Here is a 229,019-nt window from a genome sequence, read left to right as displayed (position 1 = left end):
ACCCCCCTCGGGTGCGTACGTCCTCGCCCAGCACCCGGCGCAACCGCCAGATGTATCCCTGCAGCGTCTTACGGGCGAACTTGGGTTCGGAGCCCTGCCAGAGTTCCTCGATGATCCGGTCCGCCGAGACCGGGCGGCCCGCGTTGATCGCCAGGATGGCGAGGACGGCGCGATGCTTGGGCGCGGTGATGGGGACCACTCCGTCGCCGCGTACGACCTGGAGCGGGCCGAGCAGACTGAGCCGGGCTCCGTGGAACGTCAAGGGCACGACCACCTCCTGAACCGGACAGGCCGGATCCGTACTACCGGACGGGATGAATCGCGATCTAGACTGCCACGCCGGGCTTGCGCGGGACTTGCGCGGTGAAGCGGGACCTGCGCGGTGAAGCGGGACCTGTGCACAAAGCGCGCGGTGAAGGGGGCGGCGTGGATTTCCGGATCCTCGGGACCCTGGAGCTCTGGAACGGCGGATCGCCAGTGCCGCTGACCGCGCCCAAGCAGCGGGCGCTGCTCGCGATCCTGCTGATCAAGGCGGGACGGCCCGTCCCCGTCGAGCGCCTGGTCGACGAGCTGTGGGGCGCGACACCACCGCGGAGCGTGGAGAGCACGCTGCACTCCCTGATCTCCCGTCTGCGCGGAAGAGGCGTCGCCACGCTCGTCAGGGAGCCGGGCGGCTACCGGCTGGGGCTGGAGGGCGCGACCCTGGACGCCCGGGTCTTCGAGTGGCTTGCCGTACAGGCAAGGGAGTTGGCGGAGGCGGGGCGGCTGGAGCACGCCGCGCGGCGTTTCCGGGAGGCGCTGGATCTGTGGCGGGCGCCGGCGCTGGCGGACGCGCCCGAGTCGCCGATGATCGAGGCGGAGCGGGCCCGGCTCGACGGGCTGCGGCTGGCGGTCTTCGAGGAGTACGCCGACACGCTGGCCGGGCTCGGCCGGCACGCCCAGGTCGCCGGTGAGCTGCGTGCGCTGCTGGCGGAACACCCGCTGCGCGAATCCCTGTGGGCCAGAATGATCGCCGCCCTCGACCGCTCAGGGCAGCCCAGAGAGGCGCTCGCCGCGTACGGCGAAGCGCGCCGGGTGCTCGCCGAGGAGCTCGGCCTGGACCCCGGATCGGAGCTGCGCCGGCTGCAGGCCGGAATCCTGCGACGGGAGAACAAGCGGGAGAACAAGCGGGAGGACGGGCGGGCGGCTCGCGGGCCGATCTCCCCGCAGCTCCCGCCCGACCTGGCCCAGTTCACCGGGCGTGGCACCGCTCTTCGTGAGCTGACCGCGCTGATGCGGACCGCGCCGGGGACGGTGGCCGTCGTCAGCGGCATGCCCGGCGTCGGGAAGTCGGCCTTCGCGGTCCACTGGGCCCACCGGATGGCCAAGCGCTTTCCCGACGGGCAGATCTTCATCGATCTGCGCGGGCACCGGCCGCAGGAGGCGATCACCCCGCGAAAGGCGCTGGACCGGTTCGTCCGCGCCCTTGGCATGCCTCCGGAGCAGGTCCCGGCGGGGGAGGACGAGCTCGCCACCGCCTACCGAACGCTGCTGGCCGGACGGCGGGTGCTGGTGGTGCTCGACAACGCGGCCGACCCCGAACAGGTCGAACCGCTGCTGCCCGGCACCGACGGCTGCCTGGCGCTGGTCACCAGCAGGAACCGGCTTTCCGGCCTGGCCTTGCGCCACGTGACGCGTACCATCGACCTCGACATCCTGGCCGAGCCCGAGGCCGTCGCCCTGCTGGCCGCCGTCATCGGCCCACGCGCCGACGCCGAGCCGGCCGCGGTCGCCGAACTCGCGGATCAGTGCGGGCAGCTGCCTCTGGCCCTGCGGATCGCCGCCGCCCACCTGGCCGGGCACCCCAACCGCCGGGTCGCCACCTACCTGGCGGACCTCACCGAGCGCGGACGGCTCAACGCACTGCGCCTCGGCGACGTCCCGGCCACCGCCGTACGCGCCACCTTCGACCTGTCCTACCAGGCGCTGGCCGAGGCCGACCAGATCGCCTTCCGCCGCCTGGGCCTGGTACCCGGTTCCGGCTTCACCGCCCAGGCGCTGGCCGCGATGCTCGACGTCTCCGCCGCCCAGGCCCGTACGCACCTGGACGCGCTACGGGCGGCCAGCCTGATCCACCCCCACCGCAGCCGACCGCGCCAAGAGCGCTACCAGCTGCACGATCTCCTTCTCGACTACGCCCGTGACCGAGCCCAAGCCGAGGACGCCCCGCCGATCCGCGAGGAGTCCGTGCGCCGGTTGCTGGAGTGGTACCTCACCATCGACGACCCGCTCGTGCTGCAGGACGAGCACGAGAACATGATGGCGGGCACCCGTCACGCCGCGGAGCATCGCATGGACGCCGCCTGGCGGCTGCCCGCGGCGCTCGCCCAGCCGCTGCGACTGCGCCACTGCCTGACCGACACCGCCGAGCTGCACACCCTGGCCGCCACCGCCGCCGAGCGGACCGGCAGGCAGCCGGAGGCCGCCGTCGCCCACCACAACCTCGGCGCCGTCCTGGAGCACCTGGGCCGCTACCCCGAAGCCCTGGCCGAGCACCGCAGGACACTGGAGATCTATCGGCAACTGAAAGACCAGCGCGGGATGGGCACCGCCCTGCGCAGTATCGGCACCGTCTCCTGGCTGCTGGGCCGGTACGGCGAAGCCCTCACCGATCTCCAGGAGGCACGGCGACTCCTGGAGGGCGCGGGCGCCGATGCCGCCGTGGGCCAGACGCTCAACATGCTCGGCATCGTGCTACGGAACCTGGGCCGCCTGGAGGAGGCCGTCACCCACTATGAGCGCGCGCTGGCCATCCACCAGCGCACGCACGACCTCGAAGGCGAGGCGAACACCCTCAACAATCTCGGCGTGGCACGCGAGGCCCAAGACCGCCACGCCGAGGCGCTGGAGCTGTACCGGAAGGCGCTCGCGCTGCGCCGGGCGGCGGGCAGCCGCAAGGGAGAGGCACGCGCGCTGAACAACATCGGCCTGGCGGAGGCCAAGCTCGGCCGGCTCGAACCCGCGCGCGAACATCTCCTGGCCGCGCTGGCCAGCCACCGCGAGAGCGGCGACCTCAAGGGCGAGGGGCAGGTGACCAACGACCTGGCCGGCCTCTACCACCGTCTCGGGCGGGAGGAGGAGGCGCGCACGCATTTCGCCGCGGCGCTGCGCATCCGCTCCGGCATCGGCGACCGCAGGGGCCTCGCCGAAACCCACAGGGATCTCGGTGAGGCCCTTGCCGACCAGGGCGACGCCACCGCCCACCACCATCTGGCCGCCGCAGACCAGCTCTTCCAGGAGCTGGGCGTGATCACACCGGGACGATGAGACCGACCGAGAGCAGATCGGCCACACCGAGCCCCAGCTGGTCGTCCGTGCCGGGTCCGGCTGCTTGGCGATACCGGTCGCGCAGCGACGACAGGTCCCGGCCGTCGCACAGGGCGTAGATCAGCCATGCGTGTTCGTTCAGCCATTGGAAGCTCGGCGCGCCGGGTGTGACGGCCACCAGCTCACGCTGCTCGGGGATCGGGCACACCTGAACCGGCTGCGCCTGGCGGTAGCCCCGTACCTCCAGCTCCACCTCCGTGCGTGGGCGGGGCTCGACGGGTAGCCGGTCGGGCTGGATTCCCGGCGCGAGGGGGGCCACGGCGCCGATCAGCCAGTCGACGAACCGCCTGCCGCTCGCCGTCAGCATCCCGCCGTACGTTTGCGACGCCTGCTGGGCGAGATAGGTCACCCGTTCAACTGTGGTGGTGTACTCACCGCTCCCGGCCGCCTGGCTACCGGGCGTGGCCTGATCGACGAAGTCGGTCGTAGGCGGCTCTCCGTACTTGGCGCGCAGGTCCGGGCCGGCGCCGGCCGCGGCCGCGCGGAACAGCAGCAGGTGAGCGTAGACGTGCATGGCGAACAGCACCCGCGTCAGCGTCCACGACTTCACCCGCCAAGGGATCGGGATCAGCTGGTCCGGATCGGCGGCCATGGACCCGGTGCGCAGTATGTCGAACAACTTCAGGTGCAGGCCCTCGTGGAACAGCGTCTCCGCTGCCATCCAAGGATCGGCCAGCCGCTCGGGGGCCAGGAGCACCGCCGAAGGAAGCGGATCGCCGCCGGAGATCGAGTTGAGGACCCCGTCGGGCAGCTCGTCACGGGCCAACCCGGTCAGGGAGATGTGCGGCAGCACGCCGGCGCCCGCATTGGGCAGCAGCTCGGCGAGCAGTTCGGCGCCCCGGCTGAGTCTGGCCAGCATGTCGGCGTCGGGACGCACCCGAACGCCGGAGCCGTTCTTCGAGAGCGTCCCGGCCAGCAGTTCTTCCAGGCGAGCGGCCAGCACCCTTTCCGGCTCGGAGCGCGGTTCGAGATCGGTCCACACCCATGAGACGGCATTGCCGGGCCATGGACGAAGTTGCGGGTGAGACAGGCGCTCGCACGGCCCGAGGCCGTCGAGCATGTCCGCCGTGCCGCCTTCCAGGTAACCGACCAGAGTGCCGTTCTCACCGGCCTGGCGTTCCAGGGCGGCCAGGTCGTTCTCGAACGCGTTGCGCAGCACCGGGTCGTACATCACCGGGCGCAGCTTGGCGTCCTCAGCCTGGCACAGTCGCTCCAGCCGGTCGGCGGCGTGTGGGTGGTGCCGGGCCAGCACGCCGAGACCGAGGCGGTAGCGAGCCAGGTTCCTGACCTCGATCGCCTCGGCGCTGCCGAACCGGGGATCCGAGCCGAGTGTCAGGTCGATGCCGGCCGTGAGATCGGTGTCCAAGGCGTCGCCTCCATTCACTGGTGGGGGACCGGCGGCCGGATGTCCCGCCGCCGGTCGGCTAGCTCTCCGTTACTGGGCGCGGGGCGACGAGAACGGCGGGTACCACGCGCGCTCGTGCACGGCATCGGTCGCCACGCTGGGGACGGTGTTCTCTGCCAGCGGGAGCTGCGGCAATTCCACGGTCTGAGTCGGCATGCTGTTTCCCTTCGTGCGTTGGATCACTTGGCGCTCTTGAACCTACGAAGCGCGGGTGTGGGCCCGGTGTGGCGGGCGGCGGCGGCCATGCGGGCTGTTCGGATTGATTGACGTCAATGTCAAGGTTGCATACTTGCCGCATGATCTTCACGCAGGCAGAACTCGACTATCTGGCCGGACAGCACCTCGGCCGCCTGGCCACCGTCTCTCCCGCCGGTCACGTTCAGAACAATCCCGTGGGGTTCTTCCTGGACGCCGCCTCGGGCACGATCACCATCGGCGGGCACGCGCTGGGGGCGTCGAAGAAGTTCAGGAACGTCCAGCAGGGCAGCACCGTGTCCTTCGTCGTGGATGACCTGGCCTCGGTTGACCCGTGGGTAGTGCGCGGCATTGAGATCCGGGGCTCGGCGGTGGCCCTGACCGATCACGAGCCGCCGGTGCCGTACTTCTCACGGGAGATCATCACGATCACCCCCCATCAGATCATCTCTTGGGGGCTTGACGGGGCCAGGTCGAGCCGCAAGGTGTGAAGACCGTCAGGTACGAAGGCTGTACGACCCTCACCGGCAGCGTCAGCTTCCCCGTCCAAGTGTTCGATCTGGATGCCGAGACGCGCCTCGACCCCGCCGACTCCCTGGTGGAGCAGCTCATCCAGGGCATGGACGTCCATCTCGACTACTTCGTGGCGAATCGCCACGCCGTCCTCGCCGCGAACCGGGTCCTCGCGGGCGACCCGGTGATCCAGACGATCATGACGAACGAGCTGGACGCGCTCCGTGCGCGGCTGCTGGCCGTACTCCCGCTCGCGGACGAGAGCGCCCGCGAGGCTGTGTCCGGTGTCCTGAAGAGCTGGCTGGTTTTCGTCCAGGTCCTCTGCGTCGACTGGCTCACCCATGAGACCTGTACGCGCACCCAGCTGCGCGATGTCTGTGTCGGCGCGGTTCTCGGCGCCCTCCGGCCGCTGCTCGCCGAGGACCCCGCCCCCGACTGGCCGCGACAAGGGCCCGCCGCGAGTGCCTAGGGCTGGGTGCGTCAATTCGGGTGGGTCGACTTTGTGCCAATTTACGAGTGCAAGTCCCATCAAAGTCCCGCGCGGGCCATGATCGAGGCTGGCCGCACGCTCGTTAAACGGGGGGCGTGCAGGCCGTCCACGATTGGAGCAACGTGCGAAGAAAGACGACTCTGCTCGCTACGGCGCTTTTAGCACTGGCGGCGCTTCTGCCTGTTCCTGCGGCCAGCGCGGCGACCGAGCCGGAAGCCGTAGGACAGAGCAGCATCACCTGGGCACCCTGTGAGGAGGAACCCAGTGCCGAGTGCGGCAAGCTGACCGTCCCCATCGACTGGTCCAAGCCGAACGGCGAGACCATCGACCTGGCCATCGCCCGGCGCAAGGCCACCGACCCGACGGCTCGGGTCGGCTCGCTGGTGATCAATCCCGGCGGGCCGGGCGGGTCGGGCGTGGAGGCCGTGTACGGCGCTCCCGACTCCTACACCGAGGAGCTGCAGAAGCGCTTCGACATCGTCGGCTTCGACCCCCGGGGCGTCGGCCGCAGTCACCCGGTGATCTGCTCGGCCTCGGTGTACAACCAGATGCCGCACACCGTCATGTCGAGCCAGGCCGACTTCAATGCCTGGGACGCCTTCACCAAGAAGCTGCACCAGGACTGCCGGGCACGCACCGGCCCCCTGTACGACCACGTCGACTCGCGCAACGTCGCGCGCGACATGGACGCCCTCCGCGCCGCCCTCGGCGAGGAGAAACTGACCTACTACGGCATCTCGTACGGGACGCTGATCGGCCAGATGTACGCCGAGATGTTCCCGAACCGGATCCGGGCCCTCGCGCTCGACAGCAACATGGACCACAGTCTCGGCGTCGCGGGCTTCCTCAGCACCGAGGCGATCGCCATCGAGGACGCCTTCGACCAGTTCGTGGGCTGGTGCGAGGCCGACACCAGCTGCGTTCTGCACGGGCGTGACGTCCGTCAGATGTGGCGGGACCTGCGGGCCAAGGCCCGGCGCGGCGAGCTGTACTACCCGACCGCCCCGGACCGCCCGATGACCGAGCTGCAGGTCATCTACAACGCGGCGCTCGGCACCGAGGGGCCTGACTGGCGCCTGCTGAGCGAGGTCATCAACTGGCTGAGCGGCGGCCCCGAGCCGTCGTGGGTGCCGCCGCTGCCGGGCCGGGGGCCCGTGGAGGGCGACACCGCCGAGCTGCCCACCCGGATCCTCTGCCAGGACTACAACCTCCGGGTGCGGAACTACGCCGAGTACGCCTTCTACATGGGCGTTTCCAAGCGGTTGGCGCCCGACGTGCGGTATCACCCGTACCCGATCGACGACCTGCCCATCTGCCTCAACTCCACGCCGACCAACCCGCCGCACCGGCTGAAGTACACGGGCGACGCGCCGATCCTGCTGGGGAACTCGCTGCATGATCCCGCGACGCCGTACATGTGGTCCGCCAACGCGGCGCGGCAACTCGGTCCGAAGGCCGTGCTGCTCACCTATGAAGGCTGGGGTCATCGCATCTATGGCAAGGACAAGTGTCAGACGGACATCATCGACCAGTACCTGATCGCTCTGACCGTGCCTCCGCCCGGCACCCGCTGCGCCGTGGGCACGCCTGAGGAGAGCATGCGCAAGCAGCAGCAGTTGCCGCAGAAGACGTGGCCGACGGACAAACAGCACTGGTAGGTAAACGCAGAGCCGCCGGACCATGGCACACGCCGCGGTCCGGCGGTTTTCTCATGCGGGGGGTGGGACCTCGTCACCTTCCCTGGCGGGCGGCCTTGCCGCCGGCGCCGAAGAACAAGACGGTCGCGGCCAGACCCAGCACGACGACGAGCACGTCGGCGACCAGCGTGAGGGTGGGCAGGGTGATGAACAGGCCCACCACCTTGAACAGGACGGAGACGATGACGATGATGGTGGCGAAGATCCGGACGGCGCCGCCGCCGCGCAGCGCCAGCCAGGCGAGCAGTATGAGCACGAGCGACCAGAAGATCGTGCTGTAGGCGAGCCCCGAGTAGATCATCTGGAGCGACTCGAACCGGTCGCTGTGGATGTCGACCTCGTCGAGGCTCACGGGGGCAGAGCCTCCGTCCGAATTCGCGGCGATCTGTTCTTTGATCGCCTCTGCGCCGGAGACGAGGAGTCCGATGGCGCTGATCACGTTGAGCGCCGCGGCGCCGATGGCCGCGTACACCGCTCGGGTTAAGTTCGCCGGCCTCTCGGGGGCCTTGGCGGCGCGCCGGTCTTCGAAGTTGGCGGGTGCCTGGCGTTCGTACATGGCCATGCGGACCTCTTTCAGGAACGTTGTGCGTCTCGACGATGCGGTGATTGCCGACCTGTGTCAGGCACTCCGCGATCGTCAATGCCGCGCGCATTTCGAACGGCCCTGAGAGGTATAGCAGATTCGCCCGGTCTCCGAAGGCGGCGGCGAATTATGGAACCGCTCGCGATAGCAATCCGCTCCGTTCGGTCGGCGGCGGAAAGCGGCTTTTCAGGTGGTCATCCCATCGCTCACCTGCGAAGGAAGGCAGGCGGAAGAAAAACGGAAGAGCGGCACTTTAATGTCCTGCGACGTCGGCCGGGCTCACATCGCCGACCGCGATAATCACGTACTGCAAACAGAGCGTGAAGATCAAGGCGATTGATGCGTGGTCATCGGGGCGGCGAAGAATGAGTCAGGTTGCGGGTTCGCGATGGCTGCCTGAGGCCAGGCGGCGAACCTCTGTGGCGGATCCATGTGGCTTATCGGGCGAAAGCGATGGCCATTCAGTTCAATGCGCGGCCGAACCCGGGGTGCTTCCCAGGGGTGGCGGCTTGTCCTGGGTTGATCAGCGTCGGCTTCGCTGTACTCACGCCCTCGGGTGAGCCTGCCAGTACGGCCACCACCGGCTCGGTCAGGACACCAAGCGCGAGGTCGGCCTGCCCGTCCTTATTGAAGTCGGACAATCGCAGTGCGGCGCCGAACGACTGAACGTCCTGCGTAATGCCCACGTCACCCGGCTTGAGCAGCTGGGCTCCGGCGTCCGGCAGACGGTCCTTTCCCCCGTACAGCAGGAAGACCGCGCGTGATGCGCTGACCGCCACATCCGCGTACCCGTCGCCGTTGATGTCGCCGACCGCGAGATTCCCGCCGAACCCAGCGCTGTCCTCGGGATCCTTGGGTACGCCAGGAGAGCTCTGGGAAACCAGCACGCCCTTGGCCTCCGGTCCTGTGGCCGAGCCGCGGTAGATGAAGATCTGGCCGCCGGGATCGGCCGCGTCGGCATAGCTGTTGCCCGCGATCACATCGCCGAAGCCATCTCCATTGACATCGCCGACGGACATGGATCCCACTCCCCATGCGTCGAATGTGGGACCGGCCACGCCCGTCAGCCCGCCGGAGGAACCTCGGTAGACAGCCCCCGTACCCTCATCAGCCGGATCGTCGTCAGAGAAGGCGACCACGAGATCGTCGACCCCGTCGCCGGTGACGTCGCCCGATGCCAGCGCATTGATGGCACTGGACTTCTTGAGCAGCCGAGGCCGCGGTGGACGCTGCCGTATTCGGCTGCCTCCATAGACCACCCAAACCGCCGCATCCGTGGCCACTCCCAAATCCTGGTAGCCGTCCCCATCGAAGTCGCCCGCCGCCAGCAGCTGCCCGAACGCCGGGTCTTCGTGCGTGAGCCGAACCGTCGACCGGCCGGACAGTCCTCCCTCACCGCCGAAGACGATCGTCACAGAGGCCGGCGAGTCGGCGCGTTCGTTGTTCGTGCCAACGGCGAGATCGGCGTATCCGTCACGATCGAAATCGCCGCCGGCAAGCACCGCGCCGAAACTGTCGCCCTTGGCCGCGACGCCCGGCAGACCCTCTCGCCCAGGCTGGAAGGAGTTCCGGCCATGCGTGCCGAGTCCGTCGGGTCCGCCGTACGAGACGACGACATATCCGGAAACCGTGGGGTCTTCTTCGTCCGACCACAACCCAGGAGCACCGATGGCGAGGTCGGCATAGCCGTCACCGTTGTAATCGCGGGCCTTCACCGTGTCGCAGCCCACTCGACATTTTCCGTGTGTCGCGGGCGTCTTCAGCGGAGCTCCCGCCGGAGCGGGCGAATGGGTCGCGGAGGGAGTCTTCGCAGGTTCAGCCGCTGGAGGCTCGGCGGAACACGCGGCCAGACTCACCGCGACACCCACGGCGACCAACCCGCGCACGATCGTCAGCATGACCGGCAGGATAAGCCGATCCGGAACGAGACGCCGAGCGGAGCGGGCCGGCCCCTCCCTTCTGACGGCTGGTCACAGGCGGGCGGTCCACTCGTCACTCGTGAGGACGTCAGCACCCCTGGCCGGGAAGACGCGGTTGATCAGGAAGTCGTGCACGTCCGGTTCCCCGTCGGCGCAGGCGTCGCTGAGCACGGTCAGGCGGTAGTCGCGGTCGGCGGCGTCGTAGAGCGTAGCGGCGACCATCGCCCCGGTCGCGACGCCGGTCAGCACGATCGAGTCGATGCTCTGGGCGCGCAGGAGCAGGTCGAGGTCGGTCGCCGCGAACGCGCTGGCGCGGCGCTTGAGGACGACGGCCTCGCCCGGCAACGGCTCGATGCGCGGGTGCACGAGCGTCTCGGGGGACTCTTCGTGGAACAGCGTCCCCGCCCCGTGCAGGGCGCTGATCAGCGGGTTTCCCGCTGCCACATCAAGTCCTGAGGCCCGGAGCCCGAAACGTATGAAGATCACGGGGATTCCGGCGGCTCTGGCCGCGGGGAGAACCCTTTCCATGACGGGAAGCACGTCGGCGGCGAAGGGGTAATTGTCCACGATGCCCGCCTGCAGGTCGCCGACGATGAGCGCGGTGGTGGTCATTCGGTTTCCTTGTCTGTACGGCCGTATCCATGGCGTTGTTGCCGAATCCAGGGGACGTCGACCTCGACTCCGACGTGCTCCGTGACGGTCCGGAGGTGAAGGAGAAGAGAAACGGAAGCCTTGGCTGCGAGGCTCGATCAAATCCCCAATGATTGGAGCACTGTGCGAAGGCACATCGCACTCCTGATTTCCTTACTTGCGCTCACCGTCTCAGTCGCGCCCATGGCGTCGGCCGAGGCCAGCACGAGCACGAGCACGAGCACGACCCCGATCTCGTGGCAGCCGTGTACGGAGGATCCAGCGGTCGATTGCGGAACGCTGAGCGTACCCCTTGACTGGGCCAACCCCGGTGGCGAGCAGATCCAGCTGGCGCTGGCGCGGCGCAAGGCCACCAACCCCTCGGCCAGGATCGGCTCGCTGGTCGTCAATCCGGGCGGACCCGGCGGCTCGGGCAAGCAAATAGTGCTGCGTGACCGGCTCCCCTTCTCCTCCGAGATCACCAGCCGGTTCGACATCGTGGGCTTCGACCCGCGCGGGGTGGCCGGCAGCCATCCCATCCTGTGTTCGCAGGAACTGGCGTCGCAGGCGCCTGATCCGTTCCTGAAGAGCCAGGCCGACTTCGAGCGGCTGCTGGCCTTCAACGAACGGTACAAGCAGGACTGCCGAGCCCGCACCGGCCCGCTGTTCGACCATGTGGACACCGTCAGCGTCGCGCGTGACCTGGACACCATGCGGGAGGCTCTCGGCGACGACAAACTCTCCTTCTACGCCATCTCGTACGGCACGCTGATCGGCCAGATCTATGCCGAGCGTTTCCCCGGCCGGGTCCGCGCCCTGGCGCTCGACAGCAACATGGACCACAGTCTGGGTACCAGGGGTTTCCTGGACACCCAGGCATGGACGACCCAGGATTCCTTCAACGAGTTCGTGAAATGGTGCGACAAGACCGCGTCGTGCGCCCTGCACGGCAAGAACATCCGCACCTTCTGGGCCAACCTGCTGACGCGCGCCGATCGCGGCGAACTGCACTACCCGGGCCAGCCGGACACGCCCCTCACCAAGCTGCTGCTCATCTATGAGGCGACGGGCGGGTTCTTCGGTCCCGACTGGGCCGGCCTGGCCGAATTCCTGGTGGCGGCCGACAGCGGCGAGGGCCAGGTGAAATCGCTGCTCACACCTCTGCCCGACCAGGAGGTGGTCAACGACGCGACGCAGGTCTTCTGCCAGGATTACCTGCTGCCGGTTCGCGACTATCCCGAGTACGCGGCGCACCTGGCGAGTTCCCGCCGCATCGCTCCCGACATGCAGGCCGGTCCTGAGGCGCTGGCCACGATGGCCGCGTGCCTGGGACAGCGGGCCCCGATCCCCAATCCTCAACACCGCCTGCGCGTCTCCAGCCCCACGATCCTGGTGGCCAACGCCCTGCATGACCCCGCCACCGGCTACAACTGGGCGGTCAGCACGGCTCAGCAGCTTGGCCGCGCGGGAAGGCTGTTCACCTACGAAGGCTGGGGCCACCGCATCTACGACCATGGAGAGTGCGCCGTCAACGGCATCGACCGCTACCTGGTCTCCCTCGAACTGCCGGCCGCGGGCGCCAGATGCCCCGCCATCCCGCCCACCTCATCCAAGGTTTCCGGGTACAAGCCACTCCCCGGCCCCGTTCCCGGCCTTCCCGGCTGGGTGAAGTCGTGACCTCATAGCTCAAGCAGCGGCAACTGCCGCAGAAGACGTGGCCAACGGACAAACAGCACTGGTAGGTAACCAGAGCCGCCGGACCACGGCACCCGCCACGGTCCAGTAGGTAAGCAGAGTTGCCGGGCCACGGCACACGCCGTGGTCCGGCTCCGTTTCGGTCAGCGGCTTCCCGCTCGGGCCAGTGCGTCCTCAGCCTGCGCGGCGATGGCTCCGACAAGGTCGGCTGCGGAGGGCAGGTCGTTGATGAGATCGATGGCCTCCCCGGCCCACATCGGCAGTGCGGGGATCTCGCCTCGTGCCACGCCATCCTGGTACGCCTGCTTGGCCTGGACATTTGTGGAGAGTTCGGCTTCTCGGCCCCGCCACTGATCCAGGAAGGGGTGGCCGAGGGTGCGCGCGGTGTATTTCGACGGCCACTGGGAGCCTCGGGCGATGTCAAGTACGCTGCTGCGCTCGGTGTCCTCCCCGCGTCCCTCGACGATCGCCTTGGCGGTCGAGGGGGCCACCAGAGCCTCGGTCGTGGCCTGGAAGCGGGTGCCGATGAGCGCCCCGGCGGCCCCCAGGGCCAGCACGGCGGCCAGGCCGCGGCCATCGGCGATTCCGCCGGCCGCCAGCACCGGCACCGGTGCCGCCAGGTCCACCACAACCGGCACGAACGGCAACGTGGAGCGCCCGTGCCGAGCGCCATGCCCACCGCTTTCGACCCCCTGCGCCACGATGACATCGGCGCCCAAGTCCACCGCCCGCCTGGCCTCCTCCAGATCGGTGACCTGAATGATCAGTGCCGTGCCTGCCCGGCGAATGCGTTCGGCGAACGGGCTCGGGTCTCCGAAGGACAGCATCACCGCCCGGGGGGCGTACTCCAGGGCACGCTCGACCGCCCCAACATCGATCTGCCAGGTCAGGAAACCGATGCCCCACGGCCTTCCGCCGGAGCCCTCGGCAACGATCGGCACCTCGCGGGCCAGCCAGTCCGGATCGCCGTTGCCGCTGCCCAGCAGTCCGAGCCCGCCACCGCGAGAGACGGCCGCCGTCAGCGCACCACCGGCCGACCCGCCCATCGGCGCCAGGGCAAGGGGGTGCTGCACGCCGAACAACTTCGTGAATGCTGTCGAAAGCGCCATAACTACAATGATCACCCCTTACTGGCTGTACGCGGCGACCGTCCTGCGCATCCCGCGCAGGACGAGGAGACGATCGCCGCGGTGCCAGCGCCGGCGAAGAATTGATTCACCTGACCAAGTACATGCTCAGCCAGGAGAAAGGGCTTATGTGGGCTGCATCGCTCATGGTGACGTCGGCTCCGGGAGCCGACCGAGGATCCAGGTGCAGAGTTCTTCGGTGATCTGGGTGTGCGCCTCGTTGTCGGACGCGCACAGGAACTCGTCCAGCTCGCTTTGCGACGGGCGCAGGCTGCCGATGTCGGCGTACACATCGTCCTGGTTCTCGAGGTCGCGGATCGCCACAGCGCTGACCGCGGGGACAAAACAGATGGAGCGGTAGTACACCTCGGCCTGACCGTGCTTGTTCAGGGCGTCGGCCAGAATGCCGAAGGACTCCAGCGTCCCGCCCGGTGCGCCGTCCAACTCGGGCAGCCCGCTGGTACGGATGTCCTTGTGGGCGCCGAGGATGCTTCTGAGCACGGCCACCTGCTGGTCATCCCCGGCGGACTGGGTGTAGAGCACGGTGCCGTTGAACACCAGGCCGGTGCACTTGAGCGCTTCGACGCCGGCCGGAACCCCATTGCCGGTGCCGTTTCCCACACCGTTGGCGACCCCTATCTTTCTCGGGACGCTGGGCCACGAGCCGACCGCGCGGAGCTGGTCGAGGAAATCGGTACGCAGCGTGTCCTGCTGGGGATCGCTGCCGACCTCGGAGATGTGACGGAACAGCAACTGGCGCGCGGCCGGGCTGTTGATCTGGCGGGAGAAGACGGGGTTGGCCGGCCTGAGGAAGTGCGCGAACGCCTGCAGGGAGATCGGGATCCACGCGCCCCGATGCGGACTGTCGTAGGAGACGTAGAGAGCCGTCTGATGGTCGAGGCCGTCATGCTCCATCTTGGCCAGGGCGTAGCGGGTGACCAGGCCGCCCATGCTGAATCCGCCGACGGTGAGCGGCGTGTTCCCGTACCGTTCGGCGAGCGTCTGGGTGATGGCGGCGATGGCGGTCTGCGCGTTGTCCAGGATCGACGCGCTGCGCTCGGCGAAGCCGAGGATGACGAGGTCGCGGCCACGGCGGCGCAGCTCGCTGATGAGGGGGTAGTCACCCCGCTCCAGGAAATGCCAGGACTCGTGCAGGTTGGACGGACCTGTGTTGAAGCCGTCGGCGAGGATGACCGGATTGACCAGGGTCTGGTGGCCTTCTCCGTAGTACACCCAAGCGGTGCCGCCGGGAAGCTCCCACATCCTGTCCGGTGTGGGTGCCGGTGCGGAGACCTCCAGTGGCGCGATCAGCCTGATCGGCCCGATGGCCTGCTCTGCCTTTACTGCCTGCTCTTCGCTCATCCGTTTCCCTCTCCGGTGCGCACAGGTGATCCGGCCGCCTTGCCGGACTACTGCGATGATTACGGACCGCAATAGGGCGAACGCTGATCGACATGACGGAGAAGGGTAAGGATTGACCATCCGGCATAGATCAATTACATGGTTCGCGTTCCTGGAGGTCGGCCCACATACGGGTGCGACTGCGGTCAAGAGCCCGACCGGGCGGTGAACGTCACAATTTCGACTTCGGCATCGGAGGGCAGGCCGGGATAGTGGCCCTGGAGGCCCGTCTTGAGCTGGTCGATGCTCGTGCCACCATCGAGCCGAGCCTGTGCGGCGGTGAGGCGATCGAGCCGGTGACGTTCGACGCCGGTGACGGTGCCGTTCAACGTGCGGTGGGCTTCGTCGTCCTCGAAGAGGAAGATTGCGGGACCCAGCGCGATCGGATCGTCGTAGCGGACGGTGGAGGTCTTCCGTGCGGTGGCGATGGCCTCTTAGTAGCGCTTGTTGAACCGAACAATTCGACGCGCATCCGCATCGGGGAAGAAGTAAGTGTCCGGCAGAAGCTTCCGAATCGGGCGCAGTGTCGGCCCGTCGGCGGTCGGTACAGCGACGAAGACGTCGGGATGGAGGTCGAGAAGCGCTTGGCGGCAGCGGCCGCACGGCGGGATGAGGCCGCGACCCTGATCTCCCGCGGCGGCGATTGTGGCGAGCGGACCGGCTCCCGCTGCTGCGGCGGCACCGAGTACGACGAGCTCGGCGCACGGTCCGCCGGTGAAGTGGTAGACGTTGACCGCCTCATGGATCCTGCCAGCCGTGTCCATCGCCGCTGCGGCTACGGTGTGGTTCGGGTCGCGCCCGAGGGCAGCAGCGAGCTGTTCCGCAGCCTCGATGACGCGGCGCTCGGAGTCGAAGAGCTTCATGGAGACCATGGCGCCGACTCTAGATCGGCCCAGCCGGACTCCTCGACACAATTGTTCTCATGGGCCTCACCCTCAGCGTGGTTGGTGGCTTGACATCGAGACCCGCATATTAGAGGCGTGCCCACGGGCAAGGTGCGCTACGACAACCTCAAGCCCGCGGTGGCCCGGGGGCGGACAGCTTCTCCCGCCGCCGGGTGGAGTCGGAGCGGTGGGTGGCCTTCCGCAGCTGGGCCGGTATCGACGCCTGCTACTGCCGGCCGGGACTGGTCGGCGCGCACGAGAAGGGCGGAGTGGAGGGCCAGATCGGTTGGTTCCGCCGAAACCATCTCGTGCGAGGACGAACGATCTTGACGCGGGACGAGCCGCGGCGATCATCGCAGCTTCGAGGAAGAGCACAAGACAACCAGTCACCCCGGAACGCCGTCGCTGACCTCGTCGTGCGCCGCGGGCGCCGCGCCCTTCCGCTGGCCGGCGGGCCTGGCGTTGCGCAGGCCGAAGGCGGAGACCGCCGCCCCCAGCAGCACCATGACCACCGGGACGACGAGCGCGGTGCGGTAGGCGTCCAGCACCGCGCCCGGTGAGCCATCGGCGCCGACCGCGGCGATTCCGTACACCGCGGTCACCGCGGAGATCCCGACCGCCGAGCCGAACTGGGTGAAGGTGTACAGCAGGCCGCCGGCCAGGCCCTGCTCCTCCTCCGCCACGCTGTTGGTTGCCGCGATGGTGAGCGGACCGTAGGCGAGGGCGAAGGCGGTGCCCGCGATGATCAGGGTCGGGAACATCGCCGCGTATGACCAGTCCATCTCGACCGTCAGGAAGAGCCCGTAGGCCACGATCGCCAGCAGGAAGCCACCGAAGATCACCCGGGTGTGGCCGTAGCGGTTCACCAGGCGGGGGGTGAGGATGGGAGCCAGCACGGCGTCGCAGCCCATGACGATCAGCGCAATCGCGGTCTGCAGGGAGGACCAGCCGCGCAGCTCCTGCAGGTAGAGCGTGACGATGAACTGGAAGCCGAAGAACGCGCCCAGAAAGAGCAGCGCGGCGAGGTTGGCCCGGACCATGGCGGCCTTGCGGAAGATCCCCAGCCGAACGAGCGGCGCTTTGGCGCGCCGTTCGATCACGATGAACGCCCCCACCAGCGCCAGCCCTGCGGCGAACGCGCCGAGGGTCAGCCCGAGCCCTTCGCCGCGGTGCTCGAGTCGGACGATGCCGAAGGCGAGCAGCAGCATCGCGGCGGCGGCGCTGGCCGCGCCGGCCAGGTCGTAGCCGCGATGCGTGGGCTGAGGGCGGGCCTCGGCGGGCAGCAGCCTGAGCGCCGCGAGCAGGATGGCGCCGGCCAAGGCCACCGGGGCGAAGAACACCCAGCGCCAGCCGAGTTCGGTCAGCAGCCCGCCGATGACGAGGCCCAGTGAGAAGCCGCCGGCGCCGACGCCGGCGAAGACCAGCAGGGCCTTGTTGCGCTGCGGCCCCTCCGGATACGAGGTCGTGATGATCGACATGGCGGCGGGGGTCATGAAGGCCGCCGCCACGCCGGTGACGAACCGGGCCACGACCAGCATCCACCCGTCGGTCGCGAAGCCGCCCAGCATGGAGAAGACCAGGAAGACGCCCAGCCAGGTGAGGAACATCCGTCGCCTGCCCAGCAGATCGGCGGCGCGGCCGCCGAGCAGGGTGAAACCGGCGTAGCCGAGCACGTAGCCGCTCATCACCCACGCCGCGGTGCCGGTGGTCAGGCCGAGGTCGGCGCGGATGCTGGGGATGGCAACGGCCAGCATGGCGACGTCGCTGCCCTCGAGGAAGATGGTGCCGCACAGGACGAGCAGCAGGACCCAGGCTCGTCCGCTCATGCGGGCCGCGGGAACGGTGGACATGGATGCGCTCTCACCCGTTGAGTCGGTTGGTCACATCCGGTTCATCAGCAACGGACGCTGTCCGTCGCGCAAGCTGCACGAGCCCGGCCACATCGCCCATGCCCGCACGTCGAACCATCCATCGCAAAGCCTCCACGATCGCCATGGCCGCGACCGTACCAAGCAGCCAGCGACCCAGACCACACCTTTTATCTGTACCCGTTATCTGTACCCGCAGGTTCGCGCGGATGGCCGGCACAGAGAGATGAAGAACAAGCTTGACGCGCTGGCCCCCTTCCGGCGCCAGCCATCCCCACGCCCCTATCGGTAATCACAGAAACACGTTAGGTGAGTAGCCGGGTCTCTGAGTGCTGCTAATTCTCGCCGACATTCCAGACCCGATCAGCCCCGAGCGCTGTCCAAACTCACCGACAAAACGCTGCTGCTACTCATCAGCAAAATCAGGGCGGGGAAAGTCATCGGGCCGACCTCGCGAGGATGGCAACTCCAGGAAGGGGGACGGCATCTAAACGACGTAGTCGATCAGTGATGACGGGGTGGTGAGATGGTGTCGGCGTCGGCCCTGCTTCCTGGTGACCCTCTTCGGCTGGGGGATTTCTGGCTGGCCGGGCGGCTCGGGGCCGGCGGGCAGGGGGTGGTGTACGAGGCGTACGACTCCCAGGGCGCCCGGGTGGCGATCAAGGTGCTGCACGGGAACGCCGCCGGTGACCGGGGTCTGCGGGCCCGGTTCGGCAAGGAGGCCGCCGCCGCTCAGCGGGTGGCCTCGTTCTGTACCGCTCGGGTGCTGGCGGTTGATCTGGACGCGCCCAAGCCGTACCTGGTCAGCGAGTACGTCGAGGGGCCCAGCCTGCGCCAGGCGGTCGACGGCGGGCGGCGTTTCAGCGGCGACGAGCTGCACCGCCTGGCGACCGCGGTGGCCACGGCGCTGACCGCCATCCACGACGCCGGGGTCATTCACCGCGATCTCAAACCCGACAACGTGCTGCTGGGGCCCGACGGGCCGCGTGTCATCGACTTCGGTGTGGCGCGGACCCCGGAGATGTCGCTCACCGCGACCGGCCAGGTCACCGGCACCCCGACGTACATGGCTCCGGAGGTGTTCACCGGGCAGCGCGCCGACACTCCCGCCGACGTGTTCGCCTGGGGCGCCATCATGGTCTACGCGGCGACCGGTGACGATCCTTTCCGGGCGGAGAGTCTGGGCGCGGTCATGCACCGCGTCCTGTCGGCCGAGCCGGATCTGACGGTGCTGCCGCGGTCGGTGCGGCCCCTGGTCTCGGCGGCCCTCGCCAAAGACCCCCTCGCCAGGCCGGCCGCGAGCGAGCTGCTGCTCGGCCTGGTCAGTGGCGGCCAGAGCAGTGGCGGTCAGGGCAGTCGGGCCGACCTGCTCACCGTCGGCAGCGTCGAGGCCGGGTTGCTCGACCGTGGAGCCCCGGCCGACCCCACTCTCGGCACCCTGGCCGACGACGCCTACGAATTCCTCGAACCCGCCGAACGTGATCTCGTCCCCGATCTGTTCCTGCGCCTGGTGAACGTCACCGACACCGGCGAGGTGACCGTACGGGCGGCGTCGCGGGAGGAGTTATCGGAGGCCAGGACGCCGCGGGAGCAGGCCGCGCTGGCGCGGATCCTGGAGGTCTTCGCGTACCTGGTGACCACGCGGGGCGATGACATCACCCTGGCCCGGCCGGCGCTGGTGCGGGCCTGGCCGCGGCTGCGCACCTGGGTCGGCGACGAGCGCGACGGACTGCCCACACACGACATGATCCACACCGGCGCGCGCCACTGGAACGCCCATGGACGTCGTGACGGCGACGTCTTCCAGGGCAGCCGCCTGGAGACGGCACTGCGCTGGGCCGCCACCGGCCGCCGCCACCTCACCCTGAGCAAGCTCGAACGCGACTTCCTCGACGCCTGCAACGCCGCCACCCGCCACCGGGTCCGGCGCCGCCGCCTCCTCACGGTCGCCCTGGCCGTCCTGCTCGTCCTCGCTCTGGCGGGCGGCGGCCTCGCCCTGCGGCAGAGCCGCCTGGTCTCGGAGCAGAGCAGGATCGTCGCGGCACAACGGGACGAGGCGGTCGCGGGCAAGGTGGCGGCGCAGGCTGACACCATGCGGGCCACCGACCCGGTCCGGGCGATGCAGCTCAGCGTCGCCGCCTGGCGGCTGGCTCCCATCTCCGCGACGCGGGCGACGTTGCAGAACGCGTGGGCACAGCGGGAGCGCGCGGTGTTCACCGACCCCGACACCGGCGCCGAGACCGTCCGGCAGATGACCGCGGACGGGCGTACGTTCGTCAGCGTGTCCCCGCAGGGCGTGCGGCTCTACGACGTGCGTACGGGCAAGAGGATCGGCGGCTGGAACGACCTGAAGATGGGCGCGGACAGGTTCCTCGGAGCCGACCTCAGCCCCAGCGGCCGGCTGCTGGCCGTGGCCGCGGGTCATGCCGTCACCATCTGGGACACGAGCACCGGCAGGCGGACGGGAGCCAGGCGCAAGATCGATGTGCCGGGATTCTTCGGCGGCCTCCAGTTCCTGACCGGAGACCGGTACGTGAACGTCGTGGGGTCCCAAGGCGGCGACCTGTGGGACATACGGACCGGCGCGACCGTCTCCACCAGGGCCGGCATGCTGCGGCCGGCCGTCACTCCGGCCAACGACCTGGTCGTGAACGCCGACCTCGAAGGGCGTTTCCAGCTGCTCAGCCTGCCGGGCGGGAAGCCGGTGGCGAGGTGGCATGACGGCGAGACCTGCGTCAAAGACGGGCAGGTGGCGGCCATCAGCCCCGACGGTCATACGGTCGCGTGCGGCACCGGCTCGGACATCTCGTTCGTGGACCTGCGCACCCGGCGTACGCTTCCCCAACGGATGTCCACGGGCGGCGGCCGGATCTGGTTCAGCCCCGATGGCCGCTACCTCGTGGCCGACGGCAACGACCGCTTCGAGCTCATCCGCGTCTCCGACGGGAACACCCTGCTCGACTACCGGGTCGCCCCGCAGAACGTGGCCTTCGACGGTACGACCCTGCGCTACCTGGCCGACGAGAGCGTGGTGAGCCTCGACATCTCCGATCTGCTCCACCCCATGCGACTGCCCGGCCACGCCCCGGAGACCGCGGTGTTCAGTCCCGACGGCCGGTTCCTGGCCACGCAGCAGAAGGCCGAGTCGCGGGAGTTGGTGCTCTGGGACGTGGCGCGCCGCCGCCCGCTGGGCGCCCCGCTGAAGGTCACCATCGGAGACAGCCAGATGGCCCTCGCCTTCAGCGCCGACGGGCGGCTGCTGGCGTCCATCGGCGGCCTGGGACAGCGGCTGGAGACGCGGGACACCTCACAGCCGACGCACGTGTCCGCGGCCCGGTTGCCGGACCCCTGGACGGCGTCCACCGTGGCGGTGAACGAGAACGGAACGCTCGTCGCGGTCGGCGCCAGCGACACCAACGACGACCTCGAAGGTACGGGGCACAGCCGGGTGTTCGTCTGGGACGTACCGCACCACACGTGGATGCGGTCCGTCGAAACCGGGAACCTGTCGGGGGTCGTGTTCCGGCCGGGCAGCCCGATGATGGTCCCGGTGACCAACTCGGCGAACCGCCTGATCGATCTGTCCACCGGGCAGCCGGTGGGTCCCGGATTCGGCCCGGGAGGTCTCAACGGCGCGCTGCGGACAATGGCCTTCAGCCCTGACGGAGCGGTTCTCGCCACTGGCGACGAGTCGGGCAGGCTCGTGTTCTGGGACGTGGCCACGGGCGGCAAGCGCGGCCCGACATTCCGGGCGAACCCCAACGACGGCGTCGGGATCACCCAGATCGTCTTCTCCCCGAAGGGGGATGTGGCGGCGTCCATCGGCGCGGGGGAGGTCCAGTTGTGGGACGTCGCCACTCCGCGCAAGCTCGGGCCATCGATGGCGGCGGAGGGGGACTCCGTGTCAGCCGCCTTCGGATCCGATGGGGCGGTACTGCACACCCTCGACGACAAAGGCGTGCTGCGCGACATGTCCGTCGGGCCCGAGGCGACGGCCGCCACGATCTGCGCCCGCGCCGGGCGGGGGCTGACGCGGGCCGACTGGCAGCGATATCTGCCCGGCGTGCCGTACCGGGAGGTCTGCCCGTGATCGTTGGGCCGGCCCGTTCCCGGTCGAGCGGGGACGGGCCGGTCGTACGTCTGGCCGAGGTCAGCTCAGGAAGCTGCCGTACGGACCGGACAAGATCTGGTTCTTCTGGCTCTGGTTGAAATGCGTGTTCGGGTAGTCGTAGAACGACGCGGACATCGGTGTCCCGTCGGTGGACGACGAGTCGGGCAGGCCGAAGGCGTGGCCGAGTTCGTGGACCATACCGCCGTACCAGCGGTTCATCGGGCCGTTGACGCCCGCGGCGCCATCGGCGTCGTGCTGGTTCAGGATCACCCAGCCACCTCCGCCGCCGCCGCCCGCGCCGTTGCCTTCCGCGCTGATCTCACCCACGTTGATCCAGCGCGGGTCGGGTGCCCTCAGGTTCAGCTTCCTGAGGAGTTCTTGCTGCATGTTGAAGACGGTCCACCAGTACGGGTCGCTCCCGTTGGGGGTGGTCTCGTACCAGTTCTTCACGTGGTCGCCGTTGACGACCTCCACCACGGGGTTGTTGAGGGTGAAGGTCTTGCCCAGCTCCTGCTTGTAGTAGCGCTGCGCCTCCCGCAGGACATTGGCGATGCCGTCCGGCCACCGCTGGTCGTAGGCCACATCGGATGGCTTCAGCCAGTACACCCGGATGGTCTTCTCCGGGGGTGTGGTGGGGTTGCCGCCACCGCTGGTGTAGTTCGGCAGCCGCCATGTCCGTGAGGACACCGCGTCGCAGGACAGCTGTACGAGCCCGGTGTTGGCGGCCGACGAGCCGCCCGCGGGGACGACGCACTTGCTGGAGTGCACGGCCTGGAGCCTGAAGGTCTTGTCGGTGCCGCTGACCGTCACCGGGACCAGGCGGAACTTCTGGTTGTTGGCGTTGGAGCAGTTCCACTGGATGACCGTGGCGTTGTCGGCGGTGGACGCGCCGTAGACGTCCACGCATCTGCCGCTGGTCGAGGTGCCGACGGTGTACTGGTCGGTGGTGCCGCTCACCGGGGTGAAGGTGAAGTTCTGGCTGCCGCCACCGTTACAGGACGCCTGCGTGAGCTGGACGCCGTTGGTGGTGGAGCTGTTGGGGAGGGTCAGGCAGTTGGCGCCGTTCTGGTTGACGGCTGTCGAGGTGAATGTCGTGGCGGCGTTGGCCGGCGAGGCGCCGACCATCGTGATCACAAAGACCAGGGCGGTGGTCAGCGAGGTAAGGGCGGCGGCTAATCGTTTCATCGATGCGCGTCCTCCGAGTCCTGGGAGCGAGGGCAGACCTGTGGATACGATGACGCGCGAAAAGGTTTTCGGCAAGATCTTGTGAACGTTACATGGAGTGCGGCGAGGACAGCAGGTCATAGGGGTGGCGGTACTACGTACGATCAGTGCGACTTGCGAAATGCTTTTCGGGAAATACTGCGAGATCGGCCTGGCCGGGGCGGGCGCTGCTGCTGGTTCAGCGGTCATTGGCGCTCTGTGCGGTCGCGAGGCTCGCGAACATGCCGCCGTCGACGACGATCTCCGCTCCCGTGATGTAGCCGGCGCCCGATGAGGCGAGGAAGGCGACCGTACGGGCGATGTCGTCGTCGGATCCGATGCGGCCCAGAGGTACACGGGACGCCATATCCGCCCGGAAGTCGGCGAGCGCGGTGGCGGGGAGGCCCTGCTTGTTCAGGGCGGGCGTGTCGATGGGGCCGGGGCTCACGGTGTTGACCCGGATGCCGCGGGGTGCGAGCTCGATGGCCAGCGCCCGTGCCATCGAGAGCAGCGCCCCCTTGGTGGCGGCGTACACCGACCAGTTGGAAAATGCGCGTGTGGCGAGCCGCGAGCTGCTGAAGATCACTGAGCTGCCCTCGGCGAGCATGGGCAGGACGCGCTGGAGCGTGAACAGCTGTCCCTTGACGTTGATCCTGAAATGCTCGTCGTAGAACGCCTCGTCGACGGCCTCCAGCGGGGCGAACCGCGCCACCGCCGCGTTGAGGAACACCAGGTCCAGCCGCCCGAATCGCTCGCGTACCTCGGTGGCGAGGGCATCGGCGTCGGTCAGGACGCCCGCGTCGGCGCGAAAGACCGTGATGTCGTCGGGCAACGTACGCCTGGCTGCGGCGAGGGTGTCGGGGTTCTGTCCGGTGACGAGTACGGCGAACCCTTCGGCGTGCAGGATCCGGGCTGTGGCCAGACCGATTCCGGTAGTGCCTCCGGTGATGAGTGCGACCTGGGTCATGTCATTTCTCCTTTCAGGCGCTTACGGCCAGGCCGCCGTCCACGGCGAGGTTCACCCCTGTGATGAAGGCGGCCGCGGGGGAGGCCAGGAAGGCGACCGTGCGGGCCACCTCCTCGTCGGATCCCATCCGGCCCAGCGGGATCCGGGAGGAGAGGGCGGTCCGGAAGCCGTCGCGCACGTGCGACGGCAGGCCGAGTTTGGTCAAGGCCGGCGTGTCGACAGGTCCCGGACTCACGGAGTTGACGCGGATCCCGCGTGGGGCGAGCTCGACGGCCAGCGTACGAACCAGGGACATCACCGCGCCCTTGGTGGCGCTGTAGACCGACCAGTCGGCCTGGCCCAGCTCCGCCCCCAGGGCGCTGTTGAAGATCACTGAGCTGCCTTCGGCCAGCATGGGCAGGACGCGCTGGAGCGTGAACAGCTGTCCCTTGACGTTGATGTCGAAGTGCTCGTCGTAGAAAGCCTCGTCCACGGCCTCCAACGGCGCGAACCGGCCGACTCCGGCATTGAGGAACACCACGTCCAGGCCCCCGAACCGCTCCTTGACCTCGGTGGCGACAGCCTGGGCATCGGCGGGGACACGGGCGTCGGCGCGGAGGACCGTGACGTCGTCGGGCAACGTGCGTCTGGCCGCGGCGAGGGTGTCGGGGTTCTGTCCGGTGACGAGTACGGCGAACCCTTCGGCATGCAGTACCCGGGCCGTGGCCAGGCCTATTCCGGTAGTGCCGCCGGTGATCAGCGCGGCGGGACGAGAAGCGGATGTGGACACGTCAGTGCTCCTTGGCTTCTGTGGGGAACTGGACGGATTGGTCCAATGTAGCTTCAGTGGACTGATCCGTCCAGTACGGACTAAGCTCCAGATCATGGCTCACCAACCGACCACCGACCGCGGGCGGCGCAGCCGAGCCCGAATCGTCGAAGCGGCCTCCGCTCTGATGAGCGACCACGGCGTCAGCGGCACGGGCGTCGACCGGATCCTCGCCCGGGCCGGGGCGAGCAAGAGCCAGCTCTACCACTTCTTCGACGACAAGGATGACCTGGTCCGCGCCGTGATAGCCGCCCGCTTCGAAGCCGTGCTGGACGAGCAGATGTCCCTGCTGACCGAGCTGGACAGTTGGGCTGGGATTCGCCGCTGGCTCGACACGTTCGTCGACACGAATGAAGCGTTCGGCCTGCCCGGCTGCCCCATCGGCACCATGGCCAACGAGCTCGCCGGCCGCGACGAAGCCGCACGAGCCGACCTGGCGACCTGCTTCACCAGATGGGAGCAATACCTGAGCGAAGGCCTGGAACGCATGCGAGCCACCGGTCGGCTCGCTCCGGACGCGAAACCGAAGGAGCTCGCCATCGTGGTGTTCGCCGGCATTCAGGGCGGACTGCTGCTCGCCAAGACCCAGAAGGACGTGGCACCACTGCGGATCGCGTTGGACGCCGCCTACGCCTACCTACGCTCGTTCAAGATCTCGCCCGAGGCGCGTGGTGGCAGCTGCGCGGAGGCTCAGTAGGTGTGGTCGGACCAGTGTGGGTCGTCCCAGCGGGCCATGGCCATCGACCAGAGCGGAGGCGAGCGAGGGCAGGATGCGGCGCAGCACCGCCGCGTGGTCGTCCCAGTCGGTCGCCTCATAGCTACGCCGTAGCAGATCGGGGTCCAGCGCCACGTCCGGCGTCTTCAGACGGGCGAGATCTTGGGCGCTGCCCCAGTGGCACGTGCAGTTGATCTCGTCGGGGTCGGCGGTCATCCCGCGAAAGGTGGTGGCCAGGCCGTCCAGGGCGGCATTCAGGCGAAGCCGTACGGGGGTGGTGGCGTCGGGATTGGTCATGGGCGTCCGCCTCGGGGGACTCCGGTAGCTTGAGCCAGCCGAAGATCGCTACGTTACCGGTCCCGGGCTGGATCTGGAAGTTGTGCTCCGTTTCATGACGGTTGGAAGCAGCTCCGCTCGGTTTGCCCAATGGCTGGAAGAGGTGCGTGCGGCCCAACAGGGTCGCACGCACTTGGCCGGTCTCGATCCGCCTAGAGCATGAGCCCGTACTCGATGGCCGTGGCGGCGGAGGCCGCGGCCTGTACGGCTGCGACGGTGACCAGCGCTACTGCGAGCATGATCACGAATTTGATGGCAGTACGCATGCGAGTTCCCTTCAGGCGGTTTCCCTCTCTTCGACCTCTTCGACGCGGGGCGGAGCCTGGATGGCCCGGTCAGGCCGTTCGCAATCGGGAAATTGGACCCGTCGTACCAAGAGCAAAGATCGTTAGGAGACGATCCCGAGGACCTCAAGGATGCGGTAGACGTCGGTAGAGGGATCGCGTAGGAGGATGTCGCAGTTGGGAGCGTGGCCAGGTGCACCGGGCGCCCCGCGTTTGGCCATCAGGTCGGCACCTCCGTTGTCGGCTCCGCGAGTGGGCCGGCGAGCGTCTCTGCGATCTCGCCGACGGTCAGCCTCGGTACGCCGCCGTACGTACCGGCCAGGTAGTTGCGGTCGAGGGCTTCGGACTTGCGGGGGCGGGCGTCGGTCAGCGGATAGATCTCGGAGGCGCCATCCCGGTTCTTGACGGTGATGCGCACCTGGTCCCGCTCCAGCGGCTGGAAGAGGTGCGTGCGGCCCAGCAGGGTCGCGTCGTGGACCGTGCACACCAATTGCGCGTTGTTGGGGTTGGCCGCGGGATCTTGGAAGAGCCGGAGGACTTCGGCGGCGAAGAGAGGATGCAGGCTGGTGTCGAGTTCGTCGACAAGGAGGGCCGCCCCGTGGTCCAGGGTGGTGAGGAGGGGGCCCAGGAAGGCGAACCAGGATCGGGTGCCCATCGATTCCTGGCGTTCGTAGCTCAGGGCGACAGGGCTGTGGGGCCCTTGGTGCACGAGTCGGAGCTCGCCGGTCAGGCTGTCGATCTCGGTTCCCACGACCCCCAGGTCCGCGACCTTGAGAAGCGCGATGATGCGATCCCGCTGCAGTGGGTCGTCGAGCATCTTGCGCGTGAAGCTCTGCCGATCTTCGAAGTCGCGGCCTGGGCTGATCCACCAGAGGTTGTGCCGGAACCAGTCGTGGACCGGCTTGAGATAGGGCTGGTTGAAGGCTGCGGCGACGGTCAGGAACAGCGCGTCGGGCCGAGTCTGGGAGACAAGGCTTTCCTTCGGCCCCTTCAGCCCTTCGCCGGGAAAGGTGAAGGGCTCGTCGGTGTCGGCGTCGCGTTCGAACCAGACCTGCCGACGGGCCTGTCCGCCGGGGTATGTGTGCAGCCATTCGGTCTCGACTCGTTGGTCGGAGACCTCGAAGCCATAGATGTACCGGTCGCCGCCGAGGACGATGTCGACCTCGAAGAGGGAAGCGTCCGTACGGGCGGCCGGGTCGAGTTCGTACGGCTCGCGCGGGATGCCGTCAAGGGTGGACCAGCCGTGGACGGAGTTGAGGACCGCCTGCCGCATCCAGCGGATGGCATGCAGGACGTTCGACTTGCCGGACGCGTTCGAGCCGTAGATCGCGGTCGCCGGTAGATAGGCCAAGTCGGGGTCTTCGGCGAGACCGGCCGGGCGGCTTGCCCCCTGGTTGAACTTGCTCGCCGCCAGCCAGACCTCGAACTCGTCACGGAACGATCTATGGTTGGCGCCTCTGAATCTAAGCAGCACTGAACACCCTCTAATCCATGCTCAGGATCGATTCTAGGCCAATGCATGCAGATTATCTACGCAGCACGCCTGCCGATCAGCCCAGTGATGCGCTCGCCGCCCGCAGCTCGTCCAGGGCCGCCAGCGTGTACCCGGCGAGCTCGTCCTTGGCGTCGCGGTCGCCCTCGGACCATTGGGCGTACCCCCGTTTGAAGGCGAGGACGCCGAGCTCGCCCGCGAGAGCCGCGGCCGGATCGGGTACGCCGCGGGCGACCAGAGCGGTGGTCATCGCGGTCGCGAGGCTGACGCTTTTGAGGGCGTCACGCTCTTGAAGTTCGGCGCTGGCGGCGACGGCCGCCTTCAGGCGAGGGGCGAGCTCGCGATTCATGGGGCCCATCGCGCTCGACGCGCGCTCGAGACCGGCGGCGACCGCCTCGAGCGGGCTGGCGTCACCGGGCGCCTCGGCGATCCCCTCGGCCAGCAGCCGGCTCAGCGTCTCCTGTCCGGCCACCAGCAGCTCGCGTTTATCGGGGAAGTGCCGAAAGAAGGTGCTTTTGGTGACCCCGGCGCGCTCGGCGATCTGCGCGACCGTCGTGGCGTCGTACCCCTGCTCGGCGAACAGGTCGACGGCAGCCACGACGAGGCGTTCGCGCGCCCCTGGTTCCCAGCGACCCATGGGTCCATCCTAGCGTGATGGGACTCTTGTCCCGTCACCCTGCTAATGTGATGGGACAAGAGTCCCATCACTTGCGGGAGAGTTCCATGCGCGTCTTTGTCACCGGTGGCACTGGTCTGATCGGTTCCGCCGTCGTCACCGAACTGCTCGGCAACGGCCACACCGTCCTCGCCCTCGCCCGCTCCGACGCGTCCGCGCTGGTCGCCGAGGCGGCCGGCGCCGAGCCGCTCCGGGGAGGTCTCGCCGATCTGGACATCCTTCGCGCCGGCGTCGCTCAGACCGATGGGGTGATCCACCTGGCATTCGGCAACGACTTCAGCAGCCCCGACGCCCTCGCGAAGTCGGTCGTCGAGGAAAGTGCCGCCCTCGCGACCCTCGGTGAGGAACTCGTCGGCAGCGACCGCCCCTTCGTCACCGTCTCGGGCACGCCCTATGTGCCGGGCCGCCTCTCCACCGAGGCCGACCCGCTGCCGACCGATGGGCCGGTCGGCGGTCGCGGTCGCGCGGTCACGGCGGTCCTGGGCCTGGCCTCGCGCGGGGTCCGGAGCACGGCCGTACGCCTGCCGCGCACGGTTCACAACCAGGGCGCGGGCGGGTTCGCCGGTTTTCTGACCGACATCGCCCGCCGGACCGGATTGTCCGGCTACCCGGGCGACGGCGCACAGCGTTGGCCGGCCGTGCACGCGCTCGACGCGGCAGTCCTCTTCCGGCTCGCCCTGGAGTCGGCGTCGGCCGGTAGCTCATGGCACGCCGTGGACGATGAGGGAGACAAGGTGCGTGACATCGCCGCGGTCATCGGCCGACGGCTGGGCCTGCCGGTCGAGTCGGTGCCGTCGGAGACCTACGGCCCGCTCGGCCCGATCTTCGCGAGCGACCAGCCCTCCTCCAGCACCTACACGCGGCGGGCGCTCGGCTGGGAGCCGAAGCATCCGCGCCTTCTGGAGGACCTGGAGAACATCCAGCCCTGACCTGAAACGCTTTTACGAAGCCAGGTGGTACGTGCATAGAGGGGTGAAGCAGCACAACTCGCGGGTGACCATTTGCGTCTAATCCGCCGTGGAATCGCTCAGCGGGGGAGATCCGCAGCACATCGGGGGCTACTGGCTGGCCGGGCGGCTCGGCTCCGGGGGTCAGGGAGTCGTCTACGAGGCGTACGACGCGGATGGGCGGCGGGTGGCGCTCAAGATGTTGCACGCGGCCGGCCACGACGGCAGCCGGGATCGGTTCGCCAAGGAGGCCACCGCCGCGGGTCGGGTGGCCTCGTTCTGTACGGCCAGGGTGCTGACCGCGGAGCTGGAGGGGCCCAGGCCGTACATCGTCTCCGAGTACGTGGCGGGGCCGAGTCTGCGGCAGGCCGTGCGCGAGGGGCGCAGGTTCACCGGTGACGACCTGCACCGGCTGGCCACGGCGGTCGCGACGGCGTTGACGGCGATCCACGAGGCGGGGGTCATCCATCGCGATCTGAAACCCGACAATGTGCTGCTCGGTCCCGATGGGCCGCGGGTGATCGACTTTGGCATCGCGCGGACGCTGGACATGTCGCTCACCAAGACCGGAGAGGTGTCGGGCACGCCCAGCTACATGGCGCCCGAGGTGTTCACCGGGCAGCGGGCGAGGACCCGGGCGGACGTGTTCGCCTGGGGGGCGATCATGGTGTACGCCGCCACCGGGCAGGAACCGTTCGACGCCGACAACCTCGGTGGCGTGATGCACCGGGTGCTGTCGTACCAGCCCGATCTGAGCGCGTTGCCGCCTCGGGTGGCCGCGTTGGTCTCGGCCGCGATGAGCAAGGACCCCGCTGCCAGGCCGACCTCCCACGAGCTGTTGCTCGCGCTGGTCAGCGGCAACGGTGCCGACACCTCAGAGCTGCTGGCGGAGGGGAGCCGGGCCGCCCAGGGGGTGCGGGGGGAGGGTGGGGCCGATCCGGCGTTGGGCGCCATCGCGGAGGACGCCTATAGCGCGCTCGGGCCGGAGGAGCGTGAGCTGGCCGCCGAGGTGTTCCTGCGGTTGGTCGCCGTGGACGAGGACGGTCGGGAGAGCGGCCGGACGATCTCCCAGGACGAGCTGTTCGGCGGGCGTCCCGAGCACGAGGCCGCCGCCATCCGGCGCATTCTGCGGACCTTCTCGTACGTCGTCGCCGCCGATGACGAGTCGGTCGCGCTGTCGCGTCCCGGATTGTTGCGGGCCTGGCCCAGGCTGCGCATGTGGGTGGACGCGGACCGTGAGGGTCTCGCCGTACTGAGCCAGATCACCAGCGCGGCGCGGCACTGGACCGGCAACGGCAGGCGCGACGCCGACCTGCTCCAGGGCAGCCGCCTGGAGCAGGCGCTGAGCTGGGCGGCCACCGGGCGCCGCCACGTGACGCTCACTCCCCGCGAGCGCGACTTCCTCCAGGCGGGCACCGCGCTGACAAAGAAGCGCGCCAGGCGCAGGACCCTGACCACCACCGGGTTGGCCGGGCTGCTGGTGGTCTCGCTCGTGGCGAGCGGCCTGGCGCTGTGGCAGCGCCAGCAGGCGTCCGACCAGCGTGACGTGGTCACGGCCAAGCAGGTGGCGGCCGAGGCGGACCGGCTGCGTACCACCGACCCGGTCCTGGCGATGCTGCTCAGCGTGGCGGCCTGGCGCGTCTCCCCGCAGGTCGAGGCCCACTCCGCGCTGATGGCCTCGGCCCAGCAGCAGGAGACTGCCGTCTTCCACGATCCGCAGGTCAAGGGGCTGGCCACGCGGACGCTCAGCGGCCATGGCCGCACGTTGGTCAGCGTCAGCGAGGGCGGCGGTGTGAATGTGTACGACGTCCGCACGCACAAGCGGACGGGTGGTTGGAAAGGGCTGGGGCTGAAAGGTCAGGAGCTCTCCGATCCGGTGCTGAGCAGGACCGGACGGCTGCTGGCGGTGTACACCCACGATGAGCTCGGTGTCTGGAGCCTCGCCGACGGCAAGCGGCTGTTCAAGGAGAGCTTCCCGTCGGGCGACATGACGATCCAGATCGACATCGGCGAGGACGAGGCCACCCTCGCCGTCAGTTTCGACAACGATCTCGACCACCTGGTGGACCTGCGTACCGGCAGGAAGTTCGGTAAGAAGGCCGCCTTGCACAGGTTCGGTAAGAAGGCCGCCTTGCACTGGTGGGGTCCGGTGATCGACCCGACAGGCAGGCACCTGCTGCTCACCGGCGACAGCTTCGCCGAGCGCGCCCTGCCCGGCTGGGCCCCCGAGCACCGCTACCCCGGCTGCCGCGGGGCGCACTCGGTCGCCGCGTTCTCGTCCGACGGTGCCACTCTGGCCTGTGCGGGCAGCGACGTGGTGCTTCTGGACGCCGCCACCGGGCGCCGCCGGGACAAGCGCGACTGGACCTGTGACATTTGCGGCGGCTTCTTCCCGCGGCTGCGCTTCAGTCCCGACGGCCGCTACCTCGCCGCGTTCAAGGGCCGGAAGCTCCGGGTATGGGAGGTCGCCGACCACGACATCGAGCTGCTCACGTACCAGGCCGAGGGCGACCTGTCCGGCGTCGGTTTCGACGGATCCACGCTGCGCTACCTGATGGACGACTCGGTGATCAGCGTGGACCTGTCCCCGCGCGCCACCTCGATCAAGGCGGGGGGCAACGCTGTCCTCAGCCCCGGCAGCCAGTGGGCCGCGGTCCGCGCCGATGACAGCGAGTACGTCCGGCTCTGGAACGTGCACGAACGCAAGGACGTCGCCCGCTTCCCCGTCGAAGAGGGCTTGTCGGCTTTGTCAGCGTTCGACCAGCCGGCCAGACGACTCTTCATCGCGTCGAATTCCGGCCGGGTCGAGCTGGTCGATGTCGCTACCCGCAAACGGATCTGGTCGATCCGGTCCCAGCATCCCGGCGACGGCTTCCCAGTGTTACAGGCCGCCTTCAGCCCAGACGGCAGGACGATCGCGCTCGTCCTCGGCCCGTACGGGCAGACGCTGGAGTACTGGCTGACCGTGCTCGACGCCGCCACCGGCCGGGTCCTGCACGACAGCTTCACCACCAGCGTCGGCGGCCCGTACCTGCCCGACGGCAAGAGACTGGCCACCGGCTCCGGCAGGTTCATGGACGTCGCGACCGGCAAACCGGTCGGGGAGGCCTACGACACGTCCTACGACGGCGGGGCGGGCGTGGCCTTGAGCAGCCGTGGCCTCATGGCCATCTCCTACGACGAGACAGGACGTGTCGCGCTCTGGGACCCATCCGGGCCGACGGCGCTGCGGCCCATGCTGCCGAAGGCAGCGGGCCCCGTGGACGCCCTGGCGTTCTCTCCGAGAGGAGACGTGCTCGCGACGGCCAGTGGTGGCCTCGTTCAGCTCTGGGACCCCGCCAACAGGCGGCGGCTCGGGGGCGCCTTTGACGCCCGGACGATCCAGGGTGTCGACTCGCTGACCTTCAGCGCAGACGGCGGCACGCTGTACTTCTCGGCCGCCGGTGGCATCCTGGAGATTCCCGTGGGGACCGAGCGGGTCGCCGCGCTGGTGTGCGGGCGCGCGGGCCGCCGGCTCACCGAGGCGGAGTGGAGCCGGTACCTGGGTGACGTCGCGTACCGGGAGACCTGCCCGTAGATCCCCGAGGACTCTGCGGTCAGAGTGAGATGAACGTCAGAGTGAGATGAACGTCAGAGTGGAATGAACGTCAGAGTGGAATGAACAGGGCCTCGAACGGCGGCTCGCCGACGCCGGTGGTGATGTGTCCCAGCCCCGTCGTGTCGGCGGCGAGCACCAGGTCGCCCGCGCCGAAGCGGCGTCGGGTGCCGTCCGTGACCGTCACCTCGATCGTGCCGCGCAGCATCATCACCCACTGCTCGCGCGGCGCCGGATGGGCGGCGCTGTCGAACGCGGCGCTGCGGACGAACTGCACGCCGCCCTTCGATGGCAGCCCGCCGACCGCCATGGCCGGCACCCCTTCGGCGATCTGCCGGTGGGCGAGCGCGATCTCGCCGTCCTCGAACGCCGATCCGCCGTCCTCCGTGCGGGCGATCCGGGTGAAGCGCATCAGCTCGCTCCGATGAACTGGTGGTCGGTACGCAGCCGGCCATCGCCGTCCAGAGCCAGGATGTCCAGGCCGCCGCCGACGGCCTCGCCTGTCCGGGTCGACACCATCGACCACCGGATGGCGAGCACGTTGGGCATGAGGGAGTACGGCTCCTCGGCAGCCTCGAAGACGTGCTCGCCCGGCTCGACGAACATCTCGTAGGCACGGCTCACCCTGGCGTCCAAGGCGTCGTGACCCCGGACCTCCAGGGGCGGCACGGGAAAGGCGAGCGCCGTGGCGGCGTCGCGGATCTCCTGGGGCGGGTCGACCAGTACCTGGATCCCGTCGGGCGCCCATAGTTCGCGGATGAGGGCGCTCCGCGTCGCTGGATCGGGCTCGTTCCACTGGGCGATATAACGGTCAGCCCACTGCTTCACATCGAGTTCGTTGCTCATGGGTAGCAGTGTCCAGCGCGGCCTGCGACTTTACGATTCCCTACAGGGAATCGTGCCGCTGCCACGTAGTCGCAAGCCCTGATGGGCCTACCGGAGCCGGGCTATACTCCGACGGGTCTAAAAGCCCCAAGAGTTGGTACAGCGCTTTCCATCCATGCATAAGAGGCAGGCTGTTCGCCGTGGCCATCCCCACTTGTGACCCTAAGGTCGGGCTCCAGGAACCACCGGCCAGGGCGGGGGAGTTGACTAGGACAGAAAGCTTGTCGGGCGACAACTCGGGCCCACCGAAGACGACCAGATTTGCCCTTGTATGGGCTGGTTCGACCATTTCCACGGTAGGTACGCGGACACTCGGTGTCGCCTACCCGCTCCTCGCTCTCGCGCAGACCAAATCGCCCGCCGCCGCCGGTTGGGCGGGGTTCGCTTTGACCATCCCCATCCTCGTCTTCTATATCCCCGGTGGGCTTCTGGTCGACAGGATGTCCAATCGCTCGATCATGCTCTGGGCGGAGTTCGGCCGCTGGGTGACCGTGGCGAGTGTGGCGTTCGCGATGCTCTTCGGTGGCCCCTCGCTTTTCCATCTCATCGCGGCGGCGTTGCTTGAGGGCACGTTCTGGGTCATGTGCAACCTGGCGGAGACGGCGTTGCTCCCGTCGCTGGTCCAGCCGGTCATGATGCGGCGCGCGCTGGCCAAGAGCGAGGGGGCCAGCCATCTCGCCTCACTCGCCGGTCGGCCGCTCGGTGGATATCTGTTTGGAGTGGGAGCGTTTATCCCTTTTGTTCTTAACGCCGTACTATTCGCCGTTTCATTGGTTTTGTTCTGGAAGGGGAGCCCTGGCTCTGGGCGGCGGCCCACCCATTCGTTGCAGCTGAGCGATCTGTCCGTGGGGTTCCACGTGCTCATGAAGCAGGACTTTCTGCGGGGCGCGATCATGCTGGTCACCATCACCAACCTGATGGTCAACACGCTCATCATGATTTTCGTCGCGGGGTCCGACGGGGTGCCGTCGCTGACGATCGGGCTCGTACTGGCGGCCGGCGGAGTGGGCGGAGCGCTGGGCGCCACCATGACCTTCTTCCAGCGGCCGCTGCGCTTCACCCTGCTGATCCACACGGGGATCTGGCTGCTGGCCATGCTCCTCGCGGTGCTGGGGTCGGTGCTCCGGTCGCAGCCGCTCTTCTTCGCCATGGCCTTCTTCACCACCGGAATCGGCGGGTCGATGACCAATGTGGCGATCAGGGCCGTCGAGGTCGCCAGAATCGACCCGGGAACACTGGCCCGCGTGGTCGGCGTCTCCCGGCTGTCGGCCTACGGCGCGCTCTCTCTCGCCGCGCCGCTCGGCGCCTTCCTGGTCACCTGGCACGGGGTGACGGGCGGCTCGATGCTGCTGCTCGGCGCGATGGTGCTCCTGGCACTGTCGGTTGTGATCGTGCCCCGGTTGCGCAAATGGCTGACTCCGCCGCTACCTGACTTCGTCGGCGAGCCCCACATGGCCTGACGTCACCGCGCGCCGACCAACCGGTAAGACGCCCCGCCCGTCACCGGGCGCCGACCAGCCGGTGAGCGTCCTGCTTCATGTGCTCGGGCAGCGCGGGCCGCTGCGCGGAGATCGCCGCCTTGGCCAGGTCCACCGCTGAGGTGGTCTTGCCCGCCAGTTCCTCCACCCGAGCCGCGTAAAGCAGCAGCGGCCCATCGTCCACGGCCTCCGCCAGCGCCTCCATCATCTCCTGCTGGGCCTCCTCCAGGCTGTCGGTCTGGGCGAGTGCCAGCGCGTGCGCGATCTTGGCGAACGGCCACCGCAGCGGCCGGGCCCGGTCCAGGTCACGCAGCGCGGCGCGGGCCCGGCCCATGCCGGCCAGCATCTGGCCCCGGCCGAGCAGGGCGTCGGCGTTGTTGCCCTCACGGTCGAGTACGTCGTTGAGCACGCCCACCGCCGCGTCCGGATGCCCGCCGTGCCACAGCGCCCACGCCAGCTCGGTCTGGATCGTGAGATCGGCGGGCACGCGCACCATCGCGGCCCGCAGGTGGCGTACGGCCTCGTTGGGGGATCCCTGCGTGAGCCGCAGCCGTCCGATGGCCGTGAGCATGGGGCCGACGGCGGCCACCTCGCCGGCCGTCTCGAAGCTCTTGGCGGCCGCGCTGTAGCGGGAGACGGCGTCACTCAGCTCGCCCCGCTTGAGCGCGATGTTGCCCAGCAGCGACTCGATCTGCGCTCGCACCCGATGGTCGTCCTGCTCGGAACGGGCCAGGCCCTCCTTGCCGTGCTGCTCCGCCAGCACGAGATCGCCTTCGCGCAGGGCGCTCTCGGCCGCGCGGAGATGGTCCTCGGTCGGCAGCCGGTCCGGGTAGGCGCGGGGCCGGTAGTCCTCCTGCGCGGGCGCCTGTAGGAGGCGGTCGTACGCCAGCTCGTACGAGCTCTCGCCCATGTGCTGGTCGGCCCGGAGGAGATGCCGGGTCACCAGCAGGGCGACGGTGGCCCTGCTGATCCCGGCCAGCCGGATCGCGCTCTGACGGACGGGCTGCCGGCTCCCCGATCGGTCGGCGAACGCCAGCCGTAACCACGTCCGCAGCCGGTGCTCGTCACCGTTGAGCCGCTCGGCCGCGATCTCCCCGATCACCCGGTGGTAGTGCTCGGAGAGCGTCTTGTCGGCGTACAGGCTGGCCTCGGTGGCGGTGATCTTCGTGGCCTCGGCGGGCAGCGCGTTCCACAGCGCCTCGCACACCACCTGGAGATGGACCGGGTCCACGCCCTCTGCCTGCTGCGCGGGGTTCGAGCGCCCCCTGATCTGGATGAGGTCTCGGACGATCTGCTCGGCCACCCCAGGGGCGAACACGTGCCCGGTGCCCTCGATCGGCCTGGTCACCGCCTCCAGCGCGCCCGCCTGGTCCAGTGCCTCCAGCGGGAAGCGTTCCCGGTCGGAGCCGGCCAGCTCCCGCTCGTACGGCAGCAGGTCCCGCAACCGGTCCGCGCGGATCGACAGCAGCAGCCGGAGGCCGGGATCCGCGTGGAGCGCCTCCCCGAGCTGCCCGAAGAACCAGTCCCGGTAGGGGTGGCGTCGGCGGCCGGTGGCGAAAAGCTCTTCGACCTGGTCGATGGCCACCATGGTGAGGGTCGGATCGCCGTAGGTGTCGCGTTTGACCGGCCGGGCCCGCAGGAACGCGGGGATCGTCATGCTCGCCAGCCGGGTGGGCGTGGCCATGGGGGACCACGACATCAGCAGGGCGAGGACGTACGGATCGTGGGCGGGAAGCGCGGCCTGCGGAAAGCACGACCCGTAGGACACCCGGCCGAGAGGGAGGACGTCGGTCCGGTTCGGGCTGAGGAGCGGGATCACACCTGCCTGGATGAGGGAGGTCTTCCCGCTCCCCGAAGCGCCGTACAGGACAGTCAGCCGTTGGCTCTGCCAAAGCTGGCAAATAACGCGAGACTCCGCGTCGCGTCCGAAGAATCCATGCCGATCTTCAGCGCGAAAGGCGCGTAACCCCCTGTATGGTCCCGGCGCCGCCTGCCGTGCGTCCATACCGGAAGTGCCCATGTCGTTCCTATCCGCAGCCGCGTTTCACCGCACATTTCCTCCGTGACGGTCAAGGTGGGCGAATTCTTCGCATGCGCGCGCGGGCGCGCGCCCATCCGGCTGGATGAGGCACTCTTCGGGCGCACCTTGCACGCCCGATTTCCGCCTTGCTGCTGAGAAATGCGGAGTATGTCTTAAATTGAGTTGGAGAAGCCCGCTCCCGGCTCCTTCTTGTCGCTCTGGCAGGATGCCACCGCTGCTCGCAGGGCGGCGCTCTCCATTTCCGGCACGTGCCGCAGGGAAGCGGTGGTGTCGTCGATCAGGAGGCGGGATCTGTACTGCCCATCACGCATGTGCACTCCCCGTCCATTTCGGGCCATCCGAATGTCAAATGATGTACAGGCGCTTATGAGCGTGAGTGTGTCAGCCCGGCCGAGGCCGGTCCGACTTCTTCCGTATTTCTTCATTCTGTTATAAAGGGATGGACTAATCAAGCTCTAGGATGAGACATATGATTACCGGCGTCTGGGGCGGAGGTTGACGTGACGGAAAATTCACACTCCATGGTGCCGCAGGGGCCGAAGATCTGGGAAAGGGTCCCCAAGCGTAATCCGAACTTCACCGGCCGCGCGGACCTGCTCAGCGTGCTCAGGAAGAGCATCAACACGGTCACCGCCGTCGTGGCGCAGCCCCAGGCCCTCCAGGGGCTCGGCGGCGTCGGCAAGACGCAGCTGGCCATCGAGTACGCCTGGCAGTACCGCGCCCATTACGACCTGGTCTGGTGGATCTCCGCGGACCAGCCGGTGCTGGTCCCATCGTCGCTGGCCGCGATGGGCCAGGTGCTCGGACTCCCGCCCGCGACCGGTGCGGAGCAGGCCACCCAGGCGGTGCTGCGTACGCTGCAGAGCGGCGTCCCGTACCGGAGCTGGCTGGTGATCTTCGACAACGCCGAAGAGCCCGACTACATCAAGGACTTCATCCCCAGGGGACCCGGCCACGTCCTCATCACCTCGCGCAACTCGCGCTGGAGCGACCATGAGCCCACCATTCAGGTGGACGTCTTCAGGCGCGAGGAGAGCGTGGAGTTCCTCCGCAAGCGCCTCGGCGGGGCGGTGAGCGAGGCCGGGGCCGCCCTGCTGGCCGAGAAGCTCGGCGACCTCCCGCTGGCGCTGGAGCAGGCCGCCGCCCTGCTGGCCCGCACCCTGATGCCGGTGGACGAGTACGTCTCGCTGCTGGAGGAGCAGACTGGCCGGCTGCTCAGCCTGGAGAAGGCGCCGACCTACCCGCAGTCCATGACCGCCGCGTGGCAGCTGTCGGTCTCGCAGCTCGAAGACCGGGTTCCCGAGGCGGTCGAGCTCCTGCGCTGCTGCGCCTTCTTCGGCCCCGAGCCCATCCCGCGCGACGTGTTCCGCCGCGGAAACCGGCTGGTCGGGCCGCGGCTGGCGCCCATCCTGTCCGACGCCATCCTGCTGACCAACGCGCTGAGTAATTTGGAACGTTACGCGCTGGTCAAGGTCGAGCCCGCCGCCCGCACCCTCCAGGTCCACCGGCTCAACCAGGCCCTGCTCCGCGACGAGACGCCGGAGAAGGACCGCGGCGAGCTCCGCCACGAGGTGCACCTGCTCTTGGCCGGCAGCGCGCCGAGCGACCCGGACGACGAGACCAAATGGCCCAGTTTCGAGGAGCTGGCCGCCCACCTGGAGCCGTCGGGGCTGATCAACTGCGTCGAGCCGAACGTCCGTAAGTTCGCGATCGACCTCGTGCGTTATCTCTACGTACGCGGTAGCTACAAACAGGCGCAGGCACTGCTCGGCGAATACATCGAGAAGTGGACAGAGCAAAGCGGCGCGCGGCACCAGGACGTGCTGGTGGCCCAGATCCACCTGGGCAACATCAAGCTGGCGCTGACCCTCTATCCCGAGGCGTACGAGATCGACACGAGGGCCTTGGAGCTGATGCGGGAAGCCCTGGGCCACGAGCAACCGGAAACGCTGTGGGCGATGAACGGCTACGCCACCTCGCTCCGTGGCCGCGGCGACTTCCTGCGGGCGCGCGACGTCGACGCGGAGGTCCGCGAGGCGTACGAGCGACTGTACGGCGACAACGACATCCGGACGCTGCGCGCCCGTAACAACCTGGCTCTCGACTACGCCCTGACCAGCGAATACGGCGAGGCGCAGAAGATCCTCCAGTCCGCCTACCTCTACATGAGCGGCGCGGAGGGGAGCGGCAGGCGCCTCCTGCTGCAGACCTGGAGCAACCTGAGCCGGGCGGTGCGGCTGAACGGCCAGTTCCACGTGGGGACCGACATGGCCGAGGAGGCCTACCGGTACGGCGTGGCGCAGCTGGGCGAAGACCACCCCGCCACCCTGCTCGCGGCCAAGGACCTCGCCATCAGTCAGCGCCGGACCGGCCGGCTGGGCGAAGCCCTGGAGCTGATGCGGGACACCTACACGCGGCTGCGGCGACTGTACGGAGACGTGCACGCCGACACGATGGCCGCCGCCCTCGGCCTGTCCAACGCCCTGCGCGCCTTCGGTGAGCTCGATGAGGCCCAGGCGATGGTGGATCGCGCGCTGGAGTACTACCCCCAGGTGTTCGGGGAGGACCACCCGTTCACCCAGGCGAGCAGGATCAATCTGGCGCTGCTGGCGCGTCTCGGCGGCGACGCCGCCAAGGCGCGGGAGTTCGATCAGAACGCCCTGAACGGTCTCACCGAGCGGCTCGGCCGCGATCACGACTACACGGTGACCTGCGGCATCAACCTGCAGAACGACCTGGCCGCGCTCGGCGAGTTCGACCAGGCCCGGCGGCTCGGCGAGGAGAACTACCAGCGGATCCAGACGCACTTCACCCCCGACCACTACCTCAGCCTCGTCTGCGCCGCCAATCTGAGCCTGGACCTGCGGGCGACGGGCGCGGAGGACGAAGCCGCGCGGCTGCACGAGGAGACGATGAGGCGCTTCGACCTGATCGTGGGACGTGACCATCCCGATACGCTCGCGGCGCTCGCCGGTGAGCGGCTCAACTGCGACTTCGACCCGCCACCCATCTAATTCGGCCGGGTCAGCCCGCTCCGCGGAGCCGCGCCATGTCGCGGGCGCACCGCTCGGCGATGTACGTGATCAGCCGGTACAGGTCAGGGCAGTAGACGGAGGGAGTCGCGAAGCCGGTGTCCTGGCTGTAGCGGTGCGCGTAGAGCCCGCCCCCGCAGGTGGAGACGATCTCGCAGCTGCGGCAGGCAGGGGACAGCGCCAGCTCGCCGATCTGCCGCGCGACGATCGACGGGTGCAGCAGCGCCCGGTCGAGCGGGTCTCTGAGCACGTGCAGCGGGGTTTGAGGGGCGCCGGGGTAGGCGCTCTTCAGGATGTCCGACTGCTGGATGCGGCCGTCGGTCTCGATCACCACCATGCGCACCGGGGACAGCCCCACCGTCTCCGCCCGCGAAGGACTGCCGAGCAGCAGGCGCAGGATCTCCTGGAACATCCGGATTTCGGTCTGCAGCACCGGGCTCTCGTACCACCGGTCGAAGATCTGGATCAGCCAGTCGGCGTACGGCGTCGCCGCCGAGTCCGGGTCGCGGAAGGGCGGCGGGGCCGGCCAGTTGCCGTGGGGCAGCAGGAAGTCGATCGCCGGTGGGTCGAACTCCAGCAGCGCCTCATAGGTGCGCACCGGGTCGTTCCGCACGTCCACCGTGCACAGGAGACCGCTGAACAGGCGGTGGTACGGCCCCTCGGTCAGCCGGCGCAGCGACGCGCTGACCAGGGCATGGCTGCCCCGGCCGTCGGCGAACCGGCGGTGCCGGTCGTGGCTCTCCTCGTCGCCGTCGACGCTCACGCCGACGCGGATCTCCAGCGATTCGAACAGCCGCAGGAACGATTCGTCGAGCCGTACGCCGTTGGTCTGGATGTTGACGTTGACCCGGGTGCCGGTGTCGACGGCGCCACGGATGCCGCGTACCAGGCGGGAGATGAGCTCGGGGCCGGCCAGCAGCGGCTCGCCGCCGTGCAGGATGATGTCCACCTCGGGCAGGTTGTGGCGGCCGGCATGCTCGGCGATGCGCTCGATCGTGCGGTCGGCGACGGCGTCGGACATCCTGCGGGGCTGATCGCGCCAGCTCTGGTCCGCCATCTCGTACACGTAGCAATGGCGGCAGGAAAGATCACAGCGGCTGTGAATCTTCAGGATGAACTGCTGGAAGGCGAACGGCTTCCATCCGTCGGCCAGCAGCGCGTCGACGTCGAGAAATTCCGGGAACCCCTGGGTGAGCAGCGGTTCCGAATCAGGGCTTCCTAACAACGGCTACCTCTTAAGTGTCGTGTGCCCCAGCACACTCGCCGTTCGGGTTTCGCGAAACGCTCCAGCTGGTCCCTATTTCTCATGGCTTCGAGGGATAGTCAAGATTTACCCAGATTTGAGCGTATTTCCTCTTGGTGGTGGAGCAGTTTTTCGAAGAACAGATACAGCTCGTCGATTTCCGCGACGAGGGGGAGCCAGTCGTAGGTGCCGAGCCCGTCTTGTTCCAGGGGAGAAAGCAGGCGGGCGGTGGCGCGGAGCTCGTTGGAGGGGATCTCGATCGGCACGATCTCGGCCATACCGTCGCGGTAGGCGCGGGCCAGCGGATGTCGCGATCCGCGTACCCCGAGGGCCGCCAGGGCCGCTTCGGCGGGATGCTTGGAGACCGCGCCGTCGGCCAGCTCAAGTGAGCCTGGATTGGCGATCGCCACCAGCACCCGCAGCTCGGGCGGCAGGTCACGGAGCACGCGCGGTGGCCGGTCCGACTCGGCGCGCCGCTGCCCGCGGGCCAGGAGCAGCAGCACCTCGGGGATCCGTTCACGGAGCCCGCGCTGGACCTCCGCCACGCAGTCGGCGGGCGAGCGCTCGGAGACGGCCAGCCGCCGCCCTATGGTCTGTCGTACGAGCGCCAGCGGCTCCACCAGCATGGCCTCTGTCAGCACCTGGTATCCGCCGTCGGGGTCCTCGCTGAGCGCGTAGGCGTAGCGGCCGACGGGGTCGGCGGAGTGCGGATCGGCGGATCCACGCAGCTCACGGGCGAGCTGGTCGAGGTCGCGCCGGGAGCCGAGCGGCGCGTTCGCCCGGCGTACGTCGGAGGCGGCGAACCTCCGCCACAGGAACCAGGCGGCGGTCGCCGCGACGGCGGTGCCCGCGAACAGGGTCACCGTGAGCTGGATCGGCACGAGGGAGACGGTGGCGAGCGCCACGGCTGTCGTGACGACTGCCACGGCGACGGCGGCGGCCAGCATCCTGAGCCGCGAGGAGCGTTCGCGGACCACCTCCGCCCGGGCCTGGCGGAACTCCGCCCAGTCCGCGGCGGTCCGCGCGGCTCTGGCCTCGGCGATGCGTCCTGCCAGCTCCGCGCGCTTGGGCGGCCACTCTTTCGGCGCCTGGCGGTCGAGCCGCTCGCTCTCGGCGGTGAGGTTCTGGTGTTCGAGCCGGTCGCTCACGGCGGTGAGGTTGCGGTTGAGGATCATCATCTCGGCGCGGCGCTCGGAGTTCAGCTCTTCCAGGTGCTCCACGATCGCGCGCATGGCGTCGTCGAAGGCGGCCGGCTCCTCGTCCTTGAGCGGCATGGCGGCGATGCGCTCGACCAGTTCGTCCAGCTGGCCCGGGAAGCCGGGGGAGCCGTCGGCCACCAGCACCACGTGCACCGCGCCGCGCAGGCCGGCCAGCACCGGAGGGCTGACGTAGCCCGTGGCGAGCAGCGCGGTGAAGACCGGCTGGCCGCCGGCCCGCAGGTGTCTGGTCTGGGTGACCGTCTGGACGGCGTTGGCGACCTCGTCGTCGAAGAAGACGGCCTCGGACAGCTTGACCAGGGCGCGCGGCTCACGGCGATCAGGCAGGTGGAAGGAGACGCCGCCGTCACCCGTCTCCGTTCGCTCGATGGTGAGCCCGGCGGCGAGCAGGCGGGTCTCGACGAGCATGGCCAGCTCGGCGAGGCCGGGGGAGTGACTGTGGCGGGCGGACGCGCTCGTGACCAGCTCGGCGTCGATGACCGACAGCGGCCCCGCGACTTCAAAGCTCGCCCAGCTGAGCTGGAGCAGCAGGCGGAGGTTGCCGCCGCTGTGGCGCAGGAGTTCGAGCAGCGCGCTCTCGGTGAAGGGCCAGATGGCCGCGTCGTCGTACCCCGGGCGGGCGGCGCCGATGTACGCGCCGAGCACCAGCCGGGCCTCGTCGGGGGTGAGCGGCAGCATGTGGCAGGCGCCGGTGCCGATGCGCTGGTGCAGATCGGGCGGTACGCGCTCCCACGCCGCGTCGTTGGACACCAGGAGCAGCAGCCCGGCCGCCTGCGGGATCACCTCGACCAGGCTCTGCAGCAACCCGATGTTCGCGGTCAACGAACTCCGGCCCTCCGGTAGGAACTTCTCGCACTGGTCGAGCACCAGCACGAACGGCCGCCCGCCCCTGGTCACCAGCCTGGTCAGCAGTTGCAGGCCGTACCGGCAGGTCAGGGGGTCGTCGATCTGGCCGCTGACGCCGAGCGCGCGGGAGGCGTCGGGGCTGATCGGACGGCCGCACAGCCAGTCGTAGGCCACGCCGGAGAACTCGGGGCGCAGCAGGAACGACAGCGCCCGCTGGAACTCGGGCCCGCTGCCCGCCACGGCGGCGATCTCCTTGGCCTGCTCCTCCAGCACCTCGCCGGCCTCGACCTGATGCGTGCCGAACAGGTCGTACACCCGGCCGGGATCGTCCCCGACCACGGACAGGACCGCGCCCCTGCTGGCCGGGCCGTCGGCGTGTCCGGCCCGGTCACCCGCGAGCGCGCCCAGGTAGCGCAGGCTCAGGTCCGTGAGCAGGTCCTGCGGCAGCTGGGAGACCAGGCGGCGGTACTCGGCGACGAAGTCGTCCTCCTGGAAGCGCAGGTAGAGCTGGACCGCCCGAGGGTCGGCGTCGTTGACGAAGGCCATCATGTGACGGGCCGCGTGCGTCTTGCCCACCCCGTGGGCGCCGTACAGGCAGGCGAGACCGCCGTCGTGCGCCCGGTCGTCCCCGAACCCGCGCAGGTAGTCCGTGGCCCAGCGCTGGGCCTCGCGCACGCCGGGCAGGATCGCGGTGGGGGTGCGCCGGGCCCAGTCGCGCAGGAACTCGGCGAGGGAGGTCTCCTCGGCGCTGGAGATGCCGCGGGCCGGAAAGGGATTGCGCGCGGGGTATTCAGCCATGGAAGCCTCTCAGCCTGTTCCATCTGTCGCGCTGCCATATCTTGAGCCGCACCCAGCGCTCGTGTATGCGCAGGTCCTCGGCGGCCGGCCATGGCTCGTCGCTCTCGTACTCGCTGAGCCGCAGGTCGAGGAGCACTTCGAGGTGTTGGATGGCCTGCCCGATCGTGTACGGGCGCTTGCTGAAGACGTTCTTCACGCCCTGCTCGTCGAAGGGCGCGGGCGGGTGGCCCTTCCACCGGAATTCCGCCAGTGCCGCGATCTGCTCCGGAGTCAGCGTGTCGAGGTCGAAGACGTGCCCGCGCTCCGCGAACGCCTGCCGGTCCGCCTCGGTGATCTGGACGGTGTTCGCGTGCTGGTAACTGTCGATGACGAAGACCACGACGGTGCTGGTGTTCTCGAACACCTTCTGGGCCTGGGTGATGAGCTCCTTGGCGGGCACGCCCTCGTACCGGATGCCGAAGCCGGCGTTGCGGCCGGCGAACGTCGTCGCGGTGAATTCCGCGATCTCCTGCAGGTCGTACTCGTTCATGGGGTTGGCCGCGCCCCTTTCGCTCAACGTGCTGAAATGGGCGCGCAGCGCGGGCGGGATGTCGATGCCTTGGGCGTTCATCTTGTTGCGCAACGAGAGCAGGGTGGAGCACAGAACCGCGTACGCGTCGTGCGTCATGTCACCGCGCTCCGCGCGATGCGTCACGAAGGTGAAGCCGGGCGGCAGGAGCGATGCGGCGGCCTGCTGGTACAGGTACATCGCATGGTTGGCCAGCGACGTCCGCCCGCTGTTGCCCACTCCCGTGATCAGGAAGAAGGCCGGTCTCCCTTTGCTGATCGCCTCTTTGACCGCCGCCTCGATGACCTCGTGCCGGATGAAGCCGGCCAGTTCGAGGACGAGTTCGCGATCGGCCGGCAGCGCGAGGGGATCCAGCGGGCGGGCGGCGTAGGGATTTCCGGCGGGCAGACCGTACAAGTCGTAGCGCAGGTCGTCGGACATGTCTCACCCGCCGATCATCGTCAGGTAGACGGGCAGGTCGTCCGCCGCGGCCTCGAAGGCGGAGTCGGCGAAGACCGGCGCCAGGAAGTCGTGCTTGCCGCGAAAGGTCAGGGTCAGCTTCTGCAGCGCCTCCGCCCGCGTCTTGAACCGCGTCTGGAAACCCTGGAGTACGTCGGCCGCCAGCTTGTCCTGGTGGACGAGCTCCAGCGCCACCAGCAACGCCGGCTGCCGGAGCACGCTCGCGAACAGCTCCGGGCTCTGCACCCGCAGCACCACCAGGCGGACGACCAGGTCGGTGCTCAGGTCCGCGAGGCCGGGGGTGCCCTCGATGATGGCCTCCGTCACCCGTAGCAGGTTGAGCACGCGTTTGATCTTCCGGGGATTGGGCGTGAGGATCCTCTCCAGCGTGCCGACGTGTTTCCTGGCCAGCTCTCCCGGACGCGATTCGCGGATGAACCGGCCCACCTCCGCGGGGCCGAGCGGGTAGAGGTGCAGCGGGAGCTGGATCATCTTGTCCAGGTAGTCGTCGCTGATGGCCGCCTGGTCGGCGAAGCCGAACGGCTGGTACTTCACCAGGACCCCGCGGTCGACCACGTCCTTGGCCAGGGCGATCACCACGAAGACGTGCTTCAGGTCGAGGAAGAGCTTGATCGACTCCAGCAGGTCGATGATCTGGTCGGGCTCACACCTGTCGAGGTCGTCGACGAAGAAGACGATCTTCTTGCCCTGCGCGGCCAGGCGGTCGGCCTCCTGCTGCAGCAGCCCGCGCAGGCGGCCGGCCTGGCTGTCGACCTGGCCGCGCATCGCGGCGTACTGCTGGGCCAGCTTGTCGATCTTCTCCACGCTCACGGAGCTCAGGGTGAGCCTCTTCAGCATCTCGTCGGCGGCCAGCTTCGCCATGATCGTGCCCAACCGGCGGACCGTGCCGGCGAAGCGGTGCTCGGGGTCCTGGTCGAGCTCGGCGTGGAGCGCGTTCAGTAGGGGAAGCAGCATCTCCGGCTCGCGGCGGTGCACCCAGGGGTTGAAACGCACCCGGACGATCTCCTCGCCATGCCGATCGAGTAAGCGCCTGTCGACCATTTGGAGCAGGGTCGATTTCCCACTTCCCCACGCGCCGTAAATGCCGATCGTGAAAGGCGTCTCGGTGTCGGGATTGGTGATGATCGAAACGAGGGGGTCGACGTAGCGGCGAAACTGGAGTAGATCTCCGCGCCAATTGGCCGGGGCATCCGAGAGCATCGCGATATCGGGCATAGTCCCTCCAAAGAGAGGATGCATCCTTGGTGGTGCCTGATACTTCAGGTTATCGAAATGTGACGTGCGCCCTCTGTCCCTTGCGTCCCTTTGGTCGGTCCTTTGGGCAAACAGCCGCGGCGAGGTCAAATGACGGTTGTGAGGTCTTCTCGGAATGGAGGACAGATGGACACACCGGCCGCGGACATCCTGGCGAACGTCGACTTGTTCGCCGACGACCAGCGCGAACACCTGCTCGACGCGCTGGCCATCGCACGCAGGGAATGCCCGGTCGTGCACACGCGCACCGACGGCGGCTACTACATGGTCACCCGCTACGAGGACGTCCGCACGGTGTGCCTGCGACCGGCGATCTTCAGTTCGGCGCAGCCGGGCGTGCGTGGCGTGCCGGTCCGGCTCATTCCGCTGGACGTCGACCCGCCGGACCACCGTCGATACCGCAAGTTCCTCGAGGCGTACTTCTCCCGCTCGTTCCTGCTCCGGTACGCCGAGCAGATGCGGGAGATCGCCCGGGACGCCATCGCGGCGTTCATCGACAAGGGCCGCGTGGAGATGGTCCGTGACTACTCCGTGCCCTTCAGCGCCGGGTCGCTGGCCCGTGTCGTCTTCGCCACCGACAACATGGAGCTGATGCGCCGGGGGGTGGCGGCGGTCAAGCGGTGCGCCATAGAGAGCACGCCCGAGACGTTCGAAGCGGTCGCCCTGCTCGCGATGGAGGCGATAGCCGAGGCCGGCGACCGGCCGGCCTCGGAGCACGAGAACGTCCTCAGCGCCCTGGCCAGGGCGAGCGTCGACGGGCGGCCCCTGACGGCAGAGGAGCAGGTGGCGATCGTCACCACGCTGCTGCTCGGCGGCCTGGACACCACGCGCGGCGTGATCGTCAACATCGCCTACCATCTGGCCACGCGCACGGACATCGAGCCGATCCTGCGCAGCCCGGACTGGTGGCGCGGTCCGATGGACGAGTTCCTGCGCTTCGAGACGACCGTGGCGTTCATGGCCCGTACGGTGACTCAGGACACCGAGCTGGCCGGCACCCCGTTGAAGGCGGGGGACCGGGTCGTCCTGCAGTTCTACTCGGCCAACCGCGATGCCGAGCGCTTCGACCGGCCCGACGAGCTGGTCTTCGACCGGCGGATCAACCCGCACCTGGCGTTCGGCGCCGGGGTGCACCGCTGCATCGGCCAGAACTTCGCCCGGATCCAGCTCGCGATCGCCTTCGAGGAGTTGCTCAAGCAGGCGACGAACTTCCGCCTCGAAGCGGGCGCCGACATCCCGCGCCAGGCCGGCGAGCCCTTCGGCAGCCCTTCCGAGCTGTACCTGACCTTCGACCGCCGGGATGGTTAGCTCGGACCGATTGGGGCAGGGCCTGCATTGTGTCCGGTGAGGGGTGGTTCTCCCGGTGGCCGGTGATCCGGCAGCTCAGGGGAGAGGACGGTCGGAGCGACGCCGTGCGCTCCGCCCGTACGGACGCGCTTGCCCCGCGCACCGAGGAGGCCGATACGGTCGCGCGGTCGATCTGCCCCTACTGCGCGGTCGGCTGCGGCCAGCTCGTCTACGTCAAGGACGGCCGGGTCACGCAGATCGAGGGTGACCCGGACTCGCCCATCTCGCGTGGGCGGCTGTGTCCCAAGGGCTCGGCGAGCAAGCAGCTCGTCACCCATCCCGGCCGCCAGACCCAGGTGCTGTACCGGAGACCGCACGGCACCGAATGGGAGCGGCTCGACCTCGACGCCGCGATGGAGATGATCGCCGACCGGGTCGTACGGACCCGGCGGGAGACCTGGCAGCAGACCTATGAGGGCAAGGTCGTGCGCCGCACCATGGGCATCGCCGGACTGGGCGGGGCGACGCTCGACGACGAAGAGAACTACCTGATGAAGAAGCTGTACACCGCCCTCGGCGCGATCCAGGTGGAGAACCAGGCCCGTATTTGACACTCCTCCACCGTCCCCGGTCTGGGGACCAGCTTCGGACGCGGTGGCGCGACCACCTTCCAGCAGGATCTGGCGGGTGCGGACTGCATCGTCATCCAGGGCTCCAACATGGCCGAATGCCACCCGGTGGGCTTCCAGTGGGTGGTCGAGGCCAAGGCGCGGGGCGCGAAGGTGTTCCACGTGGATCCGCGCTTCACCCGGACCAGCGCGCTGGCCGACCGGCACCTGCCGATCCGCGCGGGCAGCGACATCGTGCTGCTCGGGGCGCTGATCAACCACGTGCTGGCCAATGAGCTGGACTTCCGTGAGTACGTGCTGGCCTACACCAACGCCGCCGTGATCGTGTCGGCGGACTTCCGGGACACCGAGGACCTTGACGGGCTGTTCTCCGGCTTCGACGCGGAGACGGGTACGTACGATCCGCGGAGCTGGGCGTACGAGGGGCCGGGCGAAGGGCCGGGCGAGGAGACGCCGGGCGCGCAGGCACCGGGCGCGGACCTGGAGGGTGGTAGGCAGCACGCCGAGGCCGCGGGGGCGGACACTTACGGCTCCGGGGGCGCCGAGGCGCATCCCACCCCGGCGACGGATCCGACGCTGCGCCACCCGCGCTGCGTCTACCAGATCCTTCGGCGGCACTTCGCCCGCTACACCCCGGAGCTGGTCGAGCAGCTGTGCGGCATCTCGCGGGCGCACTTCGCCGAGCTGGCCGACGCGATCACCGCCAACTCCGGCCGGGAGCGCACCACCGCCTGGGTGTACTCCGTCGGCTGGACCCAGCACACCGTCGGCGCGCAGTACATCCGCACCGCCTCGATCCTCCAGTTGCTGCTGGGCAACATGGGCCGGCCCGGGGGCGGCATCCTGGCGCTGCGTGGGCACGCGAGCATCCAGGGGTCCACCGACATCCCGACGCTGTTCAGCCTCCTGCCCGGTTACCTGACCATGCCACACGCCCACCGGCACGAGGGGCTGGAGGACTATCTCGCCCGGGAGGGCGGCGACGTCGGCTTCTGGGGCCACCGGCGCGCCTACCTGGTCAGCCTGCTCAAGGCGTGGTGGGGGAACGCGGCCACCGAACAGAACGACTTCTGCTTCGACCACCTGCCGCGCCTGACCGGCGACCACAGCCACTACACCACCGTGATGGGCCAGATCGACGGCACGGTGAAGGGCTACTTCGTGGCGGGGGAGAACCCCGCGGTCGGCTCCTCTGGCGGCCGGGCGCAGCGCCTCGGCCTGGCCAACCTCGACTGGCTGGTGGTACGCGACCTGACGCTGGTGGAGACGGCCACCTTCTGGAAGGACGGCCCGGAGCTGGAGACCGGGGAGATGCGTACCGAGGACATCGCCACCGAGGTGTTCTTCCTGCCCGCCGCGAGCCATGTGGAGAAGGAGGGTACGTTCACCAACACCCAGCGGCTCCTGCAGTGGCGGGAGAAGGCGCTCGACCCGCCGGGCGACTGCCGCAGCGACCTGTGGTTCTACTACCACCTGGGCAAGCTGGTCAGGCAACGGCTGACCGACGACGAGATCGACCGGCCGCTGCGCGAGCTGACCTGGGACTACCCCGAGCTGGGAGAGCACCGGGACCCGTCGGCGTCGGCCGTACTCCGCGAGATCAACGGGGTCGGCCCGGACGGGCGGGCGCTGTCGGCCTACACCCAGCTCAAGCCGGACGGGTCCACCAGTTGCGGCTGCTGGATCTACTGCGGCGTGTACGCGGACGAGGTCAACCAGGCGGCCCGGCGCCGGCCGGGGCAGGAACAGTCGCCCGTGGCGCCCGAATGGGGCTGGGCCTGGCCGGCGAACAGGCGCATCCTCTACAACCGGGCCTCCGCCGACCCCGAGGGCCGCCCATGGAGCGAGCGCAAGGCGTACGTCTGGTGGGACGCGGAGCAGGGGAAATGGACCGGGCAGGACGTGCCCGACTTCGAGCCGAACAAGCCGCCGGACTACCTGCCACCCGAAGGCGCCCACGCCGAGGACGCGCTCGCCGGGACCGACGCGTTCATCATGCAGTCCGACGGGAAGGGCTGGCTGTACGTGCCCGCCGGCCTGGCCGACGGCCCGCTGCCCGCACACTACGAGCCGCATGAGTCGCCGGTCGGCAACCCGTTGTACGCCCAGCAGGCCAACCCCGCGCGCAAGATCTACCCGCGACCGGAGAGCCCTTACAACCCGCCGGAGTCGCCGCGCTACCCGTACGTGCTGACCACGTACCGGCTCACCGAGCACCACACGGCGGGTGGCATGAGCCGGCCGCTGGCCTACCTCGCCGAGCTGCAGCCGGAGCTGTTCTGCGAGGTGTCGCCGCAGCTGGCCGCCGAGGTGGGGCTGGTCAACGGCGGTTGGGCCACGATCGTGACCAGTCGCACCGTGATCGAGGCTCGGGTGCTGGTCACCGGCCGGGTCCGGCCGCTGCGGATCCAGGGCAGGGTGATCCATCAGATCGGCCTGCCGTACCACTGGGGGTGGGGCGGCGGCGGCCTGGTGACCGGCGACGTCGCCAACGACCTGCTTCCGCTGGTGCTCGACCCGAATGTCTACATTCAGGAGAGCAAGGCCGTGACCTGTGACATCCGGCCTGGTAGACGGCCGAGGGGGCAGGCGATGCTCGACCTGCTGGAGGTGTACCGCGATGGCTGAGCGGATGGGCTTCTTCACCGACACGAGCGTCTGCATCGGCTGCAAGGCGTGCCAGGTGGCGTGCAAGGAGTGGAACCAGCTGCCCGACGACGGCTTCGTGTTCGAGGCGAACTCCTACGACAACACCGGGGCGCTCGGGGCGAACACCTGGCGGCACGTGGCCTTCATCGAACAGTCCCGCCCGGTGCCGCTGCCTTCGGACGACTCCGCTGACGAGGGTGTGGAGCGGTGGCTGATGTCGTCGGACGTGTGCAAGCACTGCACTCACGCCGCCTGCCTGGACGTCTGCCCGACCGGAGCGCTGTTCCGTACCGAGTTCGGCACGGTGGTGATCCAGGAGGACATCTGCAACGGCTGCGGCTACTGCGTGTCCGCCTGCCCGTACGGCGTGATCGAGCGGCGCGAGGACGACGGGCGGGCGTGGAAGTGCACGATGTGCTACGACCGGCAACGCGGCGGCCTCGAACCGGCGTGCGCCAAGGCGTGCCCGACCGACTCGATCCAGTTCGGCCCGCTGGATGAGCTCCGGGAGCGGGCCGAGGAGCGGGTGGCGCGGCTGCACGCCGACGGGCAGGCCGAGGCCCGCCTGTACGGCGAGAGCCCGGATGACGGGGTGGGCGGCGCGGGGGCCTTCTTCCTGCTGCTGGACGAGCCCGAGGTGTACGGGCTGCCGCCGGATCCCGTGGTGACCACTCGTGACCTGCCGTCCATGTGGCGCTGGGCGGGGGCGGCGGCGCTGTCCGTGGCCGGGGCTGTGGTGGCGGCATTCGCGGGCACGTTCGTGGGTTCGCGAAAGGCGGCGCGGCGGTGACGCGGGAGCGGTCGATGGTGCCGGAGGCGGAGTTCCAGTCGTACTACGGGCGACCGGTGCTCAAGCCTCCGGTCTGGAAAGAACCCCACGGACCCGCATATCTCTACTTGGGGGGTCTGTCGGGCGTTTCGTCGGTGATGGCGGTCATGGCCGAATTCACCGGACACGACCAGCTGGCGCGTACCGCCCGGATCGCGGCGGCGATCGGCGCCTCCGCCGGCGCAGCCCTCCTCGTCGCCGAGCTGGGCCGGCCCGAACGGTTCCTCAACATGCTCCGCGTGTTCAAGCCCACCTCGCCGATGAGCATGGGCTCCTGGATCCTGGCCGCCCAGAGCGGGCTGTCGGGGGTCGCGGCCTCGACCGAGCTGACCGGGATCCTGCCCGCCGTGGGTGACGCGGCGCTCCTCGCCACCGGCCTGACCGGCCCGCTGACCGCCACCTACACCGCCGTCCTGCTCGCCGACACCGCCGTACCGGCCTGGCACGAGGCCTACCGGGAGCTGCCGTTCCTGTTCGCCGGGAGCGCGCTGGCCAGCGCCGGGGCGGCGGGCATGCTGGCCACCCCGAGGGCGCAGGCGGGGCCGGCCCGCGTGATGGCGGTGATGGGTGCCGCCGTGGAGAGCGTCGCGGGCGTGGTGATGGAACGGCGACTCGGCCTGGTGGGCGAGCCGTATCGGCTGGGGAAGGCGGGGGGCCGGATGCGCGCGGCCCGCGTACTGACGGCCGGTGGCGGGCTGCTCGCGTCGATCGCCGGGCGCAGCCGTACCCTCACCGCTCTGTCCGGTCTCGCCCTTACGGCGGGCGCTCTGTGCACCCGGTTCGGCGTCCTGGAAGCGGGCAAGGTCTCAGCCGCCGACCCGAAGTACACGATCATCCCCCAGCGGCAGCGGCAGGCGTCAGCCTCTTGAGGCCTCCTGTAGCGCCGCGTCGAGAATCGTGTCCAGCACCTCCTGCGAAGTCTGGAGTTGAGCGATCATCTCGGCGATATGGGCGCGTTCGCGCCGCAAGTCCTCGATGAAGGTCGGGCAGCCGGAAGACACCATCAGCTCGCCCTCGTCGTGCACGCAGTGCAGGACCCGGGCGATGACCGTGGTGGAAAGCCCGGCGGCGAGCAGGGTGCGGATGTGGCGGACCGTCGGGATGTCCGCCTCGGTGTACTCGCGGTAGCCGTTGTCCAGCCGGACCGGCCTGAGGAGACCCTGCTCCTCGTAGTAGCGCAGCAGCCGCTTGTTCACCCCGGTCTCGTGAGCCAGGTCACCGATCCGCATATTGACCTTCACATAGATGAGAACCCTTAGCGTCCCAAGTATTGCCGATCAAGAAGAGCGAGGAGACGCCGATGTCTGGCGCAGTGATCATTGGTGCGGGTCCAGGGATCGGACAGGCGGTGGCCCGCCGGTTCGCCAGGGAGGGGCTGCCGATCACGCTGATCGCCCGGAGCGAGCAGACGCTGCGCGCCGTGGCCGAGGCGGTCGCTCCCAGCGGCGTCCCGGTCGTCACACGGGAAGCCGACAGCACCGACCAGGCCGGGCTGAACGCCGCGCTCGACCAGGCCGTCAGCCAACATGGCGTGCCGGACGTCGTCGTGTACAACGCCGCGATCATCCAGGCGGACGCGCCGGGCGAGTTGTCCGTACGCGGCCACATGGAGGCATGGGCGGTGAACGTGGTCGGCGCGCTCAACGCCGCGGCTCACGTCGCGCCCGCCATGGCGGCACGCGGCAGCGGAACGTTCCTCATCACGGGCGGCATGCCCGAGCCCAAGCCGCAGTACGTGAGCCTCTCTTTGGGCAAGGCAGGAGTCCGAGCCCTGGTCACGCTGCTCGACGAGGAGTACGGACCCTCCGGAGTGCACGTGGCGAGCGTCACCGTGGCCGGTCCGGTGGCCCCCGGTACCGACTTCGATCCGGACGACATCGCCGAGCGCTATTGGCAACTGCACACGCAGCCGCGACACCGGTGGCAGCAGGAAGTACTGCACGCCGGCCCAACACCGCCGGGAAATTCTCTTGGCATGCCAGGATAGTAATGATCGACTTCGGATTACGCGACGAGAACGACCGCGTCGCCAGCCCAGATTCACCGTTCACCTTGGCGCCTTCAAAGCCGCGGCATCGCGAACCGCTCGGCGAATGCGGCGCGGTTCGCCGAGTCCGGCATCCGATCCCATACGGCGAACACCACTCGCTCGAACACCGCCGCGAAGGCTCCATCCTCGACCAGATGGGCGTGAAAGGCCCCGGCGACCTCGCGCGGATCGTTGCGGAACACGCCGCAGCCCCACGCCCCGAGTACCAGCGTGCGAGCACCGTGATGCGCGGCCACGGCCAGGACACGCCCCGCCCGCTGGTGGAGCGCCTGCCGGATCCGCCCGCCCGCTCCCGGGTCGCGGCGCAGCATCTGCCCAGCGTTGGGCGCCGGTGAGGTGAGGAAGGAGACGAGGTACGGCTCGGCCAGCAGTTGGCCGTCCTCGCCGCGGTGCACCGGCACGCCGGGCGACCAGATGACGCGGTGGCTGTAGAGCAGGTCGGACGAGGCCCGGTGCGCGGCGTAGTAGTCGGGTGCCTGAAGGAGGCACGGATAAAGCAGGGCCTGGCGGCACAGGTCCTCCTCCTGCGCCTTGGCGCCGCCGAGATAGCCGCCTCCCGGGCTGCGGGCAGAGGCGAAGTTCAGCACGGCGATCCCGGTCGCCCCGTCAAGGTGCAGCCGCCGCGCTGCCCGCAGGCTGCGCTCGCCGGTGACCTCGAAGACCGTCCGGTACGTACCGGCTCTCGGCCATTCGATGGGGCCGTCTGGTGGGTGGCTCACGGTTGCGGCCACCGCGGCCCGCAGCGCAGGACCCACATCCACGACCGCGCCGTCGGCGGCCGAGTACCAACCCTCGGCGGCGATGCGCTCGTTGTCGATCGCGACCTGGCGCAATCTTCCGCTCACGCGCCCCATCGTAAATCGCGAACCTGCTTAGCGGCGTGGGGGCTTGTCCATGAAGTCCCTCCCGTCGACTCGCGTCCGGGGGTCCGTCAGTCTGCGGTCTGGTGATACGACAATTCGTGGAGATGTCCGCCCTTGATCAGCACCGACACTTCGACCGGCCGCTCACTGTCGCTGTAGACAACACGGAACTGCCGAAACACCGGCACGTCAGGTGGGAGATCCAGGCCTTGCACCTCCGTCTCGGTGGGTTGCCGAACGGAGATGCGATCCGTGAAGTGGCGCTGCGGAAACCCGAGGTCGGCCAACGCCTGTGGTGCGCCACCGCGGATTCTTCCCTTGGCGGCCAGAGGGCTTCCTGCCGCAATGCTCACCGGGTAGTAAGACCATGACAACTCAACGGGAGCGCCGTCATGCAACAGCAGCCGGTGGCGCAGGACGACCAGATCGTCACCGCTGATGGCGAATGCCGCGGCGACATCGCTGGGAGGTGCTACCTCCCCGACTTTCAGAAGCTCATAGCTGTATTCGCGAGGCCCTGGGGTCTTATACGTGCTGGCGTTGACGACGAGCGGCCGTCTGTCGCGGACGAACACGCCCTTTCCCGCGTGGCCGCGTACGAATCCTTCGTCTTTGAGTGCCTGCAGGGCCCGCTGGATCGTCGCGTTCGCCGCGTTGAAACGTGCCACCAGGTGTGCCGTGGAAGGGAGTTGCTCGCCCGCCTTCAGGTCACCAGACATGATCTCCGCACGCAATTCGGCTGCGATCTGCTGATGGCGCGGACGAGAATCCAGCCGCCTACCCACGATTGCCGATCCCCTCACTTGATGATCATCTGATAGCGCAACTCGCGACCGTGGGCCACCATCGTCATCACGCTGACCTCGATCGGCGTTCCGTCGTCGGTTCGAACGATGCGGGTCAGGAGCAGAACCCAGTCCTCTGGTCGAAGGTCGAGAGCCTGTCGCTCTGTATCGGTCGCGGGGCGGGCTTGGACGGCTTCTTCCGCGCTGTGTGGGTGATAGCCGAGCTGGGCGAGAAGGGTGGGAGCCCCGCCAGGGATCTTCCGCATCTCGGCAAGCCGAGTGCCACGGGCGATCGTCGCCGGGTAGTAGGAATCGGCGAGCTCCGTTGGCTGGCCGTCCGCGAGCACGAGACGGCGGCGGACGAAGGCGGTCTGACCCGCCGCCAGCCCGAAGGCTCGCACGACTTCCTTCGGCGGATGGACCTCTTCCACTGCTTGAAGGCGATGCGTCCCAACTTTGCCGTGCTGGGCGGCTTCCTCCGCCCATGCATCAGGCTCTCCGGGACGCCGCGGCCGCACGTAGGGCGCCGAAACGCTGACCCAGCCCGCGTCTTCCATGCGCTCCTCCTTCGGTCACGAAAGGCCGGTCAGGAGCCACCGTACCGGGTCGGCGGCATCCCAGACCGATCAAGGGAACCTGTGGATGGCGGATGCCGTAATCCTTGCTGCCTTTCGCGAATCACAGTAAGGTTATGGGAAGTCGATCGAGTCTGGGATCGGCGGCCCTCGAAGAGGCCGAAGGGATGGGGAATGCATGCTTCTCAAGCCGTCGGTAATCGCGTTCAGTCCTGCTCAGAGCGCACATGCCCTTCGGGATGCCCTGGCTGATCAGGGCATCGCCTCTGACATTCACGTCGGCTACGGGCTTGCTCTGGTGTCGGTGTGGATCAGCCTCGTTGTGTGGTGCGACGGCAACTGGTTCTGGTGGCGGGTGGGCTGGAACGACCAGCGCAAGCGAGTCTTGTACGCCCGGCATCCAGCGGACGAACCCGTTAGAGCCGCTCGGCGGGTGGCTTTCCGGTACGAAGAGGTCTATCGGCACCATCCGCGCTCGGAGCTGATCGCCGATGTCGTCTCCTCCACCTGACCGGCAGGGAGATGGCGTCCGGTGAGTATGCCTTGGTCAAGCTTCGGCTGCCGGGCGATGATCGTGGACTTGATGCACAGTCCCGCGTCTACTCGGGGGTTCGCCTCGCTGCTGATCGGGCGGCAGGGCATCGTGGTGAGCATCCTGCGCGACGGCACGCTGGCCTTGATCGCGCTCGAGGGTGAGCTCGGCGAGTTGCCCGGCGGGGTGCGGCGATGGTCCGTCCACTGGGACGACCTGCAGATCGACTGGGGGCAAAGTAAGCCTGAAAAGGGGCAACAGGCTGGCGAATGAGTCATCACTGCCTGAGGTGTTACGGCCTGTCCGAGGACAGGAACGGCAGCACGTGGGGGAGTACGTCGGCGGATCTGTCCCAGCCGCCCTTGTGGTCGGCGTCTGGCAGGGAGAAGAAGCCCGCGCCGGTGCGCTCGGCGAAAGTCCGCATCGGGTCGTGCCAGGGATCAGCCGTGCCCGCGTACATCAGGATCGGCACGCCGCAGGCCGCCAGTTCGGTGGCCAGGCCGGGCTCGCGTGAGAACGCGTCGTAGTTGGCGCGGAAGGCGCCCAGGTCCCCGGCGCTGATCAGGGCGGCCTGGTACGGGTCAGCCGAGGTCCCCTGCTTGACGATCTCATAGGCGTCGATGTCGGCAGGCAGGCCGAGTTCCCGAATCGCTTGGTCGACCGCGGAGCGGAAACCGTTGATGGGATCGTAGGCGCCGGTGATCAAGCGGGTCAGGCGTTCGGGCGCGTGCGCCGCGACCGCATACCCAGTCATGGCTCCCAGCGAGTAGCCCCAGAACGCGGCTCGGTCGGCGCCGACGTCGTCGAGGACGGCCGTGACGTAGTCGACCCGGCGCCGCAAGCCATAGGCCTCGATCTCACGCGGGTGGTCGCTGGCGCCCAGTCCCAGCGGATCGATGGCGATCACTGTGTGGGCAGGGGCCAGGGCCTGGGTGTATCCGCTGTGGGCCCAGTGCGCGCCGTCTTGGAACATGCCCGGGTGCAGCACGAGCGGCGGGCCGTCCCCCAACACCTCGTACGAGATCTTGAAACCGTTGCTGCGTGCGACGGGCACGTGTCACTCCTTGTCGGCTTGGCGAGTTTCGTTGGACAAGCGGCCGAAGATGGCGTTGGCCAGGAACGTTACGACTTGTAACGGGCTTTATCCTCCAGCATCATTGAACGGTCCGAAAGGAGGCACTTTCTTGTCACAACGGAACACCGTGGTAACGGACCAGCTCACAGCGCTCGCCGATGCGCCCCCGCCCGAGGATTGCCCGCTGCCTGAGGTCCTGGCTTTGATCGGTGACAAGTGGAGCGCCCAGGTGCTGGTCGAACTGGGTGACGGCCCGCACCGGTTCACCCAGCTGGAACGGGCGATCGAGGGCATCAGCCGGCGGATGCTGACAGTGAGCCTGCGCAACCTGGAACGCAACGGGCTCATCACCCGGACGGTGTACCCCGACGCCCCGCCTCGGGTGGAATACGCCACCACGGGTCTGGTTGAGGAAATACGCGCTCCCCTGGAGGCGCTGGCGGCATGGGCCCGCCACGCCGGACCCGTCATCGCCGCAGCTCGGCATGCCTACGACAACGGCCGCTGACCCGCACGCCCGCAAGCCTCGCGCCTACTCGGTGACATCCGCTGACGACCGAGCGGCTTGGTGAGGGAGGCGAAACCCGTCCCCAGGGTTATCCCTCGAGGAAAATACGGATCTTGGACAGCCTGATCGAGGCGGGCCGGTTCGTCACGCGCCAGCCCCAGCAACAGCCGCACGTTGACCAGCCGCTGCTGGGCGCCGTCATGCAGGTCCCGCTCGATCCGGCGCCTGGCCTCATCGCCCGCGTCGAGGAGCCCGGCCATCCGTCGCGCTGCCTCCCTGCGTCCGAGCACGACACGATAGGCCAGTGGCCAAACGATGAAGCCCAGCACGACCAGGCTGTCCAGCAACTCGCCGGTGAAGTAGACCGCGAGTCCGCCGGCCTGCGCCAGGTTTTCCGCCTCGAGTGCCAGCACCAGCAGCATGACCAACAGCCCGGAGAACGTGACGGCCGCATCGCGTTCCGGTCGCGGCAGCCGAGCCCAGCGCAGGAACACCGCCGCCGACAGCCCGACCACGTACGCACCGGCGATTGCCACCCCGAAAAGGGCCAGCGCCGTCCGTCCTGTTTCCCGGCCGAACGCCTGAGCCAGACAGAGGCACCCCCCGCCGGGCAGCTCTCCTTACACCATCGACATCGCGGCGGAGAGGAGTGGCACCGCGTAGCCGAGCGCCACGACCCCTCGACGGACCGGCGTGTCCGCGCGGCCGTGTGGGGAGCACGACCATCACGTGTCCGAGCAGTCCGTGCTGGAGGGCCGCCGCCACCGCGCCCAACGCGAGAGCCGCGGGCACGCCCGTGTAGCTGACCCCGGTGGCCAGCCACATCACCCCGCTCCAGGCCAGCAACGATCCCACCGGACTGTCCGGCCACCGTAGCCTCGCCCACAGGCCGCCCGTCACCGCGGCGGACCCCGCCGCATATCCCATGAGCAGCAGCGGGACCTTCGTCACCACGAACTCCGCACCGATGATGGCCACTGTTCCCAAGGCGGCGAGCACGACCGCGAGCAGGGTGATCAGCCTGTGCACCCGACCATTGTGAAGCCTGGCCCGTCCCCCTGCGCCCTTGGAGCCTCGCCGTCGCGCGAGCGACAGTATGTCCATGGTTGTTACCACGGGATACGGTCAGCGGAGCCGCAGGTGGGGGCCGTCCAAGGGGACCAGCTCGCCGATGATCGGCGCGCCGGGGATCTCGCCGGCCACCAGCAGGCCGCCGGAGGTCTGGGCGTCGGCGAGTAGCAGCAGGTCGTCCTCGCCGTAGCCGCCCGGATCCAGCCAGGGGCGGACCCAGTCGAGGTTGCGGCGGGTGCCGCCGCTGACGTAGCCGTCGCGTACTGCCTCGCGGGCCCCTTCCAGGTACGGTACGGCCGCCACGTCCACCACCGCCGTGACGCCGCTCGCTCGGGCCAGTTTGTAGAGGTGACCCAGCAGGCCGAACCCGGTCACGTCCGTCGCGCATCTCGCTCCGGCGGCCAGCGCGGTCCGGGAGGCGCCGCGGTTCAGGGTGGTCATCGCCGCGACCGCCTGCGGGAACACCTCGCCGGTCGCCTTGTGCCGGGTGTTGAGCACCCCGATGCCGAGCGGTTTGGTGAGGGAGATCGGCAGTCCGGGTCGGCCGCCGTCGATGCGCAGCAGCCGGGCGGGGTCGGCCAGGCCGGTGACGGCCATGCCGTACTTCGGCTCCGGGTCGTCGACGCTGTGGCCGCCCGCGACGTGGCAGGCCGCCGCCCGGGCCACGTCCAGGCCGCCGCGCAGGACCTCCTTGGCCAGCTCCATGGGCAGCTTCTCCCTTGGCCAGCCGAGCAGGTTGACCGCCACCAGCGGCTCCCCGCCGACCGCGTAGACGTCCGACAGGGCGTTGGCCGCCGCGATACGGCCCCAGTCGTAGGGGTCGTCCACCACGGGCGTGAAGAAGTCGGCGGTGGCCACGATCGCCCGGTCGCCGTCGATGCGGACCACAGCGGCGTCGTCCCCGTCGTCCAGCCCGATGATCAGCTCCCCGACAGCGCCATGTCCGTTCGCGGTGTCATGCTCGCCGACAGCGCCGTGCCTTCCTGCCGCGTCACGCTCGCCTGCGGCGCCGCCGTCACGCTCGCCTGCGGCGCCGCCGTCACGTGTGCGGAGGGCCGCCACCACCGCCTCCAGTTCGCCTGGCGGGATCTTGCAGGCGCAGCCGCCTCCGTGGGCGTACTGCGTCAGTCGGACCGTCTCGGTGGTGCGTGTCATGGCGCCCTCGGATGGCTCGCGACGGGTGTGGCGTTTGAGGTCATACCCGCTGTGACGGGTAGGTTCTGCGGTGGAGGCGTCTGGGCGCCTGGTGGCCCCCGCGGTCTTCAAAACCGACGAGGCCGAGGTCCTCGGCCTGGCGGGTTCGATTCCCGTCCGCCTCCGTTCTATTTTCGAAGGGTGGACCCACGCAGGCACGTACCCCGTACGGATGCCGTACTCGCCGATCCCCGGCTGGTTGCGGCGGGCGGGCGGCTGGGTCGGTCGGTCGTCAAGGAGGCGGTGGCGCGGGCGCAGCAGCGGGCGCGGAGCGGTGAGATCGGTCCCGAGGAGGTCGCCGACGCGGCGGTGGCGGCGCTTCCGCCGCGGGCCGCGAGCCTGCGTGCGGTGATCAACGCGACCGGCGTGCTGGTCCACACCAACCTGGGCCGTGCGCCCCTCTCGCCCGCCGCGATCGAGGCGATGGTCGCCGCGGCCGGTGCCGCCGACGTGGAGTTCGACCTGGAGACCGGCACTCGGGCCCGGCGCGGGCGGGGTGCGCTGGACGCGCTCGCCCGTGCCGTGCCGGCCGCCGAGGCCGTACACGTCGTCAACAACAACGCCGCCGCGCTCGTCCTGGTGGCGACCGTACTCGCCGCCGGCCGGGAGATCGTGATCAGCCGGGGCGAACTCGTGGAGATCGGCGACGGGTTCCGCATCCCCGACCTGCTCGTCTCCACCGGGGCGCGGCTGCGCGAGGTCGGTACGACCAACCGCACCTCCTACCGCGACTACGCGGCGGCCGTGGGGCCGGAGACCGGATGCGTGCTCAAGGTGCACCCGTCGAACTTCCGGATCGAGGGCTTCACCGGCTCCGTCGGGGTACGCGAGCTGACCGGGCTCGGTGTGCCCGTCGTCGCCGACATCGGCTCGGGGCTGCTGGCGCGCGAGCCACTGTTGCCCGAGGAGCCGGACGCGGCGACCGTACTGGCGGCCGGGGCGGACCTGGTGACGGCCAGCGGTGACAAGCTGCTCGGCGGACCACAGGCGGGTCTCCTTCTCGGCCGCCGTGACCCGGTCGAACGCTGCAGGCGGCACCCGCTCGCCCGCGCATTGCGGGTCGACAAGCTGACGCTGGCCGCGCTGGAGGCCACGCTCCGCGGTCCTGTCACGCCCGTCCGGCTGGCGCTGCACGCCGATCCGGCGGCGCTCGGCGACCGTGCCGCGGCCCTCGCCGGGCGGCTCGCCGAGGCGGGAGTCGACGCTCGGGCGGTGCCGAGCCAGGCCGCCGTCGGGGGTGGCGGGGCGCCCGGGGTGAGGCTGCCGAGTGCCGCCGTCAGCCTGCCCGAACGGCTCGCCGCACCGCTGCGCGCCGGTGATCCGCCGGTGGTCGGCCGGATCGAGGGCGGGCTGCTGCTGCTGGACCTGCGCACCGTTCCCGGCGACCGCGACGATGATGTGGCCCGCGCGATCCTCGGGGCGAGTGGCCTCGGGGTGAGTGGCTTCGAGGCGGGCGGCTGATGTACGTCGTGGCCACGGCGGGTCACGTCGATCACGGTAAGTCCACGCTGGTGCGGGCTCTCACCGGGATGGAGCCCGATCGGCTGGAGGAGGAGCGGCGGCGGGGGCTGACGATCGAACTGGGGTACGCGTGGACCACGCTGCCTTCGGGGCTGCGCCTCGCCTTTGTGGACGTACCGGGGCATGAGCGGTTTCTCAGCACGATGCTGGCGGGGGTCGGTCCGGTGCCGGCGGTGCTGTTCGTGGTGGCGGCGGACGAGGGCTGGATGCCGCAGTCCGAGGAGCATGTGGTGGCGCTGGAGGCGCTCGGCGTACGGCACTGCCTGCTCGCGGTGACCCGAGCCGACCTCGCCGACCCGGCTCCGGCCCTCGACCAGGCACGCACTCGCCTGACCTCGGCCGGGTTGGGTGGGGCGCGTCCGGATGCGGCCGGGTTGGGCGGAGAGCGTCCGGATGTGACCCGACTGGGCTGTGGTGGTGGCCGTGGTGCGGTTGAGGCGGTGGCGGTGAGTGGGCGGACCGGGCAGGGGCTCGATGAGCTGCGGGAGGCGCTGGATCGGCTGGTTGCCGCGCTGCCTGCGCCCGATCCGGAGGCGCCGGTTCGGTTGTGGATCGACCGGGCGTTCAGTGTGCCGGGCAGCGGGACGGTCGTGACCGGGACCCTGCCCGAGGGCGCCATCTCGGTGGGTGACGAGCTGGCGCTGGACGGCGAGCCTGTACGGGTGCGGGCGCTGGAGTCCATGAAGGAGCCGTCGTCCTCGGTGACCGGCGTCGCCAGGGTGGCGGTCAACCTGCGCGGCCACAGGCTGCCGGAGCGCGGTCATGGTCTGCCCGAGCGGGGCCGGGCGCTGGTCACACCCGGCAAGTGGACGTACACGGACCTGGTCGACGTCCGGATCACCCCAGTCGGGACCCTCCGGGACACCGGCTCCGGTCCCGAAGCGGCTGACGGTCCGGGAGGAAGCGGCGGTGACGTTCTGGTGAGTGGCCGGGGAAGGGGGGAGGAGTGGCGGCTACCCCGGTGCCTGACCGCGCACATCGGGTCGGTGGCGGTGACGTGCGAGGTGCGTACGCTTGGCGGGCGCGTCGTACGGCTGCGCCTGGCCCGCCCGCTCCCGCTCCACCTCGGAGACGTGCTGCTGCTGCGTGACCCCGGCCGCGACCGGGCCGAGGTGCGGGTGTTGGCGGGGGCGAGCGTGCTCGACGTGCGCCCGCCCGCGCTCGGCCGCCGGGGCGCGGCGCGGGCGCACGCCGCCCGGCTGGAATCGGCCGTCCCGGACGCCGCCTCGGCCCTGCGCATCCACCGGCTGCTGCGCGTGGCCGACCTGACCGCCATGATCGGCACGTCCAGTGACCTGGGCGAGGGACCGGTCTGCGGGGACTGGTACGCCGATCCCGAGTACTGGGCCGAGCTGGGCGAGCGGCTGGCCGACACGGCACGGCGGTACGCCATCGAGCACCCCCTGGAGCCTGGCATGCCGATCGAGGCGGCCCGCCATGCGCTCGGGTTGCCCGACCGGCAGTTGGTCGCCGCGCTGGTGCGGGCGCCGTTCACGCTTGCCGAGGGGCGGATCGTGACTCGGCCTGCCGGGCTGCCCGAGCCGGTGGCGCGGGCGGTTGAGCGGCTGAGGGGAGAGTTGGCGGCACACCCCTTCCAGGCGCCGGAGGCTGGGCGGTTGGCTGAGCTGGGGCTGGGGTCGCGGGAGGTGGCGGCGGCCGTACGGGCCGGGCGTCTGTTGCGCGTGGCCGAGGGGATCGTGCTGCTGCCCGGCGCGGACGTACGGGCGGCGGAGCTGCTGCGCCGCCTACCGCAGCCCTTCACGGTCAGCCAGGCCAGGCGGGCTCTCGACACCAGCCGTCGGGTCGCGGTGCCGCTGCTCGAACATCTCGACCGGAGTGGGCTGACACAACGAGTGGACGAGGTTCATCGCCGCTGTCTCTGATCACCCCCGACAGCCACCCCAGCATCACCCCAACAGCCACCCCGCCAACCACCCTGACCTGGGTCTCTGCTGGATGGCGGGTATATATTCGAATTTGGTGATAAACCATCGTCATCGGGGGGTTGCGATGGTTGGAGACCTGCCGCGACGTCTTGTCGCGGAAGCCATCGGAACGATGTTGCTGGTTCTCTTCGGTGCCGGGTCCGTGGTGGCCGCGCTGGTCATGCAGAACGGCCGACTCGACTACGCCGCGCTGGGCATCATCTCGTTCTCGTTCGCCGTGGTGGTCGCGCTCGTCATCTACGCCTTCGGCAGTACGTCCGGCGCGCACATCAACCCGGCGGTCACCATCGCCCTCGCCGCGGGACGCAGGTTCCCGTGGTCGGAAGTGCCGTTCTACATCGTTGCCCAGCTCGTCGGCGCCTTTGCCGGCGGGCTGTTGATCGTGGGCGGGTTCGGCCGGCGGGCGGTGGACAACGGCGTCGGGCTTACCGCGCTCGGCCAGGGCGTGAGCTATGGGCAGGGCATCCTGTTGGAGGGACTGGGGACGTTCCTGCTGCTGCTCACGATCATGGCGCTGGCGGTCGACCGGCGGGCGCCGAGCGGCTGGGCCGGTTGGATGATCGGACTGGCCGTGGCGTGCGAGATCTTCGTGCTCGGCCCGCTGACGGGTGGTTCCGTCAACCCGGCCCGTACGTTCGGGCCGTACCTGACGACCACGGTGTTCGGCGGTAGCGCGCCATGGTGGCAGTACGGCGTCTACATCGCCGGCCCGATCATCGGTGCGGTGCTGGCCGTCGTGGTGTACGACCTGGTGGCCCGCCCGATGCGCGAGCTGCCCGTGACGGCCGAGCAGGGCACCGCCGGAGAGATCATCGGCGCGCGGGGACAGGATCTGCCCGAGGCCGCTCAGGGCGCCGCGGGTGACATCCCGACGGCCCGGCGCCCGCACGACGACCGGATCCGTGACCGAGTGGGGCACATCGGCCGCCGCCGCTGGCGCCCCGGCCATGGGGGGTGATCCGTGACCACGTGAGCGAACGAACATCCGCCACCTATCGGGCAAGGGGGAGTCATGCCCGGCAATAGGGGAGTTTCGTACGAGGGGCCAGGCAACGTCCAGGTACGCGAGACCGACTATCCCGAATTCGAGCTCAAGGACGGCCCGGGGGTAAACCCGGCCAACGTAGGGCGCAAACTACCGCACGCCGCCATCCTCAAAACGGTGGCGACGAACATCTGCGGCAGCGACCAGCACATGGTCCGCGGCCGCACCACGGCCCCGCCGGGCCTCATCCTCGGCCACGAGATCACCGGTGAGGTGATCGAAACCGGTTCCGACGTGGAGTTCACCAAGGTCGGCGACCTCGTGTCCGTACCGTTCAACATCGCCTGCGGCCGCTGCCGCAACTGCAAGGAGGGCAAGACAGGCGTCTGCGAGAACGTCAACCCCGACCGGCCCGGCTCGGCGTACGGCTACGTCGACATGGGCGGCTGGGTAGGCGGGCAGGCCGACTACGTCCTGGTGCCGTACGCCGACTGGAACCTGCTCAAGTTCCCCGACAAGGAACGGGCCATGGAGAAGATCCTCGACCTGGCCATGCTCGCGGACATCTTCCCGACGGGGTTCCACGGCTGTGTGAGCGCGGGGGTGAAGCCGGGATCGACCGTCTACATCGCCGGCGCCGGCCCGGTCGGCCTGGCCGCGGCGACCTCGGCGTTCCTGCTCGGAGCCGCCGTGGTCATCGTCGCCGACCTGAACAAGGAGCGGCTGGACCAGGCCCACACCTTCGGCTGCGAGACGATCAACGTGGCCTTGGGCGAGCCGAAGGACCAGATCGAGCACATCCTGGGCGAGCCGGTCGTGGACTGCGCCGTCGACGCCGTCGGCTTCGAGGCCCGCGGCCACGGCGGAGAGTCGGACGTGGAGCGTCCCGCCACCGTGCTCAACACGCTGATGGACATCACCCGGGCGGGTGGCGCGCTCGGCATTCCCGGCCTGTACGTCACCGGTGACCCCGGTGCGCAGGACGAGGCGGCCAAGCACGGTTCGCTGTCCATCCGGTTCGGCCTCGGCTGGGCCAAGTCGCACTCCTTCGTCACCGGCCAGTGCCCGGTCATGAGGTACAACCGCCAGCTCATGATGGCGATCCTCAACGACCGGGTGCAGATCGCGAAGAACGTCAACGCGACGCCCATCTCGCTGGACGACGCGCCGCGGGGCTACCACGAGTTCGACGAGGGGGCCGCGCGCAAGTACGTGCTCGACCCGCACGGCATGCTCGCCAAGACCTGACGACGCGATCTCCACTGCGAGCGGCGCGCCGCGCGACGCGCCGCTCGCAGCACATTCAGGGACCGCCCCCTGCTCGTCCGATCGATCACGATGAGGCCGTGGCCCGGCCGAACAGCCGGCCGGCGAGGTCGACGCCCACGACCGTGCCGTTGTCGTCGCGGCTGAAGTAGCCGCGCTGCCCCTTCAGCCCGCCCTCGGTGATGATGTACTCGTCACCGTCGCCGGGCAGGAACCCGAAGGCGGCCGGCGCGTAGTCCGGCGGCATGTCGGCATCCGATGCCTGGCGGATCTCCGGCTTGATCCCGACCTCAAGGGTGAGCTGAAGCCCGTCCGTGGCGATGTCGAGGTTCATGGCGTCGATCTCATAGCGGCCGACGACCTGCCGCGCCCGAGCCTCGTCGTAGGGGATCGGCTCGGGGTCCCGGTCGACCACGCCGAGGTAGTTCTCCAGTGCCCAGCGGACGACAGCCTGGTTGAAGGGGTAGCCGTCAGGGCCGCCGTTGGCCAGGGAGACGACGGCGAAGTCGTGTTCGGGCACGATGATCAGCTCGGCGAACTGACCGTTGCCCGATCCGCCGTGCCCGAAGGTACGGACTCCGTCCACCTCACGCAGGAACCAGCAGATGCCGAAGGCGTCGCCGAGCGTGCTGGCCCGCAGCTCGACGGTCGGCTCCTGCATGCGGTGCAGCGCCTCGGCGGGCAGCACGCCGTCACCGGTGCCGAGGTGGAACCGGGCCCAGCGCAGCAGGTCGCTCACTGAGGACACGCTGCCGCCGCCGGGGTAGTTGGCCTGCGAGCCGGCCCGCCATGACGTCCACGGCCGCGCGGCGCGCATCGTGCCGTCCTCGCCGCGGTTGTAGCCCACGGCGAACCGCCGGATCATGACGTCGTCGTGATCGAAGAAGGTGTTCGACAGCCCCACCGGCTCCAGGACCAGCGCGGCCACGGCCTTCTCGAAAGGCAGGCCGGTGACCTTCTCGATGACCCGCCCGGCCAGGTTGTAGCCGGCCTGGCTGTAGGAGGCCCGGGCGCCGGGCGGCGCGATCAACGTCAGCTCGTCCAGCTTCGCCACGAACGCGGCCAGGGAACCGGCGCCCTCATCGGTGTCGATCAGGTTCCAGTCCAGCCCGGCGGTGTGGTTGAGCAGGTTCAGCACGGTGATCTGCGCGGCGGCGGCCTCGTCGGCGAGCCTGAGCTCGGGTACGTAGCGGCGCACCGGCGCGTCCAACTCCACCTTGCCTTCGGCGACCAGGCGCATCAGCGCGGTCGCGGTGAAGGACTTGGTCACCGAGGCCAAGGGGAACAGCGTCTTGTCATCGACCGGCAGCGGGTTCTCGAGGCTCGTCACCCCATGGGAGGCGACGAGCTCCTGGCCGCCGGCCAGCACCCCCACGGCAACACCGGGAATGCCGAACTCCTTGGCCGTCGCCTCGACGAACTCGGTCAGCTTCTCCTGCGACATCGTGTGTCCCTTCTTCTCCCGACCGTTCCCGGCGAGATCTCGTACGTTCTGGCGTGCAGGTAGGACGATGGCCGCCGTCGCTGATACGGGCCTGACAGCGCCGTGATACGCGCTCTCAGTCTTGAGATAGTTGACACGACATATATGTCGTGTAATGTAATCCCCATGAGACACGAGATGATCAACCCGATCAAGCAGGTATCCGTGGTCAGCACCGGGACTGTGTCGATCCACCCGGAGCACGTGGCCGCCACCCGCAAACCGATGTACTGGTGGCTGTTCACCTCGCGCCGGTGGACGCCTCCGCTGCCGATCAACGTCTATGTGATCGAGCACGAGCGTGGGCTGGTGCTGTTCGACGCGGGCCAGGATCGGGCGTCGGTGACCAACGTCGGCTACTTCCCCGGCGGCATCACGGGAGTGATGTACGACCGGCTGGCCCGTTTCGACATCGGCCCCGGCGACACCCTCACCGCCCAGCTGGCCGCCGCCGGCTACGACATCGCGGAGGTGCACACGGTGGTGATCTCCCACCTGCATCAGGACCACATCGGGGGACTGCGGGAGCTCACCGGCGCCGAGATCGTGGTCAGCGGCACGGAATGGCGAACGCTCGATGGAGCCCTGCCCGAGCTGCGAGGGCTGCTGCGGTCCCACATCGACATCCCCGGGCTGCGCTGGCGGCACATCGAGTTCGGCGACATCCAGGATCCCGGGCTCGCGCCCTTCGCGACCGGCCACGACCTGTTCGGCGACGGCAGTCTCGTGCTGCTGCCCACCCCCGGCCACACCCCCGGATCACTGTCACTGCTGGTCCGTGGCTCCGGGCACCCGCCGCTGCTCATGGTCGGCGACCTGACCTACGACGCCCATCTGCTGCACGAGGGCCATGTGCCCGGGGTAGGGGACAGGCGGCAACTGGACGACACCACCAAGGCGATCAACACGCTGCGGGAGAAGAACCCGGGCCTGGTGATCCTGCCGGCCCACGATCCGGGAGCGGCCGCCCGACTGGCGTCCGTGATGGCAGCACTTGCCAAGAGGCGACAGGCTTACTCACATGCGACCCGCTGAAGAACTCCGCTACCTGATCCTGGCCGCGCAGCGCGAAGGCAACCGGCTGCTCGGCCAGGCACTCAAGCCGCTCGGAGTCACGCCCTCCCAGGCCGAGGTGCTCCGCATCCTCGCCGATCGTCAGCCCCTCACGCTCAACGGGCTCGGCGAACTGCTGGTCTGCGAGAGCGGCAACAGCCCCAGCCGCCTGGTCGACCGGCTTACCACGATGGGCCTCATCGACCGGCAGGTGTCCGCGCACGATCGCCGCCACATCGAGCTGTCCCTCACCGAAGAGGGCAGGCGTCTCGCCCGGCAGATCGCCACGATCGAAGATGATCTCTACCGATCCATCGACGCCGCCGCCGAGGGGCGCGACCTCGAACAGATCACCGCTTTCCTCCGAGCGTTCGTCGCCGATCTGCCGGCAGGCCGGGCCCTGGCTCGCCGAATCACCAGCTCGCCGGTCAAATCGAGCGGCATCTAACCTTTTGCCCGCTTTGGTGGGCAATGCGATGATCGGAGGCGTCGACTGCCGAGCGGATGGGTGGAAGCATGTCGGGTGATCATCGTCGGAAGGCGCTGGTGGTACGGGGCGGCTGGGAAGGGCACGCCCCGGTCGCGGCCACCGAGCTCTTTATCCCCTACCTGGAGAAGCAGGGGTTCGAGGTGAGCCGGGCGGACTCCCCGGCGCCGTACGCGGACTCCGCGTTCATGGCCGGGATCGATCTCATCGTGCAGTGCTACACGATGGGTACGATCGAGCCGGCCGAGCTCAACGGCCTGCGGGCCGCCATCGAGTCGGGCACGGGGATGGCGGGCTGGCACGGTGGCATCGCCGACTCCTATCGCAACTCCTCCGACTATCTGCACCTGATCGGCGGGCAGTTCGCCTGCCATCCGGGCAAGGAGCCGGCCGAGCGGCAGGGCACGGCGGCGGACAACTTCGTCCCGTACACCGTGAACATGCTGCCCGAGGCGGCCGATCACCCCATCACGGAGGGCATCGCGGACTTCGGCCTCGTGACCGAGCAGTACTGGGTGCTGACGGACGACTACATCGACGTGCTCGCCACGACGACGCAGCAGGTCCGCCCGTGGGACCCCTGGCATCGGGAGGTCACCTCGCCGGCGATCTGGACCCGGCGGTGGGGGAGCGGGCGGATCTTCGTCGCGACCCCGGGGCACAGCCTCGATGTCCTGGAGGACGAGAACGTACGCACCATCATTGAGAGGGGCATGCTGTGGGCCAGCCGGTGAACGTGGGCGTCGTGGGATGCGGTGCCATCTCGGCGCAGTATTTCCAGACCATCGACCGGCTGCCGGAGCTGCGGCTCGTCGCGGTGGCCGATCTGGACCTTGACCGGGCGCGGGAGGCGGTGCGGCCCTATGCGGGCGTCGACGTGCTGAGCGTGGCGGAGCTGCTGGCCGACTCGCGCATCGACATCGTGCTCAACCTCACCATTCCGGCCGCCCACGCCGAGATCGCGCTCCAGGCCATAGCGGCGGGCAAGGACGTCTATTGCGAGAAGCCCCTTGCCGCGACCGCCGAGCAGGCCGCCGGGATGCTGCGGGCGGCGGGCGCCGCTCAGGTGCGGGTGGGGTGCGCGCCGGACACCGTGTTGGGCACGGGTACGCAGACGGCGCGCAAGGCGATCGACGACGGCCTGATCGGCAGGCCCATCGCGGCGACCGCGACGATGATGACGCCCGGTCACGAACGCTGGCACCCGAACCCCGACTTCTACTACGTCCCCGGCGGCGGCCCGCTCCTGGACATGGGCCCCTATTACGTGACCAGCCTGGTGACGCTGCTCGGCCCGGTGGCGTCGGTCGTCGGCGCGGCCAGCCGTACGCGGGCCAAGCGCACGATCGGCTCCGGACCCCGCCAGGGCGAGGAGATCCCGGTGACGGTGGACACGCACGTCACCGGAGTGCTCGCCCACACCTCGGGAGCGCTGTCCACGCTGGTGATGAGCTTCGACGGGGCGGCGACCAAGGCGCCCAACATCGAAGTACACGGCGAGACGGGCTCGCTCGTCGTGCCCGACCCGAACTACTTCGACGGATCCGTCCTGGTCTCAGGGGTCGGTGAGGGCGACTGGCGGACTCTCCCTGTGGCGGCCGGCTACGTCGAGGGCGGGCGCGGGGTGGGCCTGGCCGACTTCGCCGCGACCCCGGCGGGCGAGGAGCCTCGTACGAGCGGCTCGCTGGCCTTTCACGTGCTCGACGTCATGGAGTCGCTGCTGGCCTCGGCGCACTCCGGCGCGGCGGTGACCATCACGAGCACCTGCGAACGCCCTTCGCCGGTGAATCTGACTCAGCCCACCGACTAGAGGTAAATGTCCGTTTTGCTCGAACTTCTTGGGGGAAATTAAGCAAGATCTGCTTCTGCATTGCCCGGGATTTCGCTTCATCGTTAGACCGTCAGGTGAACCTTGCCATGACCATTTACCCCCCGGGCAAGAGAAGCAGGTCCTCATGGTCAGACGATCCCTCGCCACGTTAGCCGCCGTCGTCACCTCCCTGATCGCCGTCCTCGCGTTCGCCCTACCGGCCCACGCTGTGACTCTGGAGCAGAAACTCGCCGCGCTCTCCGGATTCAGCCAGCCCACCGCCGCCAGCGCCGCCTCCTGGCGCGCCGCCTGGCAGAACCAGGCGGCCTGGGCCGACTACGCCTTCGACTGGTCCACCGACCTGTGCTCCAGCAGCCCCGACCAGCCCCTCGGTTTCGATTTCCGGATGCCGTGCCGCCGACACGATTTCGGCTACCGAAACTACAAGGCCGTAAGCCAATTCCCGGCCAACAAGGACCGTATCGACAGCGCCTTCTATTTCGATATGAAGCAGGTGTGCGCCGGATACTCGGGAGTCTCCAAGGCCACCTGTGACGGCCTCGCCTGGACGTACTACCAGGCGGTCCGGCAGCTGGGTGACCTCGTCGTCACCGACGACCAGATCCAGCGGGTCAAGCGGGACGCCGAACGGAACGCCCAGAACGCCGACGCCTAAAACCGGTGGAGACGGAGGATGTCGTCGGCTCAGTCGCCGAACGTCACATCCTTCGTCTCCACCACCGCGGCGGTGCGGCCGGGCGCCGTGTGGTAGCGCCAATAGAGGTTGGTGTGCGCGATGACCTTGTCCGGCAGCGGGGCGCCCCACGCGCTCTGGTCCTCCGTCGTGTGCGCGTCACCGACGAGCGTCACGTCGTAGCCACGCACGAAGGCCCCATGGATCGTGGACCGGATGCATTCGTCGGTCTGCGCGCCGGTCACGACCAGGCGTCCGATTCCGGCCCCGGCCAGCACCTCCTCCAGGTCGGTGTCCTCGAAGGAGTCGGCGAAGATCTTGTGCACCAGCGGCTCCGCCTCCCGGCGGACCAGCTCCGGGACGTATTGCCAGGCGTCGCTCCCCTTCGCCAACTGCTCGCTCGAGTGCTGGACCCAGACGATCGGGACACCCTCTTCGCGAGCCCGGTCGACGAGCGTGCCGATGTTGGCGACGACCTCGTCACGCTGGTGCGTGTCCGCCACGATGCCCTTCTGGACGTCGATCACCAGCAAGGCGGTGTTGGGTCGATCTGACAGCGTGGTCACCACAATCTCCTCTGTCGGCCGGACATGCCACGCGGGCCAGACTAGGCCGCGCCCCCGACAATTCACCGGCCTCAACGTGGCGAGGCTTCCCGGATGGTCAGGAGCCAGCTCTCGAAATCCGAGACGGCGTCGTCCATCGTCCGCTGAACCACCTCTTTGACCGCGGTCCTGGCCAGTCGGTGACGGAGCGCGGCGTCGTCGAGCAGCCGGACGACGCCCTCGGCCAGCGCCTCCGGATCTCGCGGCGGGCAGAGCAGCGCCGTGCGGTCGTGCTCCGCGTAGCTCTCCATGCCGTGGTTCCGCGTCGTGACCAGCGCGGCCCCACAGGCCATGGCCTCGGCGCCGGGAAAGCCGAATCCCTCGTACTCCGACGGCACGGCGAACACGGCCGACCGGTTGTACAGGCCGCGCAGCCGGGCGTCGCTCGGCCCCGGATGGTGCTCGATCCAGAAGGGCAGCCGGTCGGCGTCGTACGCGCCAAAGCACCACGCCCGCACCACCCCGGGGCGCGCCTCCCGCGCCAGCTCCAACGCGGTGATCGCGTCGCCGGTCCGTTTCGACCATTCGCGGCGCGCCGGAAAGCCGACCAGGACCCGTTCCGCCGAGTCGATCGGGGTCCGCAGGAAGAAGGTCGAGCTGTCGACGGCGCATTCCACCAGAGCGCACGGCGCGCCGGAAACGTTCTCGACGATGGATCGCAGCCGCCGCGCGCCCACGGCGATGGGCCAGCCGGTACGCATGGCCGCTTCCATCGCCTCTCGCGCCGCTCCGTCGGGCCGCAAATAGCTTTCGTAGTCCTGCAAGAACAATGCCTTAAGGCCCAGATACGCGGGAAGCGCGGCCACAAGCGGTACGACCTGCCAGGTCGTCGCCAGTACGACGTCGAAGGGATCGTGCGGTCCGGAAAGCGTATGGAGAAAGTCGGCCGGGTCGGATACCAAAACGCTGCGGGTCCGCGGCCCGGCGGAGAACCACGGGTGCGGATGGGCGTCCGCCGGCATTATCGGCGCGGCAGCCCTGGTCGGCGGCCCGAGAGGGTGGCGTACGGGCCGCCGCGGGTGGACGAGCAGAATGTCATGACCCCTTTCCCCCAAGCGGGAGGCATAGGAGTAGACCGTCTTGAGCGCGCCGATAGGCGCGGATGATGCCCTGGCCATGATGAATGCCACGCGCACGGTCATCGCCTCCCAGTAAGCGATTCCATAGACGAGTTTCTTGCGCGGGCGGGTATTCGGGAACCCCCTGCCGCGAGAGCACCTTCTTCACTAGATACGAAGCTTGACGGGAAATCAATGACGCCTGTTGGCCTTTTCTGGTGAAATATCCCAATGGAACGGACGCGCCAGCTGGTCGGCGAGATGCTCATCTACTGTTTCGTGGTGGTCCTGCTCACCGGCGGCTTCCTGACCTTCTTCTTCGTGCCCGGCACCCAGACGGTGATCTACGACGGCAGCTATGCGCCGCTACGAGGCGTCATGATGAGCGAGGCTTACGAGTCCTCTCTGCGGATCACCCTGGAGGTGCGCGGGGGTGTGCTCATGCGGCAGCTGCACCACGAGTCCTCGGTCCTGCTCGTTTTGGGCACCGTCGTCTGGGTCCTGCTGGGCCGGCTCCGGTACACGCTCGCGCTGCTGGGTCTCGGCCTGGTCCTGCTCGGTGCCCTCGCCGGCTACGGATCCGTCGACGACCTACTGGCCGGGACCGTCCTGGGGAGCATCCCCGCCCCCTTGTGGTACGGCCTTCACCTGCTGACGGCTGTGGCCATGGTCATCACGTTGGTGATCTCCTCGTACGGGCGGGCCGCCCGGCAATCGTGAGACAACGGTAGGTAACCCTAGTGTTACTGCTTGCCGACTTGTGTTGTTTGGAGATCACCCGGCATATGTGATGGGATCACTGCGCACTTCACGATCTCCTCACCCAAGGGGTCAAATGGCAACGAACCTCCCCTCCTTCCCTGTCGTGGACGAGAACCCGCTCGACACCTGCATCCGGTTCCGGGAGATCGCTCCCGTGGTGGAGGTGGAATTCCCAGGAGGCGTGCCCGCCTACCTGGCCCTGACCCACAAGGCCGTACGGGAGATCCTCGCCGGGGACAACAAGACCTTCCTCAGAGACCCCAAGCACTGGCCCGCTCTCCACGACGGATCGATCCCCGAGGACTGGCCGCTGCGCGCCATCATCCAGGGCGGTCACCTGTCCACCATGGACGGCGGCGACCACCGGCGGCTGCGCGGGCTGATCATGAGCGCCTTCACGCCGGCCCGGGTGCAGGCCATGGAGGGGCGGATCCAGCAGATGGTCGATGAGTTACTCGATGAGGTGGCGGCCGCCGGTGACGGTGTGGACCTGGTCCCCGCCTTCACCGAGGCGCTGCCTATGTGGGTGATCTGCGAGCTGTTCGGCGTGGCGCCCGAGGACCGGCTGCGGCTGCGGAACTGGACCTCCACGCTGCTCGCGCACACCACTCCGCCGGAGGTGGCGTTCGCTACCCAGAACGACCTTTGGGCGTTCCTGCACGCCCTGGTGGAGCGCAAGCGGCGCGAGCCGGGTGACGACCTCACCTCCGGCCTGGTCCAGACCCACGACGAGGATGACAGGCTCACCACCGACGAACTGGTCGGCGTGCTGTGGATCATGCTCGTGGCCGGCCATGAGACCACCGTGCACCTGCTCGGGTACGCCATCGTGGCGCTGGCCCAGAACCCCGACCAACTCGCCTTGGCCAAGGCGGAGGACCGGTGGGCCGACGTGGTCGAGGAGACCGTGCGCTACCGCCACTCGGTGATGATGACCAGCTTCCGCTTCACGGCGGAGGACGTGACCATCGCCGGGGTGCCCATCCCCAAGGGCAACGCGGTGGGCGTGGTCTTCCAGGCCACCGGCATCGACCCGTCGGAGCACGGCCCGAGCGCGAACCAGTTCGACATCACCCGCGAGTCGAGCGGGAACCTCGGCTTCGGCCACGGCCCGCGCTACTGCATCGGGGCGGGGCTGGCCCGGCTGGAGAGCCGGGTGGCGCTCGAGACGCTGTACCGGAGGTTCCCGGATCTCAGCCTCGCGATCGACCCCGACGAGATCCCCTACTCTCCGTCGTTCTTCACGATCGGCCCGCTGTTCCTGCCGGCCAACCTCGGTGTGGCCCGGCCCTGACGTACCGGTGTCCGGCCCGGCAGCCCACGGTTGCCGGGCCGCTCATCACGGGCCTGGGCCGATAAACGTAGATCATGTAGGGTGAGCCCGGCGTATCCTCCGACGGCCTGGAGCCCGCTGTGCCGCACATGTCTCGTCGCCAGGTTCTCTCCCTGCTCCCCGCCGCCGGTCTGCTTGCCGCAGTCTCCCCTTCGTACGCCGCAGCGGGGGTCGATCACGCGCGGCTGCTCGCCAACACCGTGGCGATGTTCGCGGGGACCCCGGAGGTCAACGCCCGGCCCGAGGTGGCCGCCAAGCTCGCGTCGATCCTCAACACCGCCAAGCAACGGCTGACGGCCATGGACAAGGCGGCCGACGGCGAGTTGTTCGCCGGTCTGAGCCTCGGCACCGACGACGCCAACCTGCGGCTGGCCTTCCAATACCTGTACGAGATCGCGCTGGCGACCCGCACGCCCGGCGGCGGGCTCAACGAGGACGCCGCCGCCCAGCGGCGGGTCATCGACGGTCTGCGGTGGTTGCACGAGCGCTACTACGGCGACCAGTCGAAGGGCTACTACGGCAACTGGTTCAACTGGGAGATCGGGATCTCCACCCAGGTGAGCAGGACGCTGGCCCTGCTGGCCGACCGGGTGCGGGAGGAACGGCCCGACCTGACGGCCACCTACATCGCCTCGATGGACGCCTATCTGCGCAACGGCAAGAACGGCGACGTCGACCTCGACTCCCGCTTCCACACCGGGGCGAACCTGGCCGACATCACCGCCAACCGCATTCTGCAGGGCGCGCTCACCGGCGACGACGCCCGTGTCGGCAAGGCCATCACCGACCTGGCCACCGTCTTCGCCACGGTCGACCCCTACAACCTCCAGCACGGGGTCACCGATGGCTACTACCGCGACGGGTCCTTCATCCAGCACGACTCGGTCGCCTACACCGGCTCGTACGGGCGCAGCCTGCTGACCCGGGTCGTACAGACCCTCAAGACGCTTGAGGGCGCGGCGAGCGCCGGCGTCCCCGACCTGCCCGGCGTGGTGTACCGCTGGGTCAACGACGGCTTCGCCCCGCTGATCTTCGAGGGGTGGCTGATGGAGATCGTCAAGGGGCGGGCGGTCTCGCGCACCGGCACCGGCTACGCCGACGTCGGGGTCATCGTGGAGGCCATCGCCGACCTGGCCGACCACGTCACCGCCGCCGAGGCGCTCGCGCTGAAGAAGTACGTCAAGTTCCTGCCGGCCGCCGACACGGCCGCCTTCGCCTCCCCGGTCAGCATCGCCCGTTACGCGGCCATCCGCGCCGACGCCGCCATCCCGGCCGCCGACCTGAACGCGCCCGAGCGCTGCGTGGCGTTCAACGCCATGGACAGGACCGTCCACCGGCGCCCCGGCTACGCCTTCGCCCTGGCCCGCAGCTCCGACCGGATCAGCAAGTACGAGTACATGAGCGGCGAGAACCTCATGCCCTGGTTCCAGGGCGACGGCGCGCACTACCTCTACCTCGCGGGCGAGGACCAGCGCGAGGCCTTCGGCGTCGACTACTACACGGCCGTCTCGCCGTACCGGCTGGCCGGGGTCACCGCGCCGGTGGAGGACCGGCGGACGGTGCCCGAGTTGTACGGCCGACTCTGGTACGAGAACCCTGGCCACCCGCTGAACTTCACCTCCTCCTCGGAGTCCCAGAACACCTACGTGTACTTCCCGCGCGCCGAGAACGCCTTCTCCGGCGGCGCGACACTCGGCGCGTACGGCGTGTCCGGCATGGTCCAGTCCGACGACGCCGCGTACACCGCAAAACAGGCGGGCATCCTGCCCGACGACTTCGTCGCCTACCAGAACGCCCGCGCCACCAAGTCCTGGTTCCTGCTCGACGACGAGATCGTGGTGCTGGCCGCGGGCATCTCCGGCCAGGGCGGCCGCGCGGCGGTGACCACCGTGGACAGCCGCATCGCCGCTCCCGGCGACGCGGTCGCGCTCACCGGCGAGAGCTGGACCGGCCGGCCCTGGCAGACGGGCGACACCACGCCGCCGCGCTGGCTGCGCTACGCCAACGGCACCCGTCGTACGGCGATCGGCTACGCCTTCCTCACCCGGCAGCCCGTCGCGGCCGGGCTGGAGACGGTGACCCGCAGCCGCAGGGTCGTGCGCACGAGCAACCCCGACACCAACGTGACCAAGAACGTCTTCACCGCCTCGGTCACCCACCCCGCCACCGGCGGCGTCACCGCCCTCGCCTACGCCCTGGTCCCGAACGCGACGGAGGCCCGCCTGCGCGGCTACGCGAACGGCCCGCTGACCGTCCTGGCCAACGACCGGCACGTGCAGGCGATCAAGCACAAGACCCTGGGCCTCGTCGCCGCCAACGTCTTCACCGACGGGCCACGGCATGCCGAGCGCCTGCTCATCGACGGCCCCGCCTCGGTCATCGTCCGGTCCGGCAAGCGCACGGTCGTCGCCCTGTCCGACCCGACGATGAAACGCGACCGCGTCACGGTCGTCCTGGCCGGCGCGCCCCTCAGGCTGGACACGGCCGACGAAGGGGTGACGGTACGCCGGGTGCCGGGCGGCACCCTGATCCAGGCGTCGACCCGCCACGCCCACGGCCGCTCCTTCACCGCCACCCTGCGCTAGCCGTTCCCCGGACTCACTTGAGCAGCGGTTCCAGCCGGTCGGCGCAGGGTGTGTGGCCGATCGTGCGGCACAGCCGGAGAGCCTGCTCGGCCGCCCGCCGGGCCTCGGTGCGGTCGCCCCGGTCGTTGTAGAGAGTGGCGAGTTCGGTCAGGGCCGCGAGCTCGGGCAGGCGGTAGGAGTTGAGGTGCGCGGTGTCGCGAGCGAGCAGGGCGACCCGGATGGCGCCCGCCAAGTCGCCGCGGGCGGCGAGGAGACGAGCCCGCGCGACCGCGGCGTAGCTCTGGTGCCACCGTAGATTCGCGGCGCCGCTGAACTCGTCGGTCAGGTCGAGGTGGTCGCTCGCCTCGTCGAGCAGGCCGAGGGGGATCTCGGTATCGGCCAGCGCGATCAGGGCCGCCGCCTCGATGAGCCGGTCTCCCTGGTCGCGGGCAAGGCCGAGGGCGCGAAGCGCCGCCGTGCGGCCGGCCGACCACCGCCCGGTCTCAAAGTACAACCGGCTGAGCCAGGTCTGTGTGTAGGCCGCGCTGCCCGCGCCCAAGGCGCCGGACAGGGTCGCCGCCTCCGTCAGGGCGGATTCCGCTTCGTCGTGGCGGCCCTGGTCTACCAGGATGGAGCCGAGATCGCGCAGGTCATTCGCCTCCGCGTAGGCCAGTCCGTGCCTGCGGCTCAGGCTGAGCGCCTCTCGCCGGCAGCGCTCCGCGCTCTTCAGCTGACCCAGGTGGTGATACTGCATGCCGAGCCTGTTGAGGGTGCGGTTGCGTCCGACGACCGAGCCGAGCTCCGTGAAGAGGTCGGCCGCACGGCGGTTGTAGACGATCGCCTGCTCGAGGTGGCCCGTCCATTCCAGGGCCCAGCTCAGGCTCGCCCAGGACTCGGCCATACCTTCCCGCCAGCCGCACGCGGTGGCGATATTGGCGGCCTGTTCGAGATGGTGGACGGCCTCCTCGCTGCGAACCGCACGGAACAAGCTCTTGCCTATCGCGTAATGCAACATGGCTTGCATAGCAGGCATATCAGTCTGCTCGGCGGCGGCGAGCAGGGTCGGTGCGATCTCCAGCCATTCGCCGTGGCGGCCGGTGCTGTTGCAGATGATCGACACCTGCTCCGCCAGCCGCCAGGTCCCGGGATCGGGATCGCGGCGGGCCGCCCGCGCGAGCGCGGCCACCAGGTTGGAGACCTCTTCGGCGCTGGGCGGGACCGGCGAACCGGTCACCGGTGAGGCGTGCCCCGGCAGCCGGATCTCGTCAGGGGCGCACCAGGCGGCGATGGCGTCGCCAAGGCGCAGATAGTGGTCGAACAACCGGCTCCAGGCGGCGTCGCGATCCGGGTCGCCGCCGACCTCCACGCCGGCGTAGAGCCGTACCAGGTCGTGGAGCCTGAACCGGCCGGCGCGATGGTGCTCGACCAGGTGGGCCGCGGCCAGGACCTTGACCGCCGTACGCGCCTCGGCGAGCGGCACGCCGGCGGCCGACGCCACCGCCTCGACGGTGAAGTCCGGCCCCGGCATGAGCCCCAGCACGCGGAAGACTCGCTGGTCGGCCGCCGAGAGCGCGCGGTAGGACATGGAGAAGGCGAGAGTGACGGGGTTGTGGTCGGTTCCGTCGACGGTGAGACCGGTCAGCGGGTCTCCCGCGGTCAGCTCGCTCACCACGGCCGCGGTCCCGCTCCATGGGGTGGCGGCGTTGGCCGCCGCGATGCGCAGCGCGAGCGGCAGGCCGCCGCAGAGCCGGACGAGGTCGGCGCGGGCCGCCGCTTCCGACGGGCTGTCAGCGGGGCCCAGCATGCCGCCGACCAGGGCGAGGGCGTCCCGTTCGGGAAGAGCGCCGAGCGAGCGCTGCTCGGCCCCCGCCTGCGCCACCAGTTCGCCCAGGTGCTGACGGCTGGTCACCAGCGCCGCTCCCGACGGCGGCAGCAGCGGGTCGATCTGCTCCGCCGAGCGGGCGTTGTCCAGGACCAGCAGCACCGTACGCTCGGCGAGCAGCGAACGGTAGAGGCCGAGCTGCGCGTCGAAGCCGCCGGGCGCCTGCGAGGGATCGACGCCGAGGGAGAGCAGGAGCCGGGCCAGGGCCGCGGCCGTGGTCAGGGGTTCGTGTTCGGCGTCGTAGCCGCGCAGGTCGACATAGAGCTGGCCGGAGGGGAAACGGCTCTTCGCGCGGTGGGCCCAGTGCAGGGCCAGCGCGGTCTTGCCCGTACCGGCCGTTCCCGTGAGTACGCACACCGCGCCGCTGGCGTCCAACGCGTCGTCCAGCCACGCCAGCTCGCGCTCGCGCCCGGCGAAGCCACGGATGTCACGGGGCAGCTCGGCGGGACGCGCGGGACGTACGGTCTGGATCGTCTGCCCTGCTTCGTCCTGTCCTGCCTGGTCGGTCAGGAGCTGCTGGTGCAGCTCCCGCAGCGTCTGACCCGGCTCGATGCCCAGCTCGTCGACCAGCCGATTGCGGGTGTCCCTGAAGACCGCCAGCGCCTCGGATCGGCGTTCGCACCGGTGCAGCGCCAGCATGAGCTGCCCCTGCAGGCGTTCGCGCAGGGGGTGCTCGGCCGCCGCCGTACGGAGTTCGGCCACGATCTCGCTGTGGCGGCCCAACGCCAGCTCGGCCTCGAACAGCTCCTCCAGCGCGCCGACCCGGCGATCTTCCAGCCCGGGGCGTTCCTGCTCGATCAGCAGCTCGCCGGCGCCGCCGAGCGCGGACCCGCGCCACAGCGCCACCGCCGCACGCAACCGCCGCGCCGCGGCCTCGGGGCGACCGCCGGCCAGATCCTCCCAGGCGGCAGCCCTGAGCTGCTCGAACACCTCCAGGTCGACCTCGCCGCCGCCGGTGTGGATGCGGTAACCGGTGCCGACGCGGCTGATCAGCCCCCTGCCCAGCAGCGCCCGCAACTCGTGGACATAGACCTGTAATCGGCCGACGGCGGTGCGCGGGGCGTGTTCCCCCCACACCAGGAACATCAGCCGGTCGTCCGACACCGTGCGGTTCGCGTTCAACAACAGCGCGGCCAGCACGGTGCGCTGCTTCGGCGAGCCCAACTCGATCGGACCGCCGGGCCCGTCTACCGAGACCGGCCCCAGTATCCGATAGTGCTGCACTCCTGCCCCCTGTGCACCCCATGTTACGCCTAGCGATCTCCGCCGTCCGTCAGCTTCGGAATCAGAACGGAAGAAAAGCGGAAGAGCTGCCTCGTATGGTCCTCCGACTGAACAACGTGCATTGCGGTTGAGCGTCTCGGCGCAGGCCCTGGACCGTCCGGCGGGGGCGCCGGTCAGGGAGTGCCGCGCCGAGACGCTCGGATGGCTTTTTTCAGAGAGAGCGGCCGTCACCGAAGTGACAGGTCGGCGCGGAACGGGGGCAGAGCGGGTGACGGAAGCGGAGCGGCCCAGCGCGATCGGGCAGGCGCTGCTGGCGATCAGCGATCAGTGGAACTTGCTGATCCTTCAGCGGGCCTTCCTCCTGCGCATCCGGCGCTTCGCCGACTGGCGGGACGAACTGGGGATGTCCGAGTCGGTGCTGGCGAGCCGGCTGAAGGAACTGGTCGCGGGGGAGTTGCTGCGTCCGGCCCCTTACCGGGAGCAAGGTCGTACCCGCACCGAATACCGGCTGACCGAGCGCGCGATCGAGCTGTGGCCGATGCTGGTGGAGATCTGGTCATGGGAGCGCAGGTGGGTGCCGGACCGCCAAGGGCTGTCGGAGCTGACGCACGACGTCTGCGGCAACCGTACCGACGTGGAGCTGGGCTGCGCGGGCTGCGGCCAGGCGCCGGTCGCCGCCCATGACGCCGAGATCGTGCGGGGCGTGGCCACCTTCGCCCAGGTGGCGGTGCCGCGCCATCACCGCAGGACCCTGCGCGGCAAGGCCGCCGCTGACCCGCTGTCGTACTTCCCCGAGACCTTCGACCTGCTGGGCGATCGCTGGAGCACGGTGATACTCGCGGCCGCCTTCCTCGGCACCCGGCGCTTCGCCGACTTCCGGTCGGAGCTCGACGTGGCCCCGTCGGTGCTGTCCAACCGGCTGCGTCGGTTCAGGGAGCTGGGCGTGCTCGTGGTGGAAGAGCCCGGGTATCAGCTGACCGACAAGGGCCTGGACTTCTTCGGCATCTTCGCCTACGTCGTCGACTGGGCGCAGCGGTGGTACACCGGCCCGCCGGACACCGACCTGCGCGTCACCCATCGCGCGTGCGGTCAGCCGTACCGCCCGTGCCCGCGGTGCCGCTCGTGCGGTGAGGAGCTCAGCCGTACCGAGGTGCACTTCGCCGTCCCTGAGGGACGGTTTCCGTCGCCCCGGACGCGGATCACAGTTTCAGCTCCCGCTTGAGGATCTTGCCGACGGGGTTGCGCGGCAGCGCCTCGACGATCTCCAGCCGCTCGGGGAGCTTGTAGGAGGCGATGCCCTGGTCCCTGAGGAAACCGACGACCGACTCGAGGTCGATCTCGCCCTTGGGCACCACGACCGCGCAGACCTTCTCGCCGAGCACGTCGTCGGGGTAGCCGGCGACCGCCGCCTCGGCGACCGAAGGGTGGCCGGCGAGCAGGGCTTCCAACTCGGCGGGGGCGATGTTCATGCCTCCCCGGATGATGATGTCCTTCGCGCGGTCGACATAGCGCAGGTACTGCCCCCGGTCGCCGGCGATCTCGAAGAGGTCTCCCGTCTTGAGGTAGCCGTCCTCGTCGAACGGGTCCACCGATGCCGTGCCCCGCAGGTAGCCCGCGAAGACCGTGGGACCGCTCAGGTACAGCTCGCCGGGGACTCCCGGCTCGGTGATCTCCTTCCCGTCCGGCGCGACCAGCCTGGTACGCACGCGATCGAGCAGCTCAGGCGCCCCCGGCGCGCCCGGCCGCGGGAAGAAACGGGCGCGGACCTCCGGGTCGGGCATGTGGGCGGGGTCCGACAGCAGGGCGATGCCCTCGTTCGAGCCGAAGAAGTTGATGATCGCGATGCCGTGCTCGTCCTGCCAGCCGCGCACCATCGGCGGCGGCAACGGGGCGGCGCCCGAGCCGATCCGGGTGAGCGAGGAGATGTCGGCCCTGGCCAGGATTGCCTTCTCGCGCAGCAGGAGGGTGAGCAGCGCGGGCGGAGCCAGGGTGTAGGTGACCCGCTCGGCCGCAATCTGGGCCAGGTAAGTGGGCAGATCGAAGGGGTGGTGCTGGACGAGCAGCGCGCCGACCCGCAGCCATGGCAGGAAGACGCCGCCGATGCCGGCCATGTTCACCATCGGGAATGGGTTGAGGATCACGTCCTGGCCGGTGAGCGCGGGCGCGGCCGTACAGATCGCCTCGACCGCGAGCCAGTCGTAGTGGCACCTCGGCACGCCCTTGGGAGTGGCCTCGGTGCCGGAGGTCCAGCAGATCGTCACCCGCTCGGCGGGGTCGGCCGCCCGCCGCGGCACCTCGTCGCCGGTCACGCCTTCCAGGTCGTCCGGCCACGACAGTGTCGGGGTGCCCTCCGGCGCTCTGGACTCCCGGCCCGTGACCAGTAGCCCGGCGCCGGACAGGGGCAGCAGCTGGGCCAGCTCGTACGCGCGGTACTGCACCGGGAACGGCGTGACGGTCGCGCCGAGCCGGACCGTCGCGAGGAAACTCACCGCCAGCTCGACGCTGTTGGGCAGTTGTACGGCCACCACGTCGCCGGGACCGACCCCGTGTGCGCGCAGTACCCCGGCCACCCGGTCGACCTCCGCGCCGAGCTGTCCCCAGGTCAGCCGTTTCACCGGACCCTCAAGCATTTTGTTCAGCGGGTCCACGATCGCCGTGTCGTCGGGCCGGGCCGCCACCTGCGTCCTGAGGAGCTGGTCGATCGTGTCACCGGTCCACCAGCCCTTGGCGGTGTAGCGGGCGATCTGTTCGGCGGAATGCGTCATTACGACTCCCGTCCGTGGGGTGGTGGCCGCAACACTAGAAAGCGGAAATGAGGCCGTCAACGCCCGGATATTGACGCCTGAATTTGCTTTTCATAGCTTCCAGGGCATGGCCGACATTGTCGTGATGACGGATGAATCGGGCGAGCCAAACCCATACCTGCTGGGCGTCTACGCCCCGGTCCAGGATGAGATCACCGCGGACGAGCTCACGGTGATCGGGCGGATTCCCGCGGACCTCAACGGCGTCTACCTCCGCAACGGTCCCAACGCCCGCTTTCCGGTGACGGGCCGATACCACTGGTTCGACGGCGACGGCATGGTGCACGCCGTGCACTTCGAGAACGGCCGGGCCCGCTACCGCAACCGCTGGGTGCGTACCAGGGCCTTCGAGGCGGAGTCGGCCGCCGGCCGCTCGCTCTGGACCGGCGTGATGGAGAACCCGAAGGGCAACCCGTTCGGCAACGCGCGCGGCCTGCCCTTCAAGGACACGGCCAACACCGATGTGATCTTCCATCGGGGCAGGGTGCTGGCCTCGTGGTATCTGTGCGGCGCGCCGTACAGTCTGGACCCGCTCTCGCTGGAGACCCTCGGCGTCGACACCTTCCTCGACACGCTCAACGGTGACTTCATGGCGCATCCCAAGGTGGACGAGCGCACCGGAGAGCTGTTCTGGTTCGACTACGGCCCGCGCCCGCCGTACCTGCGCTATGGCGTGGTCGGGCCCGGCGGCGGCGTCGAGCACAGCGTGGAACTGGACCTGCCGGGGGCGCGGCTGCCGCACGACATGGCGATCACGCGGAACCACGCGATCCTCATGGACCTGCCGCTCTACCAGGACCTCGACGCCGCCCGGCAGGGCCGCTACAAGCTGACCTTCGACCGGGAGCTGCCCGCCCGCTTCGGGGTGCTCCCACGACGCGGTCAGGCGGACGAGATCCGCTGGTTCGAGGCGAAGCCGTGCTACATCTACCACGTCGTCAACGCCTGGGAGGAGGGCGACGAGATCGTCCTGGACGTCTGCCGGGTCTCACGCCCGGCGCCGTCCAGTACCGGCTCGCCGCTGGCGCGGATGATCTCCTATCTGAAGCTCGACGCGCGGATGTACCGCTACCGCTTCGACCTGCGGACCGGCCGCACCTCGGAGGAGTACGTGGACGCCGACCACAACACCGAGTTCCCCTCGATCGACACGCGCTCCACCGGCCACCCCACGCGGTACGCCTACAACGTCACCGTGGCCGACGCCGAGACCAACCTCTTCGACGGCCTGGTCCGCTACGACAACGTCACCGGCGCCAAGGAGACCTACTCCTACGGCCCCGGCCAGTACGGCAGCGAGGCGCCCTTCGCCCCCCGTGACGGCTCGACCGGCGAGGACGACGGTTACCTGGTCAGCTTCGTCACCGACGAGCGGGAGGGCCGCTCCGAGGTGCAGATCCTGCACGCCGCCCGGATCTCCGAGGGCCCGATCGCCCGCGTGCTGCTGCCGCAGCGGGTCCCGCTCGGCTTCCACGCCACCTGGGTACGGGCAGAGCAGCTGGCGTGAATCCTTCGCTGACGGTCTCCCTCGGGCTGTGGCAGGATCGGCCCGCGCAAGAGGCCCTGCTGACGGCCCGCGCCGCCGACGAGCTGGGTTATCGGTCGCTCTGGATCGGCGAGATGGCCACCTATGACGCCTTCGCCCTGGCCACCGCCGTCGGGTTGGCCACCTCGCGGATCGGTCTCACCATCGGCCCGCTGGCGGTGTCCGTACGCGATCCGATGATGATCGCCATGGGGGCCGCCTCGGTCGCCGCGCTGACCGGACGGCAGGTGGACGTCGCCGTGGGCACCTCCAGCCCGCTCGTCGTGGAGGGCTGGCACGGGCGTTCGCGCGCCCGCTCCGCGACCGCGCTGCGGGAATCCGTCGAGGCCCTCCGGCCACTGCTGGCCGGCGAGCGCTCCGACTTCACCGGAACGAGCGTGTCGAGCAACGGCTATCGCCTCCGGCTGCCCGCCCCGCGCTCGCGACTGTCGGTCGCGGCCTTCGGGCCGTCGGCCGTCCGGACCGCCGCCCTGGCCGACCGCATGGTGCTCAACCTGATCACGCCTGCCTCGGCCGGACGGCTGGTCGCCCAGTTGCGCGCCGTCAATCCGGCCACGTCCGTGGCCGCCTGGGTCACCGCCGCCGTGGACCCCGACCGCGAGGCCATCGATCGCATCCGGCGGGCGGTGGTCGGGTACTTACCCGCTCCCGGGTACGGCGAGATGTTCGCCGAGGCGGGCTTCGCCGACGTCGTCGCGTTCGCACGCACCCGGCCGCATCCCCGGGAGCTGTTCGCCGCGGTGCCTGACGAACTGGTCGCCTCGGTTTCGCTGCTCGGCGACGTGGACGCGGTCGGTGCGCGGTTGTCGGCCTATGCGGCGGCCGGGGTGGAGGAGATCGCCCTGGTGCCGGTGAGCACAGACCGCGACCCCGGCGGCGCGGCCACACTCAAGGCTCTGGACGGGCTTAAGACCGCTGATCGGTAGGGCGTAGTCCGTTTCTGTGGCTCGTCGTCAGTACATTTTTGTGGTGCTGCGCTGGACGGCGGCGGGGGACAGGCGGACGCCGTTGGCCGTGACCCGGTGGCCGCGGGTGTCGGTGACCCGCACGGAGAAGGGGCCCTGGCCCGCGCCGGACTCGGCGATCCAGTAGTTGAAGTTGGCGCGGGCGAGCTTGCGCCAGGTGCCGCCGGTGGACTTCACCTCGACCGAGGTGAGCGGGTTGCCGTGGTCGATGACCAGCAGCGCCAGCCACCACTGCGACGATCCCTCCTTGACGCGGAAGGAGAGCGGCTGGCCGACCTTCGGGTTGGCGACCGGGCGGTAGGTGACGCCCACCAGGCCCTTGGCGGGGTCCGCGACGCGGGCGAAGGCCGTACGGCTCAGGTCGATGTGTCCCGCCTGGCACTCCGGGCACTGGTCGACGACCTTGACCCGGACTGTCCCCTTCGGTCCGGTGACGTCCAGGTAGCCGCCGCAGGCAGCGGCGGCGGCGTACTCACCGGGGGAGAGCGCGACATAGAGGTCGCCGGCGGGACGTGACGGATACGAGCAGTTGCCGCCTCCCGATTGGAGCTCATATAAGGTCGCCTGCCCCTTGGTCGCCTGCGCTGGTTGCGCGAGGGCGGGGGCGGAAAGGAGCGAGGTCGCGGCGAGCGCGGCGGTGAGAACGGCGGGTAAGCGTCGCATCCGTGGTGTTCCTCTCGTAAGGGACGGATGTGACAGTAGCGAAAAGAGTGGATCTCAGTACGATAAAGCGTCATATATCGTCGGAGGCTGTCACGTGAACAGCAGGCCGCCATTGACGTCGATGGTCGCGCCCGTGATGGCCTTGGCGTGGTCGGAGGCCAGGTAGATGACGGCGCGGGCCACGTCCTCCTCCGTGGCGATGCGACGCAGCGCCATCGCCGAGACGTCGCGCGCGAGGATCTCCTCGAACGCGACGCCTTCCGCCGCCGCCCGGGTGCGCATCCAGTCGTCAAGCAGCTCGCTGGCGATCCAGCCGGGCGCGACGCAGTTCACTCGTACGCCATGCGGCCCGAGCTCGTCGGCCAGGCAGTGTGACAGCAGGTGCGCGGCGGCCTTGCCCGCGGCGTAGTCGCTGCGCCCCGCGTAGCCCGTACGGGACGACATGGAGGTGATGTTGACGATCGACCCGGAGCCCTGGGCCACCATGTGCGGCGCGATGAACCGGCAGGCCAGCAGCGTGCCGTAACCGCCCGTCTCGACGGCCCCGCGCCAGCTCTCCAGGTCGTCGACGGACATGTCGAGTACGTTCCTGCGGTGCGAGCCGGGGAAGGCGGCGTTGACCAGCACGTCCACCCGGCCGAACCGCTCGATCACCGTGTCGGCCAGCCGCCGTACGTCGTCGATCCGCGTCACGTCGGCGGGTACGGCCAGCACGCCCGGCACCTCGTCGGCCGTCTTCGCCACGGTCGCGGCGGTACGGGCGGCCACGACGACCCTGGCGCCCTCCTCGCTCAACAGCCCCGCCAGCGTCCGCCCCAGCCCGGGACCCGCCCCAGTGACGACCGCGACCTTGCCCTCCAGCAGCACGCGTTGACTCTACCAAGCGTTTGCTCGTTACTCGCCGTATTTACACCATGGACAACATTTCGTCAGCCGGTTAAGTTCGCTGCGAGATGACAACGATGTCAGTCCCGGTCCCTCCAGTAAGGAGCAGCGATCGCTGATGGTGTCACGACGTACTTTCCTGTGGGCGAATGGCGTGGTCCTCGCGGCCGGCGGCCTCGGAATCACACTCCCCAGCCCGGCCGCCGCCTCAACTCGAGTCCCCCTTCTGCCGAACTTCGGCCGTCCCACCCGGCTCGATTTCGCCGACGTCAGCACGCTTCACGGAAACGACCAGTTGCTGCTGACCACCCTCCAGGGAATCGTCAACCGGCGGCAGCCGCGTCTCTACTTCAACTACGACAGTGCCAATTACGACCTGCGCTGGCTGGCCGGCACCGGCGCCGCGGTAACGCGCCATGACCGGCCGCTCGACCTCGTCGCCCGCTACAAGAACGAGGTGCGCGGAGCGATCGTGCACGACCCCGCCGTGCCCGATTCCGTGAATGTCGCCACCACGCTGGCCGGGCTGGAGAACGCCGTCGCCGCCACCGCCGAGCAGGCGAGCCAGTACGGCCTCAGAATCATCACCGACCTGCGTGGGCGTTTCAAAGCCGACGACATTCTGGGGACGTACCGATGGCAGCTCGACCACCTTTTTCCCCGCTGCACGCACGCGCTGCTCACCGGACTCCCGCCGACCAGGACGGTACGCGTCGACGGCGTTCAGTGGCGCGAGATCGCCCGCGAGAGCGAGCGCATTCGTGACTCCGCCAACAGGGCGGTCCGCACCTTCGACCTGAGCCAGGAGCTTTCCGGCCAGGACGGCGTGTATCTGCGTTTCCAGGATTCCCTCGGCGACGACGGCTGGGGCGCCTCGGTCGGCTCGGTGAAGGTGCAGGCCGACGGCAAGGAGATCGTGTCCTTCATCCCGGGTACGGAGGCCGAGGCCCCGTACCTGTTCGACGGCCTCAATTCTTCCATCGGCGGGGACGCCAACCGTTTCTCCGACGGCGGCGGTTACTTCATCTACCGATTCACCGCACCGGCCGGGACCCAGCAGCTCCTGGTCGAGGTCGACCTGTGGAACCAATACCTGGTCACGGCCGCCACCACCGCGCCCACTCGGGTGGAGCCCTTCCCGTATTTCCGGGACTACGCGGCGGCGATGCGCGCGATGGTGTTCTGGTTGCCGCCCTCGGGGGAGACGGGCAAGTTACTCGACGAGATTCTCAGCAAGGTGAAGCCCACCACCCCTTATGCGGGCTGGTTCTCCAATGACGTGGCGGGTGAATGGGGTGGCGTGGACCGCGCCTCACAGCACGCGGTCGAAGTGGTGCCCGCCGACTACTACATGAACGCCACCGTGCACGCGGGCGTCGCCGCGAAGGTCTCCAATCGCGTACGACCGAGACCGGCGGCCACGTTACGCAACCGCGTCTACCTCACCCTCACTTTCGGCGAGGGCGACAACATCCAGTACTGCCAGCGCAGAATGCGCGAACTCTGGGACGACCCGAAACGCGGCGCCGTGCCGGTGAACTGGACCGTCAGCCCCCTGCTGGCCGACATCGGCCCCGCGCTCCTGGCGTACTACCAGCGCACGGCCACCGCCAACGACCTGCTGATCTCGGGCCCCTCCGGCGCCGGCTACACCTACCCGGGATCCTGGCCGACCAAGGACCTGGACGCCTACACCGAACTCAGCGGCCGCTTCCTGCGCGACACCGGCATGGACCTGGTCTACGCCTACAACTATCGCAACCCGGAGAACACCGGCTGGGTGGCGTTCGACGAGCGCATCGCCGGCTCGTACCGAAAGAACACCCCGGTGCGCGGCATCATCCAATCCTGGGAAAGCGGCGACCTGCGGACCCGCCTGGCCGGCATCCCGCTGATCGGCAATTACTCCCCTCAGGGAAAGGCCCGGGAATATCGCGACACGCTGCAGAAGCACATCGAGGGCTGGGACGGGAAATCACCGCTGTTCATCGCGGGCGCGATCAACGCCTGGAACTGGACACCGGCCGACGTCGCCGAGCTCGGCACCCTGCTCACCGACCCCTTTGAGATCGTCCGCGGCGACACCTTCTTCAAACTGCTGAACGACGACCACTGATCCGGCTGGGCCGGCGACCCCGCCGGCCCTGATCAGCGGTTGCCCCTTTTACGCAGACGTTGGGTGCCGCAGTTGCCGAAGCTCGTCGAACCGCCGAACGCTTGGACACTGGAAGCCGAAGACTTCTCGTTGGCGCGTAGGTTGGTGACAAGCCCACTGAAGGCGACACAGACGTCCTTGGCCTGCGCTATCACCGGACCCGCGTAGTACTTGTAGGCGTCCTCTTCCTCGAACTTGTCGGCGTCGTTTCGGCCGGCGACCTTGACGAAGAGGGTCGCTCTGGTCAGGGTGGGCTGCCCCACGAAACTCGACTTGATGGTGACGACGCAGTTCTCCCCGGTACGCGCGTTGTAGAGCAGGTAGACATAGCCCCGGACGATGCGCCTCTCGTCGATCACCGCTCGGGTGCCGCCTGTCACCTTCCCGAAGCCGCTGCCGCACACCCCCTCGGGGGTGTACCCGCTCGCCGCGGTGGAGGCGGAGGCCGGTAACGCGGTGAGGGCGGTCGCGAGCAGGGCCGCTGCGGCGAATCGTGCCGTGAGCCTGCTCATCCGCTCGTTGTCGCTGAAGCTCATGCTCAGAACCTCCTTGGGTACGGTCGGCCGGAATCTTTGGCAAAAGGCCCGGTACTTCGGAGGCTGACGGGCGCGGCGGTTGTCCGGAACCGGTTCGGCATGAAATCGCTGGTGAAGTCCGGACAATGAGTTGTCCGCGGACAACCGTTCTGTTCAACTGATCATCAGAGAGAGGGGAGCAGGAGGGAGGCGACCGCGATGAGCGGCCGGGTGGGCAGGCCCCAGGGCAGGCCGAGAGGGAGCACGGAGCAGGCGAACGCGCTGGCGGAGTTCCTGCTGACGCTGACCAGCGGGATGACCGTCCGCGAGCTCGCCGGGCGTTACCACGTGGGCAAGACGCTCTGGGGCGAGTACCGCTCCGGCCAGAAGATCATCCCGCTGGAACTGCTGCGCCGGCTGGTACGGGACCGCACACCGGACGAACGCACCCGCCAGGTGCGCATGGAGACGGCCTCGCGGCTGCACCAGGCGGCCCTGGAGGGACCACTCCAGACGCCCGCTCCAGCGGCCTCGCCGTCGATCGCCGGACCTTCGACAGCGACAGCGCCCGCAAAGGCCCCGGAGCACCCACCGGGCCTGGAGCCTGCGCCGACAGCGGGACCGGTACTGGCCGGGAAAGCGGCATCGGCCGGGAGCCAGCGCGCACGCCCCCTGACGCGCAACATGCTCAACAGCGGTGGAGCCGGAATCGTGATCCTCGCGGTGCTCATGCTGCTGCTCGGATTAGGCCCGGCCAGCAGCATGGACACCGCCGCGAGCGCGCCGGGCACCCGCGAGGTCGGCGATACCCCGACGGCCGCGCCGCTCACGGGCACCAGCGTGTTCGCCATCGGACCAGATGGCCGTGGCGTCTTCCAATGGGACGGCGACGACACGACCCGGTGGACCAGGATCGGCGCCGCCGCGAAGCAGCTCTGGTCCGGGCCCGCGGGCCTGTTCGCGACCGGGATGGACAACCTGCTCTACGCGTACGGAGGGCGTCCCGGTTACTGGTTCCCCATCGGCGAACCGGGCGGCGACCTCGCGGTCAGCGGCACACATGTCTACCGGCTGGCCGCGGACCGTCAGGCCGTACACATCTGGGACGGACACGGCACGTCATGGACCCAGATAGGCGGCCCGGCAGCGCGGTTGTACGGCGGTGAGCCGGGCCTGTTCGCGACCGACCCGAACGACGGCCGGATCTTCACCTACCTGGGCCGCCCTGGCCAATGGGATTTCGTCGGGACGGCGGGCGCCTCGTTCGCCCTCACCGACCGGCACCTGTACGGCCTCACCCCGGAACGGACCACGGTCAACCGCTGGCTCGCGGGAGCGCGACCACCCTGGGTCTACGCGGCCGGCCCGGCCGACGACCTGTACGGAGGCGCCGCCGGCCTTTTCTCCACCGACCCGTCGCGCGAGCGGCTGCGCGTCCTCACGGAGCCGGGGACCGACGCCAAGAACCAGAACTGGCAGGACATCGGCCCAGCGGGCGCGGAGGTGCGGGTCGGCCGACGAGAGGTATACGTCCTGACTCAAGACCGCTCGCAGATCCTCCGCTGGTCCCGCGACACCGGCACCTGGCGCCGCATCGGCGGACCCGCCCGAACTCTGACGGTGTGGGCAGCACAGGATGACCCGGGCGCGGGGAGAGCGGGCAACCCGTAACGGTGTGTGGGATGCGCTGCTGTCAGAGCTCGCCACCGCCGTCACGCCGCGTGCATCGGCCGGTCCCCGTGCTCGCCGGCGCCGTCCGCGCGGGCCGGGAGGAGCAGGGCGGTGACGATCACGGCCACGGACAGCACCGCGCCGATGATGAAGGCCAGCCGCATGCCGTCGAGGGTGGCGAGCACCTGCGTGACTCCCTCGGATCTCAGGGTTTCGGCTCGCGCGCTCATCACGGTGACCACGAGCGCCGTGCCGATGGCCGCGGAGACCTGCTGCAACGTGCTCAGGATCGAGCTGGCGTGGGAGTAGAGCGGCGGCGGAACCGCGCCGAGCCCGATGGTGAACACCGGGGTGAAGGTCGCGGCCAGACCCACCATCAGCAGCGCGTGCAGACCGAGGAGCTGCCAGAACGGCATGGTCATCGTGATCTGGGTGAAGCCGGCGAGCGCGAGCGTGATGCCGATCGCGCCGGGGACGACCAGCACCCGGCCGCCGTACTTGTCGAACAGGCGGCCGACGATCGGACCGAGCAGCCCCATCGCGAGGCCGCCCGGCATCACGAGGAGTCCGGTCTGCAGGGGGGTGAGCAAGCGGATGTTCTGCAGGTACAGCGGCAGCAGGATCATCGAGCCGAGCATCGCCATGAAGGCCACCGACATCATGATCAGTGCGACCGTGTAGGTGCGGTGGCGCAGGGTCCGCAGGTCCAGCAGCGGCGTGCCGCGCTTCTGCAACGACAACTGCCGCACCACGAAGACGGCGATGGCGAGCAGACCGGCCGCCACGATCGCGGCGGCGACGCCGACATCACCACCTTCGAACCGACTGAGCCCAAAGACCAAGCCGCCGAAGCCGGCCGCCGCAGTCACGACGCTCAACCAGTCGATGGTGCTGAACTCGGTCTCTCCGACATTCTTGAGCTGCTTCAGGCCACCCCAGGTGATCAAGGCGGCGATGGGCAGTACCACGGCGAACAGCAGCCGCCAGGACCCGAATTGCAGGATCACCCCCGAGACCGCCGGACCCATCGCGGGCGCGACCGAGATGGCCAGGGTGACGTTCCCCATGACCCGGCCCCGCTCCTCCTCGGGCACTACCTGCATCAGCGTGGTCATCAGCAGCGGCATCATCACCGCAGTCCCCGACGCCTGAATGATGCGGGCGCCGAGCAGCACCTCGAACGACGGCGCGATGGCGGCCAACGCCGTGCCGGCCAGGAACAGCCCCATAGCGGTGGTGTACGCACTGCGAGTGGACACCCGCTGCAGGAACCATCCGGTGATCGGGATCACCGCGGCCATGGTCAGCATGAAGGCGGTCGAGAGCCACTGCGCGGTCTGCTCGGTGATGTGCAGCGCTTCGATCAACCGAGGGATCGCATTGATCATGATCGTCTCGTTGAGGATCACCACGAACGTGGCGAGCACCAGCAGCCGGATCACGGCCGGGGTGCGACCCGAAACGGCGGTCGCGGTTTTGGCGGGTGAGTCGAGCTCTGGGCTGAACACGGCACCTCTATCTGGGTTGTCGGACATGATGTGGTCATCGGGCTCACACGATGTTGTGGTCACGCAAAGACTGACCGGCACCACCGACAAAACTCATCGCCCCCGCCCCAGCATTCCGGTGAGTGATGCGAAATGTCACCCGGTTTTCACTGGCGGCCGATGACGATCTCCAGCTCGTGGTCAGGGTGACGTCAAGCCGCTCAGCCGCTGACGTCGGGTCCCTGGGCGCTCACCGCTCCGGGGCCGACCGGCCGTAGAGCATCGCGGTCCAGGCATTGGTGAGGACGTCGATGAGAACCTCCTCGTTGTCGAAGGGCGGCACCCCGGCCGCGGCGAGGTAGTAGAGACGTTCTCCCAGCCAGGTCAGTGAGGCGGCCACGGCGCGTACATCGACGTCGCCGAGCTGTCGGAGCGCCTCCGGGTCGGATCGGATGCGGACTGCGGCGGCCTCGGTGAACAGGTCCATCTGTTCAAGCCACAGGGCCCGCAGGCCCTCGTCGGAGCCCCAGCTCTCCACGATCGCCATGAGGACGCCCGCGTTGGCGCGCCACAGCCGGGCGCCGTCGCTCACCCCGGCCCGGAGCGCGGCCGCCGGGTCCTGCTGCCCGTCGATCCAGGGCTGCGCCGCCTGCTGCCCCTGCGTCACGGCTGCGCGCACCAGCTCGCCGAGTACGGCCTGCTTGCTCGGGAAGTAGAAGTAGAAGCTGGCCCGGGAGACCTCGGCGGCGGTCAGGATGTCGGCCACGCTCAGGGCGTCGAAGCGCCGCTCATCCAGCAGCTCGCGCGTCGCCGACATGATGCGCTCCCGAAGCTCCGCGGCGGCCGACGCGGCTCCAGATCGGCGGGCGGAGTGTGCGGTGCGCTTGGCGGACATGCGACCCAGCATATGACCGCCTTGTACGGACGATGCGTCTGGACGATATGTCCATACATTGTGTATGGTCACGGTTTATGGCACACATAGCAATCCACCTGGTCGTCACCGACCCCGACCATGCCGCAGCCTGGTACGCCGAGGCTCTGGGCGCGCGCGAGACCAACCGCATCACTCTTCCCGGCGGCCGCACGCTGACCGTCGACCTCCTGATCGGCGACACTGTCCTCGCGGTAGCCGCGGAGATGCCGGCGCTGGGAATGCGTTCCCCGGCCGCCCTCGGTGGCACCTCCGCCGCCTTTCACCTTCCTGTCTCGGATGTCGACGCGGCCTGGGCACGAGCGCTGAAGGCGGGAGCCACGGTCTTCGAGCCGGTGCACGACGCCTTCTGGGGTGAGCGCACCGGCCAGGTGCTCGACCCGTTCGGGCATCGCTGGGCACTGGACCAGCACATCCGGGACGTGCCGCACGACGAGATCGCCTCCCGTGCCGCGGAGCTGTTCAGCGGATCGGCGACGGCGTGAGGTACCGCACGCTGGGCGCGAGCGGTCTGCGGGTCTCCGAGCTGATCCTGGGCGCCATGACCTTCGGCGAGCAGGGAGGCGTCGGCGCGCCTTTGCCGGAGTGCCGGCGAATGCTCGACCTGTACGCCGAAGCCGGCGGCAACATGATCGACACCGCCGTCAACTACCGCGACGGGGCGAGCGAGCAGATACTCGGCGAGCTGCTGGAGGGCCGGCGCGAGTCGTTCGTGCTCGGCACGAAGTACACCGTCTCACGCGACCGCACCGACCCCAACGCGGCCGGGAACCATCGCAAGAACCTGCGGGCGTCGCTGGAGACCAGCCTGCGCCGGCTGCGCACGGACTACGTGGACGTCTACTGGGTGCACATGTGGGACCGCGCCACGCCGATCGAGGAGACCATGCGTGCGCTGGACGACGCGGTCCGGGCGGGCAAAGTACTGTACGTGGGGATCTCCGACGCCCCCGCCTGGATCGTGTCCCGGGCGAACACGCTGGCGCACTGGCACGGCTGGAGTCCGTTCATCGGTCTCCAGGTGCCGTACAGCCTGCTCCAGCGTGACATCGAACGCGAGCTGCTGCCCATGGCCGAGTCGCTCGGGCTGGGCGTCACCGCGTGGAGCCCGCTGGGCGGCGGCGTGCTGTCCGGCAAGTACACCCGCGCCGGTGGACCCGCGACCGGTGGCCGGCTCAGCGCCGAATCGCTCTCGGCTCGTGACCACGCCGTCGCCCGAGTGGTACAGGACGTCGCCGACGACCTCGGTGCCACGCCCTCGCAGGTGGCCATCGCCTGGACGGCGAGCCGCTCCCATGCCGTCCACCCCATCGTCGGGGCGCGCAGCACCGACCAACTCCGCGACAACCTCGCCGCCGCCGACCTCACCCTGCCGCCCGAAAGCATCGACAGTCTGGAACAGGCCACCGGCTTCGCGCTGGGATTCCCGGGAGACTTCATCAACCAGACGTCTTCGTGGGTCTTCGGCTCGGCGCTCGTCGGCCCGCGCTGACAAGCGCGCTCGCGGTTCTGGAGCCTGCGGGCGCCATGAGCCGCCAGGGGGTGAGCTGGGCCTTTGTCCGCATGACGGCGCCACTCTGGCCGGTAGGTTGAACGACCATTACCCTGTGCGGTGATGAGCGTTGAAGGGCTGCTCGCAGGCGACCCGAAGCACGTCGGACGTTACGCGTTGACGGGGCGGCTCGGGGCCGGCGGCCAAGGCATCGTCTATCTGGCCAACGCGCCGGACGGCGCTCAGGTAGCGTTGAAGGTGATCAACGCCGAGGTGGGTTCCGATGCCCGCCGCCTGTTCGAGCGCGAGTTCGCCATCCTGCGGCGCGTCTCCAGCTTCTGTACGGCGCAGGTCCTCGACGCCGATGTGACGGCCGACCCGCCGTACATCGTCAGCGAGTACGTCGCCGGTCAATCCCTCCATGCCTTCGTCGCCGAACACGGGCCTCTCACGGGAGCCGAGCTCGACCGGCTCGCGGTGGCGACGGCCACGGCCCTCATCGCGATTCACCGGGCGGGCATCGTCCATCGCGACTTCAAACCGCAGAACGTCCTCCTGGGGCGCGACGGCCCACGCGTCATCGACTTCGGCATCGCCCGCGTACTCCAAGACGGTGCCGCCCTCGCCAGCGCCCAAGTGGGCACTCCCCGCTACATGGCCCCCGAGCAGATCCGGGGTGAGGAGTTCGGCCCGGCGGCAGACATCTTCGCCTGGGGCGCCACCATGGTGTACGCCGCCACCGGCCGCTCCCCGTTCGAGGCCGGCTCGCTGCCCGCCGTCCTGTATCGCGTGCTCAACGAGCCGCCCGACCTCGGTTCCCTGCCAGGTCATCTCCGCCTCCTGGTCGGGCGCTGCCTCTCCAAGGATCCCGCCGACCGTCCCACGGCAGCCGAGCTCCCGCTGTCCATCATGGATCTCGGCGTCGGCTCCCCAACCGAGCCGCGTCCTGCCGTACGAAAATCAACGAGACGGGCGCGGCGCACGATATTAGCGTCGAGCGCGATCGCCACGGCCCTCATCCTGGCGGGCGGCGCGCTCTGGTGGGCGAGAGGAAACGTCGTCAAGAGGCCCGCGACGACGGGTACAGAGTCCGCGACGACCAACGAACCTCCGGGATACTCCCAAGCCGCGGCAGGGGCGGCACGGACGGCCTTCGAGGCCTGGTACAGCCTCGACTACACCGACTACGACGCCGGCGAGCGGCGTACGCTGACACTGCTCTCCGGGACAGCGGCGCAGGACTACCAGCATCTGGTCGCCAATTCCAAGAACGCGGTGGTAGCCGCGAAGGCGAAGCAGACCGCGCGGGCGACCGCCGTGGGCATCGTGTGGGCGTCGCCGCAGCGGGTGTCGGTCATCGTCACCGGACTCAGCGCCATCACCCGCAACGGAACCCCGACGAAGTCGGAGGACCCGCTGCTGTTCGCCGAGATGGTGCCCGCAGGCGCGGGCTGGAAGATGGACTACGCGCGAACCACACCGTCCGGCTCCCCGGCTCCGGCCGACGCCGCGTGGCCCACCGCGCAGGTACGGCAGATGGTCACCGACGCCGCCCACTGCCAGACCGAGGCGTTCATCAACGGGCCGCGCCTGGAAGAGCGTCCGGACTTCTTCGATCGCTGCACCACGGGACGGGCCGAACAGTGGTGGCGAGAGTTGGCCGCCGTCCCCGACGCTCAGGTTCCCACCTGGTGGACCTGGCAATACCGGGAGATCGGTACGGCCTTCGAACGGTTCGACGGGCCCGACGTCGCGACCTTGATCCACCTCGGCGACTCGGCCAAGGCCCCTGACCACGAGGTCGTGGCGTACCGGCTGTATCTGCGTCGGGTCGACGGGCGTTGGAAGCTGGAGGACGTCACTTCGCCGAAGGACAATCGATCCATGTTCGAGCGGCGTACCAAATGAGCCTGCTCCTCCGTCCGGGTGATCCGGAACGGATCGGCCGCTACCGGGTGCTCGGCCGACTCGGCGCGGGCGGCCAGGGCGTCGTCTTCCTCGCTACCGGGAACGACGGACGGCAGGTCGCCGTGAAAGCGCTCCCCCGGATCTCCGACGAGGCCGCCCGGCATCGCATGGCGGCCGAACTGGACCTGCTGCGCAGGGTCTCCGGGTTCTGTACGGCCCAGGTGCTCGACGCCGATCTGACCGCCGACCCGCCCCACATCGTCACCGAGTACGTCCCAGGTCCATCTCTGGCCGAACTCGTCCGGCGCGAGGGTCCCTTGCGTGGCGGGGAGCTGGAACGACTGGCCGTCGCCACCGCCACCGCGTTGACCGCGATCCATCGCGCGGGCGTCGCCCACCTGGACCTGTCCCCCCGCAACGTGATCATCGGCCCGGACGGCCCCCGCGTCGTCGACTTCGGCCTCGCCCACGCCGTCGGCGGCCCCACCACGAACGCCCTCATCACCGGCACGCCCGCCTTCATCGCACCCGAGCAACTGGCCGGACATCCACCGGCTCCCGGCGCCGACGTCTTCTCATGGGCCGCGACGCTCGCCTACGCCGCGACGGGCCGTCCTCCTTTTGGTGACGACGCGGTGCCGACCGTCGTCTACCGCGTACTCCACCAGGAACCCGACCTGGGCCCGGACACCGAACTGGACGGCTTCCTACGCGCGATCCTCCAGACCTGCCTGGCCAAGGACCCAGCCCTCCGCCCGTCCGCCCAGGACCTCCTCTATCACCTGGTCGACCGCACCCCGCTGAAACCTGCCGAGATACCGGCACCGACGCCGGCGCGCGGCTTGTGGTGGGGATGGATCATCGCGGTGGCGGCGGTCGTCGTACTACTCGCGGGCGGACTCGGTGCGGCGATGTGGAAAGGGTCGTCCGGCGACCAAGGCAGACCGGCAAGCGCGGAGACTAAGAGCCTGGGTGTCCTCGCGCCGCCACCGCTCTACGCCCTGGAAGCCGGGGCAACGGCCCGGACCGCCTACACGATCATCAACAGCTTCGACTACAAGACGCTCGACAAGGACCTCCGGGCAGTGGATGACGCGACCACCGGACGTGCGGGCGTGGAGTACACCGGCCACCTCCAGGACCAGGCGCGGCAGATCCGCGACGAGAAGATCGTGCAGCGCGCGGTGGCATCCGAGAGCGGAATCATCGCGGCACGGGCTGATCGGGTCGTCGTGCTGGTCTGGGGCCAGATCAACACGACCAAGGGTTCCACCTCCGACTACCATCTCGGCGGCGTGGTCATGGAGATGCGCAGCGTCGGAACCTTGTGGAAACTGGACCACGTCTGGCCGCCGAGTCCGCAGCCGGATTCGGCCGAGATGACGACAGGGGAGTGGCCGTCCGGCCGCACGAGGACGCTGCTGTCGGCCGCGTCGGGCAACGGCACGCGCGCCACCGCCCTGGAAGCGCTCACCGCGACGGGCGCACGGGTGTTCCGCCTCGGCACGGACGGGACCGTGAGCAGGCTCAACCTGGTCCCTGACGGCAGCTCTTTCCGGGTCGAGAGCAGCCGGGAGCTTGGCGCGTCCTGAGCCGGCATGTTACGCCGAGGCTTTATCGGGACTTCTGCACGTGGGTGGTCTCCGTGCCGAGGAGGGTGCCGTCGGCGCTGGTCGGCGCGATTTCCGGCACCGGGGTGCCGTGCTGGTCGACAAGGGTGGAGTGGGTCTCGCCGGGGGCGAAGGCGTGGCGTTCTCCCCACTGCCGCAGGGTGAGGATGACCGGGAAGAGGTCGCGGCCGACGTCGGTGAGCACGTATTCCTGGCGGCGCCCCGATGGCGCGGTGCGCTGGGCGAGGAGCCCGTGAGCGATGAGCTTGCGGAGGCGGTCGGTGAGGATATTGCGGGCGATGCCGGTCCGTCGCTGGAACTCGGTGAACGATCGTGCCCCGTCCATCGCGTCGCGGATGACGAGCAGGCTCCACTTGTCACCGACGAGGTCGAGCGTGCGGGCGACGGGGCACTCGGGGTCGGTCCAGTCCGGGTTGGTGATGCTCGGCACGGCACCTCCCGATCGGTTGCGAATTGAAACCATTATGCCGTACGGTCAAATTGGTTGCAATCTGCTACTGATTGGGGTTGGAGTGCGATGGACGTGTGGCGACGGTTGCTGCTCGCGGTGGTGTGTGGTGTCGCGGTGGCGAGCATCTATGCCGCGCAGCCGGTTCTGGAGCCGATGGGACGCGATCTCGGTGTGTCGGCGGAACTCACCGGGTGGATCGTCGCGACCGGCCAGTTCGGCTATCTGGCAGGGCTGGTGCTGCTGGTGCCGCTTGGCGATGTGGTCGACAGGCGCCGACTCATCGCCATGCACCTGGCGCTCACCGCAGTGGGCGTGATCCTGACGGCCTCGGCGTCAGCCGCATGGGTGGCGTTCGTGGGCCTCGCGATGGCTGGGGTGTTCGCGGTCGTGGTGCAGACCACGGTGGCCTACGCCGCGTCGGTCTCGCCGTCCGCCGAACGCGGACGGAACATCGGCGTCGTGACCTCGGGCGTTGTGGTCGGCATCCTGGGCGCGCGGGTCGTCACCGGCACGCTCGCCGAGGTGTGGGGCTGGCGGAGCGTCTATGCCGTGCTCGCGGTGCTGTCACTCGGGCTGGCGGCCCTCGTCCTCTTGGTGCTGCCGTCAGAGGTCCGCCCCAACCGACCTAGGGGGTACGTCTCACTCGGCGGGCTGTTCGGGCAGCGCGTCTTCCTGACGCGCGGGCTCATCGCGTTCTTCTTGTTCGCATCGTTCGGAACCCTGTGGAGCGGACTGTCCCTGCCGCTGGCGGACACGCCGTGGCAGCTGAGCGAGAGCCAGATCGGACTGTTCGGCATCGCCGGACTCGCCGGCGCACTCGGTGCGGCACGCGCGGGACGGTGGGCGGACGCAGGACGGGCGGTCCCGGTCACCGGTCTCGCGCTCACCCTGCTCATCCTCTCGTGGGCAGCGATCGCGCAGCTGCCGTGGTCGCTGTGGCTCCTCATCGTCGGAATCGTGGTTCTCGACTTCGCGGTCCAGGTCGTACATGTGAGCAACCAGCACCTGCTCGCCGCCGCGCATCCGGAGCGCACCAGCAGTGTCATCGGCGGCTACATGGTCTTCTACTCGCTCGGCTCCGCCCTCGGCGCGGCCGCGACCACCGCCATCTTCACCGCGTACGGCTGGGCGGGCTCCAGTCTCCTCGGGGCCGGGTTCGCGGCGTGCGCGCTGGCCGTCTGGGCGACCGACAGGCGGGTACGCCTCAAACGAACAGTAGTTACGACATCAGCCACGTGGTGAGGGCGACGGCCGCCTCGCGTAGGTCGTCGTCGCGGCGCTTCTCGCTCAGCTGGTCGACGGTCAGCCGGAACTGCGGGGCCGTGACCACGAACACCTGGTTGTACAGGGACTTGTCGCCAAGGGCGATCTCGGTGCCGCCGGACTGCGCTTCGACGCCGAGCGTGGCCAGTTCGGGGACCTCGACCTGAGGGAAGTCCTTGTACTTGGGCGGCGCCGACGGAAGGGCGACCGTCACCGAGGCCGCGGGAATCTTCTTCCCCCACGAGCAGGTCAGCGCGCCGCTGGCGTCGTACCGCTTGCTGAACTTCTTCCCTTTTATCAACGCGCCCATGGCCGCGACCATCCGGGGATCGTCACAGCTCTTCGGCAGAGCGAACGGCCGGGCCAGTGCGGTCGTCGCGGTCAATGTGGGCGGCGCGCTTGATCCGGCCGTTGTGGCGGGTGCGGGTGAGCTGGACGCGGTCGGGCTGCCACCACTGCAGCCTGTGAGCAGGCCGCCGAGGACAGTCACCCCTAATAAGACCTTGGAAATCATGGACATGCGCCAAGTATCCGAGATCGCCGGGTGTCCAACCAGGACCGTTTCTCAGGGAGTTCTAAGGCGGGATTTATAGCTCTTTCGACTTATTTTTATGAATATGGGGTGATGGAGCGCGGGGCGCAGGAGGCTGATGCGGCCGAGGCTCGGGGAGCCGTGGCCGGGAGGGCTCGGCGGTTCGCCGTCTGGGGCGGCGCGCTCGTCGTCGTGGCACTGCTCGCGTACTGGCTGGGAAACAGCGGTGGGAACGGCGAAGGCGCCGTGCCCAGGCCGAGCCCGACGCCGACGCCCAGTGCGACGCTCACGGCATCCGAGGTCTTCAAGAGGGTCGGGCCGTCGGTGGCGGTCATCCAGACCGGGAAATCGCTCGGAACCGGGGTGATCGCGGCCGAGGACGGGACGATTCTGACGGCGTACCACGTCGTCAAAGGCAGTAACAAGAACAACGTCACCGTGACATTCGCCGACGGCACCAAGACGAAGGCCACCATCGCGTCGTCCAACCCCAAGCGCGACGTCGCGACCCTCAAGCCCGCGAAACTGCCGGAGATCGTCGTCCCGGCGACGCTCGGCGGCGCCGTCGCCGTGGGCGCGCCCGTCACGGCGATCGGCAATCCGCTGGGCCTGACCTACAGCGTCTCCACCGGCGTCGTGTCGGGCCTGAACCGGAGCGCCGAAGACGGCGACCTGAGCGGGCTCATCCAGTTCGACGCCTCCGTGAACCCGGGCAGTTCTGGCGGCCCTCTCCTCAACGCTCGTGGCCTGGTCATCGGGATCGTGGTCTCGATGGCCGACCCGGGAGGCGACGAGGCGTTCGCCGGGATCGCGTTCGCGGTGCCGATCGGCGTGGCCCTGGGCAGCGAAGGCGACGGCCCGCCGGGCGGGCCGCAGATCTAGAAGGAAGACAATGACCTCGACCAAGTCCCCCGAGTCGGCCCATCCGCTCGAACAGGTGCTGTTCGAGGTCAAACGTACGATCGTCGGGCAGGACGTCCTGCTGGAGCGCATGGCCGTCGCGCTGATCGCCGACGGCCACCTGCTCGTCGAGGGCGTGCCGGGCCTGGCCAAGACGCTCGCGGTACGGTCGCTGGCCGCCGCGATCGCCGGGAGTTTCCAGCGCGTCCAGTTCACCCCCGACCTGGTGCCCGCCGACCTCGTGGGTACGCGGGTCTACCACCAGCACTCCGGCGAGTTCCGTACCGAACTCGGCCCGGTGTTCGCGAACCTGCTGCTGGCCGACGAGATCAACCGCGCCCCCGCCAAGGTGCAGAGCGCCCTGCTGGAGGTGATGCAGGAGCATCAGGTGACGATCGGCCGTGAGACGTTCCAGGTGCCGGAGCCGTTCCTGGTCATGGCGACGGAGAACCCCATCGAGTCGGAGGGCACCTACCCGCTGCCCGAAGCGCAGGTCGACCGTTTCATGATGAAAGTGGTCGTCGACTATCCGACGCAGGCCGAAGAGCAGGCGATCGTCGCACGGGCGCTGCGTCCGCCGGAGCCGCCACAGCCGATGGTGACGGCCGAGGACCTGGTGGCGATGCGGGCTCGCGCTCAGGAGGTGTACGTCGATCCGGCGATCGTCGACTACGCGGTACGGCTGGTCTCCGTGACACGCTCCCCTGCAATGGCCGGACTCGGCGAGCTGGAACGGTACGTCACCTACGGGGCGAGCCCGCGCGCGTCCATCGCGCTCGTCACGGGCGCTCGGGCGCTGGCGTTCCTGCGCGGTCGCGAGTACGTCCTGCCGCACGACTTGTCCGAACTCGCCCTCGACGTGCTGCGTCACCGCCTCGTGCTGTCGTACGAGGCGCTGGCGGACGATGTCGACGCCGACACGATCATCACCAGGGTGCTCGGGGCCGTCCGGGCGCCCGACGTCGTCCTGCAGAAGCGCTGAACCATGGCCACCGCCCCCGAGAAGCTCCTGCTCCGCCTGGAGTGGAAGGTCGTCCGTCGGCTGGACGGCCGGCTCCAGGGCGCCCATCGCACGGTGCACCGCGGCTCCGGGATCGACTTCACCGGGTTACGTGCGTACGGCGACGGCGACGACGCCCGGCATATCGACTGGAATGTCACTGCACGGCTGGACGAGCCGCACCTGCGGGTGTTCACCGAGGACCGCGAGCTGACGGTGTGGCTCGTGCTCGACCGGTCGGCGTCGATGGCGGCCGGTCGGCCGGGGCGTGGCAAGCACGATGTGCTCGCCGAGCTCGCGCTGGTCCTCGCCCGGCTGTTCGGGCGGGGTGGCAACCGCGTCGGTGCCCTGCTGTTCGACACCGGGATGCTGCGCGTCGTGCCGCCCGGCACGTCGCGGCGGCACGCGCTGCGGATCGGCGCCGAGCTGGAACGCACCGCTGGGGTGCGCGGGGCCGAGCTGGAACACACCTCCAAGGCTCGCGGTGGCAAGCCGAGACGCGCGTCCAAACGCGCTGCTGGGGCGCGCGGTGGCGCCACCACGGACCTGGCGGAGATGCTCGATGCGGCCGGACGGCTCGCGCGCCGCCGCGCCCTCATCGTCGTCCTGTCGGACTTCATCGGCGACGGCGACTGGGAGCGCTCGCTCCAGCGCCTGGCCCGGCGGCACGAGGTGGTGGCGCTGCGGATCGTGGACACCACCGACGACGTACTGCCCGAAGCCGGGCTGATCGTGGTCGAGGACGCCGAGACCGGGGAGCAACTCGTCGTCGACTCCACCGACCCGCTGTTACGGGTCCGCTTCCGCTCCGCCGTCGACGCCCGCGACGCCCGGCTCACGGCGGGCATGCGCCGGGCCGGGGTGCCCGTCCACCGCATCGACACCGACCGCGATCTGGCCGAGGCGCTCGTCGAGGTCGTCGCCCGAACCCAGGACCGGTCGATATGACCGAGCTCAACAGCCGCCTGAACCCGGGACCGGTCGCCATGACCGAGCGCATCAAAGGCGAAGGAGAGGGCTCATGACCCTGTCCTCCCCGCTGCTGCTGGTCGTCGGACTGCTCGTCACGGCGGCGCTCGCCCGGGCGGCCATCGTCTCGGCGCGGCGCCGGACGGCCGCGCTCGCTGCGGCAGGCGTCGCGGTGCCGGGCGGCCGCCGAGCGTACCTCGGCATCGGCCTGACGATCAGCGGCGTCGCCGTACTCGCGATCGCCACCGCCGGACCGGCGGCCATGGTGCCGGTCCCGCGGACCGCGGGCACCGTCATCCTCGCCATCGACGTCTCCAACAGCATGGGTGCCGACGACGTCGCGCCCACCCGGCTGGCGGCCGCGCAGCGGGCGGCCCGCGCGTTCGTGGCGGCGCAGCCCGACAGCGTCGACATCGGGGTCGTCGCGTTCGAGCGGGGCGCGCTCACCGCCGCACGGCCCGACGCCGACCATTCGATCGCGCTCAAGGCCATCGACCGGCTGAAGATCACCGGCAGCACCTCGCTGGGGACGGCCATCCTGGCCTCGCTGTCGGCGATCACCGGCAAGCCGGTGGCAATCGGCCGCGACGGTACCGCGCCTGACATCGGCTACTGGCCGTCGGCGACGATCGTGATGTTCTCGGACGGTCAGAACCGGGGCGCGGACGTCGAACAGGCGGGCGTCGAACAGGCCGCCGCCGTGGCCCAGCGGGCGGGCGTACACATCCACACGGTCGGGGTCGGCACCACGGCCGGGGCGACGGTGCAGGTCGACGGCTACCACCTGCAGACCTCGCTCGAAGAGGACACCCTCACCTTGATCGCGCAGACCACCGGCGGCGCCTACCGCCCCGCCTCCGACGCCGCCCGGCTCGACGGGATCGCCGACACGATCGATCTGCGGCTCACCGTCTCCGACGAGCCGCTGCCCCTCGCCGGCGGGCTGATCGGGCTCGCCCTCGCACTGCTCGCCGCAGGAGCGGCGCTCACCGTGCTCCGGTCTGGACGGGTGATCTGAATGTCGTTCTCATGGCCGTGGGCGCTGCTGTCGGTGCTGGTCATCCCGCTGATCTTCGCCATCCGCGAGTGGGCCAGGCGCCGCCGCCGGCGGGCCGTCGTGCGTGTCACCTCGATCGCGCTCGTACGGACTGCCCTGCCCGGCCGTACGCGCTGGACGCGGAAGATCCCCCCAGCGCTGTTCATTGCCGGGCTCGCGCTGCTGGCGGTCGGGGCCGCGCGACCGCAGGCGTCGGTGCCGGTGCCGATGAAGTCGGCGACGATCCTGCTCGCGTTCGACACCTCCGGCTCCATGTGTTCCACGGACGTCGACCCCAACCGCATCACAGCCGCGAAGAAGGCCGCCGTGGAGTTCATCGAGTCGCAGCGGGGCGGGCCGCGCATCGGCCTGGTCACCTTCGCGGGCACCGCGGGGCTGCTCGTCCCGCCCACCGACGACACCGACTCGCTGATCAAGGCCCTGGACAACCTCACCGTGTCCAAAGGCACCGCGATCGGGCAGGCCATGCTCACCTCGATCGACGCGATCGCGGAGGTCGACCCGTCGGTCGCCGCCACCGGGGCGAACCCCGTGGCCGGCGGGGGAGGGTACGCCGGTGCCGCGATCGTCGTGCTCACCGACGGCGCCAACACCCAGGGCGTCGACCCGGAGATCGCCGCGCAGGAGGCGGCCGTGCGCCGCGTCCGGGTCTTCCCCATCGGCTTCGGCACCACGAACCCGACCCCGATGGTGTGCGACAACACACAGTTCGACGGCGGTTTCGGCGGGTGGGGCGGCGGCTTCGGTGGCCGCGGCGGATTCGACAGAGGCCGCAACCCCCGCACCATCGACGAGCCCGCACTCAAGCAGATAGCCCAAACTACCGGTGGCTCCTACCACCGCGCCGAGAACGCCGACCAGCTCCAAAGCGCTCTCGCCGCCCTGCCCGGCAGCTTCACCGTCATCCAGCAACGAGTCGACACAGCCGCCGCCTTTGCCGCCGGCGGTGGCATCCTCATCGCCGCGGCCCTGTCCCTCTCCCTCTGGTGGAACCGCCCCCGGCCGCCGACCCGCTGACGGTACGGGTAGCCGAAACGCCTCAGCGGTCCCCGCCGGTTCGCGGCCGGGACCTCATCAGCGTGAACTCGGTCCTCTCGCTACTATGCCCGGCGTGAGCGATGACCCTTCTGCAATGAGCACCGGGCGCCTGGAGGCGTTCAGCGACGGCGTTTTCGCCATCGCGATCACCCTGCTGGTGCTCGAGATCCGGCTGCCCGAAGGCTGGGAAGAGAACCTCGGGGGCGCGCTGATAGGCCTGTGGCCGTCCTACCTCGCCTACGTGGTGACGTTCCTGCTGGTGGGGTTGGTCTGGATGAACCACCATCGGATGTTCCACTTCATCTACAGGACTGACGGCATACTGCTCACCCTCAATGTGCTTCTCCTGATGGATGTCGCCTTTCTGCCGTTTCCCACGCACGTGCTGGCCGAGGCGTTGCGCTCCGGACACGGCACCCAGATGGCCGCCGTCTTCTATGGAATCGTGCTGGTGATCGGCGGCATTTTCTACAACGCCGTGTGGTGGTACTCCTCCTTAGGACACCGCCACCTCGGCGCGCACATCACCCCGGCGGAGGCCCGCTCGTTGCGATTTCGCTGGGGAATGGGGCCGGTGCTCTATCTCGTCGCGACCGTCATCGGCGCGTTCAGCGCGATAGGCGCGCTCGTGTTCTACGTGTTGCTGCTCGTCTTCTACATGTTCGACATGCGCCCCAGGCGAAAGGCCATGTAGCACCACGTTTCGCGCCCTTGCTGTGCGGGCGGCGCCGTGCGTCAGTGCTTCGCGGCGCAGTCGTAGAGGGTAGTGCTGCCTCCAGCCATTGGACTGCTCGGTGCGGAGGCGGTGGGACTTCCCCCATACGCGGCGGCGGGGACTTCGGTGCAGTTCTCTTTCAGCCATTGCGAGCGGTGCGTGCTCGCCCCGCCCATCATGGCGCCGAAGCCGCCGAAACCGGATCCCAGGACGAAGCGTAGTTGCCCCGAACTCGTCCACTCCTTCAGCTGCTGGACGGTCGGGGCGTCGTCGATGCCGATGAAGCCGCCCATGCCGATGACGGTGGCGTCGCTGTTCAGGATGAAGGTGGAGGCGAACATGGCGCCGCCCTCGGTGGCGAGTTTGATCCGGGCGGAGCCGGATTGCTTGACGGCATAGTCAAGGATCTTGCGCTGGTCGGAGGTGAGCTCGGCGCCGCCGCCGGGGAAGCCTCCGGAGAACCCGGCGGGAAATCCTTGGGGAAGCTTCATGTCTGGCGGGAGCTCCATGCCTTCTGGGAGCTCCATGCCTTCTGGGAGCTTCATGCCTGGTGGGAGTTGCATTCCTTCCGGGAGTTCGAAGCCGCCCGGAGCCGGGCCGCCTCCGCCTGACCCGCGGCCGAAGGGCATGGTCGGCGGTCCGGCGGTGGGGTTGGCGCCGCCCATCGCCGACGTCGAGCCGGGGACGCTGATCGCCCAGGCCGCAGGCCCCGAAAGCACCGCCAGGACCGCGACGCCGACGGCGGCGGGCAGCAGCTGTGCCCGCCCGGCGGGCAACAGCCGCCGACCCGCCGACAGCAGGAGCAGGACGATCGCCGCCACTCCGGCCGCCCCCACAAGCCACGCCACCCAGCCGTTCCAGGACGGGACCCGCCCGATCACGACATACGCCCAGGCCGTGGTCACCGCGACGGCCCCGGCTCCCAGCGGAAGCGCCCAGCGAGCCCCCGCCCGGTGGGCGCGGGCCAGCGTCGTGGCGAAGCCCGCGGCGACGGCGGCGACCGCCGGGGCCAGCTGAGTCGTGTAGTACGGGTGAAAGGTCCCCTTCTGAGTGGCGAACACCAGACCGCAGACCACCAGCCAGGTACCCCACAGCACCCACCCGGCTGCGGCAAGCGGCTCACCGGGCAGCATGACTCCGCGCCAGCGCAGTACGGCGCCAGCCACGGCCAGCACCAGCGCCACCCCGCACAACGGCAGCAGCCAGCTGATCTGCCCGCCGACCTGGTCGTTGAAGAGCCGTCCCAGACCAGCCGCTCCACCGAACGAGATGCTGAAACCGCCCTCGCCACCGAAGATCCGGCCGAGACCGTTGTAGCCCACGACCAGGTCCCAGGCACTGCCGTCGGTGCTGCCACCGATGTACGGACGGTTTCCTGGCCAGAGCGCAACCACGGCGACCCACCACAGAGAGGACACCACGAGCACGACGCCCCCGATCAGCAGCTTGCCGAGCCGCCCAAGCCAGGGCCCGCGCGCCCCGACCAACCAGGCCGCCGCGAACGCCGGGATCACCATCCAGGCGGCCAGCATCTTGGTCATGAAGCCGAGGCCGATCAGGAACCCGGCCGCGCACAACCACCTCAGCCCGGAGGTTGTCCGCATGGCGCGGGTCAGCGCGTACGCCGCCGCCACCAGCGTCAGCACCAGCAGCGTGTCAGGGTTGTTGTCGCGGTTGATCGCCACCGTGATCGGGGTCAGCGTCAGAACCAGCGCGGCCAGCAGCCCCGCCGCCTCACCTGCCCACAGACGTACGGTCCGGTGCAGGAGGAACACCGTGGCGATGCCCTCCAGCACCTGAGGCAGGATCATCGCCCAGCCGTGCAGGCCGAAGATCTTGGTACTGAGCACCTGTGGCCACAGCGCCGCCGGCGGCTTGTCGACGGTGATCACGCCAGCCGGGTCGTACGCGCCGAACAGGAAGTTCGTCCAGCTCTGGCCCATCGACTTCACAGCGGCGGAGTAGTAGCTGTTGCCCCAGCCGAGGGAGCCCAGAGCCCAGCCGTACAGCACGGCGGCCAGGAGCAGGATCACCGCGAGCGCCACCCGTCTGGGGAGCGCGCGGGGGGTGGATGGCGGAGTCATCTCGTACGTCACTCTCTGGAAAGGATCAGGGGGTGCTGCGGCGGAAGACGGCCAGCCGCAGCACCAGGAAGCGGACAACGGTGACCAGCACGGACGAGGCGGTGAGCACCAGCGTCTCGGCCGCGGCCGACGCCTCGGGCTGTACCTCGCGGAACAGCAGCACGGCGGCGGAGGTGACGACGTACCCGAGCAGGAACAAGGCACCGGCTCCCAGGTGCGCCCGGCCAGCCCCCGTACCGGACCAGCGGAAGGTGAGACGGCGGTTGGCCTCGGTGTTGAGCACGGTGAGGACCAGCAGCGACACCAGGTTCGCGAGCGCGGGCGGCCACCAGGCGCGCAGCAGCCAATAGAGTAGGGCCTGACCGGCCGTCGAGAGCACGCCGATGGCCACGAAGCAGCCGACCTCCCAGGTGATCCGGGAGCGTGCCCTGCTGGGGGCCAGTACGGCGTCGGGGTGCTCGGCGGCGGGAGCGGGGCGACTCGGCAGCGGGGCCCGTGCGGCGCCCGACGCCTTCATGCGGGCCACCCGCCACAGCCCGCGCAGATCGTCCGTGGCGGTGCTGACGACATCGACCCGGGTGTCGACATCCTCGACCCAGTCGACCGGGACCTCGTGGATGCGCAGCCCGTTGTGCTCGGCGAGCAGCAGCAGTTCGGTGTCGAAGAACCAGGCGTCGTCCTGCGTTCGTTCGAGGAGCGGGCCGAGCACGTCCGTACGCGCGGCCTTGAAGCCGCACTGCGCGTCGCTGAACCGTGCTCCGTGCGTGAGCCGGATGATCGCGTTGTAGCAGCGGGAGATCAGCTCGCGGCGCGGCCCGCGCACGGTACGCGCCCCGGGAGCCAGTCGACTGCCGATGGCGAGATCGGAGTGGCCGCTGGCGAGCGGGGCGATCAGCGGCATCAGCGCGTCCAGGCGCGTGGACAGGTCGACGTCCATGTAGACGACGATGTCGGCCTCGCTCGCGCCCCACACCGTACGCAGCGCGAGCCCGCGCCCTTTCCTGTCGAGGTGGACCACGTTCGTGCCGGGCAGTTCGGCGGCCAGTTCCCGGGCCACCTCCAGCGTCCGGTCAACGCTCGCGTTGTCCGCCACGGTGAGCCGCCAGGGGAACGGCATCCACTGACTGAGGTGTGCATGAAGGGTACGCAGACAACCTGGGAGCGCCCGCTCCTCGTTGTAGACGGGGATGACGATCTCGACCGTGGGATGCGGAAGCTTCGAGGGCTGGAAATCCCGGAGGACGCCCCGGCTTGTACTGGTCATCGATGCCCTCCGGAAACAACTGCCGGCTCCCCGGGGGTCTCGGCGATGGGCGGTACGGCGGATCGCGGCGCGCGTCTGGCCCGGATCTTCTCCTTCCGGCTTTCGACCATGGTGTACAGGGTTGGGACCAGGATCAGCGTGAGCAACGTCGAACTGATCAGCCCGCCGATGACCACGATCGCGAGCGGCTTGGAGATGAACCCGCCCCCGCCGGTGATGCCCAGAGCCATCGGCAGCAGCGCGAAGATCGTGGCCAGTGCGGTCATCAGGATGGGCCGGAGCCTGTTGCGCCCGCCTTCCACGACGGCCTCGTGCAGCGGCATCCCCTGACCGCGGTACTGGTTGATCAGGTCGAGCAGCACGATGGCGTTGGTGACCACGATGCCGACCAGCATCAGCAGCCCGATCATCGCCGCCAGCCCGAGCGAGGTCCCGGTGATGAGCAGCAGGCCGATCGCGCCCGTGGCGGCGAACGGGATCGACACCAGGAGCAGCAGCGGCTGAATGAGGCTGCGGAAGGTGGCGACCATGACGAAGAACACCAGTGCGATGGCCGCCACCAGGGCCAGGCCGAGGCTGCCGAAGGCTTCGTCCTGGTCGGCGCTGGCACCGCCGACGGAGTAGGTGGCGCCGGCGGGCAGTGTCAGCTTGGCGAGCCGGCTGTCCAGGTCCGCGCTGATGGCGCCGAGGTTGGCGCCGGTGCTCTTGCCGGAGACAGTGACGGTACGCTCCCCGTCAACCCGGCTGACCGAGACAGGCCCGTTGACCTGCTTGACCTCGGCGACGTCGGAGAGCTCCCCCTTCCCAGGCAGGTCGAGCTTGCGCAGCTCGCCGAGCGAGACGGGCGCGTCGCCGGTGTCCACGACGACGTCGGCGGTGGTGCCGTCGAAGGTCAGCTGGGTCACGGTGCTGCCACGGAACGCCTGGGCGACCAGCTGGCCGACAGCGGCCTCGGTCAGGCCGCGCTCCGCGGCCTCCTTGCGATCGACGGTGACGTCGATGCGCGGCGCGGTCTCGGCCAGGCCGCTGGTCACCTCGGTGACGCCGGGGATGGCCGACATGGCCTGCTGTACGACTCGCGCCGCGTCGCTCAACGTGTCCTGCTCACTGGCGTGTACCAGGACTTCGAGCCCGTCGCCGCCGAACCCGCCCGTCTCGCCGATGCTGATCTCTCCGGCGTCGGGCAGCTTGCCCAGCTGATCGCGCAGGGTGTTCTCGACGGCCGCGGTGTCACTGTCCTCGCGCAGGGTGAGCGAGTAGCTGGCGCGGGCCGTACCCCCGCCGCCTCCGTTCGGACCTGCGCCCGCGAACCCGACGCCGCTCGCGCCACCCACAGTGACCTGGTACGACTTGACCGCGTCGAGGCCGGTCAGAACCTTCTCGACCTCCTTGGCCTTCGTGTCGGCCGCGGCCAGGGATGTGCCGACGGGCAGGTTCTGGGTGATGTTGACCGTGTCCTGCCCCGCGTTGTCGATGAAGCTGGTCTCCAGCCTGGGGACCAGGGCGAGCGTGCCGATGAGGATCGCCAGAGCGCCGGCGACCGTCGTGAGCCGGTGGCGGGTGGCGAAGCGGATCACCGGGACGTAGGCGCGCTGGAGCAGGCTGCGGCGTTCCTTCTCCTCCGCCTTGTGCCGGTCACCGTTCTTGGGCGGCTTGAGGAACCAGTAGCTCAGCACCGGTACGACGGTCAGCGACACCAGCAGCGACGCGAGCAGCGCCACCGTGACGGTGATGGAGAACGGGCCGAACAGCTCGCCGACGAACCCGCCGACGAAGGCGATGGGCAGGAACACCGCCACGGTCGTGAGGGTGGAGGCGGTCACCGCGCCCGCGACCTCGCGTACACCGTTCTCGATCGCCTGCCGTTTGGGCTCGCCGTAGGAGAGATGGCGTTTGATGTTCTCCAGGACCACGATCGAGTCGTCGACGACGCGGCCGATCGCGATGGTGAGGGCGCCGAGGGTGAGCATGTTGAGCGAGTAGTCCCAGGCCCACAGCGCGATCAACGCGATCAGCACCGACAGGGGGATGGAGACGGCGGTGACCAGCGTGGAGCGTACCGAGAACAGGAAGATCAGGATGATCAGCACGGCCATGGCCAGGCCCAGCAGGCCCTCGGTGGTCAGGCTCTCGATCGACTTCTCCACCTCCGGCGCCTGGTCGTAGACGATGGTGAGCGCGGCGTCCGTGCCTAGGGCGGTGGCTAGGGCGGGCAGTTTGGCGCGTACGTCCTCGGAGATCGACACGGCGTTGCCGCCGGGCTTCATGGTGATGGAGACGCCCAGGCTGGGCTTGCCGTCGGTTCGGGTGAGCGTGGTCGATTCGGCCAGGCCCAGCTTCACGGTGGCCACGTCGCCGAGCCGTACGGGCTTCGGCTTCTTGGCTTTTGCGGTGGTTGGGGCGGTCTGTGGGGAGCCCGGCCGCTGATTTTGGTTTTCGGGCTGGGCCTGGGCCTGGGCCTGGGGCTGGGGCTGGGGCTGGGGCTGGGGCTGGGATGCCTGGGCGGCGGGGGCGAGGTACAGGTCCTTGAGGTCCTTGATCGACTCGAACCTGCCGCCGACCTGGACGCTCAGGGTCGTGTCCGCATGGGTCAGGGATCCGGCGGGAATCGGCTGGCCCGCGCCCTGGATGGCGGTGGAGATCGCGCTGGTGTCCAGCCCCTTCTTCTTCAGCTCATCGGCGTCGGGGGTGATGGTGATGACCTGATCCCTTGTGCCCGTGACGGAGGCTTCCTTGACCCCCTCGATACCGGTGAGCGTCGGTACCACGTGGGTGGTCAACTGCTCGGCGAGCCGCTGCTGCGACTTGTCGGAAGCGGCGGCGAGCTGGATGACCGGCAGGTCGTCGGTGCTGCCCACGACCACCTTCGGCTCAACCCCGTCCGGCAGCCGGTCGGACAGCTCGCTGACCACCTGCTGGACCTTGCTCTGCGCGTCGTCGATGTCGGTGCCGAAGTCGAACGCCACCTGGACCGTGGAGCTGGACTCCCGCGAGGTCGAGTTCACCCCGGTGACGCCGGTGACCCCACGTACGCCCTCCTCCAGCGGCACCGTGACCCGGTCCTCGACGATCTCCGGAGCGGCGCCTGCGTATGTCGCCATGACCGATACCTGGGGGAACGACAGCGAGGGGAGGAGCTGTTGCTGCAGCGCCGGGGTGACGTAAACGCCGAACGCGAGCACCACGACCGTGATGAGCGCTATGAGCCCCCGTTGGGCAAGGCTCAATCTAGCCAGAAACGACATCTTTCCACTTCTCTTCGCATGGGTGTCAGATCGCACGGTGCGCGGGAACGGGCGAGCCGGACCACTTGGGTCACCACTTCAAGCCTCGGGGCGTGGCTTTGGGCGGACGTCCGCCTGGAGGAGGGTTCTGATCTGCGGCGATCGCAGTAGACGGGGGCGCGGGCTACTGCGTTCGCGGTTCTTGGGGAATCAGCTAACCCGTAGTTTTCGGGCGATCAGCTAGCCCGCGCCCGCGGTTCTCGGGCGATCAGCGGGCGCAGTGGCTTTTGTGTGCGGTTCGCGGGCGATCAGGGGGCGCAGTGGCTTTTGTGTGCGGGGTGGCGATCAGCGGGTCTGGGGACGGACCAGACCGGTCTCGTACGCGATGATCACCAGCTGGGCGCGGTCGTGCGCCTTCAGCTTGGTCATGGCCCGGTTGACGTGCGTCTTGGCGGTCACCCGGCTGATCCCCAGCAGATCGGCGATCTCGTCGTTGGTACGCCCGTGGGCCACCAGGATCATCACCTCACGTTCGCGCTCGGTAAGCACAGCCAGGTCTTCGGGCACGTGCTGTGCCGAGACCCCGCGTCCGTCCAGGAAGCGGGTAATCAGCCGTCGGGTCGCCAACGGCGACAGCAGCGCCTCACCCCTGGCCACCACCCTGATGGCCTCCTGCAGCTCGCCGGCTTCCACACTCTTACCGAGGAACCCGCTGGCACCCGCCTGCAGCGCGGCGAAGACGTACTCGTCGATCTCGAACGTGGTCAGAACCAGCACCCGGACCCCGGCCGTGGCCTCATCGCAGGTGATCTCCCTCGTCGCGGCCAGACCATCCATTCCGGGCATGCGAACGTCCATCAGCACCACGTCGGCCATGGTCTCCCGCGCCAGCCGCACAGCGTCATGACCGTTGGCAGCCTCGCCGACCACCTCTAGATCCGGGGCCGAGTCGATCAGCACCCGAAACCCGGCACGGACCAGCGCCTGGTCGTCCGCCAGCAGCACTTTGACGGTCATGGCCTGTTCTTCCTTGATACGGGGAGCACGGCATGCACCCGAAACCCACCACCGTCCACGGGCCCAGCGACGAAGGTCCCATCGACCGACAAGGCCCGCTCCCGCATACCGATCAGCCCGTGCCCAGAACCGCTCCCGGAGGAGACCCCACCCGCATCACTCCGACCGTCGTCGGCTACGTCGACGATCACCTCGTCGGCCGTGTAGTCGATCCGCACGGTCGCGGTCGCCCGCGGTACGTGCTTGCTCACGTTGGTCAACGCCTCCTGAACAATCCGGAACGCGGCGAGATCCACAGGAGCGGGCAACGGCCTCGGGTCGCCGTAGATGAGCCAGCCCAGGCTCAGCCCAGCCGCGGTGAAGGAGTCGACCAGCTCAGGCAGCCGATCCAACCCCGGTGCGGGCTCGGTCAGCAGCTCGTCACGGCTGCCCGGCCGGCGGAGCAGCCCCACTGTCGTCCGCAACTCGTCCAGCGCCTCCTTACCCGCTTCACGGACATGGCCCAGCGCCGTACGGGCCTGCTCGGGTTCGGTCGCCAGCAAATGCGCGGCAACCTGCGCTTGTACGTTGATCAGCGCGATGTGGTGGGCGAGAACATCGTGCAACTCCCGCGCGATGTACAGCCGTTCCTCCATCACCCGCCGTTCAGCCTCCTCCTCACGCGTCTCCTCGGCCCTGCGCGCCCGCTCCTCGATGGCAGCCACATAGGCCCGGCGACTGCGCAGCGAGTCCCCGACCGCGGTGGCCATACCGATCGACGCGATCGGCGCCAGCATCTCAGGCGTCAGCAACGCACTTCCACCGAACACCACCCTGGCCACGGTAACCACAAGCGCGGCAAGCCCTCCGTAGGCCCACGCGTGCCGCCGCGGGACTCGCGAGGCCACGGTGTACACCGCGATCGCCGACCCCAAGTTCAACGGGCTCCGCCCGTCGTCAACTACGACGGAGGCGACGAACCCGGCGACCGTGACAGCGAGAACGGCACGGGGCCACCGCCGCCGGAAGACCAGAGCACCGCAGACGACCGAAGCCAGGGCGATGTCGTAGGCGGTGAGGGACCGCAGTCCGCCGTGCCACTCCGCCCCTGGCGGCGGGGGCGCGCCCGGCGCCAGCAGCGTCATCGCGTAGACGCACACGGCCAGGATCGTGTCGGCCACATAGGGTCGGGAAAGGAGCTCCCGTCGCAGCCAGGTCACCGTACGCACGTCTAAACAGTAGGTCTGACCTGGGCGAATTCCCTCATTCCGTGGTACCCATCGGCTCTACTGCGACCGCAGTACGGCCGGGCCGGGATTCAGCGAAGGCAGACGATTCCGGCCTGCACCCAAGGTCCCGGAGGCGAACCGGCCTCGCGGAGCCAGCGCGCACCTTCCGTCAGTTGCGCTACGGCCCTCTTCTCCGGGCAGACTTGAGGGGCCGCCCAGGATGAGCACGATGCCAGCGAGAACCGCGGAGCCTTCTAATCTGCGCGGCTATATCGAGTGATCGAGATCTTGGGTCGCATAAGGGTATTGCGCGGTGCTCCGTCTGAGGCCTTCGTTGGCTAATCGGAGACCGGATTGAGGAAAGATCCCGGTAATCTTCTGGACGTCCCGGTGATGCGGCCCGACGGGCTTCCGCTTTCGTGGCGGACACGCCCCCATGCTGCACGAGTCTTTCGTGCTGCATGGGGGGACATCCGTGGCCGTTTCCGGCAGCCGCCCTGTACGGCTTGCATTGCTTGCTTGATCATCCTGCGCATGTCCCACACGGTGTCATGGCTGCCTGTGTGCAAAAGGTGACGATCATTAGTTGGAACGTTCGTCGTCCTTGGCAGGAAACGTGGATGCCAATACCTGTTCCAGAACCCATCGGAGCGGTTTATGGTCATCGTTGGTAGCTGCCGGCCGCCGGCAGGGCCAGCTTAGTCATTAGCCTACGGCGTATGGATGGTTGGCGGCATATGCTGTGTTGTTGGAGATTGGGTTGTGGCGGGTCGATGGCAAGCCTGTAAAAGTAGGAACGTCCAAGATGCCCCTGTAGTCACGGCTGGCGGAGTTGCTGGAGGCGGACCCGAGTATCCTTGGAATATCCGTACTCCTATTCGGCAGGCATGTTTCCACCGCGCATGGCAAGTTTGTCGACCCCCTCGGCATTGACGCCGAGGGCAGGCTTCATTCCCTGGAGATGAGCGGGACCGAACCCCCGGGACGTCGTGGAACAGGTTTGGACCACGACTGAGTACATCTCCGACGCCGTCCAGCGCTAGCTAGCGCATCGGGCAGATCGAAGACGCCCAGCAGAGCGCCGAGTATTACGACGTCCTCCAGCAGGAGACCGACCTCACCACGGGCCGCGGAACCCTTCGCACGAACGGCTTCATCGCCGTCAGCGCCCAAGACCCCGATGAGCTGGAGCGAATGGTCGCCGATATCGAGCAGGCCGCAAAACAATCCTCCTGTGAGAGCCGCCGTCTCTGGGGTCAGCAGTCCAGTTCTCGGGGGGCAGCCCTGCCACCGTGCCGTCAGGTGTGACCTGGCCGGGCCCAGTTGGTGTTTACTCGCCCAAACTGTCGGATGCCGTCAATAGGATGGAGAGCATGCAGTCCTGGGGGAAGGCGACTCCGCCGAGCGTCATCATCGACCTCTCGCCCATCGTGCTGCTCCGAGGCGACCCAAGCTGGGATTGGGTGGAGGCGGCCGTGAAGGCTTGGCGGGAGCAAAAAGACCCCAACGCTCGGTTCTACGGGGTTGCCGACAACAGTCTCTACTACAAACTCGACGATGCAGGGAAGCGTGGTCTGTCGGAGTGGAAGCGCAAGCGCATGGCACGTTCGGTGTCCTGGGCTGACCCCGAAGTGCTCGAACTCGCGACACACTTTGAAACCGCCTCCGTACTGACCACGGACCTCTACCGTGACCACCGGCGTGACTTTCCTTGGCTCCAAGGTACGGACCGCATCTGGAAGCCAGTTGTACGTGACGGAGCGGTCGGATTCGACCGGCTCGACTACAGCCCGATTCCGGCGGAAGAGGTGTCCTGGCGAGTCGAGGAAGCCAACCTGATTCCCAAGGGGTTCAAGACTACCGGAGCCAGGGACGCGCTCAAGTACGAGTGGGGATGCACCACCAGCACTTGTCCCTGGGGAAGCAAGGCGGTTATCGAAGAGGATCCTGCCTTCCGCGATGGCCAGGTCGTGTGCCCGAGTTGCTCCGCTCCTGCAGAACGACTGGGCTTCCGAGAGAGCACCAAAGAGATAGTGCTCCTCCTCGGTGATGATGAAGTCGATAGGCTTCCGCTTGCCGAACGCTTCGAGCTCACTGTGGGTCGTGGTCGCGGCACCGGCAGGTACGACGTCCGAGAGGTGTTGGAGGACGCGGTTGCCAGCAAGGTAAGCAGAGACCACCTGAAGGTGATCAATAAGAGCGGCCGAATCTTTGTCGTGGAGCTGGGATCCAAGAACGGCACGGACATCGTCAGAGAAGACGGGGTAGCTGCACCGTTGCAGAGAGGTGTCCAACAGGCTCTAGCGCCAAATGAGCACCTGGCGCTTGCCGGCGGGGTCCTCAACATCAGGCTCTCGGGCAAGAGGCGACCCCGCGGCACGTACGAACCTGACCTGACCACCCCACCATTCCTGCGAATCGAAGGGAACTGAGCATGTCTCTCCTTGATGACATCGAGCCCGTACAGGCCAGAACCCTTCCGGTCATCCTTCTGCTGGACACCAGCGGGAGCATGCGACAGGACGACAAGATCGACGTCCTCAACGACAGCGTCGCCGAGATGATCAGGGAGCTCGCTTCGGTCGATGCCGGCCACGGGTTCATCACCCTTACACTCATCGCATTCGGCGGTGAGTCCGCCGACGTGATCCAGAAGAACGTTCCGGTCGGGAACATTGCATTCACCCCGTTGAAAGCCGGTGGCAAGACCCCGATAGGGCATGCCTTCACACTCGCGCGTGAGCTCATCGAGAACCGGGACGAGATCTCGTCGAAGGCATACCGGCCCACGATTGCGCTCGTCTCCGACGGTCTACCCGTCCCTGCGCTGGCTGGTGAGCTTGAAGCACTGATCGACAGCGACCGTGGTTCCAAGTCGTCCAGATTTGCGTTGGCGGTCGGCGCTGATGCTGACCGGGACCTGCTCGCAAAGTTCGCGTCCGGTGGAGGCGTGATGGAAGCGAGCGAGGCAGCCGAGGTTAGGAACTTCCTCCAGTGGGTCACCAACACGGTGACGCAAGTGACCCTGTCCATCTTCGACTCGGACGTGAAGTCTCAGTCCGTGTCCGACGAATCAATCGCGCGATTGCAGCGAGACGATGCCTTCTGATGGTCGCTCCGGGAGCCGCGTACGCGATGACACCGGGATTGAGTATGTGCTTGGAGAAGAGATCGCTCGCGGCGCCCAAGGGACTGTCTATCGCGTGGATGGCCAGCCCGGCTTCGCCATCAAGCTTCTGGAACGCGAAACTGACCTTGCGCGAATCGAGGAAGTAAGGAGACTTCCTCTGGACAGCCTCCCTCTCGCAGCACCAACTTCGCTCATCCGAGATGGCGGATTTGGGTACTTGATGCCTCTCGCCTCAGACATGAATCCGCTACGTGAGCCCTATCTCCCCCGAGAGTTCGGGCCACGGGAGACAGACAGCATCGATTGGTACAGAAACACGGGAGGCATTCGACGGAGGTTGGCACTGGCGGCCAACGTCGCCCAGTCTCTCGCTGCTCTCCACGAACGAGGCCTCGCCTATGTGGACCTCAACCCCAACAACGTCATGATCTCGGACGATGTCAGTCGCGAGGAAACATGGCTGATCGACACTGACAACCTGACTTCCAGAGCAAACCCGAAGTGGGAGATCATCGGCTTCCCCGGTTACGCAGTCCCGGAGCGAGTCACGAAGAAGGCACCACCGTCTACGCTCGCAGACGCCTACACCTTGGCAATCCTGACCTTCCGGTTGTTGGTTCTTAGCCACCCGCTCGAAGGACAGGCCGCGGAGAGTCTTGACGGCGATGCGGCTGCAGCGGCGATCAATACTGGCGCGTTGGCCTATGTCGGAGATCCCACAGACGAGTCGAATCGGCTGCCCACGAGGAGGCTGTCCGCGAAACTGTTCGCCCTCGCTCTCAGCGGACGAATGCAGCAACTCTTCCTGGAGACCTTCGGCGTAGGGAAACTGAACCCACTCGCGCGTCCGGGATCCGCCAGGTGGCGAGACGCACTGTGGCTTGCACACGACAACGTCGTCGAGTGCGCGGACGGTTGCGGTTGGAGTTACTTCCGCCTGCTGCGCCAATGCCCTGCCTGCGGCCGAGAGACGCCGCCGGTTGTCTTGGCAACGGTCTTTCCCGAATGGGGCGAGACCGAGTGGGCGGATGTCGACCCTCAGGCGCGAGACTCGCTGACACTCTCCCTCCACCGCTCGACGCCAGTCGGTGAGAGGCAGCTGTGGGGTGGATACGCCTCGAAGGATCCACTGCTCACCTTCACGCCCGTCGGCAAGGGCTTTGAACTCGGTGCCCGCGAAGGTGTCCACGTCACCGATGGAGCTGGTAAACGCGTCGAGCGGATCCCCTACCCCGAGAATAGAAAGGAATACCGCGTCAGGGTTGAGACGAGCGGCAGGCCCGCGCGCACTCTCCGGATCACCTCAATCGAGGCGATATGAAGCTTGAAAGCCTTGCGCACTCGGATGAGAGGGCGATCATTCTCGTCCCCTTCGGGAAGGTCTCACTTCCGGCCGGATGTCTTGTCAGTCTGGATGTAACACCAACAGGAGTAATCGTCCGACGCAGCAACGAAGCGCTGCTCTGCGAACTCCCCAGACTTCATGACGCCGATTGGCTCGCTGACGTCACCGCCAGAGGAGCCTACGTCGCTGAGCTTCTGTCTATTGACGGCCCCACGCAACAGATGCCTGGTGAGGTGAAACTCAAGGTTCTGCGGTATGACGACTTAGAACTGTGGGCAGAACCGCGTGAAGTAGGCGTGGACGATCGCACTGTCGCCGACGTCAACAGGTACCGCCGACGCAACGATTCGTCGCAAGAGGTCATGAAGTGGCTGAAGGCTCAGCTGCTCCTCGATTCAAACGATCCAATCACCGTGGTTGCCACCGGTGCGGGCGAGTTCAATAAGACCGGATTCCGAGTGGTTGGCTCTGGCATCGTCGCGGACATCGGTCTCGAAGATGGTCGGCTTTTGGTGGCAAGAGTGACCAAGAAGCCTAGGAGCCGAAACCAAAGACTGGTCCTCGTGAGGGGACGAATCGACATCAAGGATCACACGCGCATCGGTCTGGTGAGCACGGAGGACCGAGAGGAACTCAGACGCCTGTCCTCGGCGGAGAACGCATTTCTCGCTATCTGGAACGAGTACAGCAGGCTCGAACAGAGGGCCGCAAAGGAGTCTGCCCAAGACATCGGATGGGCCGAATACGACCGGTACCGAGTCTTGGGTAACGGCTCAATCGAGTTCGACCTGGTGCACAACAGCCGGGCCAGCGCTCTCTTGGAACGCATAGGCAACGACACCGTCGGCCTGGAGGCGTCGCTCACACGGAGTTTCCTTGATGACAGCAGCGAGCATCCGAACGGAGTCGCGCACCGCCGAACCAAGGACGACCGCGGCTTCGTCATTGGTGAAGCTCGGGTGACTGGACGCGACACCTTGGTCCTCGTGCCCGAACGCGAAGTCAGGAAAGGCGATATCCCTGCCAAAGGTGAAATCTATGGTGTCTACACGACCGACTCCATCCGCATTAGTCGGCGTGAAACAGCGCAGAAGGAAATCTCGCTGGTAAGAACTTCTCCTGCACGCCAACTTTCTTTGATTCTTGCCGGCAAGCGCCCGGACCCGGTCGGCAGAACGCAACGTCACGAACCGTTGTCGGCACGGGCACGAGCCCTGCTTGGCGGCGAACCCACCCCAGCGCAAGTTGAAGCCATCGATCTCGCGATCAACTCTCAGGACCTGGTTCTCATCCAGGGACCACCCGGCACAGGCAAGACCAGGGTCATCGCAGCCATTCAGGCCCGGCTGGCAGAGCTCAGCAAGGGCCACCTAGCGAGCAATCGACGAGTCCTCTTTGCAAGCTACCAGCACGATGCTGTCGAGAACCTCATCCAGGCTGCAGACGATGGGGCGCTGCCTCCAGTCAAGATCGGCGCAAGACACCGAGGCACCGAAGACGATGCCTACCTCCATGCGTGGGTCGCAGACCTGCAACAGCGATTGGAACGTCGCTACGAGGGTGAGAAGTCGACTGAGCTGTTGCAAACGTTGAGGCAGCTTCGTGAGAGATTGACTGCCTACCAGACTCAACCATTCGATGTTCCGGGCACTGTAGATCTGTTGCTCTGGCTCGCGGCAAGCACTCAGCTGACCGACAGCGCAGTATCCGGAACAGCCAGGAGACTCGCACGACGAGTCGAGAAGGAGCTGGGTGGCGGTGGGTCTACCGCAGGTCGCCGGAAGGTTGAGGTGCTGGCCCGCGGCCTACGCTCATCTCCTGAGAGCTTCGAGGATGACGGTCGGGAGCGAGCGCGTGACGCCGCTCTCTACCCCCCGGTGAGGGAACTCCTGGACGACCGGCAGCGCTCCATGCTCGACGAGGCGGCCACCACCGCAGACGAACAGACGGCCTCGGCATACATGGCAATCCTGAAGAGGGTGCTGCTCGACAGGGTGATGAATGCCCGCGCGGCATCGAGCATCGTGGCTACCCGACCAGAAGTCGAGGCGCTCCTGAAACGCGCCATCGACTCGACGGAGGCCGAAGTGCGCAAGTCCACGAGCGACATCGACCTCGCGGTCGAGGACTATCGGGACGCTGTCGCGCACCAGCCCGGAGCGGTGCGAAAGTCCCTACAGATGCATTCCCGTGCACTTGCGGCAACGTGTCAGCAGTCCGCTTCCGGAGCGATGCGTGGGATCCACAGCGGGTTCTTCGACACGGTCATCCTTGATGAGGCGGCTAGGGCCAATCCGCTCGACTTGATGATCCCGATGAGTCTGGCGATGAATCGCATCGTCCTCGTCGGCGACCACAGACAGTTGCCGCAGTTGTTGGATGACGAACTACTCCCGATCCTTTCGCAGCGACATGACAGCAACATTGTTGAGCACACGCTCAGACAGTCCATGTTCGAGCGACTATTCACGACTCTGCAAGAACTGGAGCGGTCGGACGGCAACAAGCGAGTCATCACGCTCGACCGGCAATTCCGTACCCACCCTACTCTCGGCCGATTCATCAGTGAACAGTTCTATGAGCCATTTGGGGAGCACCTGGAGAACGGCATCAACGACCCGGCACCCTTCGTGCACGGCCTAGCCAGGTACGGCAGCGCCCCCTGCGGATGGATCGATGTGCCGTTCGCAGCCGGACCAGAACAACGCACTGGGACCAGCATCAGTCGACCCGCTGAGGCGCAAGTCATTGTGGGAGAGCTCGATGATGCGCTGCGGCAGTCGGAAGAGTTGACGTTCGGTGTCATTGCCTTCTACTCCGGGCAAGTCGACCAGATTTGGCAGCGAATGTCAGACGCGGGCCTCGCGGTCAGGAACAACCAGAACCAGTGGGTAATCAATCCTGCCTCGTCTTGGCTCTACACGTCCAGAGGCCTCCCCAGACTGCGCATCGGCACGGTGGATGCTTTCCAAGGTAGGGAGTTCGACGTCGTCTACCTCTCGACGACGAGATCTAGCAGGCCCGGATCGCGCACGTCGAACCCATTCGGCTTTCTGGTCTTGCCAAACCGTTTGAACGTCGCCATGAGTCGACAGAAGAGGCTCCTCATCGCAGTCGGGGATGCCGGTCTCATGACCTCTGACGAGGGTCGTAAGACGGCTCCCTCGCTGGCTGCATTCTATGACTTGACCGGAGGCGCTGATGGCTTCCGGCGATAGCAAGAGGCTTCCGGCGTATCTCTTGGGAGATTGGCCGAGGAAGTTCCGTCATGCGCTGGTCACTCCAGCAACCAGGTGGCGCGTGTTCATTGAGGACCAGCAGCAGGTTGAACACGATGTGATATTGAACACTGTCCTGCGCATTCGACAGGCCGGCGAGAGAGATGCATCCAGAATCGCGGACCTACTGCAACTCCCCGAGGACTTGATTCGCTACTTGCTCGCCACCGCCGACCAGGAGCGGTTGGATGCGGCGAACTCTGGTCAGAGCATCGTCGCTGTGCGGTCGACGGTGGGGTGGGTCTACCGAGACGCCGCCACCGGAGAGTTGTGGCCCCAGCCCGGCGAGCAAGTCGAATCACTTGATATTCGGTATTCGGGGTCTTTCAGAGGGCGATTCGACGTCGGAACCGCTGGCCGCAGAACGTCGATCGATGCGCTCCTTCTCGACACACATGAGACGGGAGGCTTACAGCCAACTGTGGTGGAACTGGCCCGCTTCAGTCGGTCCGATGAGGCGCAGAAGCGGACGGCTGTCATCAGTTCTGGCGAACCTTGCTTGGTCGTCAGCCCCGTCAGTAGGGACAAGAGCGGACTTGCCGTGCTCACCACACAGGATTCGCCGCAGCTGAGCCTGGGGAGGCTACTGAATAGCGTAGTCGATCAGTACGAGTCAGTAGCCAAGTGGGCCAAGGAAGTGCCTCTCGGCTCGACCGAAGCGCAGAAGTCGTCACTTGAGCTCGCACTGGACGAACTAACTGACGTGCTCGGCCATCTCCGCATCGGCGAATTCCGAGCCGTGGCCTCCTCACACCTCATGAGCCTCATTGAGCTGACTTTGGGTCGGTGGGTTGACCACTACCGTTACCAATTTGGCCTGGCAGCAGCGGTCGAGCGATTGACCGACGAGGAGACCCGGGCGGTAGCGGAGCGCTTCGCCTTGAGCCCCAGCATCACACAACGATGGGCCGCGGCACCTCGGTCTGAATGCCGACATAAGGTTCTGGAACTCCTGCTGACCCGTCTACACGCAGGAGATCCACGGATCCAGGATATTTCTGTCGCAACTGCCCAATATGATTCCCTTCTCGATAGTGGTTCTTCGTCCCAGGAGCTGGTGGAGCTGGCGCAACAGCTTGTGAACGTGGGACAACTCCTGCTGGCTGGACAAGGGGGCGGGCATGGCCAAATCGAAAGCTAGGCAGGGCGCGAGGCCGCAGCGCCCAGCAGCGAACTCTGGGGAGGTCGACGCCCGCAAGGTTGACGACATCGAGCAGGGCCTTGCTGTGCTCCCAGAGGTTCCCGACGATGTCGTCGACGAGGTACCTCCCGTCGAACGCGAGACGGCCACGGTCACTGCAACCCGCTTGAAGAACCTCTTCGACCAAGTCAAGCAGCAAGGCGAGAACTACAAGCGAGCCCGCGAGAAGCTCTCCGAGAAGGAGGTGGATCTAAACGCCAAGGACTTGGAGGTCAAGGACCAGCAAGCCGCGCTCGACAAGCGCGAGGCTGAGCTTGCCGCCGCCGAGAAGGACCTCGAAGCCAAGCGGATGGCTGCCAAGGCCGGGTTCGTCGGCGAGCTGAGGGCGACCACCAGGGAAGTCTCAGAAAAGATCGATGCGATGCTCATCGACGCCGCAACGTGGGGCGCCGAAGGCAAGGCGAAAGCGTTGGAGGCCACTGCGGCCGAACAAGAGCGTCTGGCTGCGGAGCGAGCACAACTCGATTCGGAGTGGGCGTCTCTGCGAAAGCGCCAGGCCGATGTCCGCGCCCTGGAAGCCGAGGTGTCTTCCACCATGGAGTTCTTGAAGGCGAGGGAGGCCTCGCTCGATTCGCTTGTACAGCGCAGAGTCGAAACCGAGATCACTACCGTTCGAGATGACCTCGAAGACACCAAGGCCCAGCTGCAAGCGGGGCTAGAGCGTGTTGCAAGGAAGGACAGCGAAGTCCGTCAGCTTCGCAACGAGCTGGCACGGTTCGGCGGTGATCCGGATGGGTTGAAGCGCCGGATTGAAGAGTTGTCCGAAGAGTTGCGGATCAAGAAGGACGAACTGGCGCGCAGGCCTCCCGAGGATGAAGTGTCGGAGCTGCGCAGCAAGGCGCTTCGCGTGACAGACGCCGAGAATGAGGCCGCACACTGGCGAAGCCGGTACGACCAGATCGATTCCCAGCTCCGTCGCTACTTGGTCAATGTCGGCGAATTAGAGGTGCTCCGAGACGAGCGGGATGCTCTCGCCTCGCAGCGGGAGACCCTCCGGCAGGCCATAGCCCAGCAGAAGAGCGACTGGGAGGAGCTTCAAGCCAAGGAGAATTCTACGAAGGTATTCTCTGCCTGTTCGGACTACGACGAAGACCCTGCGCTTGCGCGCGAGATGGTTGGTCGCGACTTCGACACGTTGGCTGATCTGGTCGATGAGATTCGCAACCGGATGGCAACGAATCCAGCGACGAGCTTCTACTACTCCGAGGCGGACGTTCGCCTGTTCCTTGCAGGCCTCGCTTCCAGCAGGCTCCATCTGCTTCAAGGGATCTCGGGCACCGGCAAGACAAGTTTGCCTCGCGAGTTCTTCAAGGCGCTAGCCGGCGACGCGGCCGTTCAGATCGTCGAGGTCCAGGCGGGGTGGCGTGACAAGGACGACCTATTCGGCTACTACAACGCTTTCGAGAAACGCTTCGCAGAGAGCGAGTTCACCAAGTCCCTATACCGAGCTTTGTTGCCTGCGAACGCAGATCGCCCGATGGTCATCGTGTTGGACGAGATGAACCTTGCCCATCCCGAGCAATACTTCAGTGTGATGCTCTCGCTACTTGAGAATTCAACGACAGACCAAGGCTACCTCCACCTCCTTACTAGCGAGATTCCCCATTTGCCCAAGATGTTTGAAGGGTACCGACTCCCATTGCCGAGAAATGTCTGGTTTGTGGGGACAGCCAACCACGACGAGACAACCGTTGCGTTCGCCGACAAGACGTACGACCGTGCACACGTCCAAGTACTGCCAGCTACCTACGTTCGGTTCCAGGCCCGCAACCCAGGCCGAGCAGATCCCGTTTCCTTCCATGCGCTCGAACGGGCGTTCATCACCGCAACGCGTGACTATGCCAAGGAAGTTACCAAGGTGAAGAACTTCCTCAGGTCAAGCATGCGTGAGGAGTTCGAGAAGTTCGGCATCGGCTGGGGCAATCGGCTGGAGCGTCAGATCGATCGGTTCGTGCCTGTGGTGCTTGATTGTGGAGGCGATCCGACGGAGGCCGTCGACCACTTGGTCGCCACCAAACTGGTACGCAAGTTGGAAGACAGATTCGGCGTGCGCCCAGAGGACCTTGATGCCCTTGCCGACAGAATTGAACTCTTGTGGGACCAGTTGCAGTCTTCTTCACGCCCAAGCAAGACACTCGACGCTCTACGTAAGGAGTCGAAGAAGCTCCGGGGTGGATTCGGGTCGTGACTTCTGAGCAGGACCGCGTCTCGGGACTGCCGTCGCCGCGGCGAGTCGGATGGTCTGGCCGATGGGTTTCAGGATCGGTTCACCTGCTCGATCCAGCACTGGGCAGTCAGTCACGGGACTCGGTGACGTCAGAAGATCTTGATGCCCTCAGTTCTCTTAGCCAAATGCTGTCTGAGGCAGACAACTCGGGCTCTTGGGCAGAGCTACTTGGTTCCCCGCTACTTGCCGGCTACGACGACGAGGACACCATCGACCTGGAACAACGGGAGAAGCTCCTCGCCGAACGACTACCATCGATCGCATACATCATGGAACGATTCGTGACCCGGCTCGGGGAACGTTCGGAGCTGCTCCCGGTCTCGCGGGTTAAGCGTCCTGCCCGACGTTCACTCGAACGGCTTGCGGGGCACACCGAGGACTGGGCTGGCAGAACCCTCGCCGGTCCGGTGCCCAGGCGTGCGCTGGCAGTTACTCGTGAGGAAGATGCCAACCTCTACGAGAACCGTATGGTCACAGAGCTGGTTCACCCGATCCTGTCTTCCGCGCTGTTGGAGAGGATCCGAAAGCTCCGCAGACTCGTATCCGATCTCTCAGATCTGAACCCAACCCAGCACGTAGGCACCTACCAGCGGACTGAACGGCTGTACTCGTTCTGGGGGGACGACGCAGCGAAGGCAGCCGGGTGGCACATCCACGCAGAGAAGACCCTTGAGGCGCTGGAGAAGCTCGCCGCTTGGGTCCAGGCGCTGCGAGGCAGCACCCTCTCCCTCCTCCTTAGGAGGAAGGTGACTGGTCAACGCAGTCTGAGACGAACGAACATCATCAACAACGACCGCCACTACCGCGCTGCGGGCGACGTGTGGACAGCATATGAGCGGCCCGAGATCGCGTCGGAGACACTTGCCGCGAGGCAAGAACGGCTGGTGAACCGCCACAAAGCGTTCGATCACTACGTGCTTGGGCTCGTAGCTCGTGCTCTTGGCAACCTTGGCTACGCGCCACCATCAGGCACCCTGCCCGGGTTGGGCGAGGATGTTGAACTGGAAGGCACTTGGGGGAAAGCGAGGCTGACCCGAGGAGCCGATGGCGTTCTCACAGTCGGCTCCCAAGGTTCGACGACCCGGATAGTTCCACTTCTTGACGCGGTTGGCCCTCAAGATGACCATGCAGCAATCGGTCAGAGGTGGAGCGACTTGCAAGATGCCGCTGAGCGCCCGACGGTAGTCGTATTTCTTGCATCGGCTAGCGACGTTCGCAACAACCCCGACCAGGTAGTGGCCGGAACGATGATCTCCGCCAAAGACGACTCTCCGGAGCCTGGGACCCTGCTGACTGGTGTGCCGGTTTCACCCCTAGAAACAACAAGTTTGGAGCGTGTCGCAAGAGGTATCGCGCTCGCCGTGCGGATTCCGCCGCTGATGGCTTACCCTCCGCCGCTCACCTTGGGCGAGCAGCCGATGCCCGTCCGGCTGGTAGACCACGTCGAATCCTCTGGTATCGGCGAGCCGAATCTTTCACCTCTGTTCCATCGAGTTGGCAACGAGTTGAGACTTAGGCGTCCACTTGTAAGCTCCGAGCAGACTCGACTCGACGGTGTCGTGAGAGACCTTGCAGTTGCAGCTCGTGGAACCGGGTGGCAGAGGGACTACGGCGACCACATCTCCCATATCCTCAAGTCGTTTGACCTTGCAGCGATATCGCTTCTACCTCTCCTGACCTGCCCCGTGTGCTCAGTGGCTTCGGAGGCACGCCGACTTCAGCGAGCGGGTGACGTGTTCGTGATCGAGTGCCACTCCTGCAGGGCTCGGTGGGGACATGAGCGTTGTGGTACTTGTCAGGCACGGATTCCCATCATTGAGCCTGAGCAGGAACTGCTAAATCCCGAGATCAGCGGGCCAGGGTGGGTGGAGCGCATCTTCGGACAGGATGCTCTAGCGTCGCCCTGCTGGGCACGTACTTCTGGCAATCGATACATCTGCCCGAAGTGCTGCGTTTGCCCATTGGCGACCGATCCACTCGGCTCCGCTTGCACGCGCTGCCATTGATTCCGGCATAGGCGGCATAGGCGGCACGAAAGGGCACTCGCTGTATGAGAGCTTGCGCGATGCGACGCGTTCACCTAGCTTGAGCTGCGCGAATGCCTTAGGCGGGCAGGGCGGACCCCGTGATCATGGCGTGTATGTCCCGCGCTTGCTCGGTCCACTACCGTGGCCCCTGACGGCATCCCGACTGGGTCGCAAGGATCGTGTCCCGGACCCGCTCGCATTGCATAAGGATGCGCCATGGGACGAGTCTGGCCTCCGCAGCGAAAGTGGCGGTCAGAGGGCTCGGGGCGAATCCCATAACACCGCCCAGATGAAGGTTTGATCACCGCGTGGCCGGCGTCCAGGCTTGCAGTTCCTGGTAAAGCTTTGTAACTGCCTTTATAGCAGCTTTTCGTCTCGATAAAGAGTAGAATGCGTCTGCCTCTTGGAGGGCTGTAAAAGCATTCAGGGCGACATCGGTAATGCTTGTCAGGCGAGGCGATAAAATATCGTGGCGAGCATCAAGTTCACTTGGAGTCTTGATGCTATCGGCGATCCCGATCAGCTTGGTGCTCAGCACTGTATACAAATGAATCCAAGCTGAACTTAGAACCGCTGCCTCCTCGCGAGGGATAGTTCTGACGGCGCTGACGCGGTATAGCGCCTTCTTAACGTCCCCAGCCGCCACTGCAAACGCGTGATCCACTATGGAGCGGATTATTCTCCAGTGCTGTTCCGTCGTTGCAGAGTCGACGGCAGCGCTTGCAGAAGCCAGTTGGTCTGTCCAGCTTGGCTTTCGCGGCGCGCTTTGGCCTGGCACTGCTCAAAGGGCTCGGCGTCAACAGAGAAACAAGGAGAGGGCGTCATTCAGCCGATTTTGTAGCTCCTTGCGGCCAGCGGCTATGTTTTCGCTGTGCTTTCGAATGTCCCGAGAGGATCTCGGAGAATATAGTGCCGCTATCTGATTGAGGGGTTGTTGTCTGATGTCGCGAATGCCAGCGGCGCAGCCGACGATCTGTGATTTCTCGGTTGGATTTAGAAAAGGATCCTCTGCTTGTCTATCTAGTCCTTCGATTATCTGAACAATGCCTGCTAGTCCTTCGTCTACCTTCTGTAGTCTCTCGACGGCCAATTGCACGTTAGCGAAGCTGTCAGGAGTGATCCGACTCAATGCGCTGAGAGCTTTCTGGATGCAGGGCGTGTACAGGCTCCTAACTGAGAATGTCGATGTAACGACGTCGGCCTCGGTGCTCGATTTGGATGTCTCCTTTTGCGGGCCTTGATAAAGTCCGCGATAGTCGTTCTTAGCGCTTTCCCATCCAGGTACCTCGCTGCATCGCTCATCGGCGTATCTGAACAGGCATCCATAAGTTGGCTGCCATCGGCTCGGAGCAAAATGCTGTTGAGCACCGTCTCGGCAGGCTCATTCATCTTAATCTCATTGCCGATACTTAGATCGTCCGCCAGTATCTGTAGAGAATCACGCCATGGGGCGAGCATTATCTTTCGAAGTCGCTTTAATATCTCGGCTTTGTCGCTGGATGGCGTGATGTTCGCGCCCGACGGCGGCGGGAGGGAAGCAGATGGAAGCATGGCTAGAGCGTCAGGCAGTCTTGCAAGTTTGTTGGCGCCTGCGGCGTAATAGGCGACGACGTAGTTATCTGCCTGCTCAAGGTCGAGGATGGGATGCTGTCTATCCGTGGTTAGGGAAGCGACACGCTGGCGAGCATGCATGGCCAGGTCGGTTACCCGAACGTATCCGTCCATTCGGGACGCTCCTTGCCCGCAAAGTGCCTCCACTATCGCTAATGTGAATACGCTGTATGGATGGCCGGTCAATATCTCCGATTTCTCGGCCGCAGCCGAGGACGCGATTACTGCAGTCCCTTCACCTCGTTCGAATCGGGTCAAGTCAATCGGTAGAGCAGATTCATATGCTTCGGGACCTGTTTGAACTGTATTTGGAACATTCCCCCGGCAAAGCAACAGTCTAGTAATATAATTCGTCGTCGAGCCGGGATTTCACGTATAAGTGCCGTGAAGAACTCGTCGTCTATGCTGGTGCTCACCGGGTCGTCGGGGCTGAAGTCATGGGGGATCAGGTAGTGCAGGTCTTCAGAGCCATGTCCGACCGACATTCCGTGCCCAGAGAAATAGATAACGACGGAATCATCGTTTCGCGTTGTGTCCGCAAGATCCTGGAGAGCCCCGGTGATGTTGGCACGCGTGGCCTGCTCCGCAAGAAGCAGGTGAACTTGATCACCTGGGAAGGCGCAACGATCGCGATCGCGAAGGATCGAGGAGATGATCGTGGCGTCATCGATCGTCACCGAGAAGTTCGAGCCGCCTACGCCGATGACGAGGGCATGGCCTCGGGTAAACATGTCCACCATTCCTAGCCCCTTATCCACCGGCCCACCCACGCACCTGACACCTTCGAGTTTGACCGTCTCGGCTCGCTAGGCAAGCCGACGTCAGTTCGAATGTTCTGCGGCAGCAGCTATAATGGGCGGCGTGACGATGCCGACCAGTACTGGCTCAGGCTCTGTGTCTCTGTACCGTCTGCTGTGCGACGTGTCCCCCTCCAGAGCTTCGGAGGACCCGCCGGACACCCTCAACACCAAAGCCGTCGAAACGATCGACGAGGACGCCTCATTTGCTTTGCTGCGCGTTCCGGGATTGCCGCTCAATTGACGGACGATTCCGTAGAGTGGGGTGGTGGCCTTCGACGACGATCGTGTTCTCTCTTCTTCCGGCCAGCGCCGAGGCTTGTACCGGCTCTTGGCCCAGGCTGTGCCCGCCGATACTGACGAGCCGCCGCCTGATACGACCCTCACCAGGCAAATCGAAACGGTTGACAACGACCGAGCGATCATCGCCTGGGTCGGTGCCGGGCTCGCCCTGCCATGAGTGCCGGCCTGATCGTCGGTGACCGAGGTGATCCGCATGTGACGGCGGTGCTAACCCACCTCGCTCCGGGCTGCCAGAGCTGGGTGGTCAACGCGGCTACGTTGGCGGAGAACTCTTATATCTTGCAGGATGCCTGCTTGAGCGTGCGTGGCCCTCAGGGGCAGTTCATGCTCTCGCCTCAGACGGGCACGCGTGGCTGGATCCGCCGTCTGGCACCCGCGGCCTGGCAGCGGGGGATGGTCGTTGAGTCGCTGGAGGCAGCAGAGAAAACAGCGTGGCTCTCTTTGCTGACGGCCGTGCTGCGCACTTGCGGAGTGGAATGGCTAACAGGCATAGACGCGCTCGTCACCGCAGAAAACAAGTTGGTGCAGCATGCCACGGCGGTGCGCCTTGGCGTCCCTACCCCCGCCACCATGGTCACCAACGATCTCTCTGCGGTGCGTGAGGCCATCGGGCCTGACATCGTGCTGAAACCGTTAGGCCCTGGCCATTTCTTTGACCAGAATCAGCCATACACAATCTTCACCACATCGATGCATACCGATGATGCTCGCCTTGCCGCGCTGGCTGAGACACCATTTATCGCGCAAACGCGGATCTGCGCGCGGTTGCACCTACGTGTCGTGACCGTTGGCGAGGAGATATGGGGGGCCGCGCTGGATGCGGCGAACCAGCCACTCGACTGGCGTGCCACGCCAATTGCGCATCGTTCCTTCACCGCTGCCGTCCTCCCGACGGAGGTCGCACATGGCGCTCTGGCTGTGGCGAACGCCCTGGGCCTCGGCTACAGCAGCCAGGACTGGGCGCTAGCAGACGAGGGCGCCTACCTCCTGGATGTCAATCCTGCTGGGCAATGGCTGTTTCTGCCCCAGCCGATCGCCGTCCCCGTCACGGCGGCTCTGGCAGCCTGGCTGAGCGGCGGTCCACGGTGACACAGCAAGAACGGTTGCCTTCCGAGGCCACGGTCTTCCTGAAGTATGTGCTAGGACTGTGGCCGGGCCGACGGGTGCCCGTCTTCGGCGTCCACTTGGTGGAACCAGGCGAAACGAGCAGCTGGCCCGAGGCGGATCTGATCCTCCTTGTGGAGGAGGGACGGCGCCAGCTAGATCGGCAGCAAAGCGACCTGGAACATATCCGTGGGCGTGCTCAATTTCTGTTTACGACGGCCCTGGGACTCTTGGTAGTCATCTTCGCCAGTGTGGCCAGCATAATTGCGGCATTGTCGTTGTGGGCGTTTCTTGCCTGGTTCCTCGGTGCGTTCAGTACCACCCTTGGTCTGCTCGGCGCTGCTGCGGTCACCGTCGCCCGCAAAGAAGTGGGTATGATCGACAGCACCCGGCTCTCACGCCAGCAACCTCCTATACACCAGGGGCTCGCCGCGGCCTACGCGCGGACAGTCAGAATCGGTGAGAACACCGTGGCCACCCACGTCACCGTGCTTCGTGACGCCGTCTTCCTGGTCATCGCCGGGGCGGCGGCCCATGCTACCGCCTGGCTAGTCACAGTACTTTGAGTCTCGGCGGCAGGCCCTGCTGATTCTCCCCACAGGAGTCAAAGGACTACTGGTGAGAGCGCAGTCGGTATTGCTCCCTTGATGAGGTTGACCTGCGTGAATGCGTTCTACAGCGCTTGCTGAGAATAAGCTGAACCGCTGGGATGCCTATATGTTGATTGCGGAGGGCTGAGTTGGGTCGAGCAGTTCCTCCGCAGTAGGGGCTGTCGCGTGCTCCAGGATAGTACGAAGGATCAGCTCTATGTCCCCACCCTGTCTGGTGAGAACGTTGACGAAATCTCGAACCATGATGTTGCGAAGGCCGCGGATCAGCAAAATCCAATGAGGCTCTTTAGGTAGCTGCTCAAGATTTTGGGCAGCTATGCGTGTGCTTTCCAGATCTCCTCTAGCGGCGGCTACGACATGAAAGAACAAAGGGGAAAGGTTGCGGGCCTGCCACAAGCCCTGCTGCATGCGTATCTCAGACTGGTCGTATACACGTGTGAACGCGAACCCGCGTGCGGCGATAGCTGCCTGAACCGGGTGCAGGGCACAAGCTGCGGGAGTGTCGAAAGTACCGTTCAGAAGAGGGCGCAGGACCGGAACGAGATCTGTCCAGTGGGGCTTCTCCCCGTACTCGGAGAGCAGACGGCGAACTTCCTCGGTGATGGCCATGTTTCCGGAGGAGCCAAGATTGATGCCAGCCAGAAGAGGATCCCACATGGCCAGGTGCGGATGGACGTTGAAATGCAGGCGAGCGCAATCAATCTTGGCTGCAAGAATGACATCAGGAAGCTGCTCGAGCGCCTGGTCCCATGACCGTCCATGCTGCGACAAAACCTGAGCGAGACGGAGCCCTGAGCGTTCGGAGAGTACTTCGCACTGCTCGTATAGCTCCACGAGAGGAGGAAGATCTGTGTCAACCAGGTAGTGTGCCAGAACGAGGCGTGAGTGGTGGGTTCTTCCGCTTTTAGTGAGGTGGTCGATTAGGCAAGAAATGGTGGCGTGGAGCAGGCCTTCGGAGCGCTCGGTAGTACCAAGCAGCATCTTAGCTAGCTCGATATGGCCCGCCGCAATGAGGTTCACCTTCTGTTCAAGGTGGGCATAGCGGAGCCCGTCACGAATCAGCTCTTGCGCCTGGTGGCTGTTCCCTGCCCGCGCCTCGATCTGTCCGAGTGCCATGCGGCAGGCTCCGATCATCGTTGCGTCGCCATCGATTTCGAAGAACCGTTGGCTTGCCGTTACAATCTCGCGGGCTTCGTCCAGGCGGTCAAGTGCTAAAAGGATCTCGCTGCCGGGAAAGCGAGCACGAGCGAGCTCTTGTTCAGACGCGCCGCGAGCCTGCATAATTGTGATTAGCTCTTCATGAAACACGTGGGCGTGTGGCCAGTCGCGAGTCGCCAGCGCGGCATTGAAGCCGATCTTTGAGATAGTTTCCATGACCTGCGTAGGCCGGACCGCTTCATTCGCCGACTCTACTGGCAATTCCTTCGCTCGCTCCCGAAGCTTCAGTGCCTTTTGGAGAATGGACGGATTGGTATCTATCCGGTTCTTGAGCTCAAGGCGGGTGCATTCATCCATGAGGCGACTCCACGGCCCTAGCAGTGCCCGAGCTGAATGTTCAATCATCTCGTCGGCGAGAATTAGCGCCTCGTTAAGACGTTCACCGTTGTTCCGGAGGAGTGCGATTAATGCGTCGGCGAGTACACTGGCCTGCTGGTACTCCTTTTGTTGTACGGCGAGTTGATATAGGCCGCGGGTATGCTCTTCCGCTGCGGGAGGATCAACGCGTGACAATGCATACGCAAGCAGAACACCAGCATGGAAACGTTTTGTTGCCTTGGCCTTCTCCGTCATCTCGCGTAGAGCAGGGAGCAGACGCACAGCGGTCGAGCGGGATTGGTCGTATTCGAGGATGGTCTCCAACAGCGGGATAGTCAGATCCCACTGGTCGGTGCGCAGTAGGTAGGGGACAGCCGACTCCGCCGCGACAAGTAAGGATTCTGTGTTCGCCCGAGATCCAAGGATCTCGAAGAAATGCCCATGCCAGAAAGCGCCAGCGGCCTGGTCGACGAACATGCTTAATTCCCGGTCAGCAAGGAGTCGGCCCGTCATGGCGATTTGAGGGTGAATGCCATATCGATGCTGACCTCGCTCGGCTTGAGTAATAGATATGAGCGCGTTGTCGCTAAGGACGGTGGCCGCGTGGTGGATTAGCGGAGCCTCCGGTCCTTTGCCGGAGGTTCCCGCCTGCATCACCGCCTTAACGACAGGGAGAAGCCGATCGCTCTGGTTGAGACAGCTTAAAACCTGGAAAAGAGTGCGTACTGGAGAGGGGAGCTGTTGGAGGACTGCCTTGGTCCACGATTCGAGTATGTCGAGAAAGTCGGCATCCCCGGCACTACTGTGGCCGTCGACGAAGAAGCCTCGTAGAGTGTCACCTCGGCCCCACGCCGCATCGCTGAGGTCGAGCAGTTGGCTTAGAGCGTCCGAGTCGGGTGAGCCGGCCTGGGCATCGGCCAATTCGAGAAGCTTCGGGTGTCCCTGCGTCATTGCGAGGATTCTGACGGCAAGTGAGCGTCCTGCGTCCCTAGGAAGGAGGATCTCGGTGCCGTCGATCAGACCACGCAGATGGGGGAGCTCCCGTGCCAGCAAAAGGGTCTCGTCGAGGGAGAGGGCGTGGATGGCTTCGACACGTACGGTCTCGTACTGATCGACGGTCTGTTTCCTCGAAGCGATCACAATTTTGGACAAGCCGGAGTGGTCGGTCATGGCTCTGATCAGATGACCCCACCGAGGGTCCCGCCAGTTACCCTTCGATGTCAGCAGCGACTCCAGGTTGTCGAGAACGATCAGGACTCTCTCGCTACGGAGAAAAGCTGTCAGCTGAGGCAGGAACCGTTCAAATTCGATGGCGTCTCCCAGCATGGCTTCCAGAGCGGGTACCCGGGGAAGCTGTCTTGCCAGGGCTACTGCCAGGTCGTGGAGCGAGCGGCTGACATCAGCGCCCTCTGCCGGCGCCTGGTACCACACGAGCTCTTGGAAACTGTCCTGGTGCAGGTAGGCCAGCTCCAGCGCGCAGGACGTCTTCCCGATGCCAGCCATTCCGTGGAGCCATACCCCTGACAAGTTACTCTCAGGAGCCAGAGCGGCACCTGCCCGGGTCATGACACCGACACGGCCCACGAAACGCTCAGGTTGAAGATGCTGACCGAACCCAGCCATCTTCGTCGCGCTATGGAATGAGCGAGGGCTGCCTTGGGGTGTCGAGATTTTGAGATCCAACGCACTCGGACCAAAGATGGCAGGGGTGCTCGCTGACAACGCTGGGCAGTCCAGAGCGGGCGCGCCTGCGCTAACTGCCTTGACCGCAAGGTTCAGCGCCCGAGGCAGAGTGTGACGCTTGTCGAACAGGTACTCGTAAAGTCTTTCAGAGAGGCCGATCGCAAAGCTATCGACGACAGGGAAGCGCATACCTACCACTGCACAGTCCAGCTGTTGCGCCAACGTCAGCGCCAGCATGGAGTCCCGCTTACTTCGTTTAGGCAGATCTGTAACGTCGGATGGAGGATAAAGGCCCAAGAGCTTGCGGCTGTCCACAGCCGTGCGCGCGGCCGAGTGGCAGGCAGCGAGCGTTACAAGCTTCAATCGCCGGACCGCGGGACGAAGGAGTTCAGCAAGCTGCTCGTTCGAGACAAGGTCGTGTGTGCCGCTGGGGTGTTCCAGGACCAGCGCTCCCCGATCCCCGTGCCCTGAGATATGGATCACATCCCACCCTTCGGCCTCTTCGAGGATCTCGGTCAGGCGCTCACGGGTGGTGCCATACTGGAGGACTCGTAACTCAACCGCCTGACCGTTAGCGATCCTGCGCTGGAACTGGCGGGCGAGCGCGTGGCGTTCGTGACGGAGGTTCAGCGCTGAGACGTCCTCAGGAAGGCTGAACAAGCAGAGCATCCTCATCTTGTCGCTCACGGGTTGCTTGGACCGTGGACGGCGAGCCGCAGAGACGCTGCTGTCTACCTCAAAGACGAGACTGATGCCCTCCAGGGTCAGGGGTTTGTCTGCAAAGATCGTCGACTCCAGTGGGTAGGCTGCGATGACTCTGGCTGCCTCGGGCATAACCACGCGAATACTGGCCGGAGCGTACCTGAGTAGCGCTGATCCGATGTGAGGGCCGAAAACGTGCGCCCCGAGCCAGCGCCCCATCTTCTGGAGAATTTCACCTTCATGAACGAGTCTCCGATCCGGAGACGCCGCCCACCGCAGGTGGGCATCGAGATCCACGAAGGCGTCGTACTCGGCTGAACTCTCGTCAAGGTGGACCTCGTGATCTGCTAGGAATTCACCCTCAGGCCCAGTGAGCTCCCACCTCCACAACGTGGGCGATGTGTACTCGGTGACACTCAGGGTCAGCAGCTCGGTCACCCGCTACTCCCGGTTGCGTTGTTGTCAGGCGTACTCGGACGTGTACATATGTTCAAGGATGTGGCAATCCTGTTGGGCCATTATGGAATCGTTGGACTGGAAGAGACAGTGAATCATCTCGACTCGTTGGAGAGCCGCTTCTGATATCGATGGCTTCGACGGCGTCGAGCTGTCGCAGGTGAGCCAGACGGCTCCGCACACGCAGAACTGGCGGTTATGAGGGTTGTTGAAGCCTCGAAGCTATCCCGGAATCTGTGCCTGACCTGGCAAGAAGCGTTCAAGATCATCTAGATTATGTCGCGTGATCCCGGTCCTACGATGCATACGGGTGCCCTCTGCTGCCCATCAAAGCTCCGGGAAGCAAAAGACCTACGGCTGAAAAACGGCAGGTCACAGGCAAAATCCCTCTCTGTCAGACTCTCGTGAGACCTGGGGACGAAGTAGTCTTCTGTGACTCAAGAAGGGCGAGAACAGGATCTTTCAGACAGTGACCTTGACCGTGGCCGACCTTCGTGGGGATCTCGCCGATGATGGTGAGGTGGGCAAGGGTGGCAGACCTCGATCGGATCGGCCGAAGCGGCGGTCGTTCACGTCGGGGTACAAGCTGGCGATGGTCGAGGCCTACGACGCGGCGACCGAACCGGGTGCCAAGAGGGCGTTGCTGTGCCGCGAGGGGCTGTATCACTCCCACATCATCGAGTGGGCGCAAGGCCCGTGATGCGGGGGGCGTTGAACGAGCTGGCGGCCAAGCCGTCGGGCCCGAGCGCGCGCAAGAGCGAGGCGGAGAAGGAGAACGAGCGGCTGCGGGCGCGGGCGGAGAAGGCCGAACGCAAGCTGGCCAAAGACCAAGGCCGCGCTGGACACCATGGAAAAGTCCCTGATGTCACCCCGGTGACGCTCTGCCTGCGGTGAAATTCGGGGGTGGCTGCCCGCCGACGTCGAGTGTGCCTGGTGTCAGTCGAGCCCGTGGAAGAGTCTGACGCTGGGAGCTGCTTCAGGGGCTCTGCCTTGTTGCTTCGAGCACGCGAATCCGTCTCTTGCCGTCCCCGTCTGCTCCCGCGGGCAACCACGCGTCGATCACCTTCCTCTCGAACTGGAGATGTGGCGTGCAGGAGACCGAGGAACCGTTAGAACTCGTGCAGCGAGTCGTCGCCCTGGACATCAGTAAGAGCACGGTGATGGTGTGCCTTGTCGTCGACAGCACGGTTCCGCTCCCTCGATCTGCATCGAGGCTCTTAGGGAGCGCCGTAAGCGGCAGTTCGCCGGCCACTCGGACGCGTGGCCGGACTGGGAGGATCACGGGCTCGTCCCGTCCCGCAGGGGTACTTCAATGGAGCCCGACAACCTCCGCCGGAGCTGGGAGGTGATCCACCCTGGGCATGGAGTGCTGATGGTGCAGCACGTTGTCGTCAGGCCACGCCGCCCGGTGAAGGCCCGACGGAGGAGGGCATTGCCACCGATCGCGCCCAGTGTGCATCGCTGGAAGAAACTCCTGCTCAGCCGCTATGAAGGCGCCCCGTCGATAGCCACGAGTATTGCGGCGGCGATCATTTCGAGCGTCTCGACGGCCTCCATGGCCTGCGCGGCGTTGATGGGGCGCTTCTCGTCGTTGTTGTCATGATCGCGATCTGACTCGTGAGCGATCTTGTTTCGCCGCCAGACGATTGAGCCGAGTAACTTGCGAACCTGGTTGACGCTCAGCTTCTCGGCACCTGCCTCGCGCTCATCGTTGACGATGCGGGTGACCGTAGCCCAGAGGGAGACGTCGCTGACGATGGCGAAGCCGTCCTTAATGTCGTCAGGGCCCTGGTAGGTCTTCCGCCCGATGACCGTGCGCAGATGGCGGCGGAGGGCGACGTCCAGGGGGAGATCCGAGTGGTGCACCTTCTCGAACAGATCCATGGGGATGCTGAATTCGAGGAACTTGCGTGGCTTGGTGATGCCGGGCTGTTGAGCGAGCAGGATCGTGCGGTGATAGACCTCCTGGTGCACCCAGTGGTCGAGCGCGGCCACGCCCTGTACCCAAGCAGCCCTGTGCAGGTCATCGACATCGCAGGATGTGACTCCCATAGCCGCCAGGTGACTGCCCGCGTGGATGAGCTGCTTGGCATAGGCCAAGTTGCGCTCAAAATCAACAAAGGCCTGGGTCTTCTGCGGGTATTGGGGCACGCGGCGTCCTTCGGGGGTGGCTGCTCCAGCTGGGCAGTTATGCCCACGGCGACACGGGAGAACCCGTGATCAGATTGTGCCCCACCTTGCGCGCACGAGATGCGCATTTTATTGCTAGTCGCACGATGTGCGTCGGGCACACTTAAGGAGACGGGCCGGACGGAGGGTGTACGGGTGGCGGTTGATCCCCGCTTGCGGGTTCTCGCGGAGCATTCGGCGAACTTTGGCTTCCTCCTGCAGCATGAACCGCTGCTTGTGGCCTATGGCGCTGGCGCGGAGTCGATCGTTTTCACCGACCCGAACGGCGCGCTGGTTAAGTGCCGGCAGTTCATCGAAGTCTTCGCCTCGGTGCTGGTGCGAGCAACGGGGATCCCCGTTGAGGGAACTGACCTGGTCGATCAGATCCGGGCGCTGAGCCGCGCAGATGTGATTACCCCAGGTGTCGCTTCCGCCCTGCACGAGATCCGCAAGACCGGCAACGCCGCGGTGCACCGGCACATGGCTGAGGCCGCCAGCGCCCTGCGCTGTCTAGAGCGCTGCTTCCAGCTTGGGTTGCTGCTACACCGCGCCATCAGTGGTGAACGCGAACTGGTCGCGTTCGTACCACCCCAGCCGCCGGCCGCCATCACCACCCCAGACCTCGCCGCCGAACTGGAGCGGCTGAAGAACGAGCTGGCTGACGCCAAGCTCGCGATGGACGGCACTCGAACGCGTCAGCAGGCCGAGGCTGAAGCACGTCAGCAAGCCGAGGCCGAGCTCGCCAAGGCACGCGCCGAGCGCCAGACGGCGGCGGATCAGGTGCTGGCGATGGAGAAGCAGCTCCAGGGCCTACGCAAGGAGTTCGAGGGTCGCGAGCCGGTCAAGGTACGGCCCAGCCAGCGAGAGGCCATTGCTCAGCGGGCACGGCGGGCCGCGCCGCTGACTGAGTCTCAGACCCGTACGAAGATCGACCAGGCTCTCGCTGAATCCGGCTGGGTCGTCCAGGACCTGGACCAGATCAACCACTCCGCCGGGCGCGGCATCGCGGTGCGTGAGTTCCCCGTTGGGCGCAAGCGCGCAGACTACGTCCTGTTCGTCGACCGCAAGCTTGTCGGCGTCATCGAGGCCAAGCGTGAGGGCACTTCGCTCATCGGCGTGGAATGGCAGTCGGGCGACTACGCCGGCGCGATTCCTGGTGATTACCGGATGGCAGTGTGGAGGCGCGACGAGCCCCTGCCGTTCCGCTACGAAAGCACCGGCATCGAGACCCGCTTCACCTTCAGGCTCGACCCGGACGCCGCCTCGCGCGAAGTGTTCTCCTTCCACCGGCCTGAGACACTCGCCCGTTGGATGGCCGAGGCCGACGACAACCCTGAGGCTCCGACCTTCCGCGCTCGGCTTCAGGCCATGCCCACGCTGGATGGGTCGAGTCTGCGTCCCGCCCAGGCGACGGCAATTCGAAACACGGAGGGCCATCTGAGCAGCGGCCACCGCCGGGCGATGGTGCAGATGGCTACGGGCGCTGGCAAGACCTTCACAGCGGTTTCGCTGGCCTACCGGCTCTTTGAGTACGGTGGAGCCCAGCGTGTCTTGTTCCTCGTGGATCGCAACAACCTAGGCGATCAGGCAGCAGGAGAATTCGCCCGCTATGTCACCAACAGCGGGCAGACCTTGGGCGAGGACTACACCGTTCAGCGCCTGTCCTCAGGCACGGTGCTGGATTCGGCCAGCGTGGTCGTCACGACGATTCAGCGGCTGTACCGGGCGCTGTCCGGCCAGCCGCTCCCCGCGGGGGATGCCGATGATGAGGCTATCGACGAGTTCGAGCCGCCGGCCCCGGTCGACGCCGTCTACAACGAGGGGCTGCCACCAGAGGCTTTCGACCTGATCGTGGTAGACGAGTGCCACCGCTCGATCTTCGGCCGCTGGCGGGCGGTCCTGTCCTACTTCGACGCCCCGGTGATCGGCCTGACCGCCACGCCGAGCGTGCAATCGCGAGCCTTCTTCGGCGAGCCGGTCAGCGAATACACCTACGACGAGTCGGTGCAAGACAAGGTCAACGTCGACTTCGCGGTGTTTCGGGTTAAGACGAAGATCGGCGAGTCGGGCTCGACCATTCCGGGGCTGGATGAGGAGGGCACCCGGACGGTGGTGCCGCGCCGCGATCGCCGTACGAGACAGCAGTGGTACGAAGAGCTCGATGAGGACCTCACGTACGGCGCCGAGGAGATCGGCCGGTCTGTTGTCGCCCGTGATCAGATCCGCACGGTGATCACCGCCTATCGGGATCGCATGTTGCCCGCACTCTTTGAGCAGTACACCACCTCGGTGCCCAAGACGCTGATCTTCGCCAAGGACGACTCCCACGCTGATGACATCGTGCAGATGGTGCGTGAGGTCTTCGGTAAGGGCAACGACTTCTGCGCGAAGATCACCTATCGCTCCAAGGCGGCCGGCAACGACCCAAAGGAGCTCCTGCGTCGCTTTCGGACCACCTCGGAGATGCGCATCGCGGTCACCGTGGACATGATCGCGACGGGGACTGACGTTAAGCCCTTGGAGTGCGTGTTCTTCATGCGCAGCGTGAAGAGCCCGATCTACTTCGAGCAGATGAAAGGCCGCGGCAGCCGGACGATCGACCCGGACGACTTCCAGGCGGTCACTCCTGACGAAAAGGTGCTCCGCAAGGACCGGTTCGTCATTGTGGACGCGGTCGGCGTCACCGATCACCCGCTGGTCGATGCCACCCCGCTCAACCGCGACCCCGATAACCGGCTCAGCCTTCGCCAACTGTTGGCACGCGCCGCCCGCATGGGTCTGGACGAGAACCAGACCGCAACCTTGGCATCTCGGCTGGATGCTCTGGATCGGCAGATCAGCGACGTTGAGCGTGACGAGCTGGCTGCTGTTGGACAGGGGACTTCGCTACGCGACCTGGTACGGCGACTCGCCTCGGCGGTGGACACCCAGACGCTCACCCTGTTGGCTGACGAGGGCGGGCAGGGCGCCGTGAGTGAACGGCTACGTCAGGCTGTTCAGCCCCTGGCCGACAACCCTGAGCTGCGCGAGCGCATCGCGGAGATCCGGACCAAACACGATCAGACGATTGACGAGATTAGCCAGGACGAGGTTACGCACACCGAGATCTTCACCAGGGAGCAGTTGGCACAGCAGACGGTTGAGTCATTCCGTGCGTATCTGGCGGAGCACCACGACTCGATCATGCTCATTCGAGCTGTCGAGGGCGGCGGTACGGTCAGGTTGTCCTGGGCGGAAGTGACGGACCTGACCAACCGGATCGAGCGTCTTCCCAAGATCGGCAACGTCACTCGACTATGGACGTGCTACGAGGCCTCAGGCACCCCGATGGGAATGCGCGGGCATGAGGCCAAGCCCACGGATCTTGTCTCGATCCTGCGCTACGAGCTCGGGCTGGACTCCGAGCTGAAGCCGTTCCGTACGGTCGTGGAGGAGCGCTATAGTGCCTGGCTGGCTCGTCACGAGTCGGTTCAGGGGCAGTTCTCGCCGATGCAGAAGTGGTTCCTGGACCGGCTGTGCGAGATCGTCATCGGTAGCGCCGAGATTGCCGATGACACACTGGATTGTGCGCCGTTCGACTCACGCGGGGGTGAGGACGCCTTCTACGATGCGTTCGGCGGCCGCGCCACAGCACTCCTGGACGACCTGACGAAGGAACTCACCGCATGACGCCATTGCTCCCGACTCCTGACTCGTGGGCGTGGACAACTCTCGGTGATATCGCCGATGTCGTCGGAGGCGTCACGAAGGATGCCAAGAAGCAGTCGGATCCTAATCTCCCGCTTGTCCCGTACCTGCGTGTCGCTAATGTCCAGCGAGGTCGTCTTGATCTGACGACCGTGACTGAGATCCGAGTACCCGAAGCGACTGCTGAACGGCTACAGCTGTTGCCCGGGGACGTGTTGCTGAACGAAGGGGGCGATCGAGACAAGCTCGGTCGTGGCTGGGTGTGGGACGGCGAGATTCCGAATTGCATCCATCAGAATCACGTTTTCCGAGCACGCGTCATCGATGGGATTCTCGATCCGAGGCTTCTGGCGTGGTTCGCCAACGAGTGCGCTCAAACGTGGTTCGAGACGAATGGAAAGCAGACAACAAATCTCGCCTCGATCAGTCTCTCGCGAATCAAAGAACTTCCCCTTCCTATCCCGCCTCTGGCGGAACAACAGCGCATTGTCACGATCCTCAACGATCGCTTGGCGGAGGTCGACGCAGCAATATCAGCTCTGACGCAGGCGAATGGCCGAGTTGGAAGATATCTGGAGGCTGTGGTTGCGCGTGAGCTTGACCATATCGAGTCAGTTGAACTGGGCACTATTCTCGCCGAGAAGCTCATCAATGGACGCTCTGTCCCTACGCGTGGCGACGGCTTCCCAGTCTTGAGGCTTACTGCGATGGCTTCCGGCTATCTTGACCTCAGTGAGCGAAAAGGGGGCGACTGGACGGAGCGCGAGGCACGCCCCCATTTGGTGAAGCGCGGCGACTTCTTCGTGAGCAGAGGCAACGGCTCGCTTTCGCTGGTCGGGCGAGGCGCGCTTCTGATGGATGAACCCGACCCAGTTGCCTTCCCGGACACCATGATCCGAATCCGTGCTGATCGTGAGCGTATCGATTCTGAATTCCTACGAGTCGTCTGGCAGTCATATCTAGTCCGCCAGCAGATCGAAGGTGCGGCTCGAACGACTGCCGGAATCTACAAGATCAACCAGTCCATCTTGGAGGGGATTAGGATTCCCCTCCCACCGCTGGAGAAGCAGGCGCAGATCGTGGCCACGATCCAGGAGGCAGAAGCCCTCGTTGGAACGATTGGTGGAGCAGCCACTGTCTCGATCAGTCGATGCCGCGATCTCCGGCGCCGCCTTTTCGGAGAGGCATTCCGAGGTCGATTGACGCAGCCAGAGGTCGGTGACGAGTTGGCGGAGGGGCTGCTCGATCGGATTCGGCTTAAGCGGGCTGCGGAGGCAATGCCTCGCAATCGCACCAAACGTGGCGTAAGTCGTACTGGGATCAAGAAGATCTCATTCCCCGCTGATGCTGGAGGGGTTGTCTCGGCCGGGGACCAGGAGAGTCTGTTCGAGCAGGGAGAGGTGTCGTCGTGACGCAGGTGGATGTGATTGATCCGGAGTCTGTCGAGACGGCGGCGCACACCCGAGCGCTGGTGGACAAGCTGTGGAGCTACTGCGACGTGCTTAGAGATGCGGGAGTGCCCGCGATCGACTACGTCGAACAGCTCACATTCCTACTCTTCCTCAAGATGATGGACGAGAAGGAGAAGAAGGCCAAGGAGAAGGCGGAGCGGCGGCAGCTGCCCACGCCACCGCCGATTCTCCCCGTGGGGATTAGCTGGGATCTCTTGGCCAGTAAGAAGGGCCAAGACCTCAAGGACTACTACGAGCACCTGCTGCGCGAGCTCGGCAAGCGCAAGGGGATGTTCGGCCTAATCTTCGCGGGAGCGCAGAACAGGATCCAGACGACCTCGCTGCTGGAGCGCCTGATCAAGGAGCTGATCGGCAAGATTCACTGGTCCCGGGAAGGCGTTGACGTCAAGGGTGACGCCTACGAGGAGCTCTTGTCGCGCAGCGCGAGCGACGTCAAGTCCGGTGCGGGGCAGTACTTCACGCCGAGGCCGTTGATCCGGGCCATGGTGGACGTGATGCAACCCACCCCGGACGACATGATCGTTGACCCTTCCTGCGGAACTGGTGGCTTCCTGCTGTTGGCCAACGAGTACATCCGCCGAGAGTTTCGGATGGAAGCACTCAACCCGGACCAGCGGAATCGGGTAACCAAGGGATTGGCGTTCCATGGGGTTGAGCTGGTGCGGGCGACCGCCCGTCTCGCGGCGATGAACATGCTGACGCATGGGGTGGTGCCGGACGAGCACTACGAGATCATCAAGGTCGGCGACGCCCTGGTTAACGAGCCGACAGTCCACGCGACTCTGGTCCTGGCCAATCCGCCGTTCGGGCAGAAGACGGCCATCAACGTGGTCGACGAGAACGGCAAGGTCGTCAAGGACGAGGCGATCTACTCCGAGCGCGATTTCTGGGTGAAGACGAAGAATAAGCAGCTCAACTTCGTGCAGCACATCGCCAAACTGATGAAGATTGGCGGTCGAGCGGCGGTGGTCCTGCCCGACAACGTTCTCTTCGAGGGTGGCGCCGGGGAGAAGATTCGCCGGGAGCTGCTCAAGGACTACGACGTGCACACCATGCTGCGTCTCCCCACCGGGATCTTTTACGCAGGTGGCGTCAAGGCCAACGTACTGTTCTTCGAGCGGAAGCGACCTGCGGCTGAGCCGTGGACCAAGAAGCTCTGGGTGTACGACTTCCGCACGGGGGAGCGCTTCACTCTTAAGCAGCGCCCACTCCGTCGCGAACACCTCCAGGAGTTCGTCAACGCCTATCTGCCGGGCAAGGATCGAGAGGAGCGCGTCGAAACCGAGCGCTTCAAGCCGTTCACATACGAACAACTCCTGGCACGGGACAAGGTCAACCTCGACATCTCCTGGCTTAAGGACACGTCGGCTGGCCTCGATGAGGAGTTGTCGCCATACGAGATTGCCAACTCCATTGCCGCCGACCTTGAAGCCGCCCTGGAGCATATCCGGACAATAGCCAAATCCTTGTCGATACCTGCTGGGGAGGGGCGGTAGCGCCCTCGAAGCTATGGGTCGGGATGTCCGGGGATAAACATCCGGATGGTCTAGATTTGCGCCCCGCCGGTGCCATGATCTCTTTGTCACGTTCCGACAAGGGGAGATCATGGCCAAGCCAGGCGGGATGCCGTTGCGAGTTCAGCACGTCGCAGGCGCGCTGCACAAGGAGTTCGATGGCCTGATCCACATGGCCGACTCGACGAAGATGGCACCCGAGGAGTTCGAGCGAAAGTTTCTCAGCCGGGCCTTGGCGGCCTTCGTCGCCCGGCGACTTGCCGATCTCACGCCAGAGCAAGCCGCTGAAGCCGTCATTGATGGCGCAAACGATGTCGGCATCGACGCGATCGCCTTCGCGGACAACGGCCTGCATTTGCTCTTGATCCAGAGCAAGTGGAAGGACAAAGGAACCGCGGGCTTCGGCATCGACGACGCCCGTGCGTTCTGGGATGGGCTCACCTCAATCGACCAGCAGAAGTTCGAGCGGTTCAACGAGCGGTTTGAGGCACATGCGGAGCAGGTCAAGGCGGTTCTCGCAGATCCGCGAGGCCGCATCACGCTCGTGGTCGCGCTCATGGGTGAGGGGGCTCTGTCCGCGGCGGTGTTGGAACGCTTCCACGCCCTAGAGGATGAGTTCAACGTCGGCTTCGACAAGAAGCTCGACCATGATGTTTGGTCGCTCCAGCGCGTCTGGGAAGCCGTGCGAGACGGGCTCGCGGAGCCGCCGATCCATCTGAGCGCTCACATGGACGAATGGCTCCGCATCGGCGAGCCCTACGATGCATACCAGGGGCGGGTGTCGGCTGTCGAAATCGCGCAGTGGTACGAGGCGAATGGAGATCGGCTCTTCTCGAAGAACATCCGGCGCTCGCTGGGTCTCACCGCGGTGAATCACGAGCTGGTGAACACTCTCCTCACCAGCCCTGACGACTTCTGGTACTTCAACAACGGGATTACTGTCCTGTGCGATCGCGTCGACCGGAAGGCGTGGAGCCTGAGCCACAAGGGTCCTGCCGAGGTGCTCATGGATGGCGCGAGTGTGGTTAACGGTGCCCAAACTGTGGCGGCGATCGCAGAGGCCGCGCGTAGGAATCCTGACCAGGTCGCGGAGGCGTATGTCGCCGTCAAGGTTATCAGCACGGGTAACTGCCCAGAGGGTTTCGGCAACTCCGTCACACGGGCGACGAATGTTCAGAACCGTGTTGAACAGAGGGACCTTGTCGTCGCGCTGGATCCAGCGCAGGTCGAGATCCGCGAGGACTTCGCCCTCTCGCTTGACAAGACCTATACATTCCGGCGGGGTGAGCCCGACCCGCTTCCTGAGGCCGGCTGTTCTGTCGTGCAGGCGGCGACCGCGCTGGCGTGCGCACACCGCAAGGTCGACCTAGCCGTTCGAGCGAAGCGAAGCACAGATCTCCTGTGGGAAGCCGAAACCTACGCGCTCCTGTTCAAGCCCGCGCCCAGCGCCTTCCAGATCTGGCACTCCGTCGTCATCATGAGGGCTGTAGGCGCGGCCCTCCAAGACGCCAAGATCCAGTGGACAGGACGCGCCCGGTCTGTGGCTGATCAGGCAGATTTTCTGGTCGCTCACATCGTGTTCAGATGCATTGATCTGGAAGGCATTGAGACGCCCGACTATGACCTCACGTCGGTGCTCGCGAGAATCCCGGACCTGGTTGCTTCCATCCTGACCTGGTTGATCGTTGCGATCGACTCCGAGTTTGGAGTCACATCCTTTATCAGCAGCACGATCATGAACCCTTTGCGCTGCGTGCAGCTCGTCGATCTAGTTGTAGCCCATGTGGCGGATACCGCACTCGTCCCCGACCTGCCGTCCGACTACAAGCCCGCACCCCGCCCGAAGCGCCCGAGACGACCGAACGCGGTCCCCACCCTCGTGGATGCTGGACGAATCCAAGAAGGCACCATCCTGTCGTTCGAGTGTGCCACCAAGCCTGAGCGTGAGGCTATCGAGCGTTGGCTGGCTGAAGATTCTCGCCGAGGCCAGGCGGCATGGACCAACGATCGCTCCAAGCCACTCGTCTGGGCCGTTGATGGCAAGAAGTACTCGCCGACAGGCCTGGTGACGGAGATCTGGAACAGAGCGAGCTGGGATCCCGAGGTGCGGCCGGTCGCGGTTCAAGGACCTTCTCGTTGGGCGATCAAGGGGGAGGGCACCCTCTGGCAACTGGCGCTCGATGTCCTCGCGCAACGCGAAGAAGGCTATGACGAATAGGTCGCCCGCAGCGTCATGCTCTTTAGGACGATAGGGGGTCGGCCGCTAGAGCGGATCTGTGTGGGTCCATTCGTTACCGTGGCCGACCGGGCGCGGGGGGAGGTGATCCTCGTTCCCGCCGCCCGTAAGCCTCCGGCCGCTGAGTCCCCTGACGCCTCGACTCTGCTGTAAGCGACGATTTCGAGCGGGCTCGGGTGTCTGGGCGCATCCCGGACCTAACACGAGTTGCCGGAGCGTTCGCGCAGAGCCTCCGCCCTACGGGACTTTCGGTCGCGGCTCACCCCTTCATTCGGTGGCAAGTGGACCCGTACCGCAGGGCCACCAGGCCCGAGGAACGGAAGCCGCGCGGCAGCCTTACGGACAGAACATCCAGGCTGCCGGAAGTTTTCTCACCTGAGGCTGCCGCTTGGCATTCCTCAGCGCGTGAGCGGCGGCGGTCGCGACCGGCCGAAGAGCCGCAGCGCGGCCGCCGACCATTCACGCGCGGTGGGCCGCGCAGCGGACCGCCTTTAAAGACGTAGAGAGAATTCTCATCCGGTCGATCATTCATATTTGCCCTGTCCCGGTTGTCCTGTTCCAGGACACGCGCGTCAGTCGTTCACTGGCAGGCAATGGGAGGTGCATCGTAGCCTGAGCATGTCACCTTCCGGGAGGCAGGCTGTGGACGACACCGACGGTTCCAGCGCACCGGTACGCACTATCGGCCAGCGCATTCAATACCTGCGGGAGCGTCGCGGCATGACCCGTGAAGTCCTCGCCGGCCTAGTCGGTAAGTCCGAGAGTTGGCTGAAGGCCGTCGAGCACGGTCGCCGTCAGCAGAATCCCCGGCTGCCGATCCTGCTGCAGCTCGCTGAGGCCTTGCGCGTTCGCGACCTAAGCGAGCTCACTGGTGACCAGTCCATACCTGTGCGGATGTTCGCCGGTTCCGGTCATCCGGCGCTGAACGCTGTTCGAGAGGCCATCAACGCCGTACCGATCCAGCCGCGCGGCATCGTGCAGCCACTCACCAGCCTTCGGGCACGACTCGATGCGGCGTGGCGGATCAGGCATGCCTCTGCCGATCACCGCACTGCCCTCGGTGATTTGCTGCCCGACCTGATTCGCGATGCCCAGCTGGCCGCCTGGATGTACCGAGGCGAGCACCGGCGTACCGCCCAGGCGCTGCTTGCGGAGACCTATGGCCTGACTCAGATGTTCGTCGCTTATCAGCCCGCGCCGGACCTGCTGTGGCGGGTGGCCGACCGGGCGCTCGCCGCCGCGCGGGAGTCAGAAGATCCGCTGGCGTTGTCGTGTGCGGTGTGGTTCCTCGTTCAGGTGCATCGGGAGGCCGCCGACTTCGACGCCGCGCATGAGATCAACAGGCAGGGAATGGCGGCCATCGAGTCGCACATGGACGATCCGGGTACGGACCTGCTCGCCATGTGGGGGGCGTTGTTGTTCGAGCTGGCGTTCACCGCGGCACGTACTGGCGACATCGGTGATGCGTGGCGGCATTGGGATGAGGCGGCGCGGGTCGCGGATCGGCTCCCTGACGATTATTACCAGCCGTGGACCTCGTTCTCGCGGGTGATCATGCGTCCGCACGCCGTCACCATCGCGGTTGAGCTCCATCAGGGTGGGGAGTCGGCGCGGCAGAGCGACCACGCCGAGTCTGTACCTATTCCGTCCCGTCCGCGACGTGGCCGGCATCTGATCGAGGTGGCTCGTGCCCACTTGCTACAGCGAGACCACGCGGCGGTCCTCGGTACGCTGCAGCTCGCGCACCAAGCTGCACCGGAGACCATCCGCTACAACGGCTACGCGCGCCGGATGACCCTCGACCTGTGCGAGACGGGCCCGGCTGCTCTACGGCCGCAGGCACGGGAGCTCGCGGACCATATCGGCCTGGTGGTCTGACAGAAGCGAGGGGATACAGAGTGTGTCCACTCGCTTACGCTACGGCTTCTACGGTCGTCGCATGTCACCTGAACAGGTTTCACACGAGTGCTATGACCTTGCCGTTCTTCGTGCGGCGTTCCCGGCCTGGTCGCTGTTCTGTAGCGATGCGGGCGTGTTCTACGCGACTCTGCGCGGTGTCCGTCTCGGGGATGCCGATATCGACAGGGGTCTGCGGCAGACCGTGAGTGCGGACGACGCGGAGACCTTCGTGTCGTTGCTGCAGGATCAGACTCGGATGGCGGTGAGGTCATGAGTTGTCTGCCGCCGAGATTCGACTATCACGGGCCGCATGTGGCGGCTCCGCAGGCGGGGGCTGTCCGTGTGGAGTGGATGCCGGTCCTGCCTCGCGCTGATCGGCTGCGGGTTCGTAGTCATACGTGCGCGTGTAGGTACCCGATGTTCGAGCTCTGTACGGCCGGCGGTCTGTGGTTCGTACGGCATTACCCGTTCGACGAGCCTGCGGACATCCTTGAAAGTGCGTGGATGTCCGCTTGCGCAGCAGGGGCGCTGTGGATACAGATCCTTACCGGTCAGGCACGGTAATCACGGGGTGGCCGCGCGCCGTTTGAAGGGGACACCCCGCGACCTCCCCCTTTGCGTAACGCGTGGCGGCACAAGCTGCCCTTGTCCTCCTGGCCGTGTCCGGAAGGTTGGTGTCGACGCGCGGCTTTGCGGTTGACAAGGGCGGCGGCCAGATTGAGAGCGGCCACGGCCAGCGGGATGAGGTCAACCAGAAGCTCCATCGTGGCTCCTTCGCGAGAATGCGGCTGGATGACCTCTAAAACAGCGCATCGGGCGGAGGTCCGGCATCGAATTCGGACCATGCCGGACGGCCCCATCCGCAATGTGAGCGGAGTGGGCAGGCTGGACGGGTACCAGAGCCGCAACGACGATGGAGGTTGAACCGGTCCGACGCTGTCCGCCGTCAGTCGCCGAAGGCCTCGTGCGGCTCGATGGGGATGCTGGGGCGGAGAGGAGTGCCGCTGGTGAGCGTTGAGATGCCCGACCCCAATCAGGTGCGTACCATCACCGACCTGATCGCCGCACTGCGTGCCTTACGGGCGGGTCGCTCATATGCCGAGCTCGACAGAGCAGCCAACCTCGGCAACCGGCCAAAGGAAGGGTTACCGAGCTCGACGCTGTCGGATCTGCTCAACAAGGGCAGGGCTAGCCGGGAGACGCTGGAGGTGTTCCTGCGCGCCTGCCAGGTGCCCCGGGGGAAGTGGCAGGCATGGCAGGAGGCGCGGGAACGCGCGCTCACCGCCGATGTCCCTGGCACTGTTGGCCTGATTCGGGTGGCACAGGCTGACCCGCGGCGGCTGGGCGTGCATGCTGCGATCGACGCTCCGGGTGCGACCGATGACCTTCCCGCCTACGTTCTTCGCGACACCGACATCGGAACCGCCCCACAGGGAGTTCGCGCCTTGCTGACCAAGGCGGCCGACCGAGGCGGAATGGTGGTGTTAGTCGGTGAGTCATCGGTGGGTAAGTCCCGATGCGCGTATGAGGCAATCCGGGCAGTGCTACCGAACTGGTGGTTGCTCCATCCTGCTGATGCCGAGCAGGTCCGTCAGGCGGCCGAGCACGTAGCCCCGCGGCTGGTTGTATGGCTTGACGAGTTGCAGCGCTACTTGGGCGGCGCGTCTGGCCTGACCACTGCCACCACGCGTACCCTGCTGCAGGCAGGCGCAGTGCTGGTCGCGACCATTTGGCCTGAACGTTATACCGCCTATACGGCAATCCCCGGCCAAGGCCAGCCGGATCTGTACGCGGCTGAACGTGAGCTTCTCGATCTGGCCGACGTGGTGTACCTGCCCAGCTCTTTCAGCGCTGCGGAGCGCATGCGCGCCGATGCTGTCGCAACCTCCGGGGACCAGCGGATTGCCTTGGCCCTGCGATCTACGGACTACGGGCTCACCCAAACCATCGCCGCGGCTCCTCAACTTGTGAATCGGTGGCGCGGCGCAAACCCCTACGCCGCCGCCGTACTGAATGCCGCAATCGATGTCACCCGCCTTGGGGTCGTGTCCCCGCTCAGTGCGGACCTGCTGCGTACGGCCGCACCTGGGTATTGCGATGTCCGTCAGCGCGCCGCTGCCCCATCCGATTGGTTCGAGACCGCGCTCGCGTATGCCAACGGCACTTTGAACGGCGCCGCAGCTGCACTCGCCCCTGTGGCTGGCCCCACCACTATGGGGCAGATCATCGGCTATCAGGTCGCCGACTACCTCCAGCAACACGCTGGGCAGCAACGCCGTCTAACGGAGGTGCCAGCTACCTGTTGGCAGGCCATGGTCGACCATCTCACCGACCCCGGCGATCAAATCCATGCCGCCCACGCCGCACAAAGTCGCCTGCTGCATCAGCATGCCCAAGCTTTGTACCGCCACGCCATCCGTTCTGGTAGCGGGCACGCGGCCGGACTCCTGGCTACTCTCCTGATCGGACAGGGCCGAGTAGATGATGCGTTGGTGCTCTGGCGCGCTCGGGCCGATGCTGGTGAAGGCTCCGCAATCACGACACTGGCTGACCTTGTCGATGAGCAGGAACGAGCGGAACGGGCGCTCGTGCTCTTGCAGGCCGGTGCTGATGCTGACAGCAGAGAAGCCGCCGTACGGACGGTCGGTCTGCTGGTCGCTCGTGGCCGCCCGCAGGAAGCGCTCACGCTATGGCAAGCTCCGGCTGGTGCCGGCTACCGAGCCGCCGCCCGGTCACCTGAGCAGGGCCAGGGCGGGATGACCGCTGATGACCTTGCCGAGGTGCTGATGACGGCGATGGAGATTAAGAGTCCCTACACGCGTTGGCACAGCGAGCGTATCTCCCGACTGGTTGTCATGATCGGCCACCAGATCGGGATACGACCTGACGTGATGGAGGCCGTACGTTTCGCTGGGCTGTTTCACGACATCGGCAAACTCGCCATTCCCGGCCCTGTCCTGAACAAAAGCGGAGCTCTCACCGAGGAGGAATACTCGCTGATCCAATCGCATACCAGCTGTGGTGTGAGCATTGTTGCGAGACTGGCGGAGCTCTTTGATGATCTTCTCGAGCCGGCCGCCCGATTCACGCTCACCAACGCAGCTCTGGAAGGGATTCTTCATCACCATGAGCGGTTCGACGGCCGCGGCTATCCTCGGGGTTTGGCAGGGCGGGAGATTCCAGAGGCCGCTCGCGTCATAGCCGTGGCTGACGCGTTTGACGCCATCACCACTGAGCGCGATTACCGGCCGGCCCGAAGCCTCGAAGAAGCTCTCACGAGGATACGTGAAGAAGTGGGGACGTCCTTCGATCCTGAGATGGTGGAGGCGTTCCTGGCCGTCGTTGACAGCCAGCGCGACCAGATTGAATTGCTCTCCAGCGCCTGTCCTGCCAGCAACAGTAAGAAACCGGTGTGAATGGCTCCTGCAGTGGCACCCCATCAAGGTGATCTCCATTGACGTCGGTCGTGTGGTAGGCGACCTGCCGGAAACGCCATGAACGCTACCGACGTCAATGAATCACCAGCGAGCAGACGATTCTGGTGGCGCTTACGGGGGATGCGATGGCCCGCTCGGTCAGCAGCGACTCCAGGCCCGGGGCGAAATCTGCCAGGGCGCCCGACAGCCAGTCCGCTGCCAGGTCGGCGCGGTGGTCGTCCGATTTCACACCGACGACGAGTTCGGCGGACAACCTGTTGGAACTAAGCGTTACTTTGAGCAAAACGACCCAGCGGCCCGCCGGAGGCTCCGGCGGGCCGCACCATCTCAGTAAGCCAGTCCCGGCGGCTGGTGCCTTCCGTGATCAGGGCGATGTCGGCCTTCCGTCGGTGCCGAGCACCGAAACTGGACGTACCGCGAAACGCTGTGGCTGCTGATGCGGGTCGATGCCGGATCGTCAGATGACATGGCGCTCCGTGACAACGAAGGGTGTTCCTCCGAGCGCGGCGCCAACGGGAGTCTCGGCCCACACCGCGAGCAGTTCCGGCTTCTCCTCGCTACGGTTTAGTAGATCAGTGATCTCGGCCGCAGTGGGCGGCACCGGGCAGGCGCAGCCAACCAGTATGTGCCCTGTAGCGCTGCTGCATTCTTCGTCCTCCGGATCATCCGATACCCACTGGCCTATCTCGACGTGCCAGACGTCTGCATCATCGTCCGGCCGAGGTGTAGTTACCGTCAGGTAGTACCTATCCGGGCCATCAGGGTCATGGAAGATCTCGAACTCGTCCGATTCCAGGATTCCTGGATCGCCATGGCACTGCATGTATGCGGTGACCAGCACGCGGAGATCCGCGACGGCCTTCTCGCGCTGCTCGGAGGTGATGCCCTCCTCGTGCTTATCCATGTATTCGCGACTCCCGTCAGCGAGGTCGGGGATCTCACCGTTGAAGAGCACGAACGGAAAATTGAAGTGCCAGCGGCGTGAGTTCTTTGTCCCCGGTGGCGGATCCTCTCCCGAGAAGTCCGCCAGCTCGCCACGCAACTCGCGTGCCTCTTCTTCCAGCTCCGCGTTGACCGCCGCACGGACAGGTTCGGGCACTTTCGCCATGGCATCGTCCAGATCGCTCAGCGCCTGATGGAGTAGGAGCTTGACGTGCTCGTACCACAAGCTGTGCGCACCGTTGAGCAGGTGGGCGCGGGCACTTCGGTCGGTTAATGCCGCAAGGTGCTCTCTGGGGTAATAGCGAATCTGGCCGTCACGGGTGTCATGGACGCTGACCGGAACGGTGGCCAGGGCGGAGATACGGTTGAGCGCGTCAACGATCGGCGACGCGAGGCCAGCGTCTGGAAGGCTCGTAACGGTTGACGAGGTTGCCCCCGCAGACCCCTCATAGGTCGCGAGGATCTGCACCTTCCCGCGGTTTGGATGCTGAGAGTAAATGGTCATGGCAACGCCTCTCGGCCGACCCATCCCATTGTGGGATGCGTCAGCAACAGGACTGGAAGAACAGGACGGAGGCGGTGGCGAAGGCACGTTCCGACGCTTCATGCCTCAAAGAAGATCAGCGGTGGCTCAGGCCCTATCCCGAGCTCCATGCTTGGTTAGACGGTAAAGCATGACGACATCGGTGACAACCCAGAAACCATCAGATGCGATCAGTGATGACGTCCCACAGAGCGATGTAGTTTCTCGGCCACTTGGCCCTGTTCGTCCCTGTTAGAAGCCATACAGGGAGATAGTGGGTCCACCATTCAGCGGGACGCTGCCCTCTACACATGTACATCCAATGCGCTTTAGCTATAGCGAGTTGCTATAGGGGTTACTCCGTGACGCTGTGAACGCCGCCATGATGCAGGTGCGGCGGCAAGTGGAAACGGGAAACGAGGAAACCTCCCTTGCCCACTTTGAATTGCTGACGCACTCTTGCAGACAGTGACTCTCGGCTGCTCGGCGGGGTGAGGGGGAGGTTCAGGTGGTCCAGGACCCAGCTGGCTTCGGCCGAGAACTGCGCCAGCGACGTTTGGCTGCAGGTCTGACGCTCACTGGTCTGTCCAATCGGGTCCACTACAGCAAAGGCCAGCTCAGCAAGGTCGAACGAGGGTTGAAAGCGCCCAGCCGAGAGCTGGCGCGACTCTGTGACAGCGCGCTAGGCGCCGCTGGCGAGCTGGCGACTCTGGTTCACATACAGCCGACGTCCACGGACGTTATCGAAGCGCGCAACGGAGAGGAGGTGTGGTTGATGGCGCTGCACGGGGACGGACAGAGCCGGTTCCAGCCGTTGAGCCGACGGCAGGTGATGACCATGGGTGTCGCGTCCGTCGCCGGGATGAGCATAGGCCGCCCGAATACATCCATCCCTGCTGGAGACACGACGTTTCTTGGCATGTCCCGTACCTTGTTCGACAACTACCGACAGCTCGGCCAGGTGGCCGGGCCTGCGGCTTTGCTACCCGCGCTCATCGCGCAGACCCACTCGTTGCAGGAACTCTCCTCTGGGACGGGGCCTCGCACCCGTGAAGGACTGCTGCGGCTGGCCTCCCGGTATGCCGAGTACGCCGGCTGGATGATGCAGGAGAGCGGCAACGATCAGGGCGCCTTGTGGTGGACCCGCCACGCGGTGGACCTCGCGGCGGCAGGTGGCGATCGGGACCTGGCCGCGTACGGCGATGTCCGTCACGCCCTGGTCACCCTGTACGGCGACGATGCTGCGCAGACGATTGAGCTGGCGAGGCGGGCGCAGGGGCGGAAGCTACCGCCTCGGATTCGCGGCCTGGCCGCACAACGCGAAGCGCAAGGCCACGCTCTCGCGGGCGACTACGACGCCTGCATGAGAAGCCTGGATCGGGCCCGCGTCCTGCTGACGGGGTCGACGTCGCAACCGGATGGGCCGCCTGTGATCGGCACCACCAATCTGCCCGATCCCGTGGGCATGATCACCGGTTGGTGCCTGTACGACCTAGGACGTCCGCGAGACGCGGCTGAAGTGATGGGCGGGCATATGGCGCATCTGCCGCCGCACGCGTTACGGACGCGCGTCCGCTACGGGATGCGCCGGGCGCTCGCCCACGCCATGGCAGGTGAGATCGAACACGCCTGTGATCTGACCGGTCAACTCCTCGGCGCTGCCACCACCGTGAGTTCGGCCACCATCGCACAGGACATGCGCGCTCTCGCGCGGACGCTCTCCCGTCATCCAAGGAATGCGGCGGTGCGGCGGATGGCGCCGGAACTTGGCACGGCTCTGCAATTCGTCAACTCCTAGACCCAGGGATGGGGAGCAGTCAGTGACGTACGAGGTGTTCATCAACTACCGCACGGGTGATGGTGAGAAGATCGCTGCTCTGCTTGAGCGAGATCTTTCGTACCGCTTCGGTGACGAACACATCTTCCGGGCGTCCAAGTCCATTCAGCCCGGAGCCACGTACCCAGACCAGTTGATCAGTGCGGTACGCCGCAGCGGCATCGTGCTGGCCGTTATCGGCCCGAACTGGTCGAAGCGCCCCGAGCTGCATGACGAGGGCGACTGGGTACGCAAGGAGATCCTGGAGGCATTCACCTGTGGCATAGAGGTGATCCCGGTCCTCGACGGCCGAAACACCGAGCGGCTGGACCCCGCCGACCTGCCGGGGCCGCTGAGGCGACTCGCCGACGTGCAGTCGGTTCGGCTGGACCTGCATGATTTGCAGTCGGGTCTCACGCGAATCGGTAACACGCTCGCCGCGAAGCTGCCACGGCTCAAGGCCGCCGACCGGACCCTGCGGCGGGAGCCCGAGACTGGCGACGTGCGCAATTCGATCGACGAGGCGCGCGGAAACATCATCCAGACCCGTGACTTCACCGGCGACGCCGGCACCGTCATTAAGGACAATCAGGGGCTGCTCCATACCGGAACGGGCGATATCAACCAGCATTCCCCGCGCATTTCAGGGATGGGGGCGACGTACATCGCCGGCAACAACCAGGGCGGGATCCGGCAGGACTTCGGCGGCGCAGAGCACAAGGAGGAGGACGACCGGTGACCGATCCCGTGCCGCCCCACGTTTCGGATCCCCGCGGGCCGGTGCACACGGGGAGCGGGGATCTCAACTACTACGCTGTCATGGCCGAAGCGGCGGCGCGAAGCCGGGACCTGCGGTTCGCCTTCATCGAGGAACTGGATTGGCTCTGGCGGCACTTCATCCACCCTCCCGGCCACGGCAAGGCGAGCGACATCCTCGAGACCCATAGGACGGTGTTGCTCAGCGGCGAGGCAGGCAGCGGCAGGATTGCCACAGCGAAAGCGCTTCTGCGCGGGCTGTCCACCGGTGACGAGCGCTTCCACGAACTCACCTGGGAATGGGACAAGGAGCTCGGCAGATATCGGCTGGAGCCGGCTGCCGTAGGTGACGACGACCGCGTATGGCTGGACCTAACGCAGGCCGATGAGCGGGCCTGGTATGCATTCCAGGAAGAGCTGTCCTCCGTACGCAAGATGATCGCCGGGCATGTGGCTCTCCTCGTGGTCGTGCTCCCCGGCAAGGGCGGTGAAGGGCTTTGGCCGGAGTTCACCCACTTCCACGCTGAGATTGAACGGCCGGAAGCTCACGAAGTTCTCCGCCGGCACCTGCGGCTGGCGGGTATGCCCGACGCTGTGACCAGCCCTCTGCCGGGGTTTCTCCGCACCAACCAGCCGCTTCGGGGAGTCGCCCGATTCGCCGCCCTCGTCGTGCTTGCGTATCAGAACAAACCCCGAGGCAATTACGCCGCGTGGTACAAAGCCGCAGAATCGGCGTACACCGGATCCGGCTATGGTGTCGCGGTGGCCGCACGGGTCGCCAAGCTGCGCCTCGGCCCTCAACGTGCTCTGCTCCTCGCCACAGCCATGCTGCAGGACGCCCACGTCGACCACGTCTACAACGCTGCCATGACGCTGCTCTCGACCGTCTCGTACGCCGATGAATGCCACTCTTTGGAGCGTTCCGATCTCGTAGAGAGCCTAAAGGGCATCGGCGCCGAACTCGACGACCGAGGTCACATACGGTTCAAGGAGTTGGGGTACGACGCTGCGGTCCGCGCGCACTTCTGGCATCACATGCCGGGGCTGCGGGATGGCATCCAGCAGTGGATCGGGAAGATGATCGACAGCACCGACCTGCCTGACGGGGACCGCTACCTCCTCATCAGGCGCTTCGCCGACCAGTGCCTGCACCCGAGATACCGGCACGTTCTTGTCAATGCGGTGGCCGAGTGGACCAAGGGACCGATGACGTACCGCCGGCAGATGGCGGCCCATAAGGCTTTGGAGCGCGCGCTCAATACTGAGGAGCACGGCGCCTTCTTCCGCAAGCAGATCTACAGCTGGGCGACCGACGACCACCTCTCCGAGGCGTTGTCTCAGGTCGTCATCGTGATGTGCACCAAGGTCATCGCCCTCAGCCATCCTGACCAGGCCATCGTGCGGCTCCACCACCGGGCCAGAAGGGAGAGCCGGACCCCGAACGCCCGTACCGCGCTGCTGGAGATGGTCTCCAGTGACACGTGGTTCCGTCGGCAGCTGCTCGTCCGGCTCACCCAGCCGCTTGACGGCAGCCGGAAGGAGTACGACAAAGACGCCGATCTCTTTGTGGACCTTGCCGACCCCACGGCGCTCACCGCTCCCGGGAACCACGACCGGCCGCTCGCCGCGGAAGTGGAAGTTCGCGCCATGCTGACCGAGGGGTGGAGGCGCGTCTTCCGCGAGCGCGAGGAGGCTGCCTGGCAGGCGCGGATGCGCCAGTGGCTCGCCGTAGCCCGCGGCGACGATCGCCACCGCGACGCGCTCATCGACGTGCTCATCTACGGCAGCGAGCAGCGTAGCGCGATCCTGGGTCGTCTCTACACCGAAGCGCGCGCCGTATCCCGATCAGCGGAGAACGGCGCGGAGCGTTCCGCCGCCTTCCTCGATGTCGTTCTGCGCAAGATTTCCACCAGTCAAGGCATCCAGATCCCCTGATCAACACTGTGGAGGGCACTATGAGTTCGGGCCGCAACACGGTCATGATCTATCTCTGCGTCACCGGCGGAGTCCTGCTGGCCGGCCTCGTCGCCTTCGCTCCCCGGCAAATATGGCTCCCAGCCGTCGCGTTGGCGTTCGTGATCGCGGTGGTTCCGCTCTACCGATTCGTCATGGCCAGCCGGCGAACGAGAGCCTCGATGGAGCCTTCGACCCTTTACGTGCCTCCTCCTCCGCCCCCGGTCGAGCCCCGAGAGCAGCGGGTGGACCAGGTCCCGTTGCCCAGCCAGGAGGACGATTACGATTTCCTGTTCTCCGCGGTTGTCCTCTGGACGCCCCTCGATCGGCTTTGGGAGGACAAGCGGGTCAATCTCGCGGCACTGGCTACGGACGCGATCCTCAAGCGCGCACAGGAGATCACCGAGCACCGCGAGCCGGGCAGGGTCTCACTTGTCGCACACGAGCTCGGCGGAATCCTGGGCACGATGCAGAAGGACCACACTGGCCAGGTCCAAGCCATGGCCGAGTCCGTGCAGGTCCTCCTATCCCCACAGGATCAGGAACGGCTCGACAAGCTGGCCGAGGTGCGTAAGGACCGGGTGGTCTGGGAACACGACCGCAAGTATGAGCAGAGCAAGCGGGAATACCTCGAAGAAGATGTACTCAAGGACACCGGAAGCGCCGTCGTGTGGTGGCTCGTCAAGAATGACGACCAGGTGGAGAAGACGGTGAACGATATCGGCCTGCTCGCCACGCTGTCTTCCGCGGCCAATAACAGGAAGCTGCCAGAAGCAGCCGGCTATGAGTTCGATGTCATGCCATCGGTGAATGGGGCGTCGCCGGTGGATGATCTGGCAGCGTTCTTGTGCGCCCTCGATTTAAAGGAACAGAGAGATCTCTTTGTGCACCAGATAGCTCTGCTGGTGCACAACTACGGCCGACCAGATGTCGCCGAAGAGATCGAACGCCGATTCGACCTGGCCGAACCGAGCGCCCCCTCGGACAGCCACGCGCCTGACGATCCAGAGGTTGATGGGCAGAATCCGTGGAACGATCAATAAGGAGGGGATATGGAAGCTGAGCTGATGGCGCTGGCGGCTTCCGGCGCATCGACCCTGGTCACGTTGATGATCTCCGATGCCTGGACCCAGGCGAAAGATAGGCTCGCCGCCGTGCTTGGGAGGACTGGCGAAGAGGAGGACGTGCTGCGGGAACTGGAAGCTTCGCGGGCTGTCCTCGTGAACGCACTTTCAGCGGGAGACGGCGCGCGGGCGGCGGACGTCGAAAGCGAGTGGCAGGCTCGCCTGCTGCGGCTTCTCCGGGTGGACTCGAGCTGGATCGGTGAGTTTCAGAAGCTTTCGGCCGCGCCTGGCGGCACTGTGTATAACCACATCACCGGGCGGGTCCAAGCTGGATTGCTTATTCAGGCCGGACGGATCGAGAGGTCTAACTTCCACACGCCCGAGGTCACATGTCCAGCAAATTCCGAACAGACGGTTAAATAAGCTGACAGAATTCTGAAATAGGTAGGTATATGCCGAGGTGTCAGAAGCATATCTACAGCTTCTGCACAGCTCAGGTCGCAACACAGGAAGGCAGCACCTGGACGCGAGGCCAAGCGCTTCATTACAGGTCATATCGGCGGATCAGCCGCAAGGCGTCTTGCTCGGTGACCATTTCGGCGGTGCGGGTGATCTGCAGGCGGAGGTCGTTCAGGATGGTCTCACCGGCATGTATGACGCGTCCCGTCTGCCGGTCGAGTTCGCCATCGAAGTCCTTGGCTACCGGGCCAGTCCAGATGCGGCCGGAGTGGAAGTCCTTGGCGCGATTGGTGAGCGCCTGCTGCATGTCGTGGATCAGCGGCTCGATCGTGCGCAGCGCGTCCTTTAAGGCGGGCAGCAGGGGGTTGGGGACCATGTCGGCCATGGCTCAATCCTTCGTGTCGGGAGGAGGAGTGCCTGTGCCCATGATGAGTTTGGGGGCGATCAGTTTCATCAACGCCACCACGTCTGCCTCGTTGTCGCGGCCCTTGGCACCGCGTACGAGTTCGATGCCTAGCCGCACCTTGCCGCGCACCAGCACGGAACCCACCCGGTTCTCCATGTTGGTGTCCTTCACGTAGTAACCGAATCCGTCGGGAACTATCGAGGGCAGCGGTTTCGAACCGTCCCGGAGCTGTTCGTCGATCTGCCCACGTGAGCCTGCGGTATCGAGCATGATGCGGAGGATGGAAGGCTTGTCGCCGCTGTTCTGGAAGATGGAGCAGGCACCGATGGCGGGTTGGTCCTTCGCCGCCAGATTCAGGGAGCCGGTTGCCAGCGGGTCGCGTACGCCGGTCATTTGCTCTACGGCAGCCTTGGGGACGTAGTTGCAGATGAAGGGCGCTGCGTACGCCGTCGATAGCGGCGATGCGTCGACCTTCTCGGGGGGTTTTCCAGCGCAGGCACTCATCCCGATCACCGCGCCCACGGCCATCATCGTCCGGAAGACTAAGCTCCTCATGATTACCTGTACGCCGATATGCCGAGGTTGTAGCCTTCGTTGAGTCGGCTCTGGACCCCTAACTCCAGCCATGGGTTGTTCTTCGTCTGCCGGTAAAGCCAGGTCTGATAGGCGTTTAACCGTTTCCCGGTGCCTTCACCCATCTCATCGGGGGTCATCAGCTGGCCATCCTTCGTGAGGAAATTGTTGGGAGCCTTTAGCGGGTCATCTCCGGGTTTGAGATCGCTGAGCGATGCCCATGGATGAGTTTTGGCGGGAGGGTCGGAGGAGCCGAACAGGCCGTGGTCGAGCATGGCCTGGGCACCGAGCTGATGGAGGAGTGCTCGGGTCTGCTCGAGGGTGGTGTTTGCCTCGAATACGGCGGTTTTCTCCGCGGTGCCCTTGACACTGTCCTCGATCATGCCACTCCAGGCTCCCAGGACTCCCGCCCCGATCGGCCAACTCGCACTTTGTGGGAAGGCGAGTCCGGTGTTGACGACGGCCAAAAGGGCTTTCACGTTGCGCTTCTGGCTCTCGTCCATATCCTTGGCCAGGTCAATTTTGGCGATGTTGCCCGCGTCCATGATGAGGCCGAAGCCGGCGCCGGCCTCTTGGGCCGCGTTGCTCAAACCTCCGGTGCCCTGCTTTGCTGCCAGCACGCCGACACCGTTGTCGAGCAGTCTGGATGCCCAGGCTGTCTGAGCTGCCGTGACGAGCGCGAGAGCCTTGTCGTCGGCCTTGAACGCTTCCCTCATAACGCTGCGTAGTTCTTCCTTGGAGAACTGCGCACCCCACTCCTCCCGGCCGGGCAGGCTGGGATTGTCCTCCATGTACACGCCCGGCTTCTCGATGCCCGGCATCGCTGCCACTCGGGCGACGTCGGGGATGTAGGCCCCCAGGATGCGTCCGACGGAAAGGGGCGCCACCAGCGATTTTTCGAGGGTGCCTGCCTTGATCCGCTCATATTCGAGGTGAATGACATATGAGGCCAGCTTGGCCGACACGTATCCCGAGGACGGGCGGGCCTCTGACCCGCTGTGGTCTCGGAACGTGATCGTGGCCGCCTCCAATGCCTTGCCCACCGCGACGCCGCCGTCGCCCAGCTCGTGCACGGTCGTGTAGTACTTCAGCGTGTCGCCGCCGTTGAAAAAGTCCTGGGCCGCTTGTGGGTTCTTCCTCAGCGCCTCCATTACGTCCGCCATCGGGTGCCGCCGGTGAGCGGCTGAGTGAAGTGCACCCCGTTCGGCGGCATCCAGCTTCTTGGCCACCTCCAGCAGGAACGCGCTGTTGTAGGTCCCATGGGTGAGGACCCGGGCGAGTCCCCGATGCGGGCCCAGCTGGAGGTTCGCGGTGAGCCGTTGCCGCCAGTCGGGGCTGAGTTGTGCGCTGGCTGCACCCAGCGCCGTGCCGAGGGCGGCCAGCAGGCGTTGTGCGTCTTTGTCGCCCTCATTGAGTACGACTGCGGCCGCCACTTCGTTGAACTTCTCCGGCCCCAGCGCGTTCAGGAGTTTGAGAGCGAACTGCGGATCCTTGGCGTGTTTCTCCAGTTGGGCGAGGGCCTGCTTGTTCACCTCGGAACTCTTCGCGCTCTCGCGCAGGTAGAGCGCCGCCGCGTATGCATCCGGGTCGGAGGAGACCTTCCTGTGCAACTCCTCGTCGAACGCGATCAGACCGGTTCCGGACGACACCATCCACGTGTCGTTCATCGCCTTGATCGTGTCATTGCGCCGCCGCAGCTCGCCCTGCTTGCCGCGGATCCAGATCTCCGCCTCCCGCATCGCGCTCAACCCCGAGACGTCCACTTCCAGCTTCTCCAGGGCTCGCCGCACCACGGGCTCGTTCCGCCGCAGCAGGTCACCTGCCTGGGAGAACAGGGGCTCGAACCGATCCATCACGTCCGGGTTAATTCCGGAGTATTGGCTGTCAAACGGCTTGGGTTGCAGCTCAAGGGGTGGCTCGGTCATGACCGGCCTCCGGCATCTTCAGAGGACATGCGCAGGCTATCTCTCATCCGGATCCACCCGGAGGCTTCCTGCTCGACGGATATGAGGTTCGACGAGATGTACGCACGCCATCCTGAGAGCGGTTCAACTTGATAGGGCCTTCTGGTTGGGACTTACCTGAAATTCGCCTCACCCAGGCGGTCGGTCAATGGAGTGGGGCGTGCTCGAAGGCTGGTCGATACCCCGTGGTCATGGTCCTACCGCTGAATGGGATTCCGTATGCGACCTATCAAAGGCATGGAAGGCCAAGGTGGTCGGCAGCTAAGAAATCGCAGGTCAGCGTACGAAAGGCTTGATGGTGGAGAAGCGCACCGGCAAACCGCTACGGGGTGCCTATGGTTGTTCGGGCCGTTTCGATGAAGCTCTCCAGCCGATCACGGAACGCCTGGTGGGCGCTGTCGAAGCGGGAACGTCCTTCGGGGGCGCCTTGCGCGATGTGCCACAGCACTCCGTTGGCATCCGTGGTCGCCTGTATGACGGCGTCCGCCTTTGCGGCGATGGCTTCTGGCCCTTCGAGAAGAACCACCCTGGCGCATCGTGCCAGCGGATCATAGGCGTCCCGCAGGGCAGTACGTAGGTCTTGAATCTTCTCTAACTGCTTGTCCTGCTGCGTCAGTTGAATGTAGACGTCGCCGAGCCTGTAGTAGAGCTCGCCGGTGATGTGGGCCTGCTCCAAGAACTCGAGGTAGGCCGTCCGACGTGCTTCACGAATCTGGGCATGATGCTGAGCCTTAGCGGACGCTTCGGCTTGGATTCGTGCTGCGCGAGCGTTTCCCAGGCTGGTCACCCATCCCGCTAGGATCGCCGTCCCACCTGTCAAGATCGCAACCCACACCGTGCTGTCCACATGACCTCCTGGTCAAGGTCGGCGCGTTCGCTCGAAGCCTGCAGCGCCTAGCCGCGAAATGGCCTGTCGAAGGACTCGCGCTCCAGGCGCTTCACGTCACCCCCGTGTATCCACCATCGCTGCTCCGCAGCGTCTAAACCAGGCGGTCACGACGCCACACTGATCGTCTTGCCCCTGATCTTTCCCTGCCCTGGCCTGCGGAGAAGGCGCCCCGCCCTTGCCCGGCCGTTTGGCGCCGGCTTCCGTCCAACTTGTTCGCCATAGTGGGTTGACCTCTACCATGGGCTAGGTAGAGTACGAGTGTGGGTTCAGCTCCTAGAATGACTATGCCGACGCAGCTCGTGCTGCGGGTGCTGCTGGAAGACCCGGCGCGTGAGCGCTACGGGCTCGAGATCTGCTCGGCATCCGACCTGCCGAGCGGCACGATCCATCCCATCTTGGCCAGGCTGGAGGGTTACGGCTGGGTCGAGTCGTGGTGGGAGGAGACCGACCCCCGGCAGGAGGGCCGGCCCCGACGGCGTTACTACCGGCTCACCGCTGACGGGGCCGAGCGGTCGCGCATCGCTCTCGCCGCGGCCCGCAGCCCGGTCGGCAGGATGGCTCTGCCTTCGCCGCTGCTGCGGCCGGGACCGGCGGGTGGTCACGGGTGAGCCTGGGAAAGAGTGGGCGGCCTCCCGCCAAGCGCCCGTACTCTCGCCGTCGGCCTGCGCGACGCGGCTCCCGCAGGCCTCGCTATTCGCCGCCCTCACGCGTGGACCGGGGGCCGGAAGGGCGGGTCGAGCTCGGCGCCCTCTTCGGTGACGCCTTCGCCGGCATCGACGAAACTCTGGGGCGGCTGCGGGACCGGAGTGACAGCGTGCTCGAGCGCATCGTCGCACGTGATCCCCACCGCCGATGGTTCACCGGCCTCACCAGGTTAAGAGCCTTGGTCCGTGTCGTGCTCCTCGCGGCCGGATTGGCCGTTCTCCTGGTCGTCGCCGACGGGCGCTTGCGCGCACGTCCGCTGGCCGGGATGGACTTGGGCACCCTCACGCAGTACGTCATCGATGGCGTGCGAGACCTGCCCGGCGTCGATCTCACCCTTCTGCCCGGCGCGGCGGGCCGTGACCAGTGGCTGGTCGCCCAGTGCCTGTTCGCCTGTGCGCTGGGACTCGCCCTGGCCAGGAGCCTGAAGCAGGCATGGGATCTCATCATTGCCTACCGGTTCACCCGTACTGACCGCAGCGGCTTCGTCCAGACCTGCACCAGGCTGGAAAGAGCCTTGGTCCGTGTCGTGCTCCTCGCGGCCGGGTTGGTCGTTCTCCTGGTCGTCGCGGACGGGCGCTTGCGCGCACGTCCGCTGGCCGGGATGGACTTGGGCACCCTCACGCAGTACGTCATCGATGGCGTGCGAGACCTGCCCGGCGTCAATCTCACCCTTCTATTCAACGCGGTGGGCCGCGACCCGTTGCTGGTCGCCCTGGGAGTGCTCGCCTGCGTGCTGGCCGCTGCGCTGATCAGAGCGCTGGTGTACGCCTGCGAGCTGTGCCTGGCCCTCCTAATCGCCGGCGCGCTCACCCTGGTGTACTTCGCTCTCTTCGCTGTCGCCGTCGCCGTGGCGACCCCCGTGGTCCTGGTGGTCGCCGCCGTTCGGGTGGTCGCCTATCGTCGGTGGGTCGTGCCCGCAGAGCGGTTTGGCGTCGCCCTGGACCGCATGCCGGGACACCTCGTGGCGGTCGCGGCGGCGCTGTTGCCCGGCCCGTACCGGGAGCGCTACGCCGAGGAGTTCAGAGTCGAGCTGCACGACCTCGCCCACGACGGTGCCCGCTGGCGGCACCTGCTCGCGTACTCCCTGCGCATCCTCATCCGCGCAGGACGTCTGCACGCCGAACTGCGTTCCTCCAGCCGCGAGAGGGCCAGCTCATGACCAAGACCAAGACGGCAGGCGGGCTGGCGGCCATTGCCACTCTGGCTATGGCCGGCAGCTCAGTCCTGACCGTCCTCCTCCTTACCGCGGTGGTGGCGATCGTCGCCCTGTGCTGGATCGTCGCCGATCGTCACCGCTCCACCCACCTGGCCATGCTCATCCGCTCTCTGCGCATGTTCCGCAGCTAAGGGCTGTTTCATGGGCAAGCAGGGCGGGACACTCGCCGGCAGCCTAGTGAGGATGAATCCGCGCGGTGGCGGGGTTGAACTGCGCAATATCATCCGCTGGCGACGATGGGATGGACGCGATGCCTTTTGAGGGCGAGTACGAGCCGAGGCCGGCGCAGTGGGTGCGCGAACAGGTCGAGCTGTACGAGAGCTCGGACGGCACGCAGGGAAAGACGCTCTGGGACACGGGACTGCCCGTCGTCATTCTCACGACGCGCGGCGCGAAGAGCGGCAAGCTCCGCAAGATCCCACTGATGCGTGTGGAGCACGAGGGACGGTACGCGGCCGTGGCCTCGAAGGGCGGTTTCCCGAGCCACCCGGTCTGGTACTTCAACCTCAAGGCCGACCCGCACGTGGAACTCCAGGACGGGTCCGTACGCCAGGACATGAGGGCCCGTGAGATCACCGGGGAGGAGAAGGCCGAGTGGTGGAAGCGCACGGTCGCCGCGTATCCGCCGTACGCCGAATACCAGGAGAAGACCGATCGGGTGATCCCCGTCTTCGTGCTGGAGGCGGCGGCCGGGAACTGATTGGCTGCGAGGACGGGACCCAGCCGTACCTGTACCTGTGGGTCCGTAACGCCGGCACCGAGGGTGCGGTGGAGTGCCGTATCAAGATCGACGGCCAGGTGGTGCGGGAGGCGAAGAGCAGCGGCCCGTACAGCGCTGCCAGATGACGGTCGACAAGCCCTGAGCAGCGCTGACCTACTGGTCGCAACCGGCGGGCAGAGCCCCGCCTCGCCGATGGCGCCCCCCGCCTAAGAAGCCGTGAACCCGCGAGGGCCTTAAAGGTCAGATGTCGAACTCGCCGTGGGCCGCTCCATGCAGGAACGCCGTCCACTCATCGCGCGTGAAGATCAAGGCGGGCCCGGTTGGGTTCTTGCTGTCGCGCACTGCTACGACATTCGGGAGATTGGTAGCTACCTCGACGCACTGACCGGTGTCGCCGCTGGCAGTTGCCTTACGCCACTCCGCTTGCTCTAGGTTCATTTCGACCATTTCCTTATCGCATCCCCTATTGCCCGCTGTGACACTGTTTGCGAGTGGGCATCCGCTCTGATGGTGTCATATCTCACCTTGAGTTGCGCTACCGTTTCGTGATCTCCGGTGACGTGGCCGGACAGGAGCGAGTCCGTCGACACCACCTCGGTTCCATCGCGGAGACGAGCCAGAGCGAAAGCGCTCACCATGCCAACCACACAGGCTGCTGCGGTCGGCACCACTTGGATAGTTATCCGCGGGTGTTGCGTCAGTTCATGCAGGTAGCAGAGCTGGTTCAGGAGGACTGCCGGCCCGCCGATGGGGCGATCAAGCACGCTCTCGTCGACCAGGGCCAGGAGCGTCGGAGGCGTCGGCCCCTCGAAGATCTGCATGCGTCGCGTTCGCGCTTGCACCCGCTCCTCCGCCCGCTCGGGAGGGAATGCCGTGGAGAAGATCGCTCGGGCGTACTCCGGGGTCTGGAGTAGCCCTGGAACCAGGAGCGGGTCCCACGACTGAAGGATGACCGCCTGCGGCTCTATCTCCTCCACCCAGCGTGCAAACCAGCCGAGGGCGGGTGAATGGGTGATTTGCCGATATAGCTTTACGAAATGGCTGTCAAGCTCGAAAGCCTGATCGGCCGCCTCGGCGAACTCAAGTGTCGGCGTCCGGCGCCCTCTTTCGACATGGCTGATGAGGGAGGTATGGCACCTCATCCGGGCGCTTAGTGATATTTGAGAAAGCTTCATCTTCTTCCGGTAGTGCTCCAGGTCAGAGGCGAAGCGTGCCCGCGGTGACATCTGATCGCCGTTTTCGGTGTCCACGCTGCCCTCCGGTCGCTATACCCCACCTGAAATATCCCTGCGCGCAGTCGTTGAGCGACAGATCTGTGACGGATAATACAGGCTTTGCGTCTTCTTTTGTCGTCCAGTTTCGCGAGGTGGAGGCACTTTCGGTCGCCGATATTGCTCATGCTTGGGTTCCACGCAGCAGCGAAAGACAGGGCTTTCGTTGCGTGCGGTAAATGGATCTCCAGGCCCTTGTGGAGGTGGTCAGCGAGATGGACGCACATTGCTCAGCTCGCGGAGAGGTTGCCCGGCGCGTGCCTCCGGAGCTTGATCGGCAGGCAGAAGGCGGTGCGGGCCATGAACGTGACATGCAGTCGTCGCTGGCCTCAGCGAGCGCGGATTCAGGCGGCCGTCTTCGAGGGCACGATAAGAACGGGGAAGCAAAGAAGGGGGCAAATCTACACGACTGCATTGAGCTGCCAGCTTTTCCGGTATCTGTGTCGATCGCGCGCAGATATGTCGCGCTGGTGCTGGAGAGGTGGGGGTGCGAGGAGCTGATCGACGATGCCAGGCTCATCGGCAGTGAGCTGATGACTAATGGCATAAAAGCGGTCGAGCTAAGCGAAGTAGCTCGTGAAGCAGAAATCGAGACGTTCGGGATACTCGCCGGGTGTGATCGACACGTGTGGATCGCCCTCCACCGCACAGCCGATGACGTGGTCATAGAGGTGTGGGATCCCAGTCTTAAGGCGCCGAGAATCGGCCATCCCAGCGCCTCGGAGGTGGGCGGACGAGGGCTACAGGTCGTCGACAAGACAGCCGCGGAGTGGGGCTATCGATGGCTGAGCACGGGCGGGAAGATCGTCTGGGCCCGGCTGAAGATCAGGCAGCAGCCTGGAGCGCTGGATGAGGTGCATTGAGGCCATGACGGACGCGAAGCGAGCGGCTGGCGTCCTGGCCCCACCCACAGATCTGGTGACGAAGGCATGGCCGTGCCCTGGACTCGCTCCGCACCCACCCCACCGGACAGACGGTCCGAAGACCTTTCTGGAGTGGACCATGGACAACCCGTCCCGCTACCGGATCCTCGAATACACCTGCTCATGCAGCACCGTCGTTTACGAGCTACTGGTTTGCGGCGGCAACTATCGAATCCGTCGTAAGGACCAGGGATCGTCTCCTCGTGAGTCATACGCCGGCCCGTGGCGCCGCCAGGTAGCCGAACGCATGTGGGCGTTGATCCTCTCGGGCGAGGCCAGCTTATGTTCGTGTCTCACCTCGGCCGCGACTGTTGAGTTCGTCGCAGGGGGATCATGGCTGAGAGATCCGACAGTTTCGATCGCAGGCTGAGCACGTGTTATGAGTCAGTACAAATTGCGGTGATACGTCAGATACCGCGGATCGACGTCGTGACCGGGAACGGTCCGCAAGAGGCCCCTCGACTCGCCGGTGAGCCGGTTGATCACCGTGAGGTCGTCCTTGACGATGATTGCGCCCTGGTCGAAGAGCACGTGGTCGTTGGGGCAGAGGCAGAGGAGATTGCCTGTCACGTCGTAGCCGTCGTGCGGGCTGCCGAGCGGCCGGATATGCGCTCCCTCGGCGTACGGGCCGTTAGGCAGCAGCAGCCGGACTCCGCACATCTGGCAGGTGTGATCGTGCAGGGTCTTGATCAGCAGTGAGAGCGCGCTGTCCCGGACGATGCGCTTGACCGTGGTCGGGCGGCGTTCCGGTGTACGGACATCGTCCTGCGGCGGGAGCGGCTCATTGCCGAGGTCACTCAAACCGACGCGCATGAGCAGCGCGTTCTGATCCACATCCGAGAAGTACGTGCTCAAGAGGTACGCGCTCGCCTGAGACCGTACCGCCTGGTCCTCCGTCACCAGGTCGTACACCCACTCTCGTAGACCGGAGACCGGCTGGCTTCGGCTCATCCACCCCAAAGGTGGGCTGCCGCTGGGGCGAGGCGGCTCCGGGTGGTCGGGCAGCGTCCATAACCCGAAGTGCGTGAGCTTCAAGACCGGGTATTCAGGGGTGGGCCGATCGCCCTCCATGCCGAACTCTCCGATGAGTGCGCTGATCTCGGCCCGTGTGGCATCCCAAGGAACAAGGCGTTCCGCTCGGTGTGCGGCGCGGCCAAGGGCCCACAGCAAGGTGAGCGGCTGATGCCGTTTGGGGCGGCCGTTCGAGACGGCGGTGTCGAGATTTCTGATCATTTCCAGGAATGCCGCAGCAGGCGACGCGTCTTCGCGCGAAGTGACGAGGAACCCGAGGTGGCCAAGGACCCTGCCGACCGTTGCGGCCCCTCCGGAGAACTCCGAAGCGCGAAGCGGATGCCCGTCGACACCGCGGTGTGCCACGCCGGCGATGGCCTTGGAGTCGTAGCGGCGGCCGTTGCGGATGATGAAGTACTCGCGTGCTCCTCGGTAGCCGTACAGCTCCAGGAAGGCGTCGCGACCCAGCTGGTCGTACTCCTTGATAGCCGCCAGGACCATCTCGCGATCGAGATCGGATAATGCCACTGGATCACGATATGTCCGGGGTCCGACAGCCGGGTGGATGCTGGGCCTCCCTCTGGCCCTCGAGCACGGGCTGGACTGGCGTGCCACCGGACGCGGCGCCAATTAGCCGGTCCAGGCTTGTACCCGGTTAATCAAAGGGCGTCGAACAGAGCGATCACCAACGTGGCGCCGCCCGTGAGGGGCCGCCGCAAGAGGCACGCAGGAGTCCCGCCGCGAGGGCGAGCGCGGCGGGACTCACAGGCGCTCGTGGACACAGTGCGTCCAGTGGGGCAGGCTTTCCCGGCGGTCAGACTTCGACCGGCTCCAGCACGAACACCGGGATCTCCCGATCCGTCTTCTCCTGGTAGTCGGCATACGGCGGATACGCCGCCACCGCACGCTGCCACCACTCGGCCTTCTCCGTGCCAGTCACTTCACGGGCCCTCATGTCCTGCTTGACCGGGCCGTCCTGAAGCTCCACACGGGGCTCGGCCTTGAGGTTGAAGTACCAGACGGGGTGCTTGGGGGCGCCGCCCTGCGAGGCGACCACGGCGTATCGGCCTTCATGTTCCACCCGCATCAGTGGCGTCTTGCGGATCTTGCCGCTCGCGGCGCCCAGGTTGGTCAGCACAACGACGGGCAATCCCGTGTCCATCAAGGTCGTGCCCTTGGTACCGCCGGAGCTCTCGTACAGCTCCACTTGCTCACGCACCCACTGCGCGGTGCTGGGTTCGTACTCACCTTCAAGAGGCATGTCATCCGTCCCTAGGTCGGCCGACTCGTGTGCGAAGGGTTCAACGCCCGCACCGTGCGGGTTTCATCCATGCCTGGTCTCGGTCGCTTGCGGTGACGGCGCCGGCAGCCTTCCGGGGCGGGCCGCAGTGGCGCCGACGCGCTCGGTGATGATCCGGGAGACGGCCACTATGCGTTCGTGGCCCTCGTGCCGCAGTCGGACCTCGTCACCGACCCGGACGGCGTGCGAGGGTCTGACGCGTACTCCGTTGACCCGGACGTGTCCGCCCCGGCAGGCGTTGGACGCGATCGAACGAGTGATGCGCGCCCTGCCCCTCCAGCAGGCTGCGGATCACACACGCCCAGCTCACGGTCTTACAACATGAGAACGCTTCGGCCCTGCCCCGTGCGGACGACGTGAATGCTTACCCGAAGTGCTGTAGCCCCATATTTATTCTTGTGGCCGGCCTGATGGCGGCCTTGGTCGGCATCAGGCCATCGCCGTCCGCCGGCGTTGCCATCATGTACGCCGTCGCAATTCAGCTGCCGGAAGTCATAAATATAGCCCCCGAGCCATCTCAAGGTGGCAATCCGAGTACTATTCCTGAGATCGCATCGCCCCGTATCAGAGTAACTATCGACAAGTGAAGATCGAAGTCGGACGGCCGATATCCTCATTTAGGGTGGTGTCACATGGTCATCTATAACAGGACTCTCGATTGCCCTTTCTGCGTCCTGTCGGCGGAGGGGCGGTCGCCCGTTTGGGAGCATTTCTTTCACGCCGAAAATGGCGATGAGGTCATCTTCCGAAGCGCATCGTTCTCAGTCGTTCTCGACACCGCGCCGCTCGCGGAAGGGCACCTGCTCATCATCACCGATCGCCATATGCCCTCACTTGCGGGCCTTTCGAAAGCCGAACGCGACGAACTCCAAGTGGTCAAACGTGACGCTGAATCGAAACTCAGGGGCGTGTACGGTCCGATCACCTACTTCGAGCATGGCGCGGAGAGTTTCGCGCGGCATGCGGGAGCGTGCATCGACCACGCCCACCTGCACTTGGTCCCGGGGGACGTCGACATCTTCCCACTCGTCGCTCACGACTACCCGAATGTCGAGTCGTTCACTTCATATGAGGACGCGCTCGAAAGCCTGGCCGGCCGTGCCTACCTCATGTTCGGCCGGGATGCGGGTCCTGCTTATGGAGTGCACGCCCCCGCCTGCGTCACGCAATACCTCCGACGTTTGGTCTCCCAAGTGGCCGGATCCAAGGCTGTATGGAACTGGCGTGATTCCGTTCGTTGGGCCGATGCCCTCTCGGTCCGGGACCAATTGCTCAATGCCAGGAAAAAACTACGTTCTTAGCCTTGCGAGCGGTGTGCGAAGCCTTGCACGACGCTGGCGCGATGATTGTAGATGAGCTCATCGCGTAGCATAAGGCTGTCAATCGTGAAGCTCTCCTCGGCTAGGACGCGCCGGGTGTATTCTTCGCTGAAGAAATGCCTGACCTGGCCCTCGCTTCGAAAGAGGTCAGGGCCGAGTTCATCGCCTTCGCCGTAGAGCGGGTCGTCGGTAGACCTGCAGGTGAACAGAATTCTTCCGTCCGGGCGTAGCACACGGTGTATCTCGCGGAAGATGTTCTGGGTGACCGTGTCGGAGAAATAATGCAAGGAAAGTCGTGCGTAGACCGCGTCAAAAGCGCTGTCCGGAAAAGCGAGGGGCGCTTGCAGGTCTTGGACGAAAAAGCTGACTCCGGACTCTCCCTGAAAGCGCATGTTCTCCTCGATGGCGAACCCTGAGAAGTCTGTCGCGGTGACCGAGTGCCCCTGTTCCTGCAGGAAGACGGCATCTCTCCCGCTGCCACACCCCAGTTCGAGAATCCGCTGGCCGCGGCCAATGCTGTCGGCGAGGAGGCGGGCGAGCGGTGCCGGGCTCATTCGTTCATCGTTGTTCCAGTATTTACGGTGGTGCCCATTCCACAGTTGCAACTGATCGACATCGCCGACCGATGAGACTGGTGCCCCATTCGAGGCGATGATGTCGTCGATGCCCTGAATGCCTGCCGCTTGGTCCTTGATCAGGTAGGCCATAGCTGACCATATCAAGGCAAGCCAAGTCCAAGCGAGGCTGGGTGTTGATTTTCTGTTCCGCTTTACACATACCGGTCGGTTGCTACACTCAAGGCTGAATGTGCCGCAGGCTGGTCGTGAGGCGTGAAGGCTGAGGGCGACGCATGTCTAGCGAACCAACGGCGATGTGGAGTCCCGTTGAGCATGAGTGGCTGTTTCGCGTGCCAGGCCGCCGCAATCTGGAGCCGCGGGCCGATATCCGCCCCCATGCCGACTTAAATGCCAAATGTCCATTCTGCCCCAGCGGGGAAGACGTGGCAATGGCGAGCGGTGCCCGCCTGGTGCCGAGCAAGCATCCCATGATTGCCCTGGAAGAGCCGCATTCCCCTGAGCAGGAGCAGTTGCATTGGGTGCTCGTGTACGGCAACTCCCATTCCCAGAGGCTGGGCGATCTCCCGGCCGAGGTCACCCGGGAGTTCCTGGAGCTGATCTCCATCAAGACCTCGCGGCTTTTTGACCGTTCTTCGGTGAAGGCGGTCTTCGCTTTCGAGTCCGTGGGGGACCACTTCGGTCCGACGGTCGCTCATCCGCACGGTCAGCTCATCGGACTCCCCTTCGTTCCGAGGCGCCTGACTCTCGCGCCGGCCGCTGATTCGTGTGCCGTGTGCGACTCCGTCATTAGGCGAGACCTGACGGTGATGATCAGGAACCATGCACTCGTTCAAGTGCCTCCATGGTCGCGGCTGCCCTTCGAGATGATCATTATGCCGAGGGTGCACCGGCCGGATCTTGCGTCGCTGTCTGTCGAGGAGATCACGTCGATGGCCGACTGCCTGCACACCGGCCTGCAACTGTGTCGGTTGACCCACGATGGCGAGATGCCGCCTTATCTGATCAACGTGATGCAGGCCCCCAAGGGCGACACCTCACACCACCTGCGGGTGGAGCTCGTCCCGCTGCACAAGGACGAGAGAACGCTCAAGCGGCCGGGTGGCATGGAGTTGGGCCTGGGAATCTACCTCAACCCGCTGCTTCCGGAGGTCGCTGCCGGGATTCTCCGCGAGGTCTTGCCGGACGTACGGAGGTGCTCGATATGAGGCGCGTCCAGATCGTCGGGACCCAGCGCTCCGGATCCAACCTGCTTCGCCTGCTGTTGGGGTCACTCCCGGGCGTCTTCGCGCCGCCTTCGGCGCACAAGCTGAGGGACTTCCAAAGCCTGACCAGCCGGTACGGCTCGTTGCACGTGCCCTCGAACCAGGGACGCCTGGCAGAGGACATGGGCCGGCTTGTCGATATGAATGCTCTCGCGTGGCCACGTATACCGGATCGGAGGCGGGCGGTTTTAGCAGAGATGGGCGGATCTACGCTGGCTCACGCAGTTTTAGCCTTTTACGATGCGCACGCCCGATACTTCGGCAAGCAGGTGTGGGTCAGCAAGTGTCTGGAGAATGTCCACTTCATTGATCAGCTCATCGACTCCGGCCTGCCCATTCTTTATCTGCACCTCGTAAGAGATCCACGCGACGTGGCCGCCTCGTTTTCCCGGGCCCCGATAGGTCCGAAGGAGCCAAAAGCGATCGCTTTGCGCTGGTTGGAGGACCAGGAAGCGGCTATGGCAGCACGCGAGATGGTCGGCGAAGACCGTTGGCTTACCTTGCGTTACGAAGATCTGGTCACGGATCCGGAGGCTGCTCTGGCGCCGCTGTGCGATCGCACAGAATTGAGGTGGTCGGCTTCCGCTCTCGAGTTTCACCGTCGAGAAGAGGCTCGATCGGCTGCGTCGATATCCGAGCTGTGGAACAATCTCGACCGACCGATTCGGCGCGATCGCGTGGCCGCGTACAAGAGATCGGCGAATATCGAGCTGGTGACGGCTGTCGAGGGCATCACGTGTGATCTGATGTCCGCATTTGACTATGCCGCTGAATATATATCTGTGCCGACCGGAATCAGTGCCGGCGAGAACGAGGACATTCTGAATCGTGATCGTGAGATGCGTGCAGAATTGGCGGCCGCCCGCGATCCGGAGGCAGAGGCCGTGCACCTCAGGAGAGTGAGTTTCCTGGAGGACCTCAAGGCCACGAGGCCACCCATGGGTTTTGCGGAGGATCTTATGTATGTGCAGTTCGCACAGAAAGCCGTGATCGAGTGGCAGGGAAGACTGCTTCTGATCAGGAAGGGTCAGGATGACCCGCACCAGCCAGGGAGATGGGAGTTGCCGGGCGGACGCATGAAGCCTGATGAATCGCCGGATGACGCGCTTGTTCGCGAGGTACGCGAGGAGGTGGGGTTGGATGTGTCGCCTGGGCGTCCGCTGGCTCTGTGGTCATGGCGGCTGGGCAACGAACAGGACGCCCCGACGGTCATCGCCGTGGCCCGGCTCTGTGAGACGAGTACTGGGGATGTGGACATGAGCCGGAACGACGAGGATGATTTCATCGAGAAGTACGGCTGGTTCGAGAGAGACGAGGTCCTCGATCTAGATCTCATTCCAAGCGCCAGAGGCCCCATCGAGACGGTTCTCGCAAACCTCTAGCAATTCTGTTCAAACGGATGAGGCGCCTACGGGCGTGTGTGAATCAAGGACGAGTTAGTTGCTGACGCGCCAGATCCTGAGGGACGCTCAGTTAGAGATCGAGCGGCGGATCGAGTTGCGTCTACAAGTCGAGGCCGGGCGGCTGCCGGACTGCGCCCTGGCTTCGGGGCAGTATCTCGACCATCCTCGCTACGAACAGCGCGGGCTCTACGGCACTGCGGCCACGATCCACATTCTCGCCCGTCGGGCCACAACGGATCCCGCCGTCAAGGAGCAGGTGGCGAGGTTGATCTATTACGTCGTCAACCGCAGCCAGGTGGAAAGGGCCTCGGTAAGCTCTGCTGTGTACCGGGACCTCGTTGCGCGCAGAATCCGGCTGCAGAAGTCGGACATTTTTCGGATGGCCGATATCGGGTTCGCCCTCTCCTACGTGAGCCCCGCCATCGCGCTGAAGTCCGAGGCGTTGACGCTGGTGCAGGGGGCTTTCGAGGGCGCGCGGGCCAACCCGGCGGGATATGCGGTTGGTAGCGAAGGCGGAGAGCCGGATCCGCTGGCCACGGCGCATGTCGTGCGCTGTCTGGCGGCGAATAATCTGCCCATCAGGCCGGAGGACTGGCGCTATCTTCGCGAGTACCTGAGCAGCGGTGACAACGACTTCGTTCGCTGCTTCGTGCTTCTCGTGCTCACTGCCTATGACCCCCAGATGGAGCGGAGGCAGCTGCAGGTCTCCTGGAAGGATCTCTTCTCGGCGCTTTCAGCCGCGTTCGGCGGCCAGTCGGAGGCGAACCATGAGTACACCCGGTACGGCGCGCAGGACTATGTCCGGATACCCTGGCAGATCTACCTGGTCCAATCGTGCGCCAAGCTGTTCCCTCTGACGAGATTCAACGGGTTCACGATCCAGCGGAAGATGCTGGATGTGGTCCAGCAGATCTGCGCTCCGACCGGGTTCAGGTACGAAGCCTCAGGTAGCTATCTCTCCACTCGCACCTATGCGTGCGTTTGGCAGGCGATGGAGGAGATTTTAGCCTTCAACTTCAGGCAGCCTATTCCACGCGTCGTCGTCCGCACGGTAACGGGGGCAACGCGTCTGCTGTCCAGTCGGCTCGTCGGGGTACTCACGTATCTGCTGCTCGTCGCCGTTGCGGCCGGATCGCTGGTCGAATGGCTCAACAGCCCTCACCGCTTCATCGGTGACCTGGCGCCCAATCTGCTGGCCGAGGTCATGCTCATCATCGCTGCGAGGCTCGAGCTCCAGGTGAGGCGGGCGAAGTATCGTCGCTAAGCCGTCGAGGGCACTCGTGAACAGCCCATGACAAGCCCTTGCCATCATCCGGTCACCTTGGCGTCCCAGTTGATCCGGTAGTCGAAGATCCAGGTCATCTTCTCGGGCTTGCCCAGCTTGCCGAAGATCCGGATCGCGTAGGCGTTGACGGCGCGGCTGACCGGCCCCGCCGCCTTGCTGGCGTTCTTGCGGGTCGTCTCCTTGATGACCCGCTCGACCCGGGGACGGCGCTCGGCCTCATAGGCGGCGAACGCCTCGGTGTAGGGGAGGTCGCGTAGGCAGCGGGCAAGCTGGATCGCGCTCTCGATCGACAGGGACGCGCCCTGCCCCGAACTGGACGACGGCGCGTGCACCGCGTCGCCGACCAGCACGATGCGGCCCCGGCTCCACGTGACGGTGGTGGGTGGCATGTTCTCCATCGGGCCGACGATCACCACGTCCGACGGGTCGGTCCGTTCGATCAGGTCCCGTGCCGGGGTGCCGTCGGCGGCGAACTTCTCCGCCAGGATCGGCAGCCACTCGGCGGCCGGGGTCGCCTGGACCTGGGCGGCGGTCATCGGTTCTGGGTGTGGGAGGTTTACGAACCAGACGGCGTCGTCCGCGCCGAAGACCTGGTAACCGAAGAACGCCTTCTTGCCGAAGGTCATCGGCATCTTGCCCTCGGTCGAGGGGATCCCCGGGGCTCGGACGCGGGCGCCGAAGCTGATCAGACCTGCGTACTGCGGTCCCGGGGCCGCCGGGTCGATGAGGGAGCGGACGGTCGAGCGGATGCCGTCGCAGCCGATGAGGATGTCGGCGGTGGCCTGGGTGCCGTCCGCGAAGTGCGCGGTCACGCCGTCGGCGGTCTCCTCGGCCCGGACCAGGCGCTTGCCGTGCTCGGTTCTGACACCGCGCCGCGCGGCCTCGTCGTGCAGCACGCCGTAGAGCTCGTCGCGCCAGACGAACTGCATCGGCCGGATCCCGGGCGGGTTGCCGAACTCGGCGAGCGGACGGCCCTTCCAGTCCTGGAGCACGATGCCGGTCATCGGCGCGCCGAGCGGCCGGATCAGGTCGGCGCAGTCGATCGCGTCCAGCGCGTCGACTCCGTTGGGGGCGATGCTCATACCACCGCCGACCCCGTCGGCGGTCTTCTCGTACGCCTCGTAGACGGCGGCGTCGATGCCCGCCTTCTGCAGGGCCATCGCGGTGACCGGCCCGGCGATACCGCCGCCGATGACGAGTGCTGTCTTCACGGTGTTCTGCTGCATGTTGGGATAGTTGCATTGCAACTAGTCTCTCGTCAACTAGTAGTTTTCGGAGTAGTGTCGGTGACATGGGTACTGCGTTCCGAGGTTCGCCACTGGCTCTCACCGTCCTGGCGCTGCTGCACTACAAGCCCCTGCATCCGTACGGGATCCAGCGGCTGATCAAGGACTGGGGGAAGGATCTGGTCGTCAACGTCGAGCAGCGGACGAGCCTCTACCGGACGATCGACCGGCTCGCGGAGGCCGGGCTGGTGGCGGTGCTGGACACCGAGCGGGACCACGCCTACCCCGAGCGGACCGTCTATGAGGTCACCGACGCGGGTCGAGAGGCCGCCCGTGAATGGCTGGTGGACCTGCTCACGGTTCCGAAACGGGAGTTCCCGCAGTTTCCGGCGGCGTTGTCTCACCTGCTGCTGCTTTCGCCCGAGGAGATCCCCGACCTACTGGAGCGCCGGCGTACGGCCGTCACGGCGTCGGTGGCGGAACTGCGGACCGCGCTGACCGGTCAGGCCGAGGGGGGTCTGCACCGGGCCAGCCTGCTCGAACTCGAATATCTGCATGCGGTGGCCGTCGCCGAGGAGCGCTGGCTGACCGGCCTGATCGACGACCTCCGCTCCGGCCGGCTGACCTGGTCCCCAGCCGACTTCGCCGACCCGCAAGCCGACTCGCAATAGGTACGGGCAGCAGACCGTACAGGTCGGTTGGGTGAGGCATGAGGGCCTTTCGATGAACGGCAGAACGGGTGCCCGGCACGGCCCGGGCACCCGTTTCGCAGGGCTGCTATCTGGCGCAGACACGCTGCACGGAGCCGGGTGCTGGGTCACCCTGGCCCGGTGAAATGGGCTTCGGCGTATTTGCGGAAGGCCGCGACGAGGCGGTTGCGGTCGTCGGCTCGGGTGGCCAGTACGACGTGGCTGGGCTCGATGCCCTCCAGGGGGATCGTGGTGAGGTCGGGGCGCAGGTCGCCGATGCGGGCGGTGGCAGGGACGATGGCGACGGCCTGCCCGCTGGCGACGAGTTCGAGCTTGTCCTCGCCCGTCTCGATGAGGGGACCGTCGGGCGCCGGGCTTCCGTCGGGCCGGGGGTCGGCGCGCCAGAAGGCGTTCCAGACGGGGTCGAGCGCCCGGGGCAGGGGCTCGTCGGCGATGTCGTCGAGGGTGACCGATTCCTTGCCCGCCAGGCGATGATCAACGGGCACCAGCAGCGCCCGGGGTTCGTCGTAGAGCACTGTGACGTGCAGCCCGTCGGTGGGGAGTGGCAGCCGGGCCACCGCCGCGTCCACCCGGTGGTCGAGGAGCGCGGCGCGTGGTTCGTCCCAGTCCAGGTGGAAGATCCGCACCTCGGCGTCGGGATGCCGCTGGCGCAGCTCGCGTACCGCCGAGGTGACGACGAGGTTGCCGATGTAGCCGATCGCGATCCGGCTGGGCTGGGCGGCGGCCCGGGCCCGCGACGCGGCGCGGGTGGCGGAGCGCAGCAGCGCGAGGGCGAGCGGGAGGAAGATCTCTCCGGCGTCGGTGAGCCGGCTGCCCTGCGGGGTACGGTCGAGCAGGCGGGCGCCCACCTGCTGTTCGAGTCGGGCGATCTGCCGGCTCAGCGAGGACTGGGTGAGATGGAGGGCGGCGGCCGCGCGACCGAAGTGCCGGTGCTCGGCGACGGTGGTGAACGAGCGCACCAGCCGCAGGTCCAGGTCCACCGGAGGCAGTGGCGAGTCAGCCATGCGCTCAGGGTAGCTCTCACCTCTCTGACTGCGGTGATGCGCGAATCGGGATGCGTCTTGCGAAACATTCATTGGACCCTGAGTGGGCTGCGGTCCCAAGCTGAGGACGCCAGTTGAGCAGCCCAAGGAGCATTCTCATGAGGACCACCACTGTGGTCGACGCGGCCCGCCAGGCGTTGGGGCCGGTCGGCTTGACGCTGCCGGTCTCGTTCACCAGCGCCCTGTCCATCGACCTGCAGCGCGAGGCCGTCGAGCGGCTGGAACGCGCCGGCTACCACGCCGTCTGGACCAACGAGGTCGTCGGCGGAAAGGACGCCCTCGTACAGCTGGCAGTGCTGCTGGCCGCCACGCGGCGGATGGTGTTCGGCACCGGCATCGCCAACATCTGGGCCCGGTCACCGCAGACCATGCATGGCGCGGCGGCCGTGCTGGCCCAGGCATATCCCGGCCGGTTCGTGCTCGGGCTGGGGGTCGGATATCCGCAGCAGGCGGCCGACACCGGTCGGGAATTCGGCAGCCCGCTGGCCACGATGCGCGACTATCGCGAGCGGATGGACAGCCCGACCTCGCCACCCGCACCCGACGTGGCCTATCCGCGGATCATCGCCGCGAACGGCCCGAAGATGCTCGCGTTGGCCGGCGAGATCGCCGATGGGGCACTGCCCGCCGGAGGGCCTCCCGAGTTCACCGCGCAGGTGCGTCAGGTGCTTGGCCCGGACAAATTGCTGGTCATCGGGCTCTCCGTGGTCCCGGGCGGCGACCGCGACCGGGCGCGGGCGATCGCACGGGAGTGGGTGTCGGGCAGCCTCCGCCAGACCTGGTACGCGGCCGCCCTGGCCCGGTTCGGCTACTCGGACCAGGAGATCGCCGAGGTGAGCGACCGGGTGGTGGACGCGATCATCGCCCACGGCGACCCTGCCGACATCGCCGCCAAGGTACGCGAACACCTGGCCGCCGGCGCGGATCACGTGACGCTCATGCAGCCGATCGGTACCGACTTCTCGGTCGGCGTGGACCAATTCGAGCGGCTCGCCCCGGCACTGCGTGACGTCACCGCCCACCTGGACCGGCGCGCCGGCGGCTGACCAACGCCGGTAGAACGACAGTGTGCCGGTGTCGGCGGATCAGTAGCGTGGATTTTCCGGTAAATCATATTATCGGGGCCATCAGGTTCTATGGCGTTGTCAAGTGTGACTTTTGGTTGAGTGTCCTCATGTGGACACATGGCGGTGGGCAATTGCCGGGAGGACGTGCCCGGCTTACGCTTCAAAAGCCATCCTTTCTGCTGAATACCGTCCCCAATTCGGCGTGGATCCGGCAATTCGCCACCGCGTCTCTCCCGAAAGGGGCCCGCCATGATTCCCGCCCAACCGTCCCCCGACAGCGGCATGCGCGGAGACCGTTCCAAGACGAACCGCGACCCCGGCGCGGCCGCACCGGTCCCCTTCGAGCTGCTGCTGACGCGTCTGGAGAACCACGTCAAGGAGGCCGGCATCACGCAGGACATGGTGTGCAACGGCGCGGTCACGGATTTCCTCGCGGCGGTTCCGGATCCCCAGCTCGCCAATCTCGGCGCGCCCGCGCTGGGCGTACTGAACAATCACATCGACGCGGCGATGCACGAGTGCTCGCTCATGGCCGCCAGGTCCTCGGTCCTGTCCTACGCGTCCATGGTCACCTTCAAGGCGACCAACACCTACGCGTCGGCCAACAACGTCGCCGCCAACGAGCATGAGGTCGCGCGGGTGGGCGTGGCAGTACGCGCTCGCATCGACACGTACGTCGTCGCGTGCGAGCGGCGGCTCTACCTGAACGCGGACGTCCCCGCCGACCTGAAGCTCCTCATCCAGCACCACGCCGTTGGCTCGGTCAAGGACCCCTTGGTGGAGGCCGCCGACCAGATTCTCCAGGCGGTGCACGTGCCCAACGATCCCACCCAGAACGAGAGCGCCGCGCTGGTTCAGGCCCTGGAGGCCCTCCCGGTGGTTCAGGCCATGTATACGGGCAAGCTCTCCGTCGGCTTCGGCGCCGAGAGCGGCGCCCTGCCCAGCATCGTGGTCACCAACGCGTGCAAAGCCCAGAAGCACTTCAGCAGGTACGTCGAGCAGTTCTACAAGAACGCGCCAACAGGCATGATCATCTACGCCGCCCTGGTGCAGCCGTCGCGCAGGCCCCCCGCGAAGCACGTGTCGAACATCGAGGTCACCGAGGACACCGTCGAGCCTGGCATGTTCTGGCTCGGTAGCCGGGTGACGCAGTTCCGGTCAAACACCGCACGGGTGGGTAACAAGGTACGCCTTTCGGTGATGGACGACGTCTTGACGGTGGTGCACGAGATCGGGCACCAGGTCGAGTTCTACCTTCCCGCGGTCGAATGGCTGCGCCTGCACCTGATTATCAGAATGCGAATGAACGGCACGCAGCTCGTCAATATCTATCCCAATGCAAGTAAACCTGAACCCGCCTTCGACGTCAGCACCATGCCGGCGTTCGAGGCGTACTACACGAAGAAAGAACAGCAGAGAAGCGGAAAGTATTATGCCGCCAAGCTCTATACCTCGGGTGACACCGAACTGCTGTCCATGACCGTGCAGTTCTTCAGCCAGCCCGATACCGCCATCCTCATGATCCAGCGCGACCCGGTGCTCGCGGCGACCGTCCTGCGGGCCATCCGCCCCGACGACTTCACGAACTTCCCCGTCGCCCTGCTGGCCTTGCTGCCCACCTGAGCCCCTCCGCGCAGCAATTAAGAGGACGGGCCGAGTACGAGTGTGGGGGCGACGTAATGTTCCCCCGGGGTGCGGGCGTCGGCGAGGACGTTCGCAGCGGAGTCTCGTTTGAGATTTGGCAGATCGCTGGTTCTACGCGTGAGTTTCGCCGGCAGCGGCGAAGTGCATCGATGCGAGCTTGGCGGGATCGGCCACGATCGCGATGGCGGCAATCCGATCGTCGGCGACCGTGAACGAGACGATGGAGAGCGGGGTTCCGTCCTCGCGCCACGAGACGTACCCGGGAAGGCCGTTGACGAGCACCGCTTGATGTCGTGCGACAGCGCCGGAGACCGTCCGCGCGCCGGTGGCGACCGCGGTGGCGCCGAGGGTGACGACCACCCCGTTCGGAGTGTCGACCGTCAGTTTCACGTCCGGGTCGAGCACGCGGAGCAGCGCCTCGAAATCGCCGCCCATCGCGGCCGCGCGGAAGGCTTTGATGACCTGTCGTTGTTCTCGTCGGACGATCGTCGTCCGTTCGGTTGCCTGTACCTTCCTGCGGGCGCGGCTGGCGATCATCTTGGTGGCGTCGGCAGACTTGCCGAGGATCTGACCGATCTCGGCGAACGGCACCGCGAACAGGTCGTGCAGCACGAACGCCAGTCGCTCGCTGGGCCCAAGTGAGTCCAGGACGACGAGCAGTGCGAGCCCGACCGAGTCGGCGAGCGCCACGGTTTCCTCGGGCTCAGCACTGTCGTCGACCGTGATCACGAGCTCGGACAACCCGTCTCCGTAGGACGCCTCGCGGCGGGACCGCAGGACGTCCAGGCTGATCCGGCCGACCACCGTGGTCAGCCAGCCCGCCAGGTTCTCGATGGTCGCCGCGTCCTGGCGGGCGAGGCGCATCCAGGCCTCCTGGACCACGTCCTCGGCGTCGGCGTGCGATCCGAGCACGCGGTAGGCGACCGCGCTCAGCCGGTCGCGCTGGGCCTCGAACGCCTCAGCCAGCAGGTCCGTCCGGCTGGTGTCAGTCATCGGTGGTTTTCCTCGGATCATGGGTTATGACGGGCCTGGATCGTCGCATGGTCTACGGTCGGTCAGCCATCGGCACGGTTTGGGCGGCGCCGCTGGCGGAGCGAGATCTGGTTGCCGTCCGGATCCACCGCCTCGATGCGAACGCCGAACGGATAGTCCTCCGGTTCGGGCTGATCGAATGTTACGCCTCGCCGGCGAAACACCTCGAAATCCTTCCTCAGGTCGTCCGACTCGAGGATGAGCGGACCGGGGGCGCCCGGCCGCGTCTCGACCGGCTGTCCCGCGGTCGGCGCGGGCGACCAGAGGATGATCTCGATCGGACTGTCGCCAACGCCCACGGTGAGGAAGCGGCCTTCCGGGCCGGGGTAGTCGATGCGCTTTTCCAGGCCGAGCCCTTCGGTGTAGAACTTCAGCGCGCGGTCCTGATCGGTGACGTTGACCGTCACGTACATGATGTTCGTCAGCACCCTGATCTCCGATCTCGTTGTTGGTCCGACGACCGTGGGCGTACACGGCCGTCGCTCCTATGACGGGCGCGGGCGCCAGAAGGTAACGAGTGGACCGAGCCCTGCGCGGCAGGGCGTCACGGGTATCCGCGCGGATCCGGTGGAGGAGAAACCGCCCCTTGTTCGATGCGGTATGCCCGTTCACTCCGGGTCGAGCCCGGCGCCCCGCCCCTCCGCCATCGGGCGTCCGAGCAGCTTGTCGATGCTGCGGCGTTCGCGTTTGGTGGGACGGCCCGCGCCACGAGCTCGTACGGCCACCGTGACGATCTCTTCGCGCGGAGGGGGCGGAGGGCTCTTGTCGATGTAGCACTCGGCGGCCACGGGGGCGCCGACGCGCTTGGTGATGATCCGGGAGACGACCACTATGCGTTCGTGGCCCTCGTGCCGCAGTCGGACCTCGTCGCCGACCCGGACGACGTGCGCGGGCTTGACCCGTACTCCGTTGATCCGGACGTGACCGCCCCGGCAGGCGTCGGACGCGATCGATCGGGTTCTGGTCAGCCGCACCGACCAGATCCAGCTGTCCACCCGAGCACTCAGCTGCTCACCTGCCACTCCCACACTGTACTGAGATCGTCGCGTCGCCTGCATCCAAGCTTCGCAGTTCTCATTCCCCGGCTCTTTGCCAGGGAATTGCCAGAAATGACTGTCACGCTGCCGCGCGTGATCGCATCGAAGCCGGCCACAGCCACCGTCCCCGTCACATCCGCACACTCTCCCGCCGCTGCTGCGACGCCGCCGATCACGCCCGAGTGTGCCTGCCGACGGAGCTATACGTCGGGCTGACCATGCCCAACCTGCGGTCGCCACAGCGCCCGCACGGTGCCATCACTTCTGCTCACCAGGCTCAGGGAGCTTCGCTATCGCGAGAAGGGATCGAAGGCTTGTCACAGGAGAAAACGGAATTGATGGCCGAAATGCCGCGCGCGGCGGCGGAATGGTTGCGATACGGGGAAGGAGGGCGGGCTCCCTCGCGGAGCGGTGGTCAGGCCGCCTCGGCCCACGACGACGGAGACCGCTAAGTCGTGGCCTCGTCACTCGGTTTTCACATACTCGGCCCGCTTGAGGTCATCGCGAACAACGCCCGCTTCACCATCACCGGGCTCCGCCGGCGGACCGTCCTGGCCGTGCTGCTGCTCACTCCCGACCGGGTTGTCTCGGTCGACCGGCTCGTCGAGGCCGTGTGGAGCGGTACGCCGCCGACCACGTGCCGCAACCAGATCGCCATCTGCGTCGCCGGTCTCCGCAAGGTGTTCCAGGAGGCGGGCTGCCACGAGGACGTCATCGTGACCGCGGCTCCCGGCTACATGCTCGTGTCCGGGGACCACCGCATCGACGCGGTCGAGTTCGCGGCCCGGGTGGAGTCTGCTCGGCATCTCGCCCAGGACCAGCGGACGGCCGAGGCTGCCTCTCTGCTCAGGGAGGCGCTCAGTCTGTGGCGGGGGACTCCGTTCGCTGACACCTCCAGTTCGCGGCTTCAGGAGGAGGCGAGCCTGCTGGAGCAGCAGTGGCTCAACGCGTACGAGCAGTACGCCGAGCTCCAGCTGGAGCTGGAGAGGTACAGCGAGATCGTGTCCGAGCTGTCCGGGCTCGTGCAGGAGCAGCCGCTACGCGAGCACGCCCGAGCGATCCTGATGCTCGCCAACTACCGGCTGGGCCGCCGCTCCGAGGCCCTGGGACTGTTCCGCCAGGCTCGCCAGAACTCCGTCGACGAGCTGGGGCTGGAACCGGGCAAGGAGCTCCAGGAGCTGCACGCCGCCATGCTGCGCGAGGATCCCTCGCTCCTGCCGACCTCCACAGCGTCGACCTCCACGGCATCGGTCTCCCTTAACACCGACCTTCCCGCCGGCTCCGGCGAGGCGCGGCTGCCTGCGGATGTGCCGTCCTTCGTCTCCCGGGAGGAGGAGCTTGCGAGCCTCGATGCTCTGCTGGAGGGTGGCCCCGACGTAGGGTCGGCCGCCGTCGGGCTCATCACCGGGGGACCGGGGGTGGGAAAGAGTGCCTTGGCGATTCGCTGGGCTCACCGAGTGGCGCAGTCGTTCCCCGACGGAAGGCTCTTCGCCGACCTCACCCGGACAGGAGACGGCGAGGAGTCTGTCTCGGCCATGCTCGCCCGGTTCCTGCGCGCCCTGAAGACACCGGAGAACGAGATCCCGGCGGACCCGCGGGGGCGGGCCGAGCTGTTCCAGCGGTCGGTCGCCGGACGGCGGGTGCTGGTCGTGCTCAGGGGAGTGCGGGACCTGCGCCGCCTTCAACGGCTGATCCCCGCGTCCGGGACCTGCAGCGTGCTCGCGACCAGCTCGTACAACCAATCGAGCCCGGCCCGGGTACGCCTGCGGCTGGACGCGCTGGACACCCGCTCGGCCGTCGAACTCCTCGACGCGCTCGTCGCCGATCACCGCGTACGGTGGGAGCCCGCCGCCGCCAGGAAAGTGGTCAGGTACTGCGACAACCTGCCCCTGGCCGTGTCCGCGGCCGCGGCGCGGCTCACCGCGAAGGCGCACTGGAGCGTCTCCCATCTGCTGGCCAGGCTGCGCGACCCGCTGCACCGGCTCGACGAGCTGAGCCACGGCGGGCCGCCCGGGATCCGCGACAGCTTCGACCGCGGCTACAGCGGCCTGGGACCGGATGCCGCCGCCCTGTATCGCCGGCTCTCGCTCTGGGACACCCCGGAGCTGGACGTCTGGAGTGGCGCGGCGCTCATGAACATCGACCTGTCGAGCGCGGAGAACCTCATGGAGCAGCTCGCGGACGCCGCGCTGCTCGAGACGTGGGGGCGGCGGCCGGACGGCCTGTTCCGCTATCGCCTGCCCAGCCTGCTCGCCCTGCACGCTCGGGAGTACGCCGATTTCCATGACCTGTCAGCGGCGGGGTTGAAGCTGCCCTATCCGTCCGCGATCTAGGCGCCCAACGTCATTTGTTCTGCCGATTAGCGCCGGAAATTTCCCTGCGATAACGAGATGAAATGCCGTTCGCCTAGGGTGGCTGCGCCAGGTCGGTTAATGCGGATGCGCCGCAAGCGGCAGGAAGGGAATTTATTAATCGGATCGTCGCCGAACTTCCAAAGGAGTTCGGCGGAGGCGGAAGCATGCCCAAATTAATCACCGAAGCACATCCGCAAAAAAACAAATCCATGAGATGAGGATCACGATGGGTGAAATCCATATAACAGGCCGGCGGCTCGCAGCGGGTCTGGCCTCCATGGCGATCATGGCCACCGGCCTCACCGCTGTCATGGCCGCCCCGGCCTTCGCGGTGAGCAGGTCCGCGATCGTCTCCGCCGCCCAGGACGAGCTGAACAACAGCAGCCGAGATCATGAGAGTCCCATGGGCAGCGGGTGCAACTACTACACCGGTGTCTTCCGTACGTGGAAGGACTCCGCCGGCTGCCCCAGCAGCGATGGCGTGCAGTGGCGCGACAGCAACTGGTGCGCGGACTTCGCCAAGTACGTCTGGCGCAAGGCCGGCGTGCCCCACGCCGACGTCCCTGAGTTAGAGGGTGGTGTGCTCACGGGGTGGGCCAGCTCGTTCAAGGACTACGGGACCAAGTACGGGACCTGGCACACCAGAGGCAGCGGCTACACCCCGCAGCCGGGCGACGCCGTCGTCTTCGACTGGGAGCAGAACGGTGACATCGACCACGTCGGCATCGTGAAGAGCGTCGACGGGAGCACGATCTACACGATCGAGGGCAACAGCGGCGACCGGACCAAGGCCAACTCGCACTCCCGGTCGAGCAGCGACATCGTCGGCTACAGCGCCCCGGTCGAGGCCAACAGCGGTCCCTCGAACCAAGACGGCGGAGATTTCAACGCCGATGGGGTGGGGGATATCTTCTCGGCCGCTACCGGTACGTTGACCGTCTGGAGTGGTAAGGGGTCGAACAACTTCGGTTCGGCCACCGAGATCGGTCCCGGTTGGGGCGCTTTCAGTAAGCCCATCGCTGGTGACTTCAACGACGACGGTATTAGTGACCTGGCGGCGGTCCGGGATGGCAGCAAGCTGACCATCTGGAATGGCAAGGGCGATAACCACTTCTCCAATGCGATCGAGATCGGTCCCGGTTGGGAGCCGTACGACAGCACCCTGATGTCGCTGGGCGACGTGAACGGTGATGGTCATGCCGATATCGGCGCCGTCCGTGAGGGCACCGGCACGCTCTACATCTGGAACGGTAAGGGCAGCAACAACTTCTCGAGTGCCATCGAGATCGGCCCTGGCTGGACTGCTTACAGCAAGCCCATCGGCGGTGACTTCAACGGTGATGGCATCGGCGATCTGGCGGCGGTCAGGGACGGCAGCAAGCTGACCATCTGGAACGGCAAGGGCGACAACAACTTCTCCAGCGCGATCGAGATCGGTCCTGGCTGGGAGCCCTTCGACAGCACCCTGATGACGCTGGGCGACGTCAACAAGGACGGAAACACCGACATCGCTTCCGTCCGTGAAGGCACCGGCACTCTCTACCTCTGGAACGGCAAGGGCAGCAACAACTTCTCGAGTGCCATCGAGATGGGCCCCGGCTGGACCCCGTACTTCTAACCGCCCCACCCCGCCGGGACGGCCCGGCGGGGGCATTCCCACGATTTGGAGCGTCAGACAGTGTCGAGAACATTCGCCCGCCACACGACGACGGCAGCGCTGGCCATCTTCGCGATCGTCGCCTTATCCCCCTCGGGGTACGCCCAGGACGATCCGGCCGGACCACCTACCGGCCGAGTGACCGCCTCCTACGCCACCGCCGCATGCGACTCCAACGGCACGACCAGCACGGACGCGGCCCTGGCCACACAGCTGAACGGCGTCTTGACCGCCACGATGAAGGGCTACATGACGGCGTACCGGGTTTCGTGCGCCCGCATGATCGTCAAGGCCGTCCACGACCGCGGCATGGATCCCAGAGCGGCGGTCATCGCGGTCACCACCGCGATCGTGGAGTCGACCATCCAGAACGTCAGCGAGACGGTCGACCACGACAGTCTCGGTCTGTTCCAGCAGCGTGCGTCGTGGGGCAGCGTCCAGGAGCGACTCAATCCGATCTGGGCCACCAATGCCTTCCTCGACAAAATGGTCAGGGAGTACCCGAACAACTCCTGGATGACAGCGCCGATCGGCGAGGTCTGCCAGGCGGTACAGGTCTCGGCCTACCCGTCCCGCTACCAGCCCCAGGCCGGAGACGCACAGAAGATCGTCGATGCCCTCTGGCAGCCGCGGAGTTCGTATGGCGGGGATTTCAACGCCGATGGGGTGGGGGACATCTTCTCGGCCGCTACCGGAACGCTGACCGTCTGGAACGGTAAGGGCTCGAACAACTTCAACTCCGCCACCGAGATCGGTCCCGGCTGGGGCGCTTACAGCAAGCCCATCGCCGGTGACTTCAACGACGACGGTATTAGTGACCTGGCGGCGGTCCGGGATGGCAGCAAGCTGACCATCTGGAATGGCAAGGGCGATAACCACTTCTCCAGCGCCATCGAGATCGGTCCCGGCTGGGAGCCGTACGACAGCACCCTGATGTCGCTGGGCGACGTGAACGGTGATGGTCATGCCGACATCGGCGCCGTCCGTGAGGGCACCGGCACGCTCTACATCTGGAACGGCAAGGGCAGCAACAACTTCTCGAGTGCCATCGAGATCGGTCCTGGCTGGACTGCTTACAGCAAGCCGATCGGCGGTGACTTCAACGGTGATGGCATCGGCGATCTGGCGGCGGTCCGGGATGGCAGCAAGCTGACCATCTGGAACGGCAAGGGCGATAACCACTTCTCCAGCGCGATCGAGATCGGTCCTGGCTGGGAGCCCTTCGACAGCACCCTGATGACGCTGGGCGACGTCAACAAGGACGGAAACACCGACATCGCTTCCGTCCGTGAAGGCACCGGCACGCTCTACCTCTGGAACGGCAAGGGCAGCAACAACTTCTCGAGTGCCATCGAGATGGGCCCCGGCTGGACCCCGTACTTCTAACCACCCCACCCCGCCGGGACGACCCCGGCGGGGCAACATCTGTAGTCTGCGGCGGTGACCGCGTACCGGATCCTGGCTGTGGACGACGATCAGGCCATCCTGCGTTCGCTGCGGCGCGGGTTGCGGCTGGAGGGCTTTGTCGTGGACACCGCCGAGTCGGGGCGGCAGGCGTTGGAGCGGGCGGCCGGGCAGCCCGATGCCATTGTCCTGGACGTGTCCATGCCGGGAATGTCGGGCATCGAGGTGTGCGGTCGATTACGGGAGGCCGGGTCGCAGGTGCCGGTGCTGATGTTGTCGGCGATGGACGAGGTGGCCGACCGCAAGGCGGGGCTGGCGGCGGGTGCCGACGATTACGTGATCAAGCCGTTCGACCTGGGTGAGCTGGTGTTGCGCCTGCGCGCCCTACTCCGCCGTGCCGGGCGCGCCACGGGCACGACGGTACGCATCGGGCCGCTGGTCATCGAGCCGGACGCCCGTGTGGTCACGTTGCGCGGCCGCCCGGTCGAGATGACGCGGCGCGAGTTCGACCTGCTGGAGGTGCTGGCGCGGAACGCCGGGATCGTGCTGACCCGTGCTGTGCTGCTGGAGCGGGTCTGGGGCTACGACTTCGAGGTGAGCGACAACGCGGTGGACACGTTCGTCGGCTACTTGCGGCGCAAGCTGGAGGCGGGCGGTGAGCCGCGCATGCTGCACACCGTACGCGGCGTCGGGTTCGTGCTACGAGAGCCATGAAGCTGTCCACGCGCTTCGCGCTCTGCCTGGCCGTTGCCGTCCCGCTGCTGGTGGCGCTGGCCGGGCTGGTCGTGCTGATGCTCGTCTCACAGGATTTGCGCACCCAGCGAGATGATCAGCTCGCGGCCCGGCTGCGGACACTGGCCCCGATGGCGAGAACGTACGCGTGGCGAACCGATGTGCTGCGTGCCGTGCCGCCCGACTTCCTGCAGCGGCGACTGCTGGCCGCGGCCACCGGCCAGGGCGGGGCGACGGTGGTGGTGGGTGACGAGAAACCGCTGGTCATCGGGGACGTGCCCGGCACGCTTCCGGCCGGTGCCGGTCCCGGCGACTACGTCGAGGGGGATCGGCAGTGGCGATTCGTCGCCGCCGAGCTGGGGCCGCGGGGGAGGGCGCGACTGATCCTGTTCGAGCCGGATGAGCGCCTCGCCGGCCAGATCGCCGCCCTGCGTAACCGGCTGGGCTCGGTCACGTTGGTCGCGGTCGGTGTGGGCGTGGTCGCGGGGCTCGTACTCGGCAGGTTCGCGGTGCGGCCGCTGTCGAGGCTGGGCGGGCAGGCACGTGCGATCGACGCCCCCTCCTCTTCCGGTACGCGACTGGCGACCACGGCCGGCGTCACCGAGATCGACGAGCTGGCCCGCCTCCTGAACGACCTCCTCGACCGGCGCGACGCGGCCGTGGCCCGTACCGGCGAGGCCCTGGAGACCGCGCGCGCGTTCGCGGCCACCGCCGCGCACGAGCTGCGTACCCCGCTCACCAGCATGGGCACCAACCTCACCCTGCTGGACCACCCCGGGCTGGATCCGGCGGATCGCGCCGAGACCGTCGCCGACCTGGCCGCCGAACACGGCCGCCTCCAGCGGCTCATCACCATGCTGCGCCGGCTCGCGCGCGGCGAGCTGCTCGACGCCTCCGCCTTCGCCGAGACCGACCTGGCCGGTATCGTCAACGACGCGATCGAGGACGCCCGGCGCCGGCACCCGCATGCCACGATCATCGCTCGCGTGCCGGACGCCGTACGGGTGCGCGGCTGGGCGGAGGGCTTGCGCCTGGTCGCCGACAACCTCCTAGACAATGCCGCCGTGCACGGTACGGACGCGTCCGGTCGCAGCGCTATCACGGTCACTCTGGAGCGTGGGGATGAGATCGTCCTCGCCGTCCAGGACACGGGTCCGGGGATCGAGCCCGAGTGCCGCGAGGCGGTGTTCGTCCGCTTCCACCGACGCCCTGGCAGCCCCGGGTCGGGGCTCGGTCTCACGTTGGTACGGCAGCAGGCGGCCCTGCACGGTGGCACCGCCTGGTTGGGCGCCTCCCTTGAGGGTGCTGGTACGCGAGCCGAGGTGCGCCTGCCCCTGACCGAGCGGGAAGTCCCGCGATCCGGGCGGTCCTGGCTGGAATAGCTCGGCCCTTGCCAGAGAAATGCCAGAAAAGCACGTCACCATCCCTCCGAACTCATCCTTCGGAGGAGATGACATGCGCATCATCCATTACGCGGTCGCGGTCGCGGCTGCGGTCACGCTGTTCATGCCGGCCGCGGCCTTGGCCGAGACCACTGATGTCATGCAGCCATCGGCGCACCCGGTCAAGCTGCGTACCGCCCTCAGAGAACTCTCGGTGACCTACACCTACCAGGGCGAAGAGCGCACCTTGGACGACTTCCTCACCCGTACGAAAACCAACGGCTTCCTCGCCCTGGACGGCCAGGACGTCGTCGCGGAGCGCTACACCGGCGCGAACCGTGACACCCGCTTCCAGTCCTGGTCGATGGCCAAGTCGTTCACCGCGACCGCCGTCGGCATCGCGCTCAAAGAGAAGCACATCGGATCGATCGACGACTCCGTGGACAAATATCTGCCCGAGCTGAAGGACTCCGGCTATGCCGAGGTGTCCATTCGCGACCTGCTGCACATGTCGTCCGGCATCGACTGGAACGAGGCCACCGACGCGCCACGCCTGATGGCCGCGGCCAACAAGGGCTACTCGATCAGCAAGATGGCCGCCCTTCAGAAGCGTGGCTGGGAGCCGGGCAGCCGGTTCGAGTACACCAGCATGAACTCCTTCGTCCTGGCCCGGCTCGTCACCAAGACCACTGGAATGCCGTACTACGACTACGTCGAGCGCAAGATCTGGCAGCCCGCCGGCATGGAGTCCACGGCGACCGTCGGCAACGACTCGCACGGCGACAGCCTGGGCTACTGCTGCTACTACGCCACCGACCGCGACTTCGCCCGCTTCGGCCTGCTCTACCTGCACGGCGGCAAGGCGAAGGGCCACCAGGTCGTACCGGCCTCCTGGGTGAAGGCGTCCACCAAACCGTCCTCGGTCAACCCGAACTATGGCCTGCACTGGTGGCTCGGCGGCGACGGCGGAGATTTCATGGCGGTCGGGCTCGGCGGCCAGTACATCTACGTCTCACCCCAGCAGGGCGTCGTCATCGTCAAGTCGTCCATCGCGGGAAGCGCTGTTGACCAGGAAGAGGCCATCGTCGCGTTCCGCGCCGTGGCGGCCGAGGTGGCCAGGACCCGAGGATGACTCGAATGGGCTTGGTGCAAAGCCGACAGCCGGTCATAGGGGCTTTCGAGTGTGACTGGAGGGCCGCGTGAGTCTCCGGCTTCTGCGGTTCGTCGTCGCCGCGGGTGTGCTGACGCTCGCGATCGGGCTGGGCAACCTCGTGGACGGTGACGTACGGGCGGGACTTCCGCTGTTCGTCGTCGGACTCGTTTTCGCCGGAGTGCCGGCGGGCCTGCTGGTCCGTCATGTGATCGCGAACTGGACGTCAACAGATTTCCGGCGCTCACCGGCGATGGCGGATCCCGCGATACGGCGCAATTTCCGCAGCGTCGCCGTGCTCGTTATGGCCTACAGCGTGCTGTGGTTCCTCGCGGCCGTCGCGATCCTCGTCTTCGCCTATCGGATCCCGCACGACAACGGCAGCAGCGGCGGATCGATCGCCACCGTGATGGTCATCGGCTGCTTCCTCGCCGGGATACCTACGCTGCTCGGCATCCAGTTTCTCCGGTGCGGGCAGCTGGTGCGGCACGGAGGCACTGAGGGCATCGCGGCCGGGCTGCGGTTTGGCTGGATCGTCGTCGTCATCGGCGGGCTCGCCACCGTGGGCTCGCTGACTCATGACCGCCCCGGCTACGGCACGATCGGGCTCGTCGCCGGCTGCCTGGTCGCCTTCACGCTGGTCAACAACCTCCGATTGAGCATGCTCAGCACCCGGGTCGTCGCGTACGAGCGGCAGGCTTCGGGGCAACCGTAAAGGAAGATCATGACCGACATTCGTGTGCATACCTACAGCGCCGCCGAGACGGGCATCTTCGTCAACAGCTACCTGATCGAGACGGCCGAGGGAGTCGTCCTGGTGGATGCGAGCCTGCTGGTCTCTGACGCCAAGGCGCTGGCCGCCCGGCTGGCCGCGTTGCACAAGCCCTTACTGGCGGCCTTGGTGACGCATCCCCATCCCGACCATTTCAACGGGCTGCCCTACGTGGTGCCCGATGACGTGCCCGTCTTCGCCACCGGGCCGGTGGCGAAGGTGATCCTGGAAAGCGCCGTGGCGAAGCGCGAGCAGTGGCAACCGATGTACGGCGATAAATGGCCGGACCGATTCCGCGTCCCCGACCAACTGCCGGCGAGCGGTGACGCGATGGAGATCGGCGGAGTGCGGCTGACGGTGACCGACATCGGCCCCGCCGAGAGCCACGCCGACTCCTACATCGTCGCCTAGGCCGGCGGAAAGCACATCGCGTTCATCGGCGACGTGGCCTTCGCCGGGACGCATGCGTACCTGACCGACGGTCACACCGGGACATGGCTGGCCGCACTGGACCGGCTCGCCGGCGAACTGGCAGGGGTACGGCTGTATCCCGGGCACGGCCCCGCGGGCGGGGTCGAGCTGTTCGACGACCAGCGCAAGTACCTGCTGATGTACCGGGAGGCCGTTGCTCGCCTGGCCGCCGGGGACACCTCCCTCGACGAGGAACGGAAGCGCGAACTGACCAGCCTCATGGTCCGCTACGCACCGGACGCGCCGCTGGATTGGCTGGTAAGCCTCGGCGCCGACCCGGTCGCCGCGGAGCTGGCCGCCTAGCCTTTCATCGAGGGGAGGGTCACGACGAACTCGCAGCCCGTGCCATGGGCGGGGCTGCGTAGCTTGCCGGCGATGGATGACCGTCGGCAGTGCCCGTACCACCGGGCTGCTCGAAACCTTCTCCCAGATCCGCCGGCCGCCGTTCATCGAAGAGGGCGTCCCCGCGCTGCCGTTCGCGGTGTTCACCACCCGCAACCCGCAGATCGCCGAACCGTGGCTCGTCGACGAACATGACACCCGTGGACAGCCGCTCGCCCCCGGCGCCATCGCCGCAGGCTGGGACGCCAAACCCAACTTCAGATGGAAGCCCGACGGCACGGCCGTGCTGTTCTGGCAGCAACAGGTGCGCGGCACACAGACCAGGGTCGTCGTGGCCCACCTCCCGGAACGTCCGCCCACTGGACGCGGCGCCATCCGCTCGACGCCGTCCCCGTCCTGGGCGTCACCGATCGCCGGCTACGTGCCGCCCGACCCTCGCCCGGTGACCCACTACGCCGGGAAGATCTCCGGGAGCGTCGACATCACGCGCCGGCCCTCGCCGATACCGCGATTCGAGTATCTGCTGGAGGTGACCTACACCATTTACTCCGACGAGCCGGGATTCGTGATCAATGGCGTCGAGCGCGGCGACCACGGAAAGCCCGGTCTGTACGGGACGACTTCCCGCTACAGCGCCGACCTGGCGATGTCCGGACGACACAGCGGATACCTCAAGGCGGACAACGTACTGATCCAGCCCCATGCCATGACCGGCACGATCGAATCCCAGCTTGACGGCCGACACCTCACCCTCGGCCCTCTCCCCTAGCGTGTGGCTAATCGAGCTTGGCTTCGCGGCCGTGGACGATGAGGGCGTACAGCACGAGCACGTCGACCGCGATGACGGCGAGTGACCACCAGGGGTTCACGGCGATCCAGGTCAGTTGCGTGAGGGCGTTCAGCATCACCAGAACGATGCCGACCACCCTGGCCCAATCCTGGCCAAGGGTGACGGCGATGCCTGTGGCCAGCACGAGCACGCCGAAGAGGAGATGGAGCCAGCCCCAGCCGGTGACGTCGAAAAGCAGCAGCCGGGCGGGCGTCTGTACGTAGACCCGGTTGGCGAAGACGGCGGCGAGACCGGTGATGATGTTGAACAGCCCGGCCAGGACCATCATCATCCCGCCGAACCAGATCCAGCCGACCCAGCCGGTCACATGGCGTGCTTGGTGATAGGTCATCGAAATCCCCCTTGAGCTCTGACTTCCGTGTGCCGCGGCGGTGTCGTGGGGCCCGGCTCCCTTGTGCTTCCCTCACCAACACGACAAACACGACAAAATGGGATGTAAAGGCAGGTGGAGGGATAGTGTTTCCCCCGTCTTGGCGAATTCGATACGCAAGATCGTCGTCCCATGGCAGCCCCGCTGGCTGGCTGGTCGGGCCGGACTAGGCGTCCGAAGGATCACGATTCCGATACGTTGGGCCGTATGCTCCCCGCTCTCCCTCAAGCCGCTCGTGCCGACGTGCGACAGGTTCCGTCCCGGTTCGCCTGGCTGGACGCGTTGCGCGGCATCGGCGCGCTGGCGGTGGTGGGGGAGCATCTGACCACCTGGGCGATGCCGTGGCTGCGGCCTACCTCGTTCAACCTCGGCGTCTACGGCGTGCTGGTGTTCTTCCTGGTCAGCGGCTACATCATCCCGTCCTCGCTGGAACGGCACGGCGATGTGCGGGCCTTCTGGATCGGCCGGTTCTTCCGCCTCTATCCGCTCTACCTGGCGGTCATCGCCCTGGTCCTCGCTCTGGCCTGGTGGATCCCGGTACGGGCGGAGGTGCCCAGAGAGCTGTCCTCGGTGGCCGCACACCTGACGATGCTGCTGGACACGGTGGGTACGGCAGGTGTGCTGAACACGATGTGGACGCTGTCGTACGAGATGGTGTTCTATCTGCTGGCCGCGGCCCTGTTCGTGACCGGCGTACGCGATGGACGGAACCTGCTTCCGGCCGTATTAGCGCTGATCGCCGCCGTCGCTGGGCTGGTCCTCACCGGGCCGCCGCTGTCGGGCGGCTGGCTGGCCTGGGTGTCGTCCGGCCTCTTCGTGGTGGGGCTCGGCTGCGTGGTCTCCGGCCGCGGGCGTACGGTCGCGGCCTGCGCGCTGGGTTTGATGGCGCTGGCCTTGGTACTGCTGAGCAGCCGTGTCCCCTGGTTCGGGCTGGCGATCCTGGCGGTGATGTTCGCCGGTACGGCGATCCGTCGCTGGGAACGCGGGCAGGCGCCGCTCTGGCCCGTGGTCGTCACCGCGATGGTCGTGGCCGCGACACCGCTCTGGGCGCTCAACGCCGGCTGGTGGTGGGTGCGACCGGACGTGTGGGGGCTGACCGTCATTCTCGCCGCCCTCACCTTCGCCGGTGGCATGGCCTTACGTGCGCGTCCCCTTCCTGCCGTGCTCACCTGGCTCGGCACGATCAGCTACTCCCTCTACCTGGTCCACCTGCCATTGCTGCTGATCGTCATGGAGTTGGCCGGTGAGATGCGCTGGTCGCCGCTGCCGCTGCAGATCGGGATCAGCGTGGTCTTCCTGAGCCTGCTCATGCCGGCCAGCTGGCTCAGCCACCGCTTCATCGAAGGCCCCATGCAGCGCCTCGGCCGTCGGGTCATTTCCCAGCAGGTCAGTCTTCGGCGAGGACGATGACCAGGTCGCGGGGGCCGAGCGTGACCGGGTCGGATTTGCCGGGGTTGAGCACCACGCCGTAGTTGGGCGGGGCGGTGGACTCGACCGCCAGCCGGTAGCCGATGGCGGTCTCGCCGCGGGTTCGGGCGGCGGCGATGACGGTGGCGAAGCTGACCGTCATCCCAGGGCGGACGTAGTCGGTCGCGGGCTTGAGGTAGATCTCCGAGCCGTCGGCGTCGAAGAGGTAGCGGAACACCGCGCCCAGGTGCGGGTTCTCCGACAGCTGGGTCATCAGCAGGCTGATCAGCTTGGTGCCGACCACGAAGTCGTCGGCCTTGGTCACCTGGGCCAGGCGGCGGTTGCGGTCGTCGTTCATCTCGCTGACGATCGGGAAGCGCTGCCCGGTACGGGATGCCAGGTCACGCAGGTGCAGCAGCGTCACCAGCGTGCGTGAATCCGCGTACTGCGACTCCAGCCGGTCGTCGGCCAGCACGATGATGTGGTCGAACATGCCCGGCTCCAGCGACTCCAGCGTGATCCGGTCGGTGGTGTCGCACTCCTTGACGTTCAGGGCCAGGTTGGTGAGCTCGAACGCGAACTCGGATTCGTCGACGGCGGCGGCCACGTTCAGGATCGAGCCGGGGGCCACGTACTGGTCGAGCTCGGCGACGATTTTCGGGGCGCGGCTGTTCCAGCCGAGCATCAGTGTGCTTTCCGGGGGTGCGGCCTCGCGGGCGGGAAGGGTGATCGCCTGCTGGACGACGGGCGGGAAGCTGCGGACGAGCCGGACGGTGGAGTCGTCCTCGGCGATCACGATCATCTGGTCGCCCTCCATGACCTGGGTGTCCATGGGCGGGTTCAGGACCACCGAGCCGTCGCCGCGCCGGATCCCGATCAGCGAGGCGGTCTCGTACGCGAACAGCGCCTCCCCATACGGGAAGCCGGTCAGCTTCGGTTCCGTCCGCATGTAGATCTCGTCGCCGCCGAAGTCCAGCAGATCGGTGACCACCACCGACAGCCCCGACTGGCGGCAGGTCTGCACGATGAGCCGGGAAGCGATGTCGTCGGTGTCGACCACCTGCGCGTGCCCGTTGGCGGCCAGTTCGGCCGCGACGCGGTTGCTGGAGTCGGCCACCGAGGCGATGATCGGCGGGCGGCGGCGGCGCCAGTTGCGGTTGGTCAGGCCGAGGAGCGTCTTGACGACGTGCGCGTCCGGATCCTCACCCGCCGGGGAGAGGACGATGATGGACCGGGCGGTGTCCGGGCTGAGCAGGTCGAGATCGGTCGGTTCTATGGTGCTGCCACTGCGTACGACGACGCGGGTCTTGCCGGTGTCGCCGACGCGCGTGCGCAGTTCCTCCTCCATCTCCAGCTTGTCGCCGTCGCCGAGGATGGCGATGCAGGACTTGGCTTCGCTGGCGTTGGCCTCGACCAGCTCGGGAATGATCGTGAAGATCTGGTCCGACCAGCCGACCAGCACCGTGTGGCCGGACTCGACGATGCGGGACCGGCCTTTGCGCAGCTCGGTCAGCTTGTTGTCCAGGCCGGTGGTGAGCACGCCGACGAGGCTGGAGACGATCAGCAGGCCGCCGATCGTGATGGCGAACCCGAGGATCGTGAAGATCGTGCTGCCCTCGTTGTCGCCCGCGACGGTGCCCGGGTCCATGGCGCGCATGAGACTGCCCCACAGGGCGTCGTACCAGCTGTCGTGGACGTCCTTGTCGGCGAAGAGTATGGACAGGCCCGCGAAGATCACGACCATCACGACGGTGACGAGTGCGAGCCAGCCGATCAGGGCGGGTGTGCCCTTCGACATGCTGTTGTCGAACCGGTAACGCAGACGTTCTCGTCGTGTGGCCATGACCTAACCCATCGTTTTGGGCATCCTCTCGCCAGTGGCGGTAGGGGATGTGCGAAAAGTACCAATAGCCACAATTTTCCCCTTACTTCTATCCCGCCGCTTGCATCTCGCTAACAAAGGAGTGAAGTCGCGCCGCTAGGTCTTCGCCTTGGCGGGCACGCATGACGAGTCCAGCGTGTCCAACCGGTCGGACTGCTGGGCGGGCTGGCGTGGTGACCGCGTGGTTGTGGGGGTGCTGCTGGTCGTACTTGTAGGGGATGGGGTGGCGACCTTGCCGGCGCGGGCGATGGCGATCTTCACCGCCCTGCGGATGCGCGGGTAGTCGGGATAAGCCGGGTTGTACGCGGGTGGTACGAAGTTCACCTTGGCCACCTTGGCGCCCTTGACCTGCTGAGCGAGCGGCACCAGGTCCTGCAGCAGATCGCGCGGGATGTCGGTGAGGAAGGTCTGCTTGGCGGCCTTGGCCAAGGCGTTGAACTTCAACAGCACGTTGCCCGGGTTGAGCTGCTTGAGCATGGCGCTCATCACGCACTGCTGGCGGAGCATGCGGGTGTGGTTGTCGGCGCCGGCGCAGGTGCTGCCCGGATGGTCGCGGGCCCTGCCGTACCAGAGGGCCTCGTTGCCGTCGAGGGTACGGGTGCCGGCCTTGACCACGCCGCCGTCGGAGCGGCCCACGCCGTAGCAGACGTCCCGCTCGACGTTGATGGTGACGCCGCCGAGGGCGTCGATCAGGTGTGCCACGCCCCACATGTTGACGAGCATGTAGTAGTCGATCTTGAGGCCCAGGATCTGGCCGAGCGTGCCCTTGACGGCCTCCGGGGCGCGGTCGGCGGAGCGGCCGACGACCTCGGGATGCATGTCGGCGTACGCCCAGACCCCGTTGAGCAGGTCGGCCGAGCCGCGGCCCTGGCCCGGCGGCAACGAGAAGTTCTTCGGCGGCGGGAACCGCTTGGCCAGCGCGGATCCCGGCGGGAACGGCGCGTTCTCCAACTCGCGCGGCAGCGCCAGGACCACGGAGTTGCCGGTGTGGACATCGATGCTGACCACGTTGATGCTGTCGGTACGGATGCTCACGCCTTTGCGGGAGGCGGCGCCGTCCCCGCCCAGCAGGGCGATGTTGAGCCGATCGCGTCCCCGCCACGGATCCTTGTGATCGATCGGCTTGGACGGTGAGGATTTGAAAACGCTGCCGATCGCGTCGTCAGAGGTACGGGCGGTCGTGGCGGCCAGCCCGAAAGGCAGCGCCACGGTCACCGACAGCACGCCCGCGACCGTGGCCGTACCGAGCTGTCCCCACTTGCCGAGCCTGGCGGGTCGCAGCACGATGTACGAGCTGATCACGACCCCGGCCCAGGCCAGCCCGCCGACCACGCACAGGACGGTGATCACGGCCAGCCAGGTCGGATCGAGCAACAGGCCGGCCAGCGCGTTACGGTTGATCAGCGCGATCACGGCACCGATCAGCAGCACGCCGAAGGTCCCCATCATGATCATGCCGGTACGCTTACGGCCCGCCAGAAAGTGCGCGACGCCCGGAACGACGACCGACGCGAGCGTCCAGCCGATCACGGATGGAGCAGTCCACCTGCGCATCCAACCTCCCCCATAGGCAACATATGCCTCATTGCGTAGGGAATTTAGCAACTCACCACGCTTGGGGTGACCTAGACGGAGGTTCCCTGAGCTCCCAGGCAAGCGAACGGCCACGGGCACAACCCGTGGCCGGGACGCTCTATCTTCCGCGTTTGCCGTACAGGCCGACTGTCAGAGAGACGCCCAGCGCGGCCAGGGCGACCTGGATGCCGAGCTCGATCCAGTCGATGCCGCGGGTGTCGGCCACGCCGAGCGCGGCGGCGAAGGCGGTGCCGACGAGCGCCGCGACGACGCCGATCACGATGGTCAGCCAGATGGGGATGCGCTGGCGTCCGGGGACGACGAGCCGTCCCAGAGCGCCGATGACGATGCCGATGATGAGGCCGGAGATGATGCCGGTGACTTCCATGCTGAGACTCCCGATTGGTCGGCAACCTATCCGGGCAACGAACCACCTCCTGGAGAGGTTCCTCACCCTGGTGATCGTCGGCTGAATTCACTTTCGCACATTAAATGGCCGGAACATGCCCGCACATTGTCCTTTGTCCGGCGTTATTGAAGGGTGCAGAATTCGGTTGAGTCCGATGGTCGGGCGAGGAAGGAAAGCGAAATGAGAAAAGTCTCGAAACTGGCCGCGATCGCGACCACCATGGCGGGCGTGCTGATCGCCACCCCGGCCGGGGCGACGGCGAAAACCGATCCCGCCAGCCCGGCCGGTCCGTTATCGAGCCTGGTGGGCTGTCCGCTCGGAAACACGTACGTGATCAGTGGGAACTGGGACGGCATCGGCGGCGACGGCATCGGCACTGTGACCAAGACTGCCGATGGTTTGTCCTGGCACCTGCGCAATGGAGTCCTCGGCGGGTCCGAGACCACGTTCAACTTCGGGCTCCCGACGGACATCCCCGTCGTGGGCAACTGGGACGGCATCGGTGGCGACGGCATCGGCGTCGTCCGCGTGACCTCCGACAACCAATGGGATTGGTACGTCCGCCAAGGCGCGAACGGTGGAGTGGCCGAATATCACTTCGTCTACGGATCCGGTAACGACTACCCCGTGACGGGTAACTGGGACGGCCAAGGCGGTGATGGCGTGGGAGTCGTTTCACCGGGGGGCGGCTGGCATCTGCGCAATGGAGCGAACGCGGGAAACGCGGACTACAACTTCGCTTATACCGGTAATTTCACCGCCAGGCTCCCGGCCGCCGGCAACTGGGACGGTATCGGCGGTGACGGCCCGGTGGCTCTGGGAGCCAATTCCAACGGCGACTATCTCTGGGCATTGCGCAACGACATGCTCGGCGGGAGCCCGCAAACCACGTTCCCCTATGGCAAGGCTTTTCCCTCCGGGTGCGCCGTCGTGGGCAACTGGGATGGTATCGGCGGCGACGGCATAGGCGACGTGTACTCGGACGGGGCCAGGCTCCAGTGGCATCTGCGCGACGCGCCCAACTCGGGTAACGCGAACTACCAGCCGTTCTTCGGCAATCCCTAGGCGTTCCGCCGGCCTGGACGGCAAGATCCATGCCTGGATTGTGCTGCACCTTAAGAGAGTCGTAAGTCGGCTCTGCGAGGCTTCAGGCACATCGAGAACCGGTCCTTACCAGGAGGAACATCATGAGGACGATCGCCGCAAGCCTCTTCATCTCCCTCGACGGCGTTGTCGAGGAGCCGGCGGAGTGGCATTTCCCGTACTTCAACGACGAGATGGGTGCGGCTGTGGGCGGCCAGATGGCCGACACGCTGCTCCTGGGCCGCAAGACCTATGACAGCTTCGCTGGGGCGTGGCCGGAGCGGGAGGCGGAGGGTGGCGAAGACGCCGGTTTCGCCAAGACGCTGGGCGAGGCGCGGAAGATCGTGGTGTCGCGCCAGCCTTTGGAGTTCACCTGGCGTAACTCCGAGCTGCTTCAGGGCGATCTGGTGGAGGCCGTGACGGCGCTGAAGAACGAGCCGGGCGGTCGGATCGCGGTGAGTGGTTCGGTCTCGGTGGTCCGCCAGTTGTTGCAGGCGGGGCTGCTGGATGAGCTGCATCTGCTGGTGCACCCGATCGCGGTCCGCAAGGGCGAGCGGCTGTTCGACGAGGGAGACACGACCGTCCCGCTGGAGTTGATCAAGTCCGAGACGTTCACGACTGGGGTGCTGTATCTGGTCTACCGGCCTGCCCAGGCCGCCGCCGATGCTTCCTACGACGACGCCAAGACGCACCTGTCCCAGGACGAGCAGTAGAAGCCGACAACGGGCAGCTCGGCATGTCGCCGCCGTGTCACGGGGTCCGGAGGGGACCCCGTGACGTCGCGGGTTGGCATTCATCAAGCGGCGTCGAGGGCTTCGGTGATCTTGCGGGCCATCTCGGTCATGGTGGGGCTGGGCTGGCCCTTGTGGGGTCGGGTGGCGGCGTCGATGGCGACGATGACGGTACGGCGGAAGTTGTCGGCCTCGGCCGGGTTCTGCTGGTTGAGCAGGCTCATGGATGCGGTCAGGGCGGGCAGTACCTGGTCGGCGAGTGCGGCGACGGTCCTGCCGTACTTCACGCCCTTGGGCGCCTTGGCCAGCACGTGTCCGACCAGGCCGGTCGCGGAGGCCAGGGCGATGGAGCCTTCGGTGGCGGCCTGGTGCGCCGAGCCGGCGGCGCCGGCGGCGGACATCAGCGAGACGGCGCCCCAGCCGGCGGTGCGCAGGGTGAGCTTGTCCTGGTCGGTAAGGGTGATCGACATGGTGTTGCGCTCCTTCAAACTCTTACGAGGTTCGACCGAACGGACAGACGTTGAACCGTTCATGGGCTCCACCATCCCCGATCGTTCTGATACTGGGCCGATGCCGTCCTGACGCGGACACTGACACGACAAAGGCTGGTCGACCGCAACGCGGCTGCGAGTACTGAGCGGCGCCTGGCCTATCCCGTCCCGGGTTATCTTCTGTCGGGGCGAAAGAATGGGAAGCGTCATGCTGATTCGACTGCTCGGCCCGGTGGAAGTGGAGCGGTCAGGCCAGCGATGGCCGGTGCGACCTCCGCAGGCCGCTCTCGTGCTCGCCGTGCTCGCGCTGGAGGCCGGGCACGCGGTCCCGGTCGACGCGCTTCTTGCCCGGGTGTGGGGGGAGCAGGTTCCACCAGGTGCGCGGCGTACCCTGCACACGATCATCACGCGCATCCGGCACGAGGTGGTGGCCGATCATGGCGCGCTCGTCCACCGGTCCGGCGGCTACGTGCTCGATGTCGAGGAGTCGGCGGTCGACGTATCCCGGTTCCGCGCTCTCGTCGACGATGCGGCGAACGCGCCGGATCCGGCACCGCCACTGGGCGAGGCCTTGACGCTCTGGTATGGCGGCCCTCTCGCCGGGCTGCGCGGCGAATGGGCCGAACGGACCCGCCAGCGCCTGCGCGACGAGCGAAAGGAGGCCTCGCTGGCGTGGGCCCGGGCGGTGACCGGACACGACGCGGCCGGCGCGGTCGCGGTGTTGTCGCCGCTGGCCGAGGAGCACCCGCTGGACGAGCTGGTGGCGGCCGCGCTGATCGAGGCGCTGCACGCCTGGGGGCGGACGGCCGAGGCGCTGATGCACTTCGCGCAGGTACGCCGGACGCTCGCCGACGAGCTGGGTGTGGAACCGGGCACGGCGCTGCAGCGGTTGCACCTGCGGCTGCTCAGTCCTGAGGCCGTCGTGACCGTCCGGCCCGTCCCGGCGCAGCTGCCCGTCGATCTGCCGTGTTTCATCGGACGGGCGGCGGAGCTGGGCCGTTTGACCGCGATCGCGGCCGGCGCAAGCACGGCCGCTCCGGTCTGTGCGGTCTCCGGGCCGCCGGGAGTGGGCAAGTCGTCGCTCGCGCTGCGGTGGGCCCACCTGCATCGCCGGCGTTTCCCCGACGGTCAGCTGTACGCGGATCTGCAGACGGCCGGCCCCGTCGACGCGACTGTGGTGCTGACGCGCTTCCTGAGAGCGCTCGGAGTCCGGGAAGCGCACATACCGGCGGAGGCGGAGCTGCAGATCGGGCTCTTCCGCAGCATGCTGGCCACGCGCCGGATCCTCGTCGTGCTCGACGACGCCCGCAGCGCCGAGCAGGTTCGGCCACTGCTGGCCACCGCCCCGCAGTGCTTCACGCTCATCACCAGCCGGGCCGAACTGTCCGGGCTCGCCATCACCGCCGGAGCGCACATGCTCCAGCTCGACGTTCTGGGGGACGACGACGCCCACGAGCTGCTGGCGGCCAGGCTGGGCGAGCGCAGGCTGGCTGCCGAGCCCGAGGCCAACAGGCAGATCATCCGACTGTGCGGCCGGTTGCCGTTGGCGCTGGCGATCGTCGCGGCCAGGCTGGCGCAGCACATGGACCTGCCGCTGGCGCATGTCGCCACCGACCTGTCCCGGGTGGACGCGGACCTGGAACCGTTCGCCCACAACGATCCAGCGACCGACTTACGCACCGTGTTCGAGCGCTCGTACCGGGACCTGCCGGAACCGGCGGCCCGGCTGTTCCGGCGCCTGGGGCAGTATCCCGGGCCGCACGTGCCGATGTCGGCGGTTGCGAGCCTGGGTGCTCTGCCCCTGGACAGCGCACGGAGGCTGTCGGCGCACCTCGATCGCACCAATCTGGTCGACATCCGCGCCACCGACCGGTTGCGTCTGCACGACCTGCTGCGCGTGTACGCGGCCGCGCAGGCTCGCGACATCGACAGCCGGACGGCGCGCCGGGCGGCGACGCGGCGCCTGCTGGACTACTACCTCCACTCCGCATGCGCCGCCAGCGGCGTCTGTTACCCGCAGCGGGAGACCGTGCGGCTGGGTCGACCGGCGCGAGGCGTGACAGTGGAACGATTCGACGGACCCGCGTCGGCGCTGCGCTGGTTCGCGGAGGAGTCGGTGGTGCTGACGGCGCTGCTGACGGAGGCGAGCGAACTCGGGCTGCATCAGCACTGCTGGCAGCTGACGTGGGCATTCGCGGAGTTCATGCAGCGCCGCGGACTGTGGGAGCAGATCATGCGTGCTCAGACGGTGGCCCTGGCGGCGGCCGGCCGACTTGACGACCGCTTGGCCCAAGCGCTCTGCCACAACAGCCTGGCGCGCGCCCACGCCAAGCTCGGTCGCGATCACGTGGCCGTCGAGCACTTCGAGCGGGCGCTGGAGCTGCACCGCGGCCTGGACAAGCCGGGCCTGCACGCGCACGTCCATCTGGGACTGACCGTCTCACTGAGCCGGGCCCGGCCCGGCCGCGAACTGCACCACTCCCTTCGCGCACTGGAGCTGTTCCAGCAGGCGGGCGATGCCATAGGGGAGGCCCGGGCGTTGAACAACGCGAGCTGGTGGCGTGCCCAGCGCGGACATTACGACGAGGCTCTGGCCGACTGCCGCCGGGCACAGCGGCTCCTGGCCGATCAGGGCTATGCCCAGGGCGAGGGCCACGCCTGGGACAGCATCGCCTACATCCTCGCCTGTAAGGACGACTTCACGCAGGCGGCGGCGTGTTACGAGCGTGCGGTCGAACTGCTGCACGGCTGCGACGACCTGCATCCCGCCGCCGAGACGCTGATCCGCCTCGGTGAGATGCACCTGCGGGCGGGGAACGTCACGGCCGCGCTGAACGCGTGGAAACGGGCGGCGGAGTTCTACGACGCCCTCGGCGACACGCAGGGCGAGGCGGTCCGCGCGCGCATGACCTCTCTCGAGCGTCCCTGACCGTGTCCCGCCCTGCGCTGAGCTGGGACGTTGAGAATTCGTTCAGAGCCCCGTTGCAGGCTTCGCTTGACTGAGTGCGCATGCGGTAAAGGAGGTCATGCGACGGTGAGAGGAAGAAGCCCGGAGGGAATTCAGGTCAGACTCCTGGGTCGGTTCGCGTGCACCATCGGTCGCCGGGAGGTGCCCATCTCCCCGAAGGCTCAGCGGCTGATCGCCTGCCTGGCCCTGCGCGGGCCGACGCCGAGACCGGTGGTCGAGACCCTGCTGTGGCCGCAGGCGAGGCAGACGCAGGCGGCTAAAGGACTGCGACAGTCTCTGTGGAAGATCCGTAAGGTGACAGGGGACGCCCTGCTCGGTGCCCACGGCGAACAACTCGAGCTCCGAGCCGGCGTCACGCTCGACATCAGGCCCGCGAGCAGGCTCGCGGAGCGGCTGGCCCGAAGGGCGGCGACCCTGGAGGAATCCATCGGGCCGACCGCCGCCGGCCTCGCGGGACCGGCGGAACAGGGCATGACCGAACAGAGTCGATGGCCCTGCCTGGATCTGGAGCTCCTTCCGAGCTGGGACGGCGAGGAGATCGAACGGGCACGGGAGCGATGGGACACGATGCGACTGGCGGCGCTGCAGCGGCTGGGTGAGTCATGCCTGGCCGAGCGGGACCTGCTGGCATCCCTGGACTACGGTCGGCGCGCCGCCGCGGTGGATCCGTTCAACGAACGCTCTCAGATGATCACGGCGAGCGCCCTGGTGGGCCTCGGCGACATGCGGGGCGCATGGCGGCTCTACACGGCCTACTCGGATCTGGTGGGAGCGGAGCTGGGTGTCGACCCGAGCCCCGGGTTCCTTCGCATCGTCACCGGCGTCGTGCCGGAGGACGTCCCGCTGAGGCGATGACTTCACTCGGGCAGCGTGCCGAGCATGAAGAAACCGCGCAGTGGGGAGACCAGCGATTCCAAATTCAGGGAACGGTTGCCGGTCGGGGAATTAATGAGGATGGGCGAGCTTCTTTCTTTCGACGCGATGCCGCGCCGGCGAGCGCTATTTGGTCTGGCCGGGGGCGCAGATGGGAATGGTGGTCCCACAGCCGTCGCGGCACGGCGAGGTGCCGTTGACCATCTCCTTGGTCGGCTCGTCCCAGGTGATGTCGGTGACGTCATCGGCGATGAGGTCAACCAGCCCAGCCAGAGACGTGGCGCTCCCTTTTCGTGAGTCCGTTTCTGAACGCCTCCCAACTTAAATGGTAGTCGTCTGCTTTTCGTCTTCCCGGTGATTCTGCGGCGTCTCCGCCGCGTCTGCGCGATGTCTGCGAGCCGGCCATTGAATTACTCTTGACGAAACAGCGGTCGAGTGGCTTTATTGGGTGGTGTCCCACTGCGAATATCTCTCGAAAGGAATGAGAAATGAACACTGGAATCGCTGAGCTTTACGCTGGCTTCAGTTATGACGGCCAGGGCGTCGTGGACCTCGCCTCCGGGGTGTCGCAGGTCAAGACCACCACCGTCATGAGCGCCGCACAGCGTTGACCGACCTCGCCCAGCCGCCGGGGCGCACGGGCGCATTGCCCGGCGCTCCCGGTGTGGCGGACAGCGCGAGACACGATGGAACGGGCGGTGACTACCTCCCGTTGTACGCGCGCCCCCTCGCCCAGGCTCTGAAGCGGCTCCGTAAGGCCCTGGCGACGTCGCCTGCCCTGCCCGGACCTGTCGATGTCACACGCTGCGTCGCAGCCGTCAGCTCCTCGTTGCGCCTGCAGCTCGATCAGGCGGTCCTGCCCGTCGTGGTCGAGGAGCTGGGGTGGGCCGCCGTCCGCGGCGGCCTGCGCGGCGGCACGCCGCAGGAACGGTACCGGTCCTTCTGGGAGGACGGACAACTGTCAGCCGAGCGGCTCGCCCGCGATTACCCCGTGGTCTCGGCCGCACTCGACGTCATCGCCGACTCCACCGCCAGCAGTGTCGCGCTCGCCGTGCGCCGTCTGGCGGCCGACCTGCCGGCGCTACGGGCCGCCATGCCGGCGTTGACAGGCCCCGCGGTGGGCATCGCCCTGGTGGGCGGGGACCGGCACGCGGGCGGCGGGCAGGTCCTGCGCTTTGAGCTGCGCGATGGCGGGCGCGTCTATTACAAACCCGTCCCGCAGGGCTCGTCGGCGCTGTTCCACGACTTTCTGGGCCTGCTCGGCGTACCGAAGGAGATGCGGCCGTCGCGTCCCCGGATGGTCGAGGGGTCTGCACACGGGTGGATGCAGGAGGTCGCGTTCGCCCCTTGCGCGACGGCCGCCGAAGTGCGCCGCTACTGGACCAGATGCGGAGTGCTCCTGGCCGCCTGCTGCCTGCTGAACTTCACCGACGGGCACTTCGAGAACCTCATCGCGGCCGGGGAGCATCCCGTCCTCGTCGACACCGAGACCATGCTGCAGAACTACTCCTGGCGCAATCCCACCGGCACGCTGGAGTCCGTCGTGGACACCGGCCTCGTACAGCCTTCGGATCCGCGGACGCCTGGCCGCGGCAGCTTCTCGGCGTACCAGGTGATGGGCTCCGACCGGCTCTCCACGCTGACTCCGTTCGCCGTAAATCGGGGCAGCGACGCGATGGAGGTCGGTTTCCGGCGGATCACCCACTCCCCGCCGCTCAACCTGCCCGTCCTCGACGGGCGCTTCCAGACCGCCGACTGCTACTTGCGGGAACTCGTGAAGGGCTTCGACACGGTGTTCGCCCTCTGCCGGGCCCGTCGCGCGCATGTGCTGGCCGCCACGGAGTTCTGGGATCGGGTGGCCGCGCACCAGGGACGGCAGATCATCCGCGAGACCGCCTACTACGCACGGCTGCTGCGGCTCATCCAGCAGCCGGCGGCCGCCCGTTCCTGGCCGGCCGCCGACGCCGAACTGAGCCGCCATCTGCGCGTCGGAACCGTCAGCAGATACGACCGCCTGGTGCCCGGCGAGATGGCCGCCCTGCGGGACCAGGACATCCCCTACTTCACCCACCTGGCCTCCGCCACTCACCTGAAGGGCGGCCCGGCCACGCACACCCGGTTCTTCCGCACCTCAGCACTGGCTCAGGTCCGCCGGAACATCGCCGACAGGGGGCCGGCGTTCGTCGCGGCCCAGGTCGCGTTCCTGCACGACCACCTGAGCACCCCGCCGCCGGATCCCTCGCTGACCCTCACCGATCAGTACCTTCTTCGCGCTCAGAGCGCCGCGCATCCAGGAAGCCACCACCATGAACCTGCCGATGATCTCCCTTGAAGCTCCGCCGGCGCCGGACGCGGCCTTCGCCCTGTCCGGCTGGACGTGCTCGTCCCTGACTCCGCAGGTCGTCTGGAACGCAGGGCTGCGTGTCATCCAAGCGCAGCTCGACGGCAGGGTGACCAGGCGCGCATGGGTCCTCGTCGACGGCGAACCCGACCCGGCGCCGGAGCTGATGCCCCGCACGGACGGCAGCGAGGACTTCCGCCGGTGGTTCTCCCGCGTCCGCGCCTCGCGCTCGCCGGACACCCCGATCCTGCTCTACGTACGGGACATCGTCTCCTGCGACCGGTCCTTCTACGAGATCGTCCTGTCGGCGGTTCGCGGCCTGCCCGGCGCGGACCTCCTGCCCCGCCATGGCTCTGACGTCGAGTTCTTCTGCGGCGACTACCAGCGCACTCCGGGCGGCATCCACCGGGAGTACTGCTCCAACCGGCATCTCGTCCTGGCCGGCGCCAAGTCCATGCACTTCTGGACGGGGCAGGCGTGGATCCCCGAGGACGCCGGGCGGATGGTCAACGACGGCCCCTTCCAGGGCACCGAGGAGGAATACCTCAGCTCGCTGGGCGGCCAGGAGGAGGATGTACGAGCCTCCCTCACCGCGGCGGCGGGACAGGCGTTCCTGTGGGACAACGGGGTCTGGCACGTCGGCGAGACCCACGGCCTGGCCTTCGCCGTCAACATCTCGAGCTTCATGTCCTCCTACGACGCCGCCGAGCGCGCTTTCCCACTGGAGGTCTCCCCGGCGGGTGAGGTGTCGCCCGCGTGGCTGGCCGCCTTCTCGGCGTACCTGGGCAGGCGGACGGACCGGGACACCGCACTCGCCGTCGCCTCCGCGCACGGAATCACCGGCGCCGAACCCGTACGGTCCGCCGCCACGCCCTCCTCCAGGGTGCGCTCGGCCACGCACGCGCGTATCTTGTGGTGCCGCGACGGCCACGAGGTGATCGTCGCAACCCATGGCAAGGCCATCCGCTTTCCCGCCACGGTCGGTGAGTGGCTGCGGGAGGCGGCGTCCCTGCCCGCCGGAGCGGCCTGCGACGTGCCGGACGAGGAGGAGATCGGGCGGCTGGCCGCGTGGCTGGTCGGCAATTCCGCCTTCTGCCCGGCATGAGCGCAGGCCCGCACAAGGGTTTTGCGCTGTTGTTCACATCGCAGACGATCTCGGCCATGAGCGACTTCATGGGGCCCGCGGCTCTGACGCTGGCCATCGTAGGCCACGATGGCCAGTCCACCGCTCTCGGCCTCGTGCTCGGCTGCGGGCTGCTGGCCAAGATCCTGGTCCTGCCCGGCGGCGGCGTCCTGGCCGATCGCCTCGATCCCAAGCGGGTCGCCGTCGCCGCCGACCTCCTGCGCGTGGGGACGCAGGCCGGCATCGGCGCCACGCTGCTGAGCGGATCGCCCCAATTCCCGCTGATCGCCGTCCTGCAGTTCATCGCGGGCGGGGCGGCAGGCTGTGCGCTGCCCGCCGGCTGGCCTCTGATGGTCCAGCTGGTGCCGAAGGAGCGGCGGCAGCGGGCCAACGCCCTGCTGGGCACCGCCAGAAGCGTGGCTCTGCTGTCAGGCCCCGGCCTGGCGGGAATCCTGACGCTGACGCTCGGTCCGTCGGCGGTGTTCGCCCTCGACGCCGTGGGATTCGCCGTCAGTGCGGTTCTGCTCGCCATGGTGCGAGCCAGGCCGGCACGGGTGCCCAGCAGGATGGGCCGGCCGGAGTTGAGGGAGGGATGGACGGAGGCACGGGAGGGATGGGCGGAAGTGCGGGCGCGCCGGTGGTACTGGACCACCCTGGTAGCCCACGCGGCCTGGAACTTCGCCTCGGGCGTGCTGCTCACTGTCGGCCCTGTCGTCGTCGCCGGCTCGCTGGGCGGTCAGGGCGTCTGGATCGTCCTGGTTCAGGCGGGAGGCGCTGGTCTGCTGCTCGGGTCGCTGCTGGCCGGACGGGTGAGCGTACGCAGGCCGATCCTGATGGGCAACCTCGGGCTGGCCTGTTACGCCGTACCGCTCATCCTGCTGGCCGCGCGGGCGTCGGCGCCGTTGGTGATCGTCGCCTACGCGTCGGCGCTAACCCTGCTCGGCCTGATGGACCCGATCTGGGACAACGCGGTGCAGGCCCTGGTGCCGGCACGCGCCCTTGCCCGTATCACCGCCTACGAGCTCGTGCTGTCCCTGTCGGCGCAGCCCGTGGGGCTGATGCTGGGGCCTGCCGTGGCCGCGGCCGCCGGCACGGCGCTGCCGCTGTTCGCCGCGTCGGTGGTGGTGAGCGTGACATGTGTGGTGGCGGCCCTGATCCCGGAGAACCGGCGCGTGGTGCTGCCCTGACCCGGCGACGGGGCGGATGCCGCTTCGCGAGTCCCCCTTCATACGGGGTGATTCGATGGCTCAGGTCTGTCGGGGGGAGCGGATCAGCAGGGTGGCCAGCACCTCGTCTGGGCCGACGGCGCAGTAGATGTGTGGGACGTCGGCCTGCCAGGAGATGTGCTCACCCGGGGCGGCCAGCAGGGGGACGTCGGCCGGGCCGGCGCGCAGCACGCCCGCGTAGACCGTTACGTGTTCGGTCACGCCGGGGGCGTGGGCCGGCGAGTGCTGTACGACGCCGGGGCGGACGCGCATGCGCAGCAACTCGAACGTCGCGGTCGGCTCCTCGAAGACCTCAAGCAGCGTGGCCGTCACGGCGGCGCCGGGCACGTGGACGGCCTCCGCGGGCGGTGCGCCGGGCTCCAGAACCAGGGCCGTCAACGGTACGCCCAAGGCTCCCGCCACCGCGTAGAGCGTCTCCAGCGTCGGGTTACGGGTGCCCAGTTCCAGGCCGGACAGGGTGGCCTTGCCGATGCCGGCGCTGCGGGCCAGCGCCGACAGGGAGATGCCGCGGGCCTCCCGCAATCGCCGCAACCGGCTCCCGATTTCCGTGTCACGGCCGTCCACCCGGCAATCCTTGCATTCCTCTGCCGGACTTGTCCCACTCTGGCCACGTGGCTATGGTTCGTTCCGTAAACGGAACGATGGAGCGGGTGGTGGGCGTGCGGGTGCAGGCCGTCATGGCGGGGCTGGTCAGTGCGGTGGTCGGCTACGCCAGTTCGTTCACCGTCGTGCTCGCCGGACTGCGTGCCGTCGGGGCGACGCCGGGGCAGGCCGCGTCCGGGCTGCTCGCCCTGTGCTGCGGCATCGGGGCGGTGGCGGTCGTCCTCGGGCTGCGCTACCGCATGCCGATCAGCATCGCCTGGTCCACCCCCGGCGCGGCGCTGCTGGTGGCGACCGGTCCCGTGCCCGGCGGCTTCCCGGCCGCGGTCGGCGCGTTCATCGTCTGCGCCGGGCTCATCGTCCTCGCCGGCCTGTCGCCCTGGCTGGCCCGGGCGATCGCCGCCATCCCGCGTCCGATCGCCGGTGCCATGCTGGCGGGCGTCATCCTCAGCCTGTGCACCGCGCCGGTCCGCGCCATCGTCGACATCCCGCTGCTGGCCGTGCCCGTCGTCCTGGCCTGGGCGGTGTTACTGCGGTACCTGCGGCAGTGGGCCGTTCCGGGCGCGCTCGTCGTTGCGGTCATCGCCATCGCGGTGCACGGGCCCGGCAACGGCCTGTCCGGCGCGTCCCTGCGGCCCGTGGTCGAGCTGACTGCCCCGACGCTGAACCTGTCCGTAGTGGTGAGCATCGCCATCCCGCTGTTTCTCGTCACCATGGCCGCGCAGAACGTCCCCGGTATGGCGGTCATGGCGACATACGGGTACGAGCCGCCCCTGCGCCCGGTCCTCGTCGCGACCGGCCTGGCGAGCGCGGCGGCGGCGCCGTTCGGCGGTCACGCCATCAACCTGGCCGCGATCACCGCGGCGCTGACCGCCGGCCCGGACACCCACCCTGACCCCGGCCGCCGGTGGATCGCGACAGTGGCCCTCGGCGCCGGGCAGCTGACGCTCGGCCTCGGCGCCGGCCTGGCCATGGCCCTGGTGCTGCTGTCCCCACCCGTGCTGGTCATCGCGGTGGCCGGCCTCGCGTTGCTGCCGGCGCTCGGCTCGTCGCTGGCCGGCGCGGTGACCGAGCCGGAGGGACGGGAGGCCGCCGTGGTCACTTTCGTGGTCACCGCATCGGGGATGACGATCCTGGGCATCGGCGCGGCGTTCTGGGGTTTGGTCGCGGGCGGCCTGACCGCACTTCTGCTGCACAGGCGACCACCGTCGCCATCCACCGCGGAACGTCCCGTGGGCCGGGTGGTTGGTATGTCGGCCGATCAGCCGTCGTAGGGGAACGCTTTCGACGTGTGGTGATCCGTCCTCGCCCCTCAGAACCACATCATGGGCCCGTCAGCTGACGGATCCAGTCCGGTGAGCGATTCGGCCAGCCTGCCGGTCAGGTCGGCGATCACCAGCTCGGTCAGGGTGCCGGGGAAGGTGTGCCGGTCGAATTCCACGTCCCAGACCATCGTCCACCGGTCGGGGTCTGGATCGCTGGTGTCCCACCAGACGGTGTCGCGGCCTTCGGTGTTCGCGCACCACAGCAGCCCTGCTGGCGCGGGATGCACGGGCATCGCCTCGTCTTCCTCCCAGCTGAGATATTCGACTTGCTCTTCGTGCTGCTGCTGGAGGTCCTCCGGCTGCCCGATCGTGATGCCGTTGATGCCGATCGTCCCGTACGCCTCGAACAACCGCTTGTAGTCGCTTGGCAGCCGCAACCCGAGCGACCGCTCGATCGCCGGCCAGTCGTAGGTGTGGCCGCCGGTCCGCGGGTCCCCGATGATCGTCGCCAACTGCGCCAGCGCGTCTCGCGGTCCTTCCTCTACGGACGTGGCGGGGTCGACGCCCGGCGGGAACAGTACGCGCGGACGCGGCACCGCCGACAGCGACAGCACGGGCAGGTCCAGCCGCCTGTCCAGCCACCGGTCGAGAAACCCCGAGACGCCGTACGGTAGCCGCTGCCATCCCAGGCCGTCGGCGTCCAGCAGCACCACCGGCCACTCGTCCGGCTCGCCGCTGACCGGAAGCCACCAGCACGTCTCACCTCCGTCGAACACTCCCCACAATCGCAACCCGGCCGGCTCGGGCGCGATCGGTGACGGGACCACCCGCTTGCCCGCGGCCCGCCGCGAGCGCAACCGCTCGCTCACCACGGCCTCCTCCGCATCCACGTCGAAGCCCTCCGGCGCCCCGGGACCGAGCAGCCGCAGCACGCCGGCCAGCCTCCCCACGCCGTACTCGCCGACAAGCGCGGCATAGTCCTCGGGCACGCCCGTGGCCGCCTGGACCCTCGCCGCCGGCCCAGCGACCTCGAGAGCGAGCGGCACCCCCGGGAAGGAGGCACTCTCCGGCACGTCCTCAAGCACGAGCGGGGCGAATTTCCAGGCGTACGGAGGCGACACCGCGGGCAGGGCCTCTCCCAGGTCCAGACTGCCGCTCACTCGCGCGGCGAGCACCTCCGTCATGGGTGCGTCCACCAGCCGCCACGTCTCATTTGGCCAATGCTGGGTGAAGACCCTGGTCGGCCAGTCGTTCGGATCGGTGGAGACCGAGGTGTCCCAGAAGTAGTACTCGCTTCCGCGCGACTCACCCCACACCAGGAGCCCGCCCGGTTCGGGATGAAAGGCGTACGGGTGCGACGGCGGGTCGGCGGCACGGATGGCGCGTTGCAGCCCTTGCCGCTGGTCGAGTTGCCGGTAAGAGCCGCCGCGGTCGGAGTGATGGGGCACCACGACCCAGATCCACTCCCCGACCAGCACGGGCCCGTACCTGTCCGCGAACTGTTTGTAGTCGTCGGGAAGCCGGAGACCGAGCCACTGTTCAACGCCGGGCCAGTCGACGGGAAAGGCAGCAGGGGGCGGCGGGCCGATGACGGCGGCCAGGGCGGCAAGATCCATGCCTGGATTGTGCTGCATTGCACCTGGCCGCTGTTTCGCTGAGATCGCCTTACCAGGCCCTGCGGGCTCGTGGCCCGGCCACCCCCGTGGACATCCTCGGCCTGCGCGCTTGGGCGGTCACCCCCGCTGCGGCAGGCGTGTGAGCACGGGGAATGGGTGATGGGCGTGCTGGGCGGGTCATCGGCGGCCGGCCCAGCGGCCCGAACGACGGCCAGTGCGGCGCCGGTCAGTGATCAGGTTGTAGACGAGCAGCAGGACTGCCGCGCCGACGATGGCGCAGACCCAGGTGGACAGGTTGAAGAAGCCCTGGATGCCCGAGACGTGGAACACCTTGGTGGCCACGAAACCGCCGAGCAGCGCGCCGGCGACGCCGAGTACGAGGGTGATGATCAAGCCTTGCTGGTCTTTGCCGGGGACCAGCATTCTGGCCAGCAATCCGGCGACCAGTCCGAGGATGATCCAAGCGATGATGCCCATGACCGAACTCCCTGTGGTGGTGCGTCGATGTCTGCGCGGGATCGGTCTTCCGGACCGGTCGAAGCAGGTGGCGGGTCACCGCATGATTGGCGGCACCGACCGTCGAACTTGTTCACTTCCAGCCAACACCCTGCGTAAGGGACAGAAACCGGCGATCTGTGAAGGATTCATCTCCAGGACCGATCACCAGGGAGAAAAGGATGGTGCGGCGCGACCAGCGTTGAGCCCGGCGCGTCACAACAGATCATCGCTGCGGCGGCTGGTGGCTGCCGGAGCACCTTCGCCGGACGCCGGCTCGGCGGCCAGGGCGACGGGCTCCAGCCAGTCGAGCCGTTCGGCCAGCCCCCGGGCGATGTCGATGACGGTGGCGATATACGGAGAAGAGTTGGCGTCGTGCCACAGCAGGGACCAGGGGTAGTGCGTCGCGGGGTCGGCCAGAGGCCGCCAGGTGGTGCCCGGCCGGTTGGAGGAGCGGAACGAGGAAGGGACACAGTGCACGCAGCGATGCTGGAGTACGAGGTCGGCGGCGGCCCGGGAGCTTTCGACGGTGCCCTCGTAAAGGGTGGGCGTCAACCCGGCCGAGCGGCACAGCGCGAGGACGAACTGATTGAGCTCCGGCGTCTGCGATTCCTCGCCGAGCAGTAGCAGCTCGTCGGCGAGGGCGGCGACGGGCACGCCGTCGAGGTCGGCGAAGCGGTGGTCGTCGGGTACCAGCACGCCGAGCGGATCGAGCCTGATGAGCTTGGAGGTCACCTCGGCCGGGGTCTGGGAGCCGTGTCCGATGGCGATGTCCAGGCGGCCGTCGGCCAGTTGCCGGTACTGCTCTGGGGTGCCTGCCTCGACCTGGTGGATCGTGATGCCGGGATGGTTGCGCTGGAGCTCGCGCAGGATCTGCGGCATGGTGTCGTAGCCGGCGTCGATGATGCCGACGCGCAGCGTGGGCGCCGAGGCGGCGGCGGTGCGCGCGACCTGCGTGGCTCGGCTGACGTGATCGAGAATCTGGCGCGCTTCGACGAGGAAGGCGGCGCCGGCCGGGGTCAGGTCGACGTGGTGGGTGCTGCGGTCCAGCAGTCGCACGTCCAGCTCACGTTCGAGCCGCTGGATCTGCTGACTCAGTGCCGACTGCACGATGTGCTCGCGGGCGGCCGCGCGGCCGAAATGCAGCTCTTCGGCCAGCGTCACGAAATAGCGCAACTGCCGTAATTCCATGCCCGCCACCCTCTCTGCTCAGGCGGCGCCGATGCGGACTGTCGTCTCCCACTCTAGGTTCCTCGTGGGCGGGTGAACTTCTGGAGGTGAGCCGGGCCCTACTTGCTGGGCTGAGGTGTTTGGCAGGCGATCTGCGGCTTCATGCCGAAGTAGTTGAGGGGGCCGGCCAGGATCGTCACCGCGATAGTGGCCACCTGATTGCAGTTCTCCACCGGCCCCGTGTAGTAGTTGCGCTGGCCTGCGGCGACGGCACCGACGATCAGCCAAAGGATCAGCGCTCCTGATGCTACGCGCATCGGTTCTACCTCCATCTTCGTGCTTGCACGGGGGCGGACGGGGTCATCGCGGAGCTCGCCGGCGTCCGACCTCGACTTCGTAGCCGCCGAGCGGTTGTCGAAGCGGAGGGTCAGCGTTTGAAGGCGTCCCAGATCTTTCCGCCCGCCTGCTTCAGATTGCCTGCGACCTGATCGCTCTTGCCCGCGATCTGCTGGCGCCGGTCGCCGGTGAGGCGGCCGAAGAGTTGCCTGACCCAGCCCTTGAGGACCTGGACCTTGTTGCTGATTTCCCAACGCAGACTCATCGTGATCTTCCTTCAATGCTGTGCCGCGGTCAGGCGGCTTGGAATCCCAGTGTCCGTCCCGGCCTGATGGGGGGAAACGAGCAATGGCGGCGCCGGTTATCACCGGAACCGATGAGCGCTGGGCGTATCCGGGATCGTGGTCGTGGCCAGAACGGTGAGGATCACGGTAAGGGAGAGCCACACGAGGATCCGCGGCAGCGACGGGGAATCGGTCAGTCTCCGGCCGGTGAGAGCGGGCCGGTACGGCGGTGCCGGAGGCGTTCGGGGTCGGGCCAGTGCACGTCGCTTGCCCAGCCCAGCCGCTCGAACAGGCGGATCACCCCGCTGGACAGGTCGATCTGGCCCCGGTCGAGACCGTGACGGGCGCAGGTCGGCTCGCTGTGATGGCCGTTGTGCCAGCTCTCGCCGAACGACAGCAGGGCCAGCGGCCACAGGTTCGTCGCCCGGTCGTGGTTGCGGGTCTTGAACGGCCGGCTGCCGATGAGGTGGCACAGCGAGTTGACGCTCCAGGTGACGTGCTGCAGCAACGCGATGCGGATCAGCCCGGCCCACAGGAAGGCGGTCAGGCCGCCGTACAGGGTGCCGGTGATCGCCCAACCCGCCAGGAACGGCAGTGCCAGCGACACCACGCACAGCGCGGGGAAGGCGCGGGCCACCCGGGTCATGGCAGGATCGGCCAGCAGGTCCGGGGCGTAACGCTCGGCCGGAGTCTGATCGTCGGCGAACAGCCAGCCCAGATGGGCGTGGGCAAGCCCCCGAAGCTGCCCGCGCAGGCCGGTCCCGTACCGGTAGGGCGAATGGGGATCGCCCGGTCGGTCGGTGAAGGCGTGATGGCGGCGGTGCACCGCCACCCAGTCGATCACGTTGCCCTGGAAGCCCATCGACCCGGCGACCGCCAGCGTCACGCGCAGCCATGGCCGGGCGGCGAACGAGCCATGGGTGAGCAGCCGGTGGAAGCCGACCGTCACCCCGAGCCCGGTCACCACGTAGAAGCCCGCGGCCAGAATCAGGTCGGTGAGCGCGACCCCCTGCCCCCACGCCAGGTAGATCACCGCGCCGAGCGCGGCGAACGGCGCGATCACGATCGACGCGGTCAGCGCCGTCTGCGCCCGCCCGGCCGGCACGTGCTCTCCGGCCCCGGGGAACGGCGAGGTGCCGTCGTAGTCCTGCCGACGTTTCACCGGTGGTTCAGAAACCGCTCGTTCGGAAACCGGTCGTTCGGCAACCGGTCGTTCGGAAACAGTCATGAAGTAGCTTTCTCCTCATCTATACCGTCCGCCGGTGCACGTAGCACCAGCGCCAGGTCGACCTGGGCCCCAGAGTGGCGGCCACCGGATGGTCGGTCTCCCGGTAGTGGGCCTTGGCGTGACCGCCCTGCGAATCGTCGGAACAGGCCACCCAGCCGCAGGTCAGGCACACCAGCAGGCGTGTCCAGGTCTGGCCGAGGGCCAGGCATTCCTTGCATTCGGGCGGTCCATACCGCACGGTGGGAAGCTGGTCGATGTGATCGCAGCGGGGCGCCTGACCGTTCAGGCCTGCACGGTCGGTCGCGTCCATGCCCTGTGCGTCCAGGGTCATCGCGACCCCCTCACGGTGACAGCGACGCAAGGTGCGCCAGCTGGTCACTTACCAGTCAAGGTGCTCAGCCGTCCGGCGGAAACACGCAATCCCAGCTCGCCTCATCAGCTGCGGCGATAGCCACCTGCGAGCACGTCGGCCGCGCCATGTCCGCCCTGCCAGGGGCGGAGAGATCTTTCCAGAGGCCACCGGATCGGCTTGACCTGCCGGATCGCGACTTCGAGGCCCGCCGGACAGCGAAATCGGCCGGAGAATTCAGCGGCGCGAAACCTCCTGCCATCTTATGCCGAGAGTGGAATTCGCTCAGTTGTGCGAAATTTCCCTTGCTATTTATTGCAAATGGGTATTGAATGAGGAATGCAAGCCAAAGAAAAGGGAGGCTCTTATGAGCTTCGTACAGATTCTAGAATTCGATACCAAGCGTGCCGGCGAAGTCGAGTCGCTCATGAACGAGTGGCGGACGCAGGCCAAGGGCAAGCACTATGTAAAGCGCGAGGTCGTGGCGAAGCACCGCGATCGAACCGATCACTACGTGGCCATCGTGGAGTTCTCCTCCTACGAGGAGGCCCAGAACAACAGCAAGCTGCCGGAAACCGACCGGTTCAACGCGCACATGGCCAAACTGTGCGAGGGCCCGATCGAGTTCTCCAACTACGATGTGATTCGCGACAAGAGCTGATCATCAACTGAACATCGCGGAAAGCTCAGCCTGTGCTGTGGCGTGCGAGAATATTCTCGCGTCATGGCGCGGGCATTTTTTATGCCAGCCTTCAAATATCGAGCGGGCGGCAAAGGAGCTGCCGGCGTCCCGGGCACCCGGGATTCACATCCCGCATGACCGAAGGTCCGGAACGGGGCCTGGCGGCGTTGACCGCCTGGCCGGCCGCTCTGGTGAGCGCCCGCTTGGCGTGCCGGGTGAGTGACGTAGATTCGAGGTATCCGGAAACGACGACATCCCGCCGCATTAGAGGTGCCTGCCAAGCCGGCTCACCGAAAGGGTTGTCATGGACATCCTGCACCGCTTCCGCACCAGATCCGGGCCATCTGCTGAGACGGCTGAAGCCGATGTGTCTCAAGGCGAGAGCTTACCGGCGCCGGACGAGCGCCCCGCGGGCCCGGGCTCAAGCGCCGAGAACTCCAGGCCGGTGCCCGTCACCCGTACCAGCGTGGCCTGGGCGGGTGTGTGGGTCGCCACGCTCGTGTCCGTCGCCTTCATCGTGTTCATGCTGCAGAACACCACCGCCACGCAGGTGTCCTTCCTCGGCCTGCACGGCACGCTGCCGCTCGCGGTCGCGATGCTGATCGCCATGCTCAGCGGGATCCTGCTCACTCTTGTGCTCGGCACCGCTCGCATCACCCAACTCCGGCGTCTGGCCAGCCGGCGACGCCGTCAGAACCGCTGACCGGCGAACACTTTCCCCGCCCGGCGACCACGCCTCCTGATCACACGTCTTGGCGGGACACTGCCCGAGCGCTACGGGTTCCTCCTGGCGAGCGCCTGCTCGGCCGCGGCGCTCAGCAATCGGGCGGCGGCGGCCACCTTGGCGAGCCGACCAGGCGTCATCGTCTCCAGACAGGCGGCCAGCCGCTGCCGGTCACCACGACAGGCCATGCGCGTCGCGTGCTGAAAGGCGAGGGCGCGCGAAGCGGTATCGATCGCCATCAAGACGTCGGTCAGAGCCTGGTCCACGCCGTCGTTCTGATCCGGCGGCAGCGGAGGTTGAGCAGTCAACGCCATTCACCATGCCGTCCTTGAGCTCCGACCGCGATCCGCCCCGATGATCACGGCTGATGATAAGCCTTGTGCGGATTGCCGCTTTCCACCTGGTCGAGCCCGCCAGATGATCAGACCATCGCACCAGACGGCTCCGCTCACGCCGCCCCTCCGCAACGTGTTCATGACCGCCTCACACCCGCGGCCACCTTATCCCGCACTCCCCGCCCGTAGGAGCCAGCATGAACACCGCGGACACACTCGGCGCACGCACCCCTGACACGCTCGCCGATCGGCTCTTGCGCATCACGCCGCTGGTCGATCCCGTGGGCCTGCGGATCGAAGGTGAGCTCGACCACGCCACCCTACCGGCCCTGACCGGGGCACTGGCCGCGTTGGCGGGCGGCGGCGGCTTCTGCGTCGACCTGGGCGGCCTGGTGTTCTGCGACGTCGGCGGACTGCGCGCCCTGGTCGCCGCCGCCGCCGGTATGCGCGACGGCCATGCTCTGACGTTGCGCTCGCCCTCCCCGCAGCTGCGACGCCTGTTCCAGCTCACCGGCTGGCACCAGACGGCCGGTCTTCGCCTACAGGATCGGAGCACCTCATGACGGCCCTCCATCCCCGCATCGGGACAGGTCTGTGGCTCGTCCCCGCCACCGTCGTCCGCCTGTGCGACGAGTTGGACATCGTCCTCGGCCTGGCCGCCCCCCGCCCGCACCTGGCCAGAGTGCTGCGCCTCACCGGCCTGGACCACAGCTTCCCGATGTACGGCACCCCGGGCCGAGGCAGGGCCGGGTTCAGCCGCGCGGCAGCGCGCTGAGACGTCGTCGCCACATGTCTGTTCTCGCCGCCGCTGCCACCAGGACGACCGCCGGGCCACGCCCTTGCCTTCCCGTTGAGGCGACGGCCGAGCTGGATCGGCTACGCCATCAGGTGCTGGGCGAAGCCCGAATCCAAGCCGCCGCGATCCTCGCCCAAGCCCGCACCGACGCCGAGCAGATCATCGCCGCGGCCAAGCTAGAACGAGTGCGATGCCGGCAGCCGCCCCCGCGCCGGGCCCAGGCAGGCCAGGCCACGCAGCCGGCGCCCGCACTCGCTGTCGGCCCCGTGCCGATCATGGTGCTCAACGACCGCTGGCGGATCTACGCGCCCTTGAACGCCGACGCCAGCGCCATGGCCAGCCTGTACCGGGCCTACGAGCTCGCCGACCCCGCCACCACCGTCGTGGCCAAGGTGTTCCACCAGGCCCACAACGACCCCCAGCGGTTTCGCACCTTCCTACGGGAGGCACGGAGCATGCGCCTGCACCACCGGCACATCGGGCAGATCATCGACGCCGGCCAGGATCCCAGATCCCAGGCGGTCTACCTCATCTCGCCCCTCTACCAGCCAGGCAGCCTCAACCTCCACCTCCACGGCAGGCCAGGCGTCGACGTCTCCCTGGGGTGGAGCCTGCGGATCCTGGGCCAGGTGCTGGCCGGGTTGCAGGCCGCCGCCCTGAGCGACATCATCCACCTCGACATCAAGCCGCAGAACATCGTCCTGGACGGCCCCGCCACCATCAAGATCATCGACTGGGGAATGTCACAACTGCACCAGGCCGGCAAAAGCGTGTCGACGGCCCTGCCCGGCGGCACCAAATGGTTCGCCAGCCCCGAGCAACTCGGCGTCACCGACGCCGCCCCCAGCAGTCTGTCCGATCTGTACGGCGTCGGTGCCCTGGCCTACTGGCTGCTGACCGGCCTGGCCCCGCTGCGACGCGAAACCGACGCCGGCACCGATCCGCTGCAGGTGCACCACCTGATGCGGGCCGGAACCCGGCCCGAACCCGTTGACCGCTACAACCCGCTCGTACCCGAGTGCCTGAGCCGGCTCATCGACCAGTGGCTCAGCTACACGCCCGCAGACCGCATCCCCCCAACGATGGCGGCCTCCGCCGCGCTCAGTTGGGCATGCACGGCCCTGAGTCGGCAGACGTGCGACCTCTCCTGATCAGCGGAGGTGATAAGCCGATACAGTGCTGGCGAGCAGTCCGGTCATCAAGACGCGAAGGTTCTTGTTGGTAGTTTTGGGAGCCATCCGGGGCTGCTCAGGGATCGGCGGGCGGTCATCTGCCGCTGTCGTACTCCAGAGTTCGCGAAGGCAGCAGCGTGGCCAGTGCCCAGCGTCCGGGCCCGAAGACGGCGATGATCAGGAACGACCAGCAGAAGAGGGCGGCCTGTTCGCCGCCGTTCTGGATCGGGAACAGCGCCTGGGGCTGGTGGACCACGAAGTAGGCGTACGCCATGGTGCCGGAGCAGACGATGGCGGCGATACGGGTGCCCAGCCCGAGCAGGACGAAGATCCCGCCGGCCAGTTCGATGACCGCGGCCCACCACCCGGGCCACTGCCCGAAGCCGGGTGCCGGGCCATGCGGCCCGCCCAGCACGTTGAAGAGGGTCGCGGCGCCGTGGCAGGCGAACAGCAGACCCACCACGAACCGGTACAGGGCCAGGACCAGCCCCTGATTCTTGGCCAGAAGCTCCATGGCGCATCCCTTCAGAAAGAGATCGAGAAGCGGGTTCATGGCATGTCGGCAGCCGGCCCGGCGGAGGGGCGGCCGCGATGCCGTGTCACGACATGGCCCGCTAGAAGGACATTGGGAGCGCTCCCAACGAGTTTCTGGAAGCTGGCCTGAGCTGTCAATCTCGGTCACCGGAAAAAGGCGCCCCCAACGGTCGGCAAACGCCTCATGTGGTCGGATACCCGCACTGACTCGGCCGGTCAGTGAAATTTTCACCCCTGTATGACTGGGTCGGGACCAGGGCGACCTGTTCCGCCGCGCCTGGCGGGCCCAGATGATGGCCGCTCGCAGCCGAAGCCGGGCATGTGACTTATGGAGAAATTTCGGGTAATCGCAGCGATTCGAGCGGAGGGTCGCCTTTGCTGTTATAGGTTCACTAGTACGGGCCGATCTTGAAACGGCCGTGCCCGTTACATCTGTGTTGCAGCTTGACCTCTCTTACCCGCCACAGACGCTTGCCGGAAAATACTTCTCTACATGACCAGCCGGGAGCAGATCTTCGACGACTTCGCCAAAGCCGTCTTCGCAAAGGTGCTTCGCCGCAGGAAGTGGCGGAGCCGCCTGCTCATAAGAATTCATGAGGGAACTGCGGGCGGTTCGGCCACTTTGCTCATCGATGCCCTGACAAACCGGCTGCGACTCGGCAAGACGCCGCTGGTGCCGCACGCGGTGGTGGATGAGCGGACTCGTGTGGCGCGGCAGATCGCGACAGGGCTGACAGCTCCGAGGGGGTGGGGCACGCTTCGCTTCCCCCAATACAACGTCTTCAGGGCACTCGAGTCGGACGCCTTCGCCGGAATGGATCCGCAGGATTGTGCCTTCAGAAAGCTCCATCCTTTCCTGTGCCGATTCATCCAACTTCCGGGCGCACCTGATCCGGTTCTTTGGTGGATCCGGTTGGCCGGCTTCGTCATCGTGTTCGCGGGCTGGTTCGAACAGCTGCGGTTCGGCGGGGTATGGCGACGTCGCATGCGCCGCAACTGGTTCGCGAAATTCGCCGGCGGAAGCCACGAGGATTTTTTCGAGCAGGCCGCGACCATCATGCGCGGCAGCGACGAGCAGAAGAAGGAAGGCGTGCTTCTCCGCGCGCTCCTGTGCGATCTGGACGCGGCGTTCACCCCGCGTCTGTCTCCCTGGCGGCGACGCCGGCAGAGCGGATTCATGCTGTTCATCAAGAACGGCGACGAGCTCGCTGACCTCATTCGGCAGGCGATAGAGGACACCAAAGCGCGACACATCACCGTGATTTTCGCTCGATCCGGTCAGGCCGCGGGTGCGCCGAATCTCGCCGAGGCCACGCTCCGTCTCATCCTGCACGGAGACACCGAGCTTCAGGTGACGACGAGGGACATAGCGGCGGGTGCCACCGCGGAGCAGCTCGCCGGCGCGTACAAGATTCCGGTGCGGCTGAGAAGCTCCGCCCTGGTTGTCGTCGTCGCTGTCCTGCAGATCGTGATCCCCACCGTCGGTGGCTATTTCGGCGCCGCGCGGCTTTTCCAGTTCTGGCCCTGGTCCAGGGATGAGACCTGTCTCGGCGAGACCGCTGGAGATGCGGCGACGGCGGCCACGCCGGTCGGCCTGCTCTCCTCTCAGGAGGCGACCCGTCTCTACAACGCCGACAAGCAGGCGATCGACGACGAGAACACCCGAGTCAGGGGCCTGGCCAGTAAGAACCCCGACATGAGATACACGATCAAGAGGATCGTCTACCTGGGCTCCGGTGTCGCGGGCGCCTTCGACGCCGGAGTCGCCTACAACGGCGTGATCCCCGAACTGCACGGCATCCGACTGGCGCAACGGAAGATGAACGAACTCGCTGAGGGCAATCCGCGAACGAAGGATCAGCTCTCGGGCAACGTCTTCGTCATCGTCGACATCCGGGAGGCCGGCAAAGACTATGCCCAAGCGCCTCAGATCGCTCAGCAGGTGGTGCGGCAGTCAACCGAGACCGTCCTCGGTGTCATCGGGCTTGGCGAGAGCAGACAGCGGACACTCGAGGCTCTGAAGACCCTCGGCGACGGCGGGCTGCCCATCCTCGGCATGGGCGCCACCTCCGAGGATATGCAGGCCCATCCGCTCTACCATCAGATCTCCTTCGACAACCCGTACCAGGCGCGCATGTTCGCGGCGTTCGCGCGGCAGGCCAACATCATCCGGGCAGGTGAATCCGGCCGCTGTGTCCCAGCTGACAAAGCACTGGTCATCGGCGACCCCACTGACAACTACAGCCTCCGGCTCGGAGAGGACCTCGTGACCGAGTTCCCCGTGGACAATGCGCACGTCATCTGGTTCCCACCGCCGGGATCGGCGACGTCCGTCCATCCCGCGGGCACGTTCGTGACCAGCGACTCGGAGTTGCTCGAAAAGGCGTGCGCGCGACTGAGGTGATCTCAGGGAAATAATTCGGACGATGAGGGATGTTCGGGACGGCGGCGGTGGCGTTTCGGGCCTTTCGGGAGGAGTCGTCGAAGGCCG

199 protein-coding genes and 1 tRNA gene (1 of these 200 running past the window's edge) are annotated in these 229,019 nt (G+C 67.0%); 113 read left to right on the top strand and 87 right to left on the bottom strand.

The window, feature by feature from the left end:
- Window positions 1–268, bottom strand: partial view of a BTAD domain-containing putative transcriptional regulator gene (locus ACGFJ2_RS51810; protein WP_393481440.1) — the 5' portion only. The gene continues 500 nt to the left of window position 1, outside the view; 268 of the gene's 768 nt are visible here — the first part of the coding sequence; its start codon is at window positions 266–268; its stop codon lies off the left edge, out of view.
- A 158-nt stretch (window positions 269–426) separates the two neighbouring features.
- Here ACGFJ2_RS51810 and ACGFJ2_RS51805 point away from each other — a divergent pair, with 158 nt between their 5' ends.
- The gene (locus tag ACGFJ2_RS51805) at window positions 427–3,306 is read left to right on the top strand and encodes a tetratricopeptide repeat protein (protein ID WP_393481437.1); all 2,880 of its coding nucleotides are present in this window, start codon (window positions 427–429) and stop codon (window positions 3,304–3,306) included.
- Here ACGFJ2_RS51805 and ACGFJ2_RS51800 read toward each other — a convergent pair.
- A complete protein-coding gene (locus ACGFJ2_RS51800) occupies window positions 3,290–4,732 on the bottom strand; it encodes an aKG-HExxH-type peptide beta-hydroxylase (RefSeq protein WP_393481434.1) in 1,443 nt (480 codons plus the stop codon). The two genes, ACGFJ2_RS51805 and ACGFJ2_RS51800, sit on opposite strands and share 17 nt — an antisense overlap.
- Window positions 4,733–4,801: 69 nt before the next feature.
- Complete coding sequence (locus ACGFJ2_RS51795) at window positions 4,802–4,927, bottom strand: hypothetical protein (RefSeq protein ID WP_393481431.1); 126 nt, start codon at window positions 4,925–4,927, stop codon at window positions 4,802–4,804.
- A 140-nt stretch (window positions 4,928–5,067) separates the two neighbouring features.
- On the opposite strand from ACGFJ2_RS51795, the gene ACGFJ2_RS51790 reads away from it, so the two are divergent.
- The 3 genes from ACGFJ2_RS51790 to ACGFJ2_RS51780 all read left to right on the top strand — a co-directional run bounded on the left by ACGFJ2_RS51790 (window position 5,068) and on the right by ACGFJ2_RS51780 (window position 7,627).
- Window positions 5,068–5,457, top strand: a complete 390-nt coding sequence (locus ACGFJ2_RS51790; protein ID WP_225300338.1) for a PPOX class F420-dependent oxidoreductase — start codon at window positions 5,068–5,070, stop codon at window positions 5,455–5,457.
- On the top strand, window positions 5,454–5,948 hold the full coding sequence (locus ACGFJ2_RS51785) for a hypothetical protein (protein WP_393481428.1): 495 nt from the start codon (window positions 5,454–5,456) through the stop codon (window positions 5,946–5,948). Before ACGFJ2_RS51790 ends, ACGFJ2_RS51785 begins: the two co-directional genes overlap by 4 nt.
- A 143-nt stretch (window positions 5,949–6,091) precedes the next feature.
- Window positions 6,092–7,627, top strand: a complete 1,536-nt coding sequence (locus tag ACGFJ2_RS51780; RefSeq protein ID WP_393481425.1) for an alpha/beta fold hydrolase — start codon at window positions 6,092–6,094, stop codon at window positions 7,625–7,627.
- A 73-nt stretch (window positions 7,628–7,700) separates the two neighbouring features.
- Here ACGFJ2_RS51780 and ACGFJ2_RS51775 read toward each other — a convergent pair whose 3' ends face one another.
- From ACGFJ2_RS51775 to ACGFJ2_RS51765, 3 genes are all read right to left on the bottom strand, one after another.
- Entirely contained in the window at window positions 7,701–8,228 is a 528-nt protein-coding gene (locus ACGFJ2_RS51775) for a hypothetical protein (protein ID WP_393481422.1), read from the bottom strand.
- Window positions 8,229–8,710: 482 nt separating this feature from the next.
- Window positions 8,711–10,147: an FG-GAP-like repeat-containing protein gene (locus ACGFJ2_RS51770; RefSeq protein ID WP_393481419.1), complete on the bottom strand. Its 1,437-nt coding sequence runs from the start codon at window positions 10,145–10,147 to the stop codon at window positions 8,711–8,713.
- A 72-nt stretch (window positions 10,148–10,219) separates the two neighbouring features.
- Window positions 10,220–10,780: a cysteine hydrolase family protein gene (locus ACGFJ2_RS51765; RefSeq protein WP_393481416.1), complete on the bottom strand. Its 561-nt coding sequence runs from the start codon at window positions 10,778–10,780 to the stop codon at window positions 10,220–10,222.
- A 222-nt stretch (window positions 10,781–11,002) separates the two neighbouring features.
- Between ACGFJ2_RS51765 and ACGFJ2_RS51760 the strand changes: the two genes are divergently transcribed.
- Complete coding sequence (locus tag ACGFJ2_RS51760) at window positions 11,003–12,475, top strand: alpha/beta fold hydrolase (protein WP_393481413.1); 1,473 nt, start codon at window positions 11,003–11,005, stop codon at window positions 12,473–12,475.
- Between the two features lie 161 nt (window positions 12,476–12,636).
- Here ACGFJ2_RS51760 and ACGFJ2_RS51755 read toward each other — a convergent pair whose 3' ends face one another.
- From ACGFJ2_RS51755 to ACGFJ2_RS51730, 6 genes are all read right to left on the bottom strand, one after another.
- Window positions 12,637–13,602: a nitronate monooxygenase gene (locus tag ACGFJ2_RS51755; RefSeq protein ID WP_357943236.1), complete on the bottom strand. Its 966-nt coding sequence runs from the start codon at window positions 13,600–13,602 to the stop codon at window positions 12,637–12,639.
- A 162-nt stretch (window positions 13,603–13,764) separates the two neighbouring features.
- Window positions 13,765–14,982 (bottom strand): hypothetical protein, encoded by a 1,218-nt coding sequence (locus ACGFJ2_RS51750; RefSeq protein WP_357943238.1) that lies wholly within the window; start codon window positions 14,980–14,982, stop codon window positions 13,765–13,767.
- 185 nt (window positions 14,983–15,167) lie between these two features.
- Entirely contained in the window at window positions 15,168–15,449 is a 282-nt protein-coding gene (locus ACGFJ2_RS51745; protein ID WP_357944566.1) for an ASCH domain-containing protein, read from the bottom strand.
- A gap of 6 nt (window positions 15,450–15,455) precedes the next feature.
- Window positions 15,456–15,893, bottom strand: coding sequence for a hypothetical protein (locus ACGFJ2_RS51740; RefSeq protein ID WP_393481409.1), 438 nt, complete (start codon window positions 15,891–15,893; stop codon window positions 15,456–15,458).
- A gap of 398 nt (window positions 15,894–16,291) precedes the next feature.
- On the bottom strand, window positions 16,292–17,755 hold the full coding sequence (locus tag ACGFJ2_RS51735) for an MFS transporter (protein ID WP_393481406.1): 1,464 nt from the start codon (window positions 17,753–17,755) through the stop codon (window positions 16,292–16,294).
- A gap of 10 nt (window positions 17,756–17,765) precedes the next feature.
- Complete coding sequence (locus ACGFJ2_RS51730) at window positions 17,766–17,900, bottom strand: hypothetical protein (RefSeq protein WP_357943244.1); 135 nt, start codon at window positions 17,898–17,900, stop codon at window positions 17,766–17,768.
- A 399-nt stretch (window positions 17,901–18,299) separates the two neighbouring features.
- On the opposite strand from ACGFJ2_RS51730, the gene ACGFJ2_RS51725 reads away from it, so the two are divergent.
- Entirely contained in the window at window positions 18,300–21,863 is a 3,564-nt protein-coding gene (locus ACGFJ2_RS51725; RefSeq protein ID WP_393481403.1) for a protein kinase, read from the top strand.
- Window positions 21,864–21,923: 60 nt separating this feature from the next.
- On the opposite strand, the gene ACGFJ2_RS51720 is transcribed toward ACGFJ2_RS51725, so the two are convergent.
- From ACGFJ2_RS51720 to ACGFJ2_RS51710, 3 genes are all read right to left on the bottom strand, one after another.
- The gene (locus ACGFJ2_RS51720) at window positions 21,924–23,069 is read right to left on the bottom strand and encodes an RICIN domain-containing protein (protein WP_357943248.1); all 1,146 of its coding nucleotides are present in this window, start codon (window positions 23,067–23,069) and stop codon (window positions 21,924–21,926) included.
- Window positions 23,070–23,286: 217 nt separating this feature from the next.
- Window positions 23,287–24,054, bottom strand: coding sequence for an SDR family oxidoreductase (locus tag ACGFJ2_RS51715; RefSeq protein ID WP_393481400.1), 768 nt, complete (start codon window positions 24,052–24,054; stop codon window positions 23,287–23,289).
- 13 nt (window positions 24,055–24,067) lie between these two features.
- The gene (locus tag ACGFJ2_RS51710; RefSeq protein WP_357943252.1) at window positions 24,068–24,823 is read right to left on the bottom strand and encodes an SDR family oxidoreductase; all 756 of its coding nucleotides are present in this window, start codon (window positions 24,821–24,823) and stop codon (window positions 24,068–24,070) included.
- A 94-nt stretch (window positions 24,824–24,917) separates the two neighbouring features.
- Between ACGFJ2_RS51710 and ACGFJ2_RS51705 the strand changes: the two genes are divergently transcribed.
- Complete coding sequence (locus ACGFJ2_RS51705; RefSeq protein WP_393481397.1) at window positions 24,918–25,559, top strand: TetR/AcrR family transcriptional regulator; 642 nt, start codon at window positions 24,918–24,920, stop codon at window positions 25,557–25,559.
- On the opposite strand, the gene ACGFJ2_RS51700 is transcribed toward ACGFJ2_RS51705, so the two are convergent.
- The 3 genes from ACGFJ2_RS51700 to ACGFJ2_RS51690 all read right to left on the bottom strand — a co-directional run bounded on the left by ACGFJ2_RS51700 (window position 25,500) and on the right by ACGFJ2_RS51690 (window position 28,326).
- Entirely contained in the window at window positions 25,500–25,874 is a 375-nt protein-coding gene (locus tag ACGFJ2_RS51700; RefSeq protein WP_357943256.1) for a hypothetical protein, read from the bottom strand. The genes ACGFJ2_RS51705 and ACGFJ2_RS51700 overlap by 60 nt on opposite strands.
- 543 nt (window positions 25,875–26,417) lie before the next feature.
- Window positions 26,418–27,671, bottom strand: a complete 1,254-nt coding sequence (locus ACGFJ2_RS51695) for an ATP/GTP-binding protein (protein WP_393481394.1) — start codon at window positions 27,669–27,671, stop codon at window positions 26,418–26,420.
- Window positions 27,672–27,747: 76 nt separating this feature from the next.
- Complete coding sequence (locus tag ACGFJ2_RS51690) at window positions 27,748–28,326, bottom strand: helix-turn-helix domain-containing protein (RefSeq protein ID WP_357943262.1); 579 nt, start codon at window positions 28,324–28,326, stop codon at window positions 27,748–27,750.
- An 86-nt stretch (window positions 28,327–28,412) separates the two neighbouring features.
- Between ACGFJ2_RS51690 and ACGFJ2_RS51685 the strand changes: the two genes are divergently transcribed.
- Both ACGFJ2_RS51685 and ACGFJ2_RS51680 read left to right on the top strand, forming a co-directional pair.
- On the top strand, window positions 28,413–29,294 hold the full coding sequence (locus ACGFJ2_RS51685) for an SDR family oxidoreductase (RefSeq protein WP_393481391.1): 882 nt from the start codon (window positions 28,413–28,415) through the stop codon (window positions 29,292–29,294).
- 88 nt (window positions 29,295–29,382) lie between these two features.
- Window positions 29,383–32,889 carry a protein kinase gene (locus tag ACGFJ2_RS51680; protein ID WP_393481388.1) on the top strand — a complete coding sequence of 1,169 codons (3,507 nt, stop codon included), beginning with the start codon at window positions 29,383–29,385 and terminating at the stop codon, window positions 32,887–32,889.
- A gap of 70 nt (window positions 32,890–32,959) precedes the next feature.
- Here ACGFJ2_RS51680 and ACGFJ2_RS51675 read toward each other — a convergent pair whose 3' ends face one another.
- Together ACGFJ2_RS51675 and ACGFJ2_RS51670 are read right to left on the bottom strand one after the other, a co-directional pair.
- Window positions 32,960–33,319: a hypothetical protein gene (locus ACGFJ2_RS51675; protein ID WP_393481385.1), complete on the bottom strand. Its 360-nt coding sequence runs from the start codon at window positions 33,317–33,319 to the stop codon at window positions 32,960–32,962.
- A complete protein-coding gene (locus ACGFJ2_RS51670) occupies window positions 33,319–33,753 on the bottom strand; it encodes a hypothetical protein (RefSeq protein WP_357943270.1) in 435 nt (144 codons plus the stop codon). Before ACGFJ2_RS51670 ends, ACGFJ2_RS51675 begins: the two co-directional genes overlap by 1 nt.
- 8 nt (window positions 33,754–33,761) lie before the next feature.
- On the opposite strand from ACGFJ2_RS51670, the gene ACGFJ2_RS51665 reads away from it, so the two are divergent.
- Window positions 33,762–35,252: an MFS transporter gene (locus ACGFJ2_RS51665; protein ID WP_358181770.1), complete on the top strand. Its 1,491-nt coding sequence runs from the start codon at window positions 33,762–33,764 to the stop codon at window positions 35,250–35,252.
- A 40-nt stretch (window positions 35,253–35,292) separates the two neighbouring features.
- On the opposite strand, the gene ACGFJ2_RS51660 is transcribed toward ACGFJ2_RS51665, so the two are convergent.
- Complete coding sequence (locus tag ACGFJ2_RS51660; RefSeq protein ID WP_393481510.1) at window positions 35,293–37,275, bottom strand: tetratricopeptide repeat protein; 1,983 nt, start codon at window positions 37,273–37,275, stop codon at window positions 35,293–35,295.
- A gap of 188 nt (window positions 37,276–37,463) precedes the next feature.
- A complete protein-coding gene (locus ACGFJ2_RS51655) occupies window positions 37,464–37,622 on the bottom strand; it encodes a hypothetical protein (protein ID WP_393481381.1) in 159 nt (52 codons plus the stop codon).
- Between the two features lie 189 nt (window positions 37,623–37,811).
- On the opposite strand from ACGFJ2_RS51655, the gene fxsT reads away from it, so the two are divergent.
- Window positions 37,812–40,325, top strand: a complete 2,514-nt coding sequence (fxsT, locus tag ACGFJ2_RS51650; RefSeq protein WP_393481378.1) for an FxSxx-COOH system tetratricopeptide repeat protein — start codon at window positions 37,812–37,814, stop codon at window positions 40,323–40,325.
- A gap of 10 nt (window positions 40,326–40,335) precedes the next feature.
- Here fxsT and ACGFJ2_RS51645 read toward each other — a convergent pair whose 3' ends face one another.
- The 4 genes from ACGFJ2_RS51645 to ACGFJ2_RS51630 all read right to left on the bottom strand — a co-directional run bounded on the left by ACGFJ2_RS51645 (window position 40,336) and on the right by ACGFJ2_RS51630 (window position 46,674).
- A complete protein-coding gene (locus ACGFJ2_RS51645; protein WP_393481375.1) occupies window positions 40,336–41,568 on the bottom strand; it encodes an FxsB family cyclophane-forming radical SAM/SPASM peptide maturase in 1,233 nt (410 codons plus the stop codon).
- Between the two features lie 98 nt (window positions 41,569–41,666).
- Complete coding sequence (locus ACGFJ2_RS51640) at window positions 41,667–44,447, bottom strand: AAA family ATPase (RefSeq protein ID WP_393481372.1); 2,781 nt, start codon at window positions 44,445–44,447, stop codon at window positions 41,667–41,669.
- Window positions 44,440–45,435, bottom strand: coding sequence for a hypothetical protein (locus tag ACGFJ2_RS51635; RefSeq protein ID WP_358181758.1), 996 nt, complete (start codon window positions 45,433–45,435; stop codon window positions 44,440–44,442). Before ACGFJ2_RS51635 ends, ACGFJ2_RS51640 begins: the two co-directional genes overlap by 8 nt.
- A gap of 3 nt (window positions 45,436–45,438) precedes the next feature.
- A complete protein-coding gene (locus ACGFJ2_RS51630) occupies window positions 45,439–46,674 on the bottom strand; it encodes a P-loop NTPase fold protein (RefSeq protein WP_393481507.1) in 1,236 nt (411 codons plus the stop codon).
- 180 nt (window positions 46,675–46,854) lie between these two features.
- Here ACGFJ2_RS51630 and ACGFJ2_RS51625 point away from each other — a divergent pair, with 180 nt between their 5' ends.
- Genes ACGFJ2_RS51625 through nrfD form a run of 4 tightly spaced genes read left to right on the top strand, consistent with a single transcriptional unit; the run spans window position 46,855 to window position 52,991 of the window.
- Window positions 46,855–48,036, top strand: a complete 1,182-nt coding sequence (locus ACGFJ2_RS51625; protein WP_393481369.1) for a cytochrome P450 — start codon at window positions 46,855–46,857, stop codon at window positions 48,034–48,036.
- Window positions 48,037–48,065: 29 nt separating this feature from the next.
- Window positions 48,066–51,272, top strand: coding sequence for a formate dehydrogenase (gene fdh, locus ACGFJ2_RS51620; protein WP_393481365.1), 3,207 nt, complete (start codon window positions 48,066–48,068; stop codon window positions 51,270–51,272).
- Window positions 51,265–52,083 carry a 4Fe-4S dicluster domain-containing protein gene (locus ACGFJ2_RS51615; protein WP_393481362.1) on the top strand — a complete coding sequence of 273 codons (819 nt, stop codon included), beginning with the start codon at window positions 51,265–51,267 and terminating at the stop codon, window positions 52,081–52,083. The genes fdh and ACGFJ2_RS51615 overlap by 8 nt, the downstream gene beginning before the upstream one ends.
- Window positions 52,080–52,991 carry an NrfD/PsrC family molybdoenzyme membrane anchor subunit gene (gene nrfD / locus ACGFJ2_RS51610; RefSeq protein ID WP_393481359.1) on the top strand — a complete coding sequence of 304 codons (912 nt, stop codon included), beginning with the start codon at window positions 52,080–52,082 and terminating at the stop codon, window positions 52,989–52,991. Before ACGFJ2_RS51615 ends, nrfD begins: the two co-directional genes overlap by 4 nt.
- Here nrfD and ACGFJ2_RS51605 read toward each other — a convergent pair.
- On the bottom strand, window positions 52,980–53,351 hold the full coding sequence (locus ACGFJ2_RS51605; RefSeq protein ID WP_358181743.1) for a MerR family transcriptional regulator: 372 nt from the start codon (window positions 53,349–53,351) through the stop codon (window positions 52,980–52,982). The genes nrfD and ACGFJ2_RS51605 overlap by 12 nt on opposite strands.
- A 71-nt stretch (window positions 53,352–53,422) precedes the next feature.
- Here ACGFJ2_RS51605 and ACGFJ2_RS51600 point away from each other — a divergent pair, with 71 nt between their 5' ends.
- Entirely contained in the window at window positions 53,423–54,109 is a 687-nt protein-coding gene (locus tag ACGFJ2_RS51600; RefSeq protein WP_393481356.1) for an SDR family NAD(P)-dependent oxidoreductase, read from the top strand.
- Window positions 54,110–54,183: 74 nt separating this feature from the next.
- Here ACGFJ2_RS51600 and ACGFJ2_RS51595 read toward each other — a convergent pair whose 3' ends face one another.
- The 3 genes from ACGFJ2_RS51595 to ACGFJ2_RS51585 all read right to left on the bottom strand — a co-directional run bounded on the left by ACGFJ2_RS51595 (window position 54,184) and on the right by ACGFJ2_RS51585 (window position 56,377).
- Window positions 54,184–55,017: a TIGR02452 family protein gene (locus ACGFJ2_RS51595; protein WP_357943298.1), complete on the bottom strand. Its 834-nt coding sequence runs from the start codon at window positions 55,015–55,017 to the stop codon at window positions 54,184–54,186.
- Window positions 55,018–55,103: 86 nt separating this feature from the next.
- Window positions 55,104–55,820 (bottom strand): GntR family transcriptional regulator, encoded by a 717-nt coding sequence (locus ACGFJ2_RS51590; RefSeq protein WP_357943300.1) that lies wholly within the window; start codon window positions 55,818–55,820, stop codon window positions 55,104–55,106.
- 14 nt (window positions 55,821–55,834) lie between these two features.
- Window positions 55,835–56,377 (bottom strand): UTRA domain-containing protein, encoded by a 543-nt coding sequence (locus ACGFJ2_RS51585; RefSeq protein WP_357943302.1) that lies wholly within the window; start codon window positions 56,375–56,377, stop codon window positions 55,835–55,837.
- 196 nt (window positions 56,378–56,573) lie between these two features.
- On the opposite strand from ACGFJ2_RS51585, the gene ACGFJ2_RS51580 reads away from it, so the two are divergent.
- Together ACGFJ2_RS51580 and ACGFJ2_RS51575 are read left to right on the top strand one after the other, a co-directional pair.
- Window positions 56,574–56,906 carry a hypothetical protein gene (locus tag ACGFJ2_RS51580; RefSeq protein WP_393481353.1) on the top strand — a complete coding sequence of 111 codons (333 nt, stop codon included), beginning with the start codon at window positions 56,574–56,576 and terminating at the stop codon, window positions 56,904–56,906.
- 72 nt (window positions 56,907–56,978) lie between these two features.
- A complete protein-coding gene (locus tag ACGFJ2_RS51575) occupies window positions 56,979–57,200 on the top strand; it encodes a hypothetical protein (protein WP_357943306.1) in 222 nt (73 codons plus the stop codon).
- Between the two features lie 19 nt (window positions 57,201–57,219).
- Here the strand turns inward: ACGFJ2_RS51575 and ACGFJ2_RS51570 are convergent, their stop codons facing one another.
- Window positions 57,220–57,981 carry an alpha/beta fold hydrolase gene (locus ACGFJ2_RS51570; RefSeq protein WP_393481351.1) on the bottom strand — a complete coding sequence of 254 codons (762 nt, stop codon included), beginning with the start codon at window positions 57,979–57,981 and terminating at the stop codon, window positions 57,220–57,222.
- 130 nt (window positions 57,982–58,111) lie between these two features.
- Here ACGFJ2_RS51570 and ACGFJ2_RS51565 point away from each other — a divergent pair, with 130 nt between their 5' ends.
- A complete protein-coding gene (locus ACGFJ2_RS51565) occupies window positions 58,112–58,510 on the top strand; it encodes a helix-turn-helix domain-containing protein (RefSeq protein WP_357943310.1) in 399 nt (132 codons plus the stop codon).
- Here ACGFJ2_RS51565 and ACGFJ2_RS51560 read toward each other — a convergent pair.
- A complete protein-coding gene (locus ACGFJ2_RS51560) occupies window positions 58,492–59,025 on the bottom strand; it encodes a histidine kinase (RefSeq protein ID WP_393481348.1) in 534 nt (177 codons plus the stop codon). The genes ACGFJ2_RS51565 and ACGFJ2_RS51560 overlap by 19 nt on opposite strands.
- 296 nt (window positions 59,026–59,321) lie before the next feature.
- Between ACGFJ2_RS51560 and ACGFJ2_RS51555 the strand changes: the two genes are divergently transcribed.
- The gene (locus ACGFJ2_RS51555; RefSeq protein ID WP_357943312.1) at window positions 59,322–59,552 is read left to right on the top strand and encodes a hypothetical protein; all 231 of its coding nucleotides are present in this window, start codon (window positions 59,322–59,324) and stop codon (window positions 59,550–59,552) included.
- 83 nt (window positions 59,553–59,635) lie between these two features.
- On the opposite strand, the gene selD is transcribed toward ACGFJ2_RS51555, so the two are convergent.
- Window positions 59,636–60,736: a selenide, water dikinase SelD gene (selD, locus tag ACGFJ2_RS51550; RefSeq protein WP_393481345.1), complete on the bottom strand. Its 1,101-nt coding sequence runs from the start codon at window positions 60,734–60,736 to the stop codon at window positions 59,636–59,638.
- Between the two features lie 72 nt (window positions 60,737–60,808).
- On the opposite strand from selD, the gene ACGFJ2_RS51545 reads away from it, so the two are divergent.
- The 5 genes from ACGFJ2_RS51545 (at window position 60,809) to fdhA (ending at window position 66,475) form a co-directional block, all read left to right on the top strand.
- Window positions 60,809–60,901: transfer RNA gene (locus ACGFJ2_RS51545), tRNA-Sec, on the top strand.
- Window positions 60,902–60,916: 15 nt separating this feature from the next.
- Window positions 60,917–62,236, top strand: a complete 1,320-nt coding sequence (gene selA, locus ACGFJ2_RS51540; protein WP_393481342.1) for an L-seryl-tRNA(Sec) selenium transferase — start codon at window positions 60,917–60,919, stop codon at window positions 62,234–62,236.
- Window positions 62,236–64,179 (top strand): SelB C-terminal domain-containing protein, encoded by a 1,944-nt coding sequence (locus ACGFJ2_RS51535; RefSeq protein WP_393481339.1) that lies wholly within the window; start codon window positions 62,236–62,238, stop codon window positions 64,177–64,179. The genes selA and ACGFJ2_RS51535 overlap by 1 nt, the downstream gene beginning before the upstream one ends.
- Window positions 64,180–64,252: 73 nt before the next feature.
- Window positions 64,253–65,200 carry an MIP/aquaporin family protein gene (locus ACGFJ2_RS51530; protein ID WP_393481336.1) on the top strand — a complete coding sequence of 316 codons (948 nt, stop codon included), beginning with the start codon at window positions 64,253–64,255 and terminating at the stop codon, window positions 65,198–65,200.
- 54 nt (window positions 65,201–65,254) lie between these two features.
- The gene (fdhA, locus tag ACGFJ2_RS51525; RefSeq protein ID WP_357943322.1) at window positions 65,255–66,475 is read left to right on the top strand and encodes a formaldehyde dehydrogenase, glutathione-independent; all 1,221 of its coding nucleotides are present in this window, start codon (window positions 65,255–65,257) and stop codon (window positions 66,473–66,475) included.
- Window positions 66,476–66,560: 85 nt separating this feature from the next.
- Here fdhA and ACGFJ2_RS51520 read toward each other — a convergent pair whose 3' ends face one another.
- The gene (locus ACGFJ2_RS51520; RefSeq protein ID WP_393481334.1) at window positions 66,561–67,937 is read right to left on the bottom strand and encodes a serine hydrolase domain-containing protein; all 1,377 of its coding nucleotides are present in this window, start codon (window positions 67,935–67,937) and stop codon (window positions 66,561–66,563) included.
- A gap of 165 nt (window positions 67,938–68,102) precedes the next feature.
- Between ACGFJ2_RS51520 and ACGFJ2_RS51515 the strand changes: the two genes are divergently transcribed.
- The 5 genes from ACGFJ2_RS51515 to ACGFJ2_RS51495 all read left to right on the top strand — a co-directional run bounded on the left by ACGFJ2_RS51515 (window position 68,103) and on the right by ACGFJ2_RS51495 (window position 72,002).
- Window positions 68,103–69,011, top strand: coding sequence for an N-acyl homoserine lactonase family protein (locus tag ACGFJ2_RS51515; RefSeq protein WP_393481332.1), 909 nt, complete (start codon window positions 68,103–68,105; stop codon window positions 69,009–69,011).
- Window positions 68,998–69,477 carry a MarR family transcriptional regulator gene (locus ACGFJ2_RS51510; RefSeq protein ID WP_357943327.1) on the top strand — a complete coding sequence of 160 codons (480 nt, stop codon included), beginning with the start codon at window positions 68,998–69,000 and terminating at the stop codon, window positions 69,475–69,477. Before ACGFJ2_RS51515 ends, ACGFJ2_RS51510 begins: the two co-directional genes overlap by 14 nt.
- Before the next feature lie 68 nt (window positions 69,478–69,545).
- Window positions 69,546–70,250 carry a ThuA domain-containing protein gene (locus ACGFJ2_RS51505; RefSeq protein WP_357943329.1) on the top strand — a complete coding sequence of 235 codons (705 nt, stop codon included), beginning with the start codon at window positions 69,546–69,548 and terminating at the stop codon, window positions 70,248–70,250.
- Window positions 70,235–71,326, top strand: coding sequence for a Gfo/Idh/MocA family protein (locus ACGFJ2_RS51500; RefSeq protein ID WP_393481328.1), 1,092 nt, complete (start codon window positions 70,235–70,237; stop codon window positions 71,324–71,326). Before ACGFJ2_RS51505 ends, ACGFJ2_RS51500 begins: the two co-directional genes overlap by 16 nt.
- Window positions 71,327–71,471: 145 nt before the next feature.
- Window positions 71,472–72,002, top strand: coding sequence for a phospholipase (locus tag ACGFJ2_RS51495; protein WP_357943333.1), 531 nt, complete (start codon window positions 71,472–71,474; stop codon window positions 72,000–72,002).
- Between the two features lie 29 nt (window positions 72,003–72,031).
- On the opposite strand, the gene ACGFJ2_RS51490 is transcribed toward ACGFJ2_RS51495, so the two are convergent.
- The gene (locus tag ACGFJ2_RS51490; RefSeq protein WP_393481325.1) at window positions 72,032–72,586 is read right to left on the bottom strand and encodes a cysteine hydrolase family protein; all 555 of its coding nucleotides are present in this window, start codon (window positions 72,584–72,586) and stop codon (window positions 72,032–72,034) included.
- A gap of 71 nt (window positions 72,587–72,657) precedes the next feature.
- Window positions 72,658–73,761 carry a glycosyltransferase family 4 protein gene (locus tag ACGFJ2_RS51485; protein ID WP_393481323.1) on the bottom strand — a complete coding sequence of 368 codons (1,104 nt, stop codon included), beginning with the start codon at window positions 73,759–73,761 and terminating at the stop codon, window positions 72,658–72,660.
- Between the two features lie 153 nt (window positions 73,762–73,914).
- Here ACGFJ2_RS51485 and ACGFJ2_RS51480 point away from each other — a divergent pair, with 153 nt between their 5' ends.
- The 3 genes from ACGFJ2_RS51480 (at window position 73,915) to ACGFJ2_RS51470 (ending at window position 78,363) form a co-directional block, all read left to right on the top strand.
- The gene (locus ACGFJ2_RS51480) at window positions 73,915–74,403 is read left to right on the top strand and encodes a hypothetical protein (RefSeq protein ID WP_393481321.1); all 489 of its coding nucleotides are present in this window, start codon (window positions 73,915–73,917) and stop codon (window positions 74,401–74,403) included.
- Between the two features lie 115 nt (window positions 74,404–74,518).
- Entirely contained in the window at window positions 74,519–75,739 is a 1,221-nt protein-coding gene (locus ACGFJ2_RS51475; RefSeq protein ID WP_357943341.1) for a cytochrome P450, read from the top strand.
- 128 nt (window positions 75,740–75,867) lie between these two features.
- Window positions 75,868–78,363, top strand: a complete 2,496-nt coding sequence (locus ACGFJ2_RS51470; protein ID WP_393481319.1) for a polysaccharide lyase family 8 super-sandwich domain-containing protein — start codon at window positions 75,868–75,870, stop codon at window positions 78,361–78,363.
- 13 nt (window positions 78,364–78,376) lie between these two features.
- Here the strand turns inward: ACGFJ2_RS51470 and ACGFJ2_RS51465 are convergent, their stop codons facing one another.
- Window positions 78,377–81,448: a BTAD domain-containing putative transcriptional regulator gene (locus ACGFJ2_RS51465; protein WP_393481316.1), complete on the bottom strand. Its 3,072-nt coding sequence runs from the start codon at window positions 81,446–81,448 to the stop codon at window positions 78,377–78,379.
- Between the two features lie 268 nt (window positions 81,449–81,716).
- Here ACGFJ2_RS51465 and ACGFJ2_RS51460 point away from each other — a divergent pair, with 268 nt between their 5' ends.
- On the top strand, window positions 81,717–82,670 hold the full coding sequence (locus tag ACGFJ2_RS51460; protein ID WP_393481314.1) for a winged helix-turn-helix transcriptional regulator: 954 nt from the start codon (window positions 81,717–81,719) through the stop codon (window positions 82,668–82,670).
- On the opposite strand, the gene ACGFJ2_RS51455 is transcribed toward ACGFJ2_RS51460, so the two are convergent.
- Window positions 82,648–84,213 carry a class I adenylate-forming enzyme family protein gene (locus ACGFJ2_RS51455; protein WP_393481312.1) on the bottom strand — a complete coding sequence of 522 codons (1,566 nt, stop codon included), beginning with the start codon at window positions 84,211–84,213 and terminating at the stop codon, window positions 82,648–82,650. The genes ACGFJ2_RS51460 and ACGFJ2_RS51455 overlap by 23 nt on opposite strands.
- 106 nt (window positions 84,214–84,319) lie before the next feature.
- Between ACGFJ2_RS51455 and ACGFJ2_RS51450 the strand changes: the two genes are divergently transcribed.
- Together ACGFJ2_RS51450 and ACGFJ2_RS51445 are read left to right on the top strand one after the other, a co-directional pair.
- Window positions 84,320–85,759 carry a carotenoid oxygenase family protein gene (locus ACGFJ2_RS51450; RefSeq protein ID WP_393481309.1) on the top strand — a complete coding sequence of 480 codons (1,440 nt, stop codon included), beginning with the start codon at window positions 84,320–84,322 and terminating at the stop codon, window positions 85,757–85,759.
- Window positions 85,756–86,724: an LLM class F420-dependent oxidoreductase gene (locus ACGFJ2_RS51445; protein WP_393481307.1), complete on the top strand. Its 969-nt coding sequence runs from the start codon at window positions 85,756–85,758 to the stop codon at window positions 86,722–86,724. The genes ACGFJ2_RS51450 and ACGFJ2_RS51445 overlap by 4 nt, the downstream gene beginning before the upstream one ends.
- 27 nt (window positions 86,725–86,751) lie before the next feature.
- On the opposite strand, the gene ACGFJ2_RS51440 is transcribed toward ACGFJ2_RS51445, so the two are convergent.
- Window positions 86,752–87,426: an expansin EXLX1 family cellulose-binding protein gene (locus ACGFJ2_RS51440; protein WP_393481305.1), complete on the bottom strand. Its 675-nt coding sequence runs from the start codon at window positions 87,424–87,426 to the stop codon at window positions 86,752–86,754.
- A 90-nt stretch (window positions 87,427–87,516) separates the two neighbouring features.
- Window positions 87,517–88,293 (bottom strand): SDR family oxidoreductase, encoded by a 777-nt coding sequence (locus ACGFJ2_RS51435; protein ID WP_393481302.1) that lies wholly within the window; start codon window positions 88,291–88,293, stop codon window positions 87,517–87,519.
- Window positions 88,294–88,429: 136 nt separating this feature from the next.
- Between ACGFJ2_RS51435 and ACGFJ2_RS51430 the strand changes: the two genes are divergently transcribed.
- Window positions 88,430–90,427: a GxGYxYP domain-containing protein gene (locus ACGFJ2_RS51430; protein ID WP_393481300.1), complete on the top strand. Its 1,998-nt coding sequence runs from the start codon at window positions 88,430–88,432 to the stop codon at window positions 90,425–90,427.
- 32 nt (window positions 90,428–90,459) lie between these two features.
- On the opposite strand, the gene ACGFJ2_RS51425 is transcribed toward ACGFJ2_RS51430, so the two are convergent.
- Window positions 90,460–91,002 carry a hypothetical protein gene (locus ACGFJ2_RS51425; RefSeq protein WP_393481297.1) on the bottom strand — a complete coding sequence of 181 codons (543 nt, stop codon included), beginning with the start codon at window positions 91,000–91,002 and terminating at the stop codon, window positions 90,460–90,462.
- Between the two features lie 198 nt (window positions 91,003–91,200).
- Between ACGFJ2_RS51425 and ACGFJ2_RS51420 the strand changes: the two genes are divergently transcribed.
- On the top strand, window positions 91,201–92,652 hold the full coding sequence (locus ACGFJ2_RS51420) for a hypothetical protein (RefSeq protein ID WP_393481295.1): 1,452 nt from the start codon (window positions 91,201–91,203) through the stop codon (window positions 92,650–92,652).
- Between the two features lie 41 nt (window positions 92,653–92,693).
- On the opposite strand, the gene ACGFJ2_RS51415 is transcribed toward ACGFJ2_RS51420, so the two are convergent.
- Entirely contained in the window at window positions 92,694–94,160 is a 1,467-nt protein-coding gene (locus ACGFJ2_RS51415) for an MDR family MFS transporter (protein WP_393481293.1), read from the bottom strand.
- A 229-nt stretch (window positions 94,161–94,389) separates the two neighbouring features.
- Entirely contained in the window at window positions 94,390–95,034 is a 645-nt protein-coding gene (locus tag ACGFJ2_RS51410) for a TetR/AcrR family transcriptional regulator (protein ID WP_393481291.1), read from the bottom strand.
- 77 nt (window positions 95,035–95,111) lie between these two features.
- Between ACGFJ2_RS51410 and ACGFJ2_RS51405 the strand changes: the two genes are divergently transcribed.
- The 4 genes from ACGFJ2_RS51405 to ACGFJ2_RS51390 all read left to right on the top strand — a co-directional run bounded on the left by ACGFJ2_RS51405 (window position 95,112) and on the right by ACGFJ2_RS51390 (window position 100,065).
- On the top strand, window positions 95,112–95,558 hold the full coding sequence (locus tag ACGFJ2_RS51405) for a VOC family protein (protein ID WP_357943374.1): 447 nt from the start codon (window positions 95,112–95,114) through the stop codon (window positions 95,556–95,558).
- On the top strand, window positions 95,555–96,565 hold the full coding sequence (locus tag ACGFJ2_RS51400; RefSeq protein WP_357943376.1) for an aldo/keto reductase: 1,011 nt from the start codon (window positions 95,555–95,557) through the stop codon (window positions 96,563–96,565). The genes ACGFJ2_RS51405 and ACGFJ2_RS51400 overlap by 4 nt, the downstream gene beginning before the upstream one ends.
- Before the next feature lie 123 nt (window positions 96,566–96,688).
- Window positions 96,689–98,473 (top strand): serine/threonine-protein kinase, encoded by a 1,785-nt coding sequence (locus tag ACGFJ2_RS51395; protein WP_393481288.1) that lies wholly within the window; start codon window positions 96,689–96,691, stop codon window positions 98,471–98,473.
- On the top strand, window positions 98,470–100,065 hold the full coding sequence (locus ACGFJ2_RS51390; protein ID WP_393481286.1) for a serine/threonine-protein kinase: 1,596 nt from the start codon (window positions 98,470–98,472) through the stop codon (window positions 100,063–100,065). The genes ACGFJ2_RS51395 and ACGFJ2_RS51390 overlap by 4 nt, the downstream gene beginning before the upstream one ends.
- A 22-nt stretch (window positions 100,066–100,087) precedes the next feature.
- On the opposite strand, the gene ACGFJ2_RS51385 is transcribed toward ACGFJ2_RS51390, so the two are convergent.
- Entirely contained in the window at window positions 100,088–100,534 is a 447-nt protein-coding gene (locus tag ACGFJ2_RS51385; protein ID WP_358181661.1) for a helix-turn-helix domain-containing protein, read from the bottom strand.
- Window positions 100,535–100,621: 87 nt separating this feature from the next.
- Here ACGFJ2_RS51385 and ACGFJ2_RS51380 point away from each other — a divergent pair, with 87 nt between their 5' ends.
- Window positions 100,622–101,797 (top strand): MFS transporter, encoded by a 1,176-nt coding sequence (locus ACGFJ2_RS51380; RefSeq protein WP_393481283.1) that lies wholly within the window; start codon window positions 100,622–100,624, stop codon window positions 101,795–101,797.
- On the opposite strand, the gene ACGFJ2_RS51375 is transcribed toward ACGFJ2_RS51380, so the two are convergent.
- Window positions 101,775–102,338 carry a hypothetical protein gene (locus ACGFJ2_RS51375; protein WP_393481281.1) on the bottom strand — a complete coding sequence of 188 codons (564 nt, stop codon included), beginning with the start codon at window positions 102,336–102,338 and terminating at the stop codon, window positions 101,775–101,777. The genes ACGFJ2_RS51380 and ACGFJ2_RS51375 overlap by 23 nt on opposite strands.
- Before the next feature lie 105 nt (window positions 102,339–102,443).
- Between ACGFJ2_RS51375 and ACGFJ2_RS51370 the strand changes: the two genes are divergently transcribed.
- The 6 genes from ACGFJ2_RS51370 (at window position 102,444) to ACGFJ2_RS51345 (ending at window position 108,008) form a co-directional block, all read left to right on the top strand.
- Window positions 102,444–103,232 carry a S1C family serine protease gene (locus tag ACGFJ2_RS51370; RefSeq protein WP_393481279.1) on the top strand — a complete coding sequence of 263 codons (789 nt, stop codon included), beginning with the start codon at window positions 102,444–102,446 and terminating at the stop codon, window positions 103,230–103,232.
- A 10-nt stretch (window positions 103,233–103,242) separates the two neighbouring features.
- Window positions 103,243–104,232: a MoxR family ATPase gene (locus ACGFJ2_RS51365; RefSeq protein WP_357943390.1), complete on the top strand. Its 990-nt coding sequence runs from the start codon at window positions 103,243–103,245 to the stop codon at window positions 104,230–104,232.
- A gap of 3 nt (window positions 104,233–104,235) precedes the next feature.
- Window positions 104,236–105,198 carry a DUF58 domain-containing protein gene (locus ACGFJ2_RS51360; RefSeq protein WP_393481276.1) on the top strand — a complete coding sequence of 321 codons (963 nt, stop codon included), beginning with the start codon at window positions 104,236–104,238 and terminating at the stop codon, window positions 105,196–105,198.
- Window positions 105,199–105,271: 73 nt separating this feature from the next.
- Window positions 105,272–106,237, top strand: a complete 966-nt coding sequence (locus ACGFJ2_RS51355) for a VWA domain-containing protein (protein WP_393481274.1) — start codon at window positions 105,272–105,274, stop codon at window positions 106,235–106,237.
- The gene (locus tag ACGFJ2_RS51350) at window positions 106,238–107,293 is read left to right on the top strand and encodes a VWA domain-containing protein (RefSeq protein ID WP_393481272.1); all 1,056 of its coding nucleotides are present in this window, start codon (window positions 106,238–106,240) and stop codon (window positions 107,291–107,293) included.
- Between the two features lie 94 nt (window positions 107,294–107,387).
- Window positions 107,388–108,008: a TMEM175 family protein gene (locus ACGFJ2_RS51345; protein ID WP_393481269.1), complete on the top strand. Its 621-nt coding sequence runs from the start codon at window positions 107,388–107,390 to the stop codon at window positions 108,006–108,008.
- A gap of 41 nt (window positions 108,009–108,049) precedes the next feature.
- On the opposite strand, the gene ACGFJ2_RS51340 is transcribed toward ACGFJ2_RS51345, so the two are convergent.
- The 5 genes from ACGFJ2_RS51340 to ACGFJ2_RS51320 form a co-directional block, all read right to left on the bottom strand.
- Window positions 108,050–110,113: a glycosyltransferase family 39 protein gene (locus ACGFJ2_RS51340; protein ID WP_393481267.1), complete on the bottom strand. Its 2,064-nt coding sequence runs from the start codon at window positions 110,111–110,113 to the stop codon at window positions 108,050–108,052.
- A 25-nt stretch (window positions 110,114–110,138) separates the two neighbouring features.
- Entirely contained in the window at window positions 110,139–111,377 is a 1,239-nt protein-coding gene (locus tag ACGFJ2_RS51335; protein ID WP_393481265.1) for a glycosyltransferase, read from the bottom strand.
- Complete coding sequence (locus ACGFJ2_RS51330; RefSeq protein ID WP_393481262.1) at window positions 111,374–114,622, bottom strand: efflux RND transporter permease subunit; 3,249 nt, start codon at window positions 114,620–114,622, stop codon at window positions 111,374–111,376. Before ACGFJ2_RS51330 ends, ACGFJ2_RS51335 begins: the two co-directional genes overlap by 4 nt.
- A gap of 324 nt (window positions 114,623–114,946) precedes the next feature.
- The gene (locus ACGFJ2_RS51325) at window positions 114,947–115,618 is read right to left on the bottom strand and encodes a response regulator transcription factor (RefSeq protein ID WP_358545331.1); all 672 of its coding nucleotides are present in this window, start codon (window positions 115,616–115,618) and stop codon (window positions 114,947–114,949) included.
- The gene (locus tag ACGFJ2_RS51320; RefSeq protein WP_393481259.1) at window positions 115,615–116,826 is read right to left on the bottom strand and encodes a sensor histidine kinase; all 1,212 of its coding nucleotides are present in this window, start codon (window positions 116,824–116,826) and stop codon (window positions 115,615–115,617) included. The genes ACGFJ2_RS51325 and ACGFJ2_RS51320 overlap by 4 nt, the downstream gene beginning before the upstream one ends.
- 1,050 nt (window positions 116,827–117,876) lie before the next feature.
- Between ACGFJ2_RS51320 and ACGFJ2_RS51315 the strand changes: the two genes are divergently transcribed.
- From ACGFJ2_RS51315 to ACGFJ2_RS51280, 8 genes are all read left to right on the top strand, one after another.
- On the top strand, window positions 117,877–118,134 hold the full coding sequence (locus tag ACGFJ2_RS51315; RefSeq protein WP_393481504.1) for an SCO6880 family protein: 258 nt from the start codon (window positions 117,877–117,879) through the stop codon (window positions 118,132–118,134).
- 56 nt (window positions 118,135–118,190) lie between these two features.
- Complete coding sequence (locus ACGFJ2_RS51310; protein ID WP_393481257.1) at window positions 118,191–119,258, top strand: hypothetical protein; 1,068 nt, start codon at window positions 118,191–118,193, stop codon at window positions 119,256–119,258.
- A 2-nt stretch (window positions 119,259–119,260) separates the two neighbouring features.
- Window positions 119,261–119,935: a VWA domain-containing protein gene (locus ACGFJ2_RS51305; RefSeq protein WP_393481255.1), complete on the top strand. Its 675-nt coding sequence runs from the start codon at window positions 119,261–119,263 to the stop codon at window positions 119,933–119,935.
- Between the two features lie 94 nt (window positions 119,936–120,029).
- The gene (locus tag ACGFJ2_RS51300; RefSeq protein WP_393481252.1) at window positions 120,030–121,277 is read left to right on the top strand and encodes a hypothetical protein; all 1,248 of its coding nucleotides are present in this window, start codon (window positions 120,030–120,032) and stop codon (window positions 121,275–121,277) included.
- The gene (locus ACGFJ2_RS51295; protein ID WP_393481249.1) at window positions 121,274–124,519 is read left to right on the top strand and encodes a DEAD/DEAH box helicase; all 3,246 of its coding nucleotides are present in this window, start codon (window positions 121,274–121,276) and stop codon (window positions 124,517–124,519) included. The genes ACGFJ2_RS51300 and ACGFJ2_RS51295 overlap by 4 nt, the downstream gene beginning before the upstream one ends.
- A gap of 82 nt (window positions 124,520–124,601) precedes the next feature.
- Entirely contained in the window at window positions 124,602–125,720 is a 1,119-nt protein-coding gene (locus ACGFJ2_RS51290) for a hypothetical protein (RefSeq protein WP_393481247.1), read from the top strand.
- On the top strand, window positions 125,701–127,968 hold the full coding sequence (locus ACGFJ2_RS51285; protein WP_393481243.1) for an AAA family ATPase: 2,268 nt from the start codon (window positions 125,701–125,703) through the stop codon (window positions 127,966–127,968). The genes ACGFJ2_RS51290 and ACGFJ2_RS51285 overlap by 20 nt, the downstream gene beginning before the upstream one ends.
- 164 nt (window positions 127,969–128,132) lie before the next feature.
- Window positions 128,133–130,013, top strand: coding sequence for a hypothetical protein (locus ACGFJ2_RS51280; RefSeq protein ID WP_393481241.1), 1,881 nt, complete (start codon window positions 128,133–128,135; stop codon window positions 130,011–130,013).
- Between the two features lie 322 nt (window positions 130,014–130,335).
- Here the strand turns inward: ACGFJ2_RS51280 and ACGFJ2_RS51275 are convergent, their stop codons facing one another.
- The 3 genes from ACGFJ2_RS51275 to ACGFJ2_RS51265 form a co-directional block, all read right to left on the bottom strand.
- Window positions 130,336–130,572 (bottom strand): hypothetical protein, encoded by a 237-nt coding sequence (locus ACGFJ2_RS51275; protein ID WP_393481239.1) that lies wholly within the window; start codon window positions 130,570–130,572, stop codon window positions 130,336–130,338.
- A gap of 587 nt (window positions 130,573–131,159) precedes the next feature.
- Window positions 131,160–131,759 carry a hypothetical protein gene (locus ACGFJ2_RS51270; protein ID WP_393481236.1) on the bottom strand — a complete coding sequence of 200 codons (600 nt, stop codon included), beginning with the start codon at window positions 131,757–131,759 and terminating at the stop codon, window positions 131,160–131,162.
- Between the two features lie 140 nt (window positions 131,760–131,899).
- Entirely contained in the window at window positions 131,900–132,415 is a 516-nt protein-coding gene (locus tag ACGFJ2_RS51265; protein WP_393481234.1) for a caspase domain-containing protein, read from the bottom strand.
- A gap of 91 nt (window positions 132,416–132,506) precedes the next feature.
- Here ACGFJ2_RS51265 and ACGFJ2_RS51260 point away from each other — a divergent pair, with 91 nt between their 5' ends.
- The 4 genes from ACGFJ2_RS51260 to ACGFJ2_RS51245 are packed head-to-tail and all read left to right on the top strand — an operon-like array spanning window position 132,507 to window position 134,415.
- Window positions 132,507–132,686: a hypothetical protein gene (locus ACGFJ2_RS51260; RefSeq protein ID WP_393481231.1), complete on the top strand. Its 180-nt coding sequence runs from the start codon at window positions 132,507–132,509 to the stop codon at window positions 132,684–132,686.
- A 24-nt stretch (window positions 132,687–132,710) separates the two neighbouring features.
- The gene (locus ACGFJ2_RS51255; RefSeq protein WP_393481229.1) at window positions 132,711–132,902 is read left to right on the top strand and encodes a hypothetical protein; all 192 of its coding nucleotides are present in this window, start codon (window positions 132,711–132,713) and stop codon (window positions 132,900–132,902) included.
- A complete protein-coding gene (locus ACGFJ2_RS51250; RefSeq protein WP_393481227.1) occupies window positions 132,899–133,834 on the top strand; it encodes a RimK family alpha-L-glutamate ligase in 936 nt (311 codons plus the stop codon). The genes ACGFJ2_RS51255 and ACGFJ2_RS51250 overlap by 4 nt, the downstream gene beginning before the upstream one ends.
- On the top strand, window positions 133,831–134,415 hold the full coding sequence (locus ACGFJ2_RS51245; RefSeq protein WP_393481224.1) for a hypothetical protein: 585 nt from the start codon (window positions 133,831–133,833) through the stop codon (window positions 134,413–134,415). The genes ACGFJ2_RS51250 and ACGFJ2_RS51245 overlap by 4 nt, the downstream gene beginning before the upstream one ends.
- Before the next feature lie 147 nt (window positions 134,416–134,562).
- Here ACGFJ2_RS51245 and ACGFJ2_RS51240 read toward each other — a convergent pair whose 3' ends face one another.
- On the bottom strand, window positions 134,563–138,819 hold the full coding sequence (locus ACGFJ2_RS51240; protein ID WP_393481222.1) for a CHAT domain-containing protein: 4,257 nt from the start codon (window positions 138,817–138,819) through the stop codon (window positions 134,563–134,565).
- 487 nt (window positions 138,820–139,306) lie between these two features.
- Between ACGFJ2_RS51240 and ACGFJ2_RS51235 the strand changes: the two genes are divergently transcribed.
- Window positions 139,307–139,537, top strand: coding sequence for a hypothetical protein (locus ACGFJ2_RS51235; protein ID WP_393481219.1), 231 nt, complete (start codon window positions 139,307–139,309; stop codon window positions 139,535–139,537).
- Complete coding sequence (locus ACGFJ2_RS51230; RefSeq protein WP_393481217.1) at window positions 139,537–139,731, top strand: hypothetical protein; 195 nt, start codon at window positions 139,537–139,539, stop codon at window positions 139,729–139,731. Before ACGFJ2_RS51235 ends, ACGFJ2_RS51230 begins: the two co-directional genes overlap by 1 nt.
- Before the next feature lie 591 nt (window positions 139,732–140,322).
- On the opposite strand, the gene ACGFJ2_RS51225 is transcribed toward ACGFJ2_RS51230, so the two are convergent.
- Entirely contained in the window at window positions 140,323–140,988 is a 666-nt protein-coding gene (locus ACGFJ2_RS51225) for a hypothetical protein (protein ID WP_393481214.1), read from the bottom strand.
- 174 nt (window positions 140,989–141,162) lie between these two features.
- Here ACGFJ2_RS51225 and ACGFJ2_RS51220 point away from each other — a divergent pair, with 174 nt between their 5' ends.
- The 7 genes from ACGFJ2_RS51220 to ACGFJ2_RS51190 all read left to right on the top strand — a co-directional run bounded on the left by ACGFJ2_RS51220 (window position 141,163) and on the right by ACGFJ2_RS51190 (window position 155,230).
- Window positions 141,163–144,675, top strand: a complete 3,513-nt coding sequence (locus tag ACGFJ2_RS51220) for a DEAD/DEAH box helicase family protein (RefSeq protein ID WP_393481211.1) — start codon at window positions 141,163–141,165, stop codon at window positions 144,673–144,675.
- Window positions 144,672–146,105: a restriction endonuclease subunit S gene (locus ACGFJ2_RS51215; protein WP_393481209.1), complete on the top strand. Its 1,434-nt coding sequence runs from the start codon at window positions 144,672–144,674 to the stop codon at window positions 146,103–146,105. The genes ACGFJ2_RS51220 and ACGFJ2_RS51215 overlap by 4 nt, the downstream gene beginning before the upstream one ends.
- Complete coding sequence (locus ACGFJ2_RS51210) at window positions 146,102–147,661, top strand: N-6 DNA methylase (RefSeq protein WP_393481207.1); 1,560 nt, start codon at window positions 146,102–146,104, stop codon at window positions 147,659–147,661. Before ACGFJ2_RS51215 ends, ACGFJ2_RS51210 begins: the two co-directional genes overlap by 4 nt.
- A 109-nt stretch (window positions 147,662–147,770) precedes the next feature.
- Entirely contained in the window at window positions 147,771–149,897 is a 2,127-nt protein-coding gene (locus ACGFJ2_RS51205; protein WP_393481204.1) for an AIPR family protein, read from the top strand.
- 660 nt (window positions 149,898–150,557) lie between these two features.
- A complete protein-coding gene (locus ACGFJ2_RS51200; protein WP_393481201.1) occupies window positions 150,558–151,793 on the top strand; it encodes a helix-turn-helix domain-containing protein in 1,236 nt (411 codons plus the stop codon).
- A gap of 61 nt (window positions 151,794–151,854) precedes the next feature.
- Window positions 151,855–152,088 (top strand): hypothetical protein, encoded by a 234-nt coding sequence (locus ACGFJ2_RS51195; RefSeq protein WP_393481198.1) that lies wholly within the window; start codon window positions 151,855–151,857, stop codon window positions 152,086–152,088.
- A 733-nt stretch (window positions 152,089–152,821) separates the two neighbouring features.
- Window positions 152,822–155,230, top strand: coding sequence for an HD domain-containing phosphohydrolase (locus ACGFJ2_RS51190; RefSeq protein WP_393481195.1), 2,409 nt, complete (start codon window positions 152,822–152,824; stop codon window positions 155,228–155,230).
- 94 nt (window positions 155,231–155,324) lie between these two features.
- Here ACGFJ2_RS51190 and ACGFJ2_RS51185 read toward each other — a convergent pair whose 3' ends face one another.
- Together ACGFJ2_RS51185 and ACGFJ2_RS51180 are read right to left on the bottom strand one after the other, a co-directional pair.
- Complete coding sequence (locus tag ACGFJ2_RS51185; RefSeq protein WP_393481192.1) at window positions 155,325–155,504, bottom strand: hypothetical protein; 180 nt, start codon at window positions 155,502–155,504, stop codon at window positions 155,325–155,327.
- Window positions 155,505–155,708: 204 nt separating this feature from the next.
- Window positions 155,709–156,698 carry a hypothetical protein gene (locus tag ACGFJ2_RS51180; protein WP_393481190.1) on the bottom strand — a complete coding sequence of 330 codons (990 nt, stop codon included), beginning with the start codon at window positions 156,696–156,698 and terminating at the stop codon, window positions 155,709–155,711.
- 526 nt (window positions 156,699–157,224) lie between these two features.
- On the opposite strand from ACGFJ2_RS51180, the gene ACGFJ2_RS51175 reads away from it, so the two are divergent.
- The 5 genes from ACGFJ2_RS51175 to ACGFJ2_RS51155 are packed head-to-tail and all read left to right on the top strand — an operon-like array spanning window position 157,225 to window position 162,728.
- On the top strand, window positions 157,225–158,514 hold the full coding sequence (locus ACGFJ2_RS51175) for a helix-turn-helix domain-containing protein (RefSeq protein WP_393481188.1): 1,290 nt from the start codon (window positions 157,225–157,227) through the stop codon (window positions 158,512–158,514).
- A 22-nt stretch (window positions 158,515–158,536) separates the two neighbouring features.
- Window positions 158,537–159,271, top strand: a complete 735-nt coding sequence (locus ACGFJ2_RS51170; protein WP_393481185.1) for a toll/interleukin-1 receptor domain-containing protein — start codon at window positions 158,537–158,539, stop codon at window positions 159,269–159,271.
- Entirely contained in the window at window positions 159,268–161,223 is a 1,956-nt protein-coding gene (locus ACGFJ2_RS51165; protein ID WP_393481183.1) for a hypothetical protein, read from the top strand. Before ACGFJ2_RS51170 ends, ACGFJ2_RS51165 begins: the two co-directional genes overlap by 4 nt.
- Window positions 161,224–161,243: 20 nt before the next feature.
- Window positions 161,244–162,284: a hypothetical protein gene (locus tag ACGFJ2_RS51160; protein ID WP_393481180.1), complete on the top strand. Its 1,041-nt coding sequence runs from the start codon at window positions 161,244–161,246 to the stop codon at window positions 162,282–162,284.
- A 9-nt stretch (window positions 162,285–162,293) separates the two neighbouring features.
- The gene (locus ACGFJ2_RS51155; protein ID WP_393481178.1) at window positions 162,294–162,728 is read left to right on the top strand and encodes a hypothetical protein; all 435 of its coding nucleotides are present in this window, start codon (window positions 162,294–162,296) and stop codon (window positions 162,726–162,728) included.
- A gap of 121 nt (window positions 162,729–162,849) precedes the next feature.
- Here ACGFJ2_RS51155 and ACGFJ2_RS51150 read toward each other — a convergent pair whose 3' ends face one another.
- The 4 genes from ACGFJ2_RS51150 to ACGFJ2_RS51135 all read right to left on the bottom strand — a co-directional run bounded on the left by ACGFJ2_RS51150 (window position 162,850) and on the right by ACGFJ2_RS51135 (window position 166,554).
- Window positions 162,850–163,149 carry a hypothetical protein gene (locus ACGFJ2_RS51150; protein WP_393481175.1) on the bottom strand — a complete coding sequence of 100 codons (300 nt, stop codon included), beginning with the start codon at window positions 163,147–163,149 and terminating at the stop codon, window positions 162,850–162,852.
- A 3-nt stretch (window positions 163,150–163,152) separates the two neighbouring features.
- The gene (locus tag ACGFJ2_RS51145; protein ID WP_393481173.1) at window positions 163,153–163,692 is read right to left on the bottom strand and encodes a hypothetical protein; all 540 of its coding nucleotides are present in this window, start codon (window positions 163,690–163,692) and stop codon (window positions 163,153–163,155) included.
- A 35-nt stretch (window positions 163,693–163,727) separates the two neighbouring features.
- Window positions 163,728–165,668: a hypothetical protein gene (locus ACGFJ2_RS51140; RefSeq protein ID WP_393481171.1), complete on the bottom strand. Its 1,941-nt coding sequence runs from the start codon at window positions 165,666–165,668 to the stop codon at window positions 163,728–163,730.
- 361 nt (window positions 165,669–166,029) lie between these two features.
- Window positions 166,030–166,554 (bottom strand): hypothetical protein, encoded by a 525-nt coding sequence (locus ACGFJ2_RS51135; RefSeq protein ID WP_393481168.1) that lies wholly within the window; start codon window positions 166,552–166,554, stop codon window positions 166,030–166,032.
- A 326-nt stretch (window positions 166,555–166,880) separates the two neighbouring features.
- Here ACGFJ2_RS51135 and ACGFJ2_RS51130 point away from each other — a divergent pair, with 326 nt between their 5' ends.
- The 4 genes from ACGFJ2_RS51130 to ACGFJ2_RS51115 all read left to right on the top strand — a co-directional run bounded on the left by ACGFJ2_RS51130 (window position 166,881) and on the right by ACGFJ2_RS51115 (window position 169,217).
- Window positions 166,881–167,204 carry a PadR family transcriptional regulator gene (locus ACGFJ2_RS51130; protein ID WP_393481166.1) on the top strand — a complete coding sequence of 108 codons (324 nt, stop codon included), beginning with the start codon at window positions 166,881–166,883 and terminating at the stop codon, window positions 167,202–167,204.
- Between the two features lie 101 nt (window positions 167,205–167,305).
- The gene (locus tag ACGFJ2_RS51125) at window positions 167,306–168,460 is read left to right on the top strand and encodes a hypothetical protein (protein WP_393481164.1); all 1,155 of its coding nucleotides are present in this window, start codon (window positions 167,306–167,308) and stop codon (window positions 168,458–168,460) included.
- On the top strand, window positions 168,457–168,648 hold the full coding sequence (locus tag ACGFJ2_RS51120; RefSeq protein WP_393481161.1) for a hypothetical protein: 192 nt from the start codon (window positions 168,457–168,459) through the stop codon (window positions 168,646–168,648). The genes ACGFJ2_RS51125 and ACGFJ2_RS51120 overlap by 4 nt, the downstream gene beginning before the upstream one ends.
- Window positions 168,649–168,767: 119 nt before the next feature.
- Entirely contained in the window at window positions 168,768–169,217 is a 450-nt protein-coding gene (locus ACGFJ2_RS51115) for a nitroreductase family deazaflavin-dependent oxidoreductase (protein ID WP_393481159.1), read from the top strand.
- A gap of 261 nt (window positions 169,218–169,478) precedes the next feature.
- On the opposite strand, the gene ACGFJ2_RS51110 is transcribed toward ACGFJ2_RS51115, so the two are convergent.
- Window positions 169,479–169,685: a DUF397 domain-containing protein gene (locus ACGFJ2_RS51110; RefSeq protein ID WP_393481157.1), complete on the bottom strand. Its 207-nt coding sequence runs from the start codon at window positions 169,683–169,685 to the stop codon at window positions 169,479–169,481.
- Window positions 169,673–170,488 carry a Scr1 family TA system antitoxin-like transcriptional regulator gene (locus ACGFJ2_RS51105; protein WP_393481154.1) on the bottom strand — a complete coding sequence of 272 codons (816 nt, stop codon included), beginning with the start codon at window positions 170,486–170,488 and terminating at the stop codon, window positions 169,673–169,675. Before ACGFJ2_RS51105 ends, ACGFJ2_RS51110 begins: the two co-directional genes overlap by 13 nt.
- 200 nt (window positions 170,489–170,688) lie before the next feature.
- Between ACGFJ2_RS51105 and ACGFJ2_RS51100 the strand changes: the two genes are divergently transcribed.
- Window positions 170,689–171,372 (top strand): ATP-binding protein, encoded by a 684-nt coding sequence (locus tag ACGFJ2_RS51100; RefSeq protein ID WP_393481152.1) that lies wholly within the window; start codon window positions 170,689–170,691, stop codon window positions 171,370–171,372.
- Window positions 171,373–171,816: 444 nt separating this feature from the next.
- Here ACGFJ2_RS51100 and ACGFJ2_RS51095 read toward each other — a convergent pair whose 3' ends face one another.
- The 3 genes from ACGFJ2_RS51095 to ACGFJ2_RS51085 all read right to left on the bottom strand — a co-directional run bounded on the left by ACGFJ2_RS51095 (window position 171,817) and on the right by ACGFJ2_RS51085 (window position 173,992).
- Window positions 171,817–172,971, bottom strand: coding sequence for an HNH endonuclease (locus ACGFJ2_RS51095; RefSeq protein ID WP_393481149.1), 1,155 nt, complete (start codon window positions 172,969–172,971; stop codon window positions 171,817–171,819).
- 286 nt (window positions 172,972–173,257) lie between these two features.
- The gene (locus ACGFJ2_RS51090; RefSeq protein WP_393481147.1) at window positions 173,258–173,704 is read right to left on the bottom strand and encodes a nitroreductase family deazaflavin-dependent oxidoreductase; all 447 of its coding nucleotides are present in this window, start codon (window positions 173,702–173,704) and stop codon (window positions 173,258–173,260) included.
- A gap of 63 nt (window positions 173,705–173,767) precedes the next feature.
- The gene (locus ACGFJ2_RS51085) at window positions 173,768–173,992 is read right to left on the bottom strand and encodes a S4 domain-containing protein (RefSeq protein WP_393481501.1); all 225 of its coding nucleotides are present in this window, start codon (window positions 173,990–173,992) and stop codon (window positions 173,768–173,770) included.
- Between the two features lie 383 nt (window positions 173,993–174,375).
- On the opposite strand from ACGFJ2_RS51085, the gene ACGFJ2_RS51080 reads away from it, so the two are divergent.
- On the top strand, window positions 174,376–175,044 hold the full coding sequence (locus ACGFJ2_RS51080) for an HIT family protein (protein WP_393481145.1): 669 nt from the start codon (window positions 174,376–174,378) through the stop codon (window positions 175,042–175,044).
- On the opposite strand, the gene ACGFJ2_RS51075 is transcribed toward ACGFJ2_RS51080, so the two are convergent.
- Window positions 175,041–175,769, bottom strand: a complete 729-nt coding sequence (locus tag ACGFJ2_RS51075; protein WP_393481142.1) for a class I SAM-dependent methyltransferase — start codon at window positions 175,767–175,769, stop codon at window positions 175,041–175,043. The two genes, ACGFJ2_RS51080 and ACGFJ2_RS51075, sit on opposite strands and share 4 nt — an antisense overlap.
- A 143-nt stretch (window positions 175,770–175,912) precedes the next feature.
- Between ACGFJ2_RS51075 and ACGFJ2_RS51070 the strand changes: the two genes are divergently transcribed.
- Genes ACGFJ2_RS51070 through ACGFJ2_RS51060 form a run of 3 tightly spaced genes read left to right on the top strand, consistent with a single transcriptional unit; the run spans window position 175,913 to window position 179,569 of the window.
- On the top strand, window positions 175,913–176,845 hold the full coding sequence (locus ACGFJ2_RS51070) for a hypothetical protein (protein WP_393481140.1): 933 nt from the start codon (window positions 175,913–175,915) through the stop codon (window positions 176,843–176,845).
- On the top strand, window positions 176,842–178,284 hold the full coding sequence (locus tag ACGFJ2_RS51065) for a sulfotransferase (RefSeq protein ID WP_357943485.1): 1,443 nt from the start codon (window positions 176,842–176,844) through the stop codon (window positions 178,282–178,284). The genes ACGFJ2_RS51070 and ACGFJ2_RS51065 overlap by 4 nt, the downstream gene beginning before the upstream one ends.
- Window positions 178,285–178,342: 58 nt before the next feature.
- Window positions 178,343–179,569, top strand: a complete 1,227-nt coding sequence (locus ACGFJ2_RS51060; protein ID WP_393481138.1) for a hypothetical protein — start codon at window positions 178,343–178,345, stop codon at window positions 179,567–179,569.
- 44 nt (window positions 179,570–179,613) lie between these two features.
- On the opposite strand, the gene ACGFJ2_RS51055 is transcribed toward ACGFJ2_RS51060, so the two are convergent.
- Window positions 179,614–180,816 (bottom strand): FAD-dependent oxidoreductase, encoded by a 1,203-nt coding sequence (locus ACGFJ2_RS51055; RefSeq protein ID WP_393481135.1) that lies wholly within the window; start codon window positions 180,814–180,816, stop codon window positions 179,614–179,616.
- A gap of 65 nt (window positions 180,817–180,881) precedes the next feature.
- Here ACGFJ2_RS51055 and ACGFJ2_RS51050 point away from each other — a divergent pair, with 65 nt between their 5' ends.
- Window positions 180,882–181,487: a PadR family transcriptional regulator gene (locus tag ACGFJ2_RS51050; RefSeq protein WP_393481133.1), complete on the top strand. Its 606-nt coding sequence runs from the start codon at window positions 180,882–180,884 to the stop codon at window positions 181,485–181,487.
- A 146-nt stretch (window positions 181,488–181,633) separates the two neighbouring features.
- Here the strand turns inward: ACGFJ2_RS51050 and ACGFJ2_RS51045 are convergent, their stop codons facing one another.
- Entirely contained in the window at window positions 181,634–182,530 is an 897-nt protein-coding gene (locus tag ACGFJ2_RS51045) for a LysR family transcriptional regulator (RefSeq protein WP_393481131.1), read from the bottom strand.
- A gap of 137 nt (window positions 182,531–182,667) precedes the next feature.
- Here ACGFJ2_RS51045 and ACGFJ2_RS51040 point away from each other — a divergent pair, with 137 nt between their 5' ends.
- The gene (locus ACGFJ2_RS51040) at window positions 182,668–183,615 is read left to right on the top strand and encodes a TIGR03620 family F420-dependent LLM class oxidoreductase (protein ID WP_393481128.1); all 948 of its coding nucleotides are present in this window, start codon (window positions 182,668–182,670) and stop codon (window positions 183,613–183,615) included.
- Window positions 183,616–183,885: 270 nt separating this feature from the next.
- Window positions 183,886–185,259 (top strand): hypothetical protein, encoded by a 1,374-nt coding sequence (locus ACGFJ2_RS51035; RefSeq protein ID WP_393481126.1) that lies wholly within the window; start codon window positions 183,886–183,888, stop codon window positions 185,257–185,259.
- 132 nt (window positions 185,260–185,391) lie between these two features.
- Here ACGFJ2_RS51035 and ACGFJ2_RS51030 read toward each other — a convergent pair whose 3' ends face one another.
- The 3 genes from ACGFJ2_RS51030 to ACGFJ2_RS51020 form a co-directional block, all read right to left on the bottom strand.
- Window positions 185,392–186,273: a sigma-70 family RNA polymerase sigma factor gene (locus ACGFJ2_RS51030; RefSeq protein WP_393481123.1), complete on the bottom strand. Its 882-nt coding sequence runs from the start codon at window positions 186,271–186,273 to the stop codon at window positions 185,392–185,394.
- A 62-nt stretch (window positions 186,274–186,335) separates the two neighbouring features.
- Complete coding sequence (locus ACGFJ2_RS51025) at window positions 186,336–186,740, bottom strand: VOC family protein (protein ID WP_393481121.1); 405 nt, start codon at window positions 186,738–186,740, stop codon at window positions 186,336–186,338.
- 180 nt (window positions 186,741–186,920) lie between these two features.
- Window positions 186,921–187,334 carry an RNA-binding S4 domain-containing protein gene (locus ACGFJ2_RS51020; protein ID WP_393481119.1) on the bottom strand — a complete coding sequence of 138 codons (414 nt, stop codon included), beginning with the start codon at window positions 187,332–187,334 and terminating at the stop codon, window positions 186,921–186,923.
- Window positions 187,335–187,804: 470 nt separating this feature from the next.
- Here ACGFJ2_RS51020 and ACGFJ2_RS51015 point away from each other — a divergent pair, with 470 nt between their 5' ends.
- The 10 genes from ACGFJ2_RS51015 (at window position 187,805) to ACGFJ2_RS50970 (ending at window position 198,382) form a co-directional block, all read left to right on the top strand.
- Window positions 187,805–189,682 carry a BTAD domain-containing putative transcriptional regulator gene (locus ACGFJ2_RS51015; protein WP_393481116.1) on the top strand — a complete coding sequence of 626 codons (1,878 nt, stop codon included), beginning with the start codon at window positions 187,805–187,807 and terminating at the stop codon, window positions 189,680–189,682.
- Between the two features lie 247 nt (window positions 189,683–189,929).
- A complete protein-coding gene (locus tag ACGFJ2_RS51010) occupies window positions 189,930–191,321 on the top strand; it encodes an FG-GAP-like repeat-containing protein (RefSeq protein ID WP_393481114.1) in 1,392 nt (463 codons plus the stop codon).
- A gap of 60 nt (window positions 191,322–191,381) precedes the next feature.
- Window positions 191,382–192,746 carry an FG-GAP repeat domain-containing protein gene (locus tag ACGFJ2_RS51005; RefSeq protein WP_393481111.1) on the top strand — a complete coding sequence of 455 codons (1,365 nt, stop codon included), beginning with the start codon at window positions 191,382–191,384 and terminating at the stop codon, window positions 192,744–192,746.
- A 54-nt stretch (window positions 192,747–192,800) separates the two neighbouring features.
- Window positions 192,801–193,478 carry a response regulator transcription factor gene (locus tag ACGFJ2_RS51000; RefSeq protein WP_357943523.1) on the top strand — a complete coding sequence of 226 codons (678 nt, stop codon included), beginning with the start codon at window positions 192,801–192,803 and terminating at the stop codon, window positions 193,476–193,478.
- Window positions 193,475–194,878, top strand: coding sequence for a sensor histidine kinase (locus ACGFJ2_RS50995; protein ID WP_393481108.1), 1,404 nt, complete (start codon window positions 193,475–193,477; stop codon window positions 194,876–194,878). The genes ACGFJ2_RS51000 and ACGFJ2_RS50995 overlap by 4 nt, the downstream gene beginning before the upstream one ends.
- A 73-nt stretch (window positions 194,879–194,951) precedes the next feature.
- On the top strand, window positions 194,952–196,010 hold the full coding sequence (locus ACGFJ2_RS50990; RefSeq protein WP_393481105.1) for a serine hydrolase domain-containing protein: 1,059 nt from the start codon (window positions 194,952–194,954) through the stop codon (window positions 196,008–196,010).
- 67 nt (window positions 196,011–196,077) lie between these two features.
- Entirely contained in the window at window positions 196,078–196,743 is a 666-nt protein-coding gene (locus ACGFJ2_RS50985; protein ID WP_393481103.1) for a hypothetical protein, read from the top strand.
- A 9-nt stretch (window positions 196,744–196,752) separates the two neighbouring features.
- Entirely contained in the window at window positions 196,753–197,211 is a 459-nt protein-coding gene (locus ACGFJ2_RS50980; RefSeq protein ID WP_393481101.1) for an MBL fold metallo-hydrolase, read from the top strand.
- Window positions 197,212–197,244: 33 nt separating this feature from the next.
- Window positions 197,245–197,574, top strand: a complete 330-nt coding sequence (locus ACGFJ2_RS50975; protein WP_393481098.1) for a hypothetical protein — start codon at window positions 197,245–197,247, stop codon at window positions 197,572–197,574.
- 76 nt (window positions 197,575–197,650) lie between these two features.
- Window positions 197,651–198,382 (top strand): hypothetical protein, encoded by a 732-nt coding sequence (locus ACGFJ2_RS50970; RefSeq protein ID WP_393481096.1) that lies wholly within the window; start codon window positions 197,651–197,653, stop codon window positions 198,380–198,382.
- Between the two features lie 7 nt (window positions 198,383–198,389).
- Here ACGFJ2_RS50970 and ACGFJ2_RS50965 read toward each other — a convergent pair whose 3' ends face one another.
- The gene (locus ACGFJ2_RS50965; RefSeq protein WP_358178744.1) at window positions 198,390–198,794 is read right to left on the bottom strand and encodes a hypothetical protein; all 405 of its coding nucleotides are present in this window, start codon (window positions 198,792–198,794) and stop codon (window positions 198,390–198,392) included.
- Window positions 198,795–199,076: 282 nt separating this feature from the next.
- Between ACGFJ2_RS50965 and ACGFJ2_RS50960 the strand changes: the two genes are divergently transcribed.
- The gene (locus ACGFJ2_RS50960; RefSeq protein ID WP_357943538.1) at window positions 199,077–200,243 is read left to right on the top strand and encodes an acyltransferase; all 1,167 of its coding nucleotides are present in this window, start codon (window positions 199,077–199,079) and stop codon (window positions 200,241–200,243) included.
- Here the strand turns inward: ACGFJ2_RS50960 and ACGFJ2_RS50955 are convergent.
- The 3 genes from ACGFJ2_RS50955 to ACGFJ2_RS50945 form a co-directional block, all read right to left on the bottom strand.
- Window positions 200,221–202,083: a potassium transporter TrkA gene (locus tag ACGFJ2_RS50955; protein WP_393481093.1), complete on the bottom strand. Its 1,863-nt coding sequence runs from the start codon at window positions 202,081–202,083 to the stop codon at window positions 200,221–200,223. The two genes, ACGFJ2_RS50960 and ACGFJ2_RS50955, sit on opposite strands and share 23 nt — an antisense overlap.
- Window positions 202,084–202,218: 135 nt before the next feature.
- The gene (locus ACGFJ2_RS50950) at window positions 202,219–203,676 is read right to left on the bottom strand and encodes an LCP family protein (protein ID WP_393481090.1); all 1,458 of its coding nucleotides are present in this window, start codon (window positions 203,674–203,676) and stop codon (window positions 202,219–202,221) included.
- A gap of 139 nt (window positions 203,677–203,815) precedes the next feature.
- Window positions 203,816–204,085, bottom strand: a complete 270-nt coding sequence (locus ACGFJ2_RS50945) for a GlsB/YeaQ/YmgE family stress response membrane protein (protein ID WP_357943544.1) — start codon at window positions 204,083–204,085, stop codon at window positions 203,816–203,818.
- Window positions 204,086–204,286: 201 nt separating this feature from the next.
- Between ACGFJ2_RS50945 and ACGFJ2_RS50940 the strand changes: the two genes are divergently transcribed.
- Together ACGFJ2_RS50940 and ACGFJ2_RS50935 are read left to right on the top strand one after the other, a co-directional pair.
- Window positions 204,287–205,171, top strand: a complete 885-nt coding sequence (locus ACGFJ2_RS50940; RefSeq protein WP_357943546.1) for a hypothetical protein — start codon at window positions 204,287–204,289, stop codon at window positions 205,169–205,171.
- A gap of 122 nt (window positions 205,172–205,293) precedes the next feature.
- Window positions 205,294–205,902, top strand: coding sequence for a dihydrofolate reductase family protein (locus tag ACGFJ2_RS50935; protein ID WP_357943548.1), 609 nt, complete (start codon window positions 205,294–205,296; stop codon window positions 205,900–205,902).
- 83 nt (window positions 205,903–205,985) lie between these two features.
- Here ACGFJ2_RS50935 and ACGFJ2_RS50930 read toward each other — a convergent pair whose 3' ends face one another.
- Complete coding sequence (locus ACGFJ2_RS50930; RefSeq protein WP_393481086.1) at window positions 205,986–206,390, bottom strand: hypothetical protein; 405 nt, start codon at window positions 206,388–206,390, stop codon at window positions 205,986–205,988.
- A 229-nt stretch (window positions 206,391–206,619) separates the two neighbouring features.
- On the opposite strand from ACGFJ2_RS50930, the gene ACGFJ2_RS50925 reads away from it, so the two are divergent.
- From ACGFJ2_RS50925 to ACGFJ2_RS50900, 6 genes are all read left to right on the top strand, one after another.
- Window positions 206,620–209,340, top strand: a complete 2,721-nt coding sequence (locus tag ACGFJ2_RS50925) for a BTAD domain-containing putative transcriptional regulator (RefSeq protein WP_393481083.1) — start codon at window positions 206,620–206,622, stop codon at window positions 209,338–209,340.
- 180 nt (window positions 209,341–209,520) lie between these two features.
- A complete protein-coding gene (locus ACGFJ2_RS50920; protein WP_393481080.1) occupies window positions 209,521–210,234 on the top strand; it encodes a BTAD domain-containing putative transcriptional regulator in 714 nt (237 codons plus the stop codon).
- Window positions 210,235–210,740: 506 nt separating this feature from the next.
- Window positions 210,741–210,863, top strand: coding sequence for a hypothetical protein (locus tag ACGFJ2_RS50915; RefSeq protein ID WP_357943556.1), 123 nt, complete (start codon window positions 210,741–210,743; stop codon window positions 210,861–210,863).
- Window positions 210,864–211,081: 218 nt separating this feature from the next.
- Window positions 211,082–212,584 (top strand): DUF4135 domain-containing protein, encoded by a 1,503-nt coding sequence (locus ACGFJ2_RS50910; RefSeq protein WP_357943558.1) that lies wholly within the window; start codon window positions 211,082–211,084, stop codon window positions 212,582–212,584.
- Window positions 212,571–213,698, top strand: a complete 1,128-nt coding sequence (locus ACGFJ2_RS50905; protein ID WP_357943560.1) for a hypothetical protein — start codon at window positions 212,571–212,573, stop codon at window positions 213,696–213,698. The genes ACGFJ2_RS50910 and ACGFJ2_RS50905 overlap by 14 nt, the downstream gene beginning before the upstream one ends.
- Window positions 213,695–214,903, top strand: a complete 1,209-nt coding sequence (locus ACGFJ2_RS50900) for an MFS transporter (RefSeq protein WP_357943562.1) — start codon at window positions 213,695–213,697, stop codon at window positions 214,901–214,903. Before ACGFJ2_RS50905 ends, ACGFJ2_RS50900 begins: the two co-directional genes overlap by 4 nt.
- Window positions 214,904–214,963: 60 nt before the next feature.
- On the opposite strand, the gene ACGFJ2_RS50895 is transcribed toward ACGFJ2_RS50900, so the two are convergent.
- Complete coding sequence (locus ACGFJ2_RS50895; protein WP_358178752.1) at window positions 214,964–215,506, bottom strand: XRE family transcriptional regulator; 543 nt, start codon at window positions 215,504–215,506, stop codon at window positions 214,964–214,966.
- Between the two features lie 77 nt (window positions 215,507–215,583).
- Here ACGFJ2_RS50895 and ACGFJ2_RS50890 point away from each other — a divergent pair, with 77 nt between their 5' ends.
- Window positions 215,584–216,816, top strand: a complete 1,233-nt coding sequence (locus ACGFJ2_RS50890; RefSeq protein ID WP_393481073.1) for a benzoate/H(+) symporter BenE family transporter — start codon at window positions 215,584–215,586, stop codon at window positions 216,814–216,816.
- A 38-nt stretch (window positions 216,817–216,854) separates the two neighbouring features.
- Here ACGFJ2_RS50890 and ACGFJ2_RS50885 read toward each other — a convergent pair whose 3' ends face one another.
- The 7 genes from ACGFJ2_RS50885 to ACGFJ2_RS50855 all read right to left on the bottom strand — a co-directional run bounded on the left by ACGFJ2_RS50885 (window position 216,855) and on the right by ACGFJ2_RS50855 (window position 222,267).
- Window positions 216,855–218,423 carry an SMI1/KNR4 family protein gene (locus tag ACGFJ2_RS50885; protein ID WP_393481071.1) on the bottom strand — a complete coding sequence of 523 codons (1,569 nt, stop codon included), beginning with the start codon at window positions 218,421–218,423 and terminating at the stop codon, window positions 216,855–216,857.
- 177 nt (window positions 218,424–218,600) lie between these two features.
- Entirely contained in the window at window positions 218,601–218,900 is a 300-nt protein-coding gene (locus ACGFJ2_RS50880) for a GlsB/YeaQ/YmgE family stress response membrane protein (RefSeq protein ID WP_357943569.1), read from the bottom strand.
- A gap of 234 nt (window positions 218,901–219,134) precedes the next feature.
- Window positions 219,135–220,109, bottom strand: a complete 975-nt coding sequence (locus ACGFJ2_RS50875) for a LysR family transcriptional regulator (protein ID WP_393481068.1) — start codon at window positions 220,107–220,109, stop codon at window positions 219,135–219,137.
- 98 nt (window positions 220,110–220,207) lie between these two features.
- Window positions 220,208–220,405, bottom strand: coding sequence for a hypothetical protein (locus ACGFJ2_RS50870; protein WP_357943573.1), 198 nt, complete (start codon window positions 220,403–220,405; stop codon window positions 220,208–220,210).
- A gap of 110 nt (window positions 220,406–220,515) precedes the next feature.
- On the bottom strand, window positions 220,516–220,689 hold the full coding sequence (locus ACGFJ2_RS50865) for a CsbD family protein (RefSeq protein ID WP_225301276.1): 174 nt from the start codon (window positions 220,687–220,689) through the stop codon (window positions 220,516–220,518).
- A 212-nt stretch (window positions 220,690–220,901) separates the two neighbouring features.
- A complete protein-coding gene (locus tag ACGFJ2_RS50860; RefSeq protein ID WP_357943575.1) occupies window positions 220,902–221,870 on the bottom strand; it encodes an acyl-CoA desaturase in 969 nt (322 codons plus the stop codon).
- 85 nt (window positions 221,871–221,955) lie between these two features.
- The gene (locus tag ACGFJ2_RS50855; RefSeq protein ID WP_357943577.1) at window positions 221,956–222,267 is read right to left on the bottom strand and encodes a UBP-type zinc finger domain-containing protein; all 312 of its coding nucleotides are present in this window, start codon (window positions 222,265–222,267) and stop codon (window positions 221,956–221,958) included.
- Window positions 222,268–222,652: 385 nt separating this feature from the next.
- Here ACGFJ2_RS50855 and ACGFJ2_RS50850 point away from each other — a divergent pair, with 385 nt between their 5' ends.
- A complete protein-coding gene (locus ACGFJ2_RS50850; RefSeq protein WP_393481065.1) occupies window positions 222,653–222,946 on the top strand; it encodes a hypothetical protein in 294 nt (97 codons plus the stop codon).
- Window positions 222,947–223,412: 466 nt separating this feature from the next.
- Complete coding sequence (locus tag ACGFJ2_RS50845) at window positions 223,413–223,670, top strand: lipopolysaccharide assembly protein LapA domain-containing protein (RefSeq protein WP_225301272.1); 258 nt, start codon at window positions 223,413–223,415, stop codon at window positions 223,668–223,670.
- 71 nt (window positions 223,671–223,741) lie between these two features.
- Here the strand turns inward: ACGFJ2_RS50845 and ACGFJ2_RS50840 are convergent, their stop codons facing one another.
- Window positions 223,742–223,999, bottom strand: a complete 258-nt coding sequence (locus tag ACGFJ2_RS50840; RefSeq protein WP_393481062.1) for a hypothetical protein — start codon at window positions 223,997–223,999, stop codon at window positions 223,742–223,744.
- 224 nt (window positions 224,000–224,223) lie between these two features.
- Between ACGFJ2_RS50840 and ACGFJ2_RS50835 the strand changes: the two genes are divergently transcribed.
- The 3 genes from ACGFJ2_RS50835 to ACGFJ2_RS50825 are packed head-to-tail and all read left to right on the top strand — an operon-like array spanning window position 224,224 to window position 225,973.
- Window positions 224,224–224,589, top strand: coding sequence for an STAS domain-containing protein (locus tag ACGFJ2_RS50835; protein ID WP_357943583.1), 366 nt, complete (start codon window positions 224,224–224,226; stop codon window positions 224,587–224,589).
- Window positions 224,586–224,801 carry a hypothetical protein gene (locus tag ACGFJ2_RS50830; RefSeq protein ID WP_393481060.1) on the top strand — a complete coding sequence of 72 codons (216 nt, stop codon included), beginning with the start codon at window positions 224,586–224,588 and terminating at the stop codon, window positions 224,799–224,801. Before ACGFJ2_RS50835 ends, ACGFJ2_RS50830 begins: the two co-directional genes overlap by 4 nt.
- 14 nt (window positions 224,802–224,815) lie before the next feature.
- Complete coding sequence (locus ACGFJ2_RS50825; RefSeq protein WP_393481057.1) at window positions 224,816–225,973, top strand: serine/threonine-protein kinase; 1,158 nt, start codon at window positions 224,816–224,818, stop codon at window positions 225,971–225,973.
- Window positions 225,974–226,088: 115 nt separating this feature from the next.
- On the opposite strand, the gene ACGFJ2_RS50820 is transcribed toward ACGFJ2_RS50825, so the two are convergent.
- The gene (locus ACGFJ2_RS50820) at window positions 226,089–226,508 is read right to left on the bottom strand and encodes a DoxX family protein (protein WP_357943589.1); all 420 of its coding nucleotides are present in this window, start codon (window positions 226,506–226,508) and stop codon (window positions 226,089–226,091) included.
- 513 nt (window positions 226,509–227,021) lie between these two features.
- On the opposite strand from ACGFJ2_RS50820, the gene ACGFJ2_RS50815 reads away from it, so the two are divergent.
- Window positions 227,022–228,932, top strand: coding sequence for a hypothetical protein (locus tag ACGFJ2_RS50815; protein ID WP_393481055.1), 1,911 nt, complete (start codon window positions 227,022–227,024; stop codon window positions 228,930–228,932).
- Window positions 228,933–229,019: the final 87 nt, after the last annotated feature.

Source organism: Nonomuraea sp. NPDC049028, from assembly GCF_043197735.1.
Classification (GTDB): domain Bacteria; phylum Actinomycetota; class Actinomycetes; order Streptosporangiales; family Streptosporangiaceae; genus Nonomuraea.
Note: the sequence above shows the minus strand (reverse complement) of the source record. Positions and strands in the feature narration are given on the sequence as shown.

Excerpts from the sequence above, each read along its gene's own strand:
- ACGFJ2_RS51795 (WP_393481431.1), bottom strand. The coding sequence starts at position 4,927 with ATGCCGACTCAGACCGTGGAATTGCCGCAGCTCCCGCTGGCAGAGAAC.
- ACGFJ2_RS51790 (WP_225300338.1), top strand. The coding sequence starts at position 5,068 with ATGATCTTCACGCAGGCAGAACTCGACTATCTGGCCGGACAGCACCTC.
- ACGFJ2_RS51775 (WP_393481422.1), bottom strand. The coding sequence starts at position 8,228 with ATGGCCATGTACGAACGCCAGGCACCCGCCAACTTCGAAGACCGGCGC.
- ACGFJ2_RS51770 (WP_393481419.1), bottom strand. The coding sequence starts at position 10,147 with ATGCTGACGATCGTGCGCGGGTTGGTCGCCGTGGGTGTCGCGGTGAGT.
- ACGFJ2_RS51765 (WP_393481416.1), bottom strand. The coding sequence starts at position 10,780 with ATGACCACCACCGCGCTCATCGTCGGCGACCTGCAGGCGGGCATCGTG.
- ACGFJ2_RS51760 (WP_393481413.1), top strand. The coding sequence starts at position 11,003 with ATGGCGTCGGCCGAGGCCAGCACGAGCACGAGCACGAGCACGACCCCG.
- ACGFJ2_RS51755 (WP_357943236.1), bottom strand. The coding sequence starts at position 13,602 with ATGGCGCTTTCGACAGCATTCACGAAGTTGTTCGGCGTGCAGCACCCC.
- ACGFJ2_RS51750 (WP_357943238.1), bottom strand. The coding sequence starts at position 14,982 with ATGAGCGAAGAGCAGGCAGTAAAGGCAGAGCAGGCCATCGGGCCGATC.
- ACGFJ2_RS51740 (WP_393481409.1), bottom strand. The coding sequence starts at position 15,893 with ATGGTCTCCATGAAGCTCTTCGACTCCGAGCGCCGCGTCATCGAGGCT.
- ACGFJ2_RS51735 (WP_393481406.1), bottom strand. The coding sequence starts at position 17,755 with ATGTCCACCGTTCCCGCGGCCCGCATGAGCGGACGAGCCTGGGTCCTG.
- ACGFJ2_RS51730 (WP_357943244.1), bottom strand. The coding sequence starts at position 17,900 with ATGGCGATCGTGGAGGCTTTGCGATGGATGGTTCGACGTGCGGGCATG.
- ACGFJ2_RS51725 (WP_393481403.1), top strand. The coding sequence starts at position 18,300 with ATGGTGTCGGCGTCGGCCCTGCTTCCTGGTGACCCTCTTCGGCTGGGG.
- ACGFJ2_RS51720 (WP_357943248.1), bottom strand. The coding sequence starts at position 23,069 with ATGAAACGATTAGCCGCCGCCCTTACCTCGCTGACCACCGCCCTGGTC.
- ACGFJ2_RS51715 (WP_393481400.1), bottom strand. The coding sequence starts at position 24,054 with ATGACCCAGGTCGCACTCATCACCGGAGGCACTACCGGAATCGGTCTG.
- ACGFJ2_RS51705 (WP_393481397.1), top strand. The coding sequence starts at position 24,918 with ATGGCTCACCAACCGACCACCGACCGCGGGCGGCGCAGCCGAGCCCGA.
- ACGFJ2_RS51700 (WP_357943256.1), bottom strand. The coding sequence starts at position 25,874 with ATGACCAATCCCGACGCCACCACCCCCGTACGGCTTCGCCTGAATGCC.
- ACGFJ2_RS51690 (WP_357943262.1), bottom strand. The coding sequence starts at position 28,326 with ATGGGTCGCTGGGAACCAGGGGCGCGCGAACGCCTCGTCGTGGCTGCC.
- ACGFJ2_RS51685 (WP_393481391.1), top strand. The coding sequence starts at position 28,413 with ATGCGCGTCTTTGTCACCGGTGGCACTGGTCTGATCGGTTCCGCCGTC.
- ACGFJ2_RS51675 (WP_393481385.1), bottom strand. The coding sequence starts at position 33,319 with ATGCGCTTCACCCGGATCGCCCGCACGGAGGACGGCGGATCGGCGTTC.
- ACGFJ2_RS51670 (WP_357943270.1), bottom strand. The coding sequence starts at position 33,753 with ATGAGCAACGAACTCGATGTGAAGCAGTGGGCTGACCGTTATATCGCC.
- ACGFJ2_RS51660 (WP_393481510.1), bottom strand. The coding sequence starts at position 37,275 with ATGGACGCACGGCAGGCGGCGCCGGGACCATACAGGGGGTTACGCGCC.
- ACGFJ2_RS51655 (WP_393481381.1), bottom strand. The coding sequence starts at position 37,622 with ATGCGTGATGGGCAGTACAGATCCCGCCTCCTGATCGACGACACCACC.
- ACGFJ2_RS51640 (WP_393481372.1), bottom strand. The coding sequence starts at position 44,447 with ATGGCTGAATACCCCGCGCGCAATCCCTTTCCGGCCCGCGGCATCTCC.
- ACGFJ2_RS51635 (WP_358181758.1), bottom strand. The coding sequence starts at position 45,435 with ATGTCCGACGACCTGCGCTACGACTTGTACGGTCTGCCCGCCGGAAAT.
- ACGFJ2_RS51630 (WP_393481507.1), bottom strand. The coding sequence starts at position 46,674 with ATGCTCTCGGATGCCCCGGCCAATTGGCGCGGAGATCTACTCCAGTTT.
- ACGFJ2_RS51625 (WP_393481369.1), top strand. The coding sequence starts at position 46,855 with ATGGACACACCGGCCGCGGACATCCTGGCGAACGTCGACTTGTTCGCC.
- ACGFJ2_RS51615 (WP_393481362.1), top strand. The coding sequence starts at position 51,265 with ATGGCTGAGCGGATGGGCTTCTTCACCGACACGAGCGTCTGCATCGGC.
- ACGFJ2_RS51605 (WP_358181743.1), bottom strand. The coding sequence starts at position 53,351 with ATGCGGATCGGTGACCTGGCTCACGAGACCGGGGTGAACAAGCGGCTG.
- ACGFJ2_RS51600 (WP_393481356.1), top strand. The coding sequence starts at position 53,423 with ATGTCTGGCGCAGTGATCATTGGTGCGGGTCCAGGGATCGGACAGGCG.
- ACGFJ2_RS51585 (WP_357943302.1), bottom strand. The coding sequence starts at position 56,377 with ATGGAAGACGCGGGCTGGGTCAGCGTTTCGGCGCCCTACGTGCGGCCG.
- ACGFJ2_RS51580 (WP_393481353.1), top strand. The coding sequence starts at position 56,574 with ATGCTTCTCAAGCCGTCGGTAATCGCGTTCAGTCCTGCTCAGAGCGCA.
- ACGFJ2_RS51575 (WP_357943306.1), top strand. The coding sequence starts at position 56,979 with ATGCACAGTCCCGCGTCTACTCGGGGGTTCGCCTCGCTGCTGATCGGG.
- selD (WP_393481345.1), bottom strand. The coding sequence starts at position 60,736 with ATGACACGCACCACCGAGACGGTCCGACTGACGCAGTACGCCCACGGA.
- ACGFJ2_RS51535 (WP_393481339.1), top strand. The coding sequence starts at position 62,236 with ATGTACGTCGTGGCCACGGCGGGTCACGTCGATCACGGTAAGTCCACG.
- ACGFJ2_RS51530 (WP_393481336.1), top strand. The coding sequence starts at position 64,253 with ATGGCGGGTATATATTCGAATTTGGTGATAAACCATCGTCATCGGGGG.
- fdhA (WP_357943322.1), top strand. The coding sequence starts at position 65,255 with ATGCCCGGCAATAGGGGAGTTTCGTACGAGGGGCCAGGCAACGTCCAG.
- ACGFJ2_RS51520 (WP_393481334.1), bottom strand. The coding sequence starts at position 67,937 with ATGTCGCAGGAGAAGCTGACCGAGTTCGTCGAGGCGACGGCCAAGGAG.
- ACGFJ2_RS51515 (WP_393481332.1), top strand. The coding sequence starts at position 68,103 with ATGAGACACGAGATGATCAACCCGATCAAGCAGGTATCCGTGGTCAGC.
- ACGFJ2_RS51510 (WP_357943327.1), top strand. The coding sequence starts at position 68,998 with ATGCGACCCGCTGAAGAACTCCGCTACCTGATCCTGGCCGCGCAGCGC.
- ACGFJ2_RS51505 (WP_357943329.1), top strand. The coding sequence starts at position 69,546 with ATGTCGGGTGATCATCGTCGGAAGGCGCTGGTGGTACGGGGCGGCTGG.
- ACGFJ2_RS51495 (WP_357943333.1), top strand. The coding sequence starts at position 71,472 with ATGGTCAGACGATCCCTCGCCACGTTAGCCGCCGTCGTCACCTCCCTG.
- ACGFJ2_RS51480 (WP_393481321.1), top strand. The coding sequence starts at position 73,915 with ATGGAACGGACGCGCCAGCTGGTCGGCGAGATGCTCATCTACTGTTTC.
- ACGFJ2_RS51475 (WP_357943341.1), top strand. The coding sequence starts at position 74,519 with ATGGCAACGAACCTCCCCTCCTTCCCTGTCGTGGACGAGAACCCGCTC.
- ACGFJ2_RS51470 (WP_393481319.1), top strand. The coding sequence starts at position 75,868 with ATGTCTCGTCGCCAGGTTCTCTCCCTGCTCCCCGCCGCCGGTCTGCTT.
- ACGFJ2_RS51455 (WP_393481312.1), bottom strand. The coding sequence starts at position 84,213 with ATGACGCATTCCGCCGAACAGATCGCCCGCTACACCGCCAAGGGCTGG.
- ACGFJ2_RS51450 (WP_393481309.1), top strand. The coding sequence starts at position 84,320 with ATGGCCGACATTGTCGTGATGACGGATGAATCGGGCGAGCCAAACCCA.
- ACGFJ2_RS51440 (WP_393481305.1), bottom strand. The coding sequence starts at position 87,426 with ATGCGACGCTTACCCGCCGTTCTCACCGCCGCGCTCGCCGCGACCTCG.
- ACGFJ2_RS51430 (WP_393481300.1), top strand. The coding sequence starts at position 88,430 with ATGGTGTCACGACGTACTTTCCTGTGGGCGAATGGCGTGGTCCTCGCG.
- ACGFJ2_RS51425 (WP_393481297.1), bottom strand. The coding sequence starts at position 91,002 with ATGAGCTTCAGCGACAACGAGCGGATGAGCAGGCTCACGGCACGATTC.
- ACGFJ2_RS51420 (WP_393481295.1), top strand. The coding sequence starts at position 91,201 with ATGAGCGGCCGGGTGGGCAGGCCCCAGGGCAGGCCGAGAGGGAGCACG.
- ACGFJ2_RS51410 (WP_393481291.1), bottom strand. The coding sequence starts at position 95,034 with ATGTCCGCCAAGCGCACCGCACACTCCGCCCGCCGATCTGGAGCCGCG.
- ACGFJ2_RS51405 (WP_357943374.1), top strand. The coding sequence starts at position 95,112 with ATGGCACACATAGCAATCCACCTGGTCGTCACCGACCCCGACCATGCC.
- ACGFJ2_RS51395 (WP_393481288.1), top strand. The coding sequence starts at position 96,689 with ATGAGCGTTGAAGGGCTGCTCGCAGGCGACCCGAAGCACGTCGGACGT.
- ACGFJ2_RS51390 (WP_393481286.1), top strand. The coding sequence starts at position 98,470 with ATGAGCCTGCTCCTCCGTCCGGGTGATCCGGAACGGATCGGCCGCTAC.
- ACGFJ2_RS51380 (WP_393481283.1), top strand. The coding sequence starts at position 100,622 with ATGGACGTGTGGCGACGGTTGCTGCTCGCGGTGGTGTGTGGTGTCGCG.
- ACGFJ2_RS51375 (WP_393481281.1), bottom strand. The coding sequence starts at position 102,338 with ATGTCCATGATTTCCAAGGTCTTATTAGGGGTGACTGTCCTCGGCGGC.
- ACGFJ2_RS51370 (WP_393481279.1), top strand. The coding sequence starts at position 102,444 with ATGGAGCGCGGGGCGCAGGAGGCTGATGCGGCCGAGGCTCGGGGAGCC.
- ACGFJ2_RS51365 (WP_357943390.1), top strand. The coding sequence starts at position 103,243 with ATGACCTCGACCAAGTCCCCCGAGTCGGCCCATCCGCTCGAACAGGTG.
- ACGFJ2_RS51360 (WP_393481276.1), top strand. The coding sequence starts at position 104,236 with ATGGCCACCGCCCCCGAGAAGCTCCTGCTCCGCCTGGAGTGGAAGGTC.
- ACGFJ2_RS51355 (WP_393481274.1), top strand. The coding sequence starts at position 105,272 with ATGACCCTGTCCTCCCCGCTGCTGCTGGTCGTCGGACTGCTCGTCACG.
- ACGFJ2_RS51350 (WP_393481272.1), top strand. The coding sequence starts at position 106,238 with ATGTCGTTCTCATGGCCGTGGGCGCTGCTGTCGGTGCTGGTCATCCCG.
- ACGFJ2_RS51340 (WP_393481267.1), bottom strand. The coding sequence starts at position 110,113 with ATGACTCCGCCATCCACCCCCCGCGCGCTCCCCAGACGGGTGGCGCTC.
- ACGFJ2_RS51335 (WP_393481265.1), bottom strand. The coding sequence starts at position 111,377 with ATGACCAGTACAAGCCGGGGCGTCCTCCGGGATTTCCAGCCCTCGAAG.
- ACGFJ2_RS51330 (WP_393481262.1), bottom strand. The coding sequence starts at position 114,622 with ATGTCGTTTCTGGCTAGATTGAGCCTTGCCCAACGGGGGCTCATAGCG.
- ACGFJ2_RS51325 (WP_358545331.1), bottom strand. The coding sequence starts at position 115,618 with ATGACCGTCAAAGTGCTGCTGGCGGACGACCAGGCGCTGGTCCGTGCC.
- ACGFJ2_RS51310 (WP_393481257.1), top strand. The coding sequence starts at position 118,191 with ATGGAGAGCATGCAGTCCTGGGGGAAGGCGACTCCGCCGAGCGTCATC.
- ACGFJ2_RS51305 (WP_393481255.1), top strand. The coding sequence starts at position 119,261 with ATGTCTCTCCTTGATGACATCGAGCCCGTACAGGCCAGAACCCTTCCG.
- ACGFJ2_RS51295 (WP_393481249.1), top strand. The coding sequence starts at position 121,274 with ATGAAGCTTGAAAGCCTTGCGCACTCGGATGAGAGGGCGATCATTCTC.
- ACGFJ2_RS51285 (WP_393481243.1), top strand. The coding sequence starts at position 125,701 with ATGGCCAAATCGAAAGCTAGGCAGGGCGCGAGGCCGCAGCGCCCAGCA.
- ACGFJ2_RS51280 (WP_393481241.1), top strand. The coding sequence starts at position 128,133 with ATGCTGTCTGAGGCAGACAACTCGGGCTCTTGGGCAGAGCTACTTGGT.
- ACGFJ2_RS51270 (WP_393481236.1), bottom strand. The coding sequence starts at position 131,759 with ATGGACGGATACGTTCGGGTAACCGACCTGGCCATGCATGCTCGCCAG.
- ACGFJ2_RS51250 (WP_393481227.1), top strand. The coding sequence starts at position 132,899 with ATGAGTGCCGGCCTGATCGTCGGTGACCGAGGTGATCCGCATGTGACG.
- ACGFJ2_RS51230 (WP_393481217.1), top strand. The coding sequence starts at position 139,537 with ATGCGGGGGGCGTTGAACGAGCTGGCGGCCAAGCCGTCGGGCCCGAGC.
- ACGFJ2_RS51215 (WP_393481209.1), top strand. The coding sequence starts at position 144,672 with ATGACGCCATTGCTCCCGACTCCTGACTCGTGGGCGTGGACAACTCTC.
- ACGFJ2_RS51205 (WP_393481204.1), top strand. The coding sequence starts at position 147,771 with ATGGCCAAGCCAGGCGGGATGCCGTTGCGAGTTCAGCACGTCGCAGGC.
- ACGFJ2_RS51195 (WP_393481198.1), top strand. The coding sequence starts at position 151,855 with ATGTCACCTGAACAGGTTTCACACGAGTGCTATGACCTTGCCGTTCTT.
- ACGFJ2_RS51180 (WP_393481190.1), bottom strand. The coding sequence starts at position 156,698 with ATGACCATTTACTCTCAGCATCCAAACCGCGGGAAGGTGCAGATCCTC.
- ACGFJ2_RS51160 (WP_393481180.1), top strand. The coding sequence starts at position 161,244 with ATGAGTTCGGGCCGCAACACGGTCATGATCTATCTCTGCGTCACCGGC.
- ACGFJ2_RS51155 (WP_393481178.1), top strand. The coding sequence starts at position 162,294 with ATGGAAGCTGAGCTGATGGCGCTGGCGGCTTCCGGCGCATCGACCCTG.
- ACGFJ2_RS51150 (WP_393481175.1), bottom strand. The coding sequence starts at position 163,149 with ATGGCCGACATGGTCCCCAACCCCCTGCTGCCCGCCTTAAAGGACGCG.
- ACGFJ2_RS51140 (WP_393481171.1), bottom strand. The coding sequence starts at position 165,668 with ATGACCGAGCCACCCCTTGAGCTGCAACCCAAGCCGTTTGACAGCCAA.
- ACGFJ2_RS51130 (WP_393481166.1), top strand. The coding sequence starts at position 166,881 with ATGCCGACGCAGCTCGTGCTGCGGGTGCTGCTGGAAGACCCGGCGCGT.
- ACGFJ2_RS51120 (WP_393481161.1), top strand. The coding sequence starts at position 168,457 with ATGACCAAGACCAAGACGGCAGGCGGGCTGGCGGCCATTGCCACTCTG.
- ACGFJ2_RS51115 (WP_393481159.1), top strand. The coding sequence starts at position 168,768 with ATGCCTTTTGAGGGCGAGTACGAGCCGAGGCCGGCGCAGTGGGTGCGC.
- ACGFJ2_RS51110 (WP_393481157.1), bottom strand. The coding sequence starts at position 169,685 with ATGGTCGAAATGAACCTAGAGCAAGCGGAGTGGCGTAAGGCAACTGCC.
- ACGFJ2_RS51100 (WP_393481152.1), top strand. The coding sequence starts at position 170,689 with ATGGATCTCCAGGCCCTTGTGGAGGTGGTCAGCGAGATGGACGCACAT.
- ACGFJ2_RS51090 (WP_393481147.1), bottom strand. The coding sequence starts at position 173,704 with ATGCCTCTTGAAGGTGAGTACGAACCCAGCACCGCGCAGTGGGTGCGT.
- ACGFJ2_RS51080 (WP_393481145.1), top strand. The coding sequence starts at position 174,376 with ATGGTCATCTATAACAGGACTCTCGATTGCCCTTTCTGCGTCCTGTCG.
- ACGFJ2_RS51075 (WP_393481142.1), bottom strand. The coding sequence starts at position 175,769 with ATGGCCTACCTGATCAAGGACCAAGCGGCAGGCATTCAGGGCATCGAC.
- ACGFJ2_RS51070 (WP_393481140.1), top strand. The coding sequence starts at position 175,913 with ATGTCTAGCGAACCAACGGCGATGTGGAGTCCCGTTGAGCATGAGTGG.
- ACGFJ2_RS51065 (WP_357943485.1), top strand. The coding sequence starts at position 176,842 with ATGAGGCGCGTCCAGATCGTCGGGACCCAGCGCTCCGGATCCAACCTG.
- ACGFJ2_RS51055 (WP_393481135.1), bottom strand. The coding sequence starts at position 180,816 with ATGCAGCAGAACACCGTGAAGACAGCACTCGTCATCGGCGGCGGTATC.
- ACGFJ2_RS51050 (WP_393481133.1), top strand. The coding sequence starts at position 180,882 with ATGGGTACTGCGTTCCGAGGTTCGCCACTGGCTCTCACCGTCCTGGCG.
- ACGFJ2_RS51045 (WP_393481131.1), bottom strand. The coding sequence starts at position 182,530 with ATGGCTGACTCGCCACTGCCTCCGGTGGACCTGGACCTGCGGCTGGTG.
- ACGFJ2_RS51040 (WP_393481128.1), top strand. The coding sequence starts at position 182,668 with ATGAGGACCACCACTGTGGTCGACGCGGCCCGCCAGGCGTTGGGGCCG.
- ACGFJ2_RS51035 (WP_393481126.1), top strand. The coding sequence starts at position 183,886 with ATGATTCCCGCCCAACCGTCCCCCGACAGCGGCATGCGCGGAGACCGT.
- ACGFJ2_RS51030 (WP_393481123.1), bottom strand. The coding sequence starts at position 186,273 with ATGACTGACACCAGCCGGACGGACCTGCTGGCTGAGGCGTTCGAGGCC.
- ACGFJ2_RS51010 (WP_393481114.1), top strand. The coding sequence starts at position 189,930 with ATGGGTGAAATCCATATAACAGGCCGGCGGCTCGCAGCGGGTCTGGCC.
- ACGFJ2_RS50995 (WP_393481108.1), top strand. The coding sequence starts at position 193,475 with ATGAAGCTGTCCACGCGCTTCGCGCTCTGCCTGGCCGTTGCCGTCCCG.
- ACGFJ2_RS50990 (WP_393481105.1), top strand. The coding sequence starts at position 194,952 with ATGCGCATCATCCATTACGCGGTCGCGGTCGCGGCTGCGGTCACGCTG.
- ACGFJ2_RS50980 (WP_393481101.1), top strand. The coding sequence starts at position 196,753 with ATGACCGACATTCGTGTGCATACCTACAGCGCCGCCGAGACGGGCATC.
- ACGFJ2_RS50970 (WP_393481096.1), top strand. The coding sequence starts at position 197,651 with ATGACCGTCGGCAGTGCCCGTACCACCGGGCTGCTCGAAACCTTCTCC.
- ACGFJ2_RS50965 (WP_358178744.1), bottom strand. The coding sequence starts at position 198,794 with ATGACCTATCACCAAGCACGCCATGTGACCGGCTGGGTCGGCTGGATC.
- ACGFJ2_RS50955 (WP_393481093.1), bottom strand. The coding sequence starts at position 202,083 with ATGGCCACACGACGAGAACGTCTGCGTTACCGGTTCGACAACAGCATG.
- ACGFJ2_RS50950 (WP_393481090.1), bottom strand. The coding sequence starts at position 203,676 with ATGCGCAGGTGGACTGCTCCATCCGTGATCGGCTGGACGCTCGCGTCG.
- ACGFJ2_RS50945 (WP_357943544.1), bottom strand. The coding sequence starts at position 204,085 with ATGGAAGTCACCGGCATCATCTCCGGCCTCATCATCGGCATCGTCATC.
- ACGFJ2_RS50940 (WP_357943546.1), top strand. The coding sequence starts at position 204,287 with ATGAGAAAAGTCTCGAAACTGGCCGCGATCGCGACCACCATGGCGGGC.
- ACGFJ2_RS50935 (WP_357943548.1), top strand. The coding sequence starts at position 205,294 with ATGAGGACGATCGCCGCAAGCCTCTTCATCTCCCTCGACGGCGTTGTC.
- ACGFJ2_RS50930 (WP_393481086.1), bottom strand. The coding sequence starts at position 206,390 with ATGTCGATCACCCTTACCGACCAGGACAAGCTCACCCTGCGCACCGCC.
- ACGFJ2_RS50925 (WP_393481083.1), top strand. The coding sequence starts at position 206,620 with ATGCTGATTCGACTGCTCGGCCCGGTGGAAGTGGAGCGGTCAGGCCAG.
- ACGFJ2_RS50915 (WP_357943556.1), top strand. The coding sequence starts at position 210,741 with ATGAACACTGGAATCGCTGAGCTTTACGCTGGCTTCAGTTATGACGGC.
- ACGFJ2_RS50905 (WP_357943560.1), top strand. The coding sequence starts at position 212,571 with ATGATCTCCCTTGAAGCTCCGCCGGCGCCGGACGCGGCCTTCGCCCTG.
- ACGFJ2_RS50900 (WP_357943562.1), top strand. The coding sequence starts at position 213,695 with ATGAGCGCAGGCCCGCACAAGGGTTTTGCGCTGTTGTTCACATCGCAG.
- ACGFJ2_RS50890 (WP_393481073.1), top strand. The coding sequence starts at position 215,584 with ATGGAGCGGGTGGTGGGCGTGCGGGTGCAGGCCGTCATGGCGGGGCTG.
- ACGFJ2_RS50885 (WP_393481071.1), bottom strand. The coding sequence starts at position 218,423 with ATGGATCTTGCCGCCCTGGCCGCCGTCATCGGCCCGCCGCCCCCTGCT.
- ACGFJ2_RS50880 (WP_357943569.1), bottom strand. The coding sequence starts at position 218,900 with ATGGGCATCATCGCTTGGATCATCCTCGGACTGGTCGCCGGATTGCTG.
- ACGFJ2_RS50875 (WP_393481068.1), bottom strand. The coding sequence starts at position 220,109 with ATGGAATTACGGCAGTTGCGCTATTTCGTGACGCTGGCCGAAGAGCTG.
- ACGFJ2_RS50870 (WP_357943573.1), bottom strand. The coding sequence starts at position 220,405 with ATGCGCGTAGCATCAGGAGCGCTGATCCTTTGGCTGATCGTCGGTGCC.
- ACGFJ2_RS50865 (WP_225301276.1), bottom strand. The coding sequence starts at position 220,689 with ATGAGTCTGCGTTGGGAAATCAGCAACAAGGTCCAGGTCCTCAAGGGC.
- ACGFJ2_RS50855 (WP_357943577.1), bottom strand. The coding sequence starts at position 222,267 with ATGACCCTGGACGCACAGGGCATGGACGCGACCGACCGTGCAGGCCTG.
- ACGFJ2_RS50850 (WP_393481065.1), top strand. The coding sequence starts at position 222,653 with ATGAGCTTCGTACAGATTCTAGAATTCGATACCAAGCGTGCCGGCGAA.
- ACGFJ2_RS50835 (WP_357943583.1), top strand. The coding sequence starts at position 224,224 with ATGAACACCGCGGACACACTCGGCGCACGCACCCCTGACACGCTCGCC.
- ACGFJ2_RS50830 (WP_393481060.1), top strand. The coding sequence starts at position 224,586 with ATGACGGCCCTCCATCCCCGCATCGGGACAGGTCTGTGGCTCGTCCCC.
- ACGFJ2_RS50825 (WP_393481057.1), top strand. The coding sequence starts at position 224,816 with ATGTCTGTTCTCGCCGCCGCTGCCACCAGGACGACCGCCGGGCCACGC.
- ACGFJ2_RS50820 (WP_357943589.1), bottom strand. The coding sequence starts at position 226,508 with ATGGAGCTTCTGGCCAAGAATCAGGGGCTGGTCCTGGCCCTGTACCGG.
- ACGFJ2_RS50815 (WP_393481055.1), top strand. The coding sequence starts at position 227,022 with ATGACCAGCCGGGAGCAGATCTTCGACGACTTCGCCAAAGCCGTCTTC.